175 protein-coding genes, 1 tRNA gene and 1 riboswitch (1 of these 177 cut by a window edge) are annotated in these 187,456 nt (G+C 41.4%); of the genes, 59 read left to right on the forward strand and 117 right to left on the reverse strand.

What is annotated here, in order from left to right; genetic code table 11:
* From rfbB to NYF15_RS18270, 3 genes are all read right to left on the reverse strand, one after another.
* Positions 1 to 139, reverse strand: the 5' end (the start) of a protein-coding gene (gene rfbB, locus NYF15_RS18260; protein ID WP_237114741.1) for a dTDP-glucose 4,6-dehydratase. 1,010 nt of this gene lie to the left of the window's left edge; 139 of the gene's 1,149 nt are visible here — the first part of the coding sequence; the start codon lies at positions 137 to 139; its stop codon lies beyond the left edge, outside the window.
* 600 nt (positions 140 to 739) lie between these two features.
* Positions 740 to 2,023, reverse strand: a complete 1,284-nt coding sequence (gene nagP, locus NYF15_RS18265) for an N-acetylglucosamine MFS transporter NagP (RefSeq protein ID WP_371354326.1) — start codon at positions 2,021 to 2,023, stop codon at positions 740 to 742.
* A gap of 353 nt (positions 2,024 to 2,376) precedes the next feature.
* Positions 2,377 to 5,025 carry a family 20 glycosylhydrolase gene (locus NYF15_RS18270; protein ID WP_371354327.1) on the reverse strand — a complete coding sequence of 883 codons (2,649 nt, stop codon included), beginning with the start codon at positions 5,023 to 5,025 and terminating at the stop codon, positions 2,377 to 2,379.
* Positions 5,026 to 5,310: 285 nt separating this feature from the next.
* On the opposite strand from NYF15_RS18270, the gene NYF15_RS18275 reads away from it, so the two are divergent.
* The gene (locus NYF15_RS18275) at positions 5,311 to 5,505 is read left to right on the forward strand and encodes a hypothetical protein (protein ID WP_371354328.1); all 195 of its coding nucleotides are present in this window, start codon (positions 5,311 to 5,313) and stop codon (positions 5,503 to 5,505) included.
* Here the strand turns inward: NYF15_RS18275 and NYF15_RS18280 are convergent.
* The 9 genes from NYF15_RS18280 to trmJ all read right to left on the reverse strand — a co-directional run bounded on the left by NYF15_RS18280 (position 5,495) and on the right by trmJ (position 13,289).
* Complete coding sequence (locus NYF15_RS18280) at positions 5,495 to 6,922, reverse strand: NAD-dependent succinate-semialdehyde dehydrogenase (protein ID WP_371354329.1); 1,428 nt, start codon at positions 6,920 to 6,922, stop codon at positions 5,495 to 5,497. The genes NYF15_RS18275 and NYF15_RS18280 overlap by 11 nt on opposite strands.
* A gap of 94 nt (positions 6,923 to 7,016) precedes the next feature.
* Positions 7,017 to 7,355, reverse strand: a complete 339-nt coding sequence (gene fdx, locus NYF15_RS18285) for an ISC system 2Fe-2S type ferredoxin (protein ID WP_062567243.1) — start codon at positions 7,353 to 7,355, stop codon at positions 7,017 to 7,019.
* A gap of 11 nt (positions 7,356 to 7,366) precedes the next feature.
* Positions 7,367 to 9,229 (reverse strand): Fe-S protein assembly chaperone HscA, encoded by a 1,863-nt coding sequence (gene hscA, locus NYF15_RS18290; RefSeq protein ID WP_371354330.1) that lies wholly within the window; start codon positions 9,227 to 9,229, stop codon positions 7,367 to 7,369.
* Between the two features lie 46 nt (positions 9,230 to 9,275).
* A complete protein-coding gene (gene hscB, locus NYF15_RS18295) occupies positions 9,276 to 9,803 on the reverse strand; it encodes a co-chaperone HscB (RefSeq protein WP_371354331.1) in 528 nt (175 codons plus the stop codon).
* Positions 9,804 to 9,881: 78 nt separating this feature from the next.
* Entirely contained in the window at positions 9,882 to 10,205 is a 324-nt protein-coding gene (gene iscA / locus NYF15_RS18300) for an iron-sulfur cluster assembly protein IscA (RefSeq protein ID WP_062567240.1), read from the reverse strand.
* An 11-nt stretch (positions 10,206 to 10,216) separates the two neighbouring features.
* A complete protein-coding gene (gene iscU, locus NYF15_RS18305) occupies positions 10,217 to 10,600 on the reverse strand; it encodes a Fe-S cluster assembly scaffold IscU (protein WP_062567433.1) in 384 nt (127 codons plus the stop codon).
* Positions 10,601 to 10,641: 41 nt separating this feature from the next.
* The gene (locus NYF15_RS18310; RefSeq protein WP_062567239.1) at positions 10,642 to 11,859 is read right to left on the reverse strand and encodes an IscS subfamily cysteine desulfurase; all 1,218 of its coding nucleotides are present in this window, start codon (positions 11,857 to 11,859) and stop codon (positions 10,642 to 10,644) included.
* Positions 11,860 to 11,881: 22 nt separating this feature from the next.
* Entirely contained in the window at positions 11,882 to 12,373 is a 492-nt protein-coding gene (iscR, locus tag NYF15_RS18315) for a Fe-S cluster assembly transcriptional regulator IscR (RefSeq protein ID WP_130151589.1), read from the reverse strand.
* Between the two features lie 193 nt (positions 12,374 to 12,566).
* A complete protein-coding gene (trmJ, locus tag NYF15_RS18320; protein WP_130151588.1) occupies positions 12,567 to 13,289 on the reverse strand; it encodes a tRNA (cytosine(32)/uridine(32)-2'-O)-methyltransferase TrmJ in 723 nt (240 codons plus the stop codon).
* 334 nt (positions 13,290 to 13,623) lie between these two features.
* Here trmJ and suhB point away from each other — a divergent pair, with 334 nt between their 5' ends.
* The gene (gene suhB / locus NYF15_RS18325) at positions 13,624 to 14,427 is read left to right on the forward strand and encodes an inositol-1-monophosphatase (RefSeq protein ID WP_130151587.1); all 804 of its coding nucleotides are present in this window, start codon (positions 13,624 to 13,626) and stop codon (positions 14,425 to 14,427) included.
* Between the two features lie 25 nt (positions 14,428 to 14,452).
* Here the strand turns inward: suhB and NYF15_RS18330 are convergent, their stop codons facing one another.
* From NYF15_RS18330 to queA, 8 genes are all read right to left on the reverse strand, one after another.
* A complete protein-coding gene (locus NYF15_RS18330; protein WP_130151586.1) occupies positions 14,453 to 15,283 on the reverse strand; it encodes an ABC transporter substrate-binding protein in 831 nt (276 codons plus the stop codon).
* 83 nt (positions 15,284 to 15,366) lie between these two features.
* A complete protein-coding gene (locus tag NYF15_RS18335; protein WP_341803715.1) occupies positions 15,367 to 17,157 on the reverse strand; it encodes a bifunctional diguanylate cyclase/phosphodiesterase in 1,791 nt (596 codons plus the stop codon).
* Between the two features lie 94 nt (positions 17,158 to 17,251).
* The gene (locus NYF15_RS18340) at positions 17,252 to 17,770 is read right to left on the reverse strand and encodes a hypothetical protein (protein ID WP_371354332.1); all 519 of its coding nucleotides are present in this window, start codon (positions 17,768 to 17,770) and stop codon (positions 17,252 to 17,254) included.
* Positions 17,771 to 17,826: 56 nt separating this feature from the next.
* A complete protein-coding gene (gene secF, locus NYF15_RS18345; protein WP_062567232.1) occupies positions 17,827 to 18,774 on the reverse strand; it encodes a protein translocase subunit SecF in 948 nt (315 codons plus the stop codon).
* A gap of 8 nt (positions 18,775 to 18,782) precedes the next feature.
* The gene (secD, locus tag NYF15_RS18350) at positions 18,783 to 20,642 is read right to left on the reverse strand and encodes a protein translocase subunit SecD (RefSeq protein WP_193988192.1); all 1,860 of its coding nucleotides are present in this window, start codon (positions 20,640 to 20,642) and stop codon (positions 18,783 to 18,785) included.
* Between the two features lie 22 nt (positions 20,643 to 20,664).
* Positions 20,665 to 21,003 carry a preprotein translocase subunit YajC gene (yajC, locus tag NYF15_RS18355; RefSeq protein ID WP_062567230.1) on the reverse strand — a complete coding sequence of 113 codons (339 nt, stop codon included), beginning with the start codon at positions 21,001 to 21,003 and terminating at the stop codon, positions 20,665 to 20,667.
* A gap of 29 nt (positions 21,004 to 21,032) precedes the next feature.
* The gene (gene tgt, locus NYF15_RS18360) at positions 21,033 to 22,160 is read right to left on the reverse strand and encodes a tRNA guanosine(34) transglycosylase Tgt (RefSeq protein WP_237114735.1); all 1,128 of its coding nucleotides are present in this window, start codon (positions 22,158 to 22,160) and stop codon (positions 21,033 to 21,035) included.
* A gap of 253 nt (positions 22,161 to 22,413) precedes the next feature.
* Entirely contained in the window at positions 22,414 to 23,445 is a 1,032-nt protein-coding gene (gene queA / locus NYF15_RS18365; protein ID WP_062567228.1) for a tRNA preQ1(34) S-adenosylmethionine ribosyltransferase-isomerase QueA, read from the reverse strand.
* A 214-nt stretch (positions 23,446 to 23,659) separates the two neighbouring features.
* On the opposite strand from queA, the gene NYF15_RS18370 reads away from it, so the two are divergent.
* Both NYF15_RS18370 and NYF15_RS18375 read left to right on the forward strand, forming a co-directional pair.
* On the forward strand, positions 23,660 to 26,170 hold the full coding sequence (locus tag NYF15_RS18370) for an EAL domain-containing protein (protein WP_130151581.1): 2,511 nt from the start codon (positions 23,660 to 23,662) through the stop codon (positions 26,168 to 26,170).
* Positions 26,171 to 26,399: 229 nt separating this feature from the next.
* Complete coding sequence (locus tag NYF15_RS18375; RefSeq protein WP_062567226.1) at positions 26,400 to 26,603, forward strand: hypothetical protein; 204 nt, start codon at positions 26,400 to 26,402, stop codon at positions 26,601 to 26,603.
* Between the two features lie 31 nt (positions 26,604 to 26,634).
* Here NYF15_RS18375 and NYF15_RS18380 read toward each other — a convergent pair whose 3' ends face one another.
* From NYF15_RS18380 to NYF15_RS18425, 10 genes are all read right to left on the reverse strand, one after another.
* Positions 26,635 to 27,549: a hypothetical protein gene (locus NYF15_RS18380; protein ID WP_371354333.1), complete on the reverse strand. Its 915-nt coding sequence runs from the start codon at positions 27,547 to 27,549 to the stop codon at positions 26,635 to 26,637.
* Position 27,550: 1 nt separating this feature from the next.
* Positions 27,551 to 28,150 carry a hypothetical protein gene (locus tag NYF15_RS18385; RefSeq protein ID WP_130151579.1) on the reverse strand — a complete coding sequence of 200 codons (600 nt, stop codon included), beginning with the start codon at positions 28,148 to 28,150 and terminating at the stop codon, positions 27,551 to 27,553.
* Positions 28,143 to 28,685 carry an RNA polymerase sigma factor gene (locus NYF15_RS18390; protein WP_062567223.1) on the reverse strand — a complete coding sequence of 181 codons (543 nt, stop codon included), beginning with the start codon at positions 28,683 to 28,685 and terminating at the stop codon, positions 28,143 to 28,145. The genes NYF15_RS18385 and NYF15_RS18390 overlap by 8 nt, the downstream gene beginning before the upstream one ends.
* Positions 28,686 to 28,816: 131 nt before the next feature.
* Positions 28,817 to 29,743, reverse strand: coding sequence for a hydrogen peroxide-inducible genes activator (locus NYF15_RS18395; RefSeq protein ID WP_371354334.1), 927 nt, complete (start codon positions 29,741 to 29,743; stop codon positions 28,817 to 28,819).
* 85 nt (positions 29,744 to 29,828) lie between these two features.
* Positions 29,829 to 31,097, reverse strand: coding sequence for an inorganic phosphate transporter (locus NYF15_RS18400; protein WP_130151577.1), 1,269 nt, complete (start codon positions 31,095 to 31,097; stop codon positions 29,829 to 29,831).
* 42 nt (positions 31,098 to 31,139) lie between these two features.
* Positions 31,140 to 31,817: a TIGR00153 family protein gene (locus tag NYF15_RS18405; protein WP_130151576.1), complete on the reverse strand. Its 678-nt coding sequence runs from the start codon at positions 31,815 to 31,817 to the stop codon at positions 31,140 to 31,142.
* A 151-nt stretch (positions 31,818 to 31,968) separates the two neighbouring features.
* Entirely contained in the window at positions 31,969 to 32,670 is a 702-nt protein-coding gene (gene phoU, locus NYF15_RS18410) for a phosphate signaling complex protein PhoU (RefSeq protein ID WP_062567219.1), read from the reverse strand.
* A gap of 46 nt (positions 32,671 to 32,716) precedes the next feature.
* Positions 32,717 to 33,544, reverse strand: a complete 828-nt coding sequence (gene pstB / locus NYF15_RS18415) for a phosphate ABC transporter ATP-binding protein PstB (RefSeq protein WP_062567218.1) — start codon at positions 33,542 to 33,544, stop codon at positions 32,717 to 32,719.
* Between the two features lie 26 nt (positions 33,545 to 33,570).
* Complete coding sequence (gene pstA / locus NYF15_RS18420; protein ID WP_130151575.1) at positions 33,571 to 35,220, reverse strand: phosphate ABC transporter permease PstA; 1,650 nt, start codon at positions 35,218 to 35,220, stop codon at positions 33,571 to 33,573.
* 15 nt (positions 35,221 to 35,235) lie between these two features.
* Positions 35,236 to 37,470 (reverse strand): ABC transporter permease subunit, encoded by a 2,235-nt coding sequence (locus NYF15_RS18425; protein ID WP_130151574.1) that lies wholly within the window; start codon positions 37,468 to 37,470, stop codon positions 35,236 to 35,238.
* A 329-nt stretch (positions 37,471 to 37,799) separates the two neighbouring features.
* On the opposite strand from NYF15_RS18425, the gene NYF15_RS18430 reads away from it, so the two are divergent.
* The 3 genes from NYF15_RS18430 to ppx all read left to right on the forward strand — a co-directional run bounded on the left by NYF15_RS18430 (position 37,800) and on the right by ppx (position 41,995).
* Positions 37,800 to 38,306 carry a glycine cleavage system protein R gene (locus NYF15_RS18430; RefSeq protein ID WP_062567215.1) on the forward strand — a complete coding sequence of 169 codons (507 nt, stop codon included), beginning with the start codon at positions 37,800 to 37,802 and terminating at the stop codon, positions 38,304 to 38,306.
* A gap of 121 nt (positions 38,307 to 38,427) precedes the next feature.
* Positions 38,428 to 40,515: a polyphosphate kinase 1 gene (gene ppk1 / locus NYF15_RS18435; protein ID WP_371354335.1), complete on the forward strand. Its 2,088-nt coding sequence runs from the start codon at positions 38,428 to 38,430 to the stop codon at positions 40,513 to 40,515.
* Positions 40,508 to 41,995, forward strand: a complete 1,488-nt coding sequence (gene ppx, locus NYF15_RS18440) for an exopolyphosphatase (protein ID WP_371354336.1) — start codon at positions 40,508 to 40,510, stop codon at positions 41,993 to 41,995. Before ppk1 ends, ppx begins: the two co-directional genes overlap by 8 nt.
* A gap of 21 nt (positions 41,996 to 42,016) precedes the next feature.
* Here the strand turns inward: ppx and NYF15_RS18445 are convergent, their stop codons facing one another.
* From NYF15_RS18445 to NYF15_RS18475, 7 genes are all read right to left on the reverse strand, one after another.
* On the reverse strand, positions 42,017 to 42,472 hold the full coding sequence (locus tag NYF15_RS18445) for a hypothetical protein (protein WP_130151571.1): 456 nt from the start codon (positions 42,470 to 42,472) through the stop codon (positions 42,017 to 42,019).
* A 141-nt stretch (positions 42,473 to 42,613) separates the two neighbouring features.
* A complete protein-coding gene (locus tag NYF15_RS18450) occupies positions 42,614 to 45,718 on the reverse strand; it encodes an efflux RND transporter permease subunit (RefSeq protein ID WP_371354337.1) in 3,105 nt (1,034 codons plus the stop codon).
* Entirely contained in the window at positions 45,715 to 47,172 is a 1,458-nt protein-coding gene (locus NYF15_RS18455) for an efflux RND transporter periplasmic adaptor subunit (protein ID WP_371354338.1), read from the reverse strand. The genes NYF15_RS18450 and NYF15_RS18455 overlap by 4 nt, the downstream gene beginning before the upstream one ends.
* Positions 47,165 to 48,487 (reverse strand): TolC family protein, encoded by a 1,323-nt coding sequence (locus NYF15_RS18460; protein WP_371354339.1) that lies wholly within the window; start codon positions 48,485 to 48,487, stop codon positions 47,165 to 47,167. The genes NYF15_RS18455 and NYF15_RS18460 overlap by 8 nt, the downstream gene beginning before the upstream one ends.
* Before the next feature lie 104 nt (positions 48,488 to 48,591).
* Positions 48,592 to 48,945, reverse strand: coding sequence for a hypothetical protein (locus NYF15_RS18465; RefSeq protein ID WP_237119822.1), 354 nt, complete (start codon positions 48,943 to 48,945; stop codon positions 48,592 to 48,594).
* Between the two features lie 43 nt (positions 48,946 to 48,988).
* Positions 48,989 to 49,603, reverse strand: a complete 615-nt coding sequence (locus tag NYF15_RS18470; RefSeq protein WP_371354340.1) for a paraquat-inducible protein A — start codon at positions 49,601 to 49,603, stop codon at positions 48,989 to 48,991.
* Between the two features lie 44 nt (positions 49,604 to 49,647).
* On the reverse strand, positions 49,648 to 50,934 hold the full coding sequence (locus NYF15_RS18475; RefSeq protein WP_371354341.1) for an EAL and HDOD domain-containing protein: 1,287 nt from the start codon (positions 50,932 to 50,934) through the stop codon (positions 49,648 to 49,650).
* A gap of 125 nt (positions 50,935 to 51,059) precedes the next feature.
* Here NYF15_RS18475 and NYF15_RS18480 point away from each other — a divergent pair, with 125 nt between their 5' ends.
* From NYF15_RS18480 to NYF15_RS18490, 3 genes are all read left to right on the forward strand, one after another.
* A complete protein-coding gene (locus NYF15_RS18480) occupies positions 51,060 to 51,806 on the forward strand; it encodes a substrate-binding periplasmic protein (protein ID WP_371354342.1) in 747 nt (248 codons plus the stop codon).
* A 124-nt stretch (positions 51,807 to 51,930) separates the two neighbouring features.
* Positions 51,931 to 52,497, forward strand: coding sequence for an alkylphosphonate utilization protein (locus tag NYF15_RS18485; RefSeq protein WP_130050406.1), 567 nt, complete (start codon positions 51,931 to 51,933; stop codon positions 52,495 to 52,497).
* A 109-nt stretch (positions 52,498 to 52,606) separates the two neighbouring features.
* A complete protein-coding gene (locus NYF15_RS18490; RefSeq protein ID WP_371354343.1) occupies positions 52,607 to 53,416 on the forward strand; it encodes an META domain-containing protein in 810 nt (269 codons plus the stop codon).
* 52 nt (positions 53,417 to 53,468) lie between these two features.
* Here the strand turns inward: NYF15_RS18490 and NYF15_RS18495 are convergent, their stop codons facing one another.
* The gene (locus NYF15_RS18495) at positions 53,469 to 54,308 is read right to left on the reverse strand and encodes a 23S rRNA (adenine(2030)-N(6))-methyltransferase RlmJ (RefSeq protein ID WP_371354344.1); all 840 of its coding nucleotides are present in this window, start codon (positions 54,306 to 54,308) and stop codon (positions 53,469 to 53,471) included.
* Positions 54,309 to 54,548: 240 nt separating this feature from the next.
* Between NYF15_RS18495 and NYF15_RS18500 the strand changes: the two genes are divergently transcribed.
* The 9 genes from NYF15_RS18500 to NYF15_RS18540 all read left to right on the forward strand — a co-directional run bounded on the left by NYF15_RS18500 (position 54,549) and on the right by NYF15_RS18540 (position 61,050).
* Positions 54,549 to 54,779: a cell division protein ZapB gene (locus NYF15_RS18500; protein WP_130151560.1), complete on the forward strand. Its 231-nt coding sequence runs from the start codon at positions 54,549 to 54,551 to the stop codon at positions 54,777 to 54,779.
* The gene (locus NYF15_RS18505; RefSeq protein ID WP_371354345.1) at positions 54,779 to 55,066 is read left to right on the forward strand and encodes a cell division protein ZapA; all 288 of its coding nucleotides are present in this window, start codon (positions 54,779 to 54,781) and stop codon (positions 55,064 to 55,066) included. Before NYF15_RS18500 ends, NYF15_RS18505 begins: the two co-directional genes overlap by 1 nt.
* A 65-nt stretch (positions 55,067 to 55,131) precedes the next feature.
* On the forward strand, positions 55,132 to 56,133 hold the full coding sequence (locus NYF15_RS18510; protein ID WP_237119829.1) for an MBL fold metallo-hydrolase: 1,002 nt from the start codon (positions 55,132 to 55,134) through the stop codon (positions 56,131 to 56,133).
* A 43-nt stretch (positions 56,134 to 56,176) separates the two neighbouring features.
* The gene (locus NYF15_RS18515; RefSeq protein WP_371354395.1) at positions 56,177 to 57,649 is read left to right on the forward strand and encodes a transglycosylase SLT domain-containing protein; all 1,473 of its coding nucleotides are present in this window, start codon (positions 56,177 to 56,179) and stop codon (positions 57,647 to 57,649) included.
* Between the two features lie 63 nt (positions 57,650 to 57,712).
* Positions 57,713 to 58,201: a peptidylprolyl isomerase gene (locus NYF15_RS18520; RefSeq protein WP_130151556.1), complete on the forward strand. Its 489-nt coding sequence runs from the start codon at positions 57,713 to 57,715 to the stop codon at positions 58,199 to 58,201.
* A gap of 9 nt (positions 58,202 to 58,210) precedes the next feature.
* A complete protein-coding gene (locus NYF15_RS18525; protein WP_371354346.1) occupies positions 58,211 to 58,936 on the forward strand; it encodes an SDR family NAD(P)-dependent oxidoreductase in 726 nt (241 codons plus the stop codon).
* Positions 58,933 to 59,775, forward strand: a complete 843-nt coding sequence (locus NYF15_RS18530) for an amidohydrolase (RefSeq protein WP_371354347.1) — start codon at positions 58,933 to 58,935, stop codon at positions 59,773 to 59,775. Before NYF15_RS18525 ends, NYF15_RS18530 begins: the two co-directional genes overlap by 4 nt.
* A gap of 44 nt (positions 59,776 to 59,819) precedes the next feature.
* On the forward strand, positions 59,820 to 60,182 hold the full coding sequence (locus NYF15_RS18535; RefSeq protein WP_371354348.1) for a hypothetical protein: 363 nt from the start codon (positions 59,820 to 59,822) through the stop codon (positions 60,180 to 60,182).
* 385 nt (positions 60,183 to 60,567) lie between these two features.
* Positions 60,568 to 61,050, forward strand: coding sequence for a hypothetical protein (locus NYF15_RS18540; RefSeq protein ID WP_062567194.1), 483 nt, complete (start codon positions 60,568 to 60,570; stop codon positions 61,048 to 61,050).
* A 16-nt stretch (positions 61,051 to 61,066) separates the two neighbouring features.
* Here the strand turns inward: NYF15_RS18540 and NYF15_RS18545 are convergent, their stop codons facing one another.
* A complete protein-coding gene (locus NYF15_RS18545) occupies positions 61,067 to 63,613 on the reverse strand; it encodes a protein kinase (protein WP_371354349.1) in 2,547 nt (848 codons plus the stop codon).
* Between the two features lie 120 nt (positions 63,614 to 63,733).
* Here NYF15_RS18545 and NYF15_RS18550 point away from each other — a divergent pair, with 120 nt between their 5' ends.
* Positions 63,734 to 64,696 carry an FHA domain-containing protein gene (locus NYF15_RS18550; RefSeq protein WP_130151548.1) on the forward strand — a complete coding sequence of 321 codons (963 nt, stop codon included), beginning with the start codon at positions 63,734 to 63,736 and terminating at the stop codon, positions 64,694 to 64,696.
* A gap of 46 nt (positions 64,697 to 64,742) precedes the next feature.
* On the opposite strand, the gene NYF15_RS18555 is transcribed toward NYF15_RS18550, so the two are convergent.
* Both NYF15_RS18555 and NYF15_RS18560 read right to left on the reverse strand, forming a co-directional pair.
* Positions 64,743 to 65,075 (reverse strand): hypothetical protein, encoded by a 333-nt coding sequence (locus NYF15_RS18555; protein ID WP_237119835.1) that lies wholly within the window; start codon positions 65,073 to 65,075, stop codon positions 64,743 to 64,745.
* Positions 65,076 to 65,098: 23 nt separating this feature from the next.
* A complete protein-coding gene (locus tag NYF15_RS18560) occupies positions 65,099 to 65,491 on the reverse strand; it encodes a hypothetical protein (protein ID WP_237119836.1) in 393 nt (130 codons plus the stop codon).
* A 214-nt stretch (positions 65,492 to 65,705) separates the two neighbouring features.
* On the opposite strand from NYF15_RS18560, the gene NYF15_RS18565 reads away from it, so the two are divergent.
* From NYF15_RS18565 to NYF15_RS18575, 3 genes are read left to right on the forward strand one after another with little or no spacing between them, the layout of a single operon-like run.
* The gene (locus NYF15_RS18565) at positions 65,706 to 66,341 is read left to right on the forward strand and encodes a hypothetical protein (RefSeq protein WP_130151545.1); all 636 of its coding nucleotides are present in this window, start codon (positions 65,706 to 65,708) and stop codon (positions 66,339 to 66,341) included.
* Positions 66,342 to 66,396: 55 nt separating this feature from the next.
* Positions 66,397 to 67,431, forward strand: coding sequence for a hypothetical protein (locus NYF15_RS18570; RefSeq protein ID WP_371354350.1), 1,035 nt, complete (start codon positions 66,397 to 66,399; stop codon positions 67,429 to 67,431).
* A 27-nt stretch (positions 67,432 to 67,458) separates the two neighbouring features.
* Positions 67,459 to 68,154 carry a hypothetical protein gene (locus tag NYF15_RS18575; protein WP_371354351.1) on the forward strand — a complete coding sequence of 232 codons (696 nt, stop codon included), beginning with the start codon at positions 67,459 to 67,461 and terminating at the stop codon, positions 68,152 to 68,154.
* A 33-nt stretch (positions 68,155 to 68,187) separates the two neighbouring features.
* Here the strand turns inward: NYF15_RS18575 and NYF15_RS18580 are convergent, their stop codons facing one another.
* The 4 genes from NYF15_RS18580 to NYF15_RS18595 form a co-directional block, all read right to left on the reverse strand.
* Positions 68,188 to 69,363: a mandelate racemase/muconate lactonizing enzyme family protein gene (locus tag NYF15_RS18580; protein WP_371354352.1), complete on the reverse strand. Its 1,176-nt coding sequence runs from the start codon at positions 69,361 to 69,363 to the stop codon at positions 68,188 to 68,190.
* A 9-nt stretch (positions 69,364 to 69,372) separates the two neighbouring features.
* The gene (locus tag NYF15_RS18585; RefSeq protein WP_054552449.1) at positions 69,373 to 70,140 is read right to left on the reverse strand and encodes a class II aldolase/adducin family protein; all 768 of its coding nucleotides are present in this window, start codon (positions 70,138 to 70,140) and stop codon (positions 69,373 to 69,375) included.
* 130 nt (positions 70,141 to 70,270) lie between these two features.
* On the reverse strand, positions 70,271 to 70,594 hold the full coding sequence (locus tag NYF15_RS18590) for a c-type cytochrome (protein WP_237119839.1): 324 nt from the start codon (positions 70,592 to 70,594) through the stop codon (positions 70,271 to 70,273).
* A gap of 127 nt (positions 70,595 to 70,721) precedes the next feature.
* On the reverse strand, positions 70,722 to 71,261 hold the full coding sequence (locus NYF15_RS18595) for a DUF2058 domain-containing protein (RefSeq protein ID WP_062567186.1): 540 nt from the start codon (positions 71,259 to 71,261) through the stop codon (positions 70,722 to 70,724).
* Between the two features lie 233 nt (positions 71,262 to 71,494).
* Here NYF15_RS18595 and NYF15_RS18600 point away from each other — a divergent pair, with 233 nt between their 5' ends.
* Complete coding sequence (locus tag NYF15_RS18600; protein WP_371354353.1) at positions 71,495 to 72,631, forward strand: MFS transporter; 1,137 nt, start codon at positions 71,495 to 71,497, stop codon at positions 72,629 to 72,631.
* On the opposite strand, the gene NYF15_RS18605 is transcribed toward NYF15_RS18600, so the two are convergent.
* Positions 72,598 to 73,098, reverse strand: coding sequence for a prolyl-tRNA synthetase associated domain-containing protein (locus tag NYF15_RS18605; RefSeq protein ID WP_371354354.1), 501 nt, complete (start codon positions 73,096 to 73,098; stop codon positions 72,598 to 72,600). The genes NYF15_RS18600 and NYF15_RS18605 overlap by 34 nt on opposite strands.
* The gene (locus tag NYF15_RS18610) at positions 73,099 to 73,485 is read right to left on the reverse strand and encodes a hypothetical protein (protein WP_130151537.1); all 387 of its coding nucleotides are present in this window, start codon (positions 73,483 to 73,485) and stop codon (positions 73,099 to 73,101) included.
* A gap of 166 nt (positions 73,486 to 73,651) precedes the next feature.
* Here NYF15_RS18610 and NYF15_RS18615 point away from each other — a divergent pair.
* A tRNA-Ala gene (locus NYF15_RS18615) sits at positions 73,652 to 73,727 on the forward strand.
* Between the two features lie 145 nt (positions 73,728 to 73,872).
* Here NYF15_RS18615 and NYF15_RS18620 read toward each other — a convergent pair.
* Together NYF15_RS18620 and proB are read right to left on the reverse strand one after the other, a co-directional pair.
* The gene (locus tag NYF15_RS18620) at positions 73,873 to 75,120 is read right to left on the reverse strand and encodes a glutamate-5-semialdehyde dehydrogenase (protein WP_371354355.1); all 1,248 of its coding nucleotides are present in this window, start codon (positions 75,118 to 75,120) and stop codon (positions 73,873 to 73,875) included.
* Positions 75,117 to 76,223, reverse strand: a complete 1,107-nt coding sequence (proB, locus tag NYF15_RS18625; RefSeq protein WP_130151535.1) for a glutamate 5-kinase — start codon at positions 76,221 to 76,223, stop codon at positions 75,117 to 75,119. The genes NYF15_RS18620 and proB overlap by 4 nt, the downstream gene beginning before the upstream one ends.
* Positions 76,224 to 77,137: 914 nt before the next feature.
* On the opposite strand from proB, the gene NYF15_RS18630 reads away from it, so the two are divergent.
* The gene (locus NYF15_RS18630; RefSeq protein WP_371354356.1) at positions 77,138 to 78,997 is read left to right on the forward strand and encodes a cation:proton antiporter; all 1,860 of its coding nucleotides are present in this window, start codon (positions 77,138 to 77,140) and stop codon (positions 78,995 to 78,997) included.
* 42 nt (positions 78,998 to 79,039) lie between these two features.
* Here NYF15_RS18630 and NYF15_RS18635 read toward each other — a convergent pair whose 3' ends face one another.
* The 15 genes from NYF15_RS18635 to cutA form a co-directional block, all read right to left on the reverse strand.
* Positions 79,040 to 79,648: a tetratricopeptide repeat protein gene (locus NYF15_RS18635; protein ID WP_130151533.1), complete on the reverse strand. Its 609-nt coding sequence runs from the start codon at positions 79,646 to 79,648 to the stop codon at positions 79,040 to 79,042.
* 112 nt (positions 79,649 to 79,760) lie between these two features.
* Positions 79,761 to 81,074, reverse strand: a complete 1,314-nt coding sequence (locus tag NYF15_RS18640) for an adenylosuccinate synthase (RefSeq protein WP_130151532.1) — start codon at positions 81,072 to 81,074, stop codon at positions 79,761 to 79,763.
* Positions 81,075 to 81,299: 225 nt separating this feature from the next.
* Positions 81,300 to 82,178: a protease modulator HflC gene (gene hflC / locus NYF15_RS18645; RefSeq protein WP_130151531.1), complete on the reverse strand. Its 879-nt coding sequence runs from the start codon at positions 82,176 to 82,178 to the stop codon at positions 81,300 to 81,302.
* 5 nt (positions 82,179 to 82,183) lie between these two features.
* Entirely contained in the window at positions 82,184 to 83,350 is a 1,167-nt protein-coding gene (gene hflK, locus NYF15_RS18650; RefSeq protein WP_062567176.1) for an FtsH protease activity modulator HflK, read from the reverse strand.
* Between the two features lie 91 nt (positions 83,351 to 83,441).
* Positions 83,442 to 84,731 (reverse strand): ribosome rescue GTPase HflX, encoded by a 1,290-nt coding sequence (gene hflX / locus NYF15_RS18655; RefSeq protein ID WP_130151530.1) that lies wholly within the window; start codon positions 84,729 to 84,731, stop codon positions 83,442 to 83,444.
* Positions 84,732 to 84,748: 17 nt separating this feature from the next.
* Positions 84,749 to 85,012, reverse strand: coding sequence for an RNA chaperone Hfq (hfq, locus tag NYF15_RS18660; protein ID WP_062567174.1), 264 nt, complete (start codon positions 85,010 to 85,012; stop codon positions 84,749 to 84,751).
* A gap of 80 nt (positions 85,013 to 85,092) precedes the next feature.
* Positions 85,093 to 86,010, reverse strand: coding sequence for a tRNA (adenosine(37)-N6)-dimethylallyltransferase MiaA (gene miaA / locus NYF15_RS18665; protein ID WP_237119843.1), 918 nt, complete (start codon positions 86,008 to 86,010; stop codon positions 85,093 to 85,095).
* A 15-nt stretch (positions 86,011 to 86,025) separates the two neighbouring features.
* Positions 86,026 to 87,864 carry a DNA mismatch repair endonuclease MutL gene (gene mutL / locus NYF15_RS18670; protein ID WP_371354357.1) on the reverse strand — a complete coding sequence of 613 codons (1,839 nt, stop codon included), beginning with the start codon at positions 87,862 to 87,864 and terminating at the stop codon, positions 86,026 to 86,028.
* A 23-nt stretch (positions 87,865 to 87,887) separates the two neighbouring features.
* Positions 87,888 to 89,195 (reverse strand): N-acetylmuramoyl-L-alanine amidase, encoded by a 1,308-nt coding sequence (locus NYF15_RS18675; protein WP_371354396.1) that lies wholly within the window; start codon positions 89,193 to 89,195, stop codon positions 87,888 to 87,890.
* Between the two features lie 69 nt (positions 89,196 to 89,264).
* A complete protein-coding gene (tsaE, locus tag NYF15_RS18680) occupies positions 89,265 to 89,735 on the reverse strand; it encodes a tRNA (adenosine(37)-N6)-threonylcarbamoyltransferase complex ATPase subunit type 1 TsaE (RefSeq protein ID WP_130151526.1) in 471 nt (156 codons plus the stop codon).
* Between the two features lie 136 nt (positions 89,736 to 89,871).
* Positions 89,872 to 91,212, reverse strand: a complete 1,341-nt coding sequence (gene accC, locus NYF15_RS18685) for an acetyl-CoA carboxylase biotin carboxylase subunit (RefSeq protein WP_371354358.1) — start codon at positions 91,210 to 91,212, stop codon at positions 89,872 to 89,874.
* A gap of 23 nt (positions 91,213 to 91,235) precedes the next feature.
* Positions 91,236 to 91,700, reverse strand: coding sequence for an acetyl-CoA carboxylase biotin carboxyl carrier protein (gene accB / locus NYF15_RS18690; RefSeq protein ID WP_054552429.1), 465 nt, complete (start codon positions 91,698 to 91,700; stop codon positions 91,236 to 91,238).
* Positions 91,701 to 91,731: 31 nt separating this feature from the next.
* The gene (gene aroQ, locus NYF15_RS18695) at positions 91,732 to 92,184 is read right to left on the reverse strand and encodes a type II 3-dehydroquinate dehydratase (RefSeq protein ID WP_062568259.1); all 453 of its coding nucleotides are present in this window, start codon (positions 92,182 to 92,184) and stop codon (positions 91,732 to 91,734) included.
* Between the two features lie 350 nt (positions 92,185 to 92,534).
* Positions 92,535 to 94,364: a protein-disulfide reductase DsbD gene (locus tag NYF15_RS18700; RefSeq protein ID WP_371354359.1), complete on the reverse strand. Its 1,830-nt coding sequence runs from the start codon at positions 94,362 to 94,364 to the stop codon at positions 92,535 to 92,537.
* On the reverse strand, positions 94,364 to 94,684 hold the full coding sequence (gene cutA / locus NYF15_RS18705; RefSeq protein WP_062568257.1) for a divalent-cation tolerance protein CutA: 321 nt from the start codon (positions 94,682 to 94,684) through the stop codon (positions 94,364 to 94,366). Before cutA ends, NYF15_RS18700 begins: the two co-directional genes overlap by 1 nt.
* Positions 94,685 to 94,843: 159 nt before the next feature.
* Between cutA and NYF15_RS18710 the strand changes: the two genes are divergently transcribed.
* The 5 genes from NYF15_RS18710 (at position 94,844) to NYF15_RS18730 (ending at position 100,656) form a co-directional block, all read left to right on the forward strand.
* Complete coding sequence (locus tag NYF15_RS18710; protein ID WP_130151522.1) at positions 94,844 to 95,320, forward strand: FxsA family protein; 477 nt, start codon at positions 94,844 to 94,846, stop codon at positions 95,318 to 95,320.
* A gap of 141 nt (positions 95,321 to 95,461) precedes the next feature.
* Complete coding sequence (locus tag NYF15_RS18715; protein WP_062568255.1) at positions 95,462 to 95,749, forward strand: co-chaperone GroES; 288 nt, start codon at positions 95,462 to 95,464, stop codon at positions 95,747 to 95,749.
* A 51-nt stretch (positions 95,750 to 95,800) separates the two neighbouring features.
* The gene (groL, locus tag NYF15_RS18720) at positions 95,801 to 97,447 is read left to right on the forward strand and encodes a chaperonin GroEL (protein ID WP_130151521.1); all 1,647 of its coding nucleotides are present in this window, start codon (positions 95,801 to 95,803) and stop codon (positions 97,445 to 97,447) included.
* Positions 97,448 to 97,681: 234 nt separating this feature from the next.
* Positions 97,682 to 98,317 (forward strand): biliverdin-producing heme oxygenase, encoded by a 636-nt coding sequence (locus tag NYF15_RS18725; RefSeq protein ID WP_371354360.1) that lies wholly within the window; start codon positions 97,682 to 97,684, stop codon positions 98,315 to 98,317.
* Positions 98,314 to 100,656 carry an ATP-binding protein gene (locus NYF15_RS18730; RefSeq protein WP_371354361.1) on the forward strand — a complete coding sequence of 781 codons (2,343 nt, stop codon included), beginning with the start codon at positions 98,314 to 98,316 and terminating at the stop codon, positions 100,654 to 100,656. The genes NYF15_RS18725 and NYF15_RS18730 overlap by 4 nt, the downstream gene beginning before the upstream one ends.
* A 10-nt stretch (positions 100,657 to 100,666) precedes the next feature.
* Here the strand turns inward: NYF15_RS18730 and NYF15_RS18735 are convergent, their stop codons facing one another.
* A complete protein-coding gene (locus NYF15_RS18735) occupies positions 100,667 to 101,395 on the reverse strand; it encodes a LexA family transcriptional regulator (RefSeq protein ID WP_165381497.1) in 729 nt (242 codons plus the stop codon).
* A 201-nt stretch (positions 101,396 to 101,596) separates the two neighbouring features.
* On the opposite strand from NYF15_RS18735, the gene NYF15_RS18740 reads away from it, so the two are divergent.
* On the forward strand, positions 101,597 to 102,046 hold the full coding sequence (locus NYF15_RS18740) for a response regulator (protein WP_062568251.1): 450 nt from the start codon (positions 101,597 to 101,599) through the stop codon (positions 102,044 to 102,046).
* Positions 102,047 to 102,064: 18 nt separating this feature from the next.
* On the opposite strand, the gene NYF15_RS18745 is transcribed toward NYF15_RS18740, so the two are convergent.
* From NYF15_RS18745 to NYF15_RS18790, 10 genes are all read right to left on the reverse strand, one after another.
* Positions 102,065 to 103,573: an NAD(P)H-hydrate dehydratase gene (locus NYF15_RS18745; protein WP_371354362.1), complete on the reverse strand. Its 1,509-nt coding sequence runs from the start codon at positions 103,571 to 103,573 to the stop codon at positions 102,065 to 102,067.
* A 132-nt stretch (positions 103,574 to 103,705) separates the two neighbouring features.
* Positions 103,706 to 104,518 (reverse strand): adenosylmethionine decarboxylase, encoded by an 813-nt coding sequence (speD, locus tag NYF15_RS18750; protein WP_054552422.1) that lies wholly within the window; start codon positions 104,516 to 104,518, stop codon positions 103,706 to 103,708.
* A gap of 88 nt (positions 104,519 to 104,606) precedes the next feature.
* Positions 104,607 to 105,020 (reverse strand): OsmC family protein, encoded by a 414-nt coding sequence (locus tag NYF15_RS18755; protein WP_054552421.1) that lies wholly within the window; start codon positions 105,018 to 105,020, stop codon positions 104,607 to 104,609.
* A gap of 87 nt (positions 105,021 to 105,107) precedes the next feature.
* Positions 105,108 to 105,455: a DUF3802 family protein gene (locus NYF15_RS18760; RefSeq protein WP_062568248.1), complete on the reverse strand. Its 348-nt coding sequence runs from the start codon at positions 105,453 to 105,455 to the stop codon at positions 105,108 to 105,110.
* Positions 105,456 to 105,583: 128 nt separating this feature from the next.
* A complete protein-coding gene (astD, locus tag NYF15_RS18765; RefSeq protein ID WP_130151515.1) occupies positions 105,584 to 107,053 on the reverse strand; it encodes a succinylglutamate-semialdehyde dehydrogenase in 1,470 nt (489 codons plus the stop codon).
* 17 nt (positions 107,054 to 107,070) lie between these two features.
* Positions 107,071 to 108,087, reverse strand: coding sequence for an arginine N-succinyltransferase (astA, locus tag NYF15_RS18770; RefSeq protein WP_130151514.1), 1,017 nt, complete (start codon positions 108,085 to 108,087; stop codon positions 107,071 to 107,073).
* An 82-nt stretch (positions 108,088 to 108,169) separates the two neighbouring features.
* Positions 108,170 to 109,375: an aspartate aminotransferase family protein gene (locus NYF15_RS18775; RefSeq protein WP_237119852.1), complete on the reverse strand. Its 1,206-nt coding sequence runs from the start codon at positions 109,373 to 109,375 to the stop codon at positions 108,170 to 108,172.
* Between the two features lie 370 nt (positions 109,376 to 109,745).
* Positions 109,746 to 110,906 carry an HDOD domain-containing protein gene (locus NYF15_RS18780; protein WP_130151748.1) on the reverse strand — a complete coding sequence of 387 codons (1,161 nt, stop codon included), beginning with the start codon at positions 110,904 to 110,906 and terminating at the stop codon, positions 109,746 to 109,748.
* A 49-nt stretch (positions 110,907 to 110,955) separates the two neighbouring features.
* Positions 110,956 to 111,534, reverse strand: coding sequence for an aminodeoxychorismate/anthranilate synthase component II (locus NYF15_RS18785; protein ID WP_130151512.1), 579 nt, complete (start codon positions 111,532 to 111,534; stop codon positions 110,956 to 110,958).
* Positions 111,535 to 111,615: 81 nt separating this feature from the next.
* Positions 111,616 to 112,014 carry a thioesterase family protein gene (locus NYF15_RS18790; RefSeq protein ID WP_130151511.1) on the reverse strand — a complete coding sequence of 133 codons (399 nt, stop codon included), beginning with the start codon at positions 112,012 to 112,014 and terminating at the stop codon, positions 111,616 to 111,618.
* Between the two features lie 36 nt (positions 112,015 to 112,050).
* On the opposite strand from NYF15_RS18790, the gene NYF15_RS18795 reads away from it, so the two are divergent.
* Positions 112,051 to 112,755, forward strand: a complete 705-nt coding sequence (locus tag NYF15_RS18795; protein WP_130151510.1) for a 2OG-Fe(II) oxygenase — start codon at positions 112,051 to 112,053, stop codon at positions 112,753 to 112,755.
* A 54-nt stretch (positions 112,756 to 112,809) separates the two neighbouring features.
* Here the strand turns inward: NYF15_RS18795 and NYF15_RS18800 are convergent, their stop codons facing one another.
* The 6 genes from NYF15_RS18800 to NYF15_RS18825 all read right to left on the reverse strand — a co-directional run bounded on the left by NYF15_RS18800 (position 112,810) and on the right by NYF15_RS18825 (position 121,315).
* Positions 112,810 to 114,048: a cysteine desulfurase-like protein gene (locus NYF15_RS18800; RefSeq protein ID WP_371354363.1), complete on the reverse strand. Its 1,239-nt coding sequence runs from the start codon at positions 114,046 to 114,048 to the stop codon at positions 112,810 to 112,812.
* Between the two features lie 9 nt (positions 114,049 to 114,057).
* Positions 114,058 to 114,690: a 2OG-Fe dioxygenase family protein gene (locus tag NYF15_RS18805; RefSeq protein WP_130151508.1), complete on the reverse strand. Its 633-nt coding sequence runs from the start codon at positions 114,688 to 114,690 to the stop codon at positions 114,058 to 114,060.
* A gap of 198 nt (positions 114,691 to 114,888) precedes the next feature.
* Positions 114,889 to 117,486, reverse strand: a complete 2,598-nt coding sequence (gene acnB, locus NYF15_RS18810) for a bifunctional aconitate hydratase 2/2-methylisocitrate dehydratase (RefSeq protein WP_371354364.1) — start codon at positions 117,484 to 117,486, stop codon at positions 114,889 to 114,891.
* Between the two features lie 282 nt (positions 117,487 to 117,768).
* Positions 117,769 to 118,818, reverse strand: a complete 1,050-nt coding sequence (locus tag NYF15_RS18815) for an OmpA family protein (protein WP_130151506.1) — start codon at positions 118,816 to 118,818, stop codon at positions 117,769 to 117,771.
* 380 nt (positions 118,819 to 119,198) lie between these two features.
* Positions 119,199 to 120,611, reverse strand: coding sequence for a YdiU family protein (locus tag NYF15_RS18820; RefSeq protein WP_371354365.1), 1,413 nt, complete (start codon positions 120,609 to 120,611; stop codon positions 119,199 to 119,201).
* Between the two features lie 8 nt (positions 120,612 to 120,619).
* The gene (locus NYF15_RS18825; protein ID WP_371354366.1) at positions 120,620 to 121,315 is read right to left on the reverse strand and encodes a DNA-3-methyladenine glycosylase I; all 696 of its coding nucleotides are present in this window, start codon (positions 121,313 to 121,315) and stop codon (positions 120,620 to 120,622) included.
* A gap of 182 nt (positions 121,316 to 121,497) precedes the next feature.
* Positions 121,498 to 121,694: riboswitch (Lysine riboswitch) on the forward strand.
* A 137-nt stretch (positions 121,695 to 121,831) separates the two neighbouring features.
* Here NYF15_RS18825 and dapA point away from each other — a divergent pair.
* The 5 genes from dapA (at position 121,832) to NYF15_RS18850 (ending at position 127,014) form a co-directional block, all read left to right on the forward strand.
* Positions 121,832 to 122,716: a 4-hydroxy-tetrahydrodipicolinate synthase gene (gene dapA, locus NYF15_RS18830; RefSeq protein WP_130151503.1), complete on the forward strand. Its 885-nt coding sequence runs from the start codon at positions 121,832 to 121,834 to the stop codon at positions 122,714 to 122,716.
* A gap of 14 nt (positions 122,717 to 122,730) precedes the next feature.
* Entirely contained in the window at positions 122,731 to 123,471 is a 741-nt protein-coding gene (locus NYF15_RS18835; RefSeq protein WP_054552405.1) for a 2,3,4,5-tetrahydropyridine-2,6-dicarboxylate N-succinyltransferase, read from the forward strand.
* On the forward strand, positions 123,471 to 124,676 hold the full coding sequence (locus tag NYF15_RS18840; RefSeq protein ID WP_371354367.1) for a PLP-dependent decarboxylase: 1,206 nt from the start codon (positions 123,471 to 123,473) through the stop codon (positions 124,674 to 124,676). The genes NYF15_RS18835 and NYF15_RS18840 overlap by 1 nt, the downstream gene beginning before the upstream one ends.
* A 5-nt stretch (positions 124,677 to 124,681) precedes the next feature.
* Entirely contained in the window at positions 124,682 to 125,800 is a 1,119-nt protein-coding gene (locus NYF15_RS18845) for a succinylglutamate desuccinylase/aspartoacylase family protein (RefSeq protein WP_371354368.1), read from the forward strand.
* Positions 125,801 to 126,027: 227 nt separating this feature from the next.
* Positions 126,028 to 127,014, forward strand: a complete 987-nt coding sequence (locus tag NYF15_RS18850; protein ID WP_371354397.1) for a phospholipase A — start codon at positions 126,028 to 126,030, stop codon at positions 127,012 to 127,014.
* Between the two features lie 51 nt (positions 127,015 to 127,065).
* Here the strand turns inward: NYF15_RS18850 and NYF15_RS18855 are convergent, their stop codons facing one another.
* Positions 127,066 to 127,959, reverse strand: coding sequence for a bifunctional GNAT family N-acetyltransferase/hotdog fold thioesterase (locus NYF15_RS18855; RefSeq protein ID WP_237114707.1), 894 nt, complete (start codon positions 127,957 to 127,959; stop codon positions 127,066 to 127,068).
* A 225-nt stretch (positions 127,960 to 128,184) separates the two neighbouring features.
* On the opposite strand from NYF15_RS18855, the gene NYF15_RS18860 reads away from it, so the two are divergent.
* Positions 128,185 to 128,874: a spermidine synthase gene (locus NYF15_RS18860; RefSeq protein ID WP_130151497.1), complete on the forward strand. Its 690-nt coding sequence runs from the start codon at positions 128,185 to 128,187 to the stop codon at positions 128,872 to 128,874.
* On the opposite strand, the gene dtd is transcribed toward NYF15_RS18860, so the two are convergent.
* The 3 genes from dtd to NYF15_RS18875 are packed head-to-tail and all read right to left on the reverse strand — an operon-like array spanning position 128,875 to position 131,151.
* Complete coding sequence (dtd, locus tag NYF15_RS18865) at positions 128,875 to 129,312, reverse strand: D-aminoacyl-tRNA deacylase (RefSeq protein WP_371354369.1); 438 nt, start codon at positions 129,310 to 129,312, stop codon at positions 128,875 to 128,877.
* Complete coding sequence (locus NYF15_RS18870; RefSeq protein ID WP_165381496.1) at positions 129,300 to 130,253, reverse strand: alpha/beta fold hydrolase; 954 nt, start codon at positions 130,251 to 130,253, stop codon at positions 129,300 to 129,302. Before NYF15_RS18870 ends, dtd begins: the two co-directional genes overlap by 13 nt.
* A gap of 25 nt (positions 130,254 to 130,278) precedes the next feature.
* Positions 130,279 to 131,151, reverse strand: a complete 873-nt coding sequence (locus NYF15_RS18875; protein WP_130151494.1) for a virulence factor BrkB family protein — start codon at positions 131,149 to 131,151, stop codon at positions 130,279 to 130,281.
* A gap of 86 nt (positions 131,152 to 131,237) precedes the next feature.
* Here NYF15_RS18875 and NYF15_RS18880 point away from each other — a divergent pair, with 86 nt between their 5' ends.
* Entirely contained in the window at positions 131,238 to 131,894 is a 657-nt protein-coding gene (locus tag NYF15_RS18880; protein WP_062568226.1) for a DUF2959 domain-containing protein, read from the forward strand.
* Between the two features lie 131 nt (positions 131,895 to 132,025).
* On the forward strand, positions 132,026 to 133,117 hold the full coding sequence (locus NYF15_RS18885; protein ID WP_371354370.1) for an MBL fold metallo-hydrolase: 1,092 nt from the start codon (positions 132,026 to 132,028) through the stop codon (positions 133,115 to 133,117).
* A gap of 38 nt (positions 133,118 to 133,155) precedes the next feature.
* Here the strand turns inward: NYF15_RS18885 and NYF15_RS18890 are convergent, their stop codons facing one another.
* A complete protein-coding gene (locus NYF15_RS18890) occupies positions 133,156 to 133,440 on the reverse strand; it encodes a hypothetical protein (protein WP_371354371.1) in 285 nt (94 codons plus the stop codon).
* A 166-nt stretch (positions 133,441 to 133,606) separates the two neighbouring features.
* Positions 133,607 to 135,430 carry a translational GTPase TypA gene (gene typA / locus NYF15_RS18895; protein ID WP_237119866.1) on the reverse strand — a complete coding sequence of 608 codons (1,824 nt, stop codon included), beginning with the start codon at positions 135,428 to 135,430 and terminating at the stop codon, positions 133,607 to 133,609.
* A 508-nt stretch (positions 135,431 to 135,938) separates the two neighbouring features.
* Between typA and glnA the strand changes: the two genes are divergently transcribed.
* The 5 genes from glnA (at position 135,939) to NYF15_RS18920 (ending at position 141,045) form a co-directional block, all read left to right on the forward strand.
* On the forward strand, positions 135,939 to 137,345 hold the full coding sequence (gene glnA, locus NYF15_RS18900; protein ID WP_371354372.1) for a glutamate--ammonia ligase: 1,407 nt from the start codon (positions 135,939 to 135,941) through the stop codon (positions 137,343 to 137,345).
* Positions 137,346 to 137,479: 134 nt separating this feature from the next.
* On the forward strand, positions 137,480 to 138,004 hold the full coding sequence (locus NYF15_RS18905; RefSeq protein ID WP_341803668.1) for a DUF4124 domain-containing protein: 525 nt from the start codon (positions 137,480 to 137,482) through the stop codon (positions 138,002 to 138,004).
* Between the two features lie 80 nt (positions 138,005 to 138,084).
* Entirely contained in the window at positions 138,085 to 139,155 is a 1,071-nt protein-coding gene (gene glnL, locus NYF15_RS18910; RefSeq protein WP_130151490.1) for a nitrogen regulation protein NR(II), read from the forward strand.
* An 18-nt stretch (positions 139,156 to 139,173) separates the two neighbouring features.
* Positions 139,174 to 140,559, forward strand: a complete 1,386-nt coding sequence (gene ntrC, locus NYF15_RS18915; RefSeq protein WP_341803667.1) for a nitrogen regulation protein NR(I) — start codon at positions 139,174 to 139,176, stop codon at positions 140,557 to 140,559.
* A gap of 27 nt (positions 140,560 to 140,586) precedes the next feature.
* On the forward strand, positions 140,587 to 141,045 hold the full coding sequence (locus NYF15_RS18920; RefSeq protein WP_062568218.1) for a cyclic nucleotide-binding domain-containing protein: 459 nt from the start codon (positions 140,587 to 140,589) through the stop codon (positions 141,043 to 141,045).
* Here the strand turns inward: NYF15_RS18920 and NYF15_RS18925 are convergent.
* Together NYF15_RS18925 and NYF15_RS18930 are read right to left on the reverse strand one after the other, a co-directional pair.
* Positions 141,042 to 141,704, reverse strand: a complete 663-nt coding sequence (locus NYF15_RS18925) for a hypothetical protein (RefSeq protein ID WP_237119869.1) — start codon at positions 141,702 to 141,704, stop codon at positions 141,042 to 141,044. The genes NYF15_RS18920 and NYF15_RS18925 overlap by 4 nt on opposite strands.
* Before the next feature lie 52 nt (positions 141,705 to 141,756).
* A complete protein-coding gene (locus tag NYF15_RS18930; RefSeq protein WP_130151487.1) occupies positions 141,757 to 142,044 on the reverse strand; it encodes a hypothetical protein in 288 nt (95 codons plus the stop codon).
* A 236-nt stretch (positions 142,045 to 142,280) separates the two neighbouring features.
* Here NYF15_RS18930 and NYF15_RS18935 point away from each other — a divergent pair, with 236 nt between their 5' ends.
* The 4 genes from NYF15_RS18935 to NYF15_RS18950 all read left to right on the forward strand — a co-directional run bounded on the left by NYF15_RS18935 (position 142,281) and on the right by NYF15_RS18950 (position 146,538).
* On the forward strand, positions 142,281 to 142,655 hold the full coding sequence (locus tag NYF15_RS18935) for an RNA-binding S4 domain-containing protein (protein WP_130151486.1): 375 nt from the start codon (positions 142,281 to 142,283) through the stop codon (positions 142,653 to 142,655).
* 148 nt (positions 142,656 to 142,803) lie between these two features.
* Complete coding sequence (locus NYF15_RS18940) at positions 142,804 to 143,145, forward strand: hypothetical protein (protein WP_371354373.1); 342 nt, start codon at positions 142,804 to 142,806, stop codon at positions 143,143 to 143,145.
* Positions 143,146 to 143,363: 218 nt separating this feature from the next.
* The gene (acnA, locus tag NYF15_RS18945) at positions 143,364 to 146,114 is read left to right on the forward strand and encodes an aconitate hydratase AcnA (protein WP_371354374.1); all 2,751 of its coding nucleotides are present in this window, start codon (positions 143,364 to 143,366) and stop codon (positions 146,112 to 146,114) included.
* A 178-nt stretch (positions 146,115 to 146,292) separates the two neighbouring features.
* Positions 146,293 to 146,538, forward strand: a complete 246-nt coding sequence (locus NYF15_RS18950) for a hypothetical protein (RefSeq protein ID WP_371354375.1) — start codon at positions 146,293 to 146,295, stop codon at positions 146,536 to 146,538.
* On the opposite strand, the gene NYF15_RS18955 is transcribed toward NYF15_RS18950, so the two are convergent.
* From NYF15_RS18955 to NYF15_RS18980, 6 genes are all read right to left on the reverse strand, one after another.
* On the reverse strand, positions 146,535 to 147,074 hold the full coding sequence (locus tag NYF15_RS18955; RefSeq protein ID WP_371354376.1) for a DUF4124 domain-containing protein: 540 nt from the start codon (positions 147,072 to 147,074) through the stop codon (positions 146,535 to 146,537). The genes NYF15_RS18950 and NYF15_RS18955 overlap by 4 nt on opposite strands.
* Before the next feature lie 15 nt (positions 147,075 to 147,089).
* The gene (locus NYF15_RS18960) at positions 147,090 to 147,812 is read right to left on the reverse strand and encodes a transporter substrate-binding domain-containing protein (protein WP_371354377.1); all 723 of its coding nucleotides are present in this window, start codon (positions 147,810 to 147,812) and stop codon (positions 147,090 to 147,092) included.
* 102 nt (positions 147,813 to 147,914) lie between these two features.
* The gene (locus NYF15_RS18965; protein ID WP_371354378.1) at positions 147,915 to 148,655 is read right to left on the reverse strand and encodes a phosphoadenylyl-sulfate reductase; all 741 of its coding nucleotides are present in this window, start codon (positions 148,653 to 148,655) and stop codon (positions 147,915 to 147,917) included.
* Between the two features lie 38 nt (positions 148,656 to 148,693).
* Entirely contained in the window at positions 148,694 to 150,391 is a 1,698-nt protein-coding gene (gene cysI, locus NYF15_RS18970; protein WP_371354379.1) for an assimilatory sulfite reductase (NADPH) hemoprotein subunit, read from the reverse strand.
* A 48-nt stretch (positions 150,392 to 150,439) separates the two neighbouring features.
* Positions 150,440 to 152,254, reverse strand: coding sequence for an assimilatory sulfite reductase (NADPH) flavoprotein subunit (locus NYF15_RS18975; RefSeq protein ID WP_371354380.1), 1,815 nt, complete (start codon positions 152,252 to 152,254; stop codon positions 150,440 to 150,442).
* A 260-nt stretch (positions 152,255 to 152,514) separates the two neighbouring features.
* Complete coding sequence (locus tag NYF15_RS18980) at positions 152,515 to 155,445, reverse strand: TonB-dependent receptor domain-containing protein (protein ID WP_130151475.1); 2,931 nt, start codon at positions 155,443 to 155,445, stop codon at positions 152,515 to 152,517.
* Between the two features lie 275 nt (positions 155,446 to 155,720).
* On the opposite strand from NYF15_RS18980, the gene NYF15_RS18985 reads away from it, so the two are divergent.
* Positions 155,721 to 157,361, forward strand: a complete 1,641-nt coding sequence (locus tag NYF15_RS18985; RefSeq protein WP_371354381.1) for an endonuclease — start codon at positions 155,721 to 155,723, stop codon at positions 157,359 to 157,361.
* Between the two features lie 39 nt (positions 157,362 to 157,400).
* On the opposite strand, the gene NYF15_RS18990 is transcribed toward NYF15_RS18985, so the two are convergent.
* The 15 genes from NYF15_RS18990 to rpsJ form a co-directional block, all read right to left on the reverse strand.
* Positions 157,401 to 157,991, reverse strand: a complete 591-nt coding sequence (locus NYF15_RS18990) for a hypothetical protein (RefSeq protein WP_371354382.1) — start codon at positions 157,989 to 157,991, stop codon at positions 157,401 to 157,403.
* A 71-nt stretch (positions 157,992 to 158,062) separates the two neighbouring features.
* Positions 158,063 to 158,353, reverse strand: coding sequence for a hypothetical protein (locus tag NYF15_RS18995; protein ID WP_371354383.1), 291 nt, complete (start codon positions 158,351 to 158,353; stop codon positions 158,063 to 158,065).
* A gap of 62 nt (positions 158,354 to 158,415) precedes the next feature.
* Positions 158,416 to 159,159, reverse strand: coding sequence for a hypothetical protein (locus NYF15_RS19000; RefSeq protein ID WP_371354384.1), 744 nt, complete (start codon positions 159,157 to 159,159; stop codon positions 158,416 to 158,418).
* 157 nt (positions 159,160 to 159,316) lie between these two features.
* Positions 159,317 to 162,175, reverse strand: a complete 2,859-nt coding sequence (locus NYF15_RS19005; protein ID WP_371354385.1) for a TonB-dependent receptor domain-containing protein — start codon at positions 162,173 to 162,175, stop codon at positions 159,317 to 159,319.
* Positions 162,176 to 162,826: 651 nt separating this feature from the next.
* Entirely contained in the window at positions 162,827 to 163,084 is a 258-nt protein-coding gene (gene rpsQ / locus NYF15_RS19010) for a 30S ribosomal protein S17 (RefSeq protein ID WP_054552372.1), read from the reverse strand.
* The gene (gene rpmC, locus NYF15_RS19015) at positions 163,084 to 163,275 is read right to left on the reverse strand and encodes a 50S ribosomal protein L29 (protein WP_004588692.1); all 192 of its coding nucleotides are present in this window, start codon (positions 163,273 to 163,275) and stop codon (positions 163,084 to 163,086) included. Before rpmC ends, rpsQ begins: the two co-directional genes overlap by 1 nt.
* Positions 163,275 to 163,688: a 50S ribosomal protein L16 gene (rplP, locus tag NYF15_RS19020; RefSeq protein ID WP_036974208.1), complete on the reverse strand. Its 414-nt coding sequence runs from the start codon at positions 163,686 to 163,688 to the stop codon at positions 163,275 to 163,277. The genes rpmC and rplP overlap by 1 nt, the downstream gene beginning before the upstream one ends.
* Positions 163,689 to 163,700: 12 nt before the next feature.
* On the reverse strand, positions 163,701 to 164,402 hold the full coding sequence (rpsC, locus tag NYF15_RS19025) for a 30S ribosomal protein S3 (protein ID WP_062568200.1): 702 nt from the start codon (positions 164,400 to 164,402) through the stop codon (positions 163,701 to 163,703).
* An 11-nt stretch (positions 164,403 to 164,413) separates the two neighbouring features.
* Positions 164,414 to 164,746, reverse strand: coding sequence for a 50S ribosomal protein L22 (rplV, locus tag NYF15_RS19030; protein ID WP_055016519.1), 333 nt, complete (start codon positions 164,744 to 164,746; stop codon positions 164,414 to 164,416).
* A gap of 14 nt (positions 164,747 to 164,760) precedes the next feature.
* Positions 164,761 to 165,039: a 30S ribosomal protein S19 gene (gene rpsS / locus NYF15_RS19035; protein WP_010376377.1), complete on the reverse strand. Its 279-nt coding sequence runs from the start codon at positions 165,037 to 165,039 to the stop codon at positions 164,761 to 164,763.
* A 16-nt stretch (positions 165,040 to 165,055) separates the two neighbouring features.
* Positions 165,056 to 165,880, reverse strand: a complete 825-nt coding sequence (gene rplB / locus NYF15_RS19040) for a 50S ribosomal protein L2 (RefSeq protein WP_036974212.1) — start codon at positions 165,878 to 165,880, stop codon at positions 165,056 to 165,058.
* Between the two features lie 17 nt (positions 165,881 to 165,897).
* Entirely contained in the window at positions 165,898 to 166,200 is a 303-nt protein-coding gene (gene rplW, locus NYF15_RS19045; RefSeq protein WP_054552368.1) for a 50S ribosomal protein L23, read from the reverse strand.
* Positions 166,197 to 166,802: a 50S ribosomal protein L4 gene (rplD, locus tag NYF15_RS19050; protein ID WP_062568199.1), complete on the reverse strand. Its 606-nt coding sequence runs from the start codon at positions 166,800 to 166,802 to the stop codon at positions 166,197 to 166,199. Before rplD ends, rplW begins: the two co-directional genes overlap by 4 nt.
* 17 nt (positions 166,803 to 166,819) lie before the next feature.
* Positions 166,820 to 167,455, reverse strand: coding sequence for a 50S ribosomal protein L3 (gene rplC, locus NYF15_RS19055; RefSeq protein ID WP_036974218.1), 636 nt, complete (start codon positions 167,453 to 167,455; stop codon positions 166,820 to 166,822).
* 27 nt (positions 167,456 to 167,482) lie between these two features.
* A complete protein-coding gene (gene rpsJ / locus NYF15_RS19060) occupies positions 167,483 to 167,794 on the reverse strand; it encodes a 30S ribosomal protein S10 (RefSeq protein ID WP_002957900.1) in 312 nt (103 codons plus the stop codon).
* 419 nt (positions 167,795 to 168,213) lie between these two features.
* Here rpsJ and plsB point away from each other — a divergent pair, with 419 nt between their 5' ends.
* A complete protein-coding gene (gene plsB / locus NYF15_RS19065) occupies positions 168,214 to 170,664 on the forward strand; it encodes a glycerol-3-phosphate 1-O-acyltransferase PlsB (protein WP_130151469.1) in 2,451 nt (816 codons plus the stop codon).
* Here the strand turns inward: plsB and tesB are convergent.
* Positions 170,661 to 171,518 (reverse strand): acyl-CoA thioesterase II, encoded by an 858-nt coding sequence (tesB, locus tag NYF15_RS19070; protein WP_130151468.1) that lies wholly within the window; start codon positions 171,516 to 171,518, stop codon positions 170,661 to 170,663. The genes plsB and tesB overlap by 4 nt on opposite strands.
* 79 nt (positions 171,519 to 171,597) lie before the next feature.
* Here tesB and NYF15_RS19075 point away from each other — a divergent pair, with 79 nt between their 5' ends.
* Together NYF15_RS19075 and NYF15_RS19080 are read left to right on the forward strand one after the other, a co-directional pair.
* A complete protein-coding gene (locus NYF15_RS19075) occupies positions 171,598 to 172,059 on the forward strand; it encodes an EVE domain-containing protein (protein ID WP_371354386.1) in 462 nt (153 codons plus the stop codon).
* Between the two features lie 85 nt (positions 172,060 to 172,144).
* Positions 172,145 to 173,176, forward strand: a complete 1,032-nt coding sequence (locus NYF15_RS19080) for a cytosolic protein (protein WP_371354387.1) — start codon at positions 172,145 to 172,147, stop codon at positions 173,174 to 173,176.
* Position 173,177: 1 nt separating this feature from the next.
* Here the strand turns inward: NYF15_RS19080 and NYF15_RS19085 are convergent, their stop codons facing one another.
* Positions 173,178 to 173,390 carry a PLDc N-terminal domain-containing protein gene (locus NYF15_RS19085; protein ID WP_130151465.1) on the reverse strand — a complete coding sequence of 71 codons (213 nt, stop codon included), beginning with the start codon at positions 173,388 to 173,390 and terminating at the stop codon, positions 173,178 to 173,180.
* Complete coding sequence (locus NYF15_RS19090) at positions 173,387 to 174,457, reverse strand: potassium channel family protein (RefSeq protein ID WP_371354388.1); 1,071 nt, start codon at positions 174,455 to 174,457, stop codon at positions 173,387 to 173,389. Before NYF15_RS19090 ends, NYF15_RS19085 begins: the two co-directional genes overlap by 4 nt.
* Positions 174,458 to 174,603: 146 nt before the next feature.
* On the opposite strand from NYF15_RS19090, the gene NYF15_RS19095 reads away from it, so the two are divergent.
* The gene (locus NYF15_RS19095; RefSeq protein ID WP_237114693.1) at positions 174,604 to 175,554 is read left to right on the forward strand and encodes a chemotaxis protein CheV; all 951 of its coding nucleotides are present in this window, start codon (positions 174,604 to 174,606) and stop codon (positions 175,552 to 175,554) included.
* Positions 175,555 to 175,707: 153 nt separating this feature from the next.
* Complete coding sequence (locus NYF15_RS19100) at positions 175,708 to 177,021, forward strand: short-chain fatty acid transporter (protein WP_371354389.1); 1,314 nt, start codon at positions 175,708 to 175,710, stop codon at positions 177,019 to 177,021.
* Positions 177,022 to 177,907: 886 nt separating this feature from the next.
* Here the strand turns inward: NYF15_RS19100 and NYF15_RS19105 are convergent.
* Entirely contained in the window at positions 177,908 to 178,921 is a 1,014-nt protein-coding gene (locus NYF15_RS19105) for a metalloprotease (RefSeq protein WP_371354398.1), read from the reverse strand.
* 173 nt (positions 178,922 to 179,094) lie between these two features.
* Between NYF15_RS19105 and NYF15_RS19110 the strand changes: the two genes are divergently transcribed.
* A complete protein-coding gene (locus NYF15_RS19110) occupies positions 179,095 to 180,321 on the forward strand; it encodes an EAL domain-containing protein (RefSeq protein ID WP_130151460.1) in 1,227 nt (408 codons plus the stop codon).
* Here the strand turns inward: NYF15_RS19110 and NYF15_RS19115 are convergent.
* Entirely contained in the window at positions 180,318 to 181,382 is a 1,065-nt protein-coding gene (locus NYF15_RS19115; RefSeq protein ID WP_130151459.1) for a hemolysin family protein, read from the reverse strand. The two genes, NYF15_RS19110 and NYF15_RS19115, sit on opposite strands and share 4 nt — an antisense overlap.
* A 145-nt stretch (positions 181,383 to 181,527) precedes the next feature.
* On the opposite strand from NYF15_RS19115, the gene NYF15_RS19120 reads away from it, so the two are divergent.
* Entirely contained in the window at positions 181,528 to 184,023 is a 2,496-nt protein-coding gene (locus tag NYF15_RS19120; protein ID WP_371354390.1) for a prolyl oligopeptidase family serine peptidase, read from the forward strand.
* Between the two features lie 164 nt (positions 184,024 to 184,187).
* Positions 184,188 to 184,892 carry a response regulator transcription factor gene (locus tag NYF15_RS19125; protein ID WP_130151457.1) on the forward strand — a complete coding sequence of 235 codons (705 nt, stop codon included), beginning with the start codon at positions 184,188 to 184,190 and terminating at the stop codon, positions 184,890 to 184,892.
* 4 nt (positions 184,893 to 184,896) lie between these two features.
* On the opposite strand, the gene NYF15_RS19130 is transcribed toward NYF15_RS19125, so the two are convergent.
* Together NYF15_RS19130 and NYF15_RS19135 are read right to left on the reverse strand one after the other, a co-directional pair.
* Positions 184,897 to 186,408 (reverse strand): YifB family Mg chelatase-like AAA ATPase, encoded by a 1,512-nt coding sequence (locus tag NYF15_RS19130; RefSeq protein WP_130151456.1) that lies wholly within the window; start codon positions 186,406 to 186,408, stop codon positions 184,897 to 184,899.
* A gap of 37 nt (positions 186,409 to 186,445) precedes the next feature.
* Positions 186,446 to 187,060 carry a trimeric intracellular cation channel family protein gene (locus NYF15_RS19135; RefSeq protein WP_062568185.1) on the reverse strand — a complete coding sequence of 205 codons (615 nt, stop codon included), beginning with the start codon at positions 187,058 to 187,060 and terminating at the stop codon, positions 186,446 to 186,448.
* Between the last annotated feature and the right edge of the window lie 396 nt (positions 187,061 to 187,456).

A 187,456-nucleotide genomic window follows, 5' to 3' on the forward strand; every position in this document is an offset into this window, starting at 1 on the left:
CAACCGATTTCAATGACTCTAAATTACCTGCATAAGTCAGTTTATCAACATTAATAGCGGAGTCTTTTGTGTTTTCAATGATATGGCGTATAACCGCAGAGCCTATAAAACCAGCTGCACCTGTTACTAAATATCTCATTTTAATCCTTTTAGGGGCTCTAGAGCTTACCCTGCTCTAAAGCTTTTACTAATAGCTACTTGATAAAGGCTCTATTGCCTATACCATTTCACTTATCTGCTGTATTTGCGAATATTACCATATTCGATGGCGTTTTAAATTCATCTAAATTTTTAATTAGGTAAAATGGCTGGGTATTCCTTAACGTGTTATCCAGCAAAGCATCATATCCACAAGTACTCATCTCAATGCGTTCCCCTGATTTCCATCCCTTCCATTCATTTAGTAAGCACCTTGCTTTTTTAATAAGCTTGGATAATGTTTGAGGAACAAAGACTTGATTTGATAAATAGCTATTTGGCTAAGTTGACTAAGCCGTAGAAAATCTTGAGATTATTGGCCTTGGATCATAAAAATGAACGGATACAACGGAAAAATCGACAAAAACGGGGAAAGCTCTCTTATTCTGTGAAGCAGTTTTACATCAATTTACGTACCGTTTAGCTTTGACAAAAAAATGCCACCTTTCGGTGGCATTACACACGGGATTATTTCTATTTACTAGAAATGCTTTTCACAGCTCAAGGTTAGTATTTGTATAACTTAACCTTAAGCTTATTATTACTTCCAACTTTTCATTTTATGCCCTTTTAAAGCATAGAAAAGGATAAATAAATAACAAGGCAACATCACAATATAGGCTGCCTGTTGGGCGTCAGCACTTTTAACTCCGCCACTTGCCAAACCCCAAAATAACGGGCCAAATGCACCACCGGCTATACCCATCACAAGTAAGCCCGAGCCTACACTCGTTAGTTTGCCTAAACCTGATAATGCTAACGGCCACACTGCTGGCCAAACAATCGCATTAGCAAAGCCTAGCACAGCGATGAGTAATAAGGTATCAGGAAGTACCGATTTTAGGCCTAGTAATGTTGAAATAAAAACAGACTCATTGCTTACTGTAACAATTGCTATTGTAAGCGCACAACCCAAAATCGCAGAAATTGTTAGTGCAACTTGCTGCGACAATATACGTGGAATTAATAAAATTCCTAAAAAGTAACCCAATACCATACACCCCATAGTGTATGAAGTCATAACACTATACTTTTCAACACCTAATGAAAGTGCGAAGCTGCCAATTGTATCGCCAGCAATTACTTCAACAGCTACATAAACGAATAATGCAACAATCCCTAACGCAAGGCTTGGGTGGCTCAGCGCCTCCTTTACTTGCCCTGGTTTTTGCTCATCAGCATCGTCGATTAGCTCTGGTAATGGCATTTTAGTGACGGCAAAACCGAGTACACCAATAAAAATCGCCATTCCTAAATAAGGGAGTATTAAACCATTTGCCATGGCATCGATATCAGCTTGGCTTAATTCTTTACCAACAAACCCCGTAAAATCACTTAAAATCAGCGCGGTAAAAACAATCGGTGCAATAACCCCAGCTCCTTTGTTGAGTATCCCCATGACACTCACGCGTGCTGCCGCGGACTCTTCTGGTCCAATTCTCACTACGTATGGATTAACGGCTGTTTGTAGCAAAGTTTGACCTGCGCCCATAACAAGTTGAGCAAATAAAAAGAGTGCAAACACTTGCGTTTTAGCCGCAGGAATAAACAATAACCCTGCTACCATCATGGTTGCCATTCCCAGCGCCATGCCATTTTTATAGCCCACTTTTCGAATGATCATCGCCGATGGGATCGCTGTAAATGTTACTGCAATATAAAATGAGAAAATTATCAGTGATGCCTGAAACGGTGAAAGCTGTAAAATTTGTTGTAAAAACGGCATTAACGAGCCATTTAACCATGTGGCAAAGCCTAAAATAAAAAACAGTGTCGCAACTATTGCCATTGGCACTAAGCTGCTTTGTTTATTCGTTTCTGACATAACGTTTCCCAATCACAGCATGCATTGGCCCTGCAATGCTGCTCATTTAGATTAATTATATAAAATTGATATTAAATATTTATAACACTATCGCAACAAAAATGACAGCGCTGACATATTTCTTTTAGCTATGAGCTTAACTCACGCAAAGGTACACATTGTGCAACCGTTAAAAACGCGCCATATAATAAGCGCGAATTTATTTCGCGCGAAGGAGCCACACTCTGCAACCGTTAAAAACGCGCCATATAATAGGCGCGAATCTATTTCGCGCGAAGATGCCGCACTCTGCAACCGTTAAAAACGCGCCATATAATAGGCGCGAATTTATTTCGCGCGAAATACCTTAAACATTACTCTCCAACAAAAGTAACGCGACTGGTTTGCTGCTCATTTAAGCGAGTACGCAGAGCTACTTTTGCCTTGCTATCAACCTTTACTGGCTCAGCATAAGACTGCCAGCTTTGGCCGTTATCGAGGCTGTACTCAATGCTCAAATAAGCAAAGGCGCTGTTGGCATACAGCTTACCATTTTCAATCACTCCACCTGGCACAGGCAAGTGTAAATTAATGCCACCTTGAGCTAGTTTTTCAAGCTCTTTTAAGCCAACGGCACTTGAAAACTCCGCCCAATCTTTTGCTTGTTTTTTGCTATCAACGCTTTGCCCTTCCCAATCAGCTTTGTGCCATGCACGCTCTGCAACCGATAAAATACGTGGGAAGATCATCGCTAGCACTTGCTCTTCGGTACGGATTGTTTCTGACCAAACTTGACCCTGCATACCTAAAATATTCTCAGGTTTTTCAAGCTTAGGTAACGGGCGACCAACTAACGCCTCTAGATTAACAATTGGCTCGCGAGTGCGTGTGTAATCAGCATTGGCATACACATCATCTGGCATGTAGTTAAACGCTTTTTTGGTGTCGGTGTAACGGGTTGCCCAGTAATAACCACGCTCTTCAGGGTTTGCCTCGTACGGGTGATCAAAATACAAATGCGTACCATGCGATAACACCACTTGGTAACCGGCATTAGCTAAGCGATACGCTCTATCTGCAACACCCCACTCCCAGATGTTATCCCACGTATTAACGGTAAAGGTTTTATTTGGAAACTCATCACGCTTAAACGAGTTTTCACGATCATACATGATGCCATCTTCCCATATACCAGGAGAGATGCCACGTTTCTCAAGTAAGGTCGCAACACGCTGAGTAAAGTAGGGTTTTAAATCTGCAGGGCCTGCAACACCATTATTAGGATCAGCAAACAGCGCCTGACAAATCGGCGAGCCAATCCACGAACCAGCCCCCACTTCATCACCACCTATGTGTAGATTTTTTAGCTGCACACCTGCTTCGCGGTACATCTGCTGTAGTTCATAGGTCACTTTATCTAAGAATGCGTAGGTTGAATCCATACATACATTCATCGAGTTATCTTTGTAGTTTTGAACTGTCATGTACACAGAGGTGTCTTTAGGATCGGTCAATAAATATTGTGTTGCAGGGCCAATATCTACTTTTTGAATTTCCTTATTGGCTGACTGTGACTTGATGTTATTTTTAGCTGTTTTTTCAGCTTCTTCAAGCAGGTTGTGGTATCGCGCTTCCATTGCTTTAATTGAGGCACGCGCATGACCTGGTCCTTCAACTTCTGGGATAATTTGAATATGACGATCTTTGGCAAATTTTAATAGCTCAACAAATTCATCACGTTTTAAGTAACCATTACCTGAGCCTGATTTAAATGGCCCCGTACCAAGTTGCGTTAATAAACACTCGCGCTCTTCTAAATCAAAACAGCGATAGCCGCCAACATCGGTAAGTTCAGGTAAGCCAGGGATCTCAAGACGCCAACCTTCATCTTCTGAAAAGTGCCAGTGTAGCTTATTCATTTTATAGCGAGCCATTTGCTCAACAAGTTTGAACATGGCTTCTTTGCCATGATAGTTACGACCGTTATCGTAATGCATGCCACGCCAGCCATAACGCGGAGCATCTTCTAATTCAAGACGTGGTAAATTTGCAGAGTCTTTACTGCCTGCTGGAATTAAGTTTAATACACTTTGCATCGCATAAAATACGCCAGCATTATCACTGCCTACGATATTAATGACATCATCGTTAATTTCCAGTGTATAACTTTCTGCTTTACCTGTATTTAAAGAAGGATCAACGTTTAGGCGAATGATTTTTTCTTTGCCAAGGCTTATATGGTCAGGTTGAGCTTTTAAACTAATTCCATAGTCATCTTGCAGGTCTTGCATGAAGACCATAACTTCATGTTTAAGCTGGCCTTGGTAACTAATTTGCCAATCACTGTTTAGTGTTGTTGTACCACGGTTAAAATCAACTTTTTGCGGTTTCGGAATAATTCGTTTTAATGCATCGTCTTTACTTACTTCGACTTTATCTTCCTTGTTTCTTTCAAAACGCACTTTTGCCGTTGCCAAAACAGATAAATCTTTTGGTTCGTTGTAACGGTATAGTTGGTTATCACGAGTGAACGGCGTAACAAACTCTTTAAAGTCCTCAGTGTCTGTATTGGCAAAGATGGCAGGCTTACTCTTACCTGCTACAAAAAATGCACGCGGCATAAAATCACTGTATGCAACAATCCACACTTGCGCATCGAAAGGAATATCTAAACTTTCCCCTGCCGCTAACCCTTTAAATGAACGGGTTGGCACAAGACGATGTAAGTCACCATTAACATGTTCAATATTAAGACCTGCGACATGCTCTGTTGAAATTTTACGAACCGAATGGATATAAAGTTGCCAATCACTTTCGCCTGCAGGTAACGCAACATCAGAGCGGTTGTTAAGAGTGATTTTTCCTAAAAAGCCCGCGTCTCTATTACGAAAGTTATCTTCAACTGAAAACAGTAACTCGGTATCTTTAGCAAACTGATTTACCTGCGACTGTGTGAGTGCCGCGTTTGCCATTATAGGCGCTGCCATTATCATTGCAGCGAGTGCAGACTTTTTAAAACCCATTACTTTCTCCTCGTTTATGCCCTGAGTTTACGGTATTTTTTCCGTATTACTTGTCATTTTTGTTTATTATTCATACCTATCATATAAAAACTAAAATGACAGCGCTATCATTTTATCGGAAATAAACGGGACGATGTCGACTTGGAACTTGTTTCGCGTGAAGATTTAAACGCGCCATACAAGCATGACGCCTACGGTGGTAGGCGTGAAATTTATTTCACGCGAAGATGCATGTTGCAAAACCTTTAAAACGCGCCATGCAAGCATGACGCCTACGGGGTAGGCGTGAAATTTATTTCACGCGAAGATGCATGTTGCAAAACCTTTAAAACGCGCCATGCAAGCATGACGCCTACGGTGGTAGGCGTGAAATTTATTTCACGCGAAGATGCATGTTGCAAAATCTGTAAAACGCGCCATGCAAGCATGACGCCTACGGGGGTAGGCGTGAAATTTATTTCGCGTGAGATTAGACCTTAATGCAAAGATACTTTTCTTCAAGGTACTCATTTAATCCTTGATGACCACCTTCACGGCCAAGACCAGATTGCTTTAAACCACCAAATGGCGCTACTGGGTTTGAAATGAGGCCTTCATTAATACCAATCATGCCGTATTCAAGTGCTTCGCTTACGCGATAAACTTGCTTGATATTTTCACTGTAAAAATACGCAGCTAAACCATACGGCACATCGTTAGCAAGCTGCAAGACTTCTTGTTCATCATCAAAAGCAATTATGCTGACTACAGGGCCAAACACTTCATCATGGTAGATATCCATCTGTGGTGTCACATCAGTTAAAATTAATGGCGCTTGAAAGCTACCTTCAAGTTCGCTGTTATCACCAATTAATGACGCCCCTTTATCAACCGCATCTTGCACAAGCGTTTGTACTTTCTCTTTTGCTTTAGGATAAATTAATGGGCCAATATCCACCCCGTCATCAAGGCCATTGCCAACTTTTAACTCAGCTACTTTGTCTGTGAGTTTTTCAAGCACCGTCTCTAGTACCGAGCGCTGAACAAAAATTCGGTTAGCAGCAACACAGGTTTGCCCTGCGTTTCTAAACTTAGCCCCCATAAGGCCAGCAACTGCTTCATCTAAATCGGCATTTTCAAAAATAATAAACGGTGCATTACCACCAAGTTCCATCGATGTGTTCTTAATTGTAGATGCGCACTGTGAAAGTAACTGCTTACCTACACCGGTTGAACCTGTAAATGTGAACTTACGTACACGCTCAGATCCGGTCATGATCTCGCCAACCATTTTTGCATTCTCTGAGACCACCACATTTAATGCCCCTTTTACAAACCCTGCTTTATCGGCAAGGTAAGCCAAAGCAATTGCACATAAAGGGGTATGCTCAGAAGGTTTAATCACGAAACTACAACCCGCTGCATATGCAGGGGCAACCTTACGAGTGATCATGGCGATTGGGAAGTTCCACGGTGTAATGCCTGCAACGACACCGATTGGCTGCTTTATGGTTGATAGACGATGTTGGCCGTCTGTAGCTGGTATGTTGTCGCCGTAACTACGCTTTGCTTCTTCACTAAACCACTTAATAAAGCCTGCACCGTATTCAACCTCCCCTAATGCTTCTTTTAAAGGTTTACCTTGCTCTTTGGTCATCAGCTCAGCAAGTTGCTGTTTGTGCTCAATAACCAACTCATACCAGCGACGCAACGTTTCACTACGCTCAGTCGCCGTTGTTTGTTTTAGCTTGCTAAATGCCTCGTCAGCACGTTTAATGGCCAGCTCAACGCCAGCTTCATCAATATCAGACACATCGGTAATTGCTTGTCCGGTTGCAGGGTTATCTACACTAAAACGCTGGCTCGTAGAATAAAAGTCACCATCGATAAACGAATCAGAAAAAACTAAATCAGACATAAAACCTCCTAGTAAAGCGGACCGCAAAAAACAAAAAACCGCTGTAGAGACCAAGCAACTACAGCGGTTTTTAGGTATTCAAAGCCGTTAAGAATTAATGCTCTTCATTAACGATATTGAGATTATACTTTGGAATTTCAACTACCAGATCTTCGTCTTTAATAATTGCCTGGCAACCAAGACGAGACTCAGGCTCAAGACCCCATGCTTTATCCAACATGTCGTCTTCTAGCTCATCACTTTCATCTAAAGAATCAAAGCCTTCACGAATAATTAAGTGGCATGTTGTACACGCGCATGACTTTTCACAGGCATGCGGAATACTAATACCATTTTTAAGCGCAACATCTAATACGGTTTCGCCTGTAGGAGCTTCGATTGCAGCGCCTTCTGGGCATAACTCTTCGTGTGGAAGAAAAATAATTTGTGGCATACCTTACCTCGTTAAACTTCGTCTACTGACTGCCCTTGCAGCGCTTTTTTGATTGATGCATCCATTCTACGCGCAGCAAATTCGCTACTTGCATTGTCGACAGCTTCAATTGCTGCTTTAATTTCTGCCGGTGTTGTTGCGCTTTCGCGTACCGCAACAAGTTTAGCAATTTCTGCTTTTAACGCAGCTAATTCTTGTTCATCAAGTAATTCACTGTCAGTTGCCAGTGATGCTTCTAGTGCTTCAACAACGCGTAACGCTTCAACTTGTTGCTCTTTAAGCATACGCGCTTGCATGTCGTCTTTGGCATTACTCATTGAGTCTTTTAGCATGTTCGCAACTTGGTCATCCGATAAACCAAATGATGGTTTTACTTGGATTTCAGCTTGCACACCGGTTGATTTTTCCATTGCCGATACACTTAATAGGCCATCTGCATCAACTTTAAAGGTTACGCGAATATGCGCAGCACCTGCTGCCATGGCCGGAATACCTTTTAAGCTGAATTTTGCCAGCGAGCGGCAATCATCAACAAGCTCACGCTCACCTTGTAGTACATGCAGTGACATCGCCGTTTGACCATCTTTAAACGTGGTGAACTCTTGTGCACGTGCTACAGGAATAGTGGTATTACGTGGAATGATTTTCTCAACCAGGCCACCCATGGTCTCAAGACCCAATGACAGTGGTAATACGTCTAATAGCAGCATGTCTGAATCTGGCTTATTGCCAACCAGTACATCTGCTTGCAGTGCCGCACCAAGTGCTACTACGCGATCAGGGTCAATAGAAGTCAGTGGCTCTTTATCAAAAAATGCCGCAACTTGAGAGCGTACAATTGGCATACGTGTCGAGCCGCCAACCATTACCACTTGCAGTACTTCTTCGTTTTCGATACCCGCATCTTTTACTGCACGGCGACAAGAACGTAGTGTTTTCTTCACAAGACCAAGTGCTAGTTCATCAAAGGTTTCGCGAGTAACTTCAACTTTGTGGCTTTGGCCATCAAACTCTAAGCCTACATTGACAGTTTGGTATTGGCTTAGCGCTTCTTTACAGGCTTTTGCTTTATTAATAAATAAACGCAGTACCGATGCAGAAAGCTCGCTCACACCGGTTTGTTTTTTGAAGTAATCTACCAGTAGCGAGTCAAAATCGTCACCACCAAGGCTCGAATCACCGCCTGTAGCAAGCACTTCGAACACACCTTGGTGCAGGCGTAAAATAGAAATATCAAACGTACCGCCACCTAAATCGTATACGGCGATAATACCTTCTTGGCCTGAATCAAGGCCATAGGCAACAGCCGCAGCCGTTGGCTCGTTTAATAAACGCAATACGTTAATGCCAGCAAGCTCAGCAGCGTCTTTGGTGCTTTGGCGCTGTGCATCATCAAAATACGCTGGCACAGTAATAACCGCACCTAAAATATCTTGGCCTGCAAAGCTGTCTTCTGCGCGAAGTTTCAAGGCTTTTAAAATTTCACTCGATGCAGTGACTGGGCTAATTGCGCCCGCAACGGTGCTGATTGCTAACGAGCCATCATGCTCACAAAATTGATACGGCAGTTGACCATAGCTTTTTTCAATTTCAGCCTGCGTTTTACCTAAGAAACGCTTCACTGAGATCAAAGTATTAGCAGGGTCTTGAGTGGCAGCTGCCGCCGCTCGTTCACCCACCACGATGCTATCTGCTTGGTATTGCACAACCGATGGTAGCATCGCATTGCCTGCTAAATCAGTCAGTGTGCGGGCTTCGCCGCTTTGCACTGTAGCAACTAACGAGTTAGTCGTACCAAGGTCAATACCGACTGCTAATTTGTGCTCGTGTGGTGCCGCGCTCTGCCCCGGCTCAGCAATTTGCAATAATGCCATAATGCTCTTTTTAAACTCTTAAATAGCTGCTTTATACAACTAATAATTAATCATCAAATAAACTGTCTTCAATGCGCTCAAGTTCATCTCGCAATTTATAAACGAACTTTAATTTACGAATATTATCCGCAGCTGCTTGCCATTGTTGTTCATCATTGCTGGCTAATTGCTCAGCAAGTTCACGACTATATTGCTTGTCTAACTGTTTAATTTGCGCTTCAAACTGCGCGATGGCTGCATCTGGATCTGCGGCATTTTCAAGCTCTTCGAGTTCTTCGCGAAGTTCCATTTGCTGCATTAAGAAATGTGGGTCTTGTAAGGTTTGCTGTTCAGCACGAATATCGACCCCTAGCTCACTCAACATGTACTCTGCACGCTTCACGGGGTGTTTTAAAGTTTGTAACGCATCATTGATTTCAGCTGCATTTTGCACAGCAAGTAACTTATCGCGGCTGCTTGAACTGGCATGGCGATCAGGGTGAACTGCACGTTGCAGCTCAAGGTAGTGTTTATTTATCGTCGCTAAATCAATATTGTAATCAACTGGAATTGCAAATAATTCAAAGTAACGCATTACATTATCCAACTAGGTGAACAGGAAATAACAAAGCCCTACATAGGCAGGGCTTCAAGCGAGGAAAATTTTTTGAGCTTAAACCGTGAAGCTTTCGCCACATCCACACTCATCAGCTTGATTCGGATTATTAAACTTAAACCCTTCATTCAAACCTTCTTTGGTGTAATCAAGCTCAGTGCCATCAATGTACACTAAGCTTTTCGCATCAACGATTACTTTTACACCACGGCTTTCAAAAATTTCGTCGCCTTCTGCTAAGTCGTCAACAAACTCAAGAACATAAGCAAGACCTGAACAGCCCGTCGTTTTAATGCCAACGCGTAGGCCAATGCCTTTGCCGCGATTTGCTAAAAATGATTCTACGCGGTTTGCTGCCGCATCTGTCAATGTCACTGCCATGAAATTATCTCTTACTTCGCTTGTTTGCTTTTGTAGTCAGCAATTGCTGCTTGAATTGCGTCTTCCGCTAAAATCGAACAGTGAATTTTCACTGGCGGTAACTCAAGCTCAGCACTGATATCAGTGTTTTTGATTGTTGCCGCTTCGTCTAAGGTTTTGCCTTTTACCCACTCAGTTACAAGTGAAGAAGAAGCGATTGCACTACCACAACCATATGTTTTAAATTTTGCATCTTCAATAACACCTTCTGGTGATACCTTGATTTGCAATTTCATTACGTCACCACACGCTGGTGCACCCACCATGCCTGTTGCTACTGACGGATCGTTTTTGTCTAATACACCCACGTTACGCGGATTTTCAACATGATCGATTACTTTATCACTATAAGCCATAATACTATCCTCACTACCTGCTAGCGGCGGCTCATCACTAATTAGTGATGCGCCCACTCAACTGAATCTAAATCAATACCTTCTTGATGCATTTCCCATAGAGGAGACATCTCACGTAAACGGCCGATCGAGTTTTTGATTAGTTCAACGGTGTAATCAATCTCTTCTTCAGTCGTAAAGCGGCCAATGCTGAAACGAATTGAGCTGTGTGCTAACTCGTCATTACGGCCTAATGCACGTAGTACATAAGAAGGCTCTAAGCTTGCTGAGGTACAGGCTGAACCTGATGAAACAGCAATGTCTTTAACAGCCATTAATAACGACTCACCCTCAACAAAGTTGAAGCTGATGTTTACAATACCTGGCACTGACTGGCTTGGTTCACCATTGAAGTAAACTTCGTCCATATCAGCCATGATGCCATCAATCAAACGCTTACGTAGTGCGCTGATGTGTGCATGATCTTTTTCGAAATCTTCTTTCGCGATTCTAAATGCCGCACCCATACCGACTAATTGGTGCGTAGCCAGTGTGCCTGAACGCATACCACGCTCATGACCACCACCGTGCATTTGTGCTTCTAAACGAGCACGTGGCTTACGACGAACATAAAGTGCGCCTACACCTTTCGGGCCATATACTTTGTGGCCAGAGAACGACATGAAGTCTACTTTTAACTGTTGCACGTCGATAAGTACTTTACCTGCGCTTTGTGCAGCATCTACGTGGAACATAATTTTGCGCTCACGGCACATTTCGCCGATTGTCGCGATATCTTGGATAACACCTAGCTCGTTATTTACGTGCATTACGCTTACAAGTACTGTGTCATCACGCATTGTTTCTTCAAGCTTTTTAAGGTCTAGAAGGCCGTTTTCTTCAACGTCCATATAGGTTACTTCAAACCCTTGACGCTCAAGTTCACGACATGTATCGATAACAGCTTTATGTTCTGTTTTAACCGTAATAACGTGCTTACCTTTCTTTTTGTAGAATTGCGCAGCACCTTTAATAGCGAGGTTATTTGATTCTGTTGCGCCAGAGGTAAACACGATTTCGCGTGGATCAGCATTAATTAGATCAGCAATATCTGTACGCGCTTGATCAACCGCTTCTTCAGCTTGCCAACCAAAACGGTGTGAGCGTGATGCAGGGTTACCAAAATTACCGTCCATAGTCAGGCATTGCATCATTTCTTTTGCCACACGTTCATCAACAGGCGTGGTTGCTGCGTAATCTAAATAAATCGGTAACTTCATTTCTCTCTCCGCTTTCGTCAAGCTACAGTTGACAGCTTACTTGAATGTTTTCCAGTTGCTTAATTGCATTATTGATGCTGTTATCTTGGCGAGATGCGACTTCTTTCACGTCTGATTTCTCAACCAATTCAGCAAGGGTAATACTATTTAAAAACTCTTCGATACGTGCGCTCAAATCAGACCACAAGGTATGGGTCAAACAGCGCATGCCGCTTTGGCAGCCACCCGTCGCACCGTGACAACGAGTTGCATCAACAGATTCATCAACAGCATTAATAACATCACCAACAGAAATTTTATCTGCGTCACGCCCTAATAAATATCCGCCACCGGGGCCACGCACTGAACTCACTAAGCCATTTTTTCTGAGTCTGGCAAATAGTTGTTCTAAATATGATAAGGAAATCTCTTGTCGTTCTGATATATCGGCCAGGGGCACTGCACCCACATTTGTATGGAGTGCAACATCCAACATGGCGGTTACTGCGTATCTGCCTTTTGATGTTAACTTCATGGAGCCCCCGATGTTACTGCACGCTAAGGTGTGCAAATTTTAATTACCAGACCAAAATAGTCAAGTATTATCATCTGATAAAAATAGATGTTCACCATTGATAAAACCGAATACCCGACAAAATTAGTCAAGTACTAGGTGTCATTGTAATTACCTGAGTAATTTAGTCAAGTATTATACTTATAACCAGTGATTATTTTATAGACTTATTAATTGAGGTAAGAATACCGCGCAAAATATTCATCTCGGCTTCTTCAGGACGTGCGCGATTAAATAAACGACGTAATTTGGTCATCACTAAACCTGGGTGTTGTTTAATGATAAAGCCGGTGTCATTCAATGTTTGTTCTAGATGCTCATAAAACAACTCAGTTTGTTTAGCACTTGGGTAGGTTGCTTCATCTTCTTCTTGTGCTTTTGGCTGTGTATTCAAATAAGCCATGCGTGTTTCATAGCATAGCGTTTGTACAGCCATCGCTAGGTTGAGTGAGCTATACTCAGGGTTTGCAGGAATACATACATGGTAATTACATTGCTGTAGTTCTTCGTTAGTTAAACCACTATTCTCACGACCAAACACAAGTGCAACTGGGCCATTTACAGCCTCTGCTACGAGCTTTTCACCGCATTCACGCGGCTCTACCATAGGCCATGATAAGGTACGCGAACGCGCGCTAGTACCAATTGTTAGAGCACAATCAGCAATGGCATCGGCAAGGGTATCAACAACCACCGCTTTGCCGAGCACATCGGTTGCACCCGCTGCAAGCGCACTCGCATGACTATCGATTTCACAAGCAGGATCAACAAGATATAAATTTGATAAACCCATCGTTTTCATCGCTCGTGCTGCTGAGCCAATATTACCAGAATGAGATGTGTTAACTAATACGATACGAATATCATCAAGTGTCATTGCGTTGTTACTTACTGAATGTCAAAAATTGCGCGAATTCTAGCACGAAAGCAATTCTGGAGGCTATATAGATCGTGCAGTCAATCATAATTGATCGTAGATCATGTTTGCGGTTTATCACTTTTATTGGAGATAAATCGGGTTGAATTAGAGCACTAACCTGCGCTAAAAGTTTTTCGCTGTTAAAATTTATAAGGTCGAAATTTAATTTAAAATCAGTTCAGTACAAAAAACAACCAAAACTATTTCTGCTTTGTTGTTTACTTTGCAGTAAAAACCGCTAGAATACGCCGGCTTAAATATATTCGTTCTTTTACAACCCAAAGGTAATGCTATGCATCCAATGTTAAACATTGCGGTTCGCGCTGCGCGTAACGCAGGCAAAATTTTACTTCGTGCAAGCGAAGATTTATCAAAAGTTGATGTACAACAAAAAGGCACTAACGACTTAGTGACTAACATCGATAAAGAAGCTGAAGCCGCAATTCGTGACACTATTTTAAAATCTTACCCAGATCACACTATCGTAGGTGAAGAGCTTGGTGAGCACAAAGGTAAAGATGCAGATTACCAATGGATTGTAGATCCTCTTGATGGCACAACAAACTTCATCAAGGGTATTCCTCATTTTGCAGTATCAATTGCACTTAAAGTTAAAGGTCGTTTAGACCAAGCCGTGATCTATGATCCAATTCGTGGTGAATTATTCACAGCATCACGTGGTCAAGGCGCACAGCTTAACAGCAAGCGTTTACGCGTCACTAAAACTAACGAGTTAGCTGGTTCTATCCTTGCGACTGGTTTCCCATTCAAGCAAAAGCATCACTTAGACGCATACTCAGAAGCGTTTAAAGCACTTTTCGTACACACTGCTGATATTCGCCGCGCAGGCTCTGCTGCATTAGATATGGCTTATGTTGCAGCGGGTCGCGTTGATGGTTTCTTTGAAATTGGCCTTAAGCCATGGGACACAGCAGCGGGCGAGCTTTTAGTAAAAGAAGCTGGCGGTATGGTTGTTGATTTCGCAGGTGGTATTAACTACAACCAAAGCGGCAACATCATCTGTGGTGCACCTAAGTTAACACAAGCGATCATTCGTGAAATTCGCCCAGTATTAACTGAATCACTACTTCGCTAACAGCGGTTGTAATCTAAAAAAGGAGCTAAGGCTCCTTTTTTTGTGGCTGAAAGTACTCATTTTCCAATGCAATTTCAATCGTATTACCTTCTTTAAATGGCAAGCTCGCTAAGCCTTCAGCAAAGTATCGATTAAACATTTCATCAAACTCTCCCGATGCTTGCATCGTTTGTAGTCCTTTAAGCAACGCTTTCGCTAACGCTGGCTTACGATGACTGACAAAGAAATAAAATGCAGTTGGGTAACTAATATAAACATCGGGAACAATCACTAACCGCTCGTCATTTATCTGCTCAAGCTCAGACATAACTTCTATGAAAGAGCGAGGAAAATAGTCAACGCGCCCTGCAATAACTAAACTAAACATGGCTTGATAATTAGCTAATGGCCTAACCGATAGACCATTTTGAGCTAAAATTTTTGTATCAGGCCAGTCATGCCCCTGTATAGCAGTTAACTGAGCTAGGTCACGCTTATTTTTAAGCTGGGTAAAACGAGGTAAAAATGACCGCTTTGTCAGTAATGCCCGCTTACCAATATACCCTTTGAATAAAGGGACTGGCACGGCAATGGCTAGTTGCTCACGCTCTGGGCTGGTCATACTCCAGTAGATATCAGCTTGATTAGCATCAAGCCTTAGCAAGGTTCGTTGCTGATGGGGGTGAACCAACACTTTGTTTATCTTAACAGGGAATTGAGCAGCCTCTAAGGCTTTCAGTAACAGCTCATTAAGGTAATCATCACGTTTATACAGAGGACGTTGTTCAACTGCTAAATTAACAACGGTATCAGCATACACAGTTGGGCTGCACATTAGTGTGATTAATACAAAGGCTACGGCTGTTAATTGCTTCATTATTATTTTTATCATTGTGTTTTTTTTAAGCTACACCTAGCCTGTAAATGGTACAAGTGAAATTAGCCCAACTTAAAATTAATTCATAATCCAATATGTGCTGTTTCATCACTCACACTGCTGAGCCTCACGACCGCAGGGGCAGGACGACTGCGTTTACAGACAAATAAATGACTTGTTTGATAACGTTTAGCTTCTTTTTTTGCATCAGTTGCCAATGCAGCAACTTGATGGCTATTGATACAAAGCTCTAAATCGGGCTTCACAAGGCCTATCGAAAGTGTAAGTAAGGGAACAAACTGCTTTTTACCTTCTCGGTTGCTTGCCCAATAACCGCCCTGTGCAATATGTTCTGGGGTGAAAAAGGCACGCGATTTTTGCTCAAATAAAGTAATTATGTTGTGACAAACAGTCTGTGCATCCTCTTTATCAAACACCACCATAAAGTCATCCCCCCCTATGTGGCCAACAAACCCTTTACTGAGACTAGATGCATCAACAATAACCTCTGCCAATAATTTAATCACACTATCACCGCTGGCATAACCGTATAGGTCATTGAATTGTTTAAAGTGGTTTAAATCAACGTACGCGAGTGAGAACGGATAATTATTGCGAAGTCTCAGCTCAATCGCTTCGTTAATAGCGACATTGCCCGGCAGCATAGTCAGTGGGTTTGCATGTTGAGCATGGCGGATTTTTTCTTCAGTAATGTGTTTTAAGATATTACGCAGTGGCGCTAAACCTAAGTATTCGCCATTTCGGGTGATTACTATGTGTCGACGAATATCAAATTCAAACTCGGTAATTTGCTGACTTACCGTATCCAGTAACTCATTTTCGTCAACTACCAGAGGTTGTTTATCCATCAAGGATGTCACTGGTTGTTTATCATAAAGTGCATGCCCATAAGGTGCGGCGAATACTTCTGTTAGTTGGTCTCGGTGTAGTAATCCAACGGGAATGTTGTGTTCAAGAACAGCAAGACTTGTAAGCGATTTATCTTGCTCAAAAAGACTATGCGCATCTTTGCAGCGTGTGGTTGTTTCGATACTGGCATATTCCACAGCTAACCAGCCAATAGCCATCGATTGCTCAAAACTACTCGAATTATCAGGTGACTCTAAGTGCGCTAAGCACTGAATATTAATTTGATAGCTGGGCTGCAAGCTTGGTCTTTCCAGTAAAAAACCTTGTGCATGTTGAATACCCAATCCTTCAAGCAAACGTAATTCCTCTGCCCGCTCGATTCCCTCAGCGATAACTTGCGTATTCGTTGCTTTGGCAAGCACAATAATTGATTTCAGAAACTCTTTTTTCACCACGCTCTGGTCGCAGTGATCAATAAAGTAGCGATCTATTTTTACAAAATCAGGACACAATTCTGACCACTGCTTTAGACCTGAATAACCTGCACCTAAATCATCAATAGCAATAGAAAAACCAAGTTCACGATAATGAGCAATGGTCTTTAATAATAAAAAGCCATCTTCCACTTTTTCTTGCTCAGTGACTTCAATCACAACGCGATTCGCCGCCAAACCAAAGTGCTCAACAAGATGTAATGTTTCTCCTTTAGGGTGGCACGGGTCGAGTAGAGTCTTTGGGCTTACGTTTAAAAAGAGCTTACCTTGTAAGTTTAATTTAACGAAGTTTTCTATCGCCTTACTTCGACACAAGAGCTCTAACTCTGAAATTTTATTGCATGCAATTGCTTCGCGAAACAAAGCGCTAGGCATTTCTAATTCAGAGCCTTTTGGACCGCGGCTAAGGGCTTCATAACCCAAGATATGCTGATTAGAAATATCAAAGATAGGCTGAAATAGGGTTTTTATTTCATTGTTATCTAAAATTCGCTGTAGTGGCTCACTCACCTTTCACCTAGCGTCTGTTTTAAAAGTAGGCGATTAAAGTAGCAATTCTGTATGACAATTTTATGGCAACTTAACTTATCATCATGATGATTATTCAATTAAGTTGTTTAATACGCGCAATACTATCAATCATTTTTAACTTAGCTTGATGGTAGTCTTGTTCAGTTATTGCGGCCTGTTCAGCAATAGCAAAAACAGCTAAAGAATTGAGTAGTAATTGTTGCGCATGGTAACAGCGAGGCTCTGTAAAATCAGGTAACGTAGGTGTGAGCTCCATCGGCTTCGACTGTGCCGCCTTTGTCGCTTTCATCTTAGACACATAATCAGCCATTACTAACAAACTAGCTTCACATTCTGGTAGCTGTGTTTTCATTGCTAAAAATAGCGACTCAGATGAGTTTATCAAGCTATCGATAGCTTCTTTAACCGTTAATTGATCCGACTCAGCTTGTAGGCTAGTTAACACCCTCCACACTAAGCCTTCATAGGCTATTAGTGGTTGTTGTAAAGTTGCCTCTTGTGATTGTTGAGCTGCTGTTGATTGCTGCTCTTGTTGGTCTTTACAGGCACTCAATAAGTAGATAATACATAGACTCATTAAGAGATGTTTCATAAATTTGTTCCAATAAAAAACCGCCCAACAGGGCGGTTCTTGTCAAGCTAGGCTTATTAAGGCATAGGATCGAGATCCGCACCTTCTTTTTCAATTACTTCTGGAATTAGGTCTTCTTTGCTGACACCCATTGCAATCGCTACTGCTGAAGCAACGTATACAGAAGAGTAAGTACCGATGAACACACCAAATAGTAATGCTGTCGCAAAACCGTGAATCGTTTGACCACCCCATACGAACAACGCAATCAATACTAAGATCGTGGTGATTGATGTAACTAAGGTACGGTTTAGGGTTTGCGTTAATGAAATATCGATAATTTCAATCGTGTCATCAACACGTACTTTACGGAAGTTTTCGCGGATACGGTCAGATACAACGATGGTGTCGTTGAGTGAGTAACCAATTACCGCCAAAATGGCCGCAAGAATCGTTAAGTCAAACTCAAGACCAAGCACTGAGAACAAGCCCAACGTGATAATAACGTCGTGTAAAAGCGCAGATACCGCACCTACCGCAAAGCGCCATTCAAATCGAAACGCAACGTAAATCAAGATACAAATAAGCGCAGTTAACATGGCAAGGCCACCCTGCTCTTTTAAGTCTTCGCCTACGCTTGGACCAACAAACTCGATACGGCGCATTTCAACGCTTGAATCTGTTTGCTTTAACGCCGTAATGATTTGATTACCAATCACCTCTGCTTTTACGCCATCCCCTTGTGGTGCAAGACGTACTAAAATCTCTTTACTTGAGCCAAACAGCTGTACTGAGAAGTCTTCAAAGCCACTTTCAGTAATGGCTTCACGCACTTTTTTCAGATCGGCAGGCTGTGCAAAGCCCACTTCAACCGCTGTACCGCCAGTGAAGTCGAGACCGAAGTTCAAGCCTTTAGTAAAAAACGATACGAAAGAAGCCAAGATCAACAAAGTTGATACTGTCATGGCAAACTTACGTAACTTCATAAACGGTAGTGTTTTACCACCTAGTTTTAAAATTTGCATGCTGACTCCTAAATCGACAACTTATCAATACGCTTACCACCAATGAATAAGTTGATGACCGCACGGGTACCAACAATGGCTGTAAACATAGAGGTGATAATACCAATCGCAAGTGTGACTGCAAAACCAGCAATCGGGCCGGTACCCACTGCAAACAGGATCACGGCGGCGATAAGCGTTGTGATATTAGCATCGAAAATGGTGCTAAATGCGCTGTCGTAACCAAAATGAACGGCTTGTTGCGGGCTACGGCCATCAGCAAGTTCTTCACGAATACGTTCAAATATCAGTACGTTAGCATCAACGGCCATACCGACTGTCAGTACAATACCAGCAATACCCGGTAGCGTTAACGCTGCACCTGGAATTAATGACATAACACCCACAATTAGCACTAAGTTAGCACCTAGGGCAATATTAGCGACCATGCCAAAGCCTTTGTAGTAAGCAAGCATAAACACAAGTACAAACGCAAAGCCAAGTGCAACCGCAGTCATACCCGCTTCGATATTCTCTTGACCTAAGCTTGGACCTACTGTGCGCTCTTCAACGATTTGAATTGGCGCAACTAATGCACCGGCACGAAGTAATAAGCTTAAGTTATGCGCTTCAGCAGGGTTATCGATACCAGTAATACGGAATGAACGGTCAAGGCGGGCTTGAATCGTTGCCACGTTAATGACTTCTTCCACTTTAATTGGTGGCAGTGCTTTACCGTTTTCGTCTGTTTTACCTGATGGCTTGTATTCAATGAATACCGTTGCCATGCGTTTACCGATAGCACGCTTAGTGAAGGCATTCATTTTAGCGCCGCCTTTACTATCTAAGCTAATGCTTACTTGAGGACGCTGATATTCATCCATACCTGATTGCGCGCCAGTAATGTGACTACCTTCAAGGATGATGCGTTTTTTCAGCACCACAGGATAACCTTCACGTGCCATAATCACTTCTGTGCCAGGCGGTACACGACCTTGCATAGCGGCACTTGCATCTGCATTTTCGTCTACTTCACGGAATTCTAGTGTTGCTGTTGCACCCAGAATTTCTTTTGCACGGGCAGTATCTTGAACCCCAGGAAGTTGCACGATAATACGCTCAGCACCTTGGCGCTGTACGTTAGGCTCTGCAACACCGATTTGGTTAATACGATTACGAATGATTGTTTCGTTTTGCTTGATAGCGTAGTCACGAATTTCTTTAAGCTTTTGTTCGCTCATGCTCACGTAAAAAGCATTATCACTGCTGCTATCATCAATATAAACATTCAGTGGGTAACGGGTTGATAAGAAACGCTCTGCCGCATCTTTATCTTCTTCGTTACGCATTTCAACCCGGACACGATCGCTATTTGCTACGCGGCGAATGGTGCGATAACGTAGTTTTTCTTCTCGTAAGTCACTTTTAAAATCTTGTTCCATTTGCTCAAGCTGAGTATCAACCGCCGTCGCCATGTCGATTTCCATAGTAAAGTGAACACCACCGCTTAAATCTAGGCCTAGCTTCATTGGGTTACCGCCCAATGCTTTTAACCACTCAGGTTGAGCTGGTGCCATATTGATTGCAGAGATGTAATCTTCACTAAGGGAATCACGCAGTAGGTCTTGCGCTTTTAGTTGCTCTTCAACATTCTTAAAACGAACCAGGATCTGTCCGTCTTCAAGTTTGCTTGATTTAACAGTAACGTTATGTTCTTTGAGGGTCGCATTTACTTTATCGAGTACGCTGAGGTCAGCATCAGTACCTTTAGTGCCTGATACTTGTATGGCCGGATCACGGCCATACAAGTTAGGTGAGGCATATAAAATACCAACGACTAACACAACAAGAACAAGTAAATACTTCCATAATGGAAACTTGTTTAACACGTGTGAGTCCTTATTTTTATTGTTATAGCGACTTCATAGTGCCTTTTGGCAGTACTGAAGAAACAGCTGATTTTTGTACTGTTACTTCAGCTTGATCGTTTAATGAAATCACGATGAAGTCTTTATCATCAGCGATTTTAGTAATCTTACCCACTAAACCACCTTGCGTGAGTACTTCGTCGCCTTTCGCCATTGCGCTCATTAGTGCTTTATGCTCTTTTACACGCTTAGCTTGTGGACGGTAGATTAAGAAATAAAATACCAAACCAAAAATACCTAGCATGATTAGCATTTCCATGCCTCCACCTGCTGGTGCTGCACCTGCCGCACTTGCGTGGGCGTTTGAGATGAATAAACTCATTTCTCTTCCTCTTTAATTTTTCTAAAAATTTAATCTGATGTATCTGCAAGCTCTGGCACTTCTTGGCCGCGGCGTGCATAAAAATCTGCAACAAATTCGTCTAGTTTGCCATTACTGATGGCATTACGTAAGCCTTCCATCACGCGCTGATAATAACGTAAGTTATGAATCGTGTTTAGTCGTGCGCCTAAGATTTCATTACATTTATCAAGATGATGCAAGTATGCACGTGAATAGTTTTTACATGTATGACAATCACACTCAGGATCCAATGGACCGGTGTCTGTTTTATGTACTGCATTACGGATTTTAACAATGCCGCCAGTAACGAATAAGTGGCCGTTACGGGCATTACGCGTAGGCATTACACAATCAAACATGTCGATACCACGGCGAACCGCTTCAACTAAGTCTTCTGGTTTACCAACACCCATTAAGTAACGAGGCTTGTCTTCTGGCATTTTGTAAGCACAGTGATCAAGAATATTGATCATCTCGTTTTTCGGCTCACCGACCGATAAACCACCTAATGCATAACCATCAAAGCCGATTTCTTCTAGGCCTTTTTGTGATTGTGCACGAAGCTCTGGGTACATACCACCTTGGATAATACCAAATAGCGCAGCAGGGTTATCACCATGACCTTCTTTTGAGCGTTTAGCCCAACGAAGTGATAACTCCATCGAATCTTTTGCTTCTTTTTCAGTGGCAGGGAATGGCGTACATTCGTCAAAAATCATCACGATGTCAGAGCCTAAATCGCGCTGAACTTGCATCGCTTTTTCTGGCGAAAGCATGATTTTTTCACCATTCACAGGTGAGCTAAACATCACGCCTTCTTCGGTGATTTTGCGCATTGCGCCTAAGCTGAATACTTGGAAACCGCCTGAGTCAGTTAGGATTGGGCGATCCCAATTCATAAAATCGTGTAAATCACCGTGTTGCTTAATGATTTCTGTGCCTGGGCGTAGCATTAAATGAAAGGTGTTACCTAGGCAGATTTGTGCGCCGGTCTCTTTCACTTCGTCAGGTGTCATACCTTTCACAGTGCCGTAAGTACCTACCGGCATAAATGCGGGTGTTTCTACTACACCACGCTCAAAAATCAAGCGGCCGCGGCGCGCTTTACCGTCAGTGCGGTCTAATTCAAATTTCATATTATCCTCAGTGTCGGAAAAACAGTCCAACAAGCTATAATTTAACCGCTCGATTCTACCCTGTTTGCGGGTTTATTACTATTAATTGGGCTAAATTCGAAAATAAAAAGCCCGCTAGCTAAACTCTTCCCACGATGCAGAATTCAGCGCTTTGCAGAGGCTTCATATCAACACATAACTTAGTAAGAATGGTTAAAAAATAAAAACCCAGTGAAATGCTGGGCTTTTTACGGGGTGATAAGATGACTAACGCTTATTTACGCGTTAAAAACATCGCATCGCCATAGCTAAAGAAGCGATACTGCTCCTTAATAGCCGTATGGTAAGCACCCATAATGTTATCTTGCCCTGCAAAGGCACTCACTAACATAATCAAGGTTGATTCAGGTAAGTGGAAATTTGTCACCATAGCATCAACTACATTGAACTGATAACCAGGGTAGATAAAGATATCGGTATCACCAAAGTAAGTATCTAGTTTGCCGCCATGTACTTTAGCAGCAGATTCTAACGAGCGTACTGAGGTAGTACCTACGGCAATGACGCGACCGCCTTTTGCTTTGGTTTCTGCTACTGCTTTAACCACCTCATCAGGTACTTCGATGTATTCTGAGTGCATTACATGTTCATCAACCGAATCAACACGCACAGGTTGAAATGTCCCTGCACCAACATGCAAAGTAACAAATGCCATATTAATGCCCTTATCTTTTAAGGCCGCCATTAACTTATCATCAAAATGCAGGCCCGCAGTTGGCGCGGCTACGGCACCAGGCTTTTCACCGTAAACGGTTTGGTAGCGTTCACGGTCTGCTTCGTTATCAGGGCGGTCAATGTAGGGGGGTAATGGCATATGACCAATATCGTTTAAGATATCTAACACATTTCCATCTTTGGCAAATTCAAGTTCAAATAGCTCACCATGACGGGCAACCATGGTTGCCTCTGCTTTGCCTTCGAGAATAATTTTAGAACCTGGCTTTGGCGATTTACTCGCACGTACATGAGCCAGTACACGGTGCTCGTCGAGTACACGCTCAACCAACACTTCAAGCTTACCACCTGACTCTTTTTGCCCAAACATACGCGCAGGGATCACTTTGGTGTTATTGAAAACCAATAAGTCATTTTCATTAACAAGCGATAAAATATCGCTAAATACTTTATGCTCTACTTGGCCTGATGGGCCATCAAGCGTGAGTAAACGACTGCTTGTACGGTCCGCTTTCGGAAAACGAGCAATTAATTCATCTGGAAGGTCAAAGCTAAAGTCGGCCACGCGCATAGAGTGTATCTCTTATAAATAAAAACGCGCCAAGTTTACTCTGATACGCTCACTACCTCAAGCAAAGCCAAGTGCATATTGACCTAGGGTAAAAGTCGTGCAATTTTAACAGGCTTATTAGCCATTTTAGGTAAAGTTTGCTTGTAGATTAGACAAAATGTCATTATTCTAACTTATTCATTAAACATGGGTTAAGTTAAGAGGTAGTAGCGCCATGGCAAAGCAGTTGAAACTGCTAATTTTAAACGCTAGCGTTGCAGAACGTGAGACAATTAAGTCAACACTCAATAAACTTAACGTCTTTTCGTTTATTGAAGTAAATGACTCTCAAGACGCGTTAAAAATCCTCAAAACTCACCCTGTGGATATTATAATTACAGGCCTTGAAGTCGGAAAAATAGACGGTTGGCGCTTCTCTCGCATGATCCGCTCTGGGCTATTAAAAACACCGAAAAATACCCCCATTTTACTTACGCCGCCGATTTATTGTGAGCGTATTGCTGAGACCACAGCTCGCAGTTACGGTATTGATGCTGTATTACCATTTGAACGCCAAGATATGCTGCCACAAGTGTTAGCGAATGTGCTTTCAACTCATTTAGAAAAAAGTAGTCGGCTTAATTTATTACTTCTCGAAACTGATAACAGCAAAGCGCACAGCATTACTGAGCAACTTAAGTTGAGCTTTGCAGTAACGCATACAACATCGACAAAAACAGCACTTGCTACTTACTTACAGCAAAAGTTTGCAATTGTGTTGATTGATGCAACTCAGTCTCAGTCTGATCCTGCTGGCACGTTAATTAGTGAAATTTTGCAGCATAATCCAAAACAGGCGATCGTCACCATCATTGATAACAATGATGCGGATTACGCGGAGCAGTTGTTACTTTCTGGCGTTACTGATTTTATTCGTGCGCCTTATGATCAGTCTTTATTGAGTAAAGTGTGTGATCATGCAGCGCGACGTGAAGACTTTATGGTGAGTTATGCTGAGTTTGCTCAAAAAGTGGAGCAATTAAGTCAAAGCCAAAGCCGTTATAAAGAACTGTTTTCAGCTCACCAACGTATTTTGCTTCACCTTAATACTGTTGTGCTTGAGTTTGATCAACAAGGCCATATTCGCTTTATAAACCCGGCATGGGAAAGCCTGACTGGCTACGGTATAAAATCAAGTTTAGCGAAGTCGCTTGCTGACTTTTGCCTACCTGAGTGCCAACACAAATTACAAGATACGGTACAAAGCATTTTGCATGGCGGCGCACAACAGCAGCAAGTTGAAATACAACTTAAGCATAAAAATGGCAATGCTATTTGGGTTGAGTGCCGTATGCAACTGATCAAAAATAGCCGCAACTCAGCCACCATCACGGCGACGATAGATAATATTCATGAACGCAAACAAGCTGAGTTACAATTACGCCACTTAGCCCTTCATGATACCTTAACTGAGCTGCATAACCGTTACTACTTTGACCAGCAATTACAACGTATTTGCCAAGCTAAATATACCAATAACGATGTAGAGCATGCACTGATATACATCGACCTAGATCACTTTAAAATTATCAATGACAGTAAAGGTCATCAGCAAGGTGATATTGTTTTAAAAGAAGTGGCTCAGTTATTTACAGCCAATATTAGCGAAGAGCACTTAGTGTGCCGTATTGGCGGTGATGAATTTGCAGTTATATTGAAAAATACGACCCTGCTCGATGCTCACTTAGTCGCAGAAAGTATTTGTATGGCGATTGAAAAGCATCAATTCCATTCTGAAGGACATGTTTACTCAATTAGCTGTTCAATTGGTCTGACGCAGATTACTGCACAAAACAACGACCCAAGCGAGTGCCTTAAACAAGCTGATATTGCACTTTATGTAGCAAAAAGCCTAGGCCGAAATTTAGTGCATTGCTACTCAAAAGAAGACAGCAGTCATAATAACTTGCAAGCGGGTTTAGAGTGGGGACATAGTATTCGCCAAGCACTGCAGCATGATTCAATTGAGCTTCATTATCAGCCAATATGGGACTTTAAACGTAGCCATGTAGCCTATTTTGAGACCTTATTACGTTTAAAGCTGAATGATGAACTGGTTTACCCTAATCAATTCATTCCAGCATTAGAACTACTTAATGATACGTATTTGATGGATCAGTGCGTTATTAAAAATGCAATTAAAAGTGTTGCCGAGTACCCTGAGCTGAATCAAATCGCCATTAACTTATCGGCGCAATCATTTTTAGATGAGCGCTTATTACCACATATCGAATCAAGCTTAGCAGAATACAACGTTGAGCCAACGCGTATTATTTTTGAAATCACTGAATCAGCCAGTATTAATAATCTAGCCGCAACCAGAGCAATGATAGAACGCCTTAATAGTTTAGGCTGTCATTTCTCTATTGATGATTTTGGTACAGGTTTTAGTACCTTTAACTACCTTAAACAGCTACCCGCACAGCATGTTAAGATTGATGGATCATTTGTACGTGACATGCTCAACGACCCCATCGATTTAGCGTTAGTGAAAGCAATTAATGATATTAGCCGCTCTCTAGATAAGCGCTCAGTTGCTGAATATGTTGAAAATAAAGAAATATTTTTAGCACTAAAAGAAATAGGCATCGATTACGGGCAAGGTTACTTTATTGCCCGTCCTGTACCTGTTGAAAAAATTAATAGCGAGCTTGAAAGAATATCTACGGATAAACTTTTTAGCTAACAACTAGCTAGCAAACGCGCACCTAAAATTGATACATTTTTAAACAATTTTATTGGTTTTTTAACTTTCATCCTGATAATACTCATCTATAATTAATTCACACCAACACAAATGTCATGCTTTTATGGTGATACAACCCAAAAAACATGACATTAATTATTAGATTATACATACTGAAAATAACTTAACATCGTTAAGTTCATGTATTATCGGTATAAAGGAGAAAGTGATGACACAATTAATCGTTTTGTTGCTGATCATTAACCTAGGGATAGCTTATCAATGTTACCGTAATGCAACTTTTAAGGGGTACCCAGTTAAAGTATTCACAAGCTTAGGGCTAGTGCCCTACTTTAATCTGGTTGTATGGGTTTACTTACTCTTCTTACCTAACTTAAAACCTTTTACAATGGATGAAAAGCAGCCACTATAGGCTGCTTTTTGTTAGTAAGGTTTTTACCACTTTAAAACTCATACTGAGTTGCGCGATTAAGTAAGGCATCTGCTTTAATATCACCCACCACACATTTTTTAATGTCTGATTTTTTAAACACTTTAATTTTCTCGCCCTTATTTTCGCTAATACCACGAATAATAAAACTAACATGTTCATCATTCGGCAGGGTTCTTAATCCACTACCGTAATCACATAAAGTCAGTGACAAGCTTTTATCCACCCGCTGTGTAAGCTCTGCCAACTGCTGTTTTTGCTCTGTAATACGTGCTTGTTTTTTTTCCGCTAACTCTTTACGCATTGCTTGTTGCTGTAAAGACAACTTTTGCTGCTGTTTTTCAAGCTCCTTAATTGATGCTTGCAGCTCTTTTTTGCGCTGTTCAAGCTCTTGTTCTTTGGCATCTTTATCGTGGCGGCGATCAAACTCAAGGTCACGTTTTTCACGCTCAAGATCACGAATTTCTCGACTAACATCACGCTCTTGCTCTGCGACTTCGCGCACACGCTCTGCGCTTTCACGCATCACCTCCATCGCGTGTTGATAGGCTTCTTGCGTTTTAACAACAACGGCATCGCTAATAACTTGTACATGTTCACCTAATACTTCAATTTCGCTGATCTCTTCAAAGTCAATGTCAGGCAGCGGTGGAAGTGGTGCATCGGGCACGGATGCGAATACACTTGACCAGCGAGAATGGCTTCGCACGTCAAAGCTAAATACCACACCTTGGTGCTGTAAATAACTTGCTGAGACATTTCTGACTTTGTTATCTGTATCCTGCTTTAAAGCCGCTGTTAGGATTTTTTCCATGATCCCGACTTCACGCTGGATTCGATCTAACTCTTCAGTACTTTGGGCAGACACAGGGTTGACTGCTATACCACATAACAATAGCACTGCACTGGTTATCATGTTCTTTGACATTTTAATACTCCACATTGTTGGCAACGGTTGGCAATGGCCTGCCGTCCACTTGCTCTGCTAAATCATTCAACTGCATACGCAAATATGCTTGGTCTTGAGCACGCTGCGTTTTGATATACGCAAGCACGCTGGCAATATCTTCTTGGCGCTCTATTCGCCCTGTTTTGATTGCTTCTTTGGCTAGTTGATACATATGTTGCTGCTGTACTTGGTTTTGCGCCGTTAAAATATTTTGTAACTGATCAATTTGCTTTTGCTGCGACTCTAACAAATTCGTTTGCTTTGCCACTTGTTCAAGTAACTGCTGATTTCCTTGTTGCGGATTGCTCATAAATAGCCAAGCACATAATGCAATTGAGGCAGCCATCGCCCACATCCCTGAACCAAAAAACAGATGCGATTTTTGTACTTTTGGCATGCTTGATTCTCTGTCCCAGTGAGGAACGGGTACTGTTTCATACTCTTGGCTTTGCTGTTGCCACTTACTTGCATTGTTCATCATTAATGCATACTCAGCATTGGCTTGTAACAATTCAATTTGTTCGTCTGTCAGGCTTTCACCTTCTAACCATGCGGTAAATAATGAATCTAAATTAGCCATCTACGGCCTCCAAATGCACTTTTAACTTGCCCAATGCACTGTATAGTCTTGATTTAGCGGTATTGGTCGAAATACCTAATTGCTCAGCTATCTCTTCGAATGTACAGTGCTGAAAAAATTTTAACTCCACAACCAAACGTTGCTCCCAGGGTAAATTGTTCATCATCTCTTTGAGTTCATGATGCTGCTGGTATTGCAATTGATTAGTCTCTAATTCGCTATGCTCACAACTTTCTTCTGGTACACCATCCAAGCTTTGATGCAGTTTACGGCGGCGATAATATTCAACACTACGCCGGTGAACGATTTGATAAAGCCAAGTATTGAAACTCGATTCACCACGAAAGCTCGGTAAGCTCTTATACACAGAAATAAATACTTCTTGCATCAAGTCCATTGCATCATCAGGATGGCTTAACATCCGTAGGCAATAGTTATATACCTGTGTTTCGTGTTGTTTGACTAATTTCAACCACGCTCGTTTATTGCCCTGTTGCGCCTTGGCAATTAATGTTTCAAGTGATTGAAAAAACACACTAGCCTCGTCATCTGATCTGCCTTTAATGGTTTTGTTATTATGTTAGTCGAGGGAAGGAAAAAAATAGTTTGTTTAAATAATAAAAAACCCCAAATTTTTATTTGGGGTTTTTTATTTGGGGTTCTTTATTACTCGTCACATTGACCGTCTAAGCTACATTGCTTATTAAGAAACAACTCCAACTGTTGACTAAATAGTCTGAAGTCCCTAATACGCCCAGTGGTTTTTCGCCACACAATACCTATGTCACGATAGGCATCAGCTTGTGAAGGTGTTGCGACCATCTCTTTCTTATCTAAAATGCCCGCATTGATCGCCATTTGTGGTAAGAAGGTAACACCAAGTTGATGCTCTACCATACTCAGTAAAGTGTGTAAGCTTGCTGCCTCAAACGGGTTAATGCAGCTTGAGCGATTTAAATGGCAAGCACTTAATGCATGGCCTGTCATACAATGCTCACGTTCTAATAAAAAGACACTGGCATCGGGTAGTAAGTTAAAATCTTCGACACCATTAGCTGGCGTGTAATCTTTATGGTGCACTAAGCTGAAGTGATCTTTGGCAAGCACTTGGGTGTGAAATTTTTCAGTATCGTACGGCAATGCGAGCAGTGCCATATCAATTTGCCCATGCTCTAACTTATCAAGTAATTTATCGCTGGTATCCTCAACCAAAATTAACTCTAACTCGGTAAAGGTTTGCTTGCAGAAATGATACAAAGGCGCTGCAATAAAACTGGCAATGGTAGGAATAACCCCTAATGTCAACGTGCCACTTAAGGGGGTGAGGAAGCTTTTCGTTAGCTCTTTTAAACTTAAAGTATCATCAATGATTTTACGTGCTTTCTCGACGACCTCTTCACCGATTGCCGTGAACATTAAGCTGCGATTTTCTCGCTCAATCAACTGACAACCCAGAGTTTCCTCTAGATTTTGAATAGCACTACTTAATGTAGATTGGCCAATAAAACACGCGCTCGCAGCACGACCAAAATGCTGATATTGATGGACTGCTAGTAAATACTGTAGTTGTTTAATACTTGGTAAGTTATTCATACTCTTTTTTACTACCTGCAAATAAAAAGACCCCAATACCTAGGGCATTGAGATCTTTTCAAGCTAAAAGTCTGTTAGTACTTTTTTATACCCCAAAGGCAGTTCTCAGTACGTAGAAAATAACAATAGCAAGGGCTGCGCCAACTGGCAATGTAATTACCCAAGAAACTACAATGTTTCTTACAACACCCATGTTAAGTGCCGCAATACCACGTGCCATACCAACACCTAATACCGCACCAACCAGTGTTTGTGTCGTCGAGATAGGTAAACCCGTACCTGAAGCGATAACAACTGTAGAAGCAGCAGCTAGTTCAGCAGCAAAACCACGGCTTGGTGTTAAGTGAGTGATACCTTCACCAATTGTTTTAATTACTTTCTTACCCAAAATAGCAAGACCAGCAACGATACCTAAGCCGCCTAACGGTAAAATCCACCATGCGATAGCCGCTTTCTTCGCGATTTCACCATTGTGCTCCACAATATTAACAACAGCAGCAAGTGGACCAATCGCGTTAGCAACGTCGTTTGAACCATGTGCGAATGCCATACAACATGCTGTTAGTACCATCAGTACTGCGAACACTTTCTCAACGTTGTTGAACTGCATTTTCTTGTCAGCTTTAGGGTCGATTTTAAGACGCGAAATCGCAAACTTACCGATAATACCAACCACGACCGCAATGGCGATTGAAAGCGCATAGCCTTCAACGGCACCTAAGTTAATACCAATATGCTTCAAGCCTTTCTTGATTGTAACAAGTGACATAATGAAGCCCGCAAGACCCATGTATACAGGCACATAACGCTTGGCATTTTTAAGTGGTGCATCGGTATCAAAGATGAGCTTTTGCGCACTCATGAAAATGAGGTAAGCAATAAAGCCTGAAATTGCAGGCGTGACAATCCAACTACCTACAATGCCCATTACCTTATTCCACTGAATTGCTTCGCTACCTACCGCAACAAGCGCAAAGCCTATAATAGCACCGATAATTGAGTGAGTAGTCGATACTGGCCAGCCAAGGAAAGAGGCAATCAATAACCAGCTACCAGCAGCAAATAATGCGGCGATCATACCAAGAATCATAAGCTCAGGTATGTCTGCAAATGGTGCCGCGTCGATAATACCTTTACGAATGGTAGAAGTTACCTCACCACCGGCAAGATAAGCACCTGCGAATTCAAACACCATGGCAATGATGATTGCTTGTTTAATAGTAAGTGCTTTTGAACCTACTGATGTACCCATCGCATTAGCTACATCATTCGCGCCAATACCATAAGCCATGAAGAAACCGACTGCTGCGGCAATTAAAACTAAAAACGTGCCGTAATTTGCAATGATATCCATTGTGTGAAACCTTTAATTTTTCGTATTTGAACTGATTTTAAATTATCGAGCTAACATCAGCTCAAGACGAGAACCTACGCGCTCAGCAATATCAGCTAAGTCGCCAACCCATTCAATGATCTTGTATAAGAACATTGCATCAATAGGGTTAAGTTCATTTTCGACGGCGCGCAATTGACGGCGTATTTTAATTTGCATGTCATCCGTGTCTTGTTCAATTGCGTCCAACTCAACGAGCATTTTTTCAACTAAAGTAACTTCACGACCTTTAAAGCCCGTTTCTAATAGCTCATCTAGCTCATTAATTGCTTTTGATGCCTGTTTAGTTGCATCAACACAGCGAACAACATAAGCAAGGAAATCTTCTTGAATTTCAGCAGGAATAGTCATTTCTCGACCAACAACACGCCCTGCAATATCTTTCGCTTTATTCGCTATTTTGTCTTGTTGAGTAACAAGTTCAAGTAAATCGGTACGCTCGACTGGCATAAATAAGCCACGCGGTAGTTGAAGGCGAATATCACGTTTCATGTCATCCGCTTCACGCTCTAAATTACGAATGTTTAGACGGATTTCTTCCGCTTCTTTCCACTCTTCTTTAAAAACGTGATTAAAGAAAGGGATCAAGGCCTTACTTGCTTGATGTACTTTCTTAATGTGATCTTCCATAGGCTTAATAGGAGATTTAGCAAATACCCCTAAAAATGCATTTGTAGGCATAACTGACCCTTTAATAAATTAGTATGCTTTGGCAGGTTCGAATTTTACAGCATTGTGTTCGATTGTGAACGCTTTTTCTGCCTTACATAACCAATAATAGACAAAGCGGCCACTGGGCCGCTCGGTTAAATATTGAAAAGTAGCAGATAATTTACAGCGACTTTTCTATATCCTCTTGAGATGTATGACGAATATCTTTGCCGTTAACAAAATAGATAATGTATTCAGCAATGTTTTGACAACGGTCACCAATACGCTCTAAAGAACGTACAGACCATACTAAATCCATAATTTTTGGGATTGAGCGTGGGTCTTCCATCATATATGTCATAATTTGACGTGTAATAGCTTCATATTCACGGTCAACTTTGGCGTCTTCTTTGTGCACTTCAAACGCACATTGCACATCCATACGAGCAAATGCATCAAGTACATCGTGAAGCATTTTTGATACTAGACGACCCATATTTTCAATATTTACTAATAAGTCTTGCTGGTCTTTAGTGAATGAATCTAAAGCAACTTTTGCAATCCGTTCAGCTTCATCACCAATACGCTCTAAATCAGCAATGGTTTTGGCTATGGCAATGACTAAACGTAAATCACTGGCAGCTGGCTGACGACGAGCAATAATACGCGTGCACTCTTCATCAATGTTCACTTCCATCGCATTAACTTTATAGTCATTTTCACGCACTTTTTGCGCAAGTTCTGCATCACCATTGCTTACTGCATCTAATGCGCTATTTAGTTGCTGCTCAACTAGACCACCCATGTTTAAAACATGGTTGCGCACATTCTCAAGCTCTTGATTAAAGCGACCTGAAATGTGTTTATTAATGTTATGTTCCATTGTCTACCTCTATAAATTCGTTGACGTTCACTAAGCTAGGCAGTTGCTAGCCGTAACGGCCAGTGATGTAGTCTTCAGTTTTCTTCTTAGTTGGCGTCGTGAATAACGTGTTGGTATCTGAATACTCAATCAGCTCACCCATGTACATAAACGCTGTCTGATCAGATACACGTGCAGCTTGTTGCATGTTATGAGTAACAATAACAACGGTAAACTTGCTCTTTAAATCATTAATTAGCTCTTCGATCACTAACGTCGAAATTGGATCAAGTGCTGACGTTGGCTCATCCAGAAGAAGTACTTCAGGTTCAATAGCGATTGAGCGAGCAATAACTAGACGTTGTTGCTGACCACCAGACAAACCAAATGCACTATCGTGTAAGCGGTCTTTCACTTCGTCCCACAACGCTGCACCGCGCAAAGACTGTTCAACCACTTCGTCTAATTTACGCTTTTCTTTGATACCTTGTAAGCGTAGGCCATAAACAACATTTTCGTAGATTGATTTTGGAAATGGATTCGGACGTTGGAAAACCATTCCGACATTTCTACGAAGCGCTGCAACATCGACGTTTTTGTCATAGATATTATGGCCTTGAAGCAAAATTTCGCCTTCGATACGACAGCTATCAACCAAATCATTCATTCGATTGATACAACGTAAAAGTGTTGATTTACCACAACCTGATGGCCCGATAAACGCGGTTACTTGACCTTTCGGAATATTCATATTTACGCCACTTAGCGCTTGCTTATCACCGTAGTATAGATCTAAGTTTTTAATCTCTAATGCTTTTTGTTCAGCCGTTAGATTATCTAAATCGAGTTTTGCCGCGCTTTTTGCTTGGTTTACCTGTGGTGCAACTGTAATCATTTCTGTCTACCTATAAAAATTCTGTATTAATGCTCAAGAGCTCTAAACTTTTCGCGTAAATGGTTACGAATACCAATCGCAGTGATATTCAGGGCGATAATTACTGATACCAGTAAGAATGCCGTCGCATATACCAGCGGACGTGCCGCTTCTACGTTAGGGCTTTGGAAACCAACATCATAAATGTGGAAACCTAAGTGCATAAATTTTCTATCTAAATGTACATATGGGAAGTTACCGTCAAGTGGTAATGTTGGTGCCATCTTCACAACACCTACCAGCATGAGTGGTGCTACTTCGCCGGCCGCACGTGCAACCGCTAAGATTAAACCTGTCATAATCGCAGGGCTTGCCATTGGAATGATGATACGCCAAAGCGTCTCTGCTTTAGTTGCGCCAAGAGCCAATGAGCCATGTCGTACTGTACTAGGAATACGTGATAAACCTTCTTCTGTTGAGACAATAACAACAGGTAACGTTAAAATCGCTAAGGTTAATGCAGACCAAATTACACCCGGTGTACCAAATACAGGGCTTGGCGATGATTCTGGGTAAAATAGTTGGTCAATACTGCCACCTAACATGTATACGAAGAAGCCTAGACCAAATACACCGTAAACAATTGATGGTACACCCGCAAGGTTGATTACCGCGATACGGATCATCTTAGTTACTGCATTTTTCGCAGCGTATTCGTGTAAATAAATTGCAGCAACAACGCCAAATGGTGTCACAATAACAGCCATTAATAGTACCATAAAAACAGTACCGAAAATGGCAGGGAATACCCCCCCTTCCGTGTTCGCTTCACGTGGGTCATCTGATACAAACTTACCTAGTTGCGCAAAGTAATGACCAAGCTTAGCAAAGAAACCCATGTCATTCGGGAACCATACATCAAGCACCTGATAAAGAGGTAAAGTCACCACTTCACCACGCATGTCTTTAACTGTAACCTGATCACGCTTTGCTTCTTTACGTAGTGCAAATAATTGCTTTTCAAGTTCTGAATACTCAGCACGAAGTTCAGCACGTGCTTGTGCAAGCTCAGCGACACGCTCATCGGTAAGTTCATTATCAAGCTGGTATGCTTTTTCTTTTAAACGTAAACGCTCAAGTTCATAGTTAATGTGACCAATGTCGCCATTTTGTAGATCCAGTGCTTGGTCATTTAACTCAACTGCACGCTCCACAAGCTCATAAAGTACTTCAACTTTATTTTCAGTAATCACTTCACCATCTTTAAAAACCTGCTCTACATAACCGTAAAAATTACCATTTTTACTGCGTTCAAATACCGCTAATGCAGCAGGTGCAGTACGCGATTGAATATCCGTTTCCAATACCCAACGGAAATCCAGATCAACGTACTCACGGTTACCGGTTTTAATTAATAATCGCTCTAACTCGTCTTTTTCGTAATGAGATAAATCAACGCCCGTCGCTTCAATACGAGATTTTGGAACAAGTTCACGGTCATAAATTTCACCAATTACCGTTTGCTTGGCTACAGAACCCTGTAACTCAAGCTGCACAACTTCTGATGGCCAGAAAAAGCTTAAACCTTTCCAAGCAATCATGGCTAATAAGCCAAGAACCGAGATTAAACTGATGCTAACCGCACCGCCGGTCATCCAAATCCAAGGAGAACCAGACTTAAACCACTGCTTTACCATGTCGTGTCTCTCCACCTACATTGAACTATATTTATCACGCAGTTGCTGACGTACAAACTCAGCCACTGTGTTGAAAATAAATGTGAATATGAATAATACAAACGCTGCTAAGAATAGAATTCGATAGTGCGAACTACCTACCTCAGATTCTGGCATTTCTACTGCTATGTTCGCTGCAAGGGTTCTCATCCCTTGGAAAATACTCCAATCCATAATTGGTGTATTACCTGTAGCCATCAGTACAATCATGGTCTCGCCTACCGCACGACCAAGTCCCATCATCACCGCCGAGAAAATACCAGGGCTGGCTGTCAATAACACAACACGAACAAGAGTTTGCCATTGCGTAGCCCCAAGCGCTAAAGAGCCATTTGATAAGTGCTTAGGCACACTGAATACGGCATCTTCAGCAATAGAGAAAATAGTCGGAATGACAGCAAAGCCCATTGCGATCCCCACAACAAGTGAATTTCGTTGGTCGAATGTCATACCTAATTCGTTAGTCAGAAATTGACGCACATTACCATCAAACATCCAAAGTTCAATTGTGCCGCTCATAGCAAATGATAACCAGCCAATGAATAACACCACTGGAATCAATAAAATAGAGTGTGAACCTTCTGGTATGCGATGACGAATTGAGTTCGGTAACTTATTCCAACCAAAAGCAGTTAATAAAATCCCTAATGGTAAAAGAATTAATAAACCGATAATCGCTGGTAAGTGCTCTTCAATTAATGGTGCCAACCAAAGACCGGCTAAGAAACCAAGAATTACCGTTGGTAGTGCTTCCATGATTTCAACCGTCGGCTTAACCACTTTACGTAGTTCGCTCGACATAAAGTAGGCTGTGTAAATTGCCGCAGAAAGTGCAATTGGCACGGCAAATAGCATGGCATATAACGCTGCCTTAATCGTACCAAATGAAATGGGTACCAATGAGAACTTAGACTCAAAGTCATCACTTGCAGAGGTTGACTGCCAAATATAACCTGGCTCTGGGTAGCCTTCGTACCATACTTCTTGCCATAGTGCAGACCAAGTCACCTCAGGGTGTTCATTGTGGATTTCTACAACTTTTAATGCATCATCCGCTAAAATAAGCGCAGCATTTGAGCGTGGTGCAATTGCAAAGTTTTGAATTGGGCCGTCACTTACTTTACCTTGCCACAGTTTTGCATCACTTGTGGTGTAATAAATACCTAACTCACCGTTAGCACCTGCAGTGAAGAAAGTACGACGATAAAATTCAGTAAAAATATTTAACTTAGACTGTTTACTGGTTTCAAAAGCACGAATCTTTTTAAATTCACGGCCATCTTCTGTATTTACTTCAAACCACTGTGAGACTTCGCCATTATCATTAGCAAGCATTAACGAGTTAGCACCAGCTAATAGCTGAGTTGAAACAAGATTTGCGTTCTCTTCATTTGCAGCAAGCAATTGGATTTGCTCAACCTCTGAAGGATAACGCGTATCGTAAACATAAATTTGATTTGCAGAGCGAACGAATGTACGCGTTGTATCAGGTGAGATTAATAGCTCATCAACACGTCCTTCAATATCAAGCTCAGTACGCTCAACAACCCACTCAACTTCGCCTGTGAACATATTTTCTTCACCCACAAAGCTGCTAAATAAAACGCGCTTGTCTGCTGTTAAAGCAACAACCGCGGTTTTATCTTCATAGTGGCTAAATGCAAATTTAGTAATCGCCGCACCCTGATCATCAACCTCAAGGGCAATGTCACCTAAAGGATAATCTAAACGCGGTGTTAACTGGCGCTGATTATTCGGAAACGTGACTAAAAACTTTGGCGCTACGACAACCACAGAGCCATTTTCAAGACCATAAGCGTATTGACCTTGAAACGGTGCTGAGCTTGCAAAACTGCTCACATCGCTTGGTAATTCTGTATTAAGAGTGGTGATCTTCTTACCAAAGTGGTCTTTTTCAATATTATAAAAGTCCACATTACCTGTTTCACCTAATAAGAAAGCAACTTCGGTTTGCTCCTCCATGCCCAACCCTACAACTTGAGACGCATTCGTTAGCTTCACACTGTTACGTGTTTCCACTTTTGCTGACTCAAAAATAGGCTGAACAACATAAAGAAGGTAAAAGAAAATAAGTAACAGTGCTATCAGCACCATTACACCACCTGCGGAAATACCCCATTTGGCAAACCTGTCTTTAAATAGACGGCTTCTATCCGTATGAAAGGTCGGTTTACTCGGATTGGAAGTCATCAAAACACCCTTAAATCTTAACGTTGGGCGGATTATATTTCACCAAGATGACAGTATTGTTACAAACGTCATAATTGAGTGTAATAAACGACTTTATTTGGGGAGTTAACATCTTTTTAAAGTATGGCTTAATCGTATCGCTAGAAAGTTCAACTTCTTTGACTAAGATTTTGTTATAACTAATCTTTTATAACTATTTGAAAAAAATTGGACAAATACTCAAACAGCATCAATACTCAATATGACTTATTTTTCAATAATAAGAATCATTTTAACCAAAGCCTCCCTCCTTTTTCATTTTTTCAGAGGCATTTTATAGAGATTTAAGCATGAAGCAGTTAGTAATCACCATACTTGGTCCCGATAAACCGGGGCTCGTTGAAGATATTTCGGCCACAATTTTAAGCCATCACGGCAATTGGCTATCGAGTAATTTAAGTCATTTAGCAGGTCACTTTGCAGGCATTATCGAAGCTGCTGTACCAGAGGAGCATTTACAAGAGCTACAAGATGCTTTGCACGGCCTACCTCATTTAGAAGTACGAATCGAGCGTGGTTCAGATATCCTTCCAGAGGTGTCGACGGAGCAAATTAATTTTGTAATAACAGGCAACGATAGACCTGGAATCGTACAAGAGCTCGCCAGTGTAATACGCCATAAAGGCGCAAACATTACACACCTGAACTCAAAACAGCAGAGCGCACCGAACTGGGGAGTCCCTATTTTTAGTGCTGTTGCAACGGTCGCCTTGCCTGTAGGCATGAACAAAGATGAAGTAATAACAGCGCTTGAGTCAATTACCACTGACTTGATTGTTGATATTGAGGATGCTTAAACCAAGTACCACTTCTACAACTTAAGCTAGATTAAGCGTGTCACAAAACTGACACGCTTGTCATACTTGTGTCATCTGTATCCTCTATCTTTTATTTAATAATAAATTTTTGAGAAATCAGATGAATGCCACCCCTTCATCATCACCAGCAATGAGTTATTTCGCCAAAGAACTGAGCTGGCTATCTTTTAATGAGCGCGTGCTACAAGAAGCAAAAGATAAATCCAACCCAATTATTGAACGCATGCGCTTTTTAGGCATTTATTCAAATAACATGGATGAGTTTTTCAGAGTACGTGTTGCGGATGTGAAACGGCGAATTTTACTTAATAAAATTCCTGATGCGAACTTTGAAGAAGATGAGATTTTACTTCATCAGATCCAAAGCAAAGTGCTACAGCTTGGCAAAAAATTTAATCAGATTCATAAAGATATTTTAAATGATTTAAATGAGCACAATATTCACGTAGAACTCCCTGAAAAACTATCTGAATTTCACGTAACCTGGCTTAAAAAGTTTTTTCACGACAATGTGCTGCAATATATATTGCCGATTTTACTCTCTGAAAAGAAAGACTACTCAGATCAAATAAACGACACCATGACCTATTTGTTTGTCGAAATGACGAATCAAAAAAGTCATTACGCGATGCTAGAAGTTCCCACAGATCGCGTGTCTCGCTTTGTTATTTTGCCACCCGAGAAAACACGTCGCCACAAAACCATTGTGATGCTAGATGACATCATCGCTTATTTTATTCGCGATGTGTTTAGCAGCTTTTTTAGTTTTGATGATATTCAATGCTACGCCATAAAACTCACCCGCGATGCTGAATACAACTTAGATGATGAGCTTGAAGAAGGTTTACTCGACAAAATGTCGAAAGGCCTGAAACAACGAATTTCTGCCGAGCCTGTGCGCCTTGTTTATGACGAAAGTATGCCTGATGAAATGCTTAAAGTGATGAAAAAGCGCCTTAATATAAGTCAACATGATGCATTGATCCCAGGAGGTCGATATCGTAACTTCCGTGATTTTATTGCCTTTCCTAATGTTGGCCGTCAGTATTTAGAAAACAAGCCCCTGCCCGCATTACAAAGCACTGCTTTTACTAATCACTCGAGTGTGTTTGATGCCATCTCAGAGCAAGATATTTTACTTTATTACCCCTATCACACCTTTAATCATTTACTTGAGTTTGTGCGCCAAGCAGCTTTTGACCCTGATGTTACACAAGTTAAGGTCAATATTTATCGTGTAGCCAGCCAGTCTCGCCTTGTTTCTACGCTAATAAATGCAGCAAAAAACGGTAAACACGTCACGGTAATGGTAGAGCTTAAAGCGCGCTTTGATGAACAAAATAATATCGAATGGGCGAAAACGCTCAGTAATGCAGGTATTAAAGTTATCTTTGGTATCCCTGCTTTAAAAGTACACAGTAAATTATGCGTCATTCATCGCAAAGAAAAGCATAACATCGTTAAATACGCGCACATTGGTACGGGTAACTTCCATGAAAAAACCGCAAAAATTTATACCGACTTTAGTTTGTTTACTAAGCATGAGGGCATAACGGAAGAATCTGACAGCGTATTTAGGTTTATTGAAAGTAGTTACAAACCATTCCAATTCGATCACTTGATGATTTCACCTGTCAATGCCAGAGAAACAATCACCTCATTGATCAATAAAGAAATAACTCATGCTGAGCAGGGTAAAACGGGTCGAATTACAGTAAAAATAAATAACCTTGTCGATAAAGAACTCGTTGATCATCTTTATTTCGCCGCAAGGCGTGGGGTAAAGATACGCATTATTGTACGTGGCATGTGCTCTTTAGTTCCGTCATCACTTAGCGGCAATGATAATATTCGTATTATCAGTATTGTAGACCGCTTCTTAGAGCACCCCCGAGTAATGGTGTTTCACAATAATGGCAAGGAGAAAGTCTATATTTCCTCAGCCGATTGGATGACCCGAAACCTCGACCACCGTGTTGAAGTGGCCACACCAATATATGATGCAAAATTAAAGCAGCTCATTATTGATATTCTTGAGCTACAGTTTAAAGATAGAACTAAAGCGCGCATAATCGATAGCGAACAAAAAAACAGCTATGTGCGCCGTGGCAATCGTAAGAAAATACGTTCGCAAATAGCTATTTATGACCACCTCAAAAAATGGGAAAGTAACTATAATAATGAATGATTATTCCTCTATTGCTGCCGTTGACTTAGGCTCAAACAGTTTTCATTTAGTGGTGGCAAGAGAGGTTGATGGCTCTTTGCAAATCTTACATAAAGAAAAGCAACGTGTTTATTTAGCTGATGGTTTAGATGATAAAAATCACTTAAGCCAAGCAGCTATTGAACGTGCACTGGCCATTCTTAATCAATTCGCCACTACCTTACAGGACTTCCCCCTTGAGAATGTCAAAGTAGCCGCCACTTACACATTACGCCGTGCTAAAAATATTCATTCGTTCCTAACCCAAGCGAGTAAAGTGTTTCCATATCCAATCGAAGTAATATCAGGGCAAGAAGAAGCGCGTTTAATTTATCAAGGTGTTGCTCATTACATCCATCACGATGATAACCGCTTAGTCATTGATATCGGTGGCGGCAGTACCGAACTCATCATTGGCAAACACTTTAAGCACACATTACTGGCGAGTCGAAATATGGGCTGTGTCAGCTATACCAAGCAGTTTTTTGCAGATGGGCAAATTACCGCTAAGCGCTTTGCCAAAGCTGAGGTTCGTGCTGAACAAGAACTCGAAGTGATATTTGCAAACTACTTATCGGCAGGCTGGCAGTCCGTGGTGGGTACATCGGGCACGATTAAATCTATCCTTGCCATGATTAATGCCAATGATACCGAGCAAGAGCTAATTACATTAGAACGATTATTAGAGCTAAAAACTCAGTTCATTGCTGCTAAACAAATACCCGCACTACACATTGAAGGTCTCACAGCTGAGCGACAAGTCAGTATTTGTGGTGGTTTAGCTATTTTAATTGCCATATTCAGGCTATTTAAGATAAAAACGATGCAATACAGCGACTTTTCACTTCGTGAAGGCTTGCTTCATGAAATGCAGCAAAAGCTCGCCCATAGAGATATTCGCACGAATACCATAGCGAACCTATCTGAGCGCAACGCCATAGATAAAGAACATGCTATTCGCGTATCGACAACCGCAAAGTGGCTGTTAGAACAAGTCAAAGAAGCTTGGCAACTTACCGACCCTGACTACATTAATCTACTGGATTGGGCTGCGCAATTACATGAAATTGGCTTAGGGGTTAATTCGTCGGGATTACATAAACACAGTGCCTATATCGTGGCGAACAGCCAATTACCTGGCTTTACACAGCAACAACAAATTCTACTAAGTTGTATGATCCGCTTTTACCGTAAAAAAATTCGTTTGGACGAGTTCCCTACACTGCATACCATGCAGCATTATGAAATATTACGGCTCATTGTGATTTTGCGCTTAGCAGTACTACTGAATCAAAAACGCACAACCGATCAAGGTTTTACACTTGAAATCACAGCCAAGCAAAATAGTATGTTCTTAAAATTTAATACTAACTGGCTTAAAGAACATACCTTGCTTTTGGCTGACTTACAGCAGGAGCAAAAATACCTCAAAAAGGTCGGCTTTTTACTCGATTTTCATTAAGCAGATTAATAGGTTAATCGATTACATATCCATATGACGGTTAGAGCTTTGCATCATTTGCTTTAAACCTTGTTGCTCTAACTCAAGTAAACGCTCAAGCTTCTCAATCGTTTCAGGGGTCTCGGCACGAGATACTAAATATTCATATAGATCAATAACCTTCTGGTGTTGTGAGGTTAAATAGACTTGAATAGCTTTCTCATCTATTTGCTGATCAGTACTGATGTCTTTAAAAGTAATAAGCTCAGGATTTTCAGCAAAATACTCATAGCAATACGTATCTAGGGTATTAATTTCAGTAATCGCTTTAAAGCCAACGAGATCTTCTGCTAGTTTTTTCTCATATTGCAGATAATAATCCACCAGCATTTGATTATGCTCGTCTAATAAATCTTTAACACTGTGAAAATTCGCTGCCATCTGGGTGTGAAACATCACAGTCCAATCATAAACTTGTTGTATTGTTTTAACTTGCATGTGCATTCCTTACTAAAATCAATTTAATAAGACTCTGCATAAATCACACCAGAAAAAAATCAATTAATATCAAAACCTTAAATATAAAGGTATGTAACTTATAGTAAGAAGAGCGTACAAGTTACACACCCACTGTAAAATTTATAGGTGTCGTTTACGCCATATAAAATAAAGCGCAGGCAAGACTAAAAGCGTTAACACAACAGCACTTAGCATACCACCGACCATAGGCGCGGCTATTCGGCTCATCACCTCACTGCCCGTTCCTGTACCATAAAGCACTGGCAGTAAACCAATAATAATGGTTGCCACTGTCATCATCACAGGCCTAACCCGAAGGCCAGCACCATTAATAATTGCTTGGCGCAGCTCTGTAACCGTAAACTGTGCTGATTGCGCTTTGGCATCTTGATAAGCTTGGTTGAGATAAACCAGCATGATTACGCCAATTTCAACGGCAACCCCCGCAAGCGCAATAAAGCCGACTCCAACGGCAACAGAGAAGTTAAAACCTTCAAGGTACATCAGCCAAATACCGCCTATCATCGCAAGCGGTAAGGTCAGCATGATCATTGCCACCTCAATAAAACTTCTAAAGTTGAGGTATAACAGCACCACAATTATCGCTAAGGTTAATGGCAATACATAACTGAGTTTAGCTTTAGCTCGCTCCATATATTCGTATTGCCCCGCCCAAGTAATTGAGTAACCAGCAGGTAGCTCGAGTTGCTCATGCAGCGCTTGTTGCGCACGCTCAACGTAACTGCCGATATCACTGCCTTCAATATCAATTAAGCTCCAGCCATTGATACGCGCATTTTCACTTTTAATACCCGGCGGGCCATCTTCGATAAAGACATGGGCTACGTCGGCCAATGCGATACGCTGTCCGTTTGGCGTCACTATCGGTAACAACTTAAGCTCTTCAGGCGAGTCGCGATAATCTTGCGGATAACGCAAGTTAACTGGATAACGCTCTTGCCCTTCAACGGTTTCAGTCACATTCATGCCACCAATAGCAGTGGCAACAACCTGTTGCACATCAGCAATGTTCAAACCGTATCGCGCTGCCTTTTCACGGTTGATATCAACTTTGATGTAACGACCACCAGCAACACGCTCTGAATAAACCGAAGCCGTACCCGGTAAATCTTTTAAGATGACTTCAATTTGCTCACCGATTTTTTGAATTTCACTCAGTTTTGGCCCTGCTACTTTGATCCCCACAGGCGTTTTAATCCCAGTGGCAAGCATGTCGATTCGCGTTTTGATTGGCATAACCCACGCATTAGTGAGCCCCGGGAACTTAACCAGATTATCGAGCTCTTTTTTCAGTTTTTCAGTGGTCATACCCTCGCGCCACTGTGATTTTGGCTTTAACTGAATAAAGGTTTCGATCATGGTAAGCGGCGCAGGATCTGTGGCAGTATCTGCACGACCTACCTTACCGAATACCGACTCGACCTCTGGCACACTGGCAATTAACTTATCGGTCTGCTGTAAGATTTCACGGGCCTTACCAATGGAAATACCTGGGTAAGTCGTTGGCATATACATTAAGTCGCCCTCATCAAGAGGAGGAATAAACTCACTACCAATTTTTTTAACTGGATAAAAGCCGATAGCAGCCAACACTAAGGCCAGTACCAGCGTTGTTTTCGGCGCTTTTAACACCGCATTTAACAAGGGTTTATAGGCTGCCACCAATAAGCGGTTTACAGGGTTTTTCTGCTCCGAAATAACCTTACCGCGAATAAAGTAGCCCATTAATACCGGCACCAATGTAATCGCTAGACCTGCCGATGCCGCCATGGCATAAGTTTTTGTGTAAGCCAGTGGCGAGAACATACGCCCTTCCTGTGCTTCTAAAATAAACACGGGCATAAAGCTGACTGTGATAATTAATAAACTAAAGAATAATGCGGGCCCGACTTCTGCGGCTGAGTCCATCACCACTTGCCAACGGTTTTCGTCGGTCAGTGGGGTTTTCTCCATATGCTTATGCATATTTTCTATCATTACGATAGCACCATCTGTCATGGCACCAATGGCAATCGCTATCCCGCCAAGCGACATGATGTTGGCGTTTATACCTTGCCAATACATGACTACAAAAGCCGTTAAAATACCCATTGGCAGCGTGATAATGGCTACGATCGATGAGCGTATATGGAATAAAAACACCACACACACTAAGGCCACGACGATTAATTCTTCAATTAACTTTGAGCTTAAGTTATCAAGTGCTTGGGTAATTAGGTTTGAACGGTCGTACACAGGGATGATTTCAACGCCCTCTGGCAGGCCTTTTTTAAGCGACTCTAGTTTTTCTTTTACCAGTTTGATGGTTGCTTCGGCGTTTTCGCCAAAACGCATCACCACCACACCACCTGTTACTTCACCTTCGCCGTTCAATTCGGCAATACCACGGCGCATTTGCGGCCCAAGTTTTATATCGGCCACATCGCGTAATTGCAGTGGCGTACCATTGGCATTAGTACCCAGCGGAATGGCTTCTAAATCAGCCACGCTTTTAATATAACCTGTGCTCGAGACCATGTATTCGGCTTCAGCCATTTCGACCACCGAGGCACCACGCTCTTGGTTACCTTGCTTGATTGCTGTTTGAATTAAACTCAGCGGAATACCATAAGCACGTAATTTATCGGGGTCGACATTCACCTGATACTGCTTAACCATGCCGCCAACAGACGCCACTTCTGATACACCAGGTACAGTTTGCAGTTCAAACTTTAAAAACCAATCTTGCAGGCTTCGTAGCTGGCTAATATCGTGCTTACCGGTTTTATCCACCAGCGCATACAAGTAAATCCAACCCACCCCTGTTGCATCAGGGCCAAGTTCAGGCCTCGCTGAATCAGGTAAGCGAGCACTTACTTGACTCAAATACTCTTGCACTCGACTACGGGCCCAATAAAGGTCAGTGTCTTCGTTAAAAATAACGTATACATAAGAGTCACCAAAAAACGAAAAGCCCCTTACCGTTTCAGCCCCAGGCACCGACAACATCGCCGTGGTGATCGGAAACGTTACTTGGTCTTGCACCACTTGTGGCGCTTGCCCTGGGTAAGAGGTTTTTACAATAACCTGTACATCAGATAAGTCAGGCAAGGCATCAACTGGGGTATTCTTTAAAGAAAAAATCCCAAAGCCCGCCAACATTAAAGACAGCAGTAATACAAAGAAACGATTACCGACTGACCAACGGATCACGGCTGCTATCATTGCATTTCTCCTTGCATAGGGTGGCTTAGGGTCATGATGTCAAAAATCACAAACTCACCGTCCACCAACTTAAAGGTAAAATGCACTTCATCATCGCTTTGCAAACTAGACATATCAATACGCGGCGAAAAATGAAACTCCATGGTTGCAGCCTCGCGTCCCCACTTAGGGATGGCCTCACGACTTATCACAGCGGTTCTGGCTTCGCGGTCAATACTGTTGATCACGCCATTTACCATTGCGCTCTCGCTATCCGGTTCTTGCATACGCATAAAGTCAGAACTCTTACTTGATTCGGAATCTATTAAGAACTGCGCTGAAACCACAACGTTATCGTCTTTCAGTAAGCCTGATAAAATTTCGACATCATGATTATCACTGCGGCCTAGCATCACGGCAACTGATTTAAAGCGCCCTTCGCCTAAATCAATCACGACACGGTCTTGGCTACCGGTGCGGATCACCGCTTCTTTGGCTATCACTAATTGTGGTTCAGTTGGCTTAGTCGTAATGCTGACTTCAGCGAACATATTCGGTTTTAATAAGCCATCTTGGTTAGCAAAGCGTAAACGCACGCGCAGGGTACGATTTTTCTCATCAAGAGTTGGATAAATATAATCGACCTTACCCTGCCAGTGTTGTCCTGGTAAGTAGTCAAGTGTCATAGTCACTGGCAAGCCTTTATGAATAAGCCCTGCTTGACGCTCAAAAACTTCAGCTTCAACCCACACTTCTTCTAGGTGAGCAATACTCATCATGGTTGTGCCTGGTTTCACATAAAAACCTTCGCGGATATTTAGCTCATCTAATACGCCACTTTGCTTGGCATAAAAGGTAATGTTTTGCCTAACCTTTTGGCTTTGCTCTAATCGCGCAATAAAATCATCAGAAACATTCAGTGAAGCTAAGCGTGCTTTTGCCGCACGAATCAGCACCGCGTTGTTACGTTTAAGGGCAAGCAATAGCTCTTCTTGTGCGTTTACTAATTGTGGAGAATACAAGGTATAAAGAGGCTCGCCTTGCTTAACTTGGTCACCTGCTGCTTTGACATATAAGGTTTCTATCCAACCTTCAACACGAGGGTGAATATGCACGAGTTGGTCTTGGTCGTATTGCACATAACCAACCGTATCAACGGTAGTCTGTAATGATTTAAAACGCACAGGCGCTGTCCTTACCCCTAAGTTATTCACTACGGCCGGTGAAATTCTCACGGTACCTGGGCTGTCTTCAGCGCTACTTTGCTCCTCATAAACGGGGACCAATTCCATACCCATCGGTGATAAACCTGGTTCATCACGGCGGTAATTGCTGTCCATGGGCGCCACCCAATATAATGGTTTTTTCTCAGCGCTTGGCATTTGTGCATGATCTGGCTCAGCAAACTTATTTACAGCCGTTGCCAATGCTGCACCTACCGCCAAAGCGACAACTAATTTCACTGTGTTATTCATTGCTAGCTCCTTGGCTTTGTGCTGCATTTATGCGGTTATCTTTTGCTGCTGCGTAATAATTGAGGCGAGCGAGGGTTATTTGTTTATCGATTTCGATGTTTAACGCATCAATTTTTGCGTTTAGTTCGCTAATGCGAGCACGCATCACTTCTGAAAAGTCGCCATCATCGTTGGTGTATGCATTTAGAGTCGCCTCGGCTTGCTCAGCCATTTGCGGTAATAGCTGTTGCTGATACAGTGCTTTGCGCTGGGCTAGTCGGCTTAATTGGCTAAGCTCCTTGAAGTACTGACCTTGCAGCTTTTGTAAGGTAATAAGTTTGTTGGTTTTTACCGCCTCTGCACTGGCAATTGCAGCATTCACTTGTTGATCTTGACGATTGTCGGTAAATAGCGGTAAATCAACACTAACACCAATTGAGAATAAGTCAGCGCGAGAGTCCCCCATAGGTGTATCGTCACGATAGCCATAGCCTAAATTCATACCAAATTGTGGTTTGTAGGCTTCTTTAGCCACTTGCACTTGGGTGTTTTTAGCACGTAGTGCATGTTCAATAGCAATAATTGCTGGGTGGCCCATCAACACTTCAGTGACACCCGATGGGGCGAGCTTTTGATAAGGCATTAATGCGGTCACTTTGGTACTTTCATCACTCACTGCACCATTTAGCATGTCAATAGGTAGCCATTGCGCCAGTCGCTTTTTGGCACTATCAAACTGCTGCTCTAGCATCACTAGCTTATCTTCAAGACGTGTTAGCTCTAACTGAGCGCGAATAATATCTTGCTGGCGAGTCGCACCAAGTGTATTAGCATAGCTTGCTTCTGTTATATCAATGAGTTGATTGAATAATGCTTTATCTTGGTTAATCAATTGAATGCTTTTTTGTGCGCGATAAGCGTTTAGCCATGCTTCGCTAACAATGGCTTTAACCTGTGCTTGGCGGTCAGCTCTAAGCCAAGGGTATTGCTCAGCCGATTGCTGTAATGCTTGCTGCTGTAGGGCAAGACTATCACCTCGGCTAAATTGTTGTGATAATCCCACTTTGAATTGCGTCATACCTTCTTGGTCAAAGGCAAAGCCATCGGTTGGTAAGTTCATTAGGCCAACAGTTAATACCGGATCTGGTAAGGTACCCGCAGCAATGCTTTGCGCTTCTATTGCCTGTTGCTGGTATTTATTTGCCTGCAACCATGGCTCGTGAGTCAATGCATAATCAATCACCTGATTGAGTGCCAAAGGCTCTGCTTTCACTAAATTTGAGGTTATCAAAACTGCGCCTAGAGAAAGCGCCTTAATCAATTTGCTGTGAATCATCACATGCTCCAAAAATCTTAAATAATGGTAAAAAAAATAGATTTAGGGTGCAGAATGAGGTGTTCTTGCAGCGTGATGCTGAATTTTAGACAGACCTATCCTGCTTAAGCAGTAATAGGTGGGCGGTATAAGGAGCTTATGTGAAAGCTGAGTTGGCTTACGCCTAACACGGTGACTTTTTCAGATTGCTTAATTGAACTAACAACTAAGCTATTTAGAGGAAGGAGTGAGTGAGCTGTACAGGCATTGAACGGACACGCACAATCGCTGTTATCCATGATATCTTCATGGCAACAATCCATATCACTCATGTCGCTGTCAGCGCTCATATTTGCGTGATGGTCCATTTGCATGCTGGCATGCGGCATATCACACACCATAGCAACAGACGCAACTGACTGACCCACAAAAGTGAGCAGCATCATAGCTATCAATAAGTAGCTTGAAAGTCGCGCCATCATCATACCTTAAAAATTAACTGCCCAAATTGTAGCCCGAAATTTACGCACTCGACAAGGGTTTATCTATTTTTATGCTGCTAGTTGCTGCAATAGCAAACAGGCAATAGCCGGTAAAAAACCAAAATCCATCGCCCAGCTCGGCATGCATTCTTATCAGCTCACCCATTTGCCCGTCGGCATTACCAGCTAGATAGGCCACAATCAATGCAATCACAAATACATCAACCATACTCCATTTACTTAAGCCTTGTACTAGTTGGCCAAGTACGCACTTAAACTTGATGGCGGGTAAAAAGCAATAAACTAACTGCATCAATAATTTTAATGTGGGGATAACAATTGAAAACACAGCAATCAGTGCTGCCACCAAATAATTTTTATTGTTGGCAAGCTCATTCACTGTGCCCCAGATGCTGCGTGTTTTTTTGTAGGCATCTATTTCACCTTCAAGCTTATCAAGCCCTAACATGCTTGATGCCATCATTAATACACTACGGGTATTTCTGTCGCCTTCATCGGCAATCATTTCAATACCTGCTTTAGCCAGCTCTGACTTTTTTATTTTGCCTTCTAAAGTCAACACTGGCTGAGTTACACCCGGAATTAGCAAAGCTAAAGCAACGATAATGGCGATAACTGGAAAGATAACACGCATTTTAACTAACCAAAAAAATGAATAGGCTAGGTATAATAACTAACTTAACTAGTCGAGTCAGTAACTAAGGAGAGCGTAGAAAATACATCATCAGCATAGGCTCTTGATTCGTACATGGCTGCATAAACAACATCCATTTTTGAGGCGGGGCGAATCATCACAAGTAATTCATCTGCTGACTGCCAATGTTCTTCCTCTACAGCTTTAACTAGTTTCAATGTTCCGCCAAGCATACCGTTAAAGCTTAATAGCGCACTGGACAACTCAGAGCCTAACGAAAACTCTTTTGCAACAAGGTCAATCTCCATATCCAAAATAGCGTCTAAAACAGATAGCATACCAACCAAATAGCCTTGCTCTGCCAGCTCTTTTCCACCAGGTGCTAACATTAACGAAATAAATTTAGCACGCATTAACCCTAACTTTGTCAGCTCAGAGGGTTTATCATTACCCAGTTCACTCAAGGCAAGCACGCGGACAAATTGTCTTATGGCGTCTTCACCCAAGTAGATAACAGCTTGTGAAATAGATTTGATAGTCTGCTGGGCACTGCTTGAACGTGCATTCACTAATTTTAAGATGCGTGCAGTCAGCCCCAAGTCTTTTGCAACGCGCTCTTGTACAGCAGCAAAGTCTATATTCGGTTGAGCCGTACAGTTTAAAAGTTCTAATACTGCGACTTTAGAAGGCTCAACATTGCCATACGTTAATAACTCGGGGCGAGCAAAAAAGTAACCTTGAAATAAGTCACAACCTGCCGCTTTTAATTGCTCAAACTCTTCGTAATTTTCAATTCGCTCAACAATAATTTTAGCTTTAGGGAAACTACGTTTCAGTTTTTTGATCATCATATTTGTTTTAATGATCGGCTGTTCAACTTCAAGTTTAATAAAGTCCATTAATGGCAAAATAGGTTGCCATTTTTCGCATCCGTCATAATCATCCAAAGCAAAAAAGTAGCCTTCATCTTTTAGTTGTTTTACACGTTGAGCGACGTGAGGGATGCTCGTTGTACGCTCAACAATTTCGATGACTGCACTTTGAGGCTGTAATAGCTTTGGAAAATCATCCAATATTGCATCGGTAGACAAGTTAATAAATGCAGGCTGAAAGCCGGTAAGTTTCTCTAGCCCCATTAACATGAGCGCATTAAAAAACAACCGCCCTGTCGCTTGACCATCGCTTGTGCCTTGAGGAAATACATTGTCAGTTGACTCTCTGTATAGTAGCTCGTAGGCATATAGAGTTTTATCAGCATTAAATATCGGTTGCCTAGCTATATACTGAGTCACACTTTGACTCTTACTTCCTTCTATATTTAATTCTGACATTTTACATCCCGCTTAATTGTAAAAATCAACACTACAACTGTTCTTAGTATAGTGAAAGGTGTTTTCTTGCCAAATAAGAAAAGTCCAACCACACTCAGTGTATGACAAACTTTTAATATAACCCATTGCGACTAACTTACTCATTATTTTTACTTTTATTCTTTTTAGGCTCTGAGCAGGCAGCCCATGCCGAACAATTTCCTGTGTTAAAATATAATGTTACTGGCTCTGGAAATTTTTACCCGTATTACATAGATAATAGACGCAATCCGGGTATTCTTCCTGAAGTTATTGCTCAAATACTTACCCGCGCAAATATTGATGCTGAACACATAGAGCTGCCTGCTAAGCGTACGGTTAAATACCTTCACTTAGGCAATATTGATTTTGATGTTATCAGCCGTGCGTGGCTAAGTGAGCAGGAGCAAAAAAGTGATTTATTTCGTTATTCTGAGAACTTATTCGCAATTGAGGAATACCTCGTTAGCCTTGAGGAAAATATTCAAAACTGGCAACAGTTAAGACACCTTAATAAACAGCCTGTCGGAACCGTACTGGGTTATTACTATTATGATGATAAACGCTTTAAACGAGTGGACTTTCATTCAGAAAAAGAACTAATAAAAGCGTTAAAAATGAATAGAATAGAGGTCATTATAATCGACAAGCTTAGTGCGAAGTACTGGGCAAACCAATTGGATGCCTCGATTGCGTTTGGTGCACGTCACTCAAACGGCTACTTACAAATAAGGCTTAGATCAGAGCATCAAGCCATGCTGCCTGTTATAAATCACGCCATTCGCAGTCTAAAAAAAGATGGCACTATTGACGCCATTATTAGTAAGTACACAAAAACCATACCCTTACACTAAACAAGGTTATTCCGCTTTAACTGCGGTTTTGTTATACTAGGACGCTGTTATTAGCGATTTGCTTTAAGATAGATCAATTAACTAAGCAATTGGCATTAGTCTTCCAAACTGAAAAGAGCCTCCCATGAGCATTGAACAAGCCCTTATTGAACGTAGTAATAACCAATGTGAACTTTGCACTGCCACAGATAACTTATCTGTGTACGAAGTGCCACCTGTTACAGAGGCTCACTCTGATAAATGCATTTATGTTTGCCAAACCTGCAAAGATCAAATTGAAAATAATGCCGACCTTACTGCAAATCATTGGCATTGCTTAAACGACAGTATGTGGAGTCAAACACCCGCTGTACAAGTTGTGGCCTATCGCATGCTAAAACGCTTAGCGGCAGATAACGGCTGGGCTCAAGATGCATTAGACATGATCTACCTTGAAGAAGACACACTAAAGTGGGCGCAAACAGCCCTTGCTGAAGATGACGATATTAAACATATTGATAGCAACGGCGTTGTACTTCAAGCGGGTGACACAGTCACACTTATTAAAGATCTTGATGTTAAAGGCAGTAGCTTGGTCGCTAAACGCGGCACGGCGGTTAGAAATATTGGCTTAACCAGTAACCCTGAACATATTGAAGGGCGCGTAGATGGCCAACGTATTGTCATATTAACTAAATACGTTAAAAAATAACGAGTGATAAAATGGGCTTTATGCCCATTTTTTATATAATTAAGCTATGATTAAGTCAGCGAATTTTAAGCTATTTAACAGATAGTCCTCCAAACGCAAGGAAAACATCATGGCTTCGGATACCTTCTCCTCTTTTAAACGTGCCTCACTATGTAGCTTAATGATATTAGGCAGCAGCTTAGTATTAAGCGGTTGTAGTGAAGATTCAGCTGAGCCGCAAGCTGAGCAATCAACAATAAAAACACTCAATACCCAAGTGACTTATTTAGATCGTAGCATGTTGCCACCAGGCTCAGTGCTAAAAGTACAGCTAGCCGATGTATCAAAGATGGATGCAAAAGCAGATGTGATCAGTGAGCAAGAAGTACAATTAAATGGGGCTCCACCTTACAACGTGGCACTAGAATATGACGAAAGTAAAATTGCCGATCGTCACCGCTACAGCGTCAGTGCGCGCATAGAAAACCAAGGTAAATTGCTTTACATAAGCACGACCCATAATAACCCATTTTCAGAAAACACAATGGACGATGTATACAAAGTAACCGTCTCTAAGGTATCCGCTAAAAAGCCAGATGTGACATTAACCAATACCTATTGGAAAGCAGTTACAATTGCTGGTGAAGCGCTCAACGTTGAAACAAAGGAGCCCTTTGTTCAATTTAAAGATGATGGCTCAACTCATGGCTTCTTAGGTTGTAATAGTTTCTCTGGGAGCTATGAAATCAATGAGCAAACTCTCACCTTTAACCCACTTGCAAGCACTAAAAAAATGTGTGTGGAGCAAATGGATATCGAAGCTGCAATGTCAGCCTTACTGGCATCAACAGCACAGTTTTCAATTAATGGTGAGCAATTAATTTTACTCGATGATAGCAATGAACCATTGGCAACGTTTATTGCAACCTATATGAACTAGTTTACAAACAAAAACGCCCAGCAGAGACTGGGCGTTTTTATTTAGAATAAAGTTATTCGTCTACCAGTTGTTCACTGCGATAAAAACCGCTGTTTTGTGCAAGTAATTGTACTAGCTCAGGCAAGATAGCGTCCATGGTTTGCTTTAATTTCCAAGGTGGATTAATGACTATCATGCCAGAGGCCGTCATACCATGCACTTCGGTATCAGCTTCAGTTGCTAATTCAAATAACTGAATATTGCGCACACCAGAATCAATTAAACCAGCTTCCATTCTATCGATACGTTCACGGTCAACAACCGGATACCAAATCATATACGTACCCGTAGCAAAACGTTTGTAAGCCTTAATAATAGTATTAACAACCGTGTCGTAGTCAGCTTTAATTTCGTACGGTGGATCAATTAATACACAAGCACGACGTGACGCAGGAGGCAATAAGCCCACGAGCCCTTGAAAACCGTTCTCGCCACGTACCCGAATAGAACGCTTACCTTGCATATTATTTTGCAATAGTTCTAAATCACGTGGATGTAACTCAAAGAACCAGCCTTTATCTTGGCGACGTAAGAAGTGTTCAGCTATTTTTGGTGAGCCTGGGTAGAAATCTAAATCACCCTGTTGATTAAACGACTTAATTAGTTCGATATACTCATTAAGTGCACTATGCTCACTGCGATGTTGCCATAGTTTAGCGATCCCTTCTAAATGTTCTTGTGTTTTTTGTGCATCACTTCCGGCAAGTTCAAAAAAGCCAGCTCCAGAATGCGTATCAATATAATCAAGTGGTTTATCTTTGATTGTTTGATATTTAAGAACTTCAGCTAAAACTAAATGTTTAACTACATCAGCAGGGTTTCCTGCATGAAAAGAATGTCGGTAACTAAGCATATTTATAAGTCGCCAAATACGAGTGTGCGCAAAAAATAGATGCCCTCATTGTACACGATAAACCGATAATGATCCTAAATACTCAGCACTGAGTGAATCATAAATGAATAAAAATGCTCCGAGGCTGAATTGAAGCTTAACTTTTAATAAAAATGCGCTAAAACAGGCGTAAATGCTGGCATATCGATACAGTTTCCTTTACATTTGCATGACAATAATCACAGTTTTATGAGCGCATTTATGAATAACGAAACTCTTTCCCAACTCGAACAACTGATCGACAAACTAATTAACCGAAATAGCGAACTTGAAAGCGAAGTTAAAAGCTTAAAAGATCAAACCGCCAAGTTACTTGATGAAAACGAAACACTACAACTTGAAGTACTTGAAAGTGAAGAAAAGCAAAAGGATGCCAGCAGCACATTAACAGGCTTACTTGAAAAACTACAAAGCGCTAATCAGGCTAGCTAATGGCCACTCCACAAAGTCAGCGTGTCACAGTCGAGCTACTTGGCAAAGAGCATGAGTTTTCTTGTCCTGAAGGGCAGGAAAAAGCGCTCGTTGGTGCAGCTCAACATTTAAATGACTTAGTGGAACAAATGAAGCAACGCTCTGCTGTTCGTAACGAACAAAAAGCCTTATTAATGGCCGCGTTGCACTTAAGTCATGAGTTGCTCGAAGTCAAATCGCAACAAGCAAAACAAGAGCAACAGCATGACTCATTAATCGATAAGCTAAGCCAACATTTAGATCCTTAAAAAAGCGCATTTCGCGCTTTTTTTGTTTACACTCTCCATTCGAATAATAAACAAGCGAATTAACAATGCGTACACGTGCTTTTCTAAAAGGAATTATAACTGCTTTATTTTCTGTCTGTTTTACCGTGAATGCTAATGTTACTTGGCATACCATTACACCAGAAATTCAATTTTTAGAGCAACAAGCTAAGCTACGCTTTTACGATTCGAACCAAGTTCTTATCGAAGGAAAAGAGTGTGCGTTAATGTTCGATGCCAGTGGCGACTTTGCAGCGGTAGAGCAACTAGCCAGCACCCTCAAGCAACGCTTGAAAACACCTTTATGTTATTTGGTTGGCAGCCATTATCATGACGACCACCTCCTTGGCATGGCCGTACTGCAAGCCCAATTTCCCAAAGCAAAGCTCGTTGTTCATCAACAGGTTGCAAAAAACTTTGCACATGTACAACGTGCGTTTACTGATAAGCTTGATAGCTATGAAAAAAGTATTGAGCTTAGCTACCAACGCCTTGCTAATCTGCCTAAGGAACAACAACATACATGGCGAGAAAAGTTAACGCTTGCGAAACAGCGTTTGCTACGCTGGCGTGAGTTATCGCTTAAAGAGCCCGCACTTATCATCTCAGAACAAACCAAGCTTGATCTAGGCGATTACCCAGTTATCATTGAACCCTATCATGCGCATACATATGGTGATTTAACCTTACTTGCTGATAATGGCCAAATCTTATTGGGTGGCGATATGGTTGATAGCCTGCCCTATCCAGGTCATGGACAACTAGTGCCATGGCTTAACGCACTCACACAGCTTGCGCAAAGTAAAACCATCACAACCATTTTACCTGGCCATGGCGAAAAGCTCACACCCGCGATGCTTGCAAAACCAATCGCATTTTTAAGTACGATTGAAGAGCAGGTAAAAGCTCAGCCGAATGCCCCCGTAGAAGAGTTAATAACAACATTCCCTATAACCATAAAACAAAGCTATCAGAGCGACGAAATTGGCGAACGTGCATTTAATATGTTTCTTGAGGCTGGACTAAAGCAGGCTAAAACTTCAAAATAGCGCTAAAATAATAAAGGGATTTTATTATATGGCTCTACTACGTTTGAAATATTTTCTATTGCTGTGCATATTTATTAGTTTACAAGGATGCCAAACCACTAAGAAAGAATCGCCACAAAATCAAGATGATAAGCCAAAGATTTTTAACCACTTTGAGCCTAACTTAAGCTATCAAGAAAAAACCAGTGAGCAATTAGATGCATCACCCACTGCCGCGCTACCGTCACCCAAAGTAACTATTCCAGTCTCTGAGCCAACTTCTGATGACCTATGGCAACATATAGCAAATAATCTTTCCTTGGTTTTTCAGACCAATAAACAGACCACTGCGCGTTTAAAGTGGTATCTAAAACAGCCTGAGTATCTCGAAACAGTAAACCGTAGAGCCGCTCCTTATCTTTATCACATTGTTAAACGTGTCGAAAAGCAGAACCTCCCTATGGAGCTTGCACTGTTACCCTTTGTTGAAAGTGATTTTAGACCCACAGTTCGCTCTTCAGAACATGCTGTGGGAATATGGCAATTGGTAGGCGCAACGGCCTATCATTTCGGTGTGCAAAGCGACCAATGGTATGATGGTCGTCAAGATATTTTAGCTTCAACCGATGCTGCACTCGCTTACTTAAGCTACCTACACAAGCGCTTTAATGGTAATTGGCTTCATGCATTAGCAGCCTATAACAGTGGTGAGGGTCGAGTAAAAAAGGCCATTAAAGACAATCAAAAAAGAGGAAAAAAAACAGATTACTGGTCGCTCTCATTACCAAAAGAAACCGCAGATTATATACCCAAATTATTAGCCCTCAGCTACTTAGTAAGGCATCCCGAAAAAGGCTTTAAGCGCCCAAAACTGGTAAATAAACCACTCACAACTGAATTTAATGTTGGCCAACAATTTGAGTTTTCTGTGATTGCAAACCTATCAGGAATCGGCCGCAGTCAATTGCACAAACTTAACCCTGGTTACTTAAAAAACCAAAGTTCGCCGAATGGCCCACATACTTTATTACTCCCAATGGAGCAGCAAACTATACTACAGAGCAAACTATTCCGTAATAACTTTGCAGGCCAATACACCGTACAAAAAGACGATACTTTATACAGTATTGCACGACGCTTTAGCATGTCAGTCGAGGCGCTGAAAAAATTAAATAATAAAACCTCAAACCTAATCAAAGTTGGTGAACAGCTCCATTTAAATAAACCACAGACAATACAAAAGTCCTTGTTGGTCGATTATAAAATTAGTCCTTACTTAGAGCAAAATGAACCAACAATCTCCACTATTGCCGTTGATTACCAAGTCAAACCCGGTGACTCTATTTGGAGCATTAGCCGGCTCTATGATGTCCCCCACAAGGATGTCGCGATGTGGAATAAGTTAAATGCAACAAGCGTATTAAAGCCAGGTACGATTTTGACATTACATTTGCCACAAGCCGAGCCCACAAAACATAATACACCAGCGAGCGAGACGATACTGTCGGGTATCGAAAGCTCTTTAAAAAAGCCTTGATTGCTCAGCCAAAGCGGTTAGCGTAAAATCGGCATTTATATTTAAATTCTAAAGAGTAAAAACATGCAAATCAGCAAAGACTCAGCGGTTGAGTTTCACTACACATTAAGTGAAGCAGGCGAGCAAATCGAATCAAGTAAAGATGGCGAGCCGCTTTCATATATCCATGGTACTGAGGGCATGCTTCCGGGTCTTGAAAAAGCCCTTGAAGGTAAGGCAGCTGGTGATAACTTTAGCGTAACACTTGAGCCTAGCGAGTCTTACGGCGAACGCGTTGATAACCTAATCCAACGCATCCCACTTAAGCACTTACAAGGCAACACAAAAGTATGGAAGCCGGGTATGACTGCAATCGTGCATTCAAACCAAGGTCGCCACCAAGTGACTATCGTGAAAGTAGGTCGCTTTAATGCGGATTGTGACTTAAACCACCCTTTTGCTGGCAAAACACTGACATTTGATGTTGAAGTGATCAATGTTCGCCAAGCAACAGCCGAAGAGTTATCACACGGCCACGTGCACGGTGAAGGCGGTTGTGGCCACAGCCACTAAGGGTAAATGATGACAAACGTTGCAATTGTCACTGGTGGCAGTAAAGGCATAGGCAAAGCGGTTGTTGAGCGCTTAGAGCGCGAAGCATACACAGTTTATAACTTAGATATCACGCCATCAGAGGGAAACTATCGCCACTGTGATGTCAGTGATGCTCTGCAAGTTAAATCAGTGATTAGCGAAATAATTGCAGAAACAGGCCGAGTTGATGCGTTAATATCAAACGCAGGTCGCCATTTAAGTGCCAACATTGAAAACACCGATGAAGCAGCGTTTGATGCCCTGTTTGCGCTCAATGTGAAAGGTGCCTATGCTGCAATTCAAGCTGTATTACCTAGCATGAAAAGCCAGCAAGGGGGCAGCATCGTATTGGTTGCCTCTGATCAGGCAATCATTGGCAAACCAAACTCGTTTGCTTATAACCTAACCAAGCACGCGCTAGCTTCCATGGCAAAAACCACTGCGCTGGATTATGCCGCGTTTAATATTCGCGCAAATGCAGTTTGCCCAGGCACTATTGAAACCCCATTATTTCATAACGCGATTGATGCTTACTGCCAAAGAAGCGGCGCTAATAAAGCTGACATTGTTGCCGAAGAAGCTGCATTGCAACCTTTAAACCGTTTGGGGCAGCCTGAAGAAATAGCTGCTTTGATAAACTTTTTAATAAGCCCTGAAGCGAGCTTTATCACTGGCAGCTTACAAAGCATTGATGGTGGGTACACCACGCAATGAGCGACAAAATTATTGACCCCCATGTGCACTTTTTTAACCTCACTGAGGGTCAATACACTTGGCTACAAGGCGAACGTCCCCCTGCGTGGCCTAACCTTACACAAATAAAAGCACCTGTTACTGTAGGGCAACTGCAAGCAGCCTGTTCATTTGAGCTAGAAGCGCTCGTACATATTGAAGCTGGCTTTGATAACCAAGCGCCAGTGAATGAGCTTAATTGGCTTGCAACACATTTAAAAGATATTGCTTATAGAGCGATTAGCTATAGTCAGATTGATGCCCCTGATAGCCAGTTTATAAACGCAATAACTGAGCTTAGGCAACCAACGCTTGTTGGTATTCGTGATATTACCGAAGGTGATGATGCAAGGCGATTACGTGCACCAAATAGCCTTGAAAATCTTGCCTATCTAGCAGCCGAAAACTTACTGTTTGAAGCCCAATTTGAAATTGAAACCCATGCAGTAACCGAACAGCTCATTACATACTGCCAGGCTCTTCCCTCGTTACGTGTAGTGATCAATCACTTAGGTTTTATCAAAAACCCAGAGCACTGGTTAAAGGCAATCACTAAATTAAGCCGCTGCAGTAATATTGCTATTAAATTTTCAGGACTAGAATTTAGCTCATTGAGTAAAGACACGCATCGATGGCTTCTTAAGAATTTACTAAATCACTTTGGTGAGCAACGTATTATGTTTGCCAGTAATTTCCCTGTTTGCCAAATTGACGTAGACTACAACAGTTGTTGGCTGCACTATTTTTCATTGTGTGATACCCATCACATTTGGCAACAGCTCAGCAACAAAAATAGCCGTTATATCTATCAAATTAGTTAAAGACTAACTATACATAAAGGAAGTCTTGCTCGTTAGGAGCCCCTATGAAATTGCAACTTAGCTGTTTTGTTTTATCCTTTGCCCTATATAGCTGTAGTCATCAAACACAGCAGCCCACTCCAAAACTCCAACATGCACAGCTTACAGAACCACAAAGTGAGCTCATAGCACAGGGAATCTCCCGACTAATGCACAGTAAGCCAATCATCCTAGATAAAGATGCTTTTTTAAACAATAGCGTGTTGGTAATAGGTAATATGAAAGGACATGAATCACAAGATAAAGGGTTTAATAACACACCGGACAGCTTTGAGCTGCTGATCAAAAATAAGCAATGTTTTATTCGGCATTTAGATAGTAAAGCTACCGAGCTACTACCACAGGTAAAATGTAGAGAAATTGATTGATTTTTAATAAAAAACTAGCCATGTAATAATCTGTAATAACAACCTAAAACAGATCTATCTATTCTTTTCCTTACACAAACAGGCAATAAGCTAATTAACTTTTCAGAATTTCATTTGCTTATTGCCACCTTTAAAATTTAGCAAGGACAGTTTTACCATGTGTAACGGTGACAAAAACAGTGACCTAAGTCTGGCCTAACCCAAGGTCACTCCATTAGTCTAGTAACAAGCGAAGTGGCATCTAATGGTATTAAAGCTACGGTATACGCAAATAACACTCCGTTATGGACTGGCACGGTTTGGGGTTCTTGTTAGATAACCTATAGTAATAGCTGCTTATCAAATAAATAAGCAGCTCCTCAATTTTAAAACAGGACTTTATATCATGAATGATCTCAGCTTTTTTGTTATTCCCAATGACCATGGCCAATGGGAGCTCACTTCTCAGTCTGGAGCAAGTGCAGAAGAAATTAAAGTAAATTACAAAGATCTTATTGCAGGTGGTAGCTTGAATCTCTATTTCGAACTTGCAAACAAATCAGAGTGGGCTTTTGCCGAAAACGGTAGCTATTTCTCAGATGCTAAAGACAACTTTAATTACCAACTCAATAGTATTGTTGCCAACGATGGAAAATCATTAATTGTCACAATATCCAGTATTTTACCGCATCACGCTTTATCAACGGAATTAAGTAAACAATTAGCTGATAATCCAAAAAAAGCGGTATCTGGCAAGTTAGATCAAGGTGCAAATTATGAAATTAATTTTCGATTAATTGCGAAAAAGAGCACTGACGCTAACTCTCTTATGCGTTATTTTTCACAAGATCCACGGGTTATAATTGAAGATATGGAGCCAACCCTTTAAAACACCAGCGCAGAGGTTACTCTGCGTTATTTTTTACAGAACATAAAAAGTAATAATGCTCTTTACCTATTAAACCCATTAACTTACTTTCAGAACATAACCCCTTAAACCAAGGTAGACGGTAAAAAACTGGACTCCATCCCAAATTTATACTTTGCTCTACCGATGCGAGTGCTGAGTATTTTTCATTCAATAAGCTTTGCAGCATTGCTTTGATAAAATATGCCTCAGCCAAATTGGGTTGAGCAGCTAACAGCTGTTCAACCTGATTCATCGCTTGTTGATTCCTATTTAGGTGAATCAACACTTGCGCTTTTTCAAGCTGGTCTGCAACATTTTTCGGCGAAGAACCAAGCTGCTCGCTAATTTTTAAATATAAGCTTTCGGCCTCTGTAAAGCGGCCTTGCAAATAAAGTAAATCAGCATAATTAAGTTGTAAGGTGGTTGTTTTGGTATCTAACATCATGGCTTTTTCAGCAAGGTTTAATGCTTTTACAAGCTCACCTTGTAAAGAAAGAACAATTGAGTAATTACTATAAATAGAGGCACTTTGCTGTCCCGAATCTATCAGTTTTTGATAATTATCCTCTGCCGCCGTCAAGTCGCCTGATAACAAAGATACATCCGCGACTGTTTTGAGCGTTATAACATCATCAGGGTTATAACTTAATACTTCCTTTAAATATTTTAATGCGTCAGCACGTTTCCCCAAGGTAAGGTACGCGATTGCAAGGTTTCTGGTTGCCAATAAAGTCGGTCTAATTTTATATGCCATCTTCGCGTGCTTTAAAGACTCTTCTAGACGACCTGTACGCTTAAAATAAATAGCCAAAATAATTTCTCTTTGGTATTCCTCTAATGATGAGCTTTGAATCCTGCTAATAATTTTTTCAGCTTTAATGTGCTCTCCCGTATGCTGGTATATTTCAAGTAGATCAACTAAATAAGCAGGACTTTCACGGTATGAAGTGGGCGATCGTTCAAGTTGAAATTGTAACTTTGTTATGAGCTCTACATTTTTTGACGATTTATAAAGGCGTAACACTATTTTTCGATATAAAGGGTATAAAGGCTTAAAATCAGGCTGTTGCAACAACAAAGACTCAGCCATGGCGCGTTGCTTTTGACTGCTACCTAAATCATTCGCAGACAGAGCAACTAATGACACATATTGCCTGATAAACTCATCTGACAATAACAGCTCTCTATTCGACAAGCTGCTTGGAGTAAGCAAGCTTTGTATCGAAGATAGAGTTGAGTTATAAATATTTAGATAGTTTTCTTTATCTGTTGCACTTCGTGTTGTGCCTATCATTGTGGCGTTTTGATCTAGTTCGTTTAGTGTGAAATCACACGATAAAAGGTTGCAGTCCAATAAAGGTATTAATAGTTTAGTAGCTCCAAGCGCAGCAGCTAAATCATTTAGGCCAGCTTCTTTACCAAGTATTAATTGTGTTTGTTTAACTTCCCTGCTCGCAATTAAAGCAAGCTTCCGATCAGCAAGTACATATTCGGTTATTGCATCCTTGACGCCAAGGCTAAGTAAACGTTTTTGTGCATCCGTAACTTGGCTATTTGCTATAAATTCTACGGGTAATAAAGCTATTCTTTCTATTGGTTTAGATGAATACCAGAACCAACTGCCACCGCTTAATAACAGAAAAAGAATCACAACAAGAGATAATCTTTTATTGAAAAAATTTTTGCTTAGGTTGTTATGATTTTTGTAACTTGTAACATCTACGGTCAAGCTGTCGAAACTAAGCGAGGCTAAAACGTCTCTAAACTGAGATGCTACAGCACGAGCGCTTTCAGGACGTTTGTCCACTTTAAATGCTAATAACTGTTTTAGTAAAGGCACTAAATCAGCAGATAGCTCTTTGATCGGTTCATAATTTGCGCAACAAGGGAATGATTTGATTTGTTTTGCTAAATCTTGCGCTGTACTGCTTGAGGCTTGTTTTGAATAAGCATGATAGCCCGTTAATAATTGATAGGCGATTAACCCTAATGAAAACAAATCACTACGAAAATCGATAGTTTGACTATTCAATTGCTCAGGCGACATGGCGTTTAAACTGCCATAATCATTGGTTATATCGGTTGCTTCTACTCCTTTGATTTTTGAGATACCGAAATCAGTTATTTTCACTGTGTCTTCATTACTAACTAGCACATTAGCCGGTTTCAAATCGAGATGTAATATACCTTTATCATGAATTGCAGCTAAACCATCACTAATATGAATGAGTATTTCTAGCTTTTCAGTCAGTGTAAGCCTCTGCTCTTTCATTATATGAGCTAACGTAGTCCCTTTAACATACTCCATTTCTAATAAAACTTGTTGGTCTCGATGAATGATTTTATAAAGCTGCACTATATTTGGGTGATTAAAACTCGCTATTAATTTTGCTTCACTGATGGCTCGCTCAGTATTGTCTTCAGCTAATTTCATGACTTTGAGTACGACTTGCCTATTCAGCTCTCGATCCGTTGCAAGGTATATCGTACTCATCCCTCCTTGCGCCAATACCTGTATATTTTTATAGTAATCCTCTAACACAAACTACTCGATCCATCACATATAAATAATTAGTTTAGTATTCAATGTTAATTAAATGCAAAATTAATGTACACACTATGATAGAGTTATATTTCTATTCAAGGACTAAAAGAGAGCTATATGGCTATACTGGCTAGTTTAAACTCAGATGTGAGCTTTTATCTGCGCGACTTTCATCGCTTTGGTCGGCTAGCCCACTCTGTTGACACATTATTAAACTACCCAGAAGTGACACGTATTCATGCTGTAATAGAATGGGTCGAGCCACACTGGTATATTCGTGATCTAAGCAAAAATGGTATTTGGCTAAACGGGAAACGGCTTGATAAACAAATCAACTCCCCATTAGCCTTAAATGATCGTCTAAGCTTTTCAGAAATAAATAACTTAGATTACCAATTAACTTCTATCGATCCGCCCAGAGATCTTTTACTACCTATCAATGGCACAAACACACATTGTATTTTGCTCGAACGTTATCATTTTTTACCTGATAGCCAACACCCAACAGCCGTTATTTTTTACGATCCTGATAGGCTCTCTTGGTGCTATGAAAATACTGAAACTCACCAATTAGTTACTTTAGAAGATGGTCATCAAATAACAATAGGAGAGCAGCTGTGGCAGTTTTTTCAAGCTGAAATGACATCACAAGAAAATACTCTGAATTTAAGCCCAACACCTATTAATGACCTTCAATTTATATTCAACTTGAGCCTAGATGAAGAGCAAACTGAACTCAAAATAAGACAACACAACACATTACTTGACCTAGATGTTCGCTCTCATCACTATCTCACCGTGCTGCTGGCTCGCAATAAACTGGCCGATATTGAAAATAAATTTGAGAAAGATGTACAGGGCTGGGTACCAGTTAAGAAATTAGCACGCGATCTTGGTATTAATGAATGCCATGTCAATATTCAGATCCACCGTGCGCGAAAACAATTTATGGAATCTTTCAATAATACACTCTCTGCTGATGTTTTGATTGAACGTAAACGAGGTAAAGTTCGTTTTGCAGGGAAGTGTTTTACAATTGTAAAGGGGCCGAATTGTGAATCAACAGAGCCTAAAAATTAAGAAATGGCTGTGGCAACGAGCTGAGCTACAGCCATTCATTGGTCGATTACTGAGCTATTATTTGTAGCGAACAATTGTAACTTACAGCTTTATTTATCAATGATTTAAATTCAAGGCTAAATGCCACAAGCGACTTATTCATAGGATAACATGCAATACACTTATCAAGCTCTTCTGTAAGCTGATTAAGCATACTTACTCGTATCGGATTTTCAGCCTCTAGGCCATATTGATGCTTCCAAAATCGCTGTAGTATAGGAGCATCATCTAACATCATTACATACTCATAACCATCATGCCAAAGTTCATCTGTCAAAGAACATTGAAATTCAGGCTCATCGAGATTTAATGTTGTAGATGATAGAACGACCTTTCTCATAATTATCTATTCCAAAATTAACATTAAGAACAGTTTCCTGGTGCACCATTTAGTTCAGGGAACTGAGTCACGACCTGTCCATCTGGTCTAATTATCAAGCGAGCGCACTTCTCTTGCTGAGTACCAACGACTATCCCCAAGTTAGCATCATACCTAATACGACCATCAGGCTGTACCGTTCGTGATTTATTCGTTGCATTTTGCACTTGTTCGCAAAATTTTTGTGCATCTTTAATTGTTGCGCAATACTGAGGTAAAAATTGACTGGCTTGTACACCTGCAGTGCAATGCCTTAATTCAATATGAGCAAAAGATTGTGCTGTTACATCACATTTTGGGTCTGCAGCCGCCTGAGTCGCAGAAATAAATAGGCAGCTGATAAAGCTGCAATAGATAACCGAATTAATTAATTTCATTACTGTCTCCTTTGTAATCTAAATTGATAGGAAGTCACTCTTCCTTTCTCAATCTAGATACTAGGGAGAAATAATCCATAACAAAGTATTACACAGTGTTGGTAATACTTCGTAATAACAATCTCTAAATAGAAGACCTACCTTTTGGTGACTTGGTTGACATACCAAGTACACACCTACTTACACGATGTAACACAACTAAAAGGAAACGAGGATGTCTATTTATAAATTATCAGTTAAAAACGACTCAACTAACCCAACACGATTTGCAATTTTCCAAGAAAAGCCATCATTAGATGTTGGCGGTAATGTATTCACATTAGCTTGGTTTAGCAAGTACGCATATCAAGGAACAACTGCCGAATTTGCTTGGGAAATTGACTACAGTGCAATTTGGTCAAGACCAGGTCAAGAGCTTCGCCCTGGCGTTATCTGTAAAACATCACAATCAAAACGAGTTGATTTAGATGGTGCGAATACAGTCAGTTTAGGCTACGACAATGTTAATGATGCCTTTAACATGAGCTCTCCTGTTAAAGGCAATAGTGGTAGTATTTTTACAAATTGTGACGAGACAGTACCTAATTCAAACACCACGCCATCAGCTGCTGCGGGGATCGGTATTGCCATGAGTGGTGCAGGTACTTTTTTAGTCAGTACGCAACCAAATATGAATTTAACATGGACACCCAAGCCTAAATATTACCTTATTGCTGGTAACTTCAAAACTGGCGAAATTTTAGATACGCAAACAATCATGAACAGCGGCAGAGCCCTCGAAATTCCATATCAAGGAATTTTAACGCAGAGCGCAACCTTAAATAGCCAAAATGTTTTAGTACTAAATTAACGCTAATTTGTGTGCGCTGCTTGATGGCGCACACATTAATTGGAGGGAATCAGATATGGCTGTTCTAGATAATCAACATACTTATGATATAGATAGTTTATTATTTGCAATGCAACAAAGAAATTTAGTGTATAACCACGATTTTCGTTATTTTAGCAATCAAACAAATACCCAACCTATTAAGTATAACCACCCCGATGGCTGGGTATACAGTGATCCAGGCAGTGGTTCACAAATTAGCTCAGAAAATAACGGCTGTCGAATCGTTACCAGTACAGAAGAAAACGCCACAATGCGCTTTCGACAAAATATTCACGAGTTTCCAAGATGGAAAGAAACCCTATGTTCTGAACACATTAGCTGTGTGGCACAGTTAAATGTTAAAGGAAAAGGCGAGCTTTATTTTTGCTTGTCAGACGGTATTACATATGTCCAAAGAACATATACAGTCCAAAACAGTCAAGAGCTCAATATATCTACCGAATTAGATATTGCAATGGATGCGAAAACTGTTTTTGTTGAACTTTCTTGCTCTTCCCCGTCTGTCGTTATTTCTGTAAAAAAAATATTCGCAAACAAGGGCTATATAGCTTTAGCTAGCCTGCCTTGCATTGTTACAGGTGTCATTGGTGAGCGAAAACAATACGTAGCAACAGAACAAGCACCAGCGGAAGAACTACCTTTATGTGCTATACCAATTGCATTGAACAGTGATCAAACACGGCTAAACTCGGTCATAAACTATCGCTTTGGCAAGCAAGGAGAGTTCTCTTTATTACCTGATTTTAGAGGATATTTCAGCCGTGCTTGGGATAACTCAGCAGGTAGAGATAAAAATGCCAAACAACGTAAAATGTCAGGTGATTCGAAAAATACGGGGGATCTAGTGGGTACAACAGAGCCCGACATATTTAAAGAGCATCAACATACCATTACTTTTAAGCCTGTAAATATGCTTAATCCTGAAAAAGGAGCCCCTGCCTATGGTGTTAATCCTACAGCGAGCACTCAAACTCAGATCACGACAGAGGGTGACCTTGAAACACGTCCAATCAATATTGCAGAATTATTTACAATTAAGTGGGCTTAATATCTTTTAGGAAAGTGTGCCAGAGCAATGACTAACTATACTTTAAAAGTTAAAAATAACTCCAGCAATGCAACGAGTTTTTGTGTCTTTATGACGTTGCCTGAAGAACAAGCTCAGAATAGTTCGTTCTATACACTGGCATGGATGGTCAAATATGCAGAACCAAATACAATGGTAAGATTTTCATGGAGCGATATCTTCAATGTTATTTGGTCACAACCTGGAAGCCATTTACAACCAGGTGTTATTTGCGATGTTAGGGAACCTAGTTTCTCATCATTAAGTCGAAACATTAAAATAAACGCCGCTGCATCTCAATGCCTTGACATTAACCCGCCTGAAAAAGGATGTACGACATTACAATACAACAAAAAGCAGTTAAGTTACTGTTTTAGCACACTTGAAAAAAGCAACAATGGTCAAATAACGATCACCTGTGATTCTGAAGTACCTAACTCAAAAACTACATCACCTCAAATAGCCGCAGGTATTGGAATAGGGCTTTCGGGCTCAGGGTTATTCTTAGTTGATGCCCAACCTAATTTAGCGTTTATGTGGCCTGTGCCACCTTTTAAGTTTTATCTATCTTTTGGTTCTGTCAAATGGGGAGAAATTATTGAACCCGAATCATGGCTAGAGAGAGCTGTACTCGTTTCATTTAATGATACGACCGAATGTGAAGCCATCTTAAACATTAACAATCGCCTCGAAGTTATCAGGTAATACCCCACTTAACGGGGCATTACCTAAACGCTTTTACTTTATCTCAACACGCTGTGAGCGCATAACAACTTCATCATTTAGCTCAATACCGATCCCTGGCTCTTCTGATACTTGGAAGAAGCCATTTTTAGGTTGTGGATCTTGAATACATAGCTCACGGTTCCACTTTTTAATCGCATAGGTGTGATGTTCGTGAATTAAAAAGTTAGGAATAGCGGTTTCTAGGTGTAACGAAGCAGCTGTTGCTACTGGGCCGCCACACACGTGAGCTTGAATGCGCACATCGAAGATATCTGCATAATCACACACTTTTTTAGTTTCAGTAAAACCACCACACAGGCCCAAGTCTGGCTGTAATACATCAATACTTTGATCTTCTAAGTAAGGGCGCACACCCCAGCGGTTATACAAACGTTCACCACCTGCAATTGGCACCGCTACTTTATCAGCAACTTTTGCATGTAATGAATGATTTAAGTAGTTCACTGGCTCTTCGTAATACATACAATCGAACTCTTCAGCAATTTCACCAATTTGAATTGCTGATGTTGCGCCAGGTAAGCTGTGGCATTCAAAAATAATGTCAACTTCATCACCTACCGCTTCACGAATAGCTTGCATACGCGCGCGATATAGCTTCATTTCTGCGCGAGAAATAATGTTAGTGCGATCGTAATAAGTATTGCCGTTTTTATCGTACTGGATTGGGTCAACTTTTACCGCATCATACCCTTCGGCCATGGCTTTTAGTGCTGCTTCTGCGTATTCCTGTGGGTGAACAAGTGCTTTGAATTCATTATCCCAATCAAATTGTAGTTGCGATGCATAAGTACGAAGCTTATCGTTAACTTTACCACCTAGTAACTGGTAAACAGGTAAACCTAGCGCTTTACCCTTAATATCCCAAAGTGCGGTATCAATGGCACTCATTGCTGCATACACAACAGGCCCACCACCTAAACCCCAAAAGCTTTCGCGTAGCATTCGTGACCATAGTTTTTCTGTTTGAAATGGGTCATGACCAATTAAAAAGGCATCAGCCATTTCTTTAATCATTGCCGCAGCTGCGCTATGACCTAAATCATAAGCCAGACCCGCTTCACCCACACCGCTAATACCTTCATCGGTGTGAATACGCACAAAAACAGGTGTCCAAGCAGGTCTGTCTGGACAATGAATATCGAACACTTCGACGCGATTAACTTTCATGGTTACTCCTTACTGAGCAAAACTAGGATCAAGACGATAGGCTTTACGCAGCATTGCCGGCCAAGCTAGCTGCCCACCGGTGCTGCCGCTGTGCACGACATTCGCTTGATTATAAATATTATCGATAATAGGTTGTGGTACAGGGATTGCCGTTTGACCACTGGCTTGAATCGCCAATTGAATTTCACAGGCACGCTGCAAATCATAAAAGCGCATAAACGCATCACCGACTGTTGGGCCAACAGTTAAGCCGCCGTGGTTAACCAATAGCATGTGATTGGTGGTGCCTAAATCATCTTGCAAACGCTTTTTCTCGTCACTGTTTACCGCTAAGCCTTCGTAGCCATGATAAGACAATGAAGGTAATGAAAACATTGAATACTGGCTTAGTGGCAACAGGCCTTTCTCTTGGGTTGCCACAGCAATGGTTTCTTTTGTGTGTAGATGAATAACGCAGTGAGCATCATCACGTACTTCGTGAATAGCACTATGAATTGTGAAGCCTGCAGGGTTAATCTTAAACGGCGTGTCATCAAGAATATTACCGGCTAAATCAACCTTAACTAGGTTGGATGCTGTCACTTCATCAAAACTTAAACCAAAGGCATTGACTAAGTAATGATCTGTACCTGGTAAACGTGCCGAAAGGTGAGTATAAATTAGATCACCCCAACGAAAGTGTTCCACCAAGCGGTAACATGCCGCTAAATCGACACGTAACTGCCATTCTTGTTCAGATACTTTATTTTTTAAATCGAGTTTTGGTAAGTCAAACATGGAAAACCTTGTATATGTGACACTGCACAAATAGATGTATAGAAGTCTAAATAACTATTTAATGATAATCAATAGCTGATACAAAAAGGCCACATCAATTGATGTGGCCTTTAAAAATAACAAACGAAGATTATTTTACTTGCGATAAGTAGTCTGCGATTGCTGACATTTCTTCTTCAGATACATTTGCAACCATTGCTTTCATTGCTGCAGCCATACCATTACTACGCGCACCAGACTTAATGTCTTTCATTTGTGCAAGTAAATATTCTTTATTTTGGCCATTTAATTTAGGGTATTGCGCCATAATTGGTGCTTTACCTTCAGCACCATGGCAAGTTTGGCAAAGTTTTGCTGTGTAAAGTGTGGCACCATCAGCTGCCATTGAGTTAAACGAAAAGCTAGCAGCCATTGCTAAGCTTGCCCCACATAGTATTTTAGTTATCTTGCTCATTGTATCTTCTCTTTGTGACGGGTTAGAAAACATTTTCTTTAGTGTAGACCATGATTTAGGAATATTGCACCCGAAAAAAACACATTATTGTTACCGCAACTTAATACACCCTATACAGTAACTGTATTTACCAGATTAAATCATCAGGTACTTCGAAATCAGCATAAGGATCATCTTCATCCTTTTGCTTATCTTCAGGTTCAACATGGAACACTATATATTCTTCGCTGACTTCAGCGACTTTTCGCGCTGGTTCATCTTCCAGTACAAAAAACTGACCTTCTAAAACACAAATCGCGAGGCGACCACCCGCAAGGGCTTTTTGTGTTTTTTCATTTACGTCCAACTCTTTCACTTTGTTTTGGTACGTAAAATTGAAAGTGCGATCACCACGGATCTCATCTTGGTTGTGGTGCTCTAAAATTTGCTTAACGCGTGCAACTTGTTCACGCTGCTTCTGCTCTTCTAAACGCGCTTTATTTAACTCATCTGCTTTTTTTTGCTGTTCGAGTTTAGTTTGCTCAATGTGCTTTTGTAAATCGCTGGGGTTACTGGTGGCGCCTTTCTTTTTTTTCTTTTGCTGTTTGCGCTTTTCAGTTTTAGCTACCTTAGCTTTATGCGAAGTAGTAAGCCCCGCCTTAAGTAATTGATCTTGTAATGAACCCATAACGAAATTCCAATAATAAAATGCCTAATTAAAGCTATTTTAATCAGCTATGCAAACAAATAACAGTATTGAGTCAACTTGATTCCATGATATCTACTTTAACGCCTTGAGATTAACACGCGATGAAATCATGACACCTTGATTTAACGCAATATTTATTATCTTAATCGCCTTTTAACTTGTAAAAAAAACCATACCCGATAAGCTTATGCTTTATCTTTAGGGAGCTAAAAATGCAGCTGCGACATTTGTTACTTTGCTCTGTATTTATTTTCTTTGTTTTATACGCCCCACAACCCTTACTCGGATTATTTGCCAGCCATTTTTCTGTATCACCTGCCACTGCTGGCAGTTTAATGACTGCGACTATGCTGCCGTTAGCCATTGCGCCTTTAGTGTATGGCTTGTTTTTAGCTAAACGAAACCCCTTAACAATTTTAAAGATTGCCATGTTTGTGTTAGCTGTAAGCTGCGTTGCGTTCACCCACGCACCAAGCTTTGAGCTATTGCTATTGGTACGCTTTATTCAAGGGATTACTCTACCTGCAGCACTCACCGCCATGACAAGCTACATTGGTGTAACTTATCAGGCCGATGAGCTACAGCATAATATGACGCTCTATATTGGCAGCACGATTGTCGGTGGTTACTTTGGTCGTATGCTTGCCGCTTTATTTACTGACTTTTTAAGCTGGCAAAGTTTTTATTATGTGATTGCGTTAGGATTAATCATATTTGCAATCGCCATTCCCAAAGCAAGCAAAGGTGCGAGCATTCATGCAGCTAAATCACCGCTATTGTATCTAAAACAATTAAAAGATCCGCTGGTATTAAAGCTCTACGGGGCGGTGTTTTGTATGTTTTTTTGCTTTGCAGCATTACTAAACTACCTACCATTTATCCTGCAAGACAGTTTCGCTATCACGAATACTCGAGATATTGGCCTTGTTTATAGCGGTTATTTGCTTGGTGCACTAGCATCTATAGCGACACCTTGGCTATTACGTAAATCATCAACACCTTGGCGCTTACTAACTTGGGTATTTGTATTTTATAGCCTGACGATGGTGCTATTGATGAGCCAACAGTTATTACTTTTTGTGATTGCTTTTACTGGCTTTTGTGGCGCAATGTTTGTGATCCACTCAAGTGCTGCGCCTTTAGTAAATAAAATCAGCAGCGCACCTGCCAGTGTAACGAATGGTGGATATGTCTCTTTTTATTACAGCGGCGGTGCTTTAGGCTCTTTGCTGCCGGGGCTGGTATACCAACATCACGGCCAAGTTGCCTTTATGGCGGTATTGCTGTTGGTATGTTTAGTCGGCCTCAGCTTAGTTTATTTAGCTGGTAAGAAAACAATACGGGGTTGATGCCCAGTGCTTTCGAAAAATAATTCTAAATCATCTTTTTTCATTAACCATGTCGCGGTATTTTCAAACGGATGGCAATGAAATAGTTCGTTAAACCACACTTCTTGATCGAGCCACAGTGTGACATTATTTTGTTTATCGTTTAACAGTGCCAACATGGACACACAACCAGGCGGCACTTTTAAGTAACGCGCTAATCGCTCATCAGATGCAAAACCCAAACGAGAAAGCCCCTGCATTTGTGCTATTGCTTTTAAATCTAATTGTTTGTCATGCGCTGTGATCACTAAAAAATGGCGTTTACCTTCATTATCACGCAAAAATAAATTCTTTAATCGCGTACCAGGTCTATTAACCATGAATTTATCGGCATCTAAACTGCCATGTAATGGTGGGTGCTCAATCACATCATAGTTAATATCTAACTGAGCTAATGCAGCGGCAAGCTTGGTTTTATCTGCATACATTTACAAACAACGTCCTCGTAGTTGTACACTTAAGTCACGCCAAAGCACATCATCAATAATATGCTCATCGTTGCAATACTCTCGCGCCTTAAGTTCTTGGTTTAATAATTCAACGGCTTGATCTTCAAGCATCAGTTTTAAGCTGCTCGATTCTTCAAAATACTCTTGCTCGGCAAAATCTTTAAACTGTCTTCGCGTTAATGGCTTATCAAGGTTTAGTGGCTTTCTGCCTTGTGCTTTCACAGACACGACGTATGCAAAAATTTTGCTACCTTGTTCATCATTTTTGCCGTAAAACTGTTTGTTATTAATTTCGAAAGGAGGCGCGTCGTCTTGACTGGCGCAAGCCGTTAGTAGAATAACCAAAAGCCATGCTATTTTTTTCATTATTGGATAAGCCTTGAACAGTATATGCTCATTAGTCTATCAAAAATAAAAGACTTAGGTAAAAATTCGATGATTTTTTAAAAAACACTTGACCAAATAAACAAAAATAATTAAAGTTCACCCCGCTTGAGACGCAAGACTTAAGCATCCTGTATTTTAGGAATGTGGGGCTATAGCTCAGCTGGGAGAGCGCCTGCCTTGCACGCAGGAGGTCAGCAGTTCGATCCTGCTTAGCTCCACCACTTTCCTACTCTTCTTTAGGCAATCTGCCGAGTTACCAACTAAAAGCATCATCTATTTAATCAGTCTTATTATTGTCTTCGTTTTATATCAGACATAAAAAAACCGAGCAAAGCCCGGCTTTTAGAAGTAGTTACTTTTTAGCGATTATTCACGAATTTGACCTTCGCCATTCACTAAGTATTTTTCAGTTGTAAGCGACTCTAGCCCCATAGGACCGTAAGCATGTAGCTTAGTGGTCGCAATACCAATCTCAGCACCTAAGCCTAACTGCGAACCATCAGAAAAACGTGATGATGCATTAACCATCACAACAGACGCATCAACACTACGCTGGAATAGCTCTGCTGCAGCTTGGTCCTTAGTACAAATGACTTCTGTGTGGTTTGAACCAAATTTAGCAATATGATCAATCGCTCCAGCAAAATCTGGCACAACCTTAATGGCGATTTCTAAGTCTAAGTACTCTTCGCCAAACTCATCATCAGCAAGCACTGTCGCGTTGTCAAAATATTCAGCCGCTTTCGCATCTGCATTTACTTTCACGCCTTCTTGACGAAGCACAACAGCACACAGGTTTAAAAACTCATCAGCAATATCTTGATGTACAACTAGGCCTTCTAATGCGTTACACACACCAGTGCGCTGAGTTTTACCATTTAACAGCAAGTTAATAGCTACATTCAGATCAGCCTCTTTATCAACATAAAGGTGACACACACCTTTGAAGTGTTGAATAACAGGAATGGTACTGTTTTCAGTTACAAAGTTAATTAGACCTTCGCCACCTCGTGGGATGATTAAATCAATTGTGTCACGTTGCTGCATAAGTTCCATTAATAAGCCACGGTCAGGATCTGGGATCACTGAGATTAATGCAGCAGGCAAGCCATGCTTTTCAAGTACTTTATGCATCACACTCGCAATGGCTTGCGAGCTACGTAGTGCTTCTTTACCACCACGTAAAATAACACCATTACCAGATTTAAAGCATAGGGCACCTGCATCAGCCGTCACATTTGGACGTGCTTCATAAATCATGCATACAACACCAAGTGGTACGCGCATCTTGCTGATCTTAATACCATTTGGACGCTCTGAAATTTCACGTAATTGACCCACAGGATCATCAAGGCTAACAATTACTTCGATGCCTTCAGCCATTGCTTCAATACGCTCGTCGTTAAGCGTTAAACGGTCAATCATTGATGCTGCAAGGTTGTTATCACGTGCTGCCGCTAAATCGCTTTCGTTCTCTTTGATGATAAAAGCTTTGCTTTCGCGTAACGCCTGTGCCATCTCAGTTAAAACTTGATTTTTAGTGGCTGTATCAAGCAAAGCTAACTGGGTTGCAGCTTTTGCAGCTTGACTCGAAATATCCGTAATTAAACTCATGACTTCTCCAATAATGCGATATCTTTCTCTGAAACAACGGGGCCGATTGAATCTTGCATTTTTTCGCTAAATTCACTTTGCTCATTGTCAGCAATAAAATTCAATAAACAACTACTGTAATTCGCTGTTGCTTTTGCTAGACGTGTACCATCGTCACTACGAACTAAAATAGTATCGCCTACGCCAAATTCTCCGTGCACCGCAACAATTTCATCACTGCGAATACACCCATCCTCATGACTGTCAGACTCATCAAACGAGCCTTCAACGACAACTTCGCCCTGCTCATTCGCAGTGTGTGTCATCCAATGCACCGCTTCTTGCATTGGTTTTTCATAAGGCATAAAAATAGTGCCAGGGTTGTCACCTTCAAGCAGGCGATTAAAGGTTTCTTCTTTGAAACCATTTAAAATAAAGGTTGTAATTCCGTGCGATGTCGCCTTCTCTGCAGCTTCAATCTTGGTTTTCATACCGCCTGTACCAACTGCACTGGTTGCACATCCTGCCATTGCATAGATTGACTCATCGATACTTTCTATTTCAGGTAATAATAGAGCATCATCATGCAAGTTCGGGTTTTTGTCATAAAGACCATCAACATCTGAAAAAATCATCAGAGCATCTGCGTCTGCTGCTGCTGCAACCATCGCTGATAAATTATCATTATCACCTACTTTTAAATCATCCGTAGTGACCGTATCATTTTCATTAATGATAGGCAGCACACCGTGTTCGAGTAAAGTGAACACCGTTTCACGAATGCTGGTATAACGCTCACGGTCTCGTAAATCACCGTGTGTTAATAATATTTGCGCAGAAGGGAAGTCGAAAAAACGATCCCACATAGCCATCATTTCTGTTTGACCGGCAGCTGCCATTGCCTTTTTCATCGTTACCGAGCGAGTTTCTTGCTCAGGAAATAAGTGCGAACCTGCTGCCACCGAACCAGATGATACTAAAATCACTTCGATACCTCGTGCTCGACAGCGAACGATGAACTGCGCAATGGTCAATAAATAACGTGAACGACACCCATCTTGTTCCGGTGCGATCAATGCGCTACCAACTTTAAGTACAATACGTCGCCATTTAAACTTTTGCATAACTGTTCAACTTTTCCATTTTACTATCTGTTCAGCGTCATCAAAGCCGCTGATTAAAAGACTCACGTTTAGAAAAACTAAACGTGCTGAGTATTCTCACTTTGTCACAGACACTTATCTGCACACGCAACTAGTCCGCGCATGGACTGCGTTTAGATATAGCACAACTTTTATTCAGTCAGTAGACCAAACGGTTATAAACCATAAGTTGATAAAAAAAGATAAGTGTTGTTTATGTATCGCTGTAAAAAGCTGTGTGCGGCTTTTATTAATAACAACATACATAGAGCCTATACAATCTGGTACACCGACAGATAGGGTGTAGATTGTATGACCGAGATTTAGCCGCCACGATGGGAGCTAAACATTGATAAGATAATGAACTTTTATTGTATTCAACTCGTAATAAATACGCACTGAATAATCGTCAGCTCATTTCTATTTAATTAGAAAACAAAGTGTATAAAACACGATATATAAAGCAAACAACTGATTTCTTAGAGTCTACACTCTAATTACTAATGAAAAGTAAAGCTAATCATTTAGATATCAAATTGTTTGAACACGAAATATAATACGGTATAAAGAGGTAAAAGATCAAGGGCAAATATTAATCACTAATTTTATACTTACCATAAATGTAGAAAATAGTTCATACTTAACAAATAGTTAAATGCATACATTTTATTATTAATAATTTTTCATCACCTTATGGCAGTTTTGTTTTCAATAACAGCCCAAAAAGTATTAATAACGACTAAAATCGTAGTTAGAGTAATAAGTTTTCTTGTGTCTATGGCGGTGAGTAAGCTTTAATAGGTAAGCAATTTTATTTGTAAGTCAGCGACAATTTATCGTCATCAATAGCAATTATCTATGATGTTGGTGCTTAAGCTAAAAGGATAATTCATTCTATGTCAGCAATTTATATAGCAGGGATCGCCTTGTGTTCTGTAATAGCACAGTGGGTAGCGTGGGCGTTTCGTGTACCGGCTATTTTATTTTTACTTCTAACGGGTTTATTACTCGGACCTTTCAGTGGCGTTCTTGAACCCGACGCCCTTCTGGGTGACTTGTTGTTCCCCGTGGTCTCGTTGAGTGTTGCAGTCATTCTCTTTGAAGGCTCGCTGACATTGCACTTTAAAGAACTTAAAGGCATAGGAAAAGTTGTCCGAAATCTCTGCTCCATCGGCATGATAACCACCTGTATTATTATTAGTTTAAGCGCATATTGGATCTTAGAACTTAATTGGCGAGTCGCCGCAGTACTAGGGGCTGTGCTTGTTGTTACAGGACCCACAGTTATCGCACCTTTACTTAATTCAATGCGCCCTAACCAAGATATCGACCGCATCCTCAGGTGGGAAGGCATTGTCATTGACCCCATAGGAGCCCTATTCGCAGTCCTTGTCTTTGAAGCCGTTATGCTTGTTGGGCAAGGGGAAGTATTAAGCCATACAATTATTGCTTTGTTTAAAACCTTAGGGGTTGGCTTAACGATTGGTGTAGTCGCAGGTTGGTTAACAACCTTACTGATTCGCCGTGAATGGTTACCTTTTGAGTTACATAAATTTGGTATTTTGGCATTGGTATTGATTAGCTTTACCGTATCAAATCACCTCAGCCATGAATCGGGATTATTGGCTGTAACTGTATTTGGCATTTGGCTAGCCAATCAAGATGACTTAGAAATAGACTCCGTGCTTGAGTTTAAAGAAGACTTATCGATGATCTTAATCTCATCGTTATTTATATTACTTGCCGCACGTTTACAGCTTTCAGACTTAATGATGTTACACAGTGATGTGTTTATTTTCTTAGCTATCGTGCTATTTATCGCGCGCCCTGCATGTATCGCTATTTCAACTATTGGCTCAGACCTGCCATTAAAGTCTCGCCTTGTACTTTCATGGATAGCACCAAGAGGTATCGTCGCAGCCGCTGTGGGCTCAGTGTTTGCACTGAGCATGGTTGAAGCAGGTATCGCAGACGCAGAGAAAATCGTGCCGCTGATTTTCACGGTAATCATCGTCACTGTTGTACTGCAGAGCCTGACAGCTACACCACTGGCTAAACTATTAAAAGTGCGTCAACCCGCGCCAAATACTATTTTAATTATTGGTGCAAACCATGTTGCACGAGCCATAGCGTGTGGACTGAAAGAACAGAATATTCCTGTGCATCTTTCTGATCCAGCATGGGAGAACTGTAAAATGGCACGTATGGATGGCCTGCCCTGTTACTATGGTAATCCACAGTCTGAACATGCTGAACGTTATTTACCCTTAACAACCATTCGTAGTGTTTTAGCACTTTCACCAAACCGTCACCATAATGCATTGGGTGTGCAGTATTTCTCGCATTTGCTAGATGAAAAGGATGTATTTTCTCTTCGCTCTTCAACTAACCACGCTAAAGCAAACAAAGATAGCGCAACATTTTTGTCTCGCCAGATTCTATTTGGTGACAATGGCGCATATGCACGTTTAAGCAGTCTAATTGCCAAAGGCGGTAAAGTGAGTGCCACACGCATTTCAGATGAGTTTAGCTGGGAGCAATATAAAGAAGTTAATAGTGAAGCTATTCCGTTATTTATTTTAAACGGTGAAAAAGATGATGATGACGACTCTCCTGTTCGTATTAGACCATTTACTACAAATATGGAGAAAACACCACAAGTAGGTGAGCGCATCGTTGCTTTACAACCACCCAAGTTATCGGTTCTTAAAGACCCTAACCAGAGCAAAAATAAAGATAAAAAAGAAGATAAATAATAATAGGCCAGCATATGCTGGCCTTATTTTTAGCAGTTTAAATTACATAGGTAAACGTGCGCGCCGAACCACACTATCAGGCATTTTTTGCGCAAGTTTTGCTAATAATTGCTCAACTTTTTTATGCTGCGCTTTATCTGCAACCATAGAGTGAAACAACCAACGATAAGCATCCTCATAGTCTCTTGGACTACCATATCCTTGGTTGAATAGCTTAACTAAGCGCATTTGTGCTTTTAAGTTGCCTTGTGCAGATGCTTCACGCAAATAGGTCACGGCCATGGCTTTATCTTGCTGAACCAACCGCCCAACATCATAATAGCGGCCAAGTTGTTCTAATGCGGCTGCTAACCCTTGCTCAGCGGCTTGACGCATATAATACACACCCAGCTCTACGTTACGATCAACACAAACTGCATAGGCCAGCATATCGCCATACAGGAACTGATACGATGGTAGCGCCATTTTATTGGCTCGCGCTTCAATATCTTGTACTAACTGGCAATCATCTGCCTTCACACGTGCTAAATGTGTATTTTTATTAATAAGCCCTATTAGCTCGCTCTCTGTATACAGAGGTACCGCAGAAATAGGCTCTTCAGCCATACTTAGGCTTGAAAAGAGTAATGTTAAAGGCAATAAAACACGCATCAAAATCACTTAAATAAAGTCAGTCTTAGCAAATAATATACAATTATCATTCCAGAGTGAATTTTAGGCACAAAAAAAGCTGCCGAAGCAGCTTTTTTAGTATCTATGATGATTATGCAAACGGGTTGCGTAATACCATAGTCTCTACACGATCAGGACCAGTAGAGATGATATCAACTGGAACACCCGTGATTTCTTCAATACGCTTGATGTAATCAAGTGCCGCTTTAGGCAGCTCATCAACTGAGGTTACACCTACTGTGTTTTCTGACCAGCCTGGCATCTCTTCGTATACTGGCGTTACTTTCTCGTAACCTTCAGCAGCTAATGGCGTAACGTTCGTTACTGTGCCATCTTCTAACTGGTAACCAGTACAGATTTTTAAGGTTTCTAAACCATCTAGAACGTCTAGTTTAGTTAAACAGAAACCTGAGATGCTGTTGATTTGAACCGCACGGCGCATTGCCACTGCGTCTAACCAACCAGTACGGCGTAAACGACCTGTCGTTGCGCCGAACTCATGACCTTTCTCACCTAAGTGCTTACCTACTGAGTCTTGCTTATCAAGACCGTCGTAAAGCTCTGTAGGGAAAGGACCAGAACCCACACGAGTTGTGTAAGCTTTGATAATACCTAGTACGTAATCAAGGTGTAATGGACCAAAACCAGCACCTGTTGCTACACCACCAGCCGTTGTGTTTGATGATGTTACATACGGATAAGTACCGTGGTCGATATCAAGCAATGTACCTTGCGCACCTTCAAATAAGATGTTGTCGCCCGCTAAACGCGTTTGATCAAGTAGCTCAGTTACATCAACAACCATTGCTTTTAAGATATCAGCAATAGCCATTGCATCATCAAATGTCTTCTGGAAATCAACTGGCTCTACTTTGTAGTAATGCTCTAGCGTGAAGTTATGGTATTCCAATACTTCTTTTAATTTACTCGCGAATAATTCAGGATTGAATAAATCGCCAACACGTAAACCACGACGTGCTACTTTATCTTCATAAGCTGGACCAATACCACGACCTGTAGTACCGATTGGCTTATCGCCACGTGCTTTTTCACGGGCTAAATCTAATGCAATGTGGAAAGGTAAAATAAGCGGACACGCTTCACTAATTAATAAACGCTCACGCACAGGCACGCCACGCTCTTCTAGCATGCCAATTTCTTTCATCAACGCTTCTGGTGATAAAACAACACCATTACCAATCACACACTTAACATTGTCACGTAATACACCCGATGGAATAAGGTGTAAAACCGTCTTTTCACCGTTAATTACCAGAGTGTGGCCTGCGTTATGACCACCTTGATAACGAACTACTAAAGATGCTTTGTCTGTAAGGAGGTCAACTACCTTACCCTTACCTTCGTCACCCCATTGGGTGCCTAGTACAACAACGTTTTTACCCATTGCAAATTCACTTAGAAAAAATTAGGACGAGATTTTACCAGAAAACGAGGTGAAAGATCACCCCGTTTAGCTTATTTTTTCTGCGGTCGGCTTTTTATCATCATACTCACTAAAACAACCACAGCCAGAACAGGGGCTTATAAATCTATAACCCGTAGAAATTAGTTTAGAACTGAAATAAAAAAGCCCTGCAAAAGTGCAGGGCTTTCATCATCAGATGTTTAATTACTGGGCATTTGCCCCTTTCATGTAATTAAAGAAATCACTATCTGGAGAGATAACCATAACATCTTGCTTATCTTTAAAGGTCTTCTTGTAAGCTTCGAGACTACGCACAAAACCAAAGAACTCAGCATCTTTGTTATAAGCATTGGCATAGATACCCGCCGCTTCTGCATCACCTTGACCGCGTACAGTACGCGCATTACGCTCTGCATCTGCAAGCATAACTGTTACGCGACGATCAACCTCAGCACGAATTGTTTCTGCCTTTTCTTGACCTTCAGAGCGGTGCTCTTTCGCCACAGCAGTACGCTCTGCGCGCATACGTTGGAAGATTGAACTACTGACTTCTTGTGGTAAGTTAATTTGCTTAACACGCACATCAAGTACTTCAATACCTAACTCTTGCGCACTTTCAGAAGCTTGTACTAACGCTTCTTCCATAAGCTCACTACGCTCACCTGAAACAATTTCTTTAATGGTACGAGAACCAAAGTTAGTACGTAAACCATTGTTTACCTTTTGCTTTAATAGCGTTTCAGCATACTGCTTATCACCACGAGCACGTAGGTAAAATGCACTAAAGTCGTTGATACGCCATTTCACGTATGAATCAACAATTAAGTCTTTTTTCTCGCTTGTTACAAAACGATCAGGTGCACCATCTAATGTTTGGATACGTGCATCTAAACGGCGTACTTGACTGAAAAATGGCACTTTAAAGTTCAAGCCTGGGCCGTAAACTACTGCTGTGTCATTACTGTCTTTCTGCACTTTACTGAACAACAATACAATCGCCTTTTCACCTTCTTGTACGACAAAAATAGATGAAAAAGACATAACAACCGCAAGGGCAAGTATTACTAAACTAAAATTTTTCATTTTGCTTATCTCCCCTCATTAAAGCGATCAGTTGCAAAACGGTCATTACTCGAGTTAACCGTACTGTTGCGTGATGTATTCAACTTGTTGCGCAAATCTTTGATATCACTTGAACTTGGCAGTGCAACACGGGTCGCAGTGCCTTGCTTTTCCATAATTTTATCAAGTGGTAAATACATCATGTTATTACCGTTTTTCACATCAACAAGTACTTTAGAGCTATTACCAAGTACTTCTTCCATTGCATCGATGTACAAGCGTTTACGCGTTACTTCTTTAGCTGCTTGGTATTCTGGTAATAGCTTTTCAAAGCGTGCTACCTCACCTTGCGCTTCTAGTGTAATGCGCTCGCGATATGCTTCAGCTTCTTGCGTCATACGTGTTACTTGACCACGGGCACGCGGCTCTATTTCACGGGCATAAGCTTCTGCTTCACGGATGAAACGTTCTTCATCTTCTTGTGCTGCAATGGCATCATCAAAGGCATCTTTTACCTCACCTGGTGGGCGTGAGTCTTTAAAGTTCACGTCGCTGACAATAATACCGAGGTTATACGGCTCGATAATTTTGTTTAGCTCATCCCACGTTTGTTGACGAACGACCTCACGACCTGTTGTTAATACTTGGTCCATTTTCACATGACCAATAACATAACGAAGTGCGCTATCGAGCGCTTGTTGTAGGCTGTGATCAGCATCCGTTACACTGAACTTATATAGGTGAGGATCGATAACACGATACTGCACTTCAAACTCTACATTTACGACGTTTTCATCTTCTGTCAGCATAAAGCCTTTCGCAGATAAAGAGCGTACCGCCTCAATATCAACCGGAATGACACGTTCGATGAACGTCATTTTCCAACGTAAGCCTGGCTCTGCAATGCGACTAAACTGACCAAATTGTAAAACAATACCGCGCTCAGCTTCTTTAACTGTATAAATACCACTTAATGCCCAAACGATGATGGCAATAATTAATATGAAAGAAATGCCTGCGCCACCAAGTCCGCCGCCGTTTTTACCTGGCTTGTTACCACCAAATAAACCGCCAAACTTGTTGCCGAATTTACGCAGTACCTCGTCTAAATCAGGTGGGCCTTGATCTTTTCCGCCTTTATTATTCCACGGATCTTTATCATTGCCATTATTACCCGGTTCATTCCAGGCCATAGCTATACTCCATTGTTATCTAAATGAATTGGGTTAAATCTATCAAATCTACAGCATTTCTCATACTAAAATTAACAAATGCTGACGATTTTTAGTCCGTAACTATAAAAGAATCGAGATCCTGTCCCATTTCTTTTTTCAAACGATTCCACTCAGCCATCGGTAAACGAACCGAAAGCAACCAGTTACCATGTTCATCAAAGCACTCTTCATGAACGGCATTTAGGTTAAATAGTGCAGCTCGAATACGACCATGCTGCGGAGGTAATTTAAGTGACTCTGCCAGCATTTTCTTTGCTAGCAGCTCATTAATTGCCTCTGACAGTAACTCACAACCCACACCCGTTCGAGCAGATAACCACACTCTAATCGGCTGGCCTTCATCGTTTCTATCTATACGTGGCGCAACGTCATCTAGCGCATCAATTTTGTTATACACTAATAATTGCGGCACTTCATCTGCTTCAATTTCTTTTAAAACTGACTGAACTTGTTCAATATTCTCTTTACGGCGCGGGTCTGCTACATCAATAACATGTAGCTGTAAATCAGCTTCACGGGTTTCAGTTAATGTTGCTTTAAAAGCTGCCACTAAATCATGTGGTAAGTGACGAATAAATCCAACTGTATCCGCGAGGATTACCGGACCTACATCGCCAATATCTAACTTACGCAATGTTGGATCAAGTGTTGCAAATAATTGGTCAGCTGCATACACATCTGAATCTGTTATTCTATTAAACAGGGTCGATTTGCCTGCGTTAGTGTAACCAACTAACGAGACTGTGGGTATTTCATTACGGGTACGCGCTCGTCGCCCCTGTTCACGTTGCACAGCAACCTTATCTAAACGTGCACGAATATTCTTAATCCTTGCACGTAAAAGTCGCCTATCGGTTTCAAGCTGTGTCTCACCAGGACCACGTAAACCTATCCCACCTTTTTGGCGCTCAAGGTGAGTCCAACCACGGATCAAGCGTGTTGAAATGTGACGTAGCTGAGCCAACTCAACTTGAAGTTTACCTTCATGAGTACGCGCTCGCTGGGCAAAAATATCAAGGATCAAACTCGTACGATCAAGTACACGACACTGACAAACGCTCTCTAAGTTACGTTCCTGTGACGGGCTTAGTTGATGGTTGAAAATGATGACATCTGCATTGTGGATTTTGACAGTTTCAGCGATCTCTTCTGCTTTTCCGGTACCGACGAAAAGTTTCGGATGTGGTGCTTGACGACTGCCTTGCACAATCGCCAAACTACTAACACCAGCAGAAGATACCAACAACTCTAATTCATGAAGATCTTCACGATCCCCTTCTTTAGGTAAGTCGATATGAACTAAAACTGCCTGTTCGCCGGCTTCATAACGGTCAAACAAGCATTACGCTCCTAAATTTAAAAATTTCCAGGCTCTTGCTCTTCTGAATCATCGCTTCCTTGTGCACCTTGGAAGTTAACAGTACGCGCTGGAACTACGGTAGAAATAGCGTGTTTATACACCATTTGATTCACGGTGTTTTCAAGTAAAATAACAAATTGGTCAAATGACTGGATTTTACCCTGTAACTTAATGCCATTAACCAAAAAGATTGATACTGGAATGCGCTCACGACGTAACGCATTCAAAAATGGGTCTTGTAACGACTGGCCTTTTGCCATGTTATTTTCCTTCGTTCTAGGTGTTATTATAATTAAGTAGCTGAACTAATTTAACAAAGCTAAAAATTTTTCAACTACTACTAGCTTAGCGAACTTACTACACGTTGCAAGTTTTCTTCATCACCCGTGGCCAACCATGTAACATCAGGCCAACCTCTTAGCCAAGTTAACTGCCTCTTGGCAAGCTGGCGCGTGGCAGCAACACCACGAAAGACCATTTCATCATAGTCAATTTCGCCTGCAATGTAATCCCACATTTGTCTATAACCTACGCAACGAATCGAAGGTAGATCTGGGTGTAAATCCTTACGTTTATATAGGGATGAAACTTCATTTTCAAACCCCTGTTCAAGCATTATTTTAAACCTTTTCTCAATTCGCTGGTGTAAAACGCTGCGATCGGCAGGCGCGATAGCAAATTGATGAAAAGTATAAGGAAGCGCTGGCTGCTTTTGTTTTTGTAGCTCTGTCATTGTTTTGCCAGTTATACGAAAAACTTCGAGCGCACGATTAATACGTTGTGAATCATTTTCACTCATTTTATTCGCAGCCTCAGGATCGATTTTAACGAGCTCTGCGTGCAAATGTGGCCAACCAAACTGCTTTGCTTCCTTTTCGAGTTCAGCCCGCACTTCGGGTGATGCCTCTGGTAGTGGCGACAAACCATCAATCAATGACTTAAAGTACATCATTGTACCGCCAACTAATACAGGTACTTTACCTTGCTTATGAAATAGATCAATCTTTTCAATCGCATCGCGACGAAAATCAGCAACTGAATAACTTTCTGCAGGATCAATAATATCAATTAGATGATGAGGCGCTCGTACTAATTCATCAGCATCTGGCTTGGCTGTACCGATATTCATATCTTTGTACACCAGCGCTGAATCTACACTGATTATTTCTGTGTTTAAATGCTCACACAGCGAAATTGCTAAGTCTGTTTTCCCTGCAGCGGTTGGTCCCATTAAAAAAATCACGGGTAAGTTATTCAAGCCTAAATACCTTGCTTAGTTTAAAAACTGAGATAGTTCTATTTTAACCGCTTTTTGACGTAAACGTTGCATAGTTTGTGGATTATTTTCTAACCGAGCAACTTGCTCCATAAAGGCTTGGCTTGTGTAATAACGTGTCGGAATTTGCTGAGCTAACCAATTTAGCCATGCATCGAGGGAACTTGGCGAGGTTTTGCAAGCAATGATGAGCCGCTCAATAGCATTGCTAACATCAAGTAAATAGACACAAGGCGGAAGCTTTTTAACCATCACAAATTGCTTTTCAATCACTAAATCAAAACCTAGCAGGGTAAACCACGACTGCTGAGCATTTAAAGCACTAATATCATCAGCACTTGTGTTTACTCGCACAGGTAACAACAAAGCTTTGCCCTCAAGGCTACCTGCTTGCTCTACGTACGCTTGCCAGTCGAGTGCTAAAGCATGCTTAAAATGCGCAGCAAATAGTTGGTTATCTTCACTAAATACGCATTCACCTTCGTGTACGTGAATGAGCTTAGCAAGTTTTGTCTGCTCCACAACCGGTGTGGCAATGCTTGGCTCAGGCCGTACTTGATCAAAATGCGCAGCATGTTGCTCACTGATCCCTTGATAAAATGCATTGACATCTTGATGTGATGTTTTACTACGCCCTTGGCTGTCGCGACTAACCCCCCCTTTGGAACCCCCTGCTGTGCCAGAGTAACTCGCTGAGCGTGCAGGCTGTAAATCTGATTTAGGATAATCATAGTGCTCTGTAGGCACTGATGCAGTATAGCTTAACTGCGTGCTGCTCTGGCTCGACTCTGCAAATGGGGTCTGCTGAAAAGCCGTGTCATTGTGCTCAGTAAAACCAGCTTCATGCTGCAGCGGCACCACCACTTGTTTTATTGCCTGCAAAATAAAGTCATGTACTAAACGGCCTTGATGAAAACGTACTTCATGCTTGGCTGGATGCACGTTTACATCGACCTGACGTGGGTCAATATCAATGTAGATAACAAAGCCAGGTAATTCCTCAGAACCTGCAACTTCTTCAAATGCTTGGCGAATTGCATGCAAAATAAGTTTGTCGCGCATCATGCGGTTATTCACATAGGTATACTGAGTCGTATTGCTTGATCCAACAGGCAGTACCCACCCTCTTAGCATTAACCCTGCTTCACCAGATTGAATATGCAAACCTTGTTCACTAAAGACTTTACCGGCAACTTGTGCAACACGGCTAATTGCTTGTTCTGGATTAGGCTTTGCACGGTATTGACGCACAACTTTGCCGTTATGCGTTAACGTAATTGAGACATCAAACCGGCTCAATGCAATCCGCTTTATAAGCTCATCAATATGTGAAAACTCTGTTTTTTCTGTGCGCAGAAATTTGCGTCGTGCGGGGGTGTTAAAAAATAAATCTTTAACTTCAATAGTGGTGCCATCTGGGTGGGCTGTTGGCTTTATTTGCACAGCCATATCACGCCCTTCAGCAAAGGCTTGCCACGCTGCTTCTTGATCTTTTGGTTTTGAACTTAGCGTTAATCGCGATACCGAGCTTATTGAGGCCAAAGCTTCCCCTCGAAAACCCAGTGAGCAAATATTTTCAAGGTCATCGAGTGACTTTAATTTGCTGGTTGCATGGCGTGAGAGAGCTAAAGTTAACTCGTCTTTACTGATGCCGCTACCATTATCGCGAATGCGTATTAGCTTATGGCCGCCTCGTTCAATATCAATCTGAATTCGTGTGCCACCCGCATCTAAACTATTTTCTACAAGCTCTTTGACAACCGAGGCGGGCCGTTCCACCACTTCACCTGCTGCAATTTGGTTAGCCAATCGTGCAGGTAATATTTCAATACTCATAATCTTCCTAACACAAAAATTGATTAACTTTGCGGAATATCAAGCTCTTGACCAATGAACAAGGTGTTTGATTTTAAATTATTAACCGTTTTGAGTTTATTAACGGATGTGCCATAACGATTCGCTAACATACTTAATGACTCTCCTGGCCTCACTTTATGCTTGGTAGGATATTGCGCTTTTAACTTCGCAAATAATGAGTCGTCGGGTGGATTTTGTAGATAATAACTTTTTAGAGACTTAAAGATTGCTTCTGCTAGACGCTCTTGGTAATTAGCTGATTTTAATAAACGCTCTTCTCTAGGGTTAGAAATGAACCCCGTTTCTACCAAAATAGAAGGGATATCTGGCGATTTAAGAACAGCAAAGCTTGCTGCTTGAGGACGTTTCTTATGCATTTTAGCCACTTTTTTTAGCTCATTCATCACTTCTTCTGCAACGCTAAAGCCTGTTTTCATTGAGTGATCCATTGACATATCAAGCAGTGCTTGGGCTAAATACTTTTCGCTTGCTGTGTCTTTCAACACTCCGGCTGCGCCACCGAGCAACTCTGAATGTTTTTCTTTATCCTCTAGCCACTTACCAATCTCTGAATTGGCACGACGCAGTGATAGCACCCACACTGATGCACCACTAGGCTGAGGACTAGTAAACGCATCAGCATGAATTGACACAAAGAAATCTGCTTTTTTCTCGCGAGCTCGACTAGTACGGGTATTTAAATTCACAAAATAATCGCCTCGGCGTACCATACGCGAGATCATGCCTCGTTCAGCGTCAATCATACGCTCGAGTCGCTTAGCAATTTGTAATGTAATATCTTTTTCATAGGTACCAGATGGACCTATTGAGCCTGGGTCTTCACCACCGTGTCCCGCGTCAATCGCAATCACAATATCACGCTCTTGGTTTATTGCTCTTTTCTTAGCTGGTGTGCTGTTTGTCGCGGCGGGCGTCGATTGATAGCTTTTATCATGTAAGTCAACAACTAAACGATGCTTATAAGGACCTGTTGGTAATAAAGCAAACACAACAGGCTTAGCTGCACCGGCTAGTTCAAATACAAAACGAACGCTTTTTGCATCTTTAGGTTTTGAGTAACGTAATTTAGATACAATTTGATGTTCTTTAGGAATACTTGGCAACGTTTTAAGTTTGTCAGTGTCTTTCAAGTCAATGACTAAACGGCTTGGGTTTTTCAGCATAAAATAGCTAAAGTCAGGCTTATCATCTAAGTCAAACACCACCCGAGTGTTGTCTGGGGAAGGCCACACACGTACGCTATTAATTGTATTTTGTGCAAGCGCAACTTGGCTTACAACCAAAAACATTAAGATAGTTAATAGTTTAAATGTACAACGACCCATTTTTGCTAATACACCTTTATTTTTATCTGTTTATTATTGCGTGCTCTTCAATTTCTCTACAATCGAATGGCCACGCTCAGTTAAACTATTTATTAAAATAGCACGTGCCTCACCTTCATACCGTAATGTAACATCAAGATCTGGCGTGGGTATAAACTCTCCCCCTTTTTCAGGCCACTCTACTACGCAAATAGCGTGTGGAGAAAAATAGTCACGGATCCCCATATACTCAAGCTCTTCAGGATCGCCCAAGCGATATAAATCAAAGTGATAAATATCAGCTTTAGCTAATTGGTACGGCTCAACCAGTGTATAAGTGGGACTCTTAACCTTACCTTGATGACCAAAACCTTGCACAATACCACGCGTTAAGGTGGTTTTACCGGCACCTAAGTCTCCATGTAAATAAATCACAGCCCCTTGCTCCATTAATATTGCAAGTTGCTTGCCCATATTTACTGTGGCAGCTTCATCTGCCAATGGAAAGCCAACGCTGTTGGTCATTATTACCTCATGAAATACTTGAAACACATTACTTTATTAATCATACCAGAATATTTTTTTAAGGCGAGAATCCAGCATACCTTCAGTCAGACACAAAAAAGCCGGCAAAGTGCCGGCTTTTTCAATTTAAAACGATTTACAGACCTAATTTTTTCTCTAAATAGTGGATATTGGTTCCACCATTTTGGAAGTTTTCATCTGACAAAATTTTCTTGTGCAGTGGTGTATTCGTCTTAATACCATCAATCACTAATTCGTTAAGTGCATTACGTGAACGGGCAATTGCTACATCACGGTTTTCACCATAACAGATAAGCTTACCAATCATTGAATCGTAATGAGATGGTACTGTGTAATCTGCGTAAATATGGCTGTCCCAACGAATACCTAATCCGCCAGCCGGGTGGAATCGCGTGATTTTACCTGGTGATGGAATAAACGTTTCAGGGTCTTCCGCATTTATACGACACTCAATTGCATGACCACGAATAACCACATCTTCTTGTGTGAATGATAATGGTTGACCAGCTGCAATTTTTAGCTGTTCTTTGATTAAGTCAACGCCAGTGACCATTTCTGTTACTGGGTGCTCAACCTGAATACGGGTATTCATTTCGATGAAATAGAACTCGCCGTTTTCGTATAAGAATTCGAACGTACCTGCACCGCGATAACCAATTTCGATACATGCACGAGTACAGCGGTCGCCGATGAATTTACGCATTTCAGCTGTGATACCTGGTGCTGGCGCTTCTTCAACTACTTTTTGGTGACGACGCTGCATTGAACAATCACGCTCACCTAAATGAACCGCATTACCTTGACCATCGGCAAGTACTTGTACTTCGATATGACGTGGGTTTTCAAGGAATTTCTCCATGTAAACCATGCCATTACCGAAGAACTGTTTCGCTTCTTGCTGTGTAAGTGCGATTGAATCAATGAGCTCTTTCTCATTACGTACAACACGCATACCACGACCACCGCCGCCGCCTGCTGCTTTAATGATTACAGGGTAACCGATACGCTTAGCGATTTGGATATTACGTTCGCTGTCAGCCGTTAATGGGCCATCAGAGCCTGGTACACAAGGTACACCGGCTTTACGCATTGCTTCAATTGCAGAAACTTTATCACCCATTAAACGAATCGTGTCGCCTTTAGGACCGATAAATACAAAGCCGCTTTGCTCAACTTGATCAGCAAAGTCTGCATTTTCAGATAAGAAACCGTAACCTGGGTGAATCGCAACCGCATCTGTTACTTCTGCCGCTGCAATAATGCGCGGAATATCTAAGTAACTTTCAGTAGCTGCTGGTTTACCAATACAAATTGTTTCGTCTGCCAGTAACACGTGCTTAAGATCACGGTCTGCCGTTGAATGCACAGCAACAGTTTTGATCCCAAGCTCTTTGCAGGCGCGCAATACGCGAAGTGCAATTTCACCTCGGTTTGCAATGACTACTTTATCTAACATAGAGTTGGCCTTTTGTTGCGCTATTATTCAATGATGAATAAAGGTTGATCGAATTCTACCGGCTCGCCATTTTCAACTAAGATAGCTTTTACTGTGCCTGCTTTATCAGATTCGATTTGGTTCATCATCTTCATTGCTTCAACGATACATAACGTATCGCCAACATTTACTTTAGAACCTACCTCTACGTAAGGTGCTGCTTCAGGAGAAGCTGCTGAGTAGAATGAACCTACCATAGGTGATTTAACTTGGTGGCCAGTCGGTGCAGCTGGAGCAGCCGCTTCTGCTGCTGGTGCCTCTGCTACTGGAGCTGGTGCCGCTGCTGGCGCAGGTGCTGCAAACTGTTGTGGTGCATACTGCATTGCAGGTGCTGCAGACATATTGTTACGATTGATGCGTACTGACTCTTCACCTTCAGTGATTTCTAATTCAGCAATACCAGATTCTTCTACTAATTCGATAAGTTTTTTGATCTTGCGAATATCCATTGAACGACCCGCCTGTTAGTTTATTTAAAAATTATTGTGTGTTTTGCAATCGGTTAACAGCAGCTTCCAACGCTACTTTATAACCCATTGCACCTAATCCGATTACAACGCCTTGTGCTACATCCGAAAAATACGAATGATGACGAAATGCTTCTCGAGCATGTACATTACTTAAATGCACCTCGTAAAAGGGAACGTCTATACTCAATAATGCATCTCGCAATGCGACGCTGGTATGCGTATAGGCTGCAGGATTGATAATAATTGCATCAACCGCTTGCCAAGCTTGGTGAATACGCTCAATGAGCGCGGCTTCACTATTGCTTTGAAAATGTGCCAAATCAACATTGTGACCAACAGCAACCTTGCTAAGTTCAGCCATAATCTCGTCAAGAGACTGTGTGCCGTACTTTTCAGGCTCTCGCTTGCCAAGCATGTTTAAATTAGGCCCATTTATAACTAAAAGCTTTAATTTTGCAGCCATAATACGCGATATATCCTTTAAGTAACTAGTTTAACTATATTCACTCTAAACCCTTCCTTAACTTAAGGGCTCAAATGAAAAATAGCAACTATTTCTCACGTTAACCACCTATTATAGATATTTCGACGTAAATAGCAGCAAAATACTGGTCTAATCACTATCCAAATAAGTGAAGAGCAGGTATAGCAAGGCACACAACTTCATTAGGAAAATGCTTTGAGTCTAAACAAAACTAGTTATTCTCAAAAAAAGTAAACCTAATGTATTAGATTTGCAAATTGAAAGTGGTATAAAAAACGAAAACGCCACTCGAGTGAGTGGCGTTTTAAGATTTCGCTGCAAAGTTACGCTTATTTTGCTGTTTTTCGTACTTTTGCTAAATGCTCAGCAAAATCTTTGGCATTTAAAAAACCTGTAACACGTTGCTCAACTAACTCATTACCTTGTGTGTCGAAGAATAAAATACTCGGTAAACCAAATACGGTGTACTCTTCCATCAGCTCGATGGTTTTAGCGTCACTTTCAGTTAAATCAACTTGGATCAGTTCAAAATGTGCAAACTCGCTTTGTACAGCTGTATCTGGAAAAGTGTAATGTTCAAACTCCTTACACGCGACACACCAGTCGGCATATAAGTCGACCATCACTAAACGCCCTTCGCTACTTGCCTGAACAATCTCTTCTTTCAATTCAGTTAAATTAGCAACTTGTTTAAAGCCATGTGTTTGCGCTGATGCTCCAACTACAGAAGCTTGGCTGGGCCAAAAATAATTTTTTGTTAAACTCGCACCAGTAACAACTAATAAAGTTGCAGCGAACCATAATGCAGTTTTTAACTTGCCTTGTGATTGCCCACTTTGCCAATGGTGTAAATAAAGCGCTGTTGCAAGTGCTAACAATCCAGCCATCAGCCAAATAATGTCAATATCGACAATACGCTCTAGCAGAATAAGTGGCACAACGAGCATGATAAAACCAAACAGGGTTTTTACTTGCTCCATCCAACCACCCGCTTTGGGTAATAACTTACCGCCTGATGTACCTAACAATAACAAGGGTATGCCCATGCCTAAACTCAGCACATACAAGGTTAAACCACCCACTAGATAGTCACCGCTTTGCGCTACATATAATAGCGCTGCCGATAGCGGTGCTGTTGTACACGGTGAGGCTATCAAACCAGATAAAACTCCCATCATAAAGACGCCCACATAGTTACCGCCTTTTTGCTGGTTGCTTACCTGAGTGAGCTTATTCATCATGCCACTTGGCAGCTTAATTTCGTACCAACCAAACATCGACATTGCTAAAAGTACAAATAAAATACTAAAGCTAATAAGCACTGTCGGGTGCTGTAAATACCCTTGCACTTGGCCACCCAGTGACGCAACCACTAACCCTAATGCAGCATATGTGACGGCCATGCCTTGCACATAAACAAACGACAACGAAAACGCCTTTTTGGTTGATAGGTTTTGTTGACCCGCGATCAAGCTAGACAAAATAGGGAACATCGGAAATACACAAGGTGTAAACGCAAGGCCAATACCCACTAAAAAGAAAATAACTAGATTGGTAAGTAGTCCTTGTGATGCCAATTTATCAGTATAAGATTGCTCTTGAGCTGGCTTAGCGCTCTCATCAATAGTCGTTTGGTTTACAGTAGCTGACTCAGCATTTACACCTAATGCAGCCAAGGCGTTACCCGTTGACGCATTGTCAGAAACTTGCTCACCAGCAATCACAGATAGAGGGATAGTACGCACTTCTGGCGGATAACAGAGCCCCGCTTCAGCGCAGCCCTGAAAACGTACTTTTACAACCGCTCCCTCAGTAACATTACTGACTTTATTGATAATACTGAGAGAATTAAAAAATACCTCAGTCTTACCAAAAAACTCATCTTCGATGATGACTCCCTCACCCAGATCAGGCGTTTCAATGTCAGCGCCTTTTGCGATAATTTCAATTTTCTTTTTATACAAATAGTAATCTGGTGCAATATCCCAACCAATAAATAACGTTTTACCTTGCTGATCAAAGTCAAAAACAAATGCTTGATCAACGGGTAAAAAGGTTTGCTCAGCGGGTTGCTGTAATAAGTTTCCAAGTAAGTTGCTATTACTTGCACTGGCTGGCATTAGCCATAGCGCACAGAGTAATAAAAAGAACGATCGCATTAACTGAGTACCTCATCCATCCAATTAAAATAGGCTAAATTGCCTGTAGCAACATCAACGACCTGAATTTCAGGTATCTCATAACTATGCAACTTCTTGATAGTTTGGATCACCTCATTCATTTTCTCTGACTTAGTTTTAATCAGTAACTTGCTTTCTGTTTCACTCGTTACCTCACCTTCCCACATGTAAATGGACTCAACAGTTGGCAAAATGTTCACACACGCAGCTAGTTTCTCTTTCACTAAATGTTGTGCTAACTGACGAGCCTCTGCTTCATTTGCGCAGGTCGTAAAAATAAGTCGAAAATGCGTTGTCATAAGGAACCTTTATTTGATTACTTGAGTCGCACCATAGTAGCCGATAGCGGATACAATGTGTAGCGGCGACAGTGATCCATGGTTCCACCTTGAAAAAAGACCTGTTCACCCTTATTTATATTTCATTGACTCGTAAGAGTGGCATTTTTAGAGAGTGTTATGTTTAGATTTTTGTTTTTATTATTTATTTTAGTGCCCATCGTGGAGATTGCTTTACTCATCCAAGTGAGTGAAGTGATCGGCGGCTTTGCAACCATAGCACTTGTAATTGTGACCGCCATAGTTGGCGCGAAATTAGTGAAGCAACAAGGTATAGGCGCCATTCAAAGCGTGCAATTACAGATGGCACAAGGGCAAATGCCAGCAAAAGAGTTATTTACAGGGTTATGTGTGATTATTGCCGGTGTTTTACTCGTTACACCAGGCATTATGACTGATGTTTTTGGCTTTTTATTGCTAACACCTGCGATTCGTAACAAGCTTGCTGCAAGCCTTGCGAGTCAAGCAACGGTGCGTATGAGTTCACAAGCAAATCACAGCTCTGCTCACTTTCAATACCACAGCAAAACCCCACAACATGAAGAGCCCACTCACCAACCAACAACGATTGATGGTGAGTATGAAAGAAAAGATTAAAATTTTTTAATTTTTATACTTGGATTTTTTTAAGCCACCCCCATTATTGAAGGCAATGAAATGCATCGGGTGGCTCAACCTCCCATGCAAAACACACGATTTTTTCTGTACTGTTCAGAAACTGTTAGGAGAACTAAATAAATGAACATTCGCCCTTTACATGATCGCGTCATCGTTAAGCGTCTAGAAGAAGAAACTAAGTCTGCTGGCGGTATTGTATTAACTGGCTCTGCAGCTGAAAAATCAACGCGCGGAGAAGTAATCGCTGTTGGTAATGGCCGTATTTTAGACAACGGTGAAGTAAGAGCTCTAGAAGTAAAAGCTGGTGACACAGTGCTATTCGGCTCATACGTTGAAAAAACTGAAAAGATCGAAGGTCAAGAGTACCTGATCATGCGTGAAGACAACATTCTAGGCATTGTAGGCTAATCCTACTTTTCGTTTAGCAACCCGTTTATAGAATTTAAGAGGAATTTAATCATGGCAGCAAAAGAAGTACTTTTTGCAGGTGACGCACGTGGCAAAATGCTAACTGGCGTAAATATTTTAGCAAACGCAGTAAAAGTAACTTTAGGTCCTAAAGGCCGTAACGTTGTATTAGACAAATCATTCGGCGCGCCAGTCATCACTAAAGATGGTGTATCAGTAGCTAAAGAGATCGAGCTTGAAGACAAGTTCGAAAACATGGGCGCACAAATGGTTAAAGAAGTTGCGTCTAAAGCGAATGATGCTGCAGGTGATGGTACAACAACTGCAACAGTATTAGCGCAAGCTATCGTAAACGAAGGCTTAAAAGCAGTTGCAGCGGGTATGAACCCAATGGACCTTAAGCGCGGTATCGACAAAGCAGTTACTGCAGCAGTTGAAGAGCTTAAAGCACTTTCTGTTCCTTGTGCAGACACGAAAGCGATTGCACAAGTAGGTACTATTTCTGCTAACTCTGACAAAGAAATCGGTGACATCATTGCACAAGCAATGGAAAAAGTGGGCCGTGACTCAGGCGTTATCACAGTTGAAGAAGGTCAGTCGTTAGAAAACGAGCTAGACGTAGTTGAAGGTATGCAGTTTGACCGTGGTTACCTGTCTCCTTACTTCATCAACAACGCTGAAAAAGGTGCGGTAGAGCTAGACAGCCCTTACATTCTACTTGTAGACAAAAAAGTATCTAACATTCGTGAGCTACTACCTACATTAGAAGCGGTTGCTAAAGCGAGCAAGCCACTACTTATCATTGCTGAAGACCTTGAAGGTGAAGCACTTGCAACACTTGTTGTAAATAACATGCGCGGTATCGTTAAAGTGTCTGCGGTTAAAGCACCTGGTTTTGGCGACCGTCGTAAAGCAATGCTGCAAGACATCGCAGTATTAACCGGTGGTACTGTCATTTCTGAAGAAATCGGTTTAGAGCTTGAAAAAGCAACAATCGAAGACCTAGGTACAGCGAAGCGCGTTGTTATCACTAAAGATGACACAACGATCATCGACGGTGCAGGTGAAGAAGACGGCATCAATGGTCGTGTTGCACAAATCAAAGCACAAATCGAAGAAGCGACGTCTGACTACGATAAAGAGAAACTACAAGAGCGTATGGCTAAACTAGCTGGCGGTGTTGCAGTAATCAAAGTTGGCGCAGCGACTGAAATCGAAATGAAAGAGAAGAAAGATCGTGTTGAAGATGCACTACACGCAACTCGCGCAGCGGTTGAAGAAGGTGTAGTACCGGGTGGTGGTGTTGCACTAGTACGCGCAGCAAGCAAACTTGCTGAACTACTTGGTGACAATGAAGACCAAAGCCACGGTATTAAAGTTGCACTACGTGCGATGGAAGCACCACTTCGTCAAATCGTGACTAACGCAGGCGATGAAGCATCTGTTGTTGTTAACTCAGTAAAAGGTGGTGAAGGTAACTACGGTTACAATGCAGCATCAGGCGAGTACAACGACATGATTGAAATGGGTATCTTAGACCCAACTAAAGTAACGCGTTCTGCACTACAGTACGCAGCTTCAATCGCGGGTCTTATGATCACAACTGAAGCAATGGTTGCTGAGATCCCTAAAGATGAACCAGCTGCTCCAGACATGGGCGGTATGGGCGGCATGGGTGGTATGGGCGGCATGATGTGATAAACATCTCTTCCTAAGCTCTTTGCTTTAAAAACCCAGCTTCGGCTGGGTTTTTGCTTTTGATTTATCGTTTAAAAGTAAATAGTTACTTACTAGCGGAATAAGTTATTTAAAAAACACAGTTTAGTTATCATTCACCTACTAAAGTCTTAAATTTCTATTTTACATACTTGTACCTAAGTATATACTGGTCAAAGTACGTCACACATGCACTAAAAAGCCTTCAGGATAATAATGGATTCAGCTGTATTACACGCCATCAATATAAATACTAAGGATAGCAGTCAAAGTAATATTCATACTTTTATAAAAAAGAGTACCGACCCGCTTCACTCTCGCGTAGAAAAACAGCTCGGTGCGGTATTGTTCGATAAAAATATGACGCAGCAATCGTATTTAAACATTTTAATCGCGATGCGTAATAGCTATTCAATAATGGAGCACTCTGTATCAGCTTATGGTGCCACCCAGCAACTGCTTGTTGGCCGCAGTAAGCTTGAATGGTTAGAGCAAGATATTGCTTATTTACAGGCATCCCAAAAAGCCCCATCTGCTAATTTAAACAAGCACGTTGATCTAAATAATATCCATAACGTATCACAAGCATTTGGAATGATGTATGTAATGGAGGGTGCCACTATGGGTGGAGGTCACATATTTAAAGCGCTTAAAAAGCACAGTTGGATAAATGAGCTTGAAGGGATCCGCTTTTTTTATAGTTATGGCGATCTTAGGGGTAAAAAGTGGGCTCAATATATACAAGCACTAAAACAGTATCATAACCATAATCCAAATTCGGCTGATGATATTTTATTGGGAGCGAACACCGCATTTAGCGTAATCTCTCAATCACTTGGAGATATAAATTGAGCAATAAGTTTGAAGTCTCATTAGATAATTGCCATAAAGAACCCATTCATATTCCAGGCTCTATTCAACCGCATGGCTACTTGCTTGTTGTTGACCCTCAAACACTCAAAGTATGCTATTTCAGCGAAAACATTTTAGCACTTTTAAACACACAAAAAGAGCGCTTACTGGGCTCACATATCAGTGATGTGTTTGCAGCAAATACAACCGACATTATCGAGAAAAATAAAGCTGAAAAAGACTTTCATGCAATTAATCCTCTTAATATTGAGATAAAAGGAACATCGCCCGATACCTCGATTAAAGGCGCTATTTCTCGTAACGATGAATACCTACTTATTGAGCTTGAGTTTAATAAAAAGAAAGAGCACTCAAGTTTCGACCCTATGAATTACTTGATGAAACAATCACTTCATTTGATTGCAGATTCAAAAGAGCTAAGCTCATCATACGACACGGCGGTAAAAGAGGTTCGTAACTTAACCGGCTTTGATCGCGTGATGCTCTATCAGTTTGACCATGAATATAATGGTCAGGTCGTGGCAGAAGCCAAAAAAGATGAGTTAAACTCATTTTTGCACCAACACTTTCCCGAGTCAGATATTCCTAAGCAAGCGCGCGCTTTATATTTGCGTAATCCTATTAGGTTACTTGCCGATGTAGATGCTGAGGTATCCCCTATCTACCCGCAAGATAAACCGGTAGATTTAAGCACGTGTATAATAAGAAGTGTATCCCCTATCCATTGCCAATACTTGCGCAACATGGGGGTTAAGGCATCAATGTCCATCAGTATTATTATTGCTGGTAAATTATGGGGACTGATTGCTTGCCACCATTATTCAAGTCATGTTGTTCCATTTGAAGCACGACAAGTTGCGCAATATATGGGCTTGATGCTTTCTTATATTATCTCACTGAAAACACAGTCAGTTGAAGCAATTCAAGAGGCCAATGCCACTTCAATCAGTGCAGAAATAGCAGAGCATATGTCTGAAGAGGTCTTTTTTATTGATGGTTTACGCAAACAGGCCCCTGCTCTGCTTAGCATGCTAAACGCAGATGGCGTTGCATGGCGACTAGAAAAAGATATTGAAAGTTTTGGTGATGTGCCCGCAAACGATGATATTAATGATTTGTTTGAATGGATAAAAGAACACCATCTAGAAGATGAGTTACTTTATCATAATCATCATTTATCTAATGAGCATGCTGACTTTAATAAGTTTGCTAATGTAGCAAGTGGCGTACTTGCTATGCCCATCTCTACGAATGAAAACCTATTTATTATGTGGTTTCGTAAAGAGGTCATTGAAACAAAGAATTGGGGAGGGAAACCCGAAAAAATAATTGAGTTTCTTGATGACGGTAGTCACCGCTTGATGCCTCGCAGCTCGTTTCGTTTATGGCAAGAAAATGTTCGCAATAAGTGCACTCCTTGGAAAGCCAACGAAATCTCTTGCGCGCTAAAGTTTCGCAATCATTTGATTAATCATGTAATCGAAAAATCAGAGCGACTTAAAAAGCTAAACAACGTGTTAGAAACTAAAGTGAATGAGCGAACCGTCGCTTTAAAAGCGGAAATACTGACCCGACAACAAGCCGAGCTTGACCTTGAAATCGCACTTCGAAAAGCGGAGGAGTCTAACAAAGAGTTAGAACGTTTTGCTTTTGTTGCATCCCATGATTTACAGGAGCCGTTACGTAAAATCCAAATGTTCGGCGATCGCCTACAAAACTCTAAAGAGCAGATTGGAGAAAGAAACGCGTCGTATATCTCACGTATGATGTACTCTGCAGAAAGAATGCAGAAACTCATCAAAGGGGTACTGAGCTTTTCTAGGATCAATCGAAAAGGTGAAGGTTTTCGTCGCTTTTTAGCACAAGATATTTTTGATGATATTCTTGATGATCTTGAGCTAATTATAGCTGACAAATCAGCGGTGTTTCACATCGAAGAGGTTGGTGAGATTTATGGCGACAAACGACAAATCCAGCGCTTGTTTCAAAACTTAATTCTCAATGCACTTAAATTTAGCCATCCAAATCAACCACCTATTATAGAAATTAAGTCAGTTGAGCGAACAGACGAGCATATTGTTATCGCTGTCATTGATAACGGAATCGGCTTCAATAGCGAGTTTAAAGACAGAATATTTAACCTTTTTGAACGGGTTCACTCTAAACATGCCTACGAAGGAACAGGCCTAGGCTTAGCAATTTGTAAGAAAATAGTTGAACGCCATTATGGCTCAATTACAGCACAAGCGAGTATCAATGAAGGCGCGCAATTTTACGTTACTTTGCCGCTAAGAGAAGTAGAGTTAACTCAACTTTAGTATTTTACCGCTACGTTTGTGGCGGTAAAACTCTACTAATATGCTCTTTTAGTTGTCTAATTTCATTTTCAATGGACTGAAAACGCTGATTTTGAATATATGATTCCTGATCAGTTATTGAGCTTATCTTTGCCTTAACATGCCAGATCTCTAAAATATCATCTCCCTGAATAGAGTATGTTTTGTATTCAGGGTTATCACTCTTAAATAAGTAACTGACAGGATTTGTGTCATGACGGAAAAGGCGCTTAGCAACAATGCCATCCTTAGTGACAACAACGCAAACAGAACCGTTTTCTAACTGTGTGATATCTTTAACTTGCTCAGTGATAACCGTTTCTCTCGGGCGAATAGTGGGTAACATGCTGTCGCCTTCTACTTCAAAGAGTCGATAGTTACCATTTTCAAATCCTGGAATTTTATAGACATCTAAGGTTTTGATGTAACCTTCATCATTGCATTGATCTATATAACCAGCATGAGCCTCTTCCTTTACAAGTGGAATGAATGAAGTCTCTAAGACTTTTTGATAGCTCTGAAAATGCGAATCATCATACCCCTCTATCCCCAAAATAAGCCAATTGCAGTCAACATTAAACACTTGGCTGATTTTAGTAATCGTACTGAGAGATAAGGTCGACTTGCCAGATTCTAATTGCGATAAAGCACCTTGAGTTATGCCTATTTTATCCGCAAACTCTTGTTGAGAAAGGTTCAATTTTTCGCGTAGAGCTGTCACTCTATTTGTACTAGTGTTATTTAATATCATCGCGTTATTAATAAACTTATGTTTGTATTATAGGTATAAGCAAGTTAATATAACACTTGCTTAGCTAAAGTATATACTACTCGAGTAACTAATTATTTAATTTGTTGTTTTTTATGAAAAAGTAGCTACATAACACAGATAAGCCACATTCTATAAATTCAGGGGTTTCCAATGTTTAACGACAAATTATTTACTAAAAAATTACGCTCTGTGAGCTATATTTTAGTTGCTGATGATGATCTTGATGATCAAGAGCTCATCCGTGATGCCCTTGTTGAAAACAATGTCGACGAAAATAAAATTCAATTTGTCGATGACGGCATGCAATTACTTGAGTCACTTGATAAAAATAAAATTTTACCAAGTCTTATTTTATTAGATTTAAACATGCCAAGAAAGGGCGGAAAGGAAGCATTAGTTGAGCTAAAAAAATCAGAGCGTTATCGTCATATTCCGATTATTATTTTTACAACCTCTGACTCAGAAATTGATATTAAGCAATGTTACAGCTTAGGTACGAATGCTTTCATGACCAAACCATCTAGTTATTTTGATTTAGTTGAATCAATGAAAATGTTAACTCAATATTGGCTTGTTCAAGCTAGGATTGTGTTAGACTGAGCCGAAAACTTTTTTGGCTCACCTGCTACACTTGTCATTGCTCGCCAATTCCTTAATCAACTGCCTTACAACGCTAAATAAGTCACTGGGTAACATTCCACGCTCTCCTTCAGCCTTTGCTAAAATATCACCCGCTTTTGCGTGCAAGGTAACACCTAAAGTGGCCGCTTGCGTTGTATTAATCCCTTGTGCAAGCAGCCCTGCAATAATGCCAGTCAGAACATCACCACTGCCACCAACAGCAAGTGCAGGGTTACCATCTGTACACACCCATACTTGGTTTTTGTTAGCCATTAAGGTTCCTGCTCCTTTTAGAACACAGGTTGTTGTGTAGCTATGTGCAAGCTCACTTACCGCAGCAAAGCGATTTGCTTCAACATCACTTGCTTTACAGTTAAGTAAGCGGGCAGCTTCACCAGGGTGTGGAGTGATCACCGAATTGACAATTGGAAATGAAGAGGCGTGCTGAGCCAACAATGTCAGTGCATCTGCATCGATTACCAAAGGTTTATTATGCGTAAAACAATACTGCATAACCGTTTCAAAGACCTCTTCTGACCAAGTATCCAAACCAAGTCCTGGGCCTATTGCTATACAACTTGCCCACTCAAGTGCAGCGGTTAAGTTTGCTGCACTCACCATCAGCTCTGGCCTGCCAATACTCACACTAAGCACAGATTCTGAATGCGTGAACACTTTAACCATACCCGCACCGGTACGCAGAGCTGCTTCTGCTGTTAAACGAATTGCTCCTGCAGTCCCCGTATTACCACCGACACATAGTAATTTGCCATGACTTGTTTTATGACTATTGTTCTCTCTGGCAGGCAGTGCATCGGAATTTTGATAGCTAATAAGCGCTGCCGTTGGCTCTGTAAGCGTTAAAAAGGCCTCACCAATACCTAGGTCGGTAAATTCACACACGCCAGCTTGTGCTCTTCCTTGTCCCGTAACAAGGCCTTGCTTAATCCCAACAAAGGTAACAGTAACAAAGGCGTTAATCGCGACACCTAACACTGAGCCAGTATCAGCATGAATACCCGAGGGTAGGTCTATCGCAATTATTGGGGCACGGCTACTATTCGCTAATTGAATAAGTTGACTAAACGACGTGCGAACTTCGTTTTGAATACCCGTACCAAGTAAACTATCAACGATGACATCGGCTTGATCGAATGCGCTTAAACTCTTCGTAATTGTACCACCAGCATCAAACCACGCTTGTTGAGCAGTGAGTGCATCGCCTTTTAATGGCTTGTCAGGCAAGGCGGCGATCACTGTCACCTGCTTACCCGCTTGTTTTGCTAATCGGGCAACCACATAGCCATCACCGGCGTTATTACCCACACCGACTAATACCACGTACCTGCTAGCATTAGGAAAGTAAGCACACGTATGGTCAAAAACGGCCTTTCCTGCGCGTTCCATCAATTCATAAAGAGTTACTGCGCTTGTTGTAGCAGCAAGCCCTTCATTTTTGCGGACTTGCTCTGCAAGAAATACAGAATGAGAGAGATTAACTGTCATAGTTGTCCTTAACAGAGGCTTTTTATCAGCATATAAGTCCTTAAAAGCGCAGTCAATTCAGTGCTCTATTAGAAGCATAAAAAAACGGCGTATAAGCTAACTTATACGCCGTTTTTTAATTCTTCCTGTAACTTACTCTGTATCAGGTAAATTACGACCGTAGAAGATTTCTTGCATCTCACGGGTTAATTTAGAATAGATAACTTCTTCTTCTTCTTCAGAAAGATCGGCTGTAGAAACCCCGAATAAATAAGTATTCAAGTCAGTTTCTTTTAACATCATCTTAGTGTGGAACAAGTTCTCTTGATACACGTTTACGTCCATCATTTGGTACGCTTCTTTTGTATCTTCAGTCATGTAGTTCTGAATTGAGTTAATCGCGTGGTCGATATAATGCTTAACGCCATCTACGTCACGGGTAAAACCACGTACACGGTAGTCAATTGTTACAACATCAGACTCTAGGCTGTGGATTAAGAAGTTTAACGCTTTTAATGGCGAAATAATGCCACAGGTTGATACTTCGATATCGGCACGGAACGTACAAATACCGTCATCAGGGTGAGCTTCTGGGTATGTATGAACACAGATGTGGCTCTTATCTAAGTGTGCTACAACCGTTTCAGGAAGAGGACCTGGGGCTTCATCAACGTCATACGTTGTTTGTTGCTCAATTGGCTCTTCAGAAATCAAAATAGTTACACTGGCACCTTGCGGATCATAATCTTGGCGAGAAACATTCAAAATGTTTGCACCAATAATATCCACAACTTCACCTAAAATATCGGTAAGGCGATCAGCACTGTACTGTTCGTCGATATATTCAATGTATTCTTTACGTTGTTGTTCCGTCTTTGCGTAACAAATATCGTAAATACTAAAGCTTAAGCTCTTAGTTAAGTTATTAAAGCCATGAAGCTTAATTTTATCGAAGGGTTTATTCATGCTAAACCAACCTTAAAACGAGTGAAACCTGCACCAGCAGAAATAAAAGTTCGCGGATTTTATACGAATTTTCTGCTCGGAAAAAGCGTTATTTTACCTGTTCTTGCACAACTTCATGGCTGTGAGTGATTTCTACTGTTTTATCAAGCATTAAGGCTACCGAACAATACTTTTCAGCAGACAGTTGAACAGCACGGGCGAGGTGTTTTTCAGAGACATTATCGCCAGTAACCACAAAGTGTAGATTAATCTTAGTAAACACGCGAGGAGCTGACTCAGCACGCTCAGCAGTTAACTTTACTTGTACATCACTAAACGACTGTTTGGCTTTTTTAAGAATGCTTACTACATCAACAGATGAGCAACAGCCCGCTGACATCAGCACCATTTCCATTGGGCTTGGTGCAGCACTGTCACTACCCGCATCAAATACTACATTGTGGCCTGAGTTTGAAAGGCCAATAAAAGTGTCACCTTCTACCCATTTTACATTCGCTTGCATATGTTTGCTCTCTTACAATTATTTTTGCTTGATTGTAAGCAAGTCACACTGATATGCAATCGAAAAACGATATTAGGCTTTGAAAGGTTATGCGCTCTCTATAACGGCATTGTCGAACAAGTTTTTCACAAGGCCAGCAAACTCATCGATAAACGCATGCTGCTCAACAGTGACTGGCTGATTAGTTACACTACTGAGTACTTCTTGTAAGTCATACACGATACCGTCAACTTCACGGACTATTTGGCTTCGCTGTTCGGTATTTAGTTCTGTATGTTGTTCACAAAGAAGCATCACATTCTCAGCAATAACATCTTCAATTAACTCTAAAACGGTAGGAGCTCCTGGTTTTATTTGACCAGGCTTCTCAAATAGCGCTAAATTTTGAGTGAGATACATGACGAGATCATCGTATCCTTGCCTATCTAAAACCATACCACTGTACACCTAATAAAATTTATAACTCTATTGATTTAAGCAGAAAGCGCTTTTAATTGCTACCTTTGCTATAAAGCTAATACAAAAAAAGCAGCCTAGGCTGCTTTTTTAACTATAAGTACCGATTAATCAATTTTTAGACCTGGGCTTAAGGTAGCCGGCATCGCTACTTTTTCTAGCTCAACCGAAGCAACTGGATAAGCACAGTAATCGGCCGCATAGTAAGCACTCGCTCTATGATTACCCGACGCGCCAATACCACCAAATGGTGCAGCACTTGATGCGCCCGTGATTGGTCGGTTCCAGTTCACAATACCAGCACGAATACGACGTAAGAAGTGGTCGTAATCTGCTGCGCTGTCGCTTAATAAGCCTGCTGACAAGCCAAAGCTTGTGTCATTCGCTTTATCTATCGCGGCATCAAAGTCTGTAAAGCGGAATACTTTAAGTAGTGGTCCAAAGTGTTCTTCGTCTGGGAAGTTAGCTACATTTGTACACTCTAGGATACCCGGTGTTACAAAGCCGGTATTTTCTTTGTGCGTTAGCTCAACTAGCACCTCAGCGCCAAGCTCAACAAGTTGCTGTTGCGCAGCAGCCATACCGGCAGCAGCCGCTGCTGAAATCATCGAGCCCATGAAAGGTTGATCTTCAGCGTCGTAGTCACCCACTTTAATCGCTTTAGTCGCCTTAATAAGGCCTGCAAGGATTGCATCACCCTGCTCACCTGCTGGTAAAAACAGCTTACGCGCACACGTACAACGCTGACCTGTAGAGATAAACGCTGATTGAATAATATCGTGAATAGCTGCTTTTGTATCTGCAACATCTGTAACGATTAGCGGGTTATTACCACCCATTTCTAAGGCTAAGATTTTACCAGGCTGACCTGCAAACTGTTCATGTAAAATGTGGCCTGTGCGTGAAGAGCCCGTAAAGAATAAACCGTCGATCCCTTTATGAGATGCAAGTGCTTTACCGGTTTCAACTTCACCTTGCACAAGGTTGATAACACCTGCAGGCAGACCCGCCTTTTGCCATAACTTTAACGTTAACTCAGCAACTGCTGGTGTTAGCTCAGACGGTTTAAATACCACGGTATTACCAGCTAATAATGCAGGTACAATGTGGCCATTTGGTAAGTGACCTGGGAAATTATAAGGGCCAAACACAGCTACAACACCATGAGGCTTGTGACGAATCATCGCACGGCCCTGTGGCATTGGGTTTTCAACATCACCTGTACGCTCTAAAAATGCTTTTTCAGAGATAGCAATTTTACCCACCATAGCACCTGCTTCAGTGCGTGTTTCCCAAAGTGGTTTACCGGTTTCTTGTGCGATAGCAACCGCTAATTCTTCGCTGTGCTCTTTTAATGTTTCTGCGAATGTTTTTACAATCGCTAAACGCGCTGCAAATGATTTGTCAGCCCAGCTGTAGAATGCTTCACGCGCAGCACTAACTGCGCTATCTACTTGTTCGGCAGTTGCTGTGTTTGCTTGCCAAATAACGTCGTTGTTTGCAGGGTTTACAGATTGAAATGCATGACCAAGGCCTGCTTGCCATTGACCATTAATAAATTGCGCTGCATGCGTCATGACTGTCTCTCCTAAATTTAAAGTGCGGCAACTGATACACTGTCACCTGCATTAAGGTGGAGTGCTTTTGCAAGTTCTGCTGATAATGTGATTGTATCTGCATCACATGGCAAATTAACTTGCGCTACAGTCGCTCTAAAATCGACAAGTTTATCGTTTGCTATCAGTGCGGTAGTTTCACCTTGGCATTCACCAATTTCTACGCTAAGTGTTTTAGCGTTACGAATGGTAGCGATATTATCTACTTTTGCTTCCACTGTCGGGCCTGCATCAAAAATATCCACATAGCCATTAAAGGTAAACCCTTCACTTTTAAGCAGTTCAATGGCTGGACGTGTGTTGTCGTGCACTTGCCCAATAACTGCTTGTGCGTCTTTGCTCAGTAAGTTGACGTAAATTGGGTATTTAGGCATTAACTCAGCAATAAAGACTTTCTGGCCAATACCTGTTAAGTAATCAGCAGTCGGAAAATCCATTGAAAAAAAGTGCTCTTCTAGCCATTGCCAAAATGGGCTTTCACCATTTTCGTCTGAAACACCGCGCATTTCTGCAATAACTGTTTCTGCAAAACGTTGCTTATGTTGATTAATAAACATAAAACGCGCTTTTGAAAGAAGCTTACCGTTATTATTTTTACGGTAACCATCTTTTAAAAACAAAGTACAAAGCTCTGTTGCACCTGTGTAGTCATTACATAGCGTAAGAATATCAACCGCTTTGTAAACATTCAGTGTGCGCGATGAATGAATTGCCTTACTCAAATGATAGTGATAAAACGCATCATCCAAGCCAACCGCCGCTTCGATACCTGAGGTACCAACCACTTCACCGGTTTCGCTATCTTCAAGAACAAACAAGTAACCTTCATCACCTGGTTGCGATGCAGCTTTTGCAAACGAGCTTACAGAGTGATCAATTTTCTTTTGTAACAACTCTTCATTATTCGGCAAAGACGTAAAGCCATGGCCTGATTCATCAGCAATTTTTACTAATGCTGAAAAGTCGTTTTGCTGGATTGGGCGAAGGATCATCATGAGTCCGCTTGCTCCCTTATAAATAACGGTAAATAAGAAATGTGGGCAAGCAAATACTTGCCCTGAAATGACAGTTGGATAATTAGCCGTTTACGACTTTAGCCACTGCTTTTTCGAAACGAGCCATACCTTCGCGGATATCAGCTTCTGGAATAACAAGTGACGGTGTGAAACGAACAACATCTGCACCAGCAACTAAAGACATAACGCCTTCTTCTGTACCAGCAACTAAGAATTCTTTTGCACGACCTTTAAATTGCTCAGTAACAACAGCACCAATTAAAAGACCTTCGCCACGGATTTCAGTGAATACATTGTACTTGTCGTTAATATTCGTTAGTAGCTCACGGAATAATGCAGATTTTTCTTTAACGCCATTAAGTACTTCTGGTGTGTTTACTGTATCAAACGCTGCTTCTGCTACTGCACACGCAAGTGGGTTACCGCCATAAGTAGAACCATGCGTACCTACTTTTAAGTGCTTAGCGATATCAGTTGTCGTGATCATCGCACCGATTGGGAAACCACCACCTAACGCTTTTGCAGTCGTTAAGATATCTGGTGTTACATTAAGACCTTGGTACGCGTATAGCTCACCAGTACGACCAACACCCGTTTGTACTTCATCAAAAATTAATAATGCATTATGTTTCGTACACAGCGCACGTACACCTTCAACAAACTCAGCAGTTGGAGAAATAATACCGCCTTCACCTTGCAGAGGCTCCATCATTACCGCACACGTATTGTCTGAGATAAGCGCTTCAAATGCTGCTAAATCGTTGTAATCACAGTGAACAATGTCACCCGGCTTAGGACCAAAACCATCAGAGTATGCGGCTTGACCGCCTACCGTTACTGTGAAGAATGTACGGCCGTGGAAACCTTTATTGAATGAGATAATTTGTGACTTTTGCTCACCATAGTTATCAAGTGCAAAACGACGTGCTAATTTAAGCGCCGCTTCATTTGCTTCTGCACCCGAGTTAGCAAAATACACTTTTTCTGCAAACGTAGCGTCAGTCAGTTTTTTAGCAAGACGCAGTGCAGGCTCATTGGTCATTACATTTGATAGATGCCAAATTTTCTCGCCTTGTTCTTTTAATGCATTTACTAGAGCTGGGTGACAATGGCCAAGACAGTTAACAGCAATACCACCTGCAAAGTCGATAAACTCACGACCTTCTTGGTCCCACACGCGAGAGCCTTCGCCTCGAACTGGAATAACACTTGATGGTGCGTAGTTTGGAACCATTACTTGATCAAATAATTCGCGATTGACTGTCATTTTATATCCTCATAATTGTAAGCACACACAGAGTAAGATGGCACTAGCGAGTAAAAAACAAGCCCTTTTAATGAGCCGATTGAGCTTAGCGCAAAATCACCAAAATTACTCTTTGGTTCAATTTTCATTCATCCATTATTTCAGAAAATTTGCCATCTGTCTCTTAGAAAACTTTCATGCAGCCCTTGAAAATAAAGGGCTTGAGATATTTTTTCATAGATAGTGAATAAGTATTTGAAAGTGATTTTATCAGTAAATTACAAGAAAAAGGCGCGATACTAGGAGGGCAAGCTTATATAGATTAGCGAAACATTGTTGATGAATTGAACTCAACTATGAATGAATAGTCGCAAAAAAAATGTTAATTTTTTTAATTTATTTTGATATTGAAATTCTCAAAATTGCACTTAGCCAGATGTTTTAGCTCTGTTTGAGTAAAACCAAAATACGTAAACCAAGACTGAATTTCGTCTTTTTCAACTAACTGATGTTCGTTCAAGCTCAAAAATTGTGCATAACATCGTGCTTTTAAAATAACACGAGTTAAAGGTAAGCTTTCATCGCTAATCGGATGTGGCGAGATAAGTTGCTCCATGACCGCTTTGAAAGGCAAATAACGAAAAGCCATTTGTTCAATCACTTTAGCAGTAATCGTCATTGATAACTTACTCAATAAAGAACTTAAAAATAATGGGTCTGGTTTAAGTTCAAGCAGGGCGGTATGAAGATCCTTATTCTGCTCTTCACGTGCCATAGTCACTTTACGTTGCCATACACGTTCGAATGTACGCAAGTACAATCTTACCAAAGCAATCTTGCCTACATCCATTAGCATGCCAAGAGTAAATGCCTGTTCTTCATTAACGTCATTCAACTTTGCTATCTCTTGCGCTGCAATCGCACACGCCATCGAATTATCACGTAAGCGACGCTTTAACAATGGAAATGGTTCAGTGCTATGAGGCATCCAATGACGTACAGCAAACGTAGGCACAACAAACTTTAAATTATCCAACCCAATATAACGTAGTGCTAATAACGGGTTATCGACCTTAACTGATGTATTTTTACTGCGTTGCTTACGATAAAAAGGCAAATTAACAAGCGCGACCAACTCTCGCCCTAACCAAGATAAGTCTTGTACCAAAGGCTCAATTCGCCCTACAGAAGCCGATTTTACAGCGAGGATATCAATAATTGCTGGAACAGCATCCTGTATACCAATTGTTTCATGGATAACAGAATCAATATCCTCAAGCTGCTTGTTCATTGCCGTTTCGATAACTTGGTGTAATTGCTTACTCGCTTGTGCGCGGTATTTATGATGGGCCGTGCTGGATTTCTGTCGCTTCTTATGAGCGGCAACTTCCACCTCTAATAAAGTGCGTTGCTCGATTTTTTCACCATAGTCAATTTCAAGTGTATGAATATAACCAATTTGACGTTGTGCAAAACTATGACCAAGCAATAAGTCATGCGCACGCTCGTCGAGCATCATTGCAATCCTTTGTTGGCGATCTTTTTCAGTTATTTGCACAGGCGTTTTTTCGTTCATAATTGTTAATTCAATAAACTTAAGATTAGAAGCGAGTTAAAAAGTTAGCAAGTAGTTCAAGTCCCTGCTCTGTCAAAATTGCCTCGGGGTGAAACTGAACCCCTTCGAGCGCTAAGTTACGATGCATTAAGCCCATAATCTCGTCTAAATCATGGTTTACTTCAGTCCATGCGGTAACCGTCAATTCATTGGGTAATGTTTGCTTATCAACAACCAAAGAGTGGTAACGACACACGCGAAGCGGGTTTTCAAGCCCAGTAAAAACACCTTGATTGGTATGCTGAATAACGGATGTTTTACCATGCATCACCTGCTTGGCCCGAATGATCTTTGCTCCAAGAGCTTGTGCAATAGATTGATGACCAAGACAAATTCCCAAAATTGGCAACTGGCCTTTTAATTGTTCAACAACCTCAAGTGAAATACCAGCTTCGTTGGGAGAGCAAGGCCCAGGTGAAAGCACAATATGCTCAGGCTTGAGCTGCTTGATTTCAGCAATACTGATTTCATCATTTCGTTTTACCAATACATCTTGATCTAAGCGCTGAAAATACTGCACTAAGTTATAGGTAAACGAATCATAATTATCAATCATTAACAGCATTGCATGTAACCCAGAAATACGGACTCAAAATAATGAGCGCGTATATTACCTCAAGCACTAAAGAATGTCGGCATAAATGCCCTACTCTGAAGCGAATAAATGTGCTGCAAGTGCCGTTTTTTCATCTTCATCAAGCTTTTTTGAGCATTTATTATTAAAATCATAGCGCACCAACACTGTTTTACCGACTGCGCAACATGTGCCCTGCTGCCAAGCTTCTTGCCTCACTACAAATGAACTTGAACCGATATGCTCCACGCTTGTTTTTATTTCAACCTCATGGCCGTAAAAAAGCTCGCCGACGAAACTGACTTCAACCTTAGCAATAATCAATTTCCAGTCGTGAGGGTTTAAATCAGGTGTAAAAAATTTAAAAATAGGGACACGCGCTGCTTCAAACCATACGGGGAGTACGGTATTGTTGATGTGCCCTAGAACATCCGTTTCGCTAAAACGAGGCGAGATTTTTTCTGTAAACATAGTAACCCTATAAAAAATATAAATAAAAGGTAGCTCATGACGGACTTTATTCGTGTATACGAAAACGCCCTTAGTAAAGAATTTTGCGACAACTTTATCACGCTATTTGAACAAAGCGCGCATTTAAAGCAGGGCATGACCTCTGGCGGCATCGATTTAGCAAAGAAAGATAGTCATGACTTATATCTGAGTAATCACCCAGAATATGCTGAACAATTAAAACACATTCAGCAAGTTACTGCTGGTTACGTCTTTAAATACATTGAAGAGCACATATTCATGATGATTGGTGCCTTTGGGTTGAAAGTGTATCATCCCAAAACAGGAAAACCAGTTGATTTAACACAAGATAACTATGAGGAAGTCGGTAAACCTCAACTGCCATTATTAGTCCAGCAAATTTTTAGAATGGGTCCTATTCAGGCACAAAAGTACGACATTAATAAAGGTGGCTACCCGTATTGGCATAGTGAGGTATACCCACAAATTGGCCATAACGAAGCCTTGCATCGTGTGCTGTTATTTATGTTTTACTTAAATGATGTCGAAGAAGGTGGAGAAACAGAGTTTTACTATCAACAACGTAAAATATCACCAAAACAAGGTTCTATGGTAATAGCGCCAGGTTACTTCACGCATACTCACCGTGGCAACAAGCCCATTTCAAATGATAAGTATATTTTAACGTCGTGGATTTTATTCAACCGCGCAGAACAAATTTATGGACAGCCGCAGTCGTAAACTTGTTATATTAGCTATCAGAAACGACATTCTGATAGCTAACTAGTAACGTGTTTACATCTTTAATAACTGATCAAATAAATCGAAAACCTGATCGAGTTCTTCAATAGTGTTGTAATGCATACAACCAATACGTACTACACCGCCGGTATCTAATACACCTAGCTGCTTACATAAACCTTGTGCATAGAAATTACCATCCCACACACAGATATGCTGTTTGCCTAAAAATTCAGACACGATACGCGGCTCGATACCTTCAAACGTTAAAGCAAAAGTCGGTGTACGCTCTTCTAAACGCGCCAAATCATTAATACCAAATAACTTAATACGTGGATAATCTGCTAAGCGAGTTAAGAAATGCTTACTGAGTGACATTTCGTGTTGTTTAGTGATAGCAAATGCAGCAGCGAGCTTTTCTCGGCGTGAATGACTGTCATCAAGCTCACTAATTGCAGCAATGTAATCAACCGCAGCAATAAGGCCAGCCAGGGCTTCGAAGCTTTGTGTACCGGTTTCCCAGCGACCTGGCACAACATCTTTTGCAGGTTCAACTTTGTATGGTGTGAAACCTTCAAGGTGCTCGCGTTTACCATATACAATACCAAGGTGAGGACCAAAGAACTTGTATGCAGAGCACGCTAAAAAGTCACAATCAAGCGCTTGTACATCAACCAGCTCATGAGGTGCGTAATGAACGGCATCAACATAGACTAACGCACCAACGGCATGAGCAAGCTCAACAATGCGTTTAATGTCATTAATTGAACCAGTGGTGTTTGATGCATACGTCACTGCAACAAGCTTTGTTTTGCTAGATAAAAGGCTTTCAAAGTGCGCCATGTCTAAGCTGCAATCAGCTTCGTTGATAAGCGCTGTTTTTACTGTCGCACCTTTATCTTCAGCAGCTTGCTGCCACGATGAAACGTTTGAGAAGTGATCAGCATTCGTGACAATAATTTCATCATTTTCAGTCCAATCACGCGAAATTGCACGGCTAAAGCTAAACGTTAAGCTTGTCATGTTTGCACCAAACACGATTTGCTCTTTAGCTGGCGCATTTAATAAATCGGCTGCGGCTTGGCGAGCATTTGCCATTAGCTCAACAGTTTTATCACTTGAGAAAAATGCACCGCCTAAGTTTGAGTTGTAGTAACCCAAATAAGCAGTCATGGCACTTAAAACTGACTGTGGCACTTGCGAGCCACCAGGGCCATCAAGGAAAACCGGCGACTGACCCGCGACTTGTTGCATAAGTGCAGGAAATTGGCGACGTAATTGCGTTAAGTTCATACTATACCCTTACGCAGTGAGTACGAAGCAATCAAGGTAACCTTCTTTGCTTGCGTCTAATTTATTCATTGGTGTAGCGTTGTGCCATACTTCACGGTCATTAATCAGTGCGAACATACCGTCTTTAATTTCCATTTTGAAACATGGCTCTGCTTGCTGGTGTTCATAAACAAGTAGCTCACCACCTTCTAAGTTTTCGTGCGATACACCACATACACACACGTGATCAAAACCATCTTGATGAACACCTTCTGGCGCAGCAGGTGTGTCGCTGTCAATCGCAAGCATTCTGAATTGATGGATTTCAATATCGCGGTCATCGCTAATACCCGTCATATCGCGGAACTGATTAACGATTTGCTTCATGCCATCAGTGGCTAATAAGCTATCTTCTAAGTTCTCATAAGTACGCTCAACATTACCTTGAAAGGTATTGATTGAGTCGTCTTGTACGAATGCTTTTGTTGCTTGTAGTTTTAGTTCGCCATCAACAACTTTAATTACTGAATAACGACGCTTACGAAATTCACCATCTGCGTATGGATTAGCAGGAAGGTTAGCAAAAGAAGGCTTTACTGCGTCAATATGTGCTTGGCTTACAAAGCGAAGTTGTAAGAGGTTCTGGTTGTTTAATGTAGTCATAAAGATCTCGCCTTAAATGTTGAGAATATTGGCGAGGATTTTAATGCAATTGAAGGGAAAATATTGCGTTATTATGTAAACTCAATGCAGTTATTGATCAATTTTAAGATCGATAAAGTCAAAATAATGAAAATTTAATCTAAAATATAAAAAGCCCGCAAAAATGCGGGCTTTAAGTCAAAATACGCTATTTACTTATTAAACAGCTTGCTGAATGATTACTTCATCTGCCTTTTTCGTATACTGAGGCATACGGTGGAAGTTTAAGTAACGGTAAGTATCAGCTGCCGTTGCATTGATCTTAGCTGCGTACTCTTGGTACTCAGCAGGTGTAGGAAGTTTACCTAAGATTGCTGCTACTGCAGCAAGCTCTGCTGATGCTAAGAATACGTTTGCGCCAGTACCTAGACGGTTAGGGAAGTTACGCGTAGAGGTAGACACAACCGTTGCTTTATCAGCAACACGCGCTTGGTTACCCATACATAGTGAACACCCAGGAGTTTCGATACGTGCACCTACACGACCAAAGATACCGTAGTAACCTTCGTCAGTAAGTTGATCTTTATCCATCTTCGTTGGTGGTGCAACCCAAAGTTGAGTTGGGATACGACCACTGAAACCATCTAGTAGTTTACCTGCAGCACGGAAGTGACCGATGTTAGTCATACAAGAACCGATAAATACTTCATCGATCTTCTCGCCCGTAACGTCTGAAAGAAGGCGTGCATCATCAGGGTCATTTGGCGCACAAAGGATTGGCTCTTTGATGTCTGCAAGGTCGATTTCGATTACATGTTTGTACTCTGCGTCAGCATCCGCTTCCATAAGCTCAGGATTCGCTAACCACTCTTGCATTGCGGTGATACGACGCTCAATAGTACGAACATCGCCGTAACCTTCAGAGATCATCCACTTAAGCATTACAATGTTTGACTCTAGGTATTCAGCAATAGACTCTTTAGAAAGTTTAACTGTACAACCTGCCGCTGAACGCTCAGCTGATGCATCAGAAAGCTCGAAAGCTTGCTCAACAGTTAGGTGCTCAACACCTTCGATTTCTAGTACGCGACCAGAGAATTCGTTGATTTTGCCTTTCTTCTCAACTGTTAGAAGACCTTCTTTGATACCAAAGTAAGGGATAGCATGAACTAGGTCACGTAGTGTGATACCTGGCTGCATTTCACCTTTGAAACGAACTAAGATTGACTCAGGCATATCAAGAGGCATTACACCTGTTGCTGCTGCGAATGCTACCGCACCTGAACCCGCAGGGAATGAAATACCTAGAGGGAAACGAGTATGCGAGTCACCACCAGTACCTACTGTATCTGGTAATAACATACGGTTTAACCATGAGTGGATTACACCGTCACCTGGACGTAGTGATACACCGCCACGGTTCATGATGAAATCAGGAAGTGTGTGGTGAGTGTTTACGTCGATTGGTTTAGGGTAAGCTGATGTATGACAGAAAGACTGCATTGTTAAGTCTGCAGAGAAACCTAAACAAGCAAGATCTTTAAGTTCGTCACGCGTCATAGGACCTGTTGTATCTTGCGAACCAACAGTGGTCATTTTCGGCTCACAGTATTGACCAGGACGTACGCCAGGCATGTTACATGCTTTACCAACCATCTTCTGAGCTAATGTGAAGCCTTTACCAGAATCAGTTACAAGAGCAGGTTTGCGGAAGATATCTTCAGCTTCCATACCTAGTGATGCACGCGCTTTATCCGTTAAACCACGACCGATGATTAGTGGAATACGACCACCAGCACGCACTTCATCAAGAATTACGTCTGATTTTAAAGAGAAAGTAGAGATTACTTCATCAGTACCGTGACGCTTAACAACACCTTCGTATGGGAAGATATCGATTTGGTCGCCCATGTTTAGCTCGTCAACAGGAAGTTCGATTGGCAATGCACCAGAGTCTTCCATTGTGTTGAAGAAGATAGGCGCAATTTTACCGCCTAAACATACACCACCAACGCGTTTATTTGGTACGTGAGGAATATCATCACCCATGAACCAAAGTACAGAGTTAGTTGCAGATTTACGAGAAGAACCCGTACCAACTACATCACCAACGTATGCAAGAGGTAAACCTTTCGTTTTAAGCTCTTCTAGTTGTGAGATTGGACCAACTTCACCTGGTTTTTCAGGGTTGATACCATCACGTTCGTTCTTCAGCATTGCTAAAGCGTGTAGTGGAATATCAGGGCGAGACCATGCATCTGGTGCAGGAGAAAGGTCATCTGTATTTGTTTCGCCAGTTACTTTGAATACCGTAACTGAGATTTTTTCAGCAACAGCTGGCTTATTTACAAACCACTCTGCATTTGCCCAAGACTCGATTACTTGCTTAGCAAATTCGTTACCTGCTTTCGCTTTTTCTTCTACATCGTAGAAAGCATCGAACATTAATAATGTATTTGATAAACCTTTAACAACGATTGGTGCTAACGCTGCGTCATCTAAAAGATCAATCATAGGCGCGATGTTGTAACCACCTAACATAGTACCAAGTAGCTCAGCAGCTTTTTCTTTTGATACCAATGGAGAGCTCGCTTCACCTTTTGCAACTGCAGCTAAGAAACCTGCTTTGATGTAAGCTGCATCATCAACACCTGGTGGTACGCGGTTAACAAGAAGATCAAGAATAAACTCTTCTTCGCCTGCTGGTGGATTTTTAATTAGTTCAATAAGATCAGCCGTTTGCTGAGCATCTAATGGCGCTGGTACGATACCTAACGCGGCACGTTCTTCTACGTGTTTACGATATTCTTGTAGCACAATATTGCCCTCTTGGTGACGTGAAAGTACTCGGTAGTATTAAACTAAATACCAAATATATAACCCAGTACTTATAGTATTCTGACGATTGATTATAAAGCTTTTAAGTATAGATGAAAATCCATGCTGCGGTTAGGCACTTTATATTCACTATAAATAACATGAATAGTAGTTAAAAAAAAAGCTATTCAGATGAATATTTATTAAGTAAGAATCATTCTTATTTTAGGCATAAAAAAACCCAGCCATATGGCTGGGTTTCTCAAAACTTACAACTCACTATTAACGCATAACTTTTACACGTTGAGTTGACGTTAGTTGCGCTTCAACACGACGGTTTTCAGCGTGAGCTTCTAAAGTGTTTGCTTCATTCTTCAAACGCTCTTCACCATAGCCTTTTGTTGAAATACGATCTTCAGAGATGCCATCTTTGATTAATTCATCAGCAACATCATCAGCACGCTTTTTAGATAGAGTCATGTTGTACTCAGCATCACCTACTGCTGAAGCATGGCCTTCTAAAACAACCGTTGCGTCTGTATTTTCCTTCATGAAGGTAGCAACTTCAGCAATGTCATCAAAGTAGCGTTGTGGAACAGCCGCTGAGTCATGAGCAAAGCTAACTAGTAGGCTAATTGTTACTGGCTTCTCTTCATACAAAGTACAACCCGTTGCATCTACAGCGTCTGTCATCGGCGTGTTTGCACATTGGTCATCAGCATCAATTACACCATCGTTATCAGAATCTGAATCTGTTGGCTCTTGAACAACAACTGGAGCTGGCTCAACAGGTGCCGCTGGCTCGCTTGATTGACCGAATAAGTAACTTACACCAAACTTAGCATTTAAGTCTGACTCACTGAACTCTAAACCTCTGTAGTAAGATGTTTCAAAGTTAACTGATAGACCCTCAGTTACAAAGTGCTGGTAACCTAGACCAATATTCGCAAATGTACTTTTCTCGTACACATCAATTTCTTTAAGACCTAACACACCGTAGAATGGACCACCAGAAAAATGGTGCAGCATGTCGATGCCGTATCTATCCATGTCCATGTCGTACTTATCACCCGTGATTAGGTGTTCAGTATCAATATTTCCATCAGCGTACTCTAAACGAGCGCTCCAGTAATCTGAGAATCGGTAACCAATCTCAGCACCGAAACCTGTTGCATAACCAGTTCTCACGTTAGGTGAGTAATCTGTTGCAATCCAAGATGCATCGTAGTAGTCACCGAATACACCGATATAAAAACCTTCTTTCTCTGCAGCAAATGTTGATGCACTAGTTGCAGCTAATGCGATCGCCATAGTAAGTGATTTTAATTTCATTGTTTCCTTCCCATTTTCACAATTAAAATTTTCAGCTAAGTCATCCCAGCCCATTTTATAAGCAGAATACTCTTCGATTTGTTAACCTATACTTAATAGGTAACAGGTTATACTACTAACTCAAATCATAGTTTGATTCAGGTCATTAGAAACTATAGGTGATAATATAAAACTTACCTAATACTATAGTTAAATCGTCGTTCAAATTAACAATTCGTTATTATTGTTAATTAACAACGACTATAAATTAACTAAAAAATAGACTTAATAACTAGGTGCGTTAACTTATATATAAAAAGTGTTCAGTCATATTTCTTAGCATAGGTGTTAAATATTACACTTAGGCACAGTAGCTAACAATCAGCCTTTTCTGGAATTTTTTAAGTTCCACAAAAAGTTTGATAATTCGCATCATCTTCCTTAGGAGGCTCGTACCAATGTGTATTTTCAGCTTTATAAATATAAGGATTTGATATCACTTTCAAAAATGCTTCCAGTGAAGCGCTTTTTCCAGAGTTCTCATATTCACCTATAATCATTTCGATATTATGGTTGCGTGGAATGACTGCAGGATTAACAGCACGCATCGTTTTATAACTTTGAGTAGATGTTCTTAAAAACCATTTTTTATACCATTCTTTTATATTGGCAGGTATGGTTACCGGAGACTGTAATGACTCAGTCAAAAGATTAAATGTGTTGGTATAATCCAATTTATGTTGCTTCATTAACGTCAACAATTCAGAAACAAGTATATGATCATCTCCTTCTAGGCTTTCTAAGCCCAGCTTTTTTTGCCACATAAAATTAAAGGCGTCATTGAACCGAGTTGAAAAACTATTTATAACCGTCGAAAGGTCTGTAAGCGCTTGTTTTTCGTCTTTAAATAAAAGTAATAGACTTTCAGCTAGGCGCGCACAATTCCAATTAGCAATCGTCGGCTGATTGCCAAATGCATAGCGCCCTTGGTGATCAATTGAGCTAAACACAGTATCAAAATCAAAGTTGTTCATCATAGCGCAAGGACCATAATCAATGGTTTCACCACTTATCAAGGTGTTATCAGTATTCATAACACCGTGTATAAAACCGACTCGCATCCAACTTACTATCAACTCAATTTGCTTGTCTTGCACAGCTGTTAAAAAGTCGATATGGCGCTGTTCTCCAGTGCTATTAATTTCAGGAAAATGACAACAGATAGCGTAATCGACAAGCTTTTTTAACCCTTCTATATCACCCTGTGTTGCTAAGTATTGAAATGAACCAACACGGATGTGGCTTTTAGCTAAACGCGTGACGACCGCACCAGGTCGAGGAGGATTTCGATATACCGTTTCACCAGTAGTCACCACAGCTAAACAGCGCGTAGTCGCGATACCTAGCGCATGAAGCGCCTCACTCATAATGTACTCACGCACTGCAGGGCCAATGGCACAGCGACCATCACCACCGCGCGAAAACACTGTTGCTCCTGCGCCTTTTAATTGCACATCCCACAATGTGCCATCTTTATCTGTAATAGCGCCAAGCAAATGCGCCCTGCCATCACCAAGACGCGGTGAAAAATGACCAAATTGATGACCTGAGTAACCAAGTGCAACCGGTGCCACGGCGTTCTCTATCGCTGAACCAGATAGCAATTTAGCTAAAAATTCGCTGTCGTGATTAATCGCAAAATTATCAGCGAGCTTGTCATTAAACAGCAGTAATTGCGGCTTAGCAACGGCGCTAGGCATATCTTCAATAGCGAGCAGTTCACTAATATCTGTGTATCGAGTTTGCAGTTTCATAACTGTCCTTAACGTGTGGCTACACCTACGCGGTTATCACCTACCCCATAGGCCACAAGCTGACTGAGTGCTTGCAGGCTATAGCCACTTTGCTGTTGTAATTCATTGAAGAAGTCTTGCGCTGCTTGTAACGATTTTTTAGTTTGTAAGCCCCCGTCTATCAACTCGTGGGCACGCAAGTAGGTTTCTACATCGCGAGAAAGTAAAAAGGTATCTTTACCAAGCGCTCGCAAAGCGTAAGGGCCAGTATTCCCTCCTAAACGCGCACCATGTTTTTTAAGATAGGCCCACAAGCCAATAATATTGTCAGTTGGCCAATCCGCAATAAATTGGCTAAAGCTGCCATGTTTCTCAGCAACTTCGTGGATCATGTACGCATTTTCAGGAATCGTTTGTACTTTTTTAAAATTACGAACAATTCGCTCGTCACTGGCTTTTTGCTCAAGCATATCCGGTGGCATCATCAACAACTTTTCTACACTGAAATCCCAAAACACGTCGCGAAAACCTGCCCACTTGTTATTGATAACAGACCAATAAAAGCCACTTTGAAAAACTTTACGTGTGAACTCTTCTAACCATAAATCGTCATGCATTTTGGCAATATCAGTATCATCGAGCGGGTTTGATAACAGTGCCTGCAGCATGTCTTCGCTGCCCTTTCGAAATACGGCTCGTTGATAAATATCGTTAAATTTTTCCATCATTTTTCCAATTTATTTGGTTAACGCTAAGTGTACGTAAAAACACGCTTATACGTAACCATGTTGCAAAATCGGTCACTAAAAACAAATCCTTCGCCTTGACACCTAGATGGCTAAAATGCTTTAATCGCCGAATATACCCTATTTAACTATGTTGGCTTTAACCTTTAAAGCGAGCATAAAGGGCTGGAAGAGGTGCGTTATTCAGGTAGCGTATGGGAAGAGCACAGACTCTGTTGATCATACGTGAGGGGAATTAACGCCGAGAAGTAACACCGTTTGTGAGGTGCTTATTTCGGGCGACTGGGCTGAATCCCAGCGACTGTCACCAACAATAGCAAAGTGCTATTGATTAGTTTGGTGGAGAGCTTCTGGTCTTAGTATAATAAGGCCGTCGCGTCTTTATTATTTTAAGCCCATTCGCTCTTCGAATTATACCTTGTTCGAACGACGACATGCGGCTCCATTCAAATGTTCCCGCATAAACTCTTCGAATACCTTATAAGTTCGTGAGAGATGATCAACAATTTTGATTTAAACGACTATCCATTATGGACAGCGCTTGTAACGCCATTTTCTGAATCTGGCGAGGTCGATTACACGGCCCTTGAACAACTAGTAGCTGAGCAGCAAGATGCAAATAACGGCATTTTATTGCTTGGCAGTACCGGTGAAGGACTGGCGCTTTCACTTAAAGAGCAACAAGCCATTGTTGAACATGTTTGCCAATTAGCACCGAGAGTACCACTCATGGTTGCTGTGGGCGGTATGAACCTTAAGCAACAAATTGCTTGGGTTGAATACTGCAATCAACTACCTATTCATGGCTATCTATTGGGCTCACCTCTGTATGCAAAGCCTGGGGTTGTTGGCCAAACACATTGGTTTGAAAGCCTACTTAACGCAAGTCATCACCCTTGTATGTTGTATAACGTACCAGGAAGAAGTGCAGTTGAGATTGCACCGCAGGTGATCAAAAACCTTGCTGAGCACAAAAACCTTTGGGCTTTAAAAGAAGCCAGTGGCGACATTAGTAAATTTGAAGGTTTTAGAACGGCATCACCAACACTGGCCATTTTCAGTGGCGATGATGCACTTATGCCGTATTTTGCTCAAGCTGGTGCAAAAGGTTTAGTGTCGGTTGCCGCGAATGCTTGGCCGAGTCAAACCCATGAGTTTGTTAAACGCAGTTTAAGTGGTCAATACCCAAATCTATTCACCGATTGGTCGCAAGCAATCCAAAGTTTATTCGCTGTGGCAAACCCAATCCCCGTAAAAGTACTGATGCACCTGCAAGGTAAAATAAATACCCCGCATTTACGTCCGCCGCTTACGCATTTAGAGCTTGAGCAAACAGACAGCATCACCCACGCAAACAACACAATTTTATCTTGGAACTAAAAACAGGTTTTATCATGAGCTGGTTAGAATTATTAAACAACTTAGAATCAGGCGCAGTTCGCGCAGCAACACAAGACGAGAACGGCAACTGGCACGCCAATGTAGAAGTTAAACAAGGCATTTTAGAAGCTTTCAAAAATGGCACAAATACTGAGTTCCCAGGTGGTTTTGTTGATAAGCACAACTTGGCACCACAAGGCTTTGCAGCCGATGCAGGCGTGCGTATGGTACCAGGTGGTAGCAGTGTTCGTCGGGGTGCACACGTTGCTAAAGGCACCATTATCATGCCACCAGCGTATGTAAATATTGGTGCATTCATCGACGAAGGCACGATGGTCGACAGCCACGCACTAGTAGGGTCATGTGCACAAGTAGGTAAAAATGTTCACCTAAGTGCAGCAGTACAATTAGGTGGTGTACTTGAGCCAATTGGTGCCAGCCCAGTGGTTATTGAAGATGATGCATTCATCGGTGCAGGCTGCGTTATTGTTGAAGGTGTGGTTGTGAAAAAAGGGGCTGTGCTTGCGCCGGGTGTGCGCTTATCTGCAACTATTCCCGTCTACGATTGCGTTAACGAGCGCCAGCTAGACAAAGGTGAAGCAATCCCAGAAAACGCGATTGTGATCCCAGGTTCTCGCCCTGCTTCAAATGCATGGGCTCGCGAGCAAGGCCTAAGCATGTCTTGTGCATTGATCGTGAAATACCGTGACGAACAAAGTGATGCATCATTATTGTTAGAAGAGGTTTTACGTTAATGAGCTTTTTGAGCATGCCCATCAAGCAAGCGGTTGAACACGTTTCAACACATCTTGATACGCCATTTTTTATCTATGATTTAGATAAATTAACTACACATTTAAAGCAACTAACTGCGCAAACCGATGTGAAACTTTGGTATGCCGTTAAGGCCAACCCACTGTCTCGCATTATTCAGTGTTTAGACGGCGCAGGGTTTAACTTTGATGTTGCAAGTAAAGGTGAACTTGAGCAAGTACTTGCTCAAGGCATCGATAGCGAGCGCGTGCTCAACACAGGGCCTGCAAAGAGCCCTAAACAAATTTCACATTTTATTGCTCGCGGCGTACGTACCTTCGTGGCCGAGAGCATTAACCAAGTTCGCTGGTTAAACGAACAAGCAACAAAAGCAAATTGTCAGCTGCAAGTTCTATTGCGTGTTCAACTTCGTTGGCCAGACAGCGAAAAGAACCCGCTTGGCGGCGATAGCCTCACTCCTTTTGGTTTAGGCTGTGATGAGTGGCAAGCACTCACTGCAAATGATTACCCAGCTCTTAGCTTTGATGGTCTGCATATTTTCCAATGGGGCAATATGCTGAGCACTGACAAACTCGCCGAGCTATGGCGCGCGATGATTGCGCCATTACAACAGCTAGCAAGCTCATTAAATATTAACCTTAATATTCTCGATTTAGGGGGTGGTTTAGGCATTCCTTATACCCAATATGCTAACCGACTTGATTGGTCTGCACTTATCGAGACCTTGGCGAGCATTAAAGCAGATGCTGGTGTCAAAGAGTTTTGGATGGAACTTGGTCGCTATGCTGTAGGTGAGTGCGGCCATTACGCAACACCGGTTGTTGAGCGCAAAGAGAATTACAATCAACAGCAGGTCATTTTATCAGGCGGTATTAACCATTTACTTCGCCCTGCTGTAACAAGCCAAGATTTCCCTGCGGCGTTACTACGCGAATCAACGGCTGAACCTAAGGCAATGACTTTATACGGCCCGCTTTGCACCGCCCTTGATTGCTTGGGTGAACACCAATTAGCAAGCGATTTAAATGAACAAGACTGGTTGGTATTCAGCCAATGTGGGGCATATGGCTTTACCGAAAGTATGCCGTACTTTTTATGCCACGAATTAGCGGCTGAATACATCCTTGAACAAGGCAATATTGAGTGCATTCGTAGCGCTGAAGATGCCAGCTATTATTTGAGGTAATCGCCATGAGTAAAGAATTCATTAGCCAAGAGAATATTGTGGTTGGCGAGATTGCCAACGGCCTACCACTGACAATCCCTGTGTATCGCTTAAAAGGCGATGGCACAGGCCCAAACGTGTATATACAAGCCAATATGCACGGTGCTGAGGTGCAAGGTAATGCAGTAATTTATCAATTGCTAGAGCAGCTAAAATCACTCAAGCTGCATGGCGATATTACTCTAGTGCCTTATGCCAACCCAATTGCTTGTAACCAAAAGTCAGGTGAGTTTACGCTAGGTCGCTTCGATCCAATTACGGGCACCAACTGGAACCGCATGTACCGCTTTAACAAAGCCTTACCATCACAAATTGCTGAACAGCACAAAGACAGTGATGATGCGACCCTTAAAGCGGCGTTTAAAGAAGCACTGGTTGCTGATATCGACAGCCAACTAACAGGCCCTGATTACAGCCTAACAACCGGTAAACGTATTGCCCTTAACTTACAAAAGCTTGCCCATCAGGCTGATATTGTTTTAGACCTTCACACTGGGCCTATCTCAAGTCAGCACTTATATTGCCCTGAATACGCCAAAGACAGCGCGCGCTACTTCAACATAGAGCATGTGTTATTGATTCCGAATGATTTTGATGGCGCGATGGATGAAGCGAGTTTCTGTCCATGGTGGTCGTTATCTGAAGAGCTTGGCAAACAAGGCCGTGAATTCGCTGTCCAAGTCGAAGCATTCACCGTTGAGCTAGGTAGTCAAGAAAAAATCGATTTAAGTGCAGCTCTTGAAGATGCAAATAGCATTTTAAGTTACCTCAACCACAAAGAGGTATTAGTTGATGCAGCGTATCAACCCAAAGCGATGACACGTTATGCCTGTATGCTTAAAGATTATATTGCTTACTACGCTCCCATGGGCGGCATGGTGGAGTACCTAGCGCCACTGGGTGGCCATATTAAAGCAGGTGAACCTATAGCCCATATTTTAAGAATGGAGCGCTACCTATCAGAACAACCATTACAAACACTCAGTTTTGATAAAGATGCAATAGCCATTTTACATTTTGCTTCAGCAAGCGTGAATCAAGGCACCGAATTATATAAGTTTTTTACCAACGTATTTGAGCTATAAGCTCACCCCTTCTCATTGCGTGAGAGTCACGGCTTAGGCCGTAACAGCAGAGTCCCAAGTTTCGCTTGGGGCTCTATTTACCTAAAAATTTAACAATTCAGTACAAGTTCACGGTTACTTATGTAAAAATCGTTATACTTATCTTAACTTCACCTCTATTCAATAAGGAAATCGCAATGGGATGGCGCACGTGGCTAGCTGTCGCTAGTTTATTCTCTGTACCTGTTATGGCGCAGACAGAAGAAACAAAAACCAATGAACAAGATGACGCGCTCGAATTAGTAAAACAATGTATTTTAAATGAAGCGATTGGCGGTGACGGTAAACAAACACTCGAAGAGCTTCGCAAAAAATGCTCTGATTTAGATGAAAGTAAAAAACTTACAGCACTTGATAAACGAAAAGCACGCGAAGAAGTAAGTAAAAAAAACCGCAATGTAATCACGCCACATAAACGTAACTATATCTTGCCACTGTCTTACGTATCGCATCCAAATACTCGCCCTTTTGACGGTTTAAAAGATCTAGCAGAAGAAACAAATGGTGAGCCACTCGACAACCTCGAAGTAAAATATCAGCTGTCAATTAAGGTACCTATCTTTGAAGGCTTCTCAGATAAAGATCAAGGTGTGTACTTTGCGTTTACGATGCAGTCGTTTTGGCAGTTTTACAACAAAGATATTTCTTCACCATTTCGTGAAACCAACTATGAGCCAGAGGTATTCTGGATAAACTACCTTGATGAAGAAAATGTCTTATGGGGAGATGAAATGGCAATTGCGATTGGTGCATCACATCAATCAAATGGCCGAAGCCAACCGAATTCTCGTTCATGGAATCGCATTTATGCAGACTTTTTATGGGAAAAAGATGGTTTTGTGTTTAGCTTTAAACCTTGGTACCGCATCCCAGAAGATGAAAAAGAAGATGAGCTAGAAGCCAGTGGTGATGACAACCCTGATATCTATAAATACATGGGGTACTTTGAGTTTTCTGGCGCTTATCGTTATAACGAACATGAATTCAGCTTTATGACACGCAATAATCTAAACTCAGATAATCGCGGGGCAATTCAACTCGATTGGTCTTTCCCTCTTTGGGGCAGGTTACGAGGTTACGCACAGTACTTTAATGGTTATGGTGAGAGTTTGATTGATTACAACGCCGATATTGAACGCTTTGGTGTGGGTATTCTGTTAACTGACTTGCTTTAACTGCAATAAACAATAAAGAGCGAGCTTTAGTTAGCTCGCTCTGAATATTCGTTATTTTTTAACGATGAAGTGACCTTCAAATTCTGCAACTAACACATCACCATCATAAATATTTACAGGAACATGATAGCTTGCCTTACCATTTGCCTCTAAATCGGTGAGTTTACCTTTACAGCCTTTTAGTTCAACGCATCCACGTGGATCATTATTCAGTGGTTTAAGGTATTTAATGTTGGCATCAGCTAACACGATATTTCCTTCAAGACCTGCTTCTTTCAGCGCAAGGTAAGTTGCTCCCCACCCTGTTAAGGTCGCTAAGCTATAAATAGAGCCAGCAAACATAGTGTTGTGAAGGTTTAAGTTCGCATCTAAATCAGCGCGGGTAGTAAACTGCCAATCAGTATAACTTTCCACTTTAATACCCATCGCATCACTAATTGGAATTGATTCACGCCATGTATTTTGTAGTACTTGTGTCCAGTTTGGGTGGCGGAACCAGCCTGGTTCAGAAGGTTTTTGTTTAACCATTTTCCAGTGCTGTACGTCATCATAAGCTAAATGCGCTTTTTCTTTTAACTCATAGCCATGACGCTTATAGAAATCAAGAGCTCGCTCACGAGCAAACAACACGAGCTCATCGGCATCTTGAGTCCATGCGATTTTTTCTAATTCATGTAATAAACGGCTACCAATATGCTGATTGCGGTTACCTTCGGCTACCGCCATGTAACGTACTTGCGCTTGCTGATGATTATTAAAGTGAAGGCGTGCCACACCTAATACTTCACCATCATTATTTTTGATAAAGCGGTGCTCTGCGTCTTGTTCTAAATCATCCTGCTCAGAACCGCGCGGCTCGCCCCATGGCGCTCTTAAAACCTGCCAACGCAATGAATAATACGCTTGCCAATCTTCGCTGCTTTGTGGGGTGGTCACTTTAAACATAAATACTCCTGTGATAATTCAGCCATCTCATGTTGTTTTTTCGTGGCCTAACGAATGCAAATTACGATACGCTATCTTCCATCAAGTTGGAATAATACTTTGGTGACCTAGCCAAAATTATTATTCTTCGCTGTAAAAACTACTGCACAATTGGCACTTTAGCGAGGCTAGTCTATGCTGAAGTAATTGTCATACTTTATACATAAAAAGTTAAAGGCCCGAAATATGGAACATTTTTTTGAACCCAGTGGCGCGATAAAACAGTGTTTTATTGAAGATTGCCACAGGCTCGGGCAACTTATTTATTGGCACAAGCAAGGTAGAGAGTCTATTCAAGTAAGACAAATGAATCAGTTTCGCTGGCTGTTAATTAATGAAACATTACAATCTGTAGTCGAAAAGCGCCGCCCAGCACGATTACTTTTCCCTCACTTACAGTACCTTGCAAGGCTTTGGCAAGAGTTAGAAGAACCCAACAAAATACTCGAGCTGGGGTTAGGTGGAGGTGCTATCCGAAATTATTTACAGCATACCTACCCACAAAGCCACTTAACTTCTGTTGATAAAAACCCCGATATTATTCACTGCTACAAACGTTATTTTGGTGGTCATCATGATAATAATTTACGCTGTTTCGATGCTCAGCAGGTGTTAGAGCAAGGGCATGAGTATGATTGGATTATTTTAGATTTATTCAGTGAAGTAGATGCACCATTATTTTTATTTAAACATCAATTTTATGCCAAGTTACGTGCAGCAATGGCAAAAAATGGCTTACTATTCATCAACTTTTTATCTAACCACCCATCACAACTGAAACAACTTGAGCATTTACTCATCACTGAATTTGGTAAACGCCCAAGTATTGAAAAAATCCCTAACTACGTCAATCATATTGTGATGATCACAAAGTAATCATACTGATAGATTAAACGTTACAGGGCCATCGTTGCACAGGCTCACTTGCATGTCAGCTGCAAATTGCCCAGTCGCTATACGTAAACCAGCTTCTTTTGCTTGAGCGATAAAATACTCATATAACTCATTTGCCTGCGCTGGTGTACCTGCACTTGAAAAGCTTGGACGCATGCCCTTTTTAGTGTCAGCCGCTAGCGTAAACTGCGAAACCACTAAAAGCTCTCCCTTGATATCATTCAAACTTAAGTTCATCTTTCCTTGTTCATCGGTAAAAATGCGGTAATTACTAACTTTATGTAAAAGCTTCTGAGCGCTTTGCTCAGTATCTTGTTTTTCCACACCTAATAGCAGCAAAATACCTTGTGAAATTTCACCCACTACTTCGCCTGCCACTTCTACTTTCGCTTGTGTAACTCTTTGAATTAAGCCTTGCATTGATCCCTCGATAACTTGATATACATTAAATCTGCGGCACGTCGCATTGCCGCCAAATATACCTGATTATCACTGCTGTGCCCAATGCCATCTAATATCAACAATTGCGCATTGAGCTGCTCTGCTAATTGCTGCACCGCACTGTAACGACACACCAAATCAGCTCGACCATGAATAAACCAAGTAGGAATATGTGCCAATATATCACTGTGTTTCGTAATATAGTGATCCTCAATAAAGCAACGATGACGAAAGTAATGAACCATTAATCGTGCTTGATTCAGTGCTGAGTGGGGTTCAGATATACACCAGCTTGTACATGGCTCGGCGTGACATAAAACCTGCTCCCAATGACACCATCTTTTTGCATACTTATTAGCATTTATTTGGTCTTCACTACTAAGCTGGCATTGATAAAAATCTAATAGCTGCGACCAATCGTGTAGTTCTCCTGCAAATTCTCTATAGCTTTCTGGGTAAAATTGGGCGCCTGCACCTTGCTGTGAATACAACCATGCAAAATCACTTTCACAGGCTAAGAAACTAGCTCGTAAAAGCAGCCCTGCAACGGATTCAGGATGACTAATAGCATAGAGCAAAGCCAATGTTGCCCCCCAAGATTCACCACTAACAAGCCACTTTTTAACGCCAAGTTGGATACGTAAAAATTCAAGATCAGAGATCAAATCCTGTGTCGTATTCGCTTGCGTATCGTGAGGTGTAGAGTGACCGCATCCTCGCTGACTAAACATGATTACACGATAGCGCTGAAGATCAAAAAATCGGCAGTTTTCAGGACATAGTCCAGAACCTGGTCCCCCATGACAGACAACGACAGCAATGCCACTGGGCTCTCCGAATTCCTGAACATGAATTTGATGACCATCCCCTACACTCAGATGATAGTCGCGGTTAGCTATGTATTGTGGATGAAACTGCACCTCGTTCTCCTTAGGTGCAGTCAGTTTAAATATCTATATCAGGGGTGTCTTCAATATTTTCTGGGCTGATACAGACCGTAAACTCTGCACCGAGTAATACAACAATCCACGACAAATATACCCATACAAACAAAATAGGAATGGTCGCCAAGGCCCCATAAATAACTTCATAGGATGGGAAATGACTGATATACAGTGCAAAACCTTTTTTAGTCAGCTCGAACAGCATAGCTGCAAATAAAGCCCCTGGTATTGCCGCTCTAAATGGAACTCGTGTGTTAGGTACTAAAGTATAGAGCATAATAAAGCCCACCATAGAAATAACGTAAGGTAAAAGCTTTAATAGGAATCCACTAAAACCGGGGATTCCTTGATCAGCAAACGACACTAACGACACAATATAAGAGGTCACGCCAATACTTGCGCCCAATAACACAGGCCCTAAGCTTAAAACCATCCAATACACGGCAAAAGAAATCATCATCGGCCGCTTTTTCTTAATTCGCCAAATACGATTGAGAGTGGCATCGACATTTCTAATCAATAACAACGACACAGCAGCTAAAAAGCCCACACCAACTGCCGTCATCTTATTTGCGTTACCAGCAAAAGAACTGATATGCTCCTTAATCACATCGGTCGATGTGGGAACTAAGTTAGTAAATAGAAAGTTTTCGATTGTCACTAAGGTACTCTCAAACCCAGGAAATGCAGAAAATATCGCCACGCCTACGGCAACAAGTGGCACAATCGATAGCAAGGTCACATACGCCAAATAGCCAGCATTAACCGTAATTTGATCATCGATACATCGCGTCAAATACTGCATCCACCAACCAGGTTGCTGCTTTAGGAAAATACTTATTTGCAGCTTATAACGACTGAGCTTCTCATCCATAGAATCAACTTTCTGCTAAAATGTTTTGATAATCATAGCAATCCGCCACATAATTTGAAATGACAGGCATCCAAAAAGGGAACTCAATGAAAAAACTGACACTTTTAAGCGCACCACTATTTGCAGTTACCATGGCATTATCAGGCTGTCAGTCAGCTTATTATTCAGCCATGGAGTCTGTAGGTGTCCATAAGCGCGATATTTTAGTTGACCGTGTTGAAGAAACTAAAGAGTCTCAACAAGAGTCACAAGAAGAATTTCAATCAGCATTAGAGAGGCTGACCACATTAATCAACTTTGATGGTGGCGAACTACAAGATGCCTACAACCAACTCAATGATGATTATGAATCAAGCCTTGCAGCTGCGAATCAAGTAACCACCAACATCAACAAAGTTGAAGATGTAGCCGAAGCGCTATTCGATGAATGGAGCGATGAGCTTGAACAATATAAAAGCGCTTCTCTAAAGCGTGAAAGCAGCAAAAAGCTTAATGCAACCAAGCGCCAATTTGACCAACTGTTACGCTCAATGCGCAGTGCTGAAAGTAAAATGGAGCCTGTATTAACATCGCTTCACGATAACGTACTGTACCTAAAGCATAATCTTAATGCACAAGCTGTAACAGCTATCAAAGGCGAGTTTACGAATCTAAAACGCGACATCAAAATTTTAATGGATGACATGAATAAGTCGATTGAAGACTCAAATAAATTTATTGAGCAAATGAATAAAGCAAGCTAGTCATCTTACGCACATTTCACTAAGCCTACTTAAACGTAGGCTTTTTTATGTAACCTCTTGTTACTTTTTAATGATTTATCTTAAATCTTATTTTGCTAAACTCATGGCAAAGAATAAAAAGTAAGCATGTTATGCATTTAAAAACACTTCCTACACTTATCGCCGCTGCACTTTTAGCAGCTTGTAGCAACTCTAACACTGTTAATGTTATTGCTGGCGAAGGTACGATTACCCCGTTAAAAACCGAAGGAGAGCAGGCAGGTCGTTACCATAACCTTTACCCCGGTGACAAAGAATACCCAACAACTTGCACCGACAATTGCTATGAAACGTCTGAACTGCTTGTATGTAACGACAGCAACTCACAATGCCACTATCAAGGCGAACAAATAGTACCTAAAGTCGATTCAGGCTTTACAGTTCGCTGGTTGGGTCATGCAGGCTTTTATATTCAATCACCCAGTGGTGAGCAGTTGTTGTTTGACCCCGTTAAGGATCAGTTTGATTCACCTGTAGACTTGGCCTTCAAACTCGCAGGCGGTATCTATCGCAAACCTGGTTTTTGGCCAACAAAAGTAGAGCTGGATGGCCTAGATGCGGTGATGTATTCACACATTCATTATGATCATTTTAACAAAGCGGATATAGAAGAAATTGGCAATGGCCCACGCTATTTAGTGCCTTTAGGATTTGCAGATAACTTTCCTACCGGTGGTTTTACTATCTCAGAGATGGCGTGGTACGCAAGCACTAAAATTAATGATTTAACGATTCATGCCGTGCCAGCTCACCACTTTAGCAGCCGTATCTTAGTGCCTTTGATTTATGAAGATCACAATAAAGATTTATGGAATGGTTGGTTACTCGAACAAAACGGAAAAACCTTATTTTTCGCTGGCGATACCGGTTACTCAAAACATTTTCAGGATATTAAACAAAAATACGGCGAAATTGATGTATGTTTGATGCCGATAGCGTCCTATTACCACCAAGAAAGCGGCAAATGGTATCGCTATGTACACACAACACCTGAAGATGCGTTAAATGCAGCTGAGGAGCTAAGCTGTAAAGTGATGATCCCATGGGGGTATGGTAACTCAAGCTGGCAAATGGGCGACCATTCTAGTCACTCTGCATTACTGCGATTACTGCACATGCAAAAGGCCATGAGCAGCCAAGTTCCTCTATACATATTGAATGAAGGTGAGCAAGTGTCATTGTAGTAAGATCTTGCCCCTATCAATCTAGCACACTAAAGCGGTTAGACTTTCGTCTCTTTTATTAAACTGTGCAGTAAGTCTAATCGTTTATGTAATTGTTTATTTTCATGGTACTGGGCAATACTTACATTAAAAATCATTAGTAAAATAAAGTAGAAAACAGGCTGGTCAATCGTCTCAGGAAAGAAGTATTGCACAACTAAAAGCGTGAAAATAAAACTTGCATACTTACTGATAATAGACCACCACTTAGGCCTGAGCGCATCTATTTTCTCATTGATGGATTCATTACGCTGCATCTGAGAAAAAGCAATTTGCGCGTCCACTTGATCCTTGTCCGTTAAATCGATTCCTTTGTTTTTTGTAGGCAGCCATATTTTACAAGTTAAAGGTTGGAGCTAGAAGCTCTATTTTTCTTTATTTTAAAGGCCTAAAAAAACCGCCGTATTTTTCAATACGGCGGTTTATATTTTTTAAAACTAAAAGACGTTATTAGTCTTTAGCTGCACGGCTCGCACGTTTACGGTCACTTTCAGTTAAGTGACGTTTACGAATACGAATGTTCTCAGGTGTCACTTCCACTAACTCGTCATCATCGATGAACTCAATCGCTTGCTCAAGCGTGTAGTTTAGTGGTGGTACAAGTGTTTGTGCTTCATCAGTACCAGATGCACGAACGTTTGTAAGTTGCTTACCTTTAAGTGCGTTTACAGTTAGGTCGTTATCACGGCTATGGATACCGATAACCATACCTTCGTAAACTTCAACACCGTGACCGATGAATAGCTTACCACGGTCTTGTAAGTTGAATAACGCGTTAGTAAGTGCTTTACCCGTTGCGTTCGCAATCATTACACCATTCTTACGTGCACCAATAGTACCGCCTTTGTGTGGACCATAGTGATCGAATGTATGGTAAAGAAGACCAGAACCAGAGGTTAATGTCATAAATTCAGTTTGGAAACCAATTAAGCCACGGCTTGGGATCATAAAGTCCATACGTACACGGCCTTTACCATCTGGAGACATGTCTGTTAGTTCACCTTTACGAAGACCGATTTGTTCCATGATAGAACCTTGGTGCTCTTCTTGACAGTCGATTGTAAGTGTTTCGTATGGCTCTTCTTTTTGACCATCAACTTCACGTAAAATTACTTGTGGACGAGATACAGCAAGCTCGTAACCTTCACGACGCATGTTCTCGATTAAGATACCTAAGTGTAATTCACCACGACCAGAAACACGGAAGCTATCAGGGTTGTCAGTTTCTTCAACACGTAGTGCAACGTTGTGAACAAGCTCAGCTTGTAAACGCTCAAGGATATTACGTGAAGTTACGAATTTACCTTCTTTACCAGCAAATGGTGATGTATTTACAGAGAATGTCATTGTTACTGTAGGCTCATCAACGCTTAGTGGTGGTAATGCTTCAACTGTGTTTACATCACAGATAGTGTCTGAAATTTTCAGCTCACCAAGACCTGTGATAGCAATGATGTCACCCGCGCCGGCAGATTCTGCTTCGTGACGCTCAAGACCTAAGTAACTCATTACTTGGCCAACTTTACCGTTACGCTTAGTACCGTCTGCACTCACAATCGTTACTTGTTGGTTAGGACGAACAGTACCACGCTTGATACGACCTACACCGATAACACCGATGTATGAGTTGTAGTCAAGCTGAGAAATTTGCATTTGGAAAGCACCTTCAGGATCTGCATCCGGTGGAGATACTTCGTCAACGATCATCTGGAACATAGGTTCCATGTTGTCAGATGGCGTGTCTAAATCCATTGTTGCCCAGCCGTTGATAGCTGATGCATAGATTACTTTAAAGTCTAACTGTTCGTCAGTTGCACCTAGGTTATCGAATAAATCGAAAACTTGGTCCATAACCCAGTCAGGACGTGCACCTGGTTTGTCGATTTTGTTGATAACAACAATCGGCGTTAAACCTTGTGCGAATGCTTTTTGCGTTACGAAACGCGTTTGTGGCATTGGACCTTCTTGAGCATCAACAAGTAGTAATACTGAGTCAGCCATCGAAAGTACGCGTTCTACTTCACCACCGAAGTCGGCATGTCCTGGGGTGTCTACGATATTGATATGGTAGTCATTCCAAGAGATAGCTGTATTTTTAGCTAAAATGGTAATACCACGCTCTTTCTCAATGTCGTTTGAGTCCATTACGCGCTCTTCGTTACCGCCGCGCGTTTCTAATGTGCCTGATTGCTCAAGCAGTTTATCAACCAAAGTTGTTTTACCGTGGTCAACGTGGGCGATAATCGCTATATTTCTTAACTTTTCGATGCTCATATTTTTTCTCAGAGAAATTGAATCTCATTGATCCTGCAAGATCTACGCACTCATCTGAGTTTTCACCAGATGTCCCAGCATAGGATTTAAAAGGGCGCATATTATCCCTTAATAATGGCATGGATGAAAGTTTATCCAATATAAATTTATAAACTTTCTTCAGGCTTTTTCTAAGTATCTGTTTTATAAATGACAAATTTATGAAATTTATTCATTTCAAATAGTAAAAACTGGCGATATTCTGAGTAATGAGCCATATTTTGAGAGTAAATTAAGCGCAGAGTTCAACGATTAGGTATGTTCAATTTCTGTGCATTTGGCATCGTGAAAAAGCAATGCACCACAATGAAACTTTTACGCACCAAAATTGTGCAAAAAGTTTTAACAAAACCCTATTCTATTTTTTTTTATAAGCCTAAACAACATGTTAAAAATATGGCATGAAATCAGCTTATATAAAACAAAAGCAATAATGCAGCAAAAATAAAACCCAACAATTGGAGGACACATGTCACAATCGGTTTTAGATTTTATCAAAGAAAATGACGTTAAGTTCATTGATTTACGCTTTACTGATACCAAAGGTAAAGAACAGCATGTTTCTATTCCTCATCACCAAATTGATGAAGAGTTCTTTGAAGATGGCAAAATGTTTGACGGTTCTTCAATTGCTGGCTGGAAAGGCATCAATGAATCAGACATGGTACTAATGCCTGTACCTGAGTCTGCTAAAATGGACCCATTTTCTGAAGAAGCTACTTTAATCGTACGTTGTGACGTTGTTGAGCCTTCAACACTTCAAGGTTACGAGCGTGATCCACGTTCTGTTGCAAAGCGCGCTGAAGAATACATGCGTTCAACAGGTATCGCTGACACTGTTTTATTCGGCCCAGAGCCAGAGTTCTTCCTATTTGATGATGTAAAATACAAATCAGACATGTCTGGTTCTATGTACAAAATTGATGATATCGAAGCTGCATGGAACTCAGATAAAGACTACGAAGGCGGCAATAAAGGTCATCGTCCAGGTGTTAAAGGTGGCTACTTCCCATGTTCACCTATTGATTCATCACACGACTGGCGTTCAGCTACATGTTTAGTTCTTGAAGAACTAGGCCAAGTTGTAGAAGCTCACCACCACGAAGTTGCAACTGCGGGTCAAAACGAGATCGCAACACGCTTCAATACCATGGTATTAAAAGCAGACGAAATCCAAGAGATGAAATATGTGATCCATAACATGGCTCACCTTTATGGTAAGACAGCAACCTTCATGCCTAAGCCAATCGTAGGTGATAACGGTTCTGGTATGCACTGTCACCAATCTTTAGGTAAAGATGGTGTAAACATCTTCGCTGGTGACAAATACGCGGGTCTTTCTGAAGAAGCACTTTACTACATCGGTGGTATCATCAAGCACGCTAAAGCAATCAACGCATTCGCTAACGCGTCAACTAACTCGTACAAACGTCTAGTACCAGGCTTCGAAGCACCAGTAATGCTTGCATACTCTGCACGTAACCGTTCTGCTTCAATCCGTATCCCTGTGGTACCGTCTGCAAAAGCACGTCGTATCGAGGTACGTTTCCCTGATCCAACAGCTAACCCATACCTAGCATTCTCAGCAATGCTTATGGCTGGCCTTGACGGTATCAAAAACAAGATCCACCCTGGCGACGCTATGGATAAAGATTTATACGACTTACCAGCTGAAGAAGCTGCTGAGATCCCACAAGTTGCCTCTTCACTGAGCGAAGCACTTGCTTCTTTAGACGCTGACCGTGAGTTCTTAACCCAAGGTGGTGTATTCACTGACGATCTAATTGATGCATACATCTCACTGAAGAACAAAGAAGTTGAAAAGCTTAACATGACAACTCACCCAGTTGAGTTTGAAATGTACTACAGCGTGTAATTACGCTGTAGCAGAATTATCTATATCAGATAATAAATGTGTGTTCTCAAGCCCGCTTTGCGGGCTTTTTTAATGGTAATTCGACGTATTCTCCTCTACAGTTTTAAATAGATTAAGAAATGCAGGGTTGCAGAGTGAAAAGCATAACTTTATTGTTAGCAGTACTAACTTTTGTTAGTACTTTTAGTCATGGTACCGCTCAGAAGAAAGTGTATTCGTGGAAGGATAGAAATGGTGTTTTAGTCTTTTCTGATACACCACGTCCAGGCGCAACTGAAGTAAAGCTAAATACGCAAAATCTCACTATGCCAGCAACCGATACGAGCATTCTAGATAGCAGCCCTAACGTTACACCGGTTAATTTTAAAGTGACAATAGCCTCACCTGAAAATGAAGCCACCGTTAGAGAGAATACCGGTTCCGTTTATGTAACGACTCGTATTAGCCCACGCTTTGCAACAGGCTTTAAGGTACAACTCTTTGTTGATGGCACTCCTTTAGGTGTTGCCAGTAGCAGTACAACCTTTGCACTTAGAGAAGTCAATCGAGGCGAACACACACTGCAAGCTAAGCTTTTTAATGAGAACAATAAACTCGTTTCGGTTAGCCCAGTAAGCACCTTTTTTATGCATAGAGCATCTGTATTAAACGGCAATTAACTTTTTATAATAGATACCTCACAATGCAGAATGGCTGTGCTAAGCTATGCTTAATCGCAACGCACTAAAATGGTGCAAACATGCTCAGTAATACTCCCTTCGACTCAGAAATACTCGACAGTATCTGGAAAAATTTAAGTACTGCAGTTATCTTGCTCGACCGAAACTTCAAACTGGTTTATGCAAATGACAGTGCAAGTGAGCTTTTAGGTTTAGGCCCAAAACGTATTATCAACCAACCATTCGATAATCTATTTAACTATCACTCAATTGATTTAAAACGTATCGCCCAGTACTCGTTGTTCGATGGTGTTGATTGCCACCAGCATAGAGCTGACGTGGTGTTCATCGATTCTCGTCATGCTAAATTAACAATCAGTACGCGACGGCTCAGCAGCAAAAATGAAAACTACATTTTGTTTGAATGCCGCCAAATGGACGATGAAATTCGTCACGATCAAGCCTCCAATCAAATGCATCAATATCAAGCTGCGCGTAATTTAATACGCGGTTTAGCGCACGAAATAAAAAATCCGTTAGGTGGAATTCGCGGAGCGGCGCAATTATTGCAGTACGAGGTTGATCAGCAAGAACGAGATCAATGTGCAGAGCTTATTATTGAGCAAGCAGACAGATTGCGAGAGCTAGTCGACCGATTACTTGGTCCGAATCAGTTGCCACACAAATCCTATGGCAATATTCACCAAGCACTTGAGTCAGTAATCAAGCTAAGCATGCTAGATAATAGTGCGAATATCACCTTAGTAAAAGACTATGATCCGAGCATACCTAATGTGTATATAGATCAAAGTAAAATTCAGCAGGTGGTGTTGAACATTATTCGTAATGCCCAACAGGCTCTCGTTGATGGTGGTGAAATTAGAATAAAAACCCGTATTAACCACCAGCATAGACGTCCTGGTAAAGCGCCGAAAAAAACCTTGCTGATCCAAATTTCGGATAATGGTCCAGGTATAGATAAGAACCTAAAAGAAACTTTGTTCTATCCAATGATCACCAATAAAGAAAATGGTTCAGGGCTTGGTTTATCCATCGCGCAAACCTTGGTTGACCAACATGACGGACACATAGACTGTGACAGTTGGCCTGGTCATACAGAATTTAATATCTATTTGCCTTTTACGGATTAATGGTTTTTTGGAGTAATCATGAAAACAGTCTGGTTAGTTGATGATGATGCCTCAATACGCTTTGTATTAGAAAAAGCGCTGGCAAGAGCAGGATTTGAAACCCAAAGCTATGCAAATGCACAAGATGTACTTAATGCATTAAAATTTAGCCAGCCCACAGTGCTCGTCTCTGACGTGCGTATGCCAGGTATGGACGGCATGGCATTGCTAGAAACAATTGCTGATCAAAATCCTGGCTTACCTGTGATCATCATGACTGCCCACTCAGATCTCGACTCAGCAGTTAATGCGTTTCAAAAGGGGGCTTTTGAGTATCTTGCCAAACCGTTTGATTTAGATGAAGCCGTAGCATTGGTAGAAAGCGCATGTCGTGCTAACTCAACAAAAAAAACCAAACGTAAATTAGCACCGCAAACCAATGCGCATATCATAGGTGAAGCACCTGCTATGCAAGAGGTGTTTCGTGCGATTGGTAAATTATCAGCTTCAAGTATGAGTGTGTTAATCAATGGCGAATCGGGTACAGGTAAGGAGCTTGTCGCCAGCGCCCTACACAACCATAGCCCACGCAAAGAAAACCAGTTTATCGCCCTTAATATGGCTGCCATTCCTAAAGAATTAGTGGAGTCAGAGTTATTCGGTCATGAAAAAGGCGCATTCACAGGAGCTGACAGCATTCGTAAAGGCCGCTTTGAACAGGCAAATGGCGGCACACTATTTTTAGACGAAATTGGTGATATGCCACTCGATGTGCAAACTCGCTTATTACGTGTACTCGCCGATGGTGAATTTTACCGTGTTGGCGGTCATCAAAGCATTAAGGTCGATGTGCGAATCATCGCCGCAACACACCAAAACCTTGAAGACTTGGTAAAACAAGGAAAGTTTCGTGACGACTTATTCCATCGTTTAAACGTGGTGCGCTTGCGCCTACCCGCCCTGCGTGAACGTACCGAAGATATTGAGCGCCTCGCACAACATTTTTTACATAAAAGTGCTAAAGAGCTGCAAGTCGAAAGCAAAATATTAAGCCCTAAAGCCACTGAGCAATTACGCCTATTCAATTGGCCTGGCAATGTTCGCCAACTAGAGAATACCTGCCGTTGGTTAACTGTTATGGCACCTGGCGAGCTTATCAGCGAGCAAGATTTACCTCCCGAAATTATTGCCGCAGCCCCTACAGAGCATGAAGGCGACTGGCTAGATGCATTTCAACAATGGCTTAATCTTGAACTTAAACAAGGTAAAGAGAATATTTGGCCTGCGATTCAAGCACAATTAGAAACTCGCTTAATTAAAACTGCACTTGCAAACTGTGCAGGCCACAAACAAGAAGCAGCCATCAAAATTGGTTGGGGGCGTAATACATTGACCCGCAAGCTAAAAGAGCGCAATATTAGCTAAATTTCACACTATGAACACAGTGAATCAATGAAGTTAATCGAGCATATTCCGCTTATTAAACAAATGGAAATTATTAACAGGCTGTCGTTTTTTAGAGAGTTCTCTCTTAGTGAACGACAGGTGTTATTAGAATCGTTTAGTCACTTATATTTAGTACAACAAGGCCGTGCGGTTTTTAAACAATTTGATAATGACAAACGTCTTTATATTGTACTAAGTGGCTCTCTTACCGTGTTTAAGCAAAGCCATTTAGTTGAGCTAGGCAGTATAGAGCCTGGTGAATTTATTGGTGAAGGCGCGTTTATCAATAACCGTGAACGAAGTACTAGTGCGCGGGCTAAGATCGATACTATCGTACTTGCAATCACACCAGAAGCGCTTACTCGCCTACCAAACGTAATCCGTGAGAAAATAAAAGATCGTATCATCGAAGGAATGAGTGAACGCATCATTAAGCTCAGTAATTATTTAGAGTCACGCGGCTAATCCATATACACAATTTGTAACGAGCAATTCAGCCAGCTTGGTTCATTAACCCGTGCAGTAAACCAATAGGTGTCTGAGGGCTTTTCACCAAATGGGGTGTTAATAAAAGGCTGAGAATGCGCATACGTTTGCGAGTAATTTTTATAGTAAATAACTAGGTAACCGTATAAATACTCCCAGTTGAGCACCACTTTCGTACCGCTTCTAAGTGTGAACTCTGCCTGTGTATCTGTGAATGTCACGACAAGATCATTGAACTTATCTTCATCACACCCCGTTGTTAAAACGCGACTAGGCATTGAAAACTCGCCTTTCTCACTTGGCTCTTTCAAGTAAAAGCCGATGTTACCATTTTTGTAAACATGATTTGCTTCAGTGATGTATTTAATAACGGGTTGATAGCCAAGCTGCAGCATAATGTCACCTAGTTGCTCTGCTTCATGAGTCAGTATTTTATCTTGCGAAAGCATGAGTGTGGCTTCAGAGAACTCCCGTGGAATATCAAGCTGAACATACTCGTAAGGCAAACTTTGATTGCGTAGTGCTAACTCTAATTGACTCTTTTTTTGCGCATCAAGATTTTCGGTGTAAACGTAGACCGTAGGTTGCTGGCAGCTAGCTAACAGAAACAGCATGCATAGTATATAAATCCTTTTCATAGTGCTCCCTCATAAAGATTACAAATGTAGTCTAAATGAGAAAACAATACAATTAATTTAAATATTTATTTAACCACTTATCAAAACTTTTTCGTGTGTATAAAATCTCTTTGAATAAACGATGGGTCTGATATTCGAGTAGCTTTTCTTTATTACTTTCACCAAAAACCAGTTGACTGTGATTATCATTAAATCGTGAAATTAACGCGAAGCCTTGTTCTGACTTTTCGGGCTTAGCTTTGATTGCTTTTGTAAGCAAAGCTCGCACATCATCTGCGGCTAATAGTGACGAATCCTGTAACCCCATTAACTCTTTTCTTAGTGCTGTTCTTACGCCCATTACTACTTCTCCAGAACGAATTTAAAATGAAACGAGATTGCTTATAGCAATTAGTACACCAATTTAGAACGGGCGCAGTGTACCCAGCAAATGCTGCAATTTTTTTACTACTTTTGAAAAAATATCATTATTTTTCCGAAAGCAGTTTTAACCCTTTTAAGAAGTTAAAAATTTAATCTTGGTTCAATCCAGTGCTAGGCTTTATAATGGCTAGGATTAAATGACGAGAGACCAACATGAACGAAGATTTCATAGAAATTGAACTAGAAGAAGAGCCTATAGAGTTATGCAATTTGCTAAAAGTGCTCGACCTAGTCGAAACCGGAGGCCAGGCAAAAGCACTAATAGGTGAAGGTTATGTTGGAGTAAACTATGAAATTTGTACAATAAAACGGAAAAAATTATACAGTGGTGATGTGCTCGCTTTTGATGGTGAGTTGTTTCAATTAACATTAAGCGAAGATGCAACACCGAATCCTCGTCCACCAGAAACACCGAAAAAAGCGCAACCGGAAACGAGCGAAACGGCACCGAAAAAAACAAAACGCAAGCGTACTAAAAAACCAAAAGTGGACGAAAAAACAGGCCGTCGCCCTATTTCTTTTGGTTAACTAGAGCTTGCTTAGTTAACATAAATCACCTTTAATTGAATGCGATAATAACAACAATAAAAGGTGATTTATGATTCCTCCCGCTTGGCTTAAGCCACTTGCTTGAGCAGCTCTTGTTTGGAATCTTTTAGGCGTCATTGCATTTATAATGCAGCAATTAATCACGCCCGAAATGGTTAACCAACTCCCACTTGAACAACAAGCTGCATACCGTGATATCCCGCTCTGGTCAACGGCTGCCTTCGCGATAGCCGTATTTACAGCAAGCTTCGCGAGCATTTTATTGCTAGCAAAAAAAGCCCTTGCCAGAGAGCTCTTTTTAATCTCGTTTATCGCCGTATTAGTCCAGCAATATTATAATTTTGTGGTGATTGATAGCCTTGCTATGTTTGGCGTAAGCGCATTAGCAATGCCATTTTGTGTCATTATTATTAGCTTAGTACTAATGTTTGTCAGCCATATAGGCAAACAGAAACACTGGCTCGACTAAAGATACTTACTTATCTATAAAAACCTTACTTAGTTAACCGACCATTTATCTTTTTGCCCTTGAAATAAATCGTGTCGGCATCAACACTATTTAAGTAGCATACTTTTTCGTCAGCAAAATAAATTTACTAGCTGGTATTAAGTTTGCAACAGGCTAGTGTATATCTCGAAAAGGAAACACAAAACAAGCTCGGCTTGTTAAAACCACAGGGGCAAATAATGAATAACAGTTTTGATACCCAAAAACAGCTTACAATCAATGGTGAACAATACCATATTCACTCTTTACAAGGCTTAGGCGATAAAGCAAAGCGCTTGCCATTCTCGTTAAAAATCTTACTCGAAAACCTATTACGTAATGAAGATGGCGTTAATATCAAAAAGCAAGATATTGAAGCTTTATTAAACTGGGATCCGCAAGCTAAACCATCAGCAGAAGTAGCGTTTACGCCTGCCCGTGTTGTCATGCAAGACTTCACAGGTGTGCCCGCCATTGTTGATTTAGCCGCGATGCGTGACGCCATGGAAAAACTCGGTGGCGATCCAGCAAAAATTAACCCACTTTCACCCGCTGAACTTGTGATTGACCATTCGGTGCAAGTTGATGGCTACGGTGAAGATGGCTCATTCGACTTAAATGCGAAACTTGAATACGAGCGCAATAAAGAACGTTACGAATTTTTACGCTGGGGACAAACCGCTTTTGATAACTTGAAAGTTGTGCCACCAGCAACCGGTATCGTTCACCAAGTCAACTTAGAATACCTAGCCCGTGTGGTTTTCAATGATGAAAAGAATGGTAAATCAATGGCTTATCCAGATACCCTTGTCGGCACAGACTCACACACAACCATGATTAATGGTCTTGGTGTACTTGGTTGGGGCGTAGGTGGTATTGAAGCCGAAGCCGCCATGCTAGGCCAACCAATCAGCTTATTGATCCCACAAGTTATCGGCTTTAAGCTAAATGGTCGTCTGCCAGAAGGCACGACTGCAACTGACCTTGTGCTAACCGTAACAGAAATGCTGCGTAAGCACGGTGTGGTGGGTAAATTTGTTGAGTTTTATGGTGACGGACTCGCCGACTTGCCACTTGCTGACCGTGCTACTATCGCCAACATGGCACCAGAATATGGTGCAACCTGCGGTATTTTCCCTATTGATGATGAAACCATTAACTATCTGCGCTTAACAAACCGCGATGATAAACAACTTAAACTCATCGAGGATTATGCAAAACATCAAGGCTTATGGCGAAACCCTGGCGATGAAGCTCATTATACAGACACGCTCGAGTTATCGCTTGATGATGTGGTGCCGAGTCTTGCGGGTCCTAAACGTCCACAAGATAGAATTGCCCTTGATAAAGCGGGCGACATCATTGGTGAGCACTTAAAGGGCTTCCAAGATGAACGTATGCAGCATCGCGATAAAAGCGATATTCAAGAGGCGCGCATTGAAGATGAGGGCCCTACGACTAACCCTGATGAGCCAGTAAACGAAGCACAATTTATGGGGGCGGCTAAGGTTAACTTTAAAGGCGAGGAGTTTGAGCTTAATGACGGTGCGTGTGTCATTGCTGCAATTACAAGTTGTACAAACACCTCAAACCCCAGTGTTATTTTAGCAGCAGGTTTAGTTGCTAAAAAAGCAAAACAATTAGGCTTAAAAGTGAAACCTTGGGTTAAAACCTCATTGGCACCTGGCTCTCAAGTAGTGACTGACTACCTGAAAAAAGCAGACTTAATGGATGATTTAGATGCGTTAGGCTTTAATCTTGTTGGCTATGGCTGTACAACCTGTATTGGCAACTCTGGCCCACTGGCTGATGAGATCAGCGAAGCCATTCAAAAGCACAAACTGGTCGTCAGCTCTATTTTATCAGGTAACCGAAACTTTGAAGGTCGTATTCACCAAGATGTGAAAATGAACTTTTTAGCTTCGCCACCACTTGTTGTAGCCTACGCTATTGCAGGCCGCACAGATATTGATGTGTACAACGAGCCGCTAGCACAAGACCCTAATGGGAATGACATTTACCTGAAAAATATCTGGCCGAGTGTCAGTGAAGTCAATGAATTAGTAAAAGAGACCGTGACCAAAGAAATGTTCGCATCAAGCTATGGCAATGTGTATCAAGGCGATGATCGCTGGCAGAAAATTCAAATTCCTGATGGCAAATTGTACGACTGGGACGATACATCAACCTACATCAAAAAAGCGCCCTTCTTTGATGGTATGGAGATTGAGCCACCAGGGATCCCAAGCATTAGTGGCGCGCGCTGTTTAGCAAAATTAGGTGACTCAGTAACCACTGACCACATCTCACCAGCAGGTGCGATTAAAGCGGATGCCCCAGCAGGTCTTTACTTGCAAGAGCACGGTGTGCAAAAGGCACAATTTAACTCATATGGTTCGCGCCGTGGTAACCACGAAGTGATGATGCGCGGTACTTTTGCTAATGTACGTTTACGTAATCTATTAGCCCCAGGCACCGAAGGTGGTGTGACCCGTATGCAGCCAAGCGATGAGCTTGCCAGTATTTATGATGCAGCGATGCAATATCAGCAAGATCGCACGCCACTGATTATTTTAGCGGGCGCGGAGTATGGCACAGGTTCATCACGGGACTGGGCTGCTAAAGGTTCACTTCTGCTTGGTGTTAAAGCCGTTATTGCACAAAGCTATGAGCGTATTCACCGTTCAAACCTAATTGGTATGGGTGTTTTACCCCTACAATTTAAAGAAGGTGAAAGCTATGAGTCATTGGGTCTAACGGGTCAAGAGTCATTCGACTTTGAAGGCTTATATGACAAAACCAATGAAGTCAGTGTGATTGCTACTAACAGCGAAGGCAAACAAATTAGCTTTAGTGTTGATGTGCGTATAGATACTCCTAAAGAGTGGGATTACTACAAACACGGCGGTATTTTGCAGTATGTACTGCGTAATATGCTGGCTGAGCAGTAGTTTTTTCAAGTAAAACGAGCCATCTTCTTTAGAAGATGGCTTTCTATACTCCCCATCTACGAGTAATTTACTTTAATCCACAACCATAGAAAGCTTTAAGAAAGTTACACATTGCTTGATTTAGAACAATCCAGTCAGTAACAACAGCACCTACACTTTAATTAAGGCAGGTGCTTGTATGACTGAACAAACCATCATTCGAATCTTAAAAACCTTCATTATTTTAGGTATTTGCCTGATTGTTTTGGGGCATTCTTTATTAGCCGGCAATTACTTAAGTGATAGCATGGGTATACATGGCATAATGATCAGCGCAGCGTGTATTGCTGTTGGCGTGCTGTTCTCTTTGCCCACCAAAATTTATCTCACTATTTTACTGATGAAAATAGAAAGCGACCTCACAGCACAAAACAAACAAAGTTAATTCCCACCTTGCTCTTTTAGCTGCTGCTCAAGTTGCTTGGTACGCTGCTCCATAAGCTGTTTTACTTGCTCTGCGTCTTGCATCATCTTTTGTACATTTTTAGCATCGTATACCCCAAATGCTGGAGGTGTTACGTCAGCTTTAACGGTTGATGGTTGATTATCATCAACTTGAAATGTCTCTGCAGGTAATACAGTAATATCGTTCGGATCTAAGCTAACCACTGTACTCGAATAATTAGGGTGAGGTGTATCAGCATAGTGCCATTGCCCTTGTTCATCTTGCCATTTATACACGACAACAGGTGTATGTGCGTCTTTGCTAAAGCTCAATTTCTCGGTTAATTTTTTAGCTTGTGTACTTAATGCATCGGCACCTTGCGAAGCAAAATCACTCACATTACCACTCACTTTTTCAGAGTAACGTTCGAACATACTAAGTTCTAAGTAAGGCTTACCATCTGGCTTTTTAATATAAAATAGCAGCGCAACACTAATCAGCAGCAACATGACTGCAAAATAACAAAAACGCTTCATCCTTCCATTTACCTACTATTGATAGCGACTTACAATCTTAGCAAATTCTCCTGAGGCTTTAAGACTTTTTATAAAGTCATTAAACTGCTCTTTGATTAAAGATGTTTTTGCTGTTGCTGAAAACTGTAATTGAAGTGGCGCTTTTCCAACGCTATAGGTGCTTACAGTTAATTTTTTGAATACTTCATCTCGGCTCGCATACCAGTTTAATGCATCTAGAGAAATAACGGCGATACGCTGATTATGATCCCAGTCCATTAACGCTAAGAGCATCTCTCGTTCTGAATAAAAATTCTCACGGTGCATCGCCCCGCTGTCAAAATAATGCTCAAATTCGGGATAAGTATAAGCATAACGACCCATAAATACATAGCCTGTTAGCTCATCTATGGGTGGTATATGGCAGCCATATGGCATGACTAACACATCCTCTACAAAACTAATCGCCTCACTCCAATAGTACTGGTTACTCCCTGTATACCAATCTATAGATTCAATGCGCCCATCGAGTAACCCATCATCAAGCATTTTCTGCGAGCGCTTTTCTGGCGCATACGAATACTGTACCTCAATAGCATATTGCTCACTAAAGCGTTGCAGTATGTCTTGAACAATACCGCCTTGTTCGGCATTCATAAAATGATAGGGAGGGTAATCGCTGTCTGGTAGCCCAACCCGCAATACTTCTGACTGGCAAAACGGTACTACAAAAAATAAGAAAACTACAAAACGACTCATCGACGACCCCATGCTACTACTAAGCCGCGAATTGTACACAAAAGACACAAAAAAAGCGCAACCTAAGTCGCGCTTTATGAATTTTCTGATAGGAAAATAGGATTAAATACCATCACCATCAATGTGCAAGCCACATTCACGGTTTAAACCGAAGAAACGCGTCTCTTCTTCTGTCATGCCTGGTTCAAGTTTACGGGTTGTATGAACATCGCCCATAGATACATAACCTTGCTCCCAAAGTGGGTGATAGGGTAAATCATGTTTAGTTAGATACTGATAAATATCTCGGTTGTTCCACTCAATAAGTGGATACACTTTCACAGTACCACGGCTAATTTCAACAATTTGCTTGTCAGCTCGGCTAGATGACTGATCGCGACGCAAACCACTAAACCAAGTGCCCGCTTCCAGTTCGTTTAAAGCACGGGTCATCGGCTCAACTTTATTCAGTTGATTGTACTGCTTAATGCCTTCTTCACCTTGCTCCCAAAGCTTACCAAACTTCGCTTCTTGCCACGCAGGGCTAAGCTCAGCTTTATAAACTTTAAGATTAAGCGAAAGTCGCTCCGTCATTTGCTCGATGAACTGATAGGTTTCAGGGAACAAATAACCAGTGTCAGTCAGTACCACAGGAATATCTGGCTGCTGCGATGTCACTAAATGCAACATCACCGCCGCTTGAATACCAAAGCTCGACGACAAAAAGTGCGTGCTTGGTAAGTTTTCAAGTGCCCACGCAACACGCTCCTCTGCGCTTTTATCAGCCAGAAGACCATTAATATCAGCCAGCATGGCTATTTGGTCTTCTTTGCTCATCGTTAAGATGTTTTTAAATTCACTCATGGTTAATTCCAAACCTTAAAGCGGTGCCGCTTATAAAATTATGCGTGAAAATCGGTTACTGAAACTTTAACTTCAGCAACAATGCCTTTGCGAATTACAAAATCACCAAAACACTCGCCTTCATTACGCTCACTTGCCCATTGGCCAATAAGCTTATCGAATGCCTCTAGGTATACGTCTTCGCCAACATTTTCTAAATACAATTTAGGAATACGCGTGCCTTCACGGTTACCACCTAAGTACACGTTGTATTTACCCGGACCTTTACCAACAAGACCTGCTTCTGCCAACATGGCGCGGCCACAGCCATTCGGACAACCCACAACACGCATAATGATGTTGTCATCGCCAAGACCATGTTTCGCTAATAACGCTTCCGTTTTCTCAATTAAGCTTGGTAAATAACGCTCAGCTTCAGCCATCGCTAACGGACAGGTTGGTAATGCCACACACGCCATTGAGTTTTTACGCTGCTCTGTATGGCTGTCATCAATTAAGCCATGGTTGCGAGCAATTTCTTCGATTACCGCTTTTTGATCAGCCGGAACACCTGCGATGATCAAGTTTTGGTTTGCAGTCATGCGGAAATCACCTTGGTGAATTTCAGCAATTTTACGGCAGCCTGTTTTAAGAGGTTGATTTGGGTAATCTAAAATACGGCCACTTTGGATAAACAGCGTTAAGTGGTGCTTACCATCAATGCCTTCAACCCAACCGATACGGTCACCACGGTGAGTGAACTCATACGGGCGACTCTGCTGAAATTGAACACCGGCACGCTTTTCAACTTCTGCTTTAAATACATCAGAACCTACACGGTCTAGTGTGTATTTAGTTTTTGCATTTTTACGGTTTGAGCGGTTACCCCAATCACGTTGTACAGACACCACGTGTTCAGCAATTTTCAGTGTGTGCTCAAGTGGAATGAAACCAAAGTCATCCGCTTTACGAGGATACGTTGCTGTATCACCGTGAGTCATCGCAAGACCACCACCCACTAACACGTTAAAACCAACTAACTTGCCGTTTTCTGCAATTGCCACAAAGTTTAAGTCGTTCGCATGCACATCCACTTCATTGTTCGGTGGAATTGTTACTGTGGTTTTAAACTTACGCGGTAAGTAAGTTGAACCTAAAATTGGCTCTTCAGTGGTTTCACTCTTTTCACCATCTAACCAAATTTCAGCGTATGCTTTGGTTTTTGGTAATAGGTGCTCAGAGATCTTCGCTGCCCACTCGTACGCTTCTTGGTGAAGCTCAGACTCAACAGGGTTCGTTGTACATAATACGTTTCGGTTTACGTCGCCTGCCGTTGCAATTGAATCAATGCCCACGCTATTGAGCATTTGATGCATGCCTTTAATGTTTGGCTTAAGCACACCATGGAACTGGAACGTTTGACGCGTGGTTAAACGAATACTGCCATAGCTGGTTTTCTCTTCAGCAAACTTATCAATCGCTAACCATTGCTCTGGCTTGATGATACCGCCAGGCATACGAGCACGTAACATTACGTTATGTAACGGCTCTAATTTTTGTTTAGCGCGCTCTGGGCGAATATCACGGTCATCTTGCTGATACATGCCGTGGAAACGGATCAGTTGGAAGTTATCAGCAGTGAAACCACCGGTGATCTCGTCTTTTAAATCTTGCTCAATTGTGCCACGTAAAAAGTTACTTTCTCTTTTCAAACGCTCGTTATCAGAAAGCTTTACGTTTTTGTCTTGTTCGCTCATGGTATTTCCTAAATTTGTTACAGTGACGGCTGTTAGCTTTAAACGTGATTAGTACACGTCTTTCTGATAGCGATTTGCGCTACGTAAATCTTTTAAGTATTGCTCAGCTTGTTCATCATCTTTGCCGCTATTTTCTTTGATAATGTCTACAAGCGCCTGATGAACATCTTTCGCCATACGGTTTGCATCACCACAGATATAAAAATGAGCACCGGCTTCTAACCAAGCAAATACTTCTTGGCTGTTTTTGCGAAGTTTGTCTTGAACATATACTTTTTCCGCTTGGTCACGGCTAAACGCCACATCTACTTTAGTCAGTAAACCTGACTTCAAGTAACCTTGAATTTCAACTTGATATAAGAAGTCTTGAGTAAAGTGTGGGTTACCAAAGAATAACCAGTTTTTACCACTTGCTTCGCGGGCATCACGCTCTTGTAAAAACGCACGGAATGGGGCAATACCCGTCCCTGGACCGACCATGATAATGGGCGTTTCATCATTAGCCGGTAAACGGAAGTTATCGTTGTGCTCGCTAAATACTTTTACTTTACAGCCTTCTTCAGCACGGCGAGCTAAATAACCAGAACAACCACCTAAGTGTTCGCTACCAAATGCATCAAACTCAACCAGACCCACAGTTAAATGAACTTCTTCTTCAACTTCTGCTTGGCTAGATGCAATCGAATATAAACGTGCTTGTAGTTTACGTAAGCAGTCTACTAAGGTTTGTGCTTCAAGCTGAGCTGGGTTTTGACGAATAATATCGAAGATTTGGCGAGGTTCGATGTACTCACGCATTGCCGCTTTATCTTCAACTAACTTTAATAATTCAGGGCTGCCCGTTGCTGTAGCGTATTTTTCAACAAAGCCTGGGTATGACTGAGTTAATTCTAATTTTTCGATTAATGCATCACGAATAGTTAGTTCTTCGTCGCCTAGTTTAACCGTGCTAGATGCATCGATTTGTGTAAGCGTAAGTACTTCATCAACAAGTGCTTCGTCATTTAAGAAGTAAACGCCTAGCGAATCACCCGGTGTATAGGTAATGTCTGAACCTTCTAATGAGATTTCTACATGACGCACGTCTTTGGTTGAATCACGACCGGTAATTTTTTGCACAACACTTAGTTCTGCGGCAAATGGGTTTTGCTTGGTGTATTGGCTTGCTGCTGGTGCCGCTGCACCAAATGGCATCGCCACAACTTGACCACCACTTGCTTGTTGCTGTGCTTTAAGATCTGGCTCAAACGCATCAAGTGCACCATCAATCCACTTAGCCGCTTCATCATCGTAATCAACGTCTAGGTCAGCACGCTGGAAAATAGTTTCTGCGCCAAGCTTGTTAAAACGCTCTTCAAAATCTTTTGCTGTTTGGCAGAAGAATTCGTAGCTTGAGTCACCTAAGCCAATCACAGCCACTTTAACACCATCTAGCTTTGGTGCTTTTTTAGTCGTTAAGAATTCATGCAGGCTTTCAGCGTCTTCTGGTGGCTCACCCTCACCGTAGGTTGAAACAACAACCGTGATGAACTTTTCTTTTTTCAGGGCAGTTGGTTTGTAGTCAGCCATGTTTACTAGCTTAACCGATAGACCACGTGACTCGGCTTGTTCTTTTAACTTGCTCGCCACGCCTTTTGCGTTACCCGTTTGAGAGCCGTATAAAATAGTTAGCGGCGGTGCATCACCTGCAGCTGGAGCGGCAGCAACACCACCGGTTAATGCACCTGCGTTGGCATTAGCAGCTAAGTAACCACTTACCCACGCTTGCTGAATTGGATTAAGTTCAGCCACTAAGCCTTGCAGCTTTTGTACTTGCTCTTGCGATAGCGGGCTCGCCGCTGCATTTAGTTGACTTAACAACATGAATTTATTCCTCGTAACCCTGAAAAGTTAACTGCGAAACGAACTTGCTACTGTCATTTCGCGAACAATTTTTTCGACTTTAAAGACTAAATAAAAAACGCTTTAAAGGTTTATCTGAGCGTGAAGAATAACGAGGTCTCGCGCGATTAAAAAAGAATAGAATCTGCTTTGATATTCCATTTAGTTATTAATTTTATAAATAACTAAAAAAAAGACACTAACATATAAGGAAGTGTCTTTTTGTTTAAACGGATTTTTAGTTAAAAATCAATAACAACATTTGCAAAAAAACGACGACCAATAGCATCGTAAATTGCATCATTAGCTCCACTGGCTGCAATATAAGCCGGTGGTAATTTATCGGTTAAATTACGAATACCTAAACCAACTCGCGTGTTTTGAAATAACTGGTAGCTAGCAGACAAGTCATGGGTCACGATTGATCCCACAAAGGCAGGGCTCAAATCTTCAGGTATATCCCCTTCAGGAGATAGGTCGATACGAGCAGAACGATCTATTAAACGTGATGACCAGTTTACAACTAAATCGTTAATAGCATAGGTTGCTGAAAAGCGAGCTTGCCATTCAGGATCCCCCACTTCACCGTCTTCCACATTTACTTTATCTGGTCGACTTTGGAACTCAAAAACCTCTAGCTCTAAAAGATGATTTACAAATAAGTTTAAACTTAAATCCCCTGCCAAACCATAATCAGACAGCTTCATACTGTAATCAAAGTCAGCTTCAAGGCCTCTAGTTGTCAAAGCTGCTGCATTTAAAAAGCCAGATCGAACTAAAGTCACATTATTCGTTGTTGGGTCTCGCTCAACTTGCGAGCAAAAACTTTCGTCCGGGCCTCCTGGGGCATCCACACAATTATCAGCAATACTTTGTGTCGCGATAAATGAAATTGCGTCTTCTATTTCAATATCATAGTAATCAAGGGTCATTGAAAAGTTTTCAAAAAAGCTCGGTGTCCAAACAATGCCTGCCGTAAATGAGGTTGAGGTTTCAGATTCAAGTTCAGAGTTACCACCACTAATAGTATCTATACTCGCATTATCGTTTGCTTCAAAGCCTGCTGGTATGCCGATTGCTGCACAATTAGCAACGCGATTAGGGTTATCGAGAATACTATCAGCATCGCATGGATCGGCAACACGGCCAAAGCCTGGAGAGATCGGTGAGAAGGCTTCGGCTATATTCGGCGCACGCACCGCTTGACCATAAGTACCTCGCAAACGAATATCCTCAATAGGCTGATACAACACACCAACCTTCCACGCGTCAGTATCGCCAGCATGCGAGTAATCAGCATAACGATATGCGGCATCTAAGGTAAGTTCTTTCGCGTAAGCAAGGTTTGCCAGTAAAGGCAAGCTCACCTCTATAAAACCTTCAGTTACATCATACTCACCAAATGCATCGGGTGTAGCTGCCTGTGCTAAAACACCTGATTTTGTCAGCTCATCGGTGCGTGTTTCTGATGTTTCTTCACGATATTCAAAACCAGCAGCTAAACCAATTGGCCCACCAGGTAGCTCAAAAAACTCCCCAGTATCAAATGTTATATTACCGCCAATTAATTCTTGCGTTATTTCATCTGTACGCGACACATCGGCCGTTACCCAGTCTTTTGCTGCCTCTGATGCTTGGTCAAAACCAAACGCATTGTAAGGAACACAATCTGCGGGATTTAAAGTGGCAGGGTTAACATACTCATTTCCATCCTCATCTGGTAATTGTAAGTCGGGTACTTGATTGCGACATACTATTTCGCCCGTATCAGGGTTAATAACAGCATCAAGCGCAGCATCAAGATTACCTGAAATTAAATCGTTTAATGAGTTCCGGCGGTTATCTGTTTGCCCATATACATAGTAAACATCATAGTTAAAATCAGTTTGGCTTAGAGTAAATAAGCCTTGAACCCCACCAACGAATCGAAATAGCTCACGGCGGTTATCAGCACTTCGATTACCGAATTCAGCAAAAAACTTAGACATTTCTATTGTTGTAATACCTTGGTTAAGGTACGACTGGCGTAGCGTTTCATCAAGGTAGGGGTTGTCCGCTACGTTAATAAATATATCACCAAAGCGAAAAGATGGCTGAAACTGTTGTTTAATGTCTGAGCGAACGAACTTAAAGTCACTGTAAAATGTATGGTTGTCAGTAATATTATAATTAAGTGTTGATGCGATGGTTATTTTATCCTGCTCAGGTAATACATTTTCATAGTCTTGAAGTTTAAAGCAGTGCTCACATCCATCAGGGAAATTACCGAATGCAAAGCTATTTGTGAACTCACGAATCGGCATTAATTCAGGTGTGCCATTATCTGCAAACGTGGTAATTTCACCAAGCGCACCAAATGGGTTTAGCACACCATTTTCACTTATACGATCCGAATAAACACGAGGCCTCGATAAACGATCAGGAATACCATCTTCCTCACCTTGACTGAGCGGATTATCAACTGTTCCCCAGTTATCCGACTGACGTAAGTCATTTGCCATCACTTCGTTAATATGGTCTTTGCCAGCAAAGAAAGTGATATTACCCCGACCGCCGGCAATATCTGTCCCCGCTAAAATACTTAATGAGGTATTTTTAGAGCCGACTCCTTCGGTTGAATTACCAACTGATGCCTTTAATTGTAAGCCATCGAAATTGTCTTTTAGAATCACGTTTACAACACCGGAAACCGCATCAGAACCATATACTGCCGATGCACCTCCTGTTATTACTTCAATTCTGTCAATGAGTGCTGCTGGAATTGTTGATAAGTCTACCTGAGATGACCCTGGCGACCCTGCAACATGGCGCTTGCCATTAACCAAAACAAGTGTACGTGCGGCTCCAAGGCGCCTTAAATCAGCAGAGCTGATACCTGCATCATCATTGTCATCATTATTACCAAAGAGAGTATCGGTCGCGCCTATAGACGGAAACTCGGCTAGAATACTCCCTAAATCTGGTGTACCTGCTTTGGCTATTTCAGCCGCCCCAATTGTTACGATTGGCGTAGGCTGAGAAAGCTTTGGTTTTGCGATACGAGACCCTGTGACTTGAATTCTCTCGACTTCATCAACTCCCTCTTCAGCTGCGACTGAATAACCCACAGTAGAAAGTGCAGTTAATGACAAAGCAAATTTAACGCTATGCGCCAATAAATTATATTTCTTCATTTTGACCCCTAAACAAGCTGTTATTATTTGATTATTGCTGTTGAAGTCGGGTGATCTTTACACCACAGAACTATAACAGTGCTTTTAGAAGTAACACGACAAACCTAAAATAGGAACAAAACTAAAGAGTGTGCAAAATATAAACAATGCAGAAATGTAAATTTTAATTAACAAATGCGTATATAAAATAATCCAAAAATTATCAATTCTGTAAAAAACCTGTCATTGTTATCATCTATTGTCCACCATTTAAAAACACGTAATAGGGAAAATCTATGTCATACGGGATTAAGAGAAAGCTCATACTTACTAGCAGCTTACTTTTTTTAAGCAACACAGCGTTTGCAAATATTCATAATGCAGACTTTGAAACTTGGTCAGCAAACACACCAACAGCTTGGAGCACGATTGATAGTGGCATCAGCATTACTGCTAACAACAGTGTGGTTTACTCTGGCGAGTATTCAGCACAAGTCACAGTTAACACTGGCACACAAAGCAATACCGATTTACAGCAGCTCGTTGATGTTGTTGCGGGTGAAAGCTACGAGTTTTCTGCTTGGGTTTACCATACCGAAGGTGGTGTGAAAGCACGCTTAGTGGTTGATGGCTATCAAGATTATTCAAATTCAGCATTAACCAATCAATGGCAACAAATTAGCTACCAGTACACAGCTCCAACAACAACCGCTATTAATGTTGGCTTACGTTTTTACGACGTAGCAGGTTTTGATGGCAGCGAAGTGGTTTATGTTGATAATTTCGCACCTAGTACAGGCACAACCCCACCACCGACAGGTAGTTGCACTGATAATCAAGTTTCGTTAGCGCTCACAACTGACAACTATGGTGAAGAAACAAGTTGGCAAATAACGAATGCCCAAGGCAGTACGGTGGCATCAGGCGGCAGCTATGCAGCGAATACTCAGTATAATGAGCAAGCCTGTTTAATTGATGGTGACTACACATTCACTATTTTTGATAGTTACGGTGATGGCATGTGCTGCTCGTTCGGTAATGGCAGCTACAACCTCTCTCTAGGCCAAACTGTGCTTGCCAGTGGCGCAAGCTTCCAAAGCTCAGAGGCTACACCGTTTACATTAGGTGATAGCGCTGGCGGCGGTGATGATGGCGGTACAACACCACCTGATCCGACAGGCTATTATGTAACTACACAAGGCCTTACAGGCTATGCTCTAAAAACAGAGTTGTACAACATTATTAAAGATCACAACTCACAAGGTTACTCTGCTATTTGGAGTTTTTATGACATTGCCTCACGCGATAAGTATTTTGAAAACGATAACTCAATTCTAGACCGCTACTCAGAAAACCCGACAGGTCAAGATAGCTACAACTATGTAGCCGTAAGCGATCAATGTGGTACTTATAACAGTGAAGCTGATTGCTACAACCGTGAACACTCTTTTCCAAAAAGCTGGTTTGGCGGTACTGTTGAGCCTATGAACTCTGATGTACACCACATTTTCGCAACCGATGGTTATGTAAACTCTAAACGCAGTAACTACCCATTTGGTGAAGTAGGAAGCGCAAGCTATACCTCTAGTAATGGTAGTAAACTGGGCAGCGCAGCGAGTTCTTTAAATTACTCAGGTACTGTATTTGAACCTATTGATGAGTTTAAAGGCGATTTTGCAAGAGCCTATTTCTATATGGCAACACGCTATCAAAATGTCATTGCAAGTTGGCAAAATAAAACTACTTACAGTAACGCTGTACTTAACGGCACATCAAATCAAGTATTTGAGAATTGGGTAGTCGCAATGCTACTAAAATGGCACAACGAGGACCCTGTTAGCCAATTGGAGCTTGATCGCAACCAAGCGGCATATGAGCACCAAGGTAACCGTAATCCATTTGTCGATCACCCTGAGTTTGTTGGGATGATTTGGTAACATCATAAGCCAGACGCTTAGCTCAGCTAGGTGTCTGGTTTAACTGTCTAACAATATAACTCGTTTTTCGGTGACGAGTTGCTCCACAAATTGTTTTTCGAGGTTCCAAGGATGACGCTTCCAACCTTGAAAACCAAAACCAGCAATATGTACGTATTTAAACTGCGCTAAAAAGTAAGCAATTGCCAAAGTACCAGAACTAACACAACGAGGCCGATGTATCGGTGAACCAAGGGCTAATAATTCATTTAATAATGATTGGCGAAACTGTGCTGTTAAACGCTCTACTTGGCACTTTTGCGCATAGATTGAAGTTAGAGCTTCCCCGAAATCTATCTTACTTTTACGTTGTATCAATTTAAAAAAACATTGCGCTACAGGATTAGGAGTTGGATCGGTGATCATAACCTGGCTCAGCCCTTCAAGAGACATTTGTGGTGTGTTTAATAAACTCAGGGCTTGTCGGCCACGCCCAACCAACCACAAGTCAGTACAACGTTGCCCTAAATAATCAGGCATTGCTGCACAATGGTTAAACCTAACCACTCGTGGGCAATTGTTTACCTGTTCAGTAAGATCTGTATTGATAGGACCATTACCTAAAATAATGATTTTTGGCTGCTCTTGCATAAACTAAGCGACTTTTCTCTCTTTTTAAAACGGCTTATTTGACGCTAGCAGTGTTACTTGTGAATGACAATTCAAGATAAATTTAACCAATGAGTGAGTCGTTTATGCTCTATCAACAGCGTGTTGTCGTGTTGCTGCTTGGTCTGATAACCAAGTAGCGGCAGCACGTGCTTTAATAACTCATGGTGTTGCTGTTGTAGTGAATAATGCGTGACCTTTAATGTTTCTAACAACTCCCGAGCATAAAGCGATCTCGATTGCAGCGACTGCCAAGTACGAATCTGTATTTCGACGATTTGTGAAATTGAAGTGTTATAGTTATTAAGTTGCAAACTTAATAAGTAGTTTTCTAATGAGTTCATAATAGCGTCCTTTTAAAAACGCCACTTTAAAAGCTCAAGTTAAGTTGAGGTAAAGTGTTTTGTTATTTTTTACGCCACTTATTCATAATTTCTTTAAATAACTTAGCATCTTTGTCTTCACAGGGTCTGGGCGATCCGCTTGGTACTCCAGATTTACCAAACACCGAATTGAAATCGATATCGTAACATAGCCCATTGAGCATTTCTGTTCGCTTGCTGCCATTGCCATTTTGCCAAAGTATTGTTGCTTTATCAGAGACCGTTAATTGTGTAGGCACTGTAACCCTGCCTACAGGCAAATTATTATTTGCAGCATTAACCTGACCAAATGCTGAAGCATTAGAAAAGCCATTTTCAAACTTAAGCTCTGGGATTGGCGCATAAGGATTCAGCTTTTTAAATGATTTTTCAGCTGTTTCTTCATTATTCGTTTTAGGCTTAGCAGCTAGAGTTTCTACCCCTTTACTGGGTTTAGCGGCTACAGCTTGAACTGCTTTGGGCTTCATCAAGGAATGATTAGCCGCTTTTGTATCAGCTGACTGTCCTAAATGACTGGGTTCAGCCTCTTTTGTTTGCGGTTTCAGCCTTGAGTCATTCTGCTTTTCTTTTGAGGTTATTTTTTCACTTTTTTTTATACTAGGTAAAGCCGTCAGATCAACACTAACGTACGCGTGTATTACATTCACAGAATCAGAGACAGGAGATACAGATACAGATACAGACCGCATATGCTGCGCAAATAGAAACAAGATTACAGCATGCAGCGCAATTGAAATCATCCATGCTTTGTAGCTTCCCTTTAACACCTAAACTCCTCATTTTTTATTTTAAGAGTGTTAAAAAAACGAAATAGTTCAGTGCCCAAAGCTTTAACAGATACAAAAAACAGTACCTTTTTGAGTATGTGAGTTAACGCAATCAAAAAGCCCCAGCATGTGCTGGGGCTGTCTAAACACTTAAGGATTAAAACTTATAGTTAACACCTAGTGTGAAGGTGCGACCGTTCAAATCAAAGTATTCACCGTCATCATAAAGACTTGGGTGTCTTGGTGGAGTGCGGTCAAATACATTTAACATACCACCACGCACTTGTAGGCCATCAGTAATATTATAACGCGCTGTTAAATCCCACTTCGTATAAGATGAGATATCGTTATAGTTATTATCTTCAGCTACCCAGTCGTTTGACCAAACAGTACTGTGACGATAGGCACCGATTAAATTTACCTGTAAGTTTTCATAGGTATAGTTCGTTGTGAAACGTGCCTTCCAGCGTGGATCTGTATACTCGCCTGCAGCATTACGTTTATCAGCTTCCTTACCTGTTAAGTTTTCATCGTTTTTAGACATGTAAGTGGCAAGCATATTCATTCTGAATGAGCCAAATGTTGTATCAAATGAATACGTTACTTCCATATCCGTACCCGCAATACTGTTACTTGCAGAGTTAATAGGTTTCAGGTCATACGAATCAATTTCAAAGGTATCTTTATTACGATAAATAAGTGGGCAATATGGATTATCTGTACTCTCAAACTCATAACAGCTTTCAATCACTGTTTTTGCTTTAGGTGTACGGATCATATCTTCAAGATCGAACTCCCAATAATCAAGAGTAATACTTAAACCATCAACAAATGAAGGTGTGTATATAACACCAACAGTTAAATCGTGCGCACTTTCATTTTCAAGATTAATATTACCTAAATTGAAACCAGAGTGGTTAGTACGCTTCCAGTCTTCACTTGGAACCCAACCTTCAGGAATGCCTTGCGAACGACAGTTATTGATGATGTTTTCTTTATACTCACCTGCATTATCAATTTGGCCTTGTTCACATGGGTCATCAAAGCTGTTAAAAGTCTCTGAACGGGCTTGATAAAGCTCATTTATGTTCGGTGCACGAACTGATTTAGACTTATTAATACGGAAACGAATATCATCATTAAGTACATAGTTAAAACTTAACTTCCATGCGTCATCAGTGCCTGTTGATGAATAATCCATGTAACGATATGCCGCTTCAAGGAAAATTTCATCGGCAAATGATGCATCTACAACAAGCGGAATAGAGAACTCTGCTGCGGCCTCACTGACATCAAATGAACCTGATAATGCCTCAGATTGGTTGTTAAAAATCAATCCTTTACGCATAGCGGGATCAGGCAATGTTGATGATGCTTCTTTACGATGCTCAATTGTAAATGCTGTAGCAATTGGTCCCGCTTCTAGCTCAAATAAATCACCGCTAAACGTTACACCATAAGTTGTTTGATCAACTGTTGCACGGCGAGTTGCATCTGTCTTTACATAATCAAGCGCTTCTTGCGAGGCAAGGCCTGTTCCCCAAATATTAAGAGGCACACAACCTTCACGAGCAGTTACTTCATCTCCAGAACGATCGGCGCAGACAATATCGCCATCAATTTCAACGGCATCTAATGACTTATTAAAATTGTCGACAAGCATTTCACCGTGCCAAGTTGTATCCGCTTGTACTGAGCCACGTTGCACATAAGCTGAGTAAAACCAGTTATCAGTTATTTCACCTTCAAAGCTTAAAACACCTTGAATAAGCTGACGCTTTTGATCGTATACGCGGTTACCTAGTGCGTCTGTAGTAATATACGCCGTATATGTGTCCATATCACGATCAGAGAAAAACTGTTTTGTCTCATCACTAAAGAATGCATTATCTGTACGCATACCACTTAAAGTATGGAATGCAGGCGAGCTTTCACCATAGGCATGCGTATTTGAATACGTAAGCTCAAATGCCATTGAGTGAGCATCACTAAACTCATAGTTCACATTCGATGATAAATTTAAACGCTCAAGTGGTGTACGTACATATTTGTGATTTAAGAAATGGTAACCATCGCCTTCATTGCCAACATAATATTGCGTATTACGGCTACCTGGCGTTGAACTTGCTGGTAAATATTCGCCACTTGCAAATGGACGAATTGAACCGTCATCAGCAAAGATATAATGACCATCAGATGTGAAGAAATCACCTGTTGGACTATAAAAGCCAAGCGTTGTGTTACCTGTTTGATCATAAATGATTCGACGAGGAATGCCATCTTCATCATTTAAGTTATCAGGGTGGTCTAAAGAAATAACACCGTTACGAATAAAGTCTCGTTGATCGCCACGTAATTGTTTTGAATCCGAATAAGAGATATTCGTTACAAAGCTTGCTTTTTCACCTTCGTTACCAAAAGTGAATGATACATAAGACTCCTCACCGCCGTCTTGTTGAGGCTGCGATGTTGATGCATCAAATTCAAAGCCTTGGAATGATTTCTTAGTAATAATATTGACCACACCAGCGACCGCATCTGAACCATATACAGCAGAAGCGCCGCCTGTTGAGATTTCCATACGCTCAATCATTGCGGTTGGAATATTATTTAAGTCGACGGCGCTACTGCCAGGAGCACCCGCAATAAAGCGGCGTCCATTAACAAGTACGAGCGTACGTTCTGCACCTAAACCTCGTAAGTCTGTATTACTGAGGCCATTAGCAAAAACGTTATCGTTTGTTGTCTCAGGTGATAAACCAACTGTAGCCGATGGCATCTCGCTTAATAGTTCAGCGGCATTAGTAATACCCGCATTAACCATCGCATCGCCCGTAATAACAGTAACAGGAGTTGGAGACAAATCACCAATACGCTTTATTTTTGAACCCGTAACTTGAATACGCTCAACTTGCTCATTACCTTCATCTGCAGCAGTGGCAACATGTGATAAACCAAGCCCTGTTATACACAAGGCAGCCTTTATATTAAATGATAATGTGTTTAACTTGCTCATTTTCCCTTCCAAATGATTATTTTATTTTTTATTTGCGTTTTACATCAATACACCTATATCAATAACCAATAAAGGTACATAAACGCAAAGCTCATTATAAATTTAAAAAGGAACAATTAAATAAAACTATTGATACATATGTAAATATATGTAAATCAAATAAATAATCAATATAATCAGCAGCTTGAGATAAAAAGAATTTCCACACCTCACATTATTAATTATAATATTACATATAAACAATAAATTTACAAAAGCATAAATCTGGATAAAAAACACATATAAAACTAAAAACAAAACAACAAAGTAACAATATAGCTCAAAAATAAACCTATTATTTAAGGTTGATTCTGAAAAAGTATTTCATCACTTATTTTTGACAATAATAAATTTTGAGCCAGCTTATAAAAAAATGATTAAATATCTCTTTCTTAAAACGACACGGTTAACTTTATTACTTAAATCGTTATTTTCTATTTAATTGAGTGGTCTATTTTTTGATCGCTATTGCGAATTGCTGTAAATCAAATCACGCAAGCTTTTTCATACAAAGATGAATTACAGTAAACACTGACTGACATGGTTTTTAAAGTTTAAAAACAAAAAGCCCCAGCAAGTGCTGGGGCTTTTAAAAGTGAACTTAATTAAAAATTAAGCTTTCTTTGGACGCTCAACAACGTCTACTAAAGTCCAAGACTTAGTCTTAGAAATAGGAGCACACTCAGAGATAGTAACTACGTCACCAGTTTGAGCTGTGTTGTTTTCGTCATGTACGTGTAGTTTAGTCGTACGTTTGATGAATTTCCCATATACTGGGTGCTTCACGTAACGTGCGATAGCAACAGTGAAAGACTTATCCATCTTGTCGCTGATTACACGGCCTTGAAGAGTACGGATTTTATCGCTCATTATTGACCTGCCTTCTGGTTAATAATTGTTTTTACACGCGCGATATCGCGACGTACTGTTCTTAGCGTGTGTGTCTGAGCTAACTGACCAGTGCTTGCTTGCATGCGCAGGTTGAACTGCTCACGAAGAAGTCCTAGAAGTTCAGCGTTTAGCTCTTCTACGCTTTTGTCTTTTAGTTCGCTAGCTTTCATTACATCACCGTCCGAGTTACGAAAGTTGTTGTGAATGGTAATTTACGCGCTGCAAGGTTAAATGCTTCACGAGCAAGCTCTTCAGAAACACCTTCCATTTCGTAAAGTACTTTACCAGGTTGAATTTCAGCAACCCAATATTCAACAGAACCTTTACCTTTACCCATACGAACTTCTAATGGTTTGTTCGTAATTGGCTTATCTGGGAATACACGGATCCAGATTTTACCTTGACGCTTTACGTGACGTGTCATAGCACGACGAGCTGCTTCGATTTGACGAGCAGTCATACGGCCACGACCAGTAGCTTTCAAACCGAAAGTACCGAAGCTTACTTTGTTACCGTTTTGCGCTAAACCGCGGTTGCGGCCTTTGTGCATTTTACGGAATTTTGTACGTTTTGGCTGTAACATTACTCGCTACCTCTACTTAGCACTTTTTTTGGCTTTCTTTGGCGCGCGTTTAGCTGGCTTCTCTTGCTCTTGTACTAGTGGTAAACCACCAATAACTTCGCCTTTGAAGATCCAAACTTTAACACCAATGATACCATAAGTGGTTAAGGCTTCAGAAGTTGCGTAGTCGATATCAGCACGTAAAGTATGTAGAGGTACACGACCTTCACGATACCATTCTGAACGTGCGATCTCAGCACCGCCAAGACGACCGCTAACTTCAACTTTGATACCCTTTGCACCAATACGCATTGCGTTTTGTACCGAACGCTTCATAGCGCGACGGAACATAACACGACGCTCTAGCTGTGACGCAATACCGTCAGCTACTAGTTGTGCATCAAGTTCAGGCTTACGAACTTCAGAAATATTGATCTGAGCCGGAACACCTGCAATCTTAGTTACTGCTTGACGTAGTTTTTCAACGTCTTCGCCTTTTTTACCGATAACAACACCAGGACGAGCTGTGTGAATTGTTACACGGATAGATTTAGCTGGACGCTCAATAACGATTTTAGACACAGAAGCCGCTTTTAATTCCTTAGTAAGGAATTTACGTACTTTGTGATCGCCAAAAAGCTGATCAGAGAAATCTTTTGAATTCGCGTACCAGGTAGAAACCCAAGGTTTAGAGATACCTAGGCGAATACCAGTAGGATGAACTTTTTGTCCCATTACTTATACTCCTAGCTATCTGAAACCACAACAGTGATGTGGCTTGTACGCTTAAGGATGCGATCTGCGCGTCCTTTAGCACGTGGCATAATACGCTTCATTGTAGGACCATCGTCCACAAAGATCGTAGCTACACGTAGCTCATCAATGTCAGCACCTTCGTTATGCTCTGCGTTAGCAATAGCAGACTCAAGTACTTTCTTAACTAATACAGCCGCTTTTTTAGGGCTGTACGCCAGGATTTCTAGAGCGCGATCAACCGGAAGTCCGCGGATCTGATCTGCAACTAGACGAGCTTTTTGCGCCGAACCAGAGGCGAATTTATGTTTAGCTAATGCTTGCATTTATCATTCCCCTCTTAACGTTTCTTCGCTTTCTTATCCGCAGCATGACCGCGGTAAGTACGAGTTGGTGCAAATTCGCCCAGTTTGTGACCGATCATTTCGTCTGTGATAAACACAGGAACGTGCTGACGACCATTATGGACAGCGATGGTCAATCCGATCATGTTAGGTATGATCATTGAACGACGGCTCCAAGTTTTAATTGGCTTCTTGTCACCGCTTTCCAACGCTTTCTCTACCTTCTTCAGCAAGTGTAGGTCAATAAAAGGACCTTTCTTGAGAGAACGTGGCATGGCTATTCCTCAACTATTATTTAGTACGACGACGTACGATAAACTTATCAGTACGCTTGTTCTTACGTGTCTTAGCACCTTTAGTCGGTTTACCCCATGGAGACACAGGATGACGACCACCAGATGTACGACCTTCACCACCACCGTGCGGGTGATCTACCGGGTTCATGGCAACACCACGAACTGTCGGACGGATACCACGCCAGCGATTTGCACCAGCTTTACCTAGTGAACGAAGCATATGCTCAGCATTACCTACTTCACCAAGTGTTGCGCGACAGTCAGCTGGAACTTTACGAACTTCGCCAGAACGAAGACGTAGAGTCACGTATTGACCTTCACGTGCAAGGATTTGAACGTATGCACCAGCAGAACGTGCGATTTGCGCGCCTTTACCTGGTTTTAATTCTACGTTGTGAACAGTCGAACCTACAGGCATGTTACGCATTGGTAATGTGTTACCAGCTTTGATTGGTGCATCAACACCAGACTGGATTGAATCACCAGCTTTTAAGCCTTTAGGTGCAATAATGTAACGACGCTCACCGTCTGCATATAATACAAGAGCGATGTTTGCGCTACGGTTTGGATCATACTCTAGACGCTCAACAACAGCTGGAATGCCATCTTTAGTGCGTTTAAAGTCGATTACACGGTAATGATGCTTGTGACCACCACCGATGTGACGAACCGTGATACGACCTTTGTTATTACGACCACCAGACTTAGAGTTTTTCTCTAGTAGTGGTGCGTAAGGTTTACCCTTATGTAGATCTGGGTTAACCACTTTAACCAGGTGACGACGACCCGCAGAAGTTGGTTTACACTTTTGAAGTGCCATAATTCTAACTCCCCTTATTACTCGGCGCCGCCGACAAAGTCTAGCTCGCTACCTTCTTTAAGAGTAACGTAAGCTTTCTTCCAGTCTGAACGACGACCGAAACGCATGCCAGTACGTTTTGTTTTACCCTTAACGTTTAGTGTGCGAACACCAGTTACTTCTACTTCAAAAAGCTTTTCTGCTGCAGCTTTGATTTCAGCCTTAGTTGCATCAGAAGCTACTTTGAAAACAATCGTGTTGTTCTCTTCAGCAGCGATAGTGCTTTTTTCAGAGATGTGTGGAGCAAGGATCACTTTTAAAAGACGTTCTTCACGGATCATGCTAGCGCCTCCTCAAGTTGCTTAACAGCAGCAGCTGTAATAAGTACCTTATCGAAAGCGATTAGGCTTACAGGATCGATACCAGCTACATCACGCGTGTCAACCTTGTATAGGTTACGTGCCGATAAGAAAAGATTCTCATCTACTTCTTCAGTCACGATTAGAACATCTTTAAGCTCAAGTTCTTTAAGCTTAGCAACTAGTTCTTTAGTTTTTGGTGCTTCAAGACCAAACTGTTCAACAACGATTAAACGCTCTTGACGAACTAATTCAGATAAGATGCTTTTGATCGCACCGCGGTACATTTTACGGTTTACTTTTTGGCTGTGATCTTGTGGTTTAGCTGCGAAGCTAACGCCACCTGAACGCCAAATTGGGCTACGAATTGTACCAGCACGTGCACGGCCAGTACCTTTTTGAGACCATGGTTTTTTACCACCACCGCTTACTTCAGAACGTGTCTTCTGAGCACGAGTACCTTGACGAGCACCTGCTGCGTAAGCAACAACTACTTGGTGTACTAATGCTTCGTTAAACTCACGTCCAAAAGTAGCTTCAGAAACTTCAAGAGCGCCAGAAGCGTCTTTAATTGCTAATTCCATCACTAAATCTCCAGGACTTATGCTTTAACAGCTGGTTTAACGATAACGTCACCGCCGATAGCGCCAGGTACTGCACCTTTAACTAAAAGCAAGTTACGCTCAGCGTCAACGCGAACTAGTTCTAAGTTTTGAGTCGTTACACGCTCAGCACCCATGTGACCGGCCATTTTCTTACCTTTAAACACCTTACCAGGTGATTGGTTTTGACCGATTGAACCAGGAGCACGGTGAGATAGAGAGTTACCGTGAGTCGCGTCTTGCATGCTGAAGTTCCAGCGCTTAACACCACCTTGGAAACCTTTACCTTTAGAAGTACCGGTTACGTCAACTTTGTTGATTTCGTTGAATAATTCAACAGTAAGCTCAGCGCCTACTTCAAAATCGCCTTCACCACCATTTAGGCGGAATTCCCACAGACCGCGACCCGCTTCAACACCAGCTTTAGCGAAGTGACCCGCTGCTGCTTTGTTTACACGGCTTGCTTTTTTAGTGCCTGCGGTTACTTGAAGCGCGTTATAACCGTCAGTTGCTTCAGATTTGATCTGAGCAATACGGTTAGGAGTCGCTTCGATAACTGTCACAGGGATAGATACACCATCTTCAGTGAAGATACGTGTCATACCCACTTTACGACCGACTAGACCTAATGCCATTTTCCTAAAACCTCTCTAATCTTCCGATTAACCCAGGCTGATTTGAACATCAACACCAGCAGCAAGATCTAAACGCATAAGAGCGTCAACAGTCTTGTCAGTTGGTTCTACGATGTCGATCAGACGTTTATGGGTGCGGATTTCGTACTGATCACGCGCGTCTTTGTTAACGTGCGGTGAAGTTAGTACAGTAAAACGTTCAAAGCGTGTAGGTAGTGGGATTGGACCACGTACTTGTGCGCCAGTGCGTTTCGCAGTTTCCACGATTTCCGCCGTTGATTGGTCAATCAAACGGTGGTCAAAAGCTTTTAGGCGAATACGAATGCGTTGATTTGACATTCTTAAACCTCAATATAAAGAGCATTTAAAAAGAGCATAAAAAAACGACCGAAACAATCTTACTAACTAAGATGTCGGCTGCTTTCTTATATCTACGTTGAACTCCAAATCGGAGTTCCTGTTTTATTAGCTTGAAATCCAAGCTTAATCTTTCCTTCCAAGTTCCCGAGGGAATTTTGAAAGCCTGCGTATTATAGTGATATTGGTGATAAATGCAACAACAATTTTGAAAAAATCCACAAGCCAATTAAAATTTGTTTAATTTTCGAACTTTATCAATAACATTGCCGTCTTTACTTTATACTTGTGCAGTCTGAGGCGCGCAAGCATCGCTTTTAAATGGTCAGTCCAGTTAATAATTGCTATTCTATTGCGCTTATTTTTGCCTCTATTACTACTTTATTTACTTTGGTGAGTTGATGCGTATCATTAATCGTTGTTTGAATTTTATGTCAGCAGGTATGAACCGCTTGTTTGTAAGAAGCAAGGTGCTGCCCGACAACCCGATTGAACAATATAACCTAAACCCAGCTAACCCGACTTTCTATATAGTTAAGCTTAATGCACGCTCAGATTTGGCAGCACTCGCACGCGTGTGTAAAAAATACGGCTTACCTAACCCGACCGAAGAGCAGTTATTAGGTAATGCGGAACTTGATCGCTTTATCGGTATTCAAAACCCACCACCGCTATTTGGTAACAAAAGCAAACCAAGCAATGCCCTGCAGCAAGGCAAACAAATTATTGACCACCTGATGCAATCAGGTGAGAAAAACGTACAAGTGATCCCTGTTACTATTTTATGGGGTCGTAACCCAGGTAAAGAAAAACCTGGCTTAGGGACGTTAGTATCTCACTCACTCACACCAAGTTGGTTCCGCAAGTTCTTTGTGTTGCTATTCTCTGGGCGCGATAATTTTATTCGTTTTAGTCAGCCTTTGGACTTATCACTGCTAGTGAACGAAAAAGCAGACGTAGATGAGCTACCACACAAACTACTGCGTGTTGCTCGCGTTCACTTTAAACGTCAAAAACTGGCCGCGACAGGCCCTAAAATGCCATCGCGAGAGCAGTTATTCAATTCGCTACTTGCTTCACCAACAATTAAAAAAGCGATTCAAATTGAAGCAAAAGAAAAAAATATCAGCCAACAACAAGCACGCCAAAATGCGCTGAAACTTCTTGATGAAATAGCGGCAAATTACAGTGATGCAACCATTCGTGTTGCTGATCGCGTTTTAACTTGGTTATGGAATAAGCTTTACAACGGTATTGATATTAAGTTTTCTGAACAAGTCAATGAGCTGACTGATAAAGGCCACGAGATTATTTATATGCCGTGTCACCGCTCTCATATGGACTACTTATTACTGACCTACTCTATTTACCATTTAGGTTTGGTACCGCCGCATATCGCTGCAGGTATTAACTTAAACTTCTTCCCAGCAGGTGGTGTATTCCGCCGTAGCGGTGCGTTCTTTATTCGCCGCTCATTCGCGGGCAATAAACTGTATTCATCAGTATTCAAAGAATACCTGAGTCAGCTGTTTATCAAAGGTTATTCAGTAAAGTTTTATACTGAAGGTGGCCGTAGCCGTACTGGTCGTTTGTTACCGCCAAAAACAGGTATGCTCGCTATGACGTTGCAAGCCATGCTACGCGGTATTGATCGCCCTATTTCGATTGTACCTGTATACATAGGTTATGAGCACGTAATGGAAATTAATACCTACTTAAAAGAACTTGCCGGTAACGATAAAAAAGGTGAGTCGATATTAGGTATCTTTAAAGCGATTAAAAACCTGAAAAACTATGGACGTGGTTACTTAAACTTTGGCGATCCTATTTCGATAAACCAATATCTGAATGAGCAGCAACCTGATTGGCGTGAATCTATTCACCCAACCGATGTACAAAAACCACAGTGGCTTGGGCCACAGGTCGCCAACCTTGCTGATAAAGTCATGGTTAATATTAATAGCGCCGCGGCACTCAATGCGGTGAATCTACTGGCCATGATTTTATTGGTTAATGATAAACATGCGTTAAGCAAGCCTAAATTGATTGCTCAGCTTGAGTTTTATCTACATTTACAACGCAGCGCGAGTTATAGCGACAAAGTAACAACACCTGACGAAACGGCTGAGCAGCTATTAGAGCATGCGCTTAAGCTTAATAAATTTGATGTTATCAGCGATGAGTTTGGTGAAATCATTGCTATCAACGACAAAGAGAAAACGTTATTCAACTATTACCGTAATAACGTATTGCACTTATTTGCTGTGCCAAGCTTGCTTGCACTGCATTTATTTAAAGCGCATAAAACGACGATGGCAGATTGCCACGCCTTGATTGCACGCTTTTATCCACTATTTGCCAAAGAGTGGTTCTTACATGAGTTAGATGAAAACTACATTACTCGTGTTCTTGCCAGCTTTGTTGATCAAGACCTAATTGAAATTGACGGTGATAATATAAAAATCACTAACAGCAGTGATTGCTTGGCAAAACTAGAAATACTAGGCCGTGCACTGAGTTTAACCTTACAACGTTATGCAATCGTTATTGGTTTTATTCAAACCAGTCATGGCATTGAACGTGCTGAACTTGAGCATGAAAGCCAAGTATTGGCAGAGCGTTTAGGGACGTTACATGGCATTAAAACCCCTGAATTCTTTGATAAGAAAGTACTCATTGGTTTTATTACAAGTTTACGTGAGCAGAAGCTGATAACTGAAACAGAACAAGGCTTAACGGGTAGCAGTGAGCTCTGTGAAGTGTATATATACCTTAAGGCATTGCTGCCAGCACGCGTCTGGCAGTCAATTGACGACATAGTGCAAAGCCAAGCTAAGCACTCAAAAGGTTAACGCTGACGCATGACCCCTTCTTGGATCGTTGAGGCAACCAAGTTGCCTTGGCGGTCAAAGAATTGGCCTCGCACCAAACCACGCCCAGAGCTCGCACTTGGGCTATCAATCGAATATAAAATCCAATCATCAAGTCTAAACGGGCGGTGGAACCACATCGCATGGTCAATCGTCGCAACCTGCATATTCGGCTGCATAAACGATACACCGTGGGGCTGTAAGGCTGTTGGTAAAAATTCAAAATCCGATGCATACGCAAGTAAATAATTATGAATGCGCTGGTCGTCAGGCATCTCGCCATTGGCTTTAAACCAAATATGTTTCACTGGCTCCATAACTTGTGGCTTAAATGGATTATGAAAAGTCACAGGGCGCATTTCAATCGGCACTTCGCGAATGAACTTATTGCGTATAGGTTCAGGAATAAGCTCGGCATTCGCTTGATAAAATTCAAGAGACGACTTTAGCTCTTCAGGCTGTGGCACACTTGGCATTTGCGCTTGATGCGATAACCCTTCTTCATCACCTTGGAAGGACGCCGTCATATAAAAAATAGGTTTACCGTATTGAATGGCTTTAACTCGACGAGTACTAAAACTTTTACCATCACGAATATTTTCTACATCATAAACAATCGGTTTAGCAGCATCGCCTGGGCGTAAAAAGTAAGAATGCAAAGAGTGAACAATACGCCCCTCGGGTAACGTTTCTTTGGCTGCCGATAAAGCTTGGCCCATTACTTGGCCGCCAAAAACGGCTCTAAACCCTAAATCTTGGCTTTGGCCACGATACAAGCCTTGTTCAATTTCTTCTAGCGCCATTAATGATAGCAAATCATCTAATACTTGGCTCATTTATTTATCCTCAATCCCGACAAGCGTTTAATGATACTATAGACTAATTGGAAGTAAATCTTTGTAAGAGCACCTTATTATGGCTTATTGGCTTTTTAAAACCGAACCCGATGCATTTTCAATTGATGATCTAAAAAACGCACCTGAGCAAACCTCTATGTGGGATGGGGTGCGCAATTATCAAGCCCGCAACTTTCTTCGCGATGATATCAAGCAAGGTGACTTGGTGATGATTTATCATTCAAGTTGCAAACAGGTGGGTGTTGCAGGTATCGCTACGGTGACTCGCGAAGCCTATGCCGACCCAACACAGTTCGATTTAAATAGCGATTACTACGATACCAAAGCAACCGCTGATAACCCGCGCTGGTTTGTGGTCGATGTGCAATATCAAGCACACCTTAAAAAGCTAGTTAGCCTGCAAGCGATTAAAGCCAATGACTCAATTACCGAAATCGCCCTTAAAAAAGGTGGACGACTGTCAGTAATGCCTGTCACCGAACATGACTGGCAACAGATCATAGCAATGAGCGAGCGCTAAGCATATAAAGTAGTGGCCATTTTTAATGAGCTGCTATTTTTGCTATAATTTCGCCCCTTTATTTTAGAGGTATTAAGGGGGATGTATGAAATTACTGTATTGGTTAGAGGAATGGAGCAGCCTCCCCCGCGATGAGCAACAAAGCCTTGTGCCTATGACTGGCGGTGATTTGCTCGGCGATGTTTATGTAAAATATCATATCATTGATGCCAACAAGCCCCTGTTAATTACCTTCTCTCCTGCTGGAACAAATTATCAAGAACATGATATTACTGATGATTTTTCACCTTGGGCTTATAAGCTCGCGAAAAAGCAAGATGTAAATATTATCGCCTTTCAACATTTAGGCATTAGCAACTGGTTTAGGCACCGTAATCTGTTGTTTTTCATTGAACAGTTAGCGCCTCTCATTAGTGGGTTTAAAGAACGGTTAGGTTATGGTTTGAGCCGAGGTGGGTTTGCTGTAGGCGCCTTTGCCAACTTATTAAAGCTTGATAAAGTTTTATTATTTCACCCTGTCAGCACCAAAAACAAAGATAAAGCGCCATGGGATGATCGCTCCAGCACAGATATCGCACAAAAATTTGATTGGAACAGCGATTACCATGACTTAGATTTAGGCCACGCTAAAGGCTACATTATTTACGACCCAACGAATCGCATCGACCGTGCCCACGCTAAGCGCTACCCACAGCTTAATCATTTAAGGGTATTCGGGATGGGACACAGTGTGCATGCCACTTACCTAAGTAAGTTTGGATTTTATAAAAATGTCGCCGTTGACTTTATGCGCCACCAGCAAGTCGATATTGCGCAGTTCCGCCAGCAAACACGTACATTGCGCTTTAAAGAAGACTACTACCGCCGTCTAAACAAAGCGAATGCAAGTTCTGCACACCGCTTGGCACTATTGAGTACAGCCCATAACATTTTAATTGATGAAAAAGCGGAGCATATAAAAGAAGAGCAAGAAAACGTTGATGTGCAACCTTTGTTAGATGTTGCTCTAAAACACCAAGAGCAACATCCTAAAGATGCCGTAAAATTGCTTGAAGTGGCGCAACAACTGGCTCCTGACGATCCAGTTATTGAACACAAACTAAAACAGTTAAAATAACTTAGTGTTTACTTTTCACCTTTTTATTTTTTTTAACGTGCCCATGCTTGGGCACGATGGTTAAGTACATGATGAGTGCTAACCACGAAAAAAAGATAATCCCTATTAACCATGCATTTTTTTCATGGCCCTGAGTCCGTTTGCTGTTTAAAACAATCACTACAGGCAAAATATACGCACTCAATACAATGATTAAAAACGCAACTTCATTCATTCGCTCACCAATGAAGACCAATCAACTTCATTACTAAGTACACGTTCAACAGCGATGTAGTGCAAAATATCCCCCTCACTGACGGTATAATCAAGAGGTGGATTTAAATCCATATTCTGAGCACTCAAGTTATGCGCCACACCAAGCAAAATCGCATCATGACTTTGTTTAAAGTGATGGAATAAATTACCAAACGTCATGGCTTTTACACCTTTCGGTATTGGCAAGCTAAATTGCGTGTCACCGTGTAGCGTAGATAATAATTCTTCTTGCACACGGCTTGAACCTGGGTCTTGCATCGAACGTACAAGAATTTCTGCAGACTTAGAACTACTGCATTCAACATTATTACAATGCTCAAGTAGCATCTCAATTTTAGTTTCATCATCAAAATGAGCACTAATATGACACTGCTCATTGACCAATTTACTGATGCGTAATGCCGTTGTGAATGTTTGGTCATCGTCTTGACCATCAATAATGATTTTATCTGCCCGCTCTATAGCCACACGTTTTAACTCATCAATATCGGTAAAACTACTTAAGCGAGCAAAATCAACATGTGAATTGTCTAGAAATGGATGTTCCATTTGCTCGGTCACTGCTAACAATATGCGTCGATCAAGACGCTTATTATCTGCCAAAATATAGTCAATCATCTTTTTTGTCCGCGTATCATGCCAACCGAAGATAATTATATGATTGTTAATATGTGAGAAGCTTTTATCACCCGTCATAGCGCGCCTAATCAAGTAAGTAACTGTTTGCCCTGTTTTTCCTAACAGAACACCAAATAATGCCAAACCAAAAGGAATTTGTAGAAGTGCAACGATCCAGCGTCCTAGCTCTGTACTGGCACTGAAGTCGCCATAACCGACTGTAGAAGTCGTGACAACATAATAGTAAAAGTAGGTGCTAATTGGCGTGAGATCCTGCTCCCCTGCAAGCACGAGTAACCACCAAATAAGCAACATATGGAAAAGTGTTGTTATTACCACAGCCTGCCAGCTAACCTGATCAATATGACTGCGTATAAGTACCACTAAGCGGTTAAAAATATGATGCATAATCCTTGCAATGTATCTTAGAAGAAATTAACCGATACGGTACTGTAATGCATAGGTTTTAGCAACTGGTGGAAAATTCCTAATGCATGTCGATGAAAAATAATAGTAGACTATACTTTCTCTGTATTAAGTATTAAGGGTGCAATATGTCTGGTGTTCTAGCTTCAGTCGATCAACGTACACAATTAGTTGGTGAAAATCGTTTAGAGCTCTTGCTGTTTTATCTACACAGCCGCCACTTATTTGCGCTCAATGTATTCAAAGTAAAAGAGGTTGTTAAACTTCCTCACTTAAGCAAAATACCTAATTCACATCCGAAAGTATCTGGTGTTGTCGATATCCGTGGTGAATCTATTCCCGTGATCGATTTGCGTAAAGCGATTAACATGCCAGAGGCGAAACACATTGAAGATACTAACTTAGTAATTACTGAGTATAATCGCACTGTACAGGGCTTTTTAATTGGCAAAGTCGATCAGATTATCAACATGACCTGGTCTGACATAATGCCGCCACCTACCGCTATTGGTAAAAACCATTACCTAACTGCACTGACAAAAATTAAGCGTGATAATCAAGAGCACCTAGTTGAAATTATCGATGTTGAAAAAGTCTTAGCTGAAATTATCGAATACGAAGTGCAAATCAGCGATGACATTTTAGATCAAAATATAGTCAACGAGTTCACAGGTCGTAAAATTTTACATGCCGATGACTCCCCGACTGCGCGCAAACAAGTAAGTGATACACTCACTCAATTAGGTATAGAAATAATTCCTGCTCGTAATGGTCTTGAAGCATTAGAGATGCTAAAAGGCTGGGCAGACGAGGGCAAGGATGTTGAAAAAGAATTACTGATGGTGATCACCGATGCTGAAATGCCGGCAATGGATGGTTATAGGCTCACCCACGAAATTCGCCAAGACAGCCGTCTGAAAAACTTACATATTGTTTTGAATACCTCTTTGAGTGGTAGTTTTAACCAAGCAATGGTTGAAAAGGTAGGGTGTAATGCGTTCTTGTCTAAGTTCCAACCTATTTTGCTTGTCGAGGAAGTACAATCTCGTTTAAGAGCTGTACTTGAGCAGCAAAAATAGTCTTTTAAATAATTGCCTTTTAAATAACACAAAAAATGCTAATGGGCACTTTTTAAGAGGCTCAGTTTAAACCCCACCGCGACGTGTCAATTTGCCAATTAGTTGCTTTCATGATTAATTAGCACAATCAATTTACTGACAACAATAAAAATTATGCTAAATCATGTTGCAAAGCCATTCACAAAACTGGTTGAGCGTTACCTGCCAGATCCATTTATTTTTGTAATTTTATTAACTTTTTTAAGCTTTATCGTTGCGGGTATTTTCACACCATCGACACCGGTACAAATTTTAACGGCTTGGGGAAGCGGCTTTTGGAATTTATTACAATTTGCCATGCAAATGCTGTTAGTACTACTAACCGGTTATATGCTGGCAAGTACGCCTGTAATGCGACATCTATTAACCAAGCTTGCGGCCTTAGCTAGCACACCTGCCAAGGCAATTATACTGGTTACGTTCGTTTCATTATTAGCAAGCTGGCTCAACTGGGGCTTTGGTTTAGTAACAGGTGCTTTGTTTGCAAAAGCGATTGCCAAACAAGTCCGCGTTGATTACCGGTTACTCGTTGCCAGTGCTTATTCAGGCTTTATTGTCTGGCATGGTGGCTTAGCAGGCTCAGTACCACTGACTATCGCAACTGACGGGCACTTTTCAGAGCAAAGTATCGGCGTAATAGGTACAGACAGTACTATTTTTTCAGGGTTTAATATCGCAATTGTCATTGGCTTATTTATTGTTATGCCACTTGTAAACCGCTACATGCTGCCAAGCAACAAAGACAGTATATATATTGACCCTGCAAAGCTAGATGATGAACCGACTCAGTCGGTAAGCCCTAGCCGCCCTGCTGAAGTGATTGAGCATAGCCGTATACTGGGTATAGGAATGGGACTCATCGGCCTTGGCTATCTAGTTTATTACTTTGTACTGAGTAACGGTGGCTTAAATTTAAATAGTGTTATCGCCATTTTCTTATTCAGTGCTATTTTATTGCACCAAACACCTCATAACTTACTTACAAGCTTACAGCAAGCAATCCCAAGCGGTGCTGGAATCGTAGTGCAGTTTCCATTTTACGCAGGCATTATGGCTATCATGGTTAACACGGGCCTTGCCCAGCAAATTTCCGAAGGATTCATCGCAATAGCCACAGCCGAAACACTGCCATTTTGGAGTTTTTTAAGCGCTGGCTTTGTGAATATATTTGTGCCATCGGGTGGAGGCCAATGGGCTGTTCAAGCACCTATCGCCATACCTGCGGCACAAACACTTGGTGCAGACATACCCCGTGTTGCTATGGCCGTTGCTTGGGGTGATGCATGGACAAACCTCATTCAGCCTTTTTGGGCCCTACCTGTACTTGCGATAGCAGGACTAAAAGCAAAAGATATTATGGGCTTTTGTTTAGTGCAACTGGTGATCACCGGTGTGTTTATTGCGCTAATGCTGAGTTTTTACCCTTAAAATAAGGCGGCGAAAATATATAAAATCCGTTTTACTAAACCAATAAAAAATATCGCAATGGACGCATAGCAGAGCTTAGGGAATAGTTCTGAGATTGGTTTTAAGCGCTCGAAGCAAGGTTGTTTTTTAACCGTTACGTACTTATTCGGCTTATATACCAAAAGCTTACTTACTGCTCTCAAAATTTTTATCTGTATATTTTACAAAGTCGGATTCGCGTATTCTGACCTTTCCTAAGAAGTCCATAAAAAGTAATATGTTTAAGTTTTTGAGAGAGCAGTCCAGTTTTACGTTTACGCTATATCATTCACCATACCAGCATCCATTAAAGTAGCTTTTTTTTATTAGGCCCTTTTTTCATATCTACCTACGTAGAAACCGATAGAGAAACTTAAAAAGATTATGCAAACTAATGATAGCGTTTCCGGTATGCTCTTATTTAGCTTAAATTCAATGCCAATAAAAGTAATCACTCCCGTAGATATTAGTAAAAATAATACGCGGTAGAGATGCTTCATTTCATACCTCCAAAACAAATAGAGTGATAAAGTACCTAAATATAACAAGGCCTCATAAGTTGTTTTATGATTTAAACTTTAAACGAGCACTCCAATCAATGTGCCTTGTTCTAACATAATATCAGCCTCAAATAGCCCTTTTTTGGCTCAAACAGCTTTCATAACCGTGGCCTGTAAGTGGTACTCATGCAATTGCAAAGCGCACATATTTAACTTAAGTTTCAACCCTACTTTATGTAAATAGGATAACTCCTAAAATAAGTACGGAATATAGAGGGTTCATGTTAGTAAATTCGGATAAATGGCTGGGAACATTCAGGTTAACTTTATAGCACTATTTCATATTAACTCAGCGCGAAAACAATAAACTAACTTGATAGGATTTTCATTGGCAGACTTAAGATTGCGCTTTGTGAATCAGCAAAGTGCATCATTACGGCTACGTGGCCTGCAACCACCAGCGCATACATCACAGTCGAGAAGGTTTGCCCATAAGTATCTAATGGTACAAGATGTGAATTATGTCGTTCACGCCACTCAAAAAGTATTTCCAGTGCACCAATAAACAAGAAAAACACTAACAACATCAGTCCGAAAGTGTAGCTAAGCCAAAGCCCTAATAACACACCCACTAAACACATTGTTAGGCCAATCCACGAGCGCATTGAGAAACTAATACTTTTTAGCACATGCCCTCCATCTAGAGGGAGAATTGGTAATAAATTGAAGAGATTGAGCAATGCACTTAATACTGCTACACCCGCGAATATCTCCATCTCAGTTGCGTAATAAAGCACCACACCAAGCACTGATGTGATCAAACCAAATGCTGGCCCCATCAGTGAGATAACAACATCTTGCCAACGAGTCGTAATTTTATCGTCTGAAACAGCAAGCCCGCCGACAAATGGAATTAAGTAAATACCTTTGGTTTTTATACCAAAATACTTCATCGCTCTGACATGTCCATATTCATGTACAACCAAGCACCCTATTAGCATTAACGCAAACTCTATCGAGAATAGCCATGCATAACCCGCTACGGATGCTCCAGCAAGTGCTGCTTTAACAACTTTTGCACTTTTAAATAATTTAAACGCTAAAGCGACAAGGCCAATAACGCTTCTTTTGGGTTTGGTCGGTGTCATTGTGGGTATCACTAATCGGTGAGCAAATTGCTGATTTATGTAAATAGCTAAGCAGCGGTTATCAACATTACACGTATCTAAGCCGACTCGCTCACCTCGAAAGTCAAACTCATACAAATACTGCTTGGGCGACTCAAAGGCAATAGCTTGTTGGTGATGAAAAAGTCCTACTAATTGCGAACCATTAAGGTGCACGGTAAAAATTTCATCTGCTAGGCTTAGCTGTATCGTTATCATAATGATTTTAAACGCTATTATTGTATTAAGCTATTACATTTAGAAAAAGCATAATTCCAGATTACTGACAATATTTCTAAAGTAGCGTTTTTTTTCATCACTGACCAGCATAAAACATGACGAACTACTTTTTTCCTACTACTTTTAAAGAAGATTAATTTATTCATGGAGTGAATAAGGTGAAATCAAACCGACACATACTTGTAGTAGATGACTCCAAAGCAATTTTAATTGTTATGCAAGCCATATTGAATGAGCTCGAGATAACAAATATCACAACCTGCTTAAGTGCAGCTGATGCGTTGGAGAAAATCAAAAAAGCACCCCATTACTTTGATGCCGTATTTACAGATTTAAATATGCCAGATATGGATGGTATGGAGCTTATTCGACACTTAGGTGAAATGAAATACAATGGTGCGATAGCCATTATTTCTGAAATGGATCCGAAAGTCATTGATTTAGCGGCAGATTTGGCACGTAAGCATAACGCCCACCTGATTGGCAACATTTCAAAACCTGTACAATTGAATCAGGTTTATTTATTGCTGCAAAAGCTTGAGCATTTTTCTGTTCACATTGAACGAACAAAATCACCTATTTCAGAGTCGCTGCTTTTGCATGCGATAAGTCACAATGAAGTGCTTCCTTACTATCAGCCCAAAATCAATCGCCATGATAATCGGGTAGAAAGCATTGAGGTATTGGCACGTATAAACACCAGTAAAGAAGATGAAGTCGTCTTGCCTGATCGATTTATCTGCATTGCTGAAGACTTAGACCTCATTAACCTCATCACTTTTCAGTTATTCGAAAAAGCAACCAATGACTTTAATGAGATAAAAGAGCATTTTGACCCTAACTTAAAACTGGCATTTAATTTATCCCCTTCCCAGTTAGAAGACTTAAGCTGCCCTGATAAGTTAGCCCTGATCCTACACCTTAATAAACTCACTCCCAGTGAAGTGATATTAGAAATAACAGAACAATATGCTTTACGAAGTGCGGCACAGCTAGAAACGCTTAATCGCTTACGCATGAGGGGCTTTGGCATATCCCTTGATGATTTTGGTACAGGTTTTACCAATGTGCAGCAACTAAAAACGCTGCCCTTTACTGAAATAAAAATAGATAGAACCTTGATCAGCAATATTGAAACCGACCAATTTTCACAAGTTATCGTCAGTAGTTTAGTAAATATTGCTATACAAGAGGACTTATCGATTGTTGCAGAGGGCATCGAGCGCGTTGAAGAGCTTGATTACCTTGATAGGTATAAAGAGTTCATTCTTATGCAAGGTTTTTTACTATGCCGACCAAAATCCAAAGACGACTTTTTAAATTGGTCTTTATCATGGCGGCAAATGGTTAAAACAGCAGCTGGCTATAGGCGTTAAGGCTGACGCTTATCATCACTGACAATCGTATTGCTACTTTCTAGGCGCTGTCGCCAACGCTGCTTGGCGACATGCTGCATATTGGCTGACTGATCATGTTCATCAACTATTTCGAGGCCCATCAACGCTTCAATGAGATCTTCAAGCGTGACAATTCCCTGCACATCCCCGTACTCATCCACGACTAGGCAAATATGAGTGCGTTCAGTCAACAGTGTTTCAAGCAAGGTTGGCACGTGTAATGTTTCCGGCACAGTATAGATAGGTTTTACTAACTTACTGATTTTATAGTCTTCACCTAATCGGTGGTAAGCAAGCATAATATCGTTCTTATGCACAAAACCAATAATGTCATCGCCATTTTGATCATACACCAGTACACGAGAAAATGACGAAGAGCCATATTCAGACAAGTACTGATTAACGGTTAAGTCTTTATGTACTTTGAACAATACAGTACGTGGTGTCATTATCGTATCGAGCTTAGCGTGGCGAAAGTGTAATAAGCTTCTTATTATTTCAGATTCATCCTGACCAAGCGCTCCCGATTCAGTTCCAATATCCGCCATAGCCTCAATTTCTTGACGAATATAATAGGCTTCATCGTAATTGCGACCCAAGAAACGAGTAAGAATATCTGCAAACCACACAAAGGGTTTTAACATAAACACCAAGCCAACTAAGCCAAGGCTGACAATAGGCGTGAGAGCGCGCCAATAATTAGCGCCTAATGTTTTAGGGATGATCTCAGACAGCACCAACACTAATAATGTCATAATAGCTGATGCAACGCCCACGGCGGCATCAGAAAAAACCACGGCTGCTTGAGCCCCAACTCCCGCAGCACCTGCGGTATGCGCAATGGTATTGAGAGTTAAGATAGCGGCAAGCGGCTGATCTATATTATCTTTAAGTTTAGAGACACGTTTAGCTAAATGAGGCTGTTGTTTACGTATTAATGCAACATAGCTGGGCGTAATGCTTAATAACACCGCCTCCATCACAGAGCACAAAAACGAAATCGTAATGGCGACGACCATGTAAACAAGTAAAAGTGTCACTATCTATCCTCACTTTGGGGTAACTTGCTCACCTTAACAAGTGTATGACTTAACCTCAAACCCTGATTGCATTCTAACGCAGAGCACTTTTTGGCTTTTTTAGCGCGTGCTATATTAGCTCAAATTACCGACTATAGGCTCAATTATGACGTTTAGAAGAACTTGGCAGAATAAGTCTACCCATTTAAAAATAACACTTGGTGCATTCGTACTCAGCGCCTTAAGCACAACCTCTTTGGCTGACCCAATCGACAAATCAGCCATTCAGTTTATTGGCCCACTTGCAGAAGATATGCAACTTAAGCCGTATCAAACCGATCATCGAGATACCATCATCGCAAACTTATTGCCAAGCTTACAAACAAGCAGTGACAGTATACATTTGTTTGGTAATGACGTTGACTGGCAAGCATTCGACAAAGTGAGTGCGTTAACTCTTGGTGGGTTACAAGCACTTAAATTCACAGCCTCAACAGATCGATTCAGCCAAGGCACATTGACCTTAAAAGGCATTGAAAACGCTCAGCTATTCATTGATGGCGAAAAACAAACAGAAAAAAATCAAGCCTATGAATTAGCCTTAAGCCAAGGCGATCATCAAATTGTTATCATTACGGAGCAAGTCGCAAACTGGAATCAGGTTGAGCTTGATTTTACGGCTAAATCTGAACTAGACACTTTACAATTTAGCGCTAAACAGCAACATGGTTTATCGGCTAAGCAATTATTCGATGCGCCAACAATTAACTTTGTGTCAATGGCACCCAATGGCGATTATTTCATCACTAGCAAACGTCATTACGAAGATGCCACCGCCAATCAAGCTCAATATGTTACAGAGCTTAAAGACGCCAAGAACAATACTTTGTATCGTTTCGAGTCAGCTCAGCCAAGTAGTATAACTTGGAGCCCTGACAGCAAACGTTTAGTGTATCTATTAAATGGTGAGCTTAAGCGCTTGAATCTAAAAACCATGCAGCTGAGTGTCATCGCTAAAAACCTCTCTGGAGCGAACGGCTTTCAATTTTATGACTCAAACAGCTTGATCTTTAACTGGTCAAAATCACCTGAAGATAATGGTAAGCTCACTAAGCACTATCAAGGCCTACAAGATCGCTGGTCGTATGCTCGTACGACATCGCAAGTCTATTTGCTCGATATTGCCACAGGTCTTAGCAAAATAGTAAGCCAAGGCCCACTTAGCCACTCACTTGAAGACTTTGATGCCAAACGTGGCAGCATATTAATGAGTCGCTCAGCACAAGCTATGCAACTATCACCCGAGCCTGCAACTGAGCTGGTTGAATTAAACCTAGCTACATCAGCGCTGAATGTACTTGGCCAATTTAAAACCTTTAATCAGGCTAAATACACAAACGAGGGGATTTATGTAACGGCAGGCCCTGACTTTAACAATGGTTTAGGGCGTAACCTACCACAAGGCATGCTTGCTAATAACTACGATGGGCAACTTTACCTGTTAAGTCGGGACGGTAAAAAAGCCACAGCGTTAAGCAAAGAATTTACCCCTGCAATTGGCCAGCTCAATGTACTTGAAAATGGTGATGCACTTATAAAAGTTACAGAGCAAGATACAGTACAACTTTACCAGTATGATCTCAGTAAAAAGCGCTTTAATAAGGTGAACGCTGGCTTTGATGTTGTTGAGCAATTTAGTTATTCAAAAGAACGCAACCCCAGCATTTTGCTCACTGGCACTACAGCTTCAACACCTCAGCAACTGAAACAACTAAGCCTAGGTAAAAGCCGCGCGAAAATATTATGGGATTCAAAACCGATCGCCTATAAAGATACTGCCATTGCCTCACTTGAAGAGTTTAACTTTACCAATAAAGACGGTATTGAAATTAAAGGCCGCGTTTACTTGCCGCACAACGTAGATAAAAGCAAAAAGTACCCTGCACTGGTCTATTATTATGGCGGTACATCACCTGTTACTCGTGGTTTTACAGGTCGCTACCCATTTAACTTGTGGGCTGAGCATGGCTATGTTGTTTATGTTGTGCAACCAACGGGCGCAACAGGCTTTGGCCAAGAGTTCTCAGCTAAACACGTAAATGCATGGGGTGAGTACACCGCGAACGATATCATCGATGGCACAAAAGCGTTTTTAAACCAGTATCACTTCGTAGATAGCAAACGTGTTGGCAACTTAGGTGCGTCCTACGGTGGCTTTATGACTATGCTACTGGCTACCAAAACAGATATGTTTAGTGCTTCAATCGCCCATGCTGGCATTTCTAATATTACGTCGTATTGGGGCCAAGGCTGGTGGGGGTACTTATACTCTAACGAGGCGTCTAAAAATAGCTACCCTTGGAATAATCCAACCCTTTACAGCCAACATAGTCCTGTTTTTCATGCCGACAAGGTGACCACACCATTATTATTACTGCATGGTGATTCGGATACGAATGTACCGGTTGGAGAAAGTCACAATATGTACACGGCATTAAAGTTACTAGGAAAAGATGTCGAACTCATTGAGTACAAAGGCGCAGACCATCAGATATTTGCACGCGACAAACGCTTTGATTGGTGGGACACCATGCTCGCTTATTTCGATAAAAACCTAAAAGAGCAGCCACAATGGTGGCAATACCTTTACGCTGAAAAGTAGATTTTTATATAGTTGAGTACTACAAAAGTACTCAACTTTTCTTTCACTTTACGACACCTAACTAATTAAATTGTAAGAAATAGTTATAAACCTATCCATTACACTTCTCACTCTTTGTCATACAGTGCTAACATAACAACAAATCAAGTGTGAAATAGAAGCTAATGACTATTCAAGTTTTATTGGTTGAAGATGATGAGCTACTCGTCAAACGTATTCTCAACCATTTTAAAGAGACTGAATTTGAGATTGAGGTAGACTCAACAGGCGCCGATGCACTGAGCATTGTGCAATCTCGCGCCCCTTCACAAAATGCAATCTCTTTAGCTATCATCGATATAGTACTGCCCAAACGTGATGGTCTGCTATTAGCAAAAGAACTCAATGCGCTCACAGAAATTGGCGTAATTATGCTATCAAGCAGAGACTCTCAAGCCGATCGCATTGCAGGGCTTGCCCAAGGTGCAGATGATTACATATGTAAGCCCGTAGACTTACTTGAACTCGAACTTAGAATGCGTGCACTTCACAAACGTCTCAAGAGCTCTCAAAACGATGATGAAAGCGAAGAGTTTATTGAATATGCCGACTTCAAGTTACATCCTGATAATCGAACCTTGATTACCCCTAACGGTGAAGAGTCGCGCCTAACAGAAGCTGAACACAAGGTACTTATTTGCTTAATTGCAAATGCAGGTAAAGCAACATCACGTGAAAAGATCTCAGAAGAGATTGGCCAACCAGATTGGAGCCCAAGTGATCGCACCGTCGATGTATTGATTGGTCGACTACGTAAAAAATTAAGTGATGAAAAGGATCAGAAGCGTATTGTTACAGTACGTGGTAAAGGTTACATGTTATCGATTTAAGCTTTTAGAGTTGCGTTAGCTGACTAATTAGCCGCTCAAATGCCCGATAATTTAATGCTTCTTTTAGTTCACTTAAGGTTATATTTGGCTGAGCTTTTAAATCGCTGATGGTGCGTGCCACTTTAATCACCCGATGATAAGAGCGAGGCGATAAAGCCAGTTTTTCACTGGCTTTAGCTAAAAACTGAAGTTCTGCAGGTGCTAAAATACAGTACCGATTCATTTCTTTATTATTCAAGCGCGCATTCACTTTGCCTTGTCTTTCAAGCTGAATTGCGTAGGCACGCTCAACACGTGAGCGAACTTGCTCACTGCTTTCTTCTATTTCAGTACTTTGTAGTTGGCTACTGGTCAATCTTGGCAACTCAATTTGTAAATCAATACGATCGATAAATGGCCCAGACACCCGAGATAAGTAACGTAGCACTTGATCAGGCGTTGCTCGCTTATCTGTGTGGCTACCTGTTGGGCTTGGGTTAAGAGCTGCAATCAACTGAAATTGCGAAGGGAACTCCATTTGCCTCGCAGCTCTTGATATCGTTACTACGCCCGTTTCCATAGGTTCACGCAATGAGTCGAGTACTTTTCTCTCAAATTCAGGCAGCTCATCCAAGAAAAGCACTCCATTGTGGGCTAATGAAATTTCCCCTGGCTTTGGGTTTGACGAACCACCAACAAGCGCGACGGCTGAACACGTATGATGAGGATTGCGAAAGGGACGCTCCCGCCAATTCGCTAAATCGACTGATTGACCAATAATTGAATAGAGGGCTGCGGTACTAATCGCTTCATCGTCAGACATTGCGGGCATAATTGTCGGCATACGCTGTGCGAGCATAGATTTACCTGTCCCTGGAGGGCCTAAAAATAACAAATTATGCCCACCAGCAGCTGCAATTTCTAATACTCGTTTCGCACCTGGTTGCCCTTTAACATCGCTTAAATCGAGAAGAGATTCCCTATCTAATTCCTGCTCTGGGTATTCAATATTCAAAGGAAGGGGTTGCTGGTTAAGTAAATCGTTCCAGACATCCTGAATAGAATATACTGCTTTTCGTGCGACCCCTGAAACAAGACTCGCCAAGGAGTCATTATCGGCAGGAAGAAAGCAACAACGGCCTTTGTCTTTAGCACCGAGCACGGAAGGCAAAATCGCATTCACACCTCTTACTTCCCCATTTAAGGCAAGCTCACCATAAAATTCATAACGATGAATATCGGGACAACTAATCTGCCCTGATGCCACCAAGATGCCTACGGCGATGGCTAAATCAAAGCGCCCTCCCTCTTTAGGCAAGTCTGCGGGTGCTAAATTAACAGTGATCCGCTGATCAGGAAAGCCAAACTGTGAGTTTTCAAGTGCGCTTCTTACGCGATCTTTCGCTTCCTTCACAGATGTTTCGGGTAGACCAACTATATGAAAAGCCGGTAAACCATTACCTAAATGCACTTCAACTATAACTTCAGGTGCTTGTACGCCTATTTGTGCACGAGAAAAAATACGAGCTAATGACACGTTCAATCTGTCCCTATAACAAGTCCTAAGTTATAGTTTAATCAGAATATTTAAAAATATGCAACGTTAGCCGCCACTTCATCGCCGCCAGTCGTAAAACAAGCGTCACTAGCATTGCAATCACCATCGCAAGCTCTGTGACAAAACCAAAAGAAATACCCAGCGTATAAGCGACTCCGCCTGCAATACAGGTAATTGCGTATAACTCACCTTTTAATAGCATAGGCATATTACCTGCGAGCACATCACGGATCATGCCGCCGAAGCAACCTGTAATAACGCCCATAATAATAGCCGTTGTGTCAGGCATACCTGCCAACATTGCTTTTTGAGCACCCATAACAGCAAAAAATGCTAGGCCAAATGCATCTGCTATCTGTAGCGTATTAAATTCAATCGAACGCTGCTTATTAATTAAACGTGTAGTAACAAATACCGAAAATAAAATAGCCCAAAAATAGCTTTGATCATGTAACCAAAAAACAGGAACATCTAGGATTAAATCACGTAACGTACCACCACCAATTGCCGTTACGGTGGCAAGTACAACAACTCCAAAGCCATCCATTTTTTTATCATAGGCCAGCAGCGTACCTGATACAGCAAATACAGCCACGCCAATTAAGTCAAACCAGTGGTAAAGTTCAGTCATACTTGTAACTAAAAAGTAATTTTACCTACCTTGTAACATAAACTTTTCAATCTTTTAAGAGAAGATTATGCAAGTCACTAAACGTAGCAGAAGGAAAATATTAATCTGTTTAATAAAGAGAACTATTTTGAAGCAAGAAACCATATTATTAGCAGACAATGATTTCGTATTATTGCCTATTAATACAAACATTATGATGAGATAAAAAGATTTTTTCGATACTCAAGAGCATCTTCACTTTCTATAGGCGTAAAAAACACGCTTTCGCGTGTCTAGTATTACATATTTATTTTTAATTTCAGTTGGTTGCGAGAGCTGTAAACTTTGAGGGTGAACCGACAACCTTTGGGTCATGAATCTGAATTTTAGGCATAAAAAAACACGCTTTCACGTGCC

The organism is Pseudoalteromonas sp. 68 DY56-GL68, from assembly GCF_041414825.1.
Taxonomy (GTDB): domain Bacteria; phylum Pseudomonadota; class Gammaproteobacteria; order Enterobacterales; family Alteromonadaceae; genus Pseudoalteromonas.

Excerpts from the sequence above, each read along its gene's own strand:
- iscR (WP_130151589.1), bottom strand. The coding sequence starts at position 12,373 with ATGAAGTTAACATCAAAAGGCAGATACGCAGTAACCGCCATGTTGGAT.
- NYF15_RS19135 (WP_062568185.1), bottom strand. The coding sequence starts at position 187,060 with ATGACTGAACTTTACCACTGGTTTGACTTAATTGGCGTGGCTGTATTT.
- NYF15_RS18995 (WP_371354383.1), bottom strand. The coding sequence starts at position 158,353 with ATGAACTCATTAGAAAACTACTTATTAAGTTTGCAACTTAATAACTAT.
- hscB (WP_371354331.1), bottom strand. The coding sequence starts at position 9,803 with ATGCGTTACTTTGAATTATTTGCAATTCCAGTTGATTACAATATTGAT.
- NYF15_RS18960 (WP_371354377.1), bottom strand. The coding sequence starts at position 147,812 with ATGAGTCGTTTTGTAGTTTTCTTATTTTTTGTAGTACCGTTTTGCCAG.
- NYF15_RS18800 (WP_371354363.1), bottom strand. The coding sequence starts at position 114,048 with ATGAACTTAACGCAATTACGTCGCCAATTTCCTGCACTTATGCAACAA.
- NYF15_RS18560 (WP_237119836.1), bottom strand. The coding sequence starts at position 65,491 with ATGAAATTAATTAATTCGGTTATCTATTGCAGCTTTATCAGCTGCCTA.
- phoU (WP_062567219.1), bottom strand. The coding sequence starts at position 32,670 with ATGGAACATAACATTAATAAACACATTTCAGGTCGCTTTAATCAAGAG.
- dapA (WP_130151503.1), top strand. The coding sequence starts at position 121,832 with ATGATCAACAATTTTGATTTAAACGACTATCCATTATGGACAGCGCTT.
- NYF15_RS18885 (WP_371354370.1), top strand. The coding sequence starts at position 132,026 with ATGCATTTAAAAACACTTCCTACACTTATCGCCGCTGCACTTTTAGCA.
- secF (WP_062567232.1), bottom strand. The coding sequence starts at position 18,774 with ATGCAAATTTTAAAACTAGGTGGTAAAACACTACCGTTTATGAAGTTA.
- NYF15_RS18470 (WP_371354340.1), bottom strand. The coding sequence starts at position 49,603 with ATGCGTGTTATCTTTCCAGTTATCGCCATTATCGTTGCTTTAGCTTTG.
- NYF15_RS18555 (WP_237119835.1), bottom strand. The coding sequence starts at position 65,075 with ATGAGAAAGGTCGTTCTATCATCTACAACATTAAATCTCGATGAGCCT.
- yajC (WP_062567230.1), bottom strand. The coding sequence starts at position 21,003 with ATGAGTTTATTCATCTCAAACGCCCACGCAAGTGCGGCAGGTGCAGCA.
- NYF15_RS18815 (WP_130151506.1), bottom strand. The coding sequence starts at position 118,818 with ATGAAATTAAAATCACTTACTATGGCGATCGCATTAGCTGCAACTAGT.
- rplB (WP_036974212.1), bottom strand. The coding sequence starts at position 165,880 with ATGGCACTTCAAAAGTGTAAACCAACTTCTGCGGGTCGTCGTCACCTG.
- NYF15_RS18405 (WP_130151576.1), bottom strand. The coding sequence starts at position 31,817 with ATGCCTACAAATGCATTTTTAGGGGTATTTGCTAAATCTCCTATTAAG.
- iscA (WP_062567240.1), bottom strand. The coding sequence starts at position 10,205 with ATGGCAGTGACATTGACAGATGCGGCAGCAAACCGCGTAGAATCATTT.
- NYF15_RS19090 (WP_371354388.1), bottom strand. The coding sequence starts at position 174,457 with ATGCATCATATTTTTAACCGCTTAGTGGTACTTATACGCAGTCATATT.
- NYF15_RS18595 (WP_062567186.1), bottom strand. The coding sequence starts at position 71,261 with ATGGGTTCATTACAAGATCAATTACTTAAGGCGGGGCTTACTACTTCG.
- NYF15_RS19075 (WP_371354386.1), top strand. The coding sequence starts at position 171,598 with ATGGCTTATTGGCTTTTTAAAACCGAACCCGATGCATTTTCAATTGAT.
- glnL (WP_130151490.1), top strand. The coding sequence starts at position 138,085 with ATGCTCAGTAATACTCCCTTCGACTCAGAAATACTCGACAGTATCTGG.
- NYF15_RS18490 (WP_371354343.1), top strand. The coding sequence starts at position 52,607 with ATGGCTTCGGATACCTTCTCCTCTTTTAAACGTGCCTCACTATGTAGC.
- NYF15_RS18700 (WP_371354359.1), bottom strand. The coding sequence starts at position 94,364 with ATGCGATCGTTCTTTTTATTACTCTGTGCGCTATGGCTAATGCCAGCC.
- mutL (WP_371354357.1), bottom strand. The coding sequence starts at position 87,864 with ATGAGTATTGAAATATTACCTGCACGATTGGCTAACCAAATTGCAGCA.
- cysI (WP_371354379.1), bottom strand. The coding sequence starts at position 150,391 with ATGAGCGAACAAGACAAAAACGTAAAGCTTTCTGATAACGAGCGTTTG.
- NYF15_RS18725 (WP_371354360.1), top strand. The coding sequence starts at position 97,682 with ATGGATTCAGCTGTATTACACGCCATCAATATAAATACTAAGGATAGC.
- NYF15_RS18525 (WP_371354346.1), top strand. The coding sequence starts at position 58,211 with ATGACAAACGTTGCAATTGTCACTGGTGGCAGTAAAGGCATAGGCAAA.
- hflK (WP_062567176.1), bottom strand. The coding sequence starts at position 83,350 with ATGGCCTGGAATGAACCGGGTAATAATGGCAATGATAAAGATCCGTGG.
- astA (WP_130151514.1), bottom strand. The coding sequence starts at position 108,087 with ATGATGATCCTTCGCCCAATCCAGCAAAACGACTTTTCAGCATTAGTA.
- groL (WP_130151521.1), top strand. The coding sequence starts at position 95,801 with ATGGCAGCAAAAGAAGTACTTTTTGCAGGTGACGCACGTGGCAAAATG.
- NYF15_RS18630 (WP_371354356.1), top strand. The coding sequence starts at position 77,138 with ATGTCAGCAATTTATATAGCAGGGATCGCCTTGTGTTCTGTAATAGCA.
- tesB (WP_130151468.1), bottom strand. The coding sequence starts at position 171,518 with ATGAGCCAAGTATTAGATGATTTGCTATCATTAATGGCGCTAGAAGAA.
- hfq (WP_062567174.1), bottom strand. The coding sequence starts at position 85,012 with ATGGCAAAAGGCCAGTCGTTACAAGACCCATTTTTGAATGCGTTACGT.
- NYF15_RS18745 (WP_371354362.1), bottom strand. The coding sequence starts at position 103,573 with ATGACAGTTAATCTCTCTCATTCTGTATTTCTTGCAGAGCAAGTCCGC.
- NYF15_RS18925 (WP_237119869.1), bottom strand. The coding sequence starts at position 141,704 with ATGAAAAGGATTTATATACTATGCATGCTGTTTCTGTTAGCTAGCTGC.
- NYF15_RS18495 (WP_371354344.1), bottom strand. The coding sequence starts at position 54,308 with ATGCTTAGTTACCGACATTCTTTTCATGCAGGAAACCCTGCTGATGTA.
- NYF15_RS18500 (WP_130151560.1), top strand. The coding sequence starts at position 54,549 with ATGAATAACGAAACTCTTTCCCAACTCGAACAACTGATCGACAAACTA.
- rplW (WP_054552368.1), bottom strand. The coding sequence starts at position 166,200 with ATGATCCGTGAAGAACGTCTTTTAAAAGTGATCCTTGCTCCACACATC.
- NYF15_RS18340 (WP_371354332.1), bottom strand. The coding sequence starts at position 17,770 with ATGAAACATCTCTTAATGAGTCTATGTATTATCTACTTATTGAGTGCC.
- proB (WP_130151535.1), bottom strand. The coding sequence starts at position 76,223 with ATGCAAAAGTTTAAATGGCGACGTATTGTACTTAAAGTTGGTAGCGCA.
- tgt (WP_237114735.1), bottom strand. The coding sequence starts at position 22,160 with ATGAAATTTGAATTAGACCGCACTGACGGTAAAGCGCGCCGCGGCCGC.
- dtd (WP_371354369.1), bottom strand. The coding sequence starts at position 129,312 with ATGCAAGGCTTAATTCAAAGAGTTACACAAGCGAAAGTAGAAGTGGCA.
- NYF15_RS18760 (WP_062568248.1), bottom strand. The coding sequence starts at position 105,455 with ATGGTTTTAGATAGGCAAGGATACGATGATCTCGTCATGTATCTCACT.
- NYF15_RS18785 (WP_130151512.1), bottom strand. The coding sequence starts at position 111,534 with ATGCTGTTAATGATTGATAATTATGATTCGTTTACCTATAACTTAGTG.
- plsB (WP_130151469.1), top strand. The coding sequence starts at position 168,214 with ATGCGTATCATTAATCGTTGTTTGAATTTTATGTCAGCAGGTATGAAC.
- NYF15_RS18775 (WP_237119852.1), bottom strand. The coding sequence starts at position 109,375 with ATGACAGTCAATCGCGAATTATTTGATCAAGTAATGGTTCCAAACTAC.
- NYF15_RS18935 (WP_130151486.1), top strand. The coding sequence starts at position 142,281 with ATGAACGAAGATTTCATAGAAATTGAACTAGAAGAAGAGCCTATAGAG.
- acnA (WP_371354374.1), top strand. The coding sequence starts at position 143,364 with ATGAATAACAGTTTTGATACCCAAAAACAGCTTACAATCAATGGTGAA.
- NYF15_RS18635 (WP_130151533.1), bottom strand. The coding sequence starts at position 79,648 with ATGCGTGTTTTATTGCCTTTAACATTACTCTTTTCAAGCCTAAGTATG.
- astD (WP_130151515.1), bottom strand. The coding sequence starts at position 107,053 with ATGACGCATGCAGCGCAATTTATTAATGGTCAATGGCAAGCAGGCCTT.
- NYF15_RS18280 (WP_371354329.1), bottom strand. The coding sequence starts at position 6,922 with ATGTCTGATTTAGTTTTTTCTGATTCGTTTATCGATGGTGACTTTTAT.
- ntrC (WP_341803667.1), top strand. The coding sequence starts at position 139,174 with ATGAAAACAGTCTGGTTAGTTGATGATGATGCCTCAATACGCTTTGTA.
- NYF15_RS18715 (WP_062568255.1), top strand. The coding sequence starts at position 95,462 with ATGAACATTCGCCCTTTACATGATCGCGTCATCGTTAAGCGTCTAGAA.
- NYF15_RS18985 (WP_371354381.1), top strand. The coding sequence starts at position 155,721 with ATGTCATACGGGATTAAGAGAAAGCTCATACTTACTAGCAGCTTACTT.
- NYF15_RS18880 (WP_062568226.1), top strand. The coding sequence starts at position 131,238 with ATGAAAAAACTGACACTTTTAAGCGCACCACTATTTGCAGTTACCATG.
- NYF15_RS18825 (WP_371354366.1), bottom strand. The coding sequence starts at position 121,315 with ATGGAAAAATTTAACGATATTTATCAACGAGCCGTATTTCGAAAGGGC.
- NYF15_RS19100 (WP_371354389.1), top strand. The coding sequence starts at position 175,708 with ATGCTAAATCATGTTGCAAAGCCATTCACAAAACTGGTTGAGCGTTAC.
- NYF15_RS19120 (WP_371354390.1), top strand. The coding sequence starts at position 181,528 with ATGACGTTTAGAAGAACTTGGCAGAATAAGTCTACCCATTTAAAAATA.
- pstB (WP_062567218.1), bottom strand. The coding sequence starts at position 33,544 with ATGATTACAGTTGCACCACAGGTAAACCAAGCAAAAAGCGCGGCAAAA.
- NYF15_RS18570 (WP_371354350.1), top strand. The coding sequence starts at position 66,397 with ATGGCTGTTCTAGATAATCAACATACTTATGATATAGATAGTTTATTA.
- rplD (WP_062568199.1), bottom strand. The coding sequence starts at position 166,802 with ATGGAATTAGCAATTAAAGACGCTTCTGGCGCTCTTGAAGTTTCTGAA.
- NYF15_RS18930 (WP_130151487.1), bottom strand. The coding sequence starts at position 142,044 with ATGGGCGTAAGAACAGCACTAAGAAAAGAGTTAATGGGGTTACAGGAT.
- NYF15_RS18375 (WP_062567226.1), top strand. The coding sequence starts at position 26,400 with ATGACACAATTAATCGTTTTGTTGCTGATCATTAACCTAGGGATAGCT.
- cutA (WP_062568257.1), bottom strand. The coding sequence starts at position 94,684 with ATGACAACGCATTTTCGACTTATTTTTACGACCTGCGCAAATGAAGCA.
- NYF15_RS18530 (WP_371354347.1), top strand. The coding sequence starts at position 58,933 with ATGAGCGACAAAATTATTGACCCCCATGTGCACTTTTTTAACCTCACT.
- ppx (WP_371354336.1), top strand. The coding sequence starts at position 40,508 with ATGAATGATTATTCCTCTATTGCTGCCGTTGACTTAGGCTCAAACAGT.
- NYF15_RS18535 (WP_371354348.1), top strand. The coding sequence starts at position 59,820 with ATGAAATTGCAACTTAGCTGTTTTGTTTTATCCTTTGCCCTATATAGC.
- NYF15_RS18485 (WP_130050406.1), top strand. The coding sequence starts at position 51,931 with ATGAGCATTGAACAAGCCCTTATTGAACGTAGTAATAACCAATGTGAA.
- rpsC (WP_062568200.1), bottom strand. The coding sequence starts at position 164,402 with ATGGGACAAAAAGTTCATCCTACTGGTATTCGCCTAGGTATCTCTAAA.
- rpsS (WP_010376377.1), bottom strand. The coding sequence starts at position 165,039 with ATGCCACGTTCTCTCAAGAAAGGTCCTTTTATTGACCTACACTTGCTG.
- ppk1 (WP_371354335.1), top strand. The coding sequence starts at position 38,428 with ATGAATGCCACCCCTTCATCATCACCAGCAATGAGTTATTTCGCCAAA.
- NYF15_RS18330 (WP_130151586.1), bottom strand. The coding sequence starts at position 15,283 with ATGAAGCAATTAACAGCCGTAGCCTTTGTATTAATCACACTAATGTGC.
- hscA (WP_371354330.1), bottom strand. The coding sequence starts at position 9,229 with ATGGCATTATTGCAAATTGCTGAGCCGGGGCAGAGCGCGGCACCACAC.
- NYF15_RS18975 (WP_371354380.1), bottom strand. The coding sequence starts at position 152,254 with ATGTTGTTAAGTCAACTAAATGCAGCGGCGAGCCCGCTATCGCAAGAG.
- NYF15_RS18580 (WP_371354352.1), bottom strand. The coding sequence starts at position 69,363 with ATGAAAGTTAATCGCGTCGAAGTGTTCGATATTCATTGTCCAGACAGA.
- NYF15_RS18940 (WP_371354373.1), top strand. The coding sequence starts at position 142,804 with ATGCAGCAATTAATCACGCCCGAAATGGTTAACCAACTCCCACTTGAA.
- NYF15_RS18640 (WP_130151532.1), bottom strand. The coding sequence starts at position 81,074 with ATGGGTAAAAACGTTGTTGTACTAGGCACCCAATGGGGTGACGAAGGT.
- NYF15_RS18575 (WP_371354351.1), top strand. The coding sequence starts at position 67,459 with ATGACTAACTATACTTTAAAAGTTAAAAATAACTCCAGCAATGCAACG.
- typA (WP_237119866.1), bottom strand. The coding sequence starts at position 135,430 with ATGAGCATCGAAAAGTTAAGAAATATAGCGATTATCGCCCACGTTGAC.
- NYF15_RS18450 (WP_371354337.1), bottom strand. The coding sequence starts at position 45,718 with ATGATAGCAGCCGTGATCCGTTGGTCAGTCGGTAATCGTTTCTTTGTA.
- NYF15_RS18860 (WP_130151497.1), top strand. The coding sequence starts at position 128,185 with ATGGAACATTTTTTTGAACCCAGTGGCGCGATAAAACAGTGTTTTATT.
- rplP (WP_036974208.1), bottom strand. The coding sequence starts at position 163,688 with ATGTTACAGCCAAAACGTACAAAATTCCGTAAAATGCACAAAGGCCGC.
- suhB (WP_130151587.1), top strand. The coding sequence starts at position 13,624 with ATGCATCCAATGTTAAACATTGCGGTTCGCGCTGCGCGTAACGCAGGC.
- NYF15_RS18505 (WP_371354345.1), top strand. The coding sequence starts at position 54,779 with ATGGCCACTCCACAAAGTCAGCGTGTCACAGTCGAGCTACTTGGCAAA.
- NYF15_RS18310 (WP_062567239.1), bottom strand. The coding sequence starts at position 11,859 with ATGAAGTTACCGATTTATTTAGATTACGCAGCAACCACGCCTGTTGAT.
- NYF15_RS18430 (WP_062567215.1), top strand. The coding sequence starts at position 37,800 with ATGAAGCAGTTAGTAATCACCATACTTGGTCCCGATAAACCGGGGCTC.
- NYF15_RS18370 (WP_130151581.1), top strand. The coding sequence starts at position 23,660 with ATGGCAAAGCAGTTGAAACTGCTAATTTTAAACGCTAGCGTTGCAGAA.
- NYF15_RS19085 (WP_130151465.1), bottom strand. The coding sequence starts at position 173,390 with ATGAATGAAGTTGCGTTTTTAATCATTGTATTGAGTGCGTATATTTTG.
- NYF15_RS18920 (WP_062568218.1), top strand. The coding sequence starts at position 140,587 with ATGAAGTTAATCGAGCATATTCCGCTTATTAAACAAATGGAAATTATT.
- NYF15_RS18540 (WP_062567194.1), top strand. The coding sequence starts at position 60,568 with ATGAATGATCTCAGCTTTTTTGTTATTCCCAATGACCATGGCCAATGG.
- NYF15_RS18270 (WP_371354327.1), bottom strand. The coding sequence starts at position 5,025 with ATGGGTTTTAAAAAGTCTGCACTCGCTGCAATGATAATGGCAGCGCCT.
- NYF15_RS18955 (WP_371354376.1), bottom strand. The coding sequence starts at position 147,074 with ATGAAGCGTTTTTGTTATTTTGCAGTCATGTTGCTGCTGATTAGTGTT.
- NYF15_RS19005 (WP_371354385.1), bottom strand. The coding sequence starts at position 162,175 with ATGAGCAAGTTAAACACATTATCATTTAATATAAAGGCTGCCTTGTGT.
- NYF15_RS18840 (WP_371354367.1), top strand. The coding sequence starts at position 123,471 with ATGAGCTTTTTGAGCATGCCCATCAAGCAAGCGGTTGAACACGTTTCA.
- rpmC (WP_004588692.1), bottom strand. The coding sequence starts at position 163,275 with ATGAAAGCTAGCGAACTAAAAGACAAAAGCGTAGAAGAGCTAAACGCT.
- NYF15_RS18835 (WP_054552405.1), top strand. The coding sequence starts at position 122,731 with ATGAGCTGGTTAGAATTATTAAACAACTTAGAATCAGGCGCAGTTCGC.
- NYF15_RS18460 (WP_371354339.1), bottom strand. The coding sequence starts at position 48,487 with ATGATTCACAGCAAATTGATTAAGGCGCTTTCTCTAGGCGCAGTTTTG.
- NYF15_RS18465 (WP_237119822.1), bottom strand. The coding sequence starts at position 48,945 with ATGGCGCGACTTTCAAGCTACTTATTGATAGCTATGATGCTGCTCACT.
- NYF15_RS18400 (WP_130151577.1), bottom strand. The coding sequence starts at position 31,097 with ATGGATATCATTGCAAATTACGGCACGTTTTTAGTTTTAATTGCCGCA.
- NYF15_RS18590 (WP_237119839.1), bottom strand. The coding sequence starts at position 70,594 with ATGAGCAAGATAACTAAAATACTATGTGGGGCAAGCTTAGCAATGGCT.
- NYF15_RS18520 (WP_130151556.1), top strand. The coding sequence starts at position 57,713 with ATGCAAATCAGCAAAGACTCAGCGGTTGAGTTTCACTACACATTAAGT.
- NYF15_RS18990 (WP_371354382.1), bottom strand. The coding sequence starts at position 157,991 with ATGCAAGAGCAGCCAAAAATCATTATTTTAGGTAATGGTCCTATCAAT.
- NYF15_RS18455 (WP_371354338.1), bottom strand. The coding sequence starts at position 47,172 with ATGAATAACACAGTGAAATTAGTTGTCGCTTTGGCGGTAGGTGCAGCA.
- fdx (WP_062567243.1), bottom strand. The coding sequence starts at position 7,355 with ATGCCACAAATTATTTTTCTTCCACACGAAGAGTTATGCCCAGAAGGC.
- NYF15_RS18740 (WP_062568251.1), top strand. The coding sequence starts at position 101,597 with ATGTTTAACGACAAATTATTTACTAAAAAATTACGCTCTGTGAGCTAT.
- accB (WP_054552429.1), bottom strand. The coding sequence starts at position 91,700 with ATGGATATTCGCAAGATCAAAAAACTTATCGAATTAGTAGAAGAATCT.
- NYF15_RS18675 (WP_371354396.1), bottom strand. The coding sequence starts at position 89,195 with ATGTTTTTGGTTGTAAGCCAAGTTGCGCTTGCACAAAATACAATTAAT.
- NYF15_RS18845 (WP_371354368.1), top strand. The coding sequence starts at position 124,682 with ATGAGTAAAGAATTCATTAGCCAAGAGAATATTGTGGTTGGCGAGATT.
- NYF15_RS19080 (WP_371354387.1), top strand. The coding sequence starts at position 172,145 with ATGAAATTACTGTATTGGTTAGAGGAATGGAGCAGCCTCCCCCGCGAT.
- NYF15_RS18395 (WP_371354334.1), bottom strand. The coding sequence starts at position 29,743 with ATGAATAACTTACCAAGTATTAAACAACTACAGTATTTACTAGCAGTC.
- NYF15_RS18475 (WP_371354341.1), bottom strand. The coding sequence starts at position 50,934 with ATGTCAGAATTAAATATAGAAGGAAGTAAGAGTCAAAGTGTGACTCAG.
- NYF15_RS18805 (WP_130151508.1), bottom strand. The coding sequence starts at position 114,690 with ATGACTACATTAAACAACCAGAACCTCTTACAACTTCGCTTTGTAAGC.
- NYF15_RS18600 (WP_371354353.1), top strand. The coding sequence starts at position 71,495 with ATGCAGCTGCGACATTTGTTACTTTGCTCTGTATTTATTTTCTTTGTT.
- iscU (WP_062567433.1), bottom strand. The coding sequence starts at position 10,600 with ATGGCTTATAGTGATAAAGTAATCGATCATGTTGAAAATCCGCGTAAC.
- NYF15_RS18380 (WP_371354333.1), bottom strand. The coding sequence starts at position 27,549 with ATGTCAAAGAACATGATAACCAGTGCAGTGCTATTGTTATGTGGTATA.
- pstA (WP_130151575.1), bottom strand. The coding sequence starts at position 35,220 with ATGGTAAAGCAGTGGTTTAAGTCTGGTTCTCCTTGGATTTGGATGACC.
- NYF15_RS18610 (WP_130151537.1), bottom strand. The coding sequence starts at position 73,485 with ATGAAAAAAATAGCATGGCTTTTGGTTATTCTACTAACGGCTTGCGCC.
- NYF15_RS18820 (WP_371354365.1), bottom strand. The coding sequence starts at position 120,611 with ATGAAACTGCAAACTCGATACACAGATATTAGTGAACTGCTCGCTATT.
- nagP (WP_371354326.1), bottom strand. The coding sequence starts at position 2,023 with ATGTCAGAAACGAATAAACAAAGCAGCTTAGTGCCAATGGCAATAGTT.
- accC (WP_371354358.1), bottom strand. The coding sequence starts at position 91,212 with ATGTTAGATAAAGTAGTCATTGCAAACCGAGGTGAAATTGCACTTCGC.
- NYF15_RS18795 (WP_130151510.1), top strand. The coding sequence starts at position 112,051 with ATGACGGACTTTATTCGTGTATACGAAAACGCCCTTAGTAAAGAATTT.
- rpsQ (WP_054552372.1), bottom strand. The coding sequence starts at position 163,084 with ATGAGCGATAAAATCCGTACTCTTCAAGGCCGTGTAATCAGCGACAAG.
- NYF15_RS18550 (WP_130151548.1), top strand. The coding sequence starts at position 63,734 with ATGGCTATACTGGCTAGTTTAAACTCAGATGTGAGCTTTTATCTGCGC.
- rpsJ (WP_002957900.1), bottom strand. The coding sequence starts at position 167,794 with ATGTCAAATCAACGCATTCGTATTCGCCTAAAAGCTTTTGACCACCGT.
- NYF15_RS18850 (WP_371354397.1), top strand. The coding sequence starts at position 126,028 with ATGGCGCAGACAGAAGAAACAAAAACCAATGAACAAGATGACGCGCTC.
- rplV (WP_055016519.1), bottom strand. The coding sequence starts at position 164,746 with ATGCAAGCATTAGCTAAACATAAATTCGCCTCTGGTTCGGCGCAAAAA.
- NYF15_RS18950 (WP_371354375.1), top strand. The coding sequence starts at position 146,293 with ATGACTGAACAAACCATCATTCGAATCTTAAAAACCTTCATTATTTTA.
- trmJ (WP_130151588.1), bottom strand. The coding sequence starts at position 13,289 with ATGACACTTGATGATATTCGTATCGTATTAGTTAACACATCTCATTCT.
- NYF15_RS18445 (WP_130151571.1), bottom strand. The coding sequence starts at position 42,472 with ATGCAAGTTAAAACAATACAACAAGTTTATGATTGGACTGTGATGTTT.
- NYF15_RS19095 (WP_237114693.1), top strand. The coding sequence starts at position 174,604 with ATGTCTGGTGTTCTAGCTTCAGTCGATCAACGTACACAATTAGTTGGT.
- NYF15_RS18965 (WP_371354378.1), bottom strand. The coding sequence starts at position 148,655 with ATGAGTGAATTTAAAAACATCTTAACGATGAGCAAAGAAGACCAAATA.
- NYF15_RS18790 (WP_130151511.1), bottom strand. The coding sequence starts at position 112,014 with ATGTTTACAGAAAAAATCTCGCCTCGTTTTAGCGAAACGGATGTTCTA.
- tsaE (WP_130151526.1), bottom strand. The coding sequence starts at position 89,735 with ATGACCAACAGCGTTGGCTTTCCATTGGCAGATGAAGCTGCCACAGTA.
- glnA (WP_371354372.1), top strand. The coding sequence starts at position 135,939 with ATGTCACAATCGGTTTTAGATTTTATCAAAGAAAATGACGTTAAGTTC.
- queA (WP_062567228.1), bottom strand. The coding sequence starts at position 23,445 with ATGCGCGTGGCCGACTTTAGCTTTGACCTTCCAGATGAATTAATTGCT.
- NYF15_RS18710 (WP_130151522.1), top strand. The coding sequence starts at position 94,844 with ATGTTTAGATTTTTGTTTTTATTATTTATTTTAGTGCCCATCGTGGAG.
- NYF15_RS18855 (WP_237114707.1), bottom strand. The coding sequence starts at position 127,959 with ATGTTTAAAGTGACCACCCCACAAAGCAGCGAAGATTGGCAAGCGTAT.
- NYF15_RS18605 (WP_371354354.1), bottom strand. The coding sequence starts at position 73,098 with ATGTATGCAGATAAAACCAAGCTTGCCGCTGCATTAGCTCAGTTAGAT.
- hflC (WP_130151531.1), bottom strand. The coding sequence starts at position 82,178 with ATGAAAAATTTTAGTTTAGTAATACTTGCCCTTGCGGTTGTTATGTCT.
- NYF15_RS18385 (WP_130151579.1), bottom strand. The coding sequence starts at position 28,150 with ATGGCTAATTTAGATTCATTATTTACCGCATGGTTAGAAGGTGAAAGC.
- NYF15_RS18585 (WP_054552449.1), bottom strand. The coding sequence starts at position 70,140 with ATGTTTGACTTACCAAAACTCGATTTAAAAAATAAAGTATCTGAACAA.
- NYF15_RS18425 (WP_130151574.1), bottom strand. The coding sequence starts at position 37,470 with ATGACTTCCAATCCGAGTAAACCGACCTTTCATACGGATAGAAGCCGT.
- NYF15_RS18875 (WP_130151494.1), bottom strand. The coding sequence starts at position 131,151 with ATGGATGAGAAGCTCAGTCGTTATAAGCTGCAAATAAGTATTTTCCTA.
- NYF15_RS19125 (WP_130151457.1), top strand. The coding sequence starts at position 184,188 with ATGACTATTCAAGTTTTATTGGTTGAAGATGATGAGCTACTCGTCAAA.
- speD (WP_054552422.1), bottom strand. The coding sequence starts at position 104,518 with ATGAATAAACCCTTCGATAAAATTAAGCTTCATGGCTTTAATAACTTA.
- NYF15_RS18980 (WP_130151475.1), bottom strand. The coding sequence starts at position 155,445 with ATGAAGAAATATAATTTATTGGCGCATAGCGTTAAATTTGCTTTGTCA.
- aroQ (WP_062568259.1), bottom strand. The coding sequence starts at position 92,184 with ATGGCTGCAAAATTAAAGCTTTTAGTTATAAATGGGCCTAATTTAAAC.
- NYF15_RS18510 (WP_237119829.1), top strand. The coding sequence starts at position 55,132 with ATGCGTACACGTGCTTTTCTAAAAGGAATTATAACTGCTTTATTTTCT.
- NYF15_RS18565 (WP_130151545.1), top strand. The coding sequence starts at position 65,706 with ATGTCTATTTATAAATTATCAGTTAAAAACGACTCAACTAACCCAACA.
- NYF15_RS18755 (WP_054552421.1), bottom strand. The coding sequence starts at position 105,020 with ATGCAAGCGAATGTAAAATGGGTAGAAGGTGACACTTTTATTGGCCTT.
- rplC (WP_036974218.1), bottom strand. The coding sequence starts at position 167,455 with ATGGCATTAGGTCTAGTCGGTCGTAAAGTGGGTATGACACGTATCTTC.
- NYF15_RS18620 (WP_371354355.1), bottom strand. The coding sequence starts at position 75,120 with ATGAGTTTAATTACGGATATTTCGAGTCAAGCTGCAAAAGCTGCAACC.